The sequence below is a fragment of the Nonomuraea sp. GTA35 genome (assembly GCF_041950525.1).
Taxonomy (GTDB): Bacteria; Actinomycetota; Actinomycetes; order Streptosporangiales; family Streptosporangiaceae; genus Nonomuraea.
Map to the genome: position 1 here is coordinate 169,021 of NZ_JBGNUV010000015.1, position 178,247 is coordinate 347,267.

Below are 178,247 nucleotides of genomic sequence, written 5' to 3' on the forward strand. Positions count from 1 at the left end.
ACGACGGCGCGGTCGACATCAAGCGCGGCTCCGACTACGTGACCGTCTCCTGGAACAGGTTCCACGACCACGACAAGACCCTGCTCCTGGGCCACGACGACGACAACGGCGCCCAGGACATCGGCCGCCTGCGCGTGACCTACCACCACAACTACTTCGACGCCTCCGACCAGCGCCACCCCCGCGTGCGCTTCTCGGAGCTGACCCACGTCTACAACAACTACTACCGGGACAACAGCTACGGCGTCGCCTCCACCAACGACGCCAAGATCCTGATGGAGGGCAACTACTTCTTCAGCGTCAACAACCCCGGACGGGTGGAGTTCAGCGGGGACCTGGGCCGCATCGTCCAGCGCGACAACATCCTCGTCGACTGCAACCACGAGATCGAGACCCGCGGCTCCGTCCCCGAGCCCCGCACCCTCTACCCGTACACCGCCGACCCGGCCTCCAGCGTCCCGACCGTCGTACCGGCGGGCGCGGGCGTCGGCAAGATCTGAGGAGCCCCGCCATGTCCGCCCCCGCCCGCTCCTCCTTACGGAGCGCGACCATCACAGCGGCCCTGCTCATCGCCGCCCTGACCCCCCTCCACGCCACCACCACCGCCTCAGCCGCCCACACGTCCACAGCGGCTGGTGCCAGAGCCGCCGCCGCAGAGACGACGCCCATCGGCTTCGCCTCGGTCAACGCGCTCGGCCAGAACGGCACAACCGGCGGTGCAGGCGGCACCGAGGTCACCATCACCACCGGAGCCCAACTGGAGGACTACGCCGGTCGAGCCGGCGCCTTCATCCTGCGCATCTCGGGCCGCATCCAGATCAGCGACATGATCACCGTCGTCGCCAACAAGACCATCATCGGCATCGGCAGCACCGCCGAGATCACCGGCGGCGGCCTCCAGCTAGGCTCCACCACCCGCCCCGGCAACAACGTGATCATCCGCAACATCAAGTTCACCGACGCCGATGACGACTCCATCAGCGTCACCAACAAGGCCCACCACGTCTGGATCGACCACAACGACCTGTCGAACGGCTACGACGGCCTCCTGGACATCAAACGCGAGTCCAACTACGTCACCGTCTCCTGGAACAAATTCCACAACCACAGCAAGACCACCCTGGTGGGCCACTCCGACACCTACACCGCCGACATCGGCAAACTGAAGGTCACCTACCACCACAACTTCTTCGACGGCACCGACCAGCGCCACCCCCGCGCCCGCTTCGGCGACCCCGTCCACGTCTTCAACAACTACTACCGTAACAACTCGATGTACGGCATCGCCTCCACCCAGAACGCCGGCGTCCTCGTGGAGGGCAACTACTTCGAGAACGTCGCCCACCCCACCCACGTCGGCTACGCCGAAAGCGACCCGGGCCGCCTCGTAGAACGCCACAACCTCTACATCAACTCCGGCGCCCCGGAATCATCCGGCACCGTCCCGGAACCCTCCACCTACTACCCGTACACCCTCGACGACCCCTCCAGCGTCCCCGCCAAAGTCCAGGCCGGAGCCGGCGTCGGCAAACTCTGAAACCTCGGGCTGACGCCTGGGGACTCCAGGCATAAAAGCTCGGGCCTACGCCACGGGAGGCGCTTCGCGCTTTCGGCTCCGGGCTGCGCCCTGTGGGGGAGCCCAGCTCCCCCACACCCCCTTGCCGGGGGCCTCCCGGCCCCCGGACCCCCGGCCTGGGCCGAGTTCCGCCCTTTCGCTACATGGGGCCGGAGGCGGCCCGATCGTCGGTAGCGCCTGCGAGTATCGCGCGACGATCACACCCTTCGACAAGAACCACGCCGAGCTGGCCGAGATGGGCAGCTGCATCACCTACGTCCGTGGCCTGACGTCGTAGCGATCCGCCACGGCGGTCGTCACGAGGACTCCACGCCGATGACTTCAACGAGCTGTGCAGCCCCGCCCGCGTGCCAGTTGGTCTGGGGGGCGCGCCTCGCCATCACGGTCATCGGTAGCTGGGTGATGATCGCCGAGATGGCAGCAGGTCGATGCGGTCAGCGAGAGGCGGCCGAACATGCATCGCTCGTGGATCAGTGCGACTTGCCATGGAGGTGTTGCGCGAGGAAGGCTGGGTGGTCACGATCCAGGGGCATGGGACGTTTGTGGCGCCCAAAGACGCCTGGCCGACGAGGGAATGACGGCACCAGGTTGGTAGCAACGTCATGGGCGAAGTTCTGGGACTCAGCAGCGACCGGGCCGTGCATCTCTCCGTCTGTGCGCGGCTCACAGCACGCACACGTGTGAGCGGGTCGGCCGGGGGATACGCGTCCCATCAGCATGACCTTCAGCGGTGGCTGCCGAACAAGATCAGAGAAAATTTTACCTTGGACGCGGTGTCGGGTGCTCACTTCTGGTTGCGAAATTGTGTGCCGATCGCGCTACTCTCGATCGCATGTTCGGCATCAGGCAGCACAGCCGCAACCACCGTCGCTACGGCCGTGGTCAGGGCTTCATGCTCCCAAAGCCGGATCACCTGCCAGCCAGCCGCCTCAAGCGCGCGGTTGACCCGCTGATCGCGTTCCATGTTCCGGCGGAGCTTGGGTGTCCAGTACCACTCGTTCGTGGTGGGCTGGCGGCCATGATCCGGACAGACATGCCAGAAGCAGCCGTCCACGAAAACCGCAACTTTCTTGGCTGTGAAGACGATGTCCGGGCGCACCTTGACCTCGCCCAGGTCCAAGCGGAGGTCCTTCCTGTAGCGGAACCCCATGCGGTGCAGCGCACTACGCAGGGCAACCTCAGGTTTGGTATCGGAACGCCGGTTGGCCTGCATGTTGCGCGAGCGGCCCTCGTTGAGCGGCGCTGGATAGGTTCCCCGCTCATGAGCCTGCTCCCGGGCTTGAGCCCTCTTGCTCTCTCCCACACTCGTCCCAACGGGCGTACGGCTGAACGTATTCTCCGCGAAGATACAGCTGACCGCTTGTCCATTGCCTCCTCCGGGCTACGAAAGGGGTCCTTGTGACCGAAAAGCAGCCTCAAGTCGCCGAGAACCTCCCGGGACGTGGCGAGCCGCTCTTCGAACTGGAAGAAGTCAGCTCAGAGCACGAGCCGGTTACTGAGGCTGCCACTTCGAGCGCGTCGGGGACTACGGCTGATGATGTGTTCGAGGTTGTCGAGATCTGTGCCGGCGCTGGAGGGCAGTCGCTGGGGCTGGAACGGGCGGGATTCCGGCATGCGCTTGCCGTCGAACTCGACAAGCAAGCCGCCGAGACGCTGCGTCACAACCTCGTCAAGGTCCTCGGATACGACGAGATAGAGGCTGCCCAGACCGTCAGAGTCGGTGATGTTGCTGACCCCGAGGTCTGGAAGCCAGAAGAGCACGTAGGCGTAGACCTGCTTGCTGGAGGTGTTCCGTGCCCTCCCTTCAGTATCGCCGGCAAGCAGTTGGGCGCCACCGATGAGCGAGACTTGTTCGCATGGGCAGTGGAGCTGTGCGGCCGCATCAGGCCGAAGGCCCTGTTGCTCGAGAACGTCAAGGGCCTGGCTGGGAGCCGATTCACGGCCTATCGGCAACGAGTGCTGGACCGGCTGAGCGAGTACGGCTACGTGGCTGAGTGGAAGTTGCTGCAAGCGGAGGACTTTGGAGTTTCGCAGCTTCGCCCCCGGTTCGTGCTGGTCGCGCTTCAACACGAGTACGCAGAATACTTTGAGTGGCCGAAAGAGCACTCAAAGAAGCCGCCCTCGGTCGGAGAGCTACTTAGAGATTTGATGGCCCTTGGAGATTGGTCCGAAGACAGGCTCGATGAGTGGGTTCGCGGGGCGAGCAAGATAGCCCCGACCATTGTAGGAGGCTCGAAGAAGCACGGTGGCGCTGACCTTGGGCCTACCCGGGCTAAGGCTGCGTGGGAAGCAATGGGGGTTGACGCCAAGGGCGTGGCGGATGGCCCGCCTGGGCCCAACAATCCGCGGGTGGCGGGCGTCAAGCATCCGATGCTGACCGTCGAAATGGTTGCCCGCATCCAAGGCTGGTACGGCGCAGAGTTCGCGGAGTGGGAGTTCCTTGGTGGCAAGACCTCGAGGTACCGGCAAATCGGCAATGCGTTTCCTCCGCCGGTCGCCATGGAACTCGGCCTGGCGATCAGGAAGGCCCTGCGTAAAGAAGGCACCCGTCGGGTTTTGGTGGAGAATACCGACGCGGTGCACGACCCCGTCTACAGGCTCCTGCTCGCTAGTAACCGACCGCTGACGGTCGAGCAGTTGGTCGAGAAACTAGCTGACACGAAGGAGCCGATGGAGCAGCCGGAGGTCGAACGGCATCTGAATCACCTTAGCCATGACTTCGAGCTTCGAGAGGTGCCGAGATCCAACGGTGATGTCGCCTACAAGCTCGGTGAGTTCAAGGCATTTATTGGGCAGGCGGATCACCAGCGGCACGATCTGTTCAGTAAGCATAGATCGAAAATCAGTTGATCCAGTAGTTCGACGTTTCGAATCGTCTCATGCCATCGCGGTGCCCCGTGTATTAAATTATGATCTGAGTAGGACTGGCTGCGGCGTGGGCGGTACCAATCTGGCGACGCGTGTACCGTCTTTGCTTTTTTGTCACGGCCGCAGCCGAGCTCTCATGTCATGTTGCCTACAGGTGATGATGCCGATTAGCCCCTTAGGGCTAAGGTGCGCGGCAGGATGTCCGACCGTTTGGCACACGAAATGAGTTTTATGACTTGCCGAGCGGGCCGATATCTGGAAGTGGTGGAGCCATCTCTGGCGGATCGTCGGGTAGAGCTGCTACCCACTGCTCGCCATCCAGCGTGATCGACGGCAATCCAGCATGATGCGGGCGCTTTCGGGCCAACCGTATGCTCATTGAATCGCCGGGGCCATGGGGAGGATATCCGAGAGCTTCGGCGGCTTCAACATGGTTCCGGTATTGGCCAAAAATGACGATTCCCTCGGGTCGTAGTGCCGTACGGGCTCCACCATTGCCGCGGATGCGTTTCATATAGTCTTCCTGCATGGCCACGGTTGCTACTACGGTGCGGCTAATAGGTTGTCCCTGGACGCGCCGGAACAGTTCGTTGATTCTCTTCTGACCGCTTGTGGATCGGAAGATGGCATCTGTGTCATCGTCAGGAAGGCTGAGGAGGATGTTCTCCTTGAGGGGTTCGTCCTTGAACAGCCATCGGATAGCCGCGCGTCCAGTGCGATTGAGGGTTCGTTTGACATCCCTATTTCTTCCCGGGTTCAGATGTTCCTCGCGTGCTCGTACTAGTCCGGCGCTCCAGTGCCCCTTCTTGTCGCTTGCCCACAGCCCTAGGATAAGGCGGCTGACCGCCTCTGGAGGGATCATCCAGTCTGTGAGCTTTTGAGAATACTTGCAATCGACCTCGTGACCCGCGATAGAGTAGTCAAGAACGTCTCCGTCCGCGAAACCGAACTCGCGCTGCAGATTGATTTCGATCAGCGTTCCGCAGTGTGTCTTCTCAGTCTTGTGAAGTTGCTCCCAGCGATACCGTCCTGTGTGCTGACCGTCGAGCAACATGTCGAACGTGCGACGGACCGCCTTGCCTATCCGTGGCCCCAGCGCATCCAGCTTCATCAAGTGTGAGAAGACCGCGTCGAGGGCAGAGTCATGTTCGGTCAACTGTCGTTCCCTTTCTGCACTTACCAGCGGGCGAGCCTTATGGCCGTCATCCAGCTCCGTAGCTTCAGCTTGTCATTCTCGGCAACTGTACGATTCGATCATGGACCCGTTCAGGAGAAAGCGGGACTCCACGCAGGTGCTGCGCCGTCTCGTTGCATTGTGCGCACTTGGTGAGCAAATGGCCGTGTTCCGTCGTCGTAGAGCGTCCTATCCTAGGTGGCGCAGAAGTTCGCGGATGTCCGCCAGGTCCAAGCCGTAGCTGCCGACGGGCTCTTCGGCGGGGTCTGCCAGTTGGCGCACCTCTGGGTCGTCCAGAATGCTGCCCATGAACTCCAGCTTTGCCTGGAGACGCAATTGGACCACTTCGTCGATGGTGCCTTCCGCGATGAGAATGGTGACCCGGGTCTCCACGCCGGGGGGCAAGCCCAGGCGGTGGATGCGGTCAAGGCTCTGCAGGAACCGGCCAGCCATGAAGTCGCGATCGACGTAGATGGCATCGTGGCAGACCTGGTGCAGGCTAATGCCCTCGCCGAGGGTGGCTGGATTGGAGATCAGCACCATGCATTCGGGATCTTCGCGAAACCGCCGGATCTCCTCGTCGCGGTCTGCCGTGCCGCCGTGGACGACAGCCGGACAGTGAGGGGAGAGGAGTTCGGACAGGGTAGTGATGTTGCGCACGAATGTCGTCCACACGATCGTCTTGCGGCCGGCTGCTGCGTTGGCAGCGACAATTTGGACGGCCTCCTGGTACTTGGGAGAGAGTTCGTAGCTGGGTAGGTTGCGCAGAAGCGCATAGAGGGAATCTCCGGGAGCAGCCTCCATAGGCGATGGCCCATAGGCGAGTGGCTCGTACGGACTGCTGCCCTCGATTAGCAGCGCCGGGCTAGTTGCGGCCATGATCAGGCGCATCGATGCCCGGCCGAGGGCTTCGATGTCGTCGCGGCAGGCCTCCGCCCGCACAGAGTAATTGCCTTTTAGCGCCTCGTACACCTCTCGATGGATTGGCGGCAGACTGACATACCGGACTCTCGGCTCGAATGGTGGCAGGCCCAGTTCTCGCTTGGTGGTGCGGGTGAATAGCGGACGGAGCACGGTGCTGGCGTAAGCGAGGTCGCCGCCACGTACGGCGTCAGAGACGACGCGCTTGCCGCGGCCGGGCCAGACGAACGACAGTAGGTTCTCAAGGTCTCGAGCCCCGTTTGGAGCCGGAGTGCCGGTGAGGATGAGCCGCCGGGTGGCCGTGGGCCCGAGTGCGAGGCAGGCTGCGCCATAGGTTCCGCTGGCGCCGAGTTTCATGCGGTGGGCTTCGTCGAGCACCAGCATTGACGGCGCCGCGCCCAGCCAGGAAACGAGACTGGGCACAGCGCGGGACAGGCGCTCATAGTTGACCAGCAACACCTCGGCGCCATAGTCGGGCGTACGGCTCATGACCGCGGTGCGCGGCGGTGTGCGGAAACAGAGCTGACTTTCTGTCAACCAGGCCTCGTAGGCAGATTTGGGCCCGACGACGAGGAGGCGCTTGGCCAGGCCCTGTTCGCGCATCGCCGCATAGACGGCTAGTGTGACGCGGGTCTTGCCAGCGCCGGGGACGCTGAAATTGGCACCGTGACCGAGCGAGAGCAACTGTGCGGCGTCACGGAGCTGGAATGGGGTGAGGTCTCCGATCCAGTCTTCGCCGAGCAGCCCCAGCACGTCGTCTGGCGCTGTCGCGCATTGGCTGGCATCGCCGCCGCTCAGGAGAGATTGCTCGGCCCGTTCGGCATCGTCGAGGACACCATTGACGAGCTGAAGAAGCGCTTCCTCCCACTGGACGCCGTCGTGGCGCCAGGAACCGAGTTCGATGAGGCGGTCGAGGAAGTCATCAAGGTCGAACTCCCCCACCAGCGGTCCGCGTTGGCCGCCCGGGGCGATGCGTGCGGCGAGATCCGCGAAATCCTGCTCGTGCCCGGGCACAGTACGCAGGACCACGCGGGTTCGTGAGACGTCGAACGCGATCCGCAGCGAGGGCTCCGCCTGTGTCATCGTCACTGTTGCCTTCCCACAGCGCCGTTGAGCCACGTCAGGCCCTCGCCTGGCAGCGGCACGCTTTTGCCGGCCTCGATGGCAACGCGCTCCATGATGGTCCGCAGCTGCAGCAGGGCGTCGTCGAACGCGCCTTCGTCCAGGCTCCCGTTGCCGCGGGCGAGGACTAGGTCTGTAACACACTGCTCCAGGTCTTTGCATGCGTCGGCGATTCGATCGGGGGCTGCGAGGCGCTTCTTGCGGAGCCGGAAGTCCTTGCCGGCGAACTCCAGTGCCTCGTTGAAGACCTCGCGCGTGCGGTCGAAAACCTCGGCTGCTGTCCTCTGCTCCTCAGCGGTCGCGGCGGAGCCTGGTGCCCTCACAGCCTTGGCTCGCAGGAGGGAGTCGGTGAACGCCTTGGCTGCGGTAACCCTCGCGCCAGCAGCTTGGACAGTACGGCCGAGGCCAGGAATGGCTACAGTTGTGGTCTCCTGCGCGGGTACGGGCCTGAGCTCTGCGGGCAGCCGCTGATCGAGGAAACGCTCGTGAAAGTCAGGCTGGATGAACCGGACGTCAGTCTTGGCGAACTCCAGCACGATAGCCGCGAGCCGACCCTCCTTCATCAAGTCGGCACGCTCTCGATTACGTGCGGATTCGGTGTTGTAAGCACGATAGAGCTCAGCGAACCTCTCCTTCGCGTTCTCAAAATCCATAAGCCGCAGCGAGGCAGTGCCTGTATCACTACGGCTGAGGAGATCTCGCAACTGGGCCAGGATCCACAGGTCGCGATCACAGGCCGGCGTTGTGGTGTGGAAGTTCCGTGCGATCTCCGGCAGAGGCTTGCCGAGCGCCACCTGCTCCTCCAGGGCAAGCAGGTGGTTGATGTAGGAGTAGTCCCTTCGGGTGTCCGGACGTAGCTGGAGGGAGAGCTCAACGGCGTGGATGTCGCTCCATGTGCAGCTCTCAGGCAGGACGCCAACCCGCATGCTGGGCCGCCCGAGTTCCTTGAGGGCGGCGCGGCGGGTGTTGCCGTTTACGAGGATGCCGTCGCGGGTGATCAGCCCCGGTTCGTTTTGCTGGTACTCGCGCAGGCTCTCCATCAGGTCATCGAAGGCCTTGTCGGTCACGGAGGGGTCGGCCGGCAGTGCCTTCAACAGGGAGTGGAGGTAGTCCTGGCTTTCCGGGCTCCAGGGATCCTCGTCCAATGCTCGATCGCGGGCCGGGTCGTAGGCTCGCTGGGCGCGAATGCGGTGCGTCCCTGGGTTGTAGCGCAGAACCTCCACCGGCATGTCGATGACTTCAACATGGGTGGGCTTACCCCGCCATTCGACTGTCAGCGTCTCCGGTACCCCGCTCCCGGTGCGCAGCTCCTTCAGCCGCTGGGCCACGAGCTCGCGGTTGCCGGCAGCCTCGCGAGGCTGGCCGAAGTCGATCGACACGTGAGTGCTCCTTCAAATTGGTGAAAGCGATCAGAAAGCTGCCAGACGTGGCACCGACACACTGGTCCTGGAGAACGGGCTACAGGAGCATGTTGCGGACCTCTGCGCGCGCCGACGCCGGCAGAGTGCGGTAGACGCCCCAGAGCTTCTCGACCTCGTTGAAACCGCGGGCGTCCTGCTCCATCCAGGCGGACAGCATCTTGCGTTCGTACGCCGACAACTGGGCCAGCGCCGTCGCGAAGGCGCCTAGATCGCACCCGGTGTCCCGCCCGCCGACGCGGCACCGGTTGCACTCGGTGACCAGCTGAACTTTGGTGTCACCGCCGGGCATCGTGACTTGGCGCCGCGCGATGTCCAACTGCGAGGTGGCTCCGTAGCCGTCGGCGTACGCTTCACCGTTACCGATGCCGCAGGTCCGGCACAGATAGTTGTCCTCCATCAGCACGGCACGGCGCTGTACGGCTGGCACAGACTCCGTCGCTCTGCGGCTCGCCACACCGGGCTCCCACACCGGTAGACCCTGCCGCACGAACCGGTGTTCTCTGGGGTCGAGAGCTGGATCCTCCCGGTTGGTGTCGATCCGCCACCCGTTGTCTCGCAACTCCCTCATTCGGCGGTCGACCTGACTGACCCCGTCGAACGCGGTCCGAAGCTGCTCCTTTGTAAACACACTCCCGACTCCGACCTCCTGCACCAGCCACAGCGCCACGCGCTTCATGGTGCCGAGTCCCTCGTCCGTCCAGGACGGCATTGCCACCATGTTTCTCGGTTCCTCTCGTCTACGAGGCGACGGCTCCGCGGCCCTCGGCGGGGCCGGTTCGCCAGTTCCTCCAGCGAAGCGCATGCATCTGCGTCACGGGAAGCTTTTTCTGTCTCTGCTATGTCCCGCTTCGCCGCTATGTCTCGCAGTGTCTCTCTGGCGCGACAAAACCTCTCATTTGTCACAGGCGTCCGCCAAGATGGAGCTCTTATCCCAGAGGGACTCCAATCCAAGGAGTTGTCTGTGCCACCACGCGCGCGAAGGAATCCCCTTCCAGCATCCCTTCCACTGGCCCGGCGCGAACTCGCCCAGGCGGTGCGCACCCTATTGGACGACACGGGGCTGTCCTTGCGCAGCATCGAGCGTCAGATTCACCGCTCCCGCTCTGCCCTCGAACGGCTTGCGTCGGGCAAGGTACAGAATCCCGACCCGCAAACTATCCACGACCTCCGCCAACTCGCAGAGCGCAAGAAACTTGCCGGGACCGTGCCTAAGGAGGAGCTGCAACGCCTCCTGCAGCGAGTCTCGGACGAAGACCAGCGCCCCGCCACAGGGCCGGCCGCAGATACCGTTGCACACGTGAACGGCGGGACACCGGCGGCTCCGGTGGCCGGGACCGGCGCTCCGTCCGTTGCGCCGGTCCCGGCGGCAAGGGGGGACCGGCGCAACGGCTCGGCGGCGAACGTACTTTGGCCAGTCGACGAGCTGAAGCTGCATCTGGACAGCGGCCGTTACGAGCACGCCGTCGGAATGCTGGACTATGCCGGCGGCAAGGCGCCTGCGGTAGAGTCCGCCGCCGCGATCCAAGCATGCCGCGGCCAGGGCCTTACAGAGGCTACGAATACCCTCCTCCGGGCGGTTGGGAGTAGGCCCGAGAAGTTCGTCTTCGCAGTAGTCGGCCACCTGATTGACGTGGGCAATGTCACGGACGCCCGGGCATTGGCACAAATCCGCGGCGGCTTTCAGGACCCATGAGGATCCCAGTTCGGCGGGTCTTCACGGTGGAGCAGAATTGTCTTCTTGCTTGACCGGAAAGGTGATCTTCCTTGGGGTGGTTTCGTGGTGGACGTCGGGCGATGAGAGTCACCTTCTGGCACTAGTCAGCGCGCGGCCCGGCACCGCCACGTGGCCGACAGCTCCTGCGGAGTCGGCATCCGCCTGGTGTGCAAGGCAGCCTGCCCACCAGTGCGCCCGTCCGCACAGGTGGCTACGGCGCTGGCGAGTGGATCGACGGCCTGGCCGAGCGCACTTGGCCCCTGGGCGCTCGCGACCGCCGTGTGCAGGCCGTGCTCAGTCCGAGCGCACCGCCAGGGTCAAAGCCCGATGGCAGCCTTGGGCCCATGTGAGAACCGGCCTAGGGAAAGTCGGCCGGGGCCAGCCGGGTGAAGCGCTCAGAAAAGCTCAACGTCGACAGGTCGGCGAGCTTGACGAATTCGACGCCGCGGATCAGACGGGTGCCGGCGCATCTGCGGCGATATCCTCGACGACCTCGCCGACGCGGTCACCTCGAAGGCCAGGTGGACGACGTTCACGGGCAGGTGATCACAGAGGCACAGCACGCGGCTCACCCGAACCTGCAGCCTGGTCTCCCTCACATCTCACGGACCAGCGCGTTCCCGAGCGCCTCGCCCTCTTCGGCCTTGCCGTCGGACACCGACCACGACTCCCACTGTTGGTGTCCTGGTAGAGCAGCAGCATGTGGGCGTCTTCGACGAGAACGCCGGTCACCCGTACGACCCTCAAGCGCGCCACCTACCCTCAGCACCCACCCGATCGGGCGCGTAACCGGACGGCTCGTGTTGCAGGATGGGCAGGGTGGCGGTCATCCCTCCCGGCCGTCCCCCGAGGCCGCCCGCGCCGCCATTGTGTGGAAGACCTATCTGACGGGTGCCGCAGTGGCTCTCGTCCTGGCGATCTGCGCGGCGCTCGTGGCCGAACCCCGGGTCATGACCGCCATGGCCACGGTCTCCGCTGGATTCGCTGTCGCCTTCGTCCGGACTTACATCCGTGGGAGGCTCTGAGCCCGAGAGCGAGCCGCACGCCGCCGGCATCCTGTACGAGCCGATCGGGCCAGCCAGGCCCATGTCGGCTTTCCTCGAACGGCCCGGGGATTCACACTCCGGGTATGGACACGCGGCGCATCGGTACGATCCTCGCGATTCTGCTGACGATCGTCTACCTCGCCTACATCGTGAGCATCCCCCTCGGCCTCGTAACCCATCGCCTCGAGGTGCACGAGGTGGCCCTGGCGGCGGCCTTGCTGGTCGGGGTGTGGTTCGCGGCCTCGCCGTACTCCATCACCGACTTCTCGATCGGCGCCGACGGGGTGAGCGCGCGGCTGGACAGGACCGAGGCCAAGCAGCGGGCGCTGGAGTCGGAGTTGCGGGCGCTGCAGGTGGCGCTGAGCGGGCTGGTGACCAAGTACGAGTGGGACCATCTGCGGAGGCTCGCCGGTGAGGGGTCTGTGCCCGCGCGCTTCCGGCAGGACGGGAAGCTGCAACTTGAGCTGGAGCGGCTGGACGCCATGGGCTTCGTGGAGCCGGTTGACTCGAAGCGGGGGCTCAACGCGATGCGCGAAGATCATGGGCATGCCTACGAGGAGTTCGACCTCACGCGTTATGTGAGGATCACGCAGGCGGGGCGCGAGTATCTGCGGTTGCGCGAGAAGTTGTGAGCTCTCCGCTCGTGTGCGTGGGCGCATGACGTCTTCACGCCCCAGGTCCTTCCGCCCGCGTGCGGAGGGACCTGCCCCATCAACAGCGCGTGCACGGTCTCTCGCGGGCGCGCGCTACTTCGCCAGCGACTCGGCGACGAGCCGCCAGATCTCCGCGGCCAGGTCCATGTTGCCGCTCTGCTGGGCCTGCTCGGCGAGCTTGCGCAGCCCGTCGAGCGCAGTGGCCTGCTCGCCCTCCAGGAGCAGCACGCGGTTGCGCAGCACGTCGAGCCTGATCCGCTCCTGGTACGGCAGCAGGTCGTCGAAGCCCACCAGCTGGTCCAGCACCGCGCGCGCCTCGTCGAGGCGGCCGGTGGTGACGGCGATGCGGGCACGCACCGCCAGTAGTTGCTGCTCGACGGTCGGCGTGCCCGCGAACGGCATGGCCCCTTGCACCTCTTCGACGCGCCGCTGGGCACTCTCCGTTTTCGGGGGGTCGGTCCTGAGGTCGAGCCGGGCCGCGCTGATGCGCAGGCGCATCCACATGGTCAGGTCGTCCCGGCCGTCGAAGCCGGACAGAGCCTGATCCATCAGCTCCGCGGCGGCATCGAGATCGCCCTGACGGACCCGGATGCTGGCCACGGTCCACAGGGCCTGCGCCCACTGCGGTCCCGAGCCCTTGTCCGTCACGGTGAGCAGCTCGTCGGTGTGACGCGCGGCGTCGGGGAGCCGCCCGGCCTCGGTCAGCGCCGACACCAGGGCGAGCAGCGTCGCCGTCTGTACGCGGGCGGGCAGCGCCTCGCTCTTCGCCAGCTCGTAGGCGTGCGTCGCGGCGTCGACGGCCCCGGCGATCTCGCCGGTGTTGCGCATGCAGCGGGACAGCTCGGCCAGCACCCTGGCCCGCAGCTCGGGCAGCCCGATCTGCGTGCTGAGCTCGGTCAGCTCGTCGAGGCACGCCCGCTGTTCGGGGTACTCCTGCCGCTGCCGGCGCCACTCGGCGACCTGCCAGAGCGCCTGCCAGCGCAGCAGCGGATCCTCGCCTTCCGAAGCTTTCAGGGCCTCGCTGAGCGTCTGGCCGGCTTCGTCCTGGTCCAGGCCCGTGGCCAGCGTCAGGCTCTGCGCGAGGGACGCCGCCGTGGACTGCGTGAGCTCGGCCGGGCTGATGCCCAGCTGCGTTGCCAGGTGCGCGACGGCCCGCTCGGTGGGCTGGCGCGCGCCCGACTCCAGGCGGGACAGGTATCCCGTGGACATGCCCTCGCCGGCGAGTGCGGCGAGGGTCAGCCCGCGCTCGGTCCTCAATTGCCTGAGCCGGCGGCCGAAGACTGGTTGTTCCAGCATGTCCGAACTCCCGGGTAGCGGTGACGTCATCCGACGTCGGAGGGGTACGTCAGGCCCGAGCTTAACTCACTTGCCTACCTCTGGACAACTTATTGCCATAGCAGACGAGAGGCCTCGAATGGCTGTGGCAACTTTCCTTGGCAACGACTTGCCAAATCTGTGGCAACAGCCGTAACGTTGCTGTCGTTCGCCGGACGAACCCGTCCCGGACAGGACAGAAACCCCGAGCACCCCAATGGAGCGCACAGCCATGTCTTTCAACCTCACCGACCAGGACCAGCTCACCCTCCGCATCGCCGCCTGGGACGCGGTCTCGCTGATGTCGGCCGCCGGTGCCGCCGGCTCGGCCCACAAGGTCGCCACCGAGGGCTCCATCGCCCTGACCTCCGCGACCGGCCTGGTCGGGCACATTCTTGCCAAGGCGCCCAAGGGTGTGAGGTACGGCAGGACCGTGGCCGAGCTCGCCGACCAGGTGCTCCCGGCCCTGACGGCGTCCATGAGCCTGCTCCGGCAGCAGGCTCCGGAAGAGGCCGGCAACTTCCGGCGCACCGTCCTCGTCGCCGTCGACGCCGCCACCCGCACCCACCAGGGCCAGTCCAGCCCGATCCTGGCCGAGATGGCCCGCAAGATCACCGAAGCTCTCGACGCCGCTCCGGACGCGTCCGGGCAGGATCGCCCGGAGCTGCAGCGGATTCTTCAGGAAATGATCGACTCCGGTTTCGTCGGCGTGACCCTGCGCGTCAACGACGAACACGGCGAATGGACCGCCACCGCCGGAACGGCCGAGCTCGGCGGCACCGAAGCGGTGCCGATCGACGGGCACGTGCGGATCGGCAGCAACACCAAGACCTTCACCGCCACCGCGGTGCTGCAACTGGTGGCCGAGGGCAGGATCGCCCTGGACACGCCGGTGGCCGACTACCTGCCGGAGTTCGGGCTGGACCCGCGGATCACGGTGCGGATGCTGCTGCAGCACACCAGCGGCCTGTTCAACTTCACCGGCGAGTACTACGAGGACGGCACCTTCGCACCCGGCATCCCGGCCACCACGGCGGGCCGGGAATGGGTGGACCACCGCCTCCACACCTACCGGCCCGAAGACCTGGTGCGGCTGGCGCTGTCGAAGCCGGCGCGGTTCGAGCCCGGCACCGACTGGAGCTACGCCAACACCAACTACGTGCTGGCCCGGCTGCTCATCGAGCGCGTCACCGGCCGCCCGGTCGCCGAGGAGATGCAGCGACTCATCATCGGCCCGCTCGGCCTGACCGGCACCCTCCAGCCCACCACCGAGACCGACATCCCCGCCCCGCACCCGCACGCCTACTACCGCTACGAGACCGACGGCCAAGAGATCGTCCTGGACGTCACCGAGCACAACCCGTCCTGGATCTCCAGCGGCGGCGACATGATCTCCACCAGCCGCGACCTGCACACCTTCATCACCGCCCTGCTGGCCGGCAAGCTGCTGCCCGCCGACCTGCTGGCCGAGATGTGCACCCCCGAAGCCAAGGCCGGCTACGGGCTGGGCGTGTTCATCCAGCCCGCCCCCGGCGGCGGCACCCTGATCACCCACAACGGCGGCATGGCCGGCCACGCCGCCCTCATGTACGCCACCCCCGACGGCAGCACGACCCTGACCGCCACACTCAACTACATCGACGACGCCACCCTGTCCATGGGCGCCGCCTTCCAGCAGGCCAACCAGCAGCTCATCCAGGCAGTGTTCGGCCACGGCCAGGCCGAGTAGGCAGAGCCAAGAAAGTGCAGGCTCGCCCCGCCGGCGCGGACGAGCACCTCCACACCACACCGACCGCATGCCGCGGCGTGTCAGCGACCGCGTCAGAGCCGCGACAGGCCGGTATCAGAGCGGTCGGCGATCGTGAACGTCATCAACGGCCCGGCGAACCGGGCCACCCGATCTCCCCGGCCCTCGTGCGCCGCTCATGAAAGCCCATGAGCGACGCACAAGGGCCGGGAACCAAGACCCAGCATTCATAAGGAGATTCATGATGAGTAACGATGGTTTCACCACGTCGGGTCTGCGCAGGCTGCGTGAGGTGCTGGCGCGGCATGTCGATTCCGGCAGGATCCCGGGGCTGGTGGCGCTGGTCAGCCGTGGTGGTCAGACGCATGTCGAGGCGCTGGGCACGATGCGGCACGACGGCGGCGCGCCGATGCGGCGGGACACGATCTTCCGGATGGCCTCCACCTCCAAGCCGGTCTCGATCGCGGCGGCGATGGTGCTGCTGGATGAGTGCCGGTTGCGGCTGGACGACGTGGTCGATCCGTGGCTGCCCGAGCTGGCCGGCCGGCAGGTGCTCAGGCGCATCGACGGCGAGCTGGACGACACCGTGCCGGCCCGCCGCCCGATCACCGTCCGCGACGTGCTGACCTCCACCTTCGGCCTCGGCATGGACATGACGGCGCTGGGCACCCCGATCCTGAACGCCGTCTTCGAGCGGGGACTGACGCCGAACCTGCCGACCGAGGTGCCCGAGCAGGACGAGTGGATGCGCCGCCTGGGCGAGCTGCCGCTGATGCACCAGCCCGGCGAGCAGTGGCAGTACCAGATCAGCAGCGACCTGGTCGGCGTCCTGGTCTCCCGGGTCAGCGGCCAGAGCTTCGAGGAGTTCCTGCGCGAGCGTATCTTCGAGCCCCTCGGCATGGCCGACACCGGCTTCCACGTGCCCGCCGGCCAGCTCGACCGGCTGCCCACCCTGTACGCCCCCGACCCGGCCACGGGCGAGTTCCAGGCGTGGGACGAGCCCGAGGGCGGCCGGTGGAGCAAGCCACCGGCGTTCCAGGGCGGCGGGGGCGGTCTGGTCTCCACCGCCGATGACTACCACGCCTACTTCCGGATGCTGCTCAACGGCGGCATCCACAACGGCCGGCGGATCCTGTCCCGGCCGGCGGTGGAGCTGATGACCACCAACCGGCTCACCCCCGAGCAGAACGCCGCCCGCACCGCCCTGGCCCGTAACGCCGTGCACATCTCCTTCGGCCAGGGCCAGCAGGGCGGCTGGGGCATCGGCATGGCGGTACGCACCTACCGCGGCGACTACGCCCCGATCGGCCAGTTCGGCTGGGACGGCGGCAGCGGCACCTCCGCCTACGCCGACCCGGCCACCCAGGTCACCGGCATCCTGCTCACCCAGGTCGGCTACACCGTCCCCAGCCCCGCCCACCTGATGAACGACTTCTGGACCACCGTCTACCAGGCCATCGAGGACTGATACCGGGCCCCGCCCGAGGGTGAGATCCCCTCGGGCGGCCCTCGCCTCGGACCGTGCCCAGCGGCGCCGGATCCACCCACCACCCGACCACTCTCCGCACCTGAACGGAAGCAAAGACATGCAACCGCATCCTCGCCGCTGGCTGATCCTCATCGCGCTCTGCCTGAGCACGCTGGTGCTGGTCATCGACAACATGGCACTCACCGTCGCCGTCCCGGCGTTGTCCGCCGACCTGGGCGCGACCGCGCAGGACATCCAGTGGATCCTGGAGTCCTACATGCTGGTCTTCGCCGGCCTGCTGCTCACCGCCGGATCCCTGTCCGACCGGTACGGCAGGCGAAAGGTCATGGTCATCGGCCTGACGCTGTTCGGCGCCTCCTCCCTGGTGGCCACGTTCGCCACCACCCCCGGCGAGCTGATCGCCGCCCGCGTGGCGATGGGCGTCGGCGGGTCGCTGATCATGCCCGCCAACCTGTCCATCATGATCAACGTGTTCACCGACGAGGCCGAGCGGCGCAAGGCCATGGCCGCCGGGGCCGCCTTCGGCGTGCTCGGCCTGGTCGGCGGCCCCGTCCTCGGGGGAGCCCTGGTCGCGTCCCTCGGCTGGGAGGCGGTCTTCTGGATCAACGTCCCGGTCGCCGCCCTGGCCGTCACGGCCGCCGTGACCCTCATGCCCGAGTCCAGGGGCCCCGTGACCAGGCCGGACCCGCTCGGCGCCGTCCTGTCCGTGGTGGGGATGTCCGCGCTGGTGTGGACGATCAACGAGCTGGCGCACGGCATCGCCTGGATCCCGCTGGTGATCGCCGTCGTCGCCCTCGGCTCCTTCGTCCTCTGGGAGCTGCGCACCGAGCACCCGATGGTGCCGCTCAGGCTGTTCGGCGATCGTGACTTCGCGGGCGGCAGCCTGTCGCTCACGCTGGTCCAGGTCGGCAACGGCGGCCTGCTGCTGGTGCTGACCCAGTACATGCAGTTCGTCCTCGGCTACACCTCCACCCAGGCCGGTCTGGCGTTCATCCCGATGTTCGCCGCCTCCATGGTCTTCAACGGCGTCGGCGCCGCGCTGGGCACCCGGCTGGGCAACCGCACCACCGCGGTGCTCGGCATGGTCGTGATGGCGGGCGGGTTCGGGCTGCTCGGCCTCCCGTCCGCCGACAGCTTCGCGGTCCTGGCCGTCGCGCAGGCCGTGCTGGGCGCGGGCAGCGGCCTGGCGATGCCGTCGGCGGTCATCGCCCTGATGGGCGCCATCCCCGCCGAGCGGGCCGGGGCCGGTTCGGCGCTCAACAACACCATCCAGCAGGCCGGTGCCGCGCTCGGCGTGGCCATCCTGGGCAGCCTGGCCACCAGCAGTTACGCCTCCGCCATGCCGGCCGGCGCGCCCGAGGAGGCCCGCCGCTCGGTGGCCGCCGCCGTGGCCGACCCGTCCCTGTCCGCGGTGGCTCGCGAGGCCTACGGCGCGGCCATGTCGTCCGCCTTCCTGGCCGCCGCCGCCGGGGTGCTCGCGGCCGCCGTACTGGCCCTGCTCCTGCTGCGCGGACGCCGCGGCACGGCAGGCACGCCCGCCACCAGCGAGTCCAAGACCCTCGTCGCCGCGTAGAGGCCGTGTCAGCGGCCGCGTCAGAACGGCGACGGCCCGGTATCAGACCGGTCGGCGATCGTGGATGTCACGCAGCGAACGAGCACCTCACAGACAGAACGGAGCACCCCCACCATGTCCCTCACCCTCACCGCCCAGGACAAGATCACGATGCGCACCGCAGCCTGGGGCTCGGTCTCGCTGATGGCCGCCGCCGACGCCGCCGGCAAGCCGCACCGGGCAGCCACCCACGGCTCCATCGCCCTGGCCTCCGCGACCGGCCTGACCGGTCACGTGCTCGCCGAATGGCCCAAGGGCGTGAACCTGCGCGGCAAGTCCGTGGCCGAACTCGCCGACGTCGTGCTGCCGGCCCTGACCGCGGCCATGAGCCTGCTCAACAAGCAGGACCCCGCGGAGGCCGTCAACTTCCGCCGCACCGTCGTCGTCGCCGTCGAAGCGGCCGCCCGGACCCACCAGGGCGAGCCCCGCCCTCCCGTGGCCGAGATGCTCCGCAAGATCACCGCAGCCCTCGACGCCGCTTGACGGCCTGCTCACCGGTATGGCCGCATGTCGGCATGACGCAGACGTGACCGCTTCCGGTGACGGCCGGGTCATGAGCCGCTCGCTGGACCACCTCCCCGATGGCCGAGATCCGCTCGGCCCGCTCCATCGGGGACGATTCGTGACAGCCACCAAGGGGAACAGGAGTTCCGGTCGCTTTCCGGTGGTGTGCGCTGTTAGCGTGCGGCGGTGGATCTCTTCTCACGGTCTTGGGCGGCGTTGCGCACGGCGGTCGCCGAGCTTCCCGACGAGGACTTCGAGCGGCCGTCCGGCTGTGCCGGCTGGCTCGTACGGGACCTCGCATGCCACCTGGTCATCGACGCGCAGGACGTTCTGATCACCCTCGCCACTCCCGAGGACAGGGAGCCGACCAGGAACGCGGTGACGTACTGGGACCTCGTCGAGCCTCCGACCGGCGACGACCCGCTCGACGCGCTGACCGTCCGCCTCGCCGCGGCCTACCAGGAGCCGAGGCTGCTCAAGTTCCACCTCGACGACGTGGGCTCGGCGGCCGGGCGCGCCGCCGTGCTCGCCGATCCGGCCGCTCGGGTCGGGACCAAGGACCAGGTCCTCACGGCGGGCGACTACCTGTCCGCGTACGTCATGGAGTGGACGCTGCACCACCTCGACCTGATCGCCCACCTGCCGCATGTCGCCGGGCCGCCCGCCGAGGGGCTGGCTCGTTCCCGCGCGATGCTGGAGGAGCTCGCCGGGGCCGCGTTCCCGGCGTCGTTCTCCGACGCGGACGCGCTGCTGGTCGGCACGGGACGGCGGGCGGCGACCGCCGCGGAGCGGGCGGAGCTCGGCGAGCCGGCCGGGAGGCTGCCCCTCGTCCTGGGCTGATCCCTCTTCAGCGGCTCTCCGGCCCGGGTCAGGGAGAGCAGGCCCGTGACGATGACGAGCGGCGTCCAGTCGATGGCGCTGACCAGCGGCCGGATCAGGAGGCCGGCCACGCGCCACCTGGCGATGCCCGGCCCGGCGGCGGGCGTCGTAACTCTGCCCGAACGCGGACGGGCCGCGCCGGTCCGGGACGACAGATCAGCCGCGTACGGTCTTGTAGACCCCGTACAGGGATTCCAGAGCGCCCACCACGATCAGGACCACCCCGAGCTTGGACGGCGTGAGGATGAGGACCGTCTCGTCCGAGCCGACCAGCCACAGCGCCAGCCCGATCACGAGGGTGATCAGACCGGTGAGAAGCGTCTTGAGGGCAGAGGACATGGACGATCCTTCTGATCGGGACGGGCACACTGACTCTTCGGAAGACCGTAGTCAGGGCCGGCCCGCGGGACCTCCTGCCGGCTGAGGAAACCGCACTACATCCTTCGGCTGATCCACATCAGGAGCGTCAGCCCGCGACGGCGCGCTGGGCGATCACCTTGTCGATGCGCAGCCGGACCAGGCACTCGCCCGGGACGGCGTTGCGGGTGCCGAACTCCTGGGCGCGCCCGTCGCCCATGTAGCGCCGGCCGATCTCGACCGCCCACACCAGCATCTCCTCCAGGTCGAGCGAGATGGTGGCGCGGCCCTTGATCAGCACGTACGAGTAGGGCGGCGCCTGGTCGTCCACGCACAGGACGGCCCTGGGGTCGCGGCGCAGCGCCCTGGCCTTGAGGCCGGTCTCGGAGGTGTTGAACACCACCTCGTCGTCGTCCAGCAGAAACCAGATCGGCGTGATGTGCGGCGCGCCGTCGGACAGCGTCACCCCGAGCTTGCCCGTGCGGGTGCCCGCCGAGGCGAACGCCCGCCACTCGTCGTCACTCATGCGTTCCATGAGGCTACGCTACGCCACCGCGTAAAAGGGTTCGAGAACTGTCGGTGCCCGGTGATACAAAGCAGGTCCACCTAGCCGAGGGGCCTGAGCATGTCGATCACCAGTGGCTCGGAGTTCTCCGTCGCCGGGCCGCGCCACAACCGCGCCGGCCCGGTGCGCTGGCTCTGGTCACACCTGCGCCGCCATCCGCTGCAGCTGCTCGGCTTCCTCGGCGGGTCGCTGGCCATGGTGGTGCTCAACGCCATGGTGCCGCAGCTCACCGGCGACGCGTTCGACGCCGTGCTCGGCGTGCGGGGCGAGCCGATGGACGCGCTCGGGCTGATCGCGTGGGCGCTGCTGGCGATCGTGGTGGCGCGCGGGCTGTTCGACCTGTGGGCGCGGCTGTCGAGCGAGGTGCTGGCCAAGCGGCTGGAGCGCGACGCGCGCGACGAGCTGTACGTGAGCCTGCTCGGCAAGAGCCAGACCTTCCACAACCGGCAGCGGGTCGGCGACCTGATGGCCCGGGCGGCCAACGACATCCGGCAGCTCTCGATCATGATCACGCCGGGGGCCGACCTCATCGTGGACTCGGGGCTGACCGGGCTGGTGCCGCTGTTCTTCATCGCCGCCATCGATCCGCGGCTGCTGCTGGCGCCGGGCGTGTTCGCGGTGGTGTTCGTGGTGGCGCTGTGGCACTACATGCGGCAGCTCAACCCGGTCGCGACCCGCATGCGGGAGGAGTTCGGCGAGCTCAACGCGGGGCTCAACCAGGCCGTGCGGGGCATCGAGGTGATCAAGGTGACCGCGCAGGAGGCGCAGGAGCGGTTGCGGTTCCGGGCCAACGCGCGGCGGTATCGCGACTCCTTCGTACGCAACGGGCTCGTCCAGGCGCGCTACCTGCCGACGCTGCTGTTCGCCTTCGCCATGGCGGCTGCGTTGTGGCACGGCATCTACCTGCAGGGCATCGGGGCGATCACGATCGGCGAGCTGGTCGCGTTCATGGGGCTCATGGGCATGCTCGGGTTCCCGACGCAGATGTCGATCTTCACGTTCTCGCTGATCCAGATCGGCATCGTCTCCTCGCGCCGGATCCTGGGTCTCATCACCTCCGACAGCGAGATCGAGCAGCGGGCCGACGGGCATGCCGCGCCGATCACCGGGGAGATCGTCTTCGAGGACGTCACGTTCGGCTACGAGGCCGACGGCGAGCCGGCGCTGCGCGGGGTGACGTTCACGGTGAAGCCCGGCGAGACCGTGGCCGTCGTCGGCGAGACCGGGTCGGGCAAGAGCACGCTGACCAAGCTGGTGCCGCGCATCTACGACGTCACCTCCGGGCGCATCCTCGTCGACGGCGTGGACGTGCGCGAGTGGGACCTCGACTCGCTGCGCTCGCAGATCTCCACGATCGAGCAGGACATCGTGCTCTTCTCCCGCTCGGTGGCCGAGAACATCGCCTTCAGCAAGGGGCAGCGGGCCGACCGCGAGGCGATCGTCGAGGCGGCGCGCGACGCGCAGGCCGCGGAGTTCATCGACGAGCTGGACGACGGCTACGACACGGTGATCGGCGAGCGGGGCGTCACGCTGTCCGGCGGGCAGCGGCAGCGGCTGGCCATCGCGCGGGCGCTGCTGACCGACCCGGCGATCCTGGTGCTGGACGACTCCACCAGCGCCATCGACTCCGCGACCGAGGACAAGATCCAGCAGGCCATCGGGCGCATCCTCGACGGGCGCACCACGCTGCTGATCACCCACCGGCTCTCGCAGATCCGCTGGGCGGACAAGGTGCTGCTGCTGCGGCGCGGCCAGGTGGTCGACTTCGGCACCCACGACGAGCTGATCGGGCGCAGCCGCCTCTACCGGCGGGTCTTCGCCCACTACGACGAGGCCGACCTCCGCGACGAGGGGCCGGTCCTGGCCGGCGACCAGGGAGGGGTGCGCTGATGGGCTTCCTCATGGACGGCCTCGAGGCCGAGGACTACGACCGCACCTACAACGACCGCGACCTGCTGCGCCGGATCATGTCGTACTTCCGGCCCAAGCTGGGCGCCATGGCCCTCGTGGCCTCCATGATCGTGCTGGGGTCCGCGAGCCAGGCGGCCATCCCCACGCTGGGCAGCCTGGCCGTCGACGCCATCGCCGACGGCACGATCGGCCAGGTGGGCTGGCTGCTGGCCGCGGGCATCCTGGCCACCGGCGTGGTGTCGTGGGGCTTCAACTTCGTCCGGCAGAAGAACAGCGCGAAGGTCACCGGTGACGTGGTGCTGCGCCTGCGCGAGGACGCGTTCGACGCGGTGCTCAAGCGTGACCTGTCCTTCTACGACGAGACGCCGTCCGGCAAGATCGTCAGCCGGGTGACGTCCGACACCGACGACTTCGCCACCGTCTCCACGCTCACGATGGACCTGATCAGCCAGGTGCTGATGGTGGGCTTCGTCACGGTGCTGCTGTTCGTGCGCAGCGTGGAGCTCGCCCTGCTGACGCTGCTGGTGGTGCCGGTCGTGGTGGGGCTGGCGCTGCTGTTCCGGCGGCTGGCCAGGGTCAGCACGCGGCGCGCGCAGCGGTCGTTGAGCCGGGTGAACGCCAACCTGCAGGAGACCATGGGCGGCATCGCCGTGGCCAAGAACTTCCGGCAGGAGCAGCAGGTCTACGACGAGTTCCGGCCCATCAACCGGCAGAGTTACCAGGTGACGCTGCGGCAGGGGTTCGTCTTCTCCGCCATCTTCCCGGTGCTCTTCCTCGTGGCCGGGCTCGCCACGGTGGCGCTCGTCCGGCTCGGCGGCGCGTCGGTCGTCGGGGGCGGGCTGTCCGCCGGCGACTGGTACCTGTTCCTGCAGGGGGTGTCGCTCTTCTGGTTCCCGCTGACGTCCATCGCCGCGTTCTGGTCGCAGTTCCAGCAGGGGCTGTCGGCGTCCGAGCGGGTCTTCGCGCTGATCGACGCGCCGCCCCGGGTGGTGCAGACGGACTCGCAGCCCGCCGGGCGGCTGGCGGGGCGCATCGAGTTCGAGGGCGTGACGTTCGGCTACGACCCGGCGCATCCCGTGCTGCGCGACTTCGACCTGACCATCGAGGCGGGGGAGACCGTGGCGCTGGTGGGTCACACCGGCGCGGGCAAGTCCACATTGAGCAAGCTGATCACCCGCTTCTACGAGTTCCAGGACGGCCGCCTGCTGATCGACGGCCGCGACATCCGCACCCTGGAGCTGGGCAGCTACCGCAGGCAGATCGGGGCGGTGCCGCAGGCGCCGTTCCTGTTCAGCGGCACGGTCGCGGAGAACATCCGCTACCCGCGGCCCGAGGCGACCGACGAGGAGGTGCTGGCAGCGGCGTCGGCGGTGGGCGGCGGCGACTGGATCGAGGCGCTGCCGAACGGGCTGGAGACGGATGTCGGCGAGCACGGGCGGGCGCTGTCGATGGGGCAGCGGCAGCTCGTCGCGCTGGCCCGGCTGCTCGTCCAGGACCCGGCGATCGTGGTGCTCGACGAGGCCACGGCCAGCGTCGATCCGCTGACCGAGGCGCAGATCCAGGAGGGGCTGGACGTGGTGCTGGCCGGGCGGACGTCGATCGTCATCGCGCACCGGCTGTCCACGATCGAGCACGTCGATCGCATCATCGTGCTCGATCACGGGCGGATCGTGGAGGAGGGCGACCACGCCACGCTGCTGGCCAGGGGCGGGCGCTACTGCCAGGTCTACAACACCTACTTCCGGCACCAGTCGCCCAACTACCGGGCGGGTTCCGGCTTCGTGCCGGTCAGCTCCGCCTGAGCGGGCGGGCCGGCCTCTCCGCCGAGCGGGTACGCAGCGACGGGATGAGCGCGGCGATGGCGTCGAGGACGCGGTCGAGCCCGTGCCGGAAGCGTTCCTCGGGGGTGAGGTGGGCGGTGCGGGAGTCGAGCACCGACCGGTTGAACAGCGGGAATTCGCCGGATTCGACGACCCGGCGCACGTACGGGCCCATGTAGTCGCGTTTCCAGCGCTCGGGGTCCAGCCCCGTGCGGCGGGCCTCCTCCAGCCAGCCGAGCTCGCGGCGGATCGCGCCGTGCGTGTAGTCGTCGAGCATGCCGACCAGGCCGGTGCTGTCGTCGATGCCGAGCCCGGTCCCGTCGAGAGCGCCGAGCGCGAACTCGTGCACGCGCAGCAGTTGCGGGCCGAGCGTGGGCCGGCTGGTCAGCAGCGTGATCAGCCAGGGATGGCGCAGGCCGGCGGCGCGGGTCTGCCGGGCCAGCAGCGCCAGGTCGGCGCGCCAGTCACCGGAGGGGGTGTCGGGGAGTTCGACGTCGCTCATCGCCAGGTCGATCATGAGGTCGAGCAGGTCGTCGCGCCGCGGTACGTAGCGGTAGAGCGACATGGCGCCGGTGCCCAGCTCGCCGGCGATCCGCCGCATGGTCGCGGCCTCCACCCCCTCGGCGTCGGCGATCAGGACGGCCGCCCGGGTGATCTGCTCGCGGCTGTAGCCGGGGCGCCGTCCCGGTCCTGAGCGCTCCTGCCGCTCCGGCAGCATCCAGATGCTGGTCGGTTCCTCGTCGGCCATGCGCATCCCTCCCATGCATTTGCGTACATCGTACCTGAATGGCTATGGTCCTATTCACGTACGCGGTACGCGAATAGGAGATGATCAAGATGCGATTGACCGGGAAGACGGCGCTGGTGACCGGCGCGAGCAGGGGTATCGGCCGTGCGATCGCCACCCGGCTGGCGCGCGAGGGCGCCCGCGTCGCCGTGCACTACGGCGGCAACCACGCGGCCGCCAAGGAGGTCGTGGCCACCATCGAGGCCGCCGGCGGGCAGGCCTTCGCCGTCCAGGCCGAGCTGGGCACGCCGGGTGACGCCGAAGCCCTGTGGTCGGGCTTCGACGCGCACGCCGACGGATTGCACGTCCTGGTCAACAACGCGGGCATCCTCGGCGGTCAGAGCGAGATCGGCGGCGTCACCCGGGAGGGCCTCGAGCGCCTGTTCGCGGTCAACACCACCGCCCCGTTCTTCATCACCCAGCAAGCCCTGCCACGGCTGCGCGACGGCGGGCGGATCATCACCGTGGGCACCATGCTGACCAGAGGAGCCGCCATGCCCAGGGCGATCGACTACGCCATGTCCAAGGCGGCGCTCGACGTCCTCACCGTCGCGCTGGCCAAGCAGCTCGGGCCGCGTGGCATCACGGTCAACCTCGTGGCCCCCGGTGTCATCGACACCGACATGCACGAGGGGCGCCTGGTCGGTGACGCCCTGGCCTGGCTGTCGTCGCAGACACCCCTCGGCCGGCTCGGCACGCCGCAGGACGTGGCCGACACCGTCGCCTTCCTGGCCTCCGACGACAGCCGCTACATCACCGGGCACCGGCTCGACGTCTCGGGCGGGACGACCATGTGAGTCAGTTGACCGTCACCGAGCACGCCGTGGTGTCCAGGCGTCCCGCGAGACGGTGCAGCCGCCGGTCGAGCCCGCCCAGCCGCACTGCGTGCCGGTGCAGCCCGGCCCCCGAAATGTCGGTGATCATCCCTACGCTCGGTGCTCATGAGCGAATCGACCGGCTTACCGGACACCGTGCAGGTCACGAACTTCGACCTCCACGTCAGCTACGGGCAGGCGTACCTGATCGACTGCACCGACGACGCCGAGGGTCCCGGGGACCTTCTCGACGACCACCCGACCCACCCGGTCGGCATCATCCGGGTCGAGGGCGGGGACGCGTTCCTCATCACGGGCCTGCACACCGGGACGGTCGACTTCACCGTCGCGGTGGCCGGCCACGATCCCGGGGCGGACGTCGAAGGCTTCGAGGACGTCGTGGAGATCAGCATCGAGTCCGAGTCCGGCGAGTTCGAGCTGCACGAGTGGGGTGGCGGGTGCCACGAGCTGCCCGCTTGTCGGCGATCACGTTATTGAGCTGGAAGAGCATGATCGACTTCACTGATTTGAGCCGGGCAGGGGAGCCTCGATCGCGTAATTGAGCCAGGTCAGGACGTGTGCGTGTCGTCTGGACTTGGTCAGTCCCGTCCATGATCCTTTTGGTAGTCCATCAAGGGCTCGCCGAAGGGAGGGCGATCATGGCGCGGAAGGCGTTCCACGTGGTCGACATCGCAGAGATCCTGATGCACTGGCATGCTGGCCGTTCCGTCAGAGAGATCGCCAACAGCCTGGGCGTGTCACGTAACACCGTGGCCAGGTACTTGGCTCCGGCGATCGCCGAGGGCATCACGCCAAGCGACGAACCCCTTACCGCGGCGGAATGGGCCGAGTGGATCCACCTGTGGTTTCCCGCCCTGCGTGACACCAAGCTGCGCCGGACGACCTGGCCACTGATCGAACAACACCGCGACTACATCACCGAGCAGATCGAACGCGGCGTCACGATCACCACCATCCACCAGCGGCTGCGCGACGAACGCGGCCTGACCTGCTCGATCTCCGCGATGCGACGGTGGGTTCACGCCAACGTGCCGGAAGAGGTCTCCCGCTCGCGGGTGGTGGTGCTGCGGCTGGAACCGGCCCGGCCGGGCCAGGAAGCCCAGGTGAATTACGGGCGGCTGGGGGCGTGGGTCGATCCGGCCACCGGCCGCAAACACCAGGTGTGGGCGTTCGCCCTGGTGCTGTGTGCCAGCCGTCACCTGTTCGTCAAGCCGGTCATCACGATGGACCAGCACGCATGGTGCCAAGCTCACGTGGAAGCGTTCGAATTCTTCAAGGGTGTGCCCGCGCGGATCGTCCCGGACAACTTGAAGACCGGGGTCGATCGCCCCGACCTCTACGACCCGAAGATCAACAAATCGTACGGCGAACTCGGTGCGCACTACCAGCTCCTCATCGACCCGGCCCGCAGCGGCAAACCCCGCGACAAGGCGCGGATCGAACGGCCCATTCCCTACATCCGCGACAGCTTCTGGCGCGGACGAGAAGACAGCTTTGCCTCGGTGGCCGACATGGAGGCCGCGGCGCTGCACTGGTGCGAACAAGTCGCCGGGCAGCGCCAGTGCCGGCCGTTGGAGGGCGCCGCCCCGCTGACCGTCTTTCACACGGTCGAACAGCCCGCCCTGCGACCCCTGCCCCGCCATCCCTTCGAACTGTGTCGATGGTTTCGGGCGAAAGTCGGTCCCGACATCCACTGCAGCGTGGACAAGGTGCTGTATTCGGTGCCGTGGAAGTACGTCGGCAAGCACCTGTCGGTGCGGATGACGGTGAACCTGGTGCAGTTCTTCTATGACGGTGACCTGGTCAAGACCCATGTGCGCAAGCCCCGCGGCAAGCAGACCGATCTGGCCGACTACCCGCCGGAGAAGATCGCCTTCCACATGCGCACCCCCGACTGGTGTCGCAAGCAGGCCGAGCAGATCGGCCCGGCCTGCCTGGCGGTGATCGACGAACTCCTGGCCGACAACACGCTCTACCACCTGCGCTCAGCCCAAGGGGTGCTGGCGATGGCCGACAAGCACAACCCCGAACGGCTGGAAGCCGCCTGCGCCAAGGCGCTGGCCGTGGGCGACCCCTCCCACCGCACCATCAAGGGAATCCTGGCCGCTGAAACCGATCAGGGCGACCAGGCCGCCCGCCATGCCGGTGACGGCGGCGCGGGCGCGTTCCTGCGCGGCCCGCAAGAGCTGTTCCACCACGACGCGGTCGCCCTGGACGCCTTCGACATCCCGGTCTCCTGACCCGCGACGAGCGGACACGGCGCCCTCGAATCCAGCCTGACCTTCATCGCGGCGGACTCAAGGGCGCCGAAAAACACCATCGAAAGGATACGGATCATGGCCACCCACATCGAGCTTGGCGCGCTGGACAAGGCTCTTCGCACGCTGCGACTCGGCGGCATGCTCGACACCCTCGACACCCGGCTCAGCCAGGCCCGCGCCGGCGACCTAGGACACATCGAATTCCTGCAGGTGTTGTGTGAGGACGAGATCTCCCGCCGGGAATCGGCCGCGATGGAGCGTCGCGAGCGTCGCGCCCGCTTCGACGAGCCGGTCACCATGGAAGGCTTCGACTTCGCCGCCTCACCCAAGTTGCCCGCCGCTCAGCTACGCGATCTGGGGGCGCTGCGCTGGTTGCACGCCGGAGAGTCCGTGATCTTGTATGGCCCGGTCGGGGTCGGAAAGTCCCACATCGCCCAGTCTCTGGGCCGACTCGTCATCCGCCAGGGCATGGACGTGCGCTTCATCAAGACCTCCCGCGCGCTGGCTCACCTGGCAGGCGGGCACGCCGACCAGAGCTGGCGCAAACGCCTGTCCGAACTGACCAAACCCGCCCTGCTCATCCTGGATGACTGGGGCATGCGAGAACTCACCGCCGCCCAAGCCGACGACCTCTATGAACTGGTCTCCGAACGCTCCGGCAAGTCGATGATCCTCACCTCCAACCGGGCCCCGGAGGAGTGGTACAAGCTGTTTCCCAACCCGGTGGTCGGCGAGTCCCTCCTGGACCGGCTGATCAACACCAGCTACCGGATCTTCATGGACGGCCCGAGCTACCGCCCCAACAAACGCCCTGGCCAGAAACCCGCGGCGAACCGGGCCAAGAGCCGTTCCTGAGGCGCTCGCCAGCGCTTCCCAGAAGGACGGTCCCCCCGCCCTCTACGGGCATGCTGGCCGAGCAGGTACGTACTGGAAGGCCGACGGTCCGGTGTTGAGCTGGCTGTCAGGCGTCGCGGAGATCGCCCGTTCCATCCTGTTCCGTCAGGAAATAGATGGTATGGGCGATAGCCTGCCGCGGAGGCTTCGGTACGTCGTCTGGCGCGTAGTAGTCGTTCACCTGGCGGTACAATTCTTCTTCGGTGGAGGCCACACCGATGATCGTTTCGTCATCGACCACCACCTCCCACACCATCATTTTTTGCAAGCCAGGGCCGTTGAGTTCGTCTGAGATGGCCTGGTAGAAGACATTCATCAGCCTCGACTCGTGTTCGCGGCGACAGTCACGCGGCAGCAGCCAGCGCTGCCACCAGGTCCGAAGGTGATCGGCCGCGGAATCCGCGAAATCTTCAGCCGCCTCGTCGGCTGTCTGATCGTAATTCGGATAGCTTGGCCGGTTCACGCGGACGAGCAAGTCGTGTTGACACTCCTCGCGGAATGCGTACCGATACAAACGGAACTGTGTCACCTGGAAGCCCATCAACCCGACCTTACCGGCAGTAGGTGATGTATTCGTGGGGGAACTGCCGGGATGGCGGGCGCAGGCCCGCCCGGACGTGCCGTCAGGCCCTCTCATCGACGCCGCACGACCTCCTTCGTCGGCCGCACGGCAACGGTTTACCTTCTCATCCCTCCTGGCCAAGCCGAGGCAACCGAAGCCCCAAGCACAGCGCCGAACCATGAGAAATGCCCTCACAGCGGCAGATATTCGGCATCGACTCCAAACGGGCCGGTGACTACAGGTGGCTCAATTCCCTGATCATCGCCCGGCTCAATTAGACGATCGCTGACACGCCCTGCCGGCCGGGCCCGGGTGGTACCGGCTGCGGTACCACGCGCGGGGCATGGACGAGGCCGTGGACGGCGTGGACCTGTCGAACGGGCCCGTCGATCACTACCTGCTGCAGATCTGGCCGGCGCAGTGGTCGCTGCCGCAGGTGGTCAAGCACGGCAGCGCGTGCGCGGCATACTGGCGGCGGCCTTCCTGAGGCGCGTCGGTGATCCGGGGTGTCGCGACGTCAGCGGTCGTCGCGGAGGGTGCGCAGGGTTTCGGCCTGTTCGGCGGTGACGCCCTTGGCGCGCTGGGCGGCGGCCTCCTCCGGGGTCAGGCCGGCGCCCGCCCAGGACGCCGTCTCCTCGAACGGGATGCCGGCCTGCCACCACGCCCGGGCGACCGCCATCGGGGTGAGGCCGCGCTGGATGTAGCGGGCGGCCTCGGCGGGTCTGAGGCCGAGTTCCTGCCACATGCGGGCCGTGGGGGCGGGCACGTTGTGCCGGGCCCAGGCGGCGGCCTCGTCGTCCACCCAGTCCTCGGCGCAGTAGCTGTAGATGACGAGGGCGTCGGTGTTGCCGAGCCGGGCGATGAACCGCTGGGCGCGGTCACGCGGATCGCCGCCGCCCGCGAAGGCCATGAGGCTGGTGAACGCGTCCCCGGGGGCCGTGGGGTCGTGCGGGCTGCGGGGCTTGCGGCCTCGCTTGAGGTCGTAGGCCTGCTCCGGGGCGTGGCCCTGGTGCTTGAGGGTGATGGCGTCGTCGAGGTCGAACTCGTACTCGTGCCAGAGGAGTGCCTCGGTGGCGGTGAGGCCCGCGGCGCGGCAGGCCGCGACCGTGTCCGGGGTGACGCGGGCGGTGGTCCACTGGATGGCCTGCGCGGGGTCGGTGACTCCGGCCCGCCGCCAGGCGGTGGCCTGCGTGGCGGTCAGCCGCCAGGTCCACCAGCGGTGTCCCTCGGCGGGCGGGATGCCGGCGGCCGCGTACGGGGCGGGGTCGAACTCCGGCGTGCTGGACGTCATGATGCTCCTTCCACGTGTACGGTCTGCGCCCACTCGGGTGCCTGGCCGGCCGGGTCGAGCAGGGCGACGATGACCCGGGTTCTGGGCGGGCGGTGCGGCCACGGGGTGCGGCCGTCGGTGATCGCGATGATCAGGTCCGGGGGCGGGCGGGTGGACAGGGCGGCGGCGAAGCCGGCGCGCAGGTCGGTGCCTCCGCCGCCGTCCAGGCGCAGGTCCGAGATCCGGGTGAGGGTCTGCGGGCGGTACGCGCGGGCGTCGCAGGTGATCACCGTGAGCAGGCGGCGGGCGATGCCCATGGCCCTCAGGACCCCGGTGACCTCGGCCAGGGCCTGGGCCAGCATGGTCTCGGTGATCGAGCCCGAGGTGTCGATCAGCACGGTCACCGAGGGCAGGGGGCGGTGCAGGCTCGGCAGGACGACGCCGGGCAGCGCGGCGGCCCTGCGCGACGGCCTGCGGTAGGTGTAGTCGGCGCGGCCCGCCGCCTGGGCGAGGCCGTGGCGCACCCTGGCGGACAGGTGGCGGCGCCAGCTCACGGTCGGTTCGAGCACCTGGCCGGCCCAGCGGCGCCAGCCGGCCGGGACGTCGTCCTGGGCGTTCAGGCGTTCGCGGATCCTGCGGGCGGTGTCCAGCGCGGTCAGGCGGGCGGCGGTGGGGGAGAGGGCGGGTGGCAGGTCGTCGCGGTTCCAGGCACGAGGCAGGCCGTCGCACCCGCTGCCGCAGTCTCCTGGGGCGGTCGGTGGGTGGGGCGGGTGGTCGTGCTCCGGCTGCTCGTGCCGGTGGGCCGCTTCGCGGAGGGCCTGCCAGTACTGTTCGGCGGTCCAGCCGTCCGGGAGGCCGAGCAGGGCTGGGGTGGTCACGTCCGGTGGGAGGTCATGGCGTGCGGGTGTGGTCGTGTCCGGTGGGAGGCCGGGGCGGGTAGGGGCGGCCGTCTCCGGTGGGATGTCAGAGGTGAGGTCAGAGATGTCCGCGGTGAGGTCGTCGTTGATCTCGGCGTCGGTGGCCAGGTTCCAGGCCTGCTGCTCCTCGGGCAGCAGCTCCACCACGCCGCCCGGGTAGCGGCGGGCGTGTTCCCGCAGGAGGTGGGTCACCTGGTGGACGAGCCAGAACGCCACCTCCCGCACGCTCTGCCGCGCCAGCTCCTCGACCTCGACGTACACGCGCCAGCCCGTGTCCGCGGGGAAGCGCCGCAGCTCGCCGCGGGTGCCGGTGACCATGACGGGGTGGAGGGAGAGCAGGGCGGCTGCGAGGTACGGGGCCTGGTGGGCGGCGCGGACGCGGGCCGCCGACCACTTCTGCCACAGGTCGGGGTCAGTCACCGAGCAGCCCCGCCGAGCGCAGGATCGGGGTCAGCTCCAGCAACGCGGCCGGGATCCTGGCGCCCGGCGGGCGGCGGCCGGCCAGGGTGCGGGCCGCGAGGGTGGCCACGTCCGGTGCGGTACGGGCGGCCTTGGCGATCACCCTCCAGGCGGCGTCCCAGCGTTCCACGTCGCCGGCGGCCACCGCGACGGCCACCACCGAGGTGAGCACGGCGAAGGCCCGATCGCCGCGCCGGGGCAGCTCGAACGCGTCCGGGTCCGCCAGCACCGCCATCGGGTCCGGCAGGTCCAGGTGCTCCAGCCAGGACAGGAACTCCAGGGCCGCCCCCTCCCCGACGGCCCCCGCCACGAGCACGTCCAGCACCTCGGCCGCGGCCCCGGCGGCCCTGCACGCGGCCATCAGCTTGGCCGCCGCCTCCCACGACCGGGGGCTGGGCCACCCCTGACCACCGCCCGGCCTGGACGCGCCACCGCCCCAGGTGCCGCCGCCGCTGCCCGGCATGGCGGACGTACCGCTGCCCGCCAGGTTGCCGCCCGAGGGGACCTGCAGCGCCAGCGCGGGCCTGACCTCCAGGAACGCCGCCACGGTCGCGCGGGCCTCCATCACCTGCTGGGGAGAGGGTGGCTGCGCGAACCCGGTCAGCGACGGTGCCGGAAAGCCCATGGCCAGGCCCCGGGCGATCTGCCTGCCGTCCACCGGCCAGTCGAGGTGCACGAGCCGGTTGGCCAGCGGCGGCGCCAGGTCCCAGCCGTCGGCGGCCTCCTCGGGCGGGTTGGCGGCGGCGACCACCTGCACCTTGTCCGGCAGCCGTACGTCGCCGACCACCCGCTCCAGCACCACCCGCAACATCGCGGCCTGCACCGCAGGGGGAGCCGTGGTCAGCTCGTCGAGGAAGAGCAGCCCGTGCCCGGCGGTGGCCAGCCGGTGGGCCCAGGCCGGCGGGGTCAGCCGCACCGCGCCGTCGGAGATCACCGGCAGGCCCGCGAAGTCGCTCGGCTCCCTGATCGAGCCGATGACCACCTCGACGGGCCAGTTCAGGGACTCGGCGAGGGCCACGACGGCCGAGGTCTTGCCGGTGCCGGGGCTGCCCCACAACAGTGTCGGCACGCCCGCCGACACCGCGATCGACAGGGCCTCCAGCACGGTACGGCTGTCGTCCACGCTCACTTCTCCACCGCCGGCGAGCTCTCCACCGCCGGCGAGCCCTCCACCGCCGGCGAACTCTCCACCCCCGGCGAGCTCTCCGGCCGCGTGACCAGGCCGGGCACCCCGAGCTGCCGCGCCAGCAGCGCCAGCTCGTGCCCCGGCAGCTCCCGCCGTACGGTCGCGGCGTTGTCCGCCAGCGGCGTCGCCGTCAGCCGTACCTGCCCCACGCCCTGCCGGAACGCCTCCGGATCCCAGGGCAGCGACACCACGGCCTCCTCGGCGATCCGCGCGACGTCCTCGGCGGAGGGTTGCGACGCGATGCCGAGCCGGGTGGTGAGCCGGTCGCCGACCAGCAGCCCCGCCAGGAAGCTCCGCCCGGCCGCGAGGCTGCGCCGGGGGCGGGGGTCGGCGCCGTGCACCCAGGCGGTGACGAGCTCGGCGACCAGCCGGGCGGCCGCGTGGCCGGGCCGGTCGGAGAGGCCGAAGTCGCCCAGGTCGAACTGGTTGGCGGAGATCACCAGCGCCACCCGGTCCTCGGTCCAGCCGCGGGTGAAGTGCGTCCAGCCCCAGGGGTACTCGCCGCCGTGCCCGATGTACGGGTGCTCGCCGCCGAAGACGTTGAACACCAGCCCGACGGACAGACCGGGCTGCGGCCCCATGAGGGTGCCCCCGGACGCCTGAGCCGTGACCATCTGCGCCGCCAGCTCCGGGGAGAGAACCGGAGGCCCGCCGTTGAGTATCGCCAGCACGAACCGGGCGTGGTCGGACGGCGTGCTCAGCGCCGAGCCCGCCGGATAGTCCCCCGGGTACAGCGGGGGCAGCGGCAGCCGCACCCCGGGCAGCGTCGCGTACCCGGTGGAGCGGCGGGCCAGCAGCCCAGCCGGCACGAAGTCGGGGTGCTGCGCCCGCGGGAACACGGTCGAGCCCATCCCCAGCGGCGCGAACACGTGCCGCGCCACCCACTCGGAGAACGTCACCCCGTCGGGGTTGAGCAGCTCGACGAGGTGCCCGACGACGGCGATCCCCACGTTGCTGTACTGGTACCGCGTCCCCACGGGCCCGGCCCAGAACGGGACCATCGTGCCCCCGTACGCGTCGGACCGCCCCGCCTCCAGCACCCGCCGCAGGTGCTCCCCCAGCGGCGGGGGCGGCACCCGGTCGAAGTTGCCCATGCCGATGCCGAGCCCGCTGCGGTGGGTGAGCAGGTCCCGCAGCGTGATCGGCCGCTGCCCGTGCGGGTTGACGACGCGTACGTACGGCTCGATCGGCTCGTCCAGCCCGATCACGCCGCGCTCCACGAGCTGCAGGGCGGCGACCCCGGTGTACGGCTTGCAGTCCGATCCCGTGGGCCCGACCGTGTCCACCGTCATCGGCCGGCCGGTGGCCAGGTCCGCGACCCCGTACGCCCGCGCCAGCGCCACCTCCGTGCCGGCCCCCACCGCGATCGACAACCCCGGTGTCCCGCAGTGCTCCATGATCTCCGGCACGAACGTGTCGAGCGCTTCTCCCAGCGTGCTGATGTCCATGTGTCAACGGTCGCATTGACATCCATGAAGTGTCAAGGCGAGTGTTGACAGTCATAATGGTACGGTGCCACAGCTACCCGATCTCGCCGAGCTGCTGTCGATCGTCGAAGAACGCAGCGCGGACGACACCGACGCCCTGACCCGCCTGACCGTGGCCGAAGGCGTGCTGTCCGACCTGGAGAAGGTCGGCGACCGCCTGCTCGGCTACCTGGTCGAGCTGGCGCGGGCGGAGGGCTGCTCGTGGGCGGACATCGGCGACCACCTCGGCATCAGCCGCCAGGCCGCCCAGCAGCGTTACGGCCGGCGCTGGTCCAGCCTCACCATCGCCGACCTGGCCAGGTCGGGAGCGTTCGAGCGGTACACGGGCCGGGCCAAGGAGACCCTCGAACGGGCCGAGGAGCACGCCCGCCGCCTCGGCCGCCCCTCCATCGAGGCCGGCCACGTGCTGCTCGGCATCCTCGACGACCCCAACACGCTGGCCGTCCGCGCCGTCGCCGCCCAGGACGCGGACCCGGCCGCCCTGCGCGAGGCCCTGGAGCGGCGGCTGCCCACCGGCACCGGCTCCCCGGCGGCGCTCTCGGTCGGTGCCGACGCCCGCCGGGCCCTCACGGCCGCGCTGACCGAGACGGCGGAGCTGCGGCACAACTACATCGGCACCGAGCACATGCTCCTCGGCCTCCTGCACGACAAGTCGGGCACGGCAGGGAAGCTCCTGTGGGAGCACGGGATCGCCCTGGAGCCGACGCGGGCCGCCGTCCGGGCCGCACTGGAGGCGTTCCTGCGTTCCAGGGAGGCCTGATCAGGCGCCGATGCCGGTCAGCCCGACGAGCAGCGGCAGGAGCACGATGATCAGAAGGGCGCCGAGCACGTCGAAGCTCACCCCCGACCGGATCATGGTCGTGATCGGCACGACCCCCGACCCGTACGCGATCGCGTTCTGCGGCGTGGAGACCGGCAGCATGAACCCGAACGACGCCGCGAACGTCGCCGCCAGGGCGGGCACGAACGGGTTCACTCCGGCCGCCACCGCGATCGGGATGACGATCGGCACCACCACGGCCGCCGACGCCGTGTTGCTGGTGGTCTCCGAGACCAGCACGGCCAGCACCACGGCGAACGCGGTGATGGCGAACACGCTGCCCAGCCCCAGCGCCGAGCCCGCCGACGAGCCGATGGTCCTGGCCAGCCCCGTGCCCTCCAGCAGGGAGCCGAAGATGATGCCGGTGCCGAACAGCACGATCGTGCCCCAGTCGATCTTGGCGGCGTCGCTCCAGCTCAGCGTGAACTCGCGCCTGCCCCAGTCGGTCGGCAGCAGGAACAGCAGCGCCGCCCCGAGCACGGCCACGACGCCCTCGTTGAGCCTGCCGCTGATCGTGGTGTAGAGGGCGGAGTCGGTCCCGGTGAACACGGCGACCAGGCCGGGGAAGATCCACAGGAACACGGTGACGCCGAAGGCGACGAGCGTGTTCTTCTCCGCGCGCGACAGCGGGCCGAGGGTGGCGCGCTCGCGGTGCACGTACTCCTCGACGCCCTCGATCCTGCGGATCTCCGGCCGGTTGAGCAGGAGCAGCACGGCCGCGAGCGCGGCGAACATGAGCGCGCAGATCGGCAGCGCCGTGAGCATCCACTCGGTGAACGAGATGCGCCTGCCGGTGGCCTCCTCGATGAGGCCGCGGCCGATCAGGTTCGGCGGGCTGCCGACAGGGGTGATCAGGCCGCCGACGCTGGCCCCGTACGCGAGCATCAGGACCAGCGCGGCGCCGACGCGCAGCCGCAGCGGGTTGAAGTCGGGCGCGACCAGCCCGCGGTCCTGCAGCAGCTTGGCGATGACGGCGAGCATGCCGAGCGCGGTGGGCAGCAGCATGGCCACGGTGGCGGTGTTCGAGACGAACGCCGACAGCAGGCCGGTGATCAGGCCGAACGCCACGACCAGCCGGAACGTCGAGCGGCCCACGCCGGGCAGCGACAACATGCGGAAGGCGAAGCGGCGCGCCACGCCGTGCTTGAGCATCGCCTGCGCCAGGATGAACGCGCCGATGAAGGTGAACAGCGTGGGGGAGCCGAGCGGGGCGAGCGCGTCGGCGGCGGAGGCCACGCCGAGCAGCACGATCACGCCGACGCCGATGAGCCCGCCGACGGGGATGGGCACCGGCTCGGTCACCCACAACACGATGACCCCGAGCAGCACGCCCGCCAGCGTGTGCTGCTCGGCGTCCATCCGCAGCGGCAGCAGCAGGAAAACCACCGTGACGAGCGGCGCGAGCCACAGGCCGGTGGTGCGTCTGGCCTTCTCGAAACGTTCCTCGGCCGGCGTCAGCCGCTGCTCGCCGAGGCTGCGGTAGGTGGCGTGGCCCAGCAGGGCCTGGTCGACGTCGGTTCTCGGGAGGCCGGAGTTCATCGTCTGCTCCTCACGTTGCCGCCGTCTTGGACCTTTCCGCGCAGCGCCGGTTGAATCGCCGGCATGGCGACGCCTGGCCAAGGGCACGTGCGCACGCCGGGCCCATGACCCTTCGTAGTTTGACCGCATGACCGCAACGAGCCTCCGCCGATGGACCGGCTCTCAGCGCTGAGGCGCCCGGTGCACCACGCGGCCGTCGCCGCGTCCCGGCCAGGCCATGACGAGCAGCCGCTGCCCCACCTTCCTGTCCCAGTCGGGCGGGTCGTGGTGGACGCGGATGCGGTAGTGCCCCTTCCTGCCGCGCAGGGCGAGGTCCGGCAGCGTGACGCCGGCGAGGTTGTCGGCGAGCACGATGCTGCCCGTCGGGCTCTCGTACCCGACCTCGACGACGTGCTGCCAGCCCCTGGTCTCGACCGGGGGACGGCGGTCGTAGGTCTCGGTGGTGACGCAGACGCGGTAGGTGGTGTCGACCTCGATGAGCAGGTGACCGGGCGCGGTGGCCACCAGGTCGACGTCCTGCCCGTACAGGTCGGACTCCGGCACGTCCGCGTCCTCGTACGCCTCCAGCCCGACCTCAGGCCAGTCCGGCTCCTTCTCCCTGGTGGCCCGCACCGGCTCGATCAGCGGCCGGTGGCGCGGCGCGCGGTCGCACATGGCCTGCTGCTCGGCCTCCCACGCCAGCATCTCGGCCTCCTCCTCGGCCGCCGCCTGCTCCACGTCCGCTTCGGCCTTCGGGCAGATGCTCGCCAGGAGCCCGGCGTGTTCGAGCGGGTCGATCCCGTACGCCTGCCGGAACCGGGTCCTGTCCCGGGTGTCGCCGCGCGTGTAGACGCCGCACATGCGGTGCCCGTACGCGATCACCCGCCGGTCCGGCATGTCCTCGCCGAACAGCGGGGCGGTGCTGTACCGCACCCCGCACACGAACTCGCGCTCGCCGGTCATCGCGATGGAGGACCGCCGGCTCAGCTCGGCCTCGCACTCGCCGTAGGTGCTGGTCCGGTCCGGCTCCTGGTCCGACGCGGGCACCAGGGCGAGCAGCGCGCCGGTGGCCAGGCTCGCCGCGACCACCCGGTACGGGCTGCGCCTGGCCGGCGGGGTGGCGTACGCGAGCGTGAGGAGCAGGGCGGAGAGCGTGAAGGCGGCGCTGTACCAGAGCGGGGAGACGCCGGGCAGGCTCGCCGGCAACTCGTCGAAGAGCGCGGCCTCGAAGGCCTGGACCGCCCGCGTTCCCTCGTCCGACGTCGTCAGCCCGCTCACCACGCCCGCCACCGCCGCCAGCAGCAGCGTCGCGATCGTGCCGAGCACGAGCCGCCGCGTCCGCAGCAGCACGGCCGCCAGCACCAGCCCCGACGCGCCGCCGATGCCGATGAGGAGGTCGAGCGGGAGCCAGAGCTGCCGCAGGAACCACCCGTTCCCGGAGAACCAGGACGAGATCGCCCCGCGCTGCCCGATCCAGGCGAAAACCCCGTTCACGCAGTTGACCACGGCCGGCACCAGCGGCACCACCACCGCCGCCCCTTGCGCCGGCCACCACCGCAGCGCACACCTGGGCGTGCTGCCGGACAGGGCCTTGGGCTCGTTGGCGGCCTCGCGCGCGGACCGGCCGAGCCACACCACCGTGATCACGTCGAGGACCAGCCCGATGCCCTCGAACCACACGTAGGACCGGCTGAAGGGGAAGAAGAACTGGGGTTCGAGCACCGGTCCCGCCGCGACCACCGCTCCCGCCCACAACGTGCCCCGCCGCCAGCGGCCGTCCTTCGCCTGCGCCACCAGAGTCAGCACCAGCCACACCACCCACGGCACCCCGCTCGCGGGCAGGACGTCGTAGAGAGCCTGGCCGTCGGCCCCGGCCGTCCCGAGCGCCACGACGGCGAGCCTGCGCACCGGCATGAGCAGCCCTGCGACGAGCGCCACCAGCCGCAACGCCAGGGGCACCGTGCGCATCACCCGGAAGAACAGCACCGTCGCGGCGACCTGCGCGAGGTCCTCGGGCAGGTCGGACCCGAGGGGCAGGCGGTCGACGAGCTCGCACACCAGCCACACGTACAGCGCGATCCGCAGCAGCCGCTCCTCCCGGGTCGCCCGCCGCCCGCCGTCGCGCCGCTTCGGCAGGATCTGCCACAACCCCCAGACGCGTACCAGCCCGACCAGGACCAGCATCACGAGGAGGTCCGCGTCCACCTCGTCCGGCTGCCCGGGGAACCAGGCGTAGACGAGCAGTATGGAGAGCCGGGCATCGCCGGTCGTCAGGGCGACGACGCCGGACGCGGCGACCAGGATCGCCAGGACGGCGACGACGAGCAGGCCGGGACGGTGGCGGAGCACGGGCGGTTCCTCGGGCGGTTCGTCGGGGGTGAGGGAACGAAGCGCCCAACCCTAACGGTGCGGCCGCCCGGAAGTCGATCAGGTCACGGCACCCGCTGCGGCGTCAGGGCGACCCGGCCGGTCAGCCAGTCGGCGAGGCGGTCGCGCTCGACGAGCAGGAGGGGCCGGCGGGCGTTGAGGGCCTCCTCGCGGGCCTGGCGGGTGAGGCGGCCGGAGGTGATGAGGACGCCGGTGTAGCCGTCGAAGGTGTTGGCCAGCGCCCCCAGGAAGTTGCGGACCTCCGGGGCGCCGACGGTGCGGCTGTAACGCTTGCACTGCACCGCGTACGGGCCGCCGCCGGGCGCGACGGCGGTGATGTCGACGCCGCCGTCACCGCTGCCGCCCCGCTCGCGCACGCGGCGGAACCCCTCGGCGATCATGCGTTCGGCGACGAGATGCTCGAATTGGGGCCCGGACATGAGATCGACCTTCGCCAATTCCGTGTTGGCGGCGAGGAATTGCCGTCGGTTGGCCTGGATGACCCGATATCGCAGGAAAAGAGCGCCGCCGAAGGCCGCGATCAGAAGCGCGAGGACGCTCATGGCAATCCCCGGATTCTCCACGGCGAATCTGGCCGCGAGGGTGGCTGCGATGATGGCGCCCACCAGGCAGATCAGCAACAACTGCGCCTTGCCGCTCGACTTGGATCGTTTCCTGCGGCGCCCGGATCGCCTCGCCATCATTTCCTCCTTCAGGTGGTGCTGATGGCGAGTATGAACGGCGGCACCGACAGAATTCGGGTGCCAGGGGATTGCGGCGACCAGACTCGTTCACCCGGCTCTGCGGATATCGCTGGGACAGGAGATCGAGGTGGGTCCCCGCGGGCCGGATCCGGCCGGCCGAACTTTCGGCGACCTCCGGATGGCCATGCGGCAAACCCTCTTCTTCGCCGGAAAACCGGGCTGTTAGCGTCCGGGCATGTCAGCACCGGATCTCACCGCCGCACTGGAGCGCATCCCCGGCTGGTTCTGGCCGGCCGACCAACGCCTGTTCGAGTGGTTCCTGTCGAACGAGGACGCCTCCGGCGACGTCCTCGAAATGGGGACGTACCTGGGTAAGAGCGCCGTCCTGATCGGCGGCCACGTACGCCGGGGGGAGACGTTCACCGTCTGCGACCTCTTCGAGGCGGACGCCCCCGACGCCGACAACGACGCCGAGACCACCCGGTCGTACTCCGCCCTCACCCGCCACCGGTTCGAGCAGAACTACCTGAGCGTCCACGACACGCTGCCCGAGATCGTGCACGGGCCGACCTCGAGCATCCTCGACCATGTGCGGGCCGGCACCTGCCGGTTCGTCCACGTGGACGCCTCGCACCTGTACACGCACGTCAAGGGTGACGTCCTGGCGGCACGGACCGCGCTCGGCCAGGGCGGGGTCGTCGCCTTCGACGACTACCGCAGCGAACACACGCCGGGCGTCGCGCTGGCCGTCTGGGAAGCGGTCGCCGGTCTCGGACTGGAGCCGATCTGCGTCAGCAGCCAGAAGCTGTACGGGATGTGGGGCGACCCGGCGCCCGTGCAGGAGCGGCTGCTCGAATGGCTCGCCACCCGCCCCGACCTGTGGCACACGACGGACGTGCTGGGCGAGCGGAACCTCGTCCGCGTCAACCAGCGCAAGAAGCCGAAGCCCGCGCAGCCCCGGAGCGAGCTGGACCGGCTCGCCACGGAGCTGCGGCGCACGACGGCCGAGCTGAAGAAGGTCACGGCGGAGTCGCAGCACGCCGTCCAGGCGCTGAAGAAGGCCACCAAGGAGGTCAGCGTGCTGGGCCCCGTGGCGCATCGCGCCGCCGGCTGGCTCCGCCGCCGCGCCACCCCCACGCGCTAACAGGCTCAGATGAACGCGCTCACCTGATCGGCGAACTCCTCCGGGCTCACGATCCGAACCCCCAGCGTCTCGGCCTTGGCCCGCTTCGAGCCCGCCTTCTCGCCGGCCACCAGCATCGACGTCTTGGCGGAGACGCTGGAGGAGGACTTGCCGCCGGCCCGTTCGATCAGCTCGTTCATCTCGTTGCGCGACAGCGTCGCCAGCGGGCCCGTCATCGTGCCGGTCACGACCACCGACATCGAGGCGAGGGGCAGCTCCACAGCCGCGGCCTTCGGCTCGTCGCTCGGCGGGGTGGCGCCGGGCTCCGTCATGTTCACCCCGGCGCGTACCAGCTTGTCGATCAGCGGGGCGAGCTCGGCCAGCTCGACCACCACGACCGGCGCCTTCTCCGGCCCGATGCCCTCCACCTGCTGGATCGCCTCGGCGTCGGCCGCGCGGATGTTGTCCATCGTGGCGAAGTGGCGGGCGATGCGGCGGCTCATCGAGCGGCCGGTGCCGCGCACGCCGAGCGCCGCGAACACCCTGCTGAGCGGGCGCGTCTTGGCCTGCTCGATGGCGGCGAGGAGGTTGTCGGTGCTGGTCTCGCCCATCCGCTCCAGGCCCAGCAGTTGCTCGCGGGTCAGGAAGAACAGGTCGGCGAAGTCGGCGATGAGGCCGGTGTCGAGGAACTGCTTGATGCGGTTCTCCGCCAGGCCCTCGATGTCGAGGGTGTCACGGCCGACCGCGTAGGTGATGGAGGCGATCGCCCGGCAGCTCCGGCCGCGTACGCACCGCCACCGTTCCTGGGAGCTGTCGATCGCGTCGCCGCACGACGGGCAGACCTCGGGGATGGGGATGGGCCGCTCCTCGCCGGTGCGCAGGTGCACCACGGGCGCCTCGACCCGGGGGATCACGTCGCCCGCCTTGTAGACGGTCACGCTGTCGCCCAGCATCAGGCCGCGCCTGGCGATGTCGGCGACGTTGTGCAGGGTGGCGTAGGTGACGATGCTGCCGTCGAGCTCGACCGGCTCCAGCACGGCGCGGGGCGCGATGACGCCGGTGCGGCCGGTGTTCCACTCCACGCCCAGCAGCTTGGTGATCTTCTCCGTGGCGGGCAGCTTGTACGCCACCGCCCAGCGCGGCGCCCGCGAGCTGAACCCGGCTTCGGCCTGGTCGGCCGCCAGATCGCACTTGATCACGATGCCGTCGATGCCGAACGGCAGCTCGGCCCGCGCCGCCGCGATCTCCCCGACCCTGGCCTGCACCTGATCGAGCTTCTCGGCCACGACCCCGGCCACCGGCGTGGCGGCCGTGGTCTGCACGCCCTGCGCGGCCACCCACTCCATGATCTGGCTGTGCGGCCACTCGCGCAGGCCCGCGGCCAGGTCGGACTCGTCGCCGGGCGCCGGGAGGGCGCCGTAGCCGAAGAACGTCAGCTCGCACACGTACGGCCGGTCCTGGGCGCGCAGCGTGCCCGCGGCGGCGCTGCGCGGGTTGGCGAACGTGGTGCCGTCGTGCGCCTTGCGCTTGGCGCACGCCTCCTCGAACTGGGAGGCCGTCATCATGACCTCGCCGCGCAGCTCCACCGTCACGGCGTCGGCGAGCCGGTCGGGCAGGCCGACGACGGTGCCGATGGCGTGCGAGACGTCCTCGCCCGCGCTGCCGTCGCCCCGGGTGACGAGCTGGGCCAGGCGGCCGTGCCGGTAGCGGGCCGAGATCGCCAGCCCGTCGAGCTTGGGCTCCACGCTCCACGCCGTGACCGGCCGCCCGAGCCTGCGCTCCAGCCCCGCCGCCCAGTCGGCGAGCTGCTCGGCGCCGAACACGTTGTCCAGGCTCAGCATGGGCACCGTGTGCGGCACGTCGCCCACCACCGCCCCACCGGCCACCTTCCCGGTCGGCGACGACGGCAGCACCGACTCGGGATGCTCCTCCTCGTACGCCTGGATGCCGCGGACCAGCCGGTCGTAGGCGTCGTCGTCGAGCGTCGAGGTGCCGTCGGCGTAGTAGGCCGCGGCGGAGTCGACGGCGAGCTGCACGGCCTCGGCGTAGGCCGTGTCGTCGGGCAGCGCGGTGAAGGGGGGCGTCTCGGTCATGGACCCATCATGGCCAGCCGCACCGACAATTCCAGCACCCTCACCCGCCGGGATCAGGCCGCGCCGCCGCTGCTCGGGAGCGCGACGCCGAAGGGGTTGTCGATCGTGTACCGCCAGTGGCCGTCCGCGCCGCGCCGGGCGACGTCGGTGGCCGTGCCCTCGATGCGCACCCGCTCGCCCGCGCGGCTCGTGCCCTCGATCGTCCAGTCCACGATCAGGAGCGCGAGGTCGCCGGTCGCGTAGACGTGCCGGGGCCGTACGGCGATCGGGACCCCGAGCGCCATGAACGCGGCGTTGGCGCTGTGCGCCTCGGCACCGGTCAGCGGGACGCCCGGCTCGGGCACGAACACCGCCCCGCCCTCGTACACCTCGGCCACCGCCGCGGGATCACCGCTGTTGAAGCGCTCGGCGAACACCGCGGGCACGTCCTCGGGCCGCCTGGCAAGTTCACGCATCATCCACCACTCCCCGGTAGAACGGATCCAGGATTCGAGACGCGGCAACGCTAGGAGACTGCTCAGTGACTCACCAAACGGTTGGTGACGTGATCCGGCGGCCGGGGCTGCCGGACGACCCCCGGGCGGCCGTCGCCGAGCCCACGCCGTCCTGCCCGGTGGAGATCGCCCTCGCCGCGCTGCGCGGCCGGTGGACGACGCTGGTGGTACGCGAGCTGCTGCTGGGCGAGCGCACGTTCACCGAGCTCGCCCAGGCGCTGCCCGCGTTGTCGGACAAGGTGCTGTCGGACCGGCTGGCGCAGCTCGCGCGGAGCGGCGTGCTCGTCCGCGACCGCCGGCCCGGCTGGCCGCCCCGCACCTCCTACCGGCTGACCCCGCAGGGCCATCGCCTCGGGCCCGTGCTCCAGGCGCTGTGGGACTGGGGCGCCGAAGGGATGGCAGCGCCCATCAGCGACTGACGGCGACCGGCAGCGCCCGGCGGCGGCTGGCGGCGGCTGGCGGCGATCGACGATGGCTGCCAGCGCCCGGCAGCGGCTGACAGCGATCCGGCAGAGCCGCCTGGCACGGTCAGGCCATGAACAACACGGACGTGCTCATCGCGGGCGCCGGCCCGACCGGCCTCACCCTCGCCGTGGACCTGGCCAGGCGCGGCGTCGCCTGCCGCATCGTCGACCAGGCGCCCGAGCCCGCCGGGGGCTCCAAGGGCAAGGGCCTCCAGCCCCGCACGCAGGAGGTCTTCGACGATCTCGGCGTGGTCGCGCCGATCCTGGCCGCGTCCGCGCCGTACCCGCCGCTGCGGGTCAGGATCGGCAAGGTGCCCGTCTGGCAGGCACGCATGCACGAGCGCGCCGCCCCCACGGACGCGGTGCCGTACCCGACGGTGGTCATGCACCCGCAGTGGCGCACCGAGGCGGTGCTGCGGGGGCGGCTGGCGGAGCTGGGCGGGGAGGTGGAGCAGGGCGTCGCGCTGGCCGGGTTCGAGCAGGACGCGCGGGGGGTGACCGCCAGGCTGGGCTCCGGGGAGCGCGTTCGGGCGCGCTACCTGGTGGCCGCGGACGGCGGCAGGAGCACCGTACGCAAGGCGCTCGGCATCGGCTTCACCGGCGAGACCCGCGAGGAGCAGCGCAGCGCGCTGGCCGACGTGCGGGCCGAGGGGCTCGGCAGGGAGCACATCCACGTCTGGGTACGTCCGGGCAGGGGCATGGTGGCGCTGTACCCGATGGCCGGCACCGACACCTTCCAACTGCTCGCCTCGCTGCGGCCGGGCGTCGAGCCCGAGCGGACGCTGGCCTGGTACCAGCGGACGTTCGCGGAGCGGTCGATGCTGCGCGGCGTGCGGCTGACCGAGCTGCTGTGGTCCTCCCTCTACCGGGTCAACATCCGGCTCGCCGACCGCTACCGCTCCGGCCGCGTCCTCCTGGCGGGCGACGCCGCGCACGTGCACCCGCCGACCGGCGGGCGCGCATGTTCGACCTGCTGCGGGGGCCGCACTTCACGCTGCTGTCGCCGGACCCCGCGCCCCGCGTCCCCGGCGGCCCCGAGGTGCGCGCGTACGTCCCGGCGCGGCCGTACGCGGGCGCGCGGCACACGCTGATCAGGCCGGACGGGTACGTCGGGATCGCCACCTCCTCGGCCGAGGAGCTGGCCGCCTACCTGACCATGGTGTGAGCCCGCGTCACCCCCCGGCGGCCAGGCGCGCGGGGAAGCCGCCCGTCGCGATGGGGCCCCAGCGGTCGATGTGGATGCGGATCAGCGACTTGTCCTGGCGCCGCATGGCCTCGCGGTACTCGTCCCAGTCGGGGTGCTCGCCCGCGATGCACCGGTAGTACTCGACGAGCGGCTCCAGCGCCTCCGGCATGTCCAGCACCTCACCCCTGCCGTCGACCTGCACGTACGGCCCGTTCCAATCGTCGGACAGCACGCAGATCGACACGCGGTCGTCACGGCGGGCGTTGACCGCCTTGGCCCGGTCGGGATAGGTGGAGACCACGATCCTGCCGCTCTCGTCGACGCCGCAGGAGACGGGCGAGAGCTGGGGACGCCCGTCCGCACGCGTGGTGGACAGCAGGCCGTGGTGCCGGGGGCGCAGGAAGTCGAGCAGTTCGGGCAGGTCGACGCGGCGCGCGGTCGCGATGTTCGGAGCCATTTCGAGATGCCTTTCCCATCAGCCGTGCACGGTAGGTCGTGCAAGGTCGTACTCGAATCCGATCCTTCCAGACCGGCGGCGCCGCGTGACGGAGCCCTGATCACAGGGCGGTCAGCCCGAGCCCGACCAGGACGAGGCTCGCCGCGCACGCCACCGTGCGCAGCGTGTTGAAGGCGGTCCACCGGGGCGAGTAGGCCTTGAACGACATGGTCCCGGCGTCCAGCGCGTTGTTCATCGGCACGTTGATCGCCACGGTGACCAGGAACGAGCCGGCGAAGTTGACCCCCGCGGCGGCGAAGAACCACGTGGCGGCCATGCCGTCCGCGAGGAACCCGGCCACCAGGGCGGCCGGCGGCGAGCCGATGAAGGCGATGAAGAGCCAGCCGTTCAGGATCTTCCGGTTGATGCTCCGCATCGCCGCCTCCGCCTGGGCGGGGTCGATGGCGTTCAGCCCCGGCATGACGGACATGGAGAAGGAGTAGAACAGGCCGGTGAGGGCGCCGTGCAGCACGAGGGTGATCAGAGCCAGTACAAGCATGGTCATATGGTGACGCTGGACCGGTGAGACGGTCCATGGTGGACGATCTCACCTCCATACGCGAGCGTCTACGGCGAGGAGCGCTGCCGCCAGGCGACCTGGGCGGCGTCGTTCTCGAACGTCCGGGGCACGCCCACCAGCAGCCTGCGTCCCGCTGAGGAACAGCAGCACGGCCACCAGCGTCAGGCCTGATCCCGCCATGCGGTGATCTTGGCAGAACAGCCGGGAGGCTTGCCAAGCGAACGCGATCGGGAGACCGTGGCGGCGTGCGCGATATCCCCGGACCTCCCGCCCAGTCAGACAGCGGGCTGGGCGCCATCACGGCCGCGGGCGGCCTGCACGCCTACCAGCTCGACCTGCACGACCGGTACGGCCCGCTGGTGCGTTTTCAGCTCCCCGGCGCCCCGTCGGCCGTCTCGGTGGCCGACCCCGTGCTCCTGGAGGCCACGGCCACGGTCAACGCCCGCCCGGACAAGCTCTTCGAGTTCCTGGCCCCGCTGTGCGAGGCGGGCAACCTCCAGACCCTCCCCGCCGGCGAACACGCCCCGTTCCGCCGCGCCCTGCTGTCGGTCCTGGCCGGCCGCCGCTCCCACGAGGCTCACTTCCCCGCCTTCACCGCCCTGGCCACCGAGCTAGCCGACCGCTGGGCGGGCCTGGGCGAGGTGGCGTTGCAGCAGGACCTGAGCGCGCTGTCCCTGCGCATGATCTGCCAGTACGCCCTCGGCGGCGACATCGACGACCCCGCCCGCGTGGTGAGCGCGTTCGAGACCGTGCTGACCGTCTACCTGGGCCGCCTCCACGAGAGCGACGACGACCTGCCGCGGGCCGAGCAGGCGCTGGCGTACCTGCGCGGGGTCGTGGACGGCGTGCTGGCCGCCGGTGGCAGCGACCTGGTGGCCGCCCTGGTCAAGGCCGGCATGACGCCGGCCCGCATCCGCGACACCGTCCTCATGATCATGCTGGCCGCCCACCACACCACCGGCGTGGCCGTCTCCTGGACCCTCCACCTCCTGGCCCGCCACCCGGAGGCCGCGGCGCGGGTGGCCGCGGAGCTGGACGACGTCCTGGGCGAGCGGCCCGCCCCGTCCTACGCCGACCTCAAGCGCCTGCCGTACCTGGAGATGGCGCTCAAGGAGTCGATGCGCCTCTACCCGCCGGGCCCGTACGGCGCCCGCGAGACCACCGAGGACCTCACCCTCGGCGGCCACCGCATCCCGGCGGGCACCGCGATCTTCTACCCCTTCTGGGCCGTCCACCTGAACCCCGACCACTGGCCTGACCCGCACGCGTTCGTCCCGGACCGGTTCACCCCCGAGGCGTCGGCGCGCCGTCACCGGTACGCCTACATCCCCTTCGGGCTGGGGCCGCGCAGTTGCGAGGGCGCGAGCCTGGCCATGGTGGAGGCGGAGCTGGTGCTGGCGGTGCTGCTCAGGAGGCTCCGCTTCGAACCGGTCGAGGATCATCCCGTGGCGCCGGTGGAACGCTTCGTGCTGTGGGCCGAGGACGACATCAGGATGCGCGTACGCGTGAGGCGGCCTTCCGGATGACGTGAACCGGTGTGGTGCTGATCACGGCTGGTGTGTGGATTCCTCCACAGATGATCCCTTGGGGTCTCCGTAGTGTTCCTGCTGTCGGGACGAGCCCGGCAGCACCGAACACTCCAGAAAGAGGACCCCGATCATGCGTAAGACCCTCACGATCGCCGCCCTGGCCGGTTCGATGGCCGTCACCGGCCTGGCCCTGAGCCCCGCCGCCGCGCAGGCGGCCACGCAGAGCGCCACCACCGCTTCCGCGAGCACCGTCACCCTCGTCAAGTGGGGCAAGTTCTTCTCCAGCGACGGCAAGGCCTACACCTTCGGCAAGACGTGGAAGTCGGGCGGCAAGGTGTTCACGAAGTGGTACGGCGTGGACAGGGCCGGCGGCAAGAAGGCCTGGGTGTGGTTCGAGTACTACCAGAACGGCTCCTGGCACAAGTTCAACAAGGCCTGGGACGGCAAGGTCGTCGGAACCTGGGGCGGCAAGGGGATCAAGAAGGTCTACACGTTCACCTGCTGGGCCGGCAAGTTCGACAACTGCGGCAAGAAGTACCGCATCTACTAAATCTTGAACCGGCACTGCCCATCATCCCGCCCGGACGCCGGGGCGGTCAGGCGAAGCTACCCATGACAGCTTCCTGGCACGACGGAGCAGGCTCTCATGGTTGGATCATCGCTCGCCGCCCTCGCCCTGATCGCCGCGTTCCCGGCCCCGACCGTGACGCTGCAGCAGAAACTCACCGCACTCTCGGCGCTCACCCAGCCCACCGCCCGCAGCGCCGCCGCCTGGCGCGACGCCTGGCAGGACCGGTCCTCCTGGGCCCCCTACGCCTTCGACTGGTCCACCGACCTGTGCTCCGGCAGCCCCGACAAGCCGCTCGGCTTCGACTTCAGCCTGCCCTGCATGCGGCACGACTTCGGCTACCGCAACTACAAGGCGATGAGCCTCTTCCCGGCCCACCGGGATCGCGTCGACCAGGCCTTCCTGTTCGACATGGGCAGGGTGTGCGCCACGTACGCCGAGATCCGCAGGACCGCCTGTGACCGGCTCGCCCGCTCGTACTATCAGGCGGTACGGCGGCTGGGAGCGATCTACTAGGAGGCCACGGTGGCACACCGGGTCAAGGTCGAGGGCGACAGGTACCACGGGCACGTGCCCGAGGGGGCGACGTACGTGGGCAGGGCGGCGCCCGGGCTGAAGGCGAGCCCGTACAACAGCCCGCACAGCGTCGGCGGGAAGGGCTGCCGGACGTGCGGCGGGCGGGTCCACGAGCGGGCCGAGGTGATCGAGCTGTACCGCGTGCACCTGCGCGAACATCCGGAGCTCGTCGAACGGGCCCGCGAGGAGCTGGCGGGCCGGGACCTCGCCTGCTGGTGCAGGCCCGACCAGGACTGCCACGCCGACGTGCTGCTGGCCGTCGTGGCCGGGCAGGAGCCGTAGGTCCCGCAGCCCCGGGCACCGCCGAGGTTGACGCCTCCCGCTGTCAGGCAATCAACTTGAAAGTGGAAGAAGCCGTCCGGCAAGCCGGCTGAAATCGGCCGGGCGCACAGTGTGGCCATCCCACCTGAGAAGGACGGTCACTCATGGCGATCACCCGTACCCTTGCCGGCCTGACCCTGGCGGCCACCGCCACCCTCGCCCTCACCGCCCCCGCTCATGCCACGGCGAGCGCGCCGTGGGGTCCCCACTACGCTCCCGGACAGGCGGCCAAGGCCGCGGGAACCCTGACGGCCACCGGCGAGGACCACGCCGACCTCCCGACCGCCGACACCGTGCGCGTCTCGGGCAAGGTGCAGGACAACACCCGCGGCGCGACGTGCGGCTGGGCCGTCTTCCGCATCACGTACCGGTCCGGGAACGACCTGCCGAACCGTAGCCACTGGGCCCGCGACTGCTCCTACAGGACCCCGAAGCAGTTCTCCTTCACCTACCGGGACGTCTACCAGGTCGAGCTCAAGGTGTGCGCCGAGCGCAAGGCCGCCAAGCCGTCGCTCAACTGCCTGTACGCGGGCACGTGGAAGACTCTCTACCTGTCGAAGTAGGGCCACACCGGCGAAGATCATGTACGGTGAGCCCCAGCGTATCCTCCACCGGCCTGGAGCCCGCCGTGCCGCACATGTCCCGCCGCCAGGTTCTCTCCCTGTTCCCCGCCGCCGGCCTGCTCGCCGTCGGCGCCTCCCCGTCGCACGCCGCGGCGGTCGACCACGCGAGGCTGCTCGCCAACACCCTCGCCATCTTCGCCGGCACGCCGGACGTCAACGCCCGCCCCGAGGTGGCCGGCAAGCTCGCCGCCATCCTCGCCACCGCCAGGCAGCGGCTGGCGGCCATGGACCGGGCGGGCGAGGGCGAGCTGTTCGCCGGCCTCGCGCTCGGCACCGACGACGTCAACCTCCGGCTGGCCTACCAGTACCTGTACGAGATCGCGCTCGCCACCCGCGCGCCCGGCAGCGCGCTCGCCGGCGACGCCGCCGCGCAGCAGCGCGTCGCGGGCGGCCTGCGCCGGCTGCACGAGCGCTACTTCGGCGACCAGCAGGCCGGTTACTACGGCAACTGGCACAACTGGGAGATCGCCATCCCCGCCCACGTGAGCAGGACGCTGCTCCTGCTCCCGGAGGCCTTACGCGGCGACCTGACGGCGACCTACCTCCCCTCCATGGACGCCTACCTCCGCAACGGCAAGGACGGCGACGTCGACCTCGACTCCCGCTTCCACACCGGGGCGAACCTGGCCGACATCACCGCCAACCGCATCCTCCAGGGCGCGCTCACCGCCGACGACGCCCGCGTCACCAAGGCCATCGCCGACCAGGCCACGGTCTTCGCCACGATCGACCCGTACCGGCTCCAGCACGGCGTCACCGACGGCTACTACCGCGACGGCTCCTTCATCCAGCACCATTCGGTCGCCTACACCGGCTCGTACGGCCGCGGCCTGCTGACCCGCGTCGTGCAGACGCTCAAGATGCTCGAAGGCGTGACGAGCGGGCCGCAGGACCTGCCGGGCGTCGTGTACCGGTGGATCACCGACGGTTTCGCCCCGCTGATCTTCGAGGGCTGGATGATGGAGATCGTCAAGGGGCGGGCGGTCTCGCGCACCAGCACCGGCTACACCGACATCGGCGTGGTCGTGGAGGCCATCGCCGACCTGGCCGACCACGTCGAGGACGCCCTGCCGCTGAAGCGGTACCTCAGGTTCCTGCCGGCCGCGGACACGACCGCGTTCGTCTCCCCGGTGAGCATCGCCCGGTACGCCGCCATCCGCGCCGACTCCACCGTCCCGGCCGCCGACCTGAACCCGGCCGAGCGCAGCGTCGCGTTCAACGCCATGGACCGCACCGTGCACCGCCGCCCCGGGTACGCCTTCGCGCTGTCGCGCAACTCGGAGCGGATCAGCAAGTACGAGTACATGAACGGCGAGAACCTCATGCCCTGGTTCCAGGGCGACGGGGCGTACTACCTGTACCTGGCGGGCGAGGACCAGCGCGAGGTGTACGGCGTCGACTACTACACGGCCGTCTCGCCGTACCGGCTGGCCGGGGTGACCGCGCCGGTGGAGGAGCGGCGGACGGTGCCCGAGCTGTACGGCCGCTTCTGGTACGACAACCCGGGCCATCCGCTCAACTTCACCTCCTCCTCGGAGTCCCAGAACGCCTACGTGTACTTCCCCCGGGGGGAGAACGCGTTCTCCGGCGGCGCGACCCTCGGCGCGTACGGGGTCGCCGGCATGGTCCAGTCCGACGACGCCGCCTACACCGCGAAGCAGGCGGGCATCCTGCCCGACGACTTCGTCGCGTACCGGAACGCGCGCGCCACCAAGTCGTGGTTCATGTTCGACGACGAGATCGTGGTGCTGGCCGCCGGCGTCTCCGGCCAGGGCGGCCGGGACGTGGTGACCACCGTGGACAGCCGCATCGCCGCCCCGGGCGACGCGGTCGCGCTCACGGGCGAGCACTGGGACGGGCGGCCCTGGCAGCCGGGCGGCCCGATCGCGCCGCCGCGCTGGCTGCGCTACGCCAACGGCACCCGCCGCACCGCCGTCGGCTACGCCTTCCTCACCAGGCAACCCGTGACGGCGGGGCTGGAGACGGTCACCCGCAGCCGGCGGGTCGTGCGCGCCGCCAACCCCGACACCAGCATCACCAAGAACGTGTTCACCGCCACGATCGCCGGCGACCACCCCGCCTTCGCCTACGCCCTGGTCCCGAACGCCACCGAGCCCGCCCTGCGCGCCTACGCGGACGGCCCGCTGGCCGTCCTGGCCAACAACCGCCACGTCCAGGCCGTGCGGCACAAGACGCTGGGCATCGTGGCCTGCAACGTGTTCAGCCAGGGCCCGCGCCCGGCCGGGAGCCTGCTCGTCGACGGCCCCGCCTCGGTCATGGTGCGCTCGTCCGGCGGCCGGACGGTGGTCGCGCTGTCCGACCCCACGATGGGACGCGACCGCGTCTCGGTCGTCGTGCACGGCGCCCGCCTCAGGCTCGACACGGCGGACGAGGGGGTGACGGTACGCCGCGTCCCGGGCGGAACCCTGATCCAGGCCACGACCCACCACGCCTACGGCCGCACCTTCACCGCCACCCTCCGCTGAGCGCGTGGAGAGAGCCCGCCAGCTGGTAGGTGAGATGCTCATCTACTGCTTCTTGATCGTCCTGGTCACCGGCGCCTTCCTGGCCTGCTTCTCGCCGCGCTGGCCCTGATCGTCACGCTGGTCGTCTCCTCGCGCAGGGAGGCCGCCACCCGGCCCAGGACGCCGGGTTTCGTGGCCCTGGCCGTCGCCCTCACCGCCCTGGTGTTCCTCTGGCCCTGACCGGGAATCTGTCCCCTCGGGGTCAGGAGGTCGCACATGCCCGTCATCGTGGGCGCCATAGCCGCCCTGCTCACGTTCATCGTGGTCGGCAGCCTGCTGGCCCCGCTGGGCGCCATGGGCGTGGTCGAGATCGCGGTCATCGCGTTCGTGGCGCTGGTCGCGGGGGTCGCGGCGGGCGTCTGGGAAGCCCGCCGCCGCAGAAGCTGAACTGCTCAGGAAAAGTGCTCATTCGGTGAGCACTTTCAGGGGTGATGATGGTGGCACAACCCCGCGAAAAGGAGCCGGAAAATGCTTCGAGGACTCACCACCACCGCCTTCTACTCGCCCGACTTCGAGGCGACCAAGCGCTGGTACACCGAGCTGTTCGGCATCCCGCCGTACATGGACACCCCGGCGTACATGGAGTGGCGCATCGGCGACTACCAGCACGAGTTCGGCGTCATCCACAGCAAGTACGCCGGCAGCCCGCTGGCCATGACCCCCGACCCCGCCACGATCGGCAGGCCCGCGGGCGCCATCGTCTACTGGCACGTGGACGACGTCCCCGCGGCCCAGGCCCGGCTCGTGGACATGGGCGCGACGGCGCACGACGCCCCCCACGACCGCGGCACCGGCTTCATCACCGCCTCGGTGATCGACCCCTGGGGCAACGTCCTGGGCCTGATGTACAACCCGCACTACCTGGAGATCCTCGCCTCCATGAAGGGCACGTCATGACGGTCTTCCCCGACGCCGCCGCGTGGCGGAGCTGGCTGTCCGAGCACCACGGCACGGCGACCGAGGCGTGGGTGGTGCTGGCCAAGAAGGGCACGACGCAGCCGACGAGCCTGACGTACGAGCAGGCCCTGGAGGAGGCGCTGTGCTACGGCTGGATCGACGGCCTGACCCGCAGCCGCGACGCCACCACCTACCTCCAGCGCTACACCCCGCGCCGGCCCCGCAGCCGCTGGTCCGAGCGGAACATCGCCCGGGTGGCGCGCCTGCGGGAGCAGGGCCGCATGCAACCGGCGGGCCTCGCCGCCGCCGAGCGCCACGCCTAGCCGCCGGAGACGATCGGACCGGATCCCCAGGATTTCGGACAGTTCGATCCGCGGGCCGGGACGCCAGGCGGGGCGGCCCGCGAGAGTCGGGGCATGGCAGACGTTCCCTCCTCATCAGCCGCCCCGAGCCCCGGCCGTGCGCTGGCCTTCCTCGCCCACCGCTGGCCCACCCTGGCCGGCCTGGCGGCGGCGGCGTTCTCCGTCATGGACGAGCAGGACGGCCGCGGCCAGGCCCTCGTCGTCTTCCTGGCCGCCCTCATCTACCTCGGCACGGCGGTGGTCGACCGGCCCGGAGTGGTGTGGATCCTGTTCGGCGCCGCCGTGGCGGGGGTCACGGTGGTGCGGGTGGTCGGGGCCGAGCTGTGGACGGTGCTGGTCGCCGGGGCGGTCGCCGTCACCGTGCTCAGCCTGGTGAGCGACCTGCCGCGCCGGCACCGGCTGGCCGCCGTGCAGATCCCGCTGATGGTGGTCTTCGGGGCCGCCGCGCTCGTCGGGCTGGCCCTGGATCCGGTCCTCGGGGCGTGGCTGGTGGCGGTCGCGCTCATCGGCCACGCCGTCCAGGACGTGATCGTCTGGCGGGCGAACAAGGTCGTGGCGCGGTCGCTGGCGGAGTTCTGCGCCGTGCTCGACTTCACCCTCGGCATCGCGATCATCGTCCTGCAGTTCACGTGACGCGGTGACCACGAGCCGGCCGCCGCGAACACTACGATGAGGCCGTGGCACCGACCTCACGCGAGTCGTGACGCTGATGGCCGTGAGCATGCACGACGTGGCCCGCGCGGCCGGTGTGTCGCAGCGGACGGTTTCCAACGTGGTCAACGGCCACGCCTACGTCCGCCCGGAAACCCGCCGGCGCGTGCTCGACGCCATGGCGGAGCTCGGATACGTGCCGAACGCCGCCGCCAGGAGCCTGCGCTCCGGGCGTACGGGGCTGATCGCGCTCGTCGTCCCCGACTTCAGGGCGCGCATCTTCGCCGACCTGGCGGGGCAGGTCGTGCGGGAGGCCGAGGCACTCGGGTACACGGTGCTGATCGAGCTGACGGAGCGGGAGCGGGAGCGGGAGCTCAAGGTCCTGACGGGCAGCAGGAACCAGCTCACCGACGGCGCGATCATGATGGCCCTGTCGCTGCGGCCGGAGGACGGGCGGCAGCGCCGCCCCGGCTATCCGGTCGTGCTGGTCGGTGACGAGGCGCTGGAGGGGGGCGTGCCGCACATCGGCATCCCGAACCGGGAGGCGTCGAGAGCGGTGGTGCGCCACCTGGCGGCCCTGGGCCGGCGGCGGCTGATGTTGCTCGGCCATCTCCCCGCGGAGCATCAGACGGGGCGGATGCGGCTGCGCGGGTTCCTCGAGGGGCTGGCGGAGGCCGGGCTGATGGCGCACGAGGAGCTGCTGGTCGAGGCCGGGTGGACCCGAGCGGAGGGGCAGCGGGCGATCGAGGAGCACCTGGACGCCGGGCGGCCGATGCCCGACGCGATCTTCGCGATGAACGACTCCCTCGCCTTCGGCGCGCTGCGGGCGTTGCAGGAACGCGGGGTCCGGGTGCCGGAGGAGGTGGCCCTGGCCGGGTTCGACGACGTCGAGGAGGCCAGGTACTCGACGCCGTCGCTGACCTCCGTCTCACCGGATGTGGAGGCGCTGGCCAGGAACGCCGTCGCGATGCTGCACGAGCAGATCAGCGGCAGGCCCAGCGGGCGCGAGTCGCGCATCGTCGTGGACTTCCGGCTGAAGGTGCGCGAGTCCAGTCAGTGAGGCGGGAGGCACGGTCGAAGGGTGTATGGCACACTTTGCTACGTAGCAATGGGGATTGAGCACGTTCCAGGCGAAGGGTGTCAGATGCCGAGTTCCGCTGCCCACGACATCCCGCGACCGGAACATCCCCGCCCGCAACTGGTCCGCGCGGACTGGCTGAACCTCAACGGGCAGTGGCAGTTCGAGATCGACGCCGCCGACTCCGGGCTGGAGCGCGGCCTGCGCGAACGCGAGCTCGCCGCGACGATCACCGTGCCCTTCGCGCCGGAGTCCGAGCTGTCGGGCCTCGGGCACACCGACTTCATGGAGGCGGTCTGGTACCGCCGTACGGTGACGATCCCGCCCGCCTGGGCGGGCCGCCGTACGCTGCTGCACTTCGGGGCCGTCGACCACGACGCCACGGTGTGGGTGAACGGCGTGGAGGTGGCCCGCCACCGCGGGGGCTTCTCGCCGTTCACGGCGGACCTGTCGGACGTGGCCCGTCCCGGCGAGGACGCCACCATCGTCGTACGCGCCCGCGACCCCCGCCACGGACCCCAGGCCAGGGGCAAGCAGTCCACCCGGTACGGCAACTACGAGTGCCTCTACACCCGCACGACCGGGATCTGGCAGACGGTGTGGCTGGAGCCCGTCCCCGACGTACACCTGCGCCGCCCGCGCATCACCCCGGAGGTCGCGGCCTCCGCCTTCACCGTCGTCACCCCGCTGTCCGCCAATCGCCCCGGCACCTCGGTCCGCGTGACGGTCTCCGACGGGAACGGCCCCGTCGCCACCGCGACCGCCCGCGCCGACGTGGACCTCACCCCCTCCCTGCGCCTGCAGCTCCCCGAGGACCGGGTACGCCTGTGGGAGCCGGGCGAGGGCTTCCTCTACGACGTCAGGATCGAGCTGCTCGACGCCGGCGGCGCCGTCACGGACGCCGTGGACAGCTACGCCGGGCTGCGCTCCATCGCCATCGACGGCAAGCGCGTGCTCATCAACGGCCGCCCCGTCTTCCAGCGGCTCGTGCTCGACCAGGGCTACTACCCGGACGGCCTCATGACCGCCCCCACCGACGCCGCCCTGCTGCGCGACATCGAGCTCGCGATGGCCGCGGGCTTCAACGGCGCGCGCCTGCACCAGAAGGTGTTCGAGGAACGCTTCCTCCACCACGCCGACCGGCTGGGCTACCTGGTGTGGGGCGAGTTCGGCGACTGGGGCGCCTTCGACGGCCGCGAGCAGCAGCCCACGGCGTCCTTCGTCACGCAGTGGCTGGAGGTCCTGGAGCGCGACCACTCGCACCCGTCGATCATCGGCTGGTGCCCGCTCAACGAGACGTCCCAGGTGATCGGCGACCAGGTCACCCAGCTCGACGACGTCACCCGCGGCATGTTCCTGGCCACGAAGCTCGCCGACCCCACCCGCCCGGTCATCGACGCCTCCGGCTACAGCCACCGCGTGCCGGAGACCGACATCTACGACTCCCACAACTACGAGCAGGAACCCGCGGCGTTCGCCGGCCAGGTGCGCGGCCTGGACAGGGACCGGCCCTACGTCAACACCGCAGGTGACCGGCCCGTACCGCGGCCAGCCGTACTTCGTCAGCGAGTACGGCGGCATCTGGTGGAACCCCGAGCTGGCCGGCACCGACCAGGACGCGGCCCGCGTCGGCTCCTGGGGTTACGGTCAGCGCGTGCGCGACGAGGAGGAGTTCCACGCCCGCTTCGCCGGGCTGACCGATGCGCTGCTGGACGACCCGGACATGTTCGGCTACTGCTACACGCAGCTCACCGACGTCTTCCAGGAGGAGAACGGCATCTACCGCTTCGACCGCACGGCCAAGCTCGACGTCGAGCGCGTCCGCGCGGTCCAGTCGCGGCAGGCCGCCGGCGAACGCTGACGCGGCGGAGGAGACGCCGGCTCGTGCCCATGGTCGCGGTCCAGCGGCGGCGCGGTCATCGCGGCGCGCTCGCCGAGCCCTTCCTGAGCGTGCTGAGCGACCACCATGCCGAGCCGCTCACCTGGTGACGCGGACGTCGTCGAAGTCGACCGCCGCCCTGCCCGTGACGAGCTGGACGGAGCCGGGACCGCGCTCGTCCGACCCGACACACGCGTCGTCGACGACCCGGATGTCGTAGGCCAGCGTGCCCGTGGCCTTGAGGTCGAGCACCTGGAGAGCGCGCCTGCCGCCCGCGACCGGGAACGACGACGGCCACAGGACCGCCGACCCGGCGCCGGACCAGCGGATCTCCACGCTGCGGCCGTCGCGGCTGACCACCACACCCGAGACGTCCCGGGCCTCGGCGCGGGATCCCACCGCGACGGGCCCGCCCCCGATCCACCGGAGCGTGTCACCCTTCTCCAGCACGAGCGGGATGCGCTCGAAGAACGGCGTGGAGCCGGCCTCGACCCGCACCCGCAGCCGGTCGCCCAGCGTCACCGACTTGGTGCCGCCCGCCGCCGCGTACCGGATCTCCAGGTCGTCGAGGTCGCCCGCCGCCGCCGGGTCCACGGGGGCGCCGTCGCGGAAGAACGCGGGCACGGGCTGGTCGTAGGAGTCGAAGTGCACGCCGTCCGCCGCCGTCCACCCGGTGCCCCACGACAGCTCCGCGTCCACCGGCCGGGTACGCGGCGCGCCGATCTGGGGCGCGTTCTGCCCCTGGACGACGACGCCGAGCTTCGGGTCGTACAGGTGGCCGAGCCCGAACCGCTGGTTGTCCCAGAAGCCGTACTGGGTGTTGACGTGCTTGCCGAAGCCCAGGCCGACGACGTACGAGGGCCGCTTGGCGAAGATGAACTGCTGCCCGGTGACCGCGTCCGCGCGGTGCTCGGTGTACGGGGCCCCGGCGTAGGGGCGCAGCGTGCTGATGGCGGCCCGGCGCTCGGCCCCGGTCGGGTAGTACTCCTCGCCCAGCGCCACGTCACGGACGACCGCGGGATCGAGGTAGGCCCAGGTCGGGGCGATGAGCGGCGCGACCGAGGTCTGCCAGCCCGCCCGCGCGAAGGCGGCGCGGCGCTCCTCGATCTCCTCCCGGGTGGGCGAGTAGGCGCGGGCCTGCGGGATGACCGAGCCCCAGAGGTTGTTGGAGCCGATCGGCAGCTCGTCGGCGTAGTTCCAGCCGCGGTGCCGCGAGTCGGCGGCCGTGTTGATGAAGTAGCCGTCGAGCCCCTGGTCGTAGAGCAGGTTGTACTGGGCCCAGTCCAGGTAGCGCGCCTGCATCCGGTCGATCACGGGGCGGGTGGCGGGGTCGGCCCAGCCGGCGAGGTCCTCGGACTCGACCTCGATGCTGTAGCGGTGGGCGACCGTGCCGTCGCGGAAGAACCCGGCCTCGCCCTGCGAGACCTTCTCGTGCTCGGCCAGCCGCTGCTCGAAGCGGGCGCGTAAGTCCGCGTCGCCGAAGCGGCCGAGCAGGCGGGAGATGCCGACCAGCCCGCCGGCGACCTGGTTGGCGAACTGGGCGCCGCGCGGCCCCCACACCTCCTCGTCCTCCAGGAACCACGTGCCGGCCGCCTTCATGGCCGCGGTCAGCTTCGCGACCAGGGCGGGATCGAGGGTGCCGTCGGCGTCGAGGAGCTCCAGCATGATCGCGTACAGTTCGAGCGCGAACCCCGTCGCGGCCCGCGAGTGCAGGTCGCCGGAGCCCTGCGGGAACGAGCCGTCGGCGTTCTGGGTGCCGAGCATGAACCGCAGCGCCGCTTCCAGCCGGCCGCGCAGGGCCGCGTCCCGGTGGTACGGGTTCCACGGGCGGTCGGCGGTGTAGAAGTAGGCGAGCGTGAGGACGTTCTCCATGACCCGGGCGTCGTTCGGCCCCTGCCCGGCGCGCCAGCAGTTGCAGGTGATGAACCCGTGGTCCGTGGCGCTGTCGTCGTTGACGCTGTTGGCCAGGCGCGCCAGGTTGCCCAGGTAGGGCGCGATCTGCTGCTCCAGGCCGGTGAAGTCGGCGAGGTCGATCGTGGCGGGGTCGAGCGCGGCGACCTCGGGCAGCGGGGCCGGCTGCGGGGAGGCCGTCGCGGGGGCGGCGGGTGTCAGCGCGAGCGCCGCGGTGACGGCCACCGTGGCGATGCGTTTCGAGCTCATGATGGTGCCTTCCGAGGGGTGCCGGCGTGGAAGAGGGCTGACCTGCACTGATACGGCGACCATGATCGTGAATCGATTCACGACGATGCGGTACGGCGGAGCCTACGAGCGGCGTCGCGGATGTGTCAACAGCCCGTCATCGGGCGGTGTGATCGGCTCCGGTGCCGTCATTCACCGGGGTGGTCGCCCTCACCGGCCGGGAGCGAGGTCTCGCGGACCACGAGCTCGGGCTCGAACCGCCCCAGCGTGTCGCGCTCGGACTCGATGCCCAGCAGGATGCGGACGGCACTGGCGCCGAGGGCCGCCGACGGATGCCGGATGGTCGTCAGCGGCACGATGGCGAAGTCGGCGAACTCTATGTCGTCGTACCCGACCAGCGACAGATCCTCCGGCACCCGGACCCCACCCATGATCAACCCGTGCAGCAGGCCCAGCGCGAGCAGGTCGTTGCCCGCCACGATGCCGTCGGGGAAGCCGGTGGCCGGGCGGCGCAGCAGTGTCCGCGTGACCGCCTCGCCGACCTTCGCGGTCTGCACCTGGACCCGGATGATCTCCAGTGAGGCGGGCTCGGGGAACTCGTCGACCGCCCGCTTGGCCCCCGCCAGCCGCAGGTCGACGTGGGGGTGCGGGCCGCCGATGAAGATCAGCCGCCGCCGCCCCTGGGCGAGCAGGTGCGAGGCCGCCAGGTGGCCGCCGCGCTCGTTGTCGCCGGAGATCGCCGGATAGCTGTGCGGCCCCGTGGCCGTGCCGACCAGGACGAACGGCGTGCCCCTGCGGCCGAGCCCGAGCAACTCCTCGGGCACGTCGCCGACCGGGGCCGCGAGGATGCCGCTGACCTGCTGGGACTCGAAGAAGCCGAGGTAGGCCCGCTCGCGCTCCGGGCTCTCGTCGCTGTTGGCCACGAGGATGAAGCGGCCGTGCGCGGCGGCCTCCGCCTCGGCGCCCGCCGCGAGCTCGGCGTAGACGGGGTTGCCGATGTTGGAGACCAGCAGCCCCAGCGCCAGGCTGTGCCCCACGCGGAGCCGGCGCGCCGCCTCGTTGCCGACGTAGCCGAGCTCGTCGGCGGCCTCGATGACGCGGCGCCGCAGGTCGGGCGAGACGCGGCCCGGCTGGGTGAAGGTGTAGGAGACCGTCGCCCGCGAGACCCCGGCGCGGGCCGCCACGTCGGCGACCGTGGGGGCGGAGACCTCGGCCTTCGACTGCTTCGGCGCCGATCCAGAGACCATCGGGCTCCTCACTGACATGTCTTCGAGGCCGGGTGTCGGCCCTCAGCCTAGCGGATTGGTGAATGGATTCACGAAAGTGGCCCCGAACCCGGTGACGTCATTGACACCGCCGAGATCGTGCCCGTAATCTGCCCGAAACGTCGTGAATCGATTCACGACGAGTGGGCTCGCTCCCCGACGAGGACGCGATCACCAACCCCGCGATCAACCCGCCTCCGTCCAGCAGACCACGCGCATCCATGGTCACCCCGCGAGAGGAGTCACCCGTGGCTGCCACTCAAGCGACGACGACACCGCCCGGCGTACGCGAAACCGCCGCGCAGCCCCCTGCCAAGCGCCGCCGGGTCGGGGTCCGCGCGCCCTGGTGGTTCGTCGTGCCCGCGATCTCGATCTACCTCTTCATCGTCGTCGTCCCCAGCGCCAACGGCGCGCTGTTCTCCTTCACCGACTGGAACGGCCTGCGCCCCGACTGGTCCTTCGTCGGCCTGGACAACTTCACCTCCGTCTTCTCCGACCGCACGGCGCTCGACGCCCTGGTCAACACCCTCATCCTGGCGGCGGCCGCCACGGTCGTGCAGAACATCGCCGGCCTGCTCCTCGCGCTCGGCGTGAACAGCATGGTCAAGAGCCGCTACGTGCTGCGGGTGATCTTCTTCGCGCCCGTGGTCCTCACCCCGCTGGTCGCCGGGTACGTGTGGAGCTTCCTGCTGTCGCCCAACGGCGCCGTGAACGACGCCCTGCGCGCCGTCGGCCTGGGCGCGCTGGCCCACGACTGGCTCGGCGACCCCGACACGGCCCTGTACGCCATCGTCCTGGAGATCGTCTGGCAGTTCTCCGGCTACTCCATGGTGATCTACCTGGCAGGGCTGCAGGCGATCCCGGCCGAGGTGCTGGAGGCGGCCACCATCGACGGGGCGGGGGCGTGGAGCAAGTTCCGCCGCGTCGTGCTGCCGCTGCTCAACGGCGCGGTCGTGATCAACGTGATGCTCTGCCTCATCGGCGGGCTCAAGCAGTTCGACCAGGTCATGGCCATGACCGGCGGCGGCCCCGGCACGGCGACGGAGACGATCTCGACGGCCATCTACAAGAGCGCGTTCTCGCTCGGCGACTTCCCGTTCTCGATCGCGCTGGCCGTCGTCATGACCGTGGTCATCGCGGTCCTGGCGGGAGTCCAGTTCCGCCTGACGCAGAGGAAGAGCATCTGATGCACTCGCGATACACCTGGCGCACGCTGGCGCGCGAGCTGAGCCTGATCCTGCTCGCGCTGGCCTTCCTCGTGCCGCTGGTCGGCCTGCTCAACGTCTCGCTCAAGCCGCAGGACAGCCAGAGCGGGGCGCTGGCCTTCGCGTTCCCGCCCACGCTGGACAACTACGCCCAGGCCTGGAACCAGGCCAGCCTCGGCGCGGCGCTGGCCAACAGCTTCCTCATCACGGCCGTCAGCGTCGTGCTGATCATCGGCTTCGCGTCGATGGCGGCCTACCCGCTGGCCCGCGTCACCAGGGGCTGGTCGCGGTACACGTTCTACTTCGTCATCGGCGGCCTGCTCGTGCCCGGCCAGCTCGCCCTGCTCCCGCTCTACGCCACCATGCGCGACCTCGGCCTGCTCGGGTCGCTCTGGTCGGTCATCCTGATCAACGTCGGGCAGCAGATCCCGTTCTCGGTCTTCCTCTACACGATGTTCCTGCGCGAGCTGCCGCTCGACTACGAGGAGGCCGCGCTGCTCGACGGCTGCGGGCCGGTGCGCTCGTTCGTCTCCGTGGTCTTCCCGCTGCTGCGCCCGGTCACCGGCACGGTCGTGATCCTCAACGCGGTCGGCATCTGGAACGAGTTCTTCACCCCGCTGCTGTATCTCGGCGGCAGCGACAACACCACGGCACCGGTGGCGATCTACGGGTTCGTCAGCCAGTACGTCTCGCAGTGGCCCCTCATCTTCGCCGGCCTCGTGATCAGCGTGATCCCCATCCTCGTCGTCTACTTCGCGCTGCAGAAACACATCATCAAGGGCTTCGCCGGCGGCCTCAAAGGCTGATCCCCACCCCCCATTGGAGTTCGTCATGAAGAAGATCGTCACAACGCTCGCCTCCGCCTGCTGCCTCGCGGTCGCGGCGGGCGCCTGCTCGACCTCGAGCGGCCAGACCACCGCCACCTCCGGCGAGCAGGTCCTCACCCTCGCCGCCGCCGGACAGGGCCCGGCCCAGGCCGCCGTCGAGGCGTTCGAGAAGGCCAACCCGGGCGTCACCGTCAAGACCACGTTCACCGAGGACGACGCCTCCTACCAGCAGCAGCTGCGCACCCAGCTCTCCTCGGGCACGGCCCCCGACGTGTTCCGCATGTGGCCGGGCGGCGGCAACACCATGGCCGTCCGCGACCTCGGCGCCGACGGCATGCTGATGGACCTGTCGGGCGAGGGCTGGGCGAGCGGCCTGAGCGCCGACCTCAAGGCCGTCACCAGCGACCCGGCGGGCAAGGTGGTGGCCGTCCCGGTGACGATCGGCGCCATCGGAGCCGTGTGGAACGACCAGGCGCTGGCCAGGACCGGCCTGAGCAAGCCCACGACCTGGCCGGAGGTGCTCGCGTTCTGCAAGGACGCCAAGGCCAAGGGGGCCGTGGCGTTCGCGCTCGGCCTCAAGTCGGCGTGGGTCACCCAGCTCGTCCCGTACGCGCTGACCGCCTCCCTCGTCTACGGCCCGAACCCGCAGTTCACCCAGCAGCAGAAGGACGGCCAGGCGAGCTTCGCCCGGTCGGAGTGGAAGCAGGCGATGGAGAAGTACCTGCAACTGCGCGAGTCCGGCTGCTTCAACGACAGCCCCAACGGCGTCGGCTACGACGAGCAGATGCAGCTCCTCGGCCAGGGCAAGGCGCTGGGCGCCGTGCACGTGCTGTCCGCCGTGCAGTCGGCGCTCAACTCCGCGCCGCAGGGCACCACGTTCTCGATGACGCCGTTCCCCGCCACCGACAGCGCCGAGGAGACCTACCTGCCGGTGTCGGTCGGCATCGTGTACGGCGTCAACGCCAAGGCCAAGAACCCGGCCCTGGCCAAGAAGTTCATGCAGTTCCTCGCCTCCCCGGAAGGCCAGGCGCTGTACGCCACGGAGTCGGGCAGCAGCCCGGCGCTGTCGAGCCCGTCCTTCCAGCCCGACGCGCTCCAGCAGCCGGTGCTCGAAGCCGTCAAGAACGGCAAGTCCACCCTCTACCCGGACCAGGGCTGGCCCGGCCCGAAGGTGCAGCAGGAGCACCTGACCTCCGTCCAGGAGCTGTTCAACGGGACGATCGACGTGCCGACCCTGCTCGGCCGCATGGACAAGGCGTTCGGAGAGGCCAAGTGAACCTGGAAGCCTGCCTCTGGATCACCCCCAAGATCTTCGACGATCTGGACGATCCGGGCCCGGGGGTGGCGGCCTTCTTCGACCACCACGCCGACTGGCTGGCCGACCGGCCCGTCACGATCGTGTTCTGCGCCGGCAACGGCGACCACGTGCTGAACTACGCCGGCCGCGACGCCTGGGACCACCGCTTCGACTGGGCCCGCTACAACTGCTTCGCGCTGGCGCCCGGCGGGCCCGCCGCCGCCACGAGGGCGCACAACCGCGACTGGCTGGCCCGGGTGCGCGACGGGGGCGAGCGCTCGTTCAACCCGTACTCGGCCGGGCCCATGTTCGTGCTGTCCGAGCAGCCGATGGACTACCGGACGCTGGCCGGCGTCTACGCGGCCGTGCGCGCCGAGGCCGAGCGGCGCGGCCTGCGGGTGAGCCTGCTGGAGTACCTGGAGCCGGGGCCGGAGTTCTGCCGCAGCGAGTGGAAGACGGAGCGGCACCCGGAGGCGGCGACCGGCACCGCCGACGCCGGCGGGCACATCGTGCCGGGCGTCATCGACGTGACCGCGCCGCTCGCGGCCGACCCCCGCCCGTACGCCGCCTTCCCCGGCGGCATCGAGGCCGGGCTGGCGGCCGGGGAGTTCGTGGCCGCGCAGACGGCGGCGTTCACGGCCGACTTCGGGCTGGACGGCGTCATGCTCGGCAACCAGTTCGGCCTGGTCGGGTTCTGGCACCCGGACAACGCGCCGCCGCTCACGCCGGAGCGTTCGGCCGGGATCGAGCGGTTCTTCCTGCGGCTGCGGGAGGCCATGGGGGACCGGCTCGTCTACTGGATGGACACCTACTGGCGGGCCGAGGTGGAGCGGGCGGCCTGGGGCATGACCGACGCCGCCTACCGCTCGCTCGACGCGATCCTGGTCAGCACGTTCGCCGTGCTCGTCGAGCGCACCGAGATCGTGCCGAACCTGCTGAGCAAGGCCGCGCTCGGCGGGCCGCGGCCGCTGCTCGGGCTCGACTTCGTGGATCCCTGGTACTGGTACCGGACCTATCTGGACGACCGGCGTACCTACCTCTACCAGCGGGAGGTGCTGGCGGCGCACGCCGGCTCCGTGGCCGGGGTGTCCTTCTTCGCGAACGACACCTTCGGCCATTTCGTGCCGGAGGCCGAGCTGGCGGCCACCCTGGAAGCGGTCAGGAAGGCGGACGTTCAGGAGGGACGGCCGTCCCGCGGGGGCGAGAACTGGCCGTAGCGGACGTCGCGCGTCCGGTCGCCGAGGTACGGCTGCCCCGCCTGCCCGTGCTGAGGCGCGGGCTGCGGGCCGTGACCGTAGTTCGAGCCGTTGTATCCGTACGGGCCCGGGGTCGGGGCCGGCGGGACCGGGGGCGACACCTGGGCGTGACCTGCCGGAAGCTGGTGCTGCTGCCACGGCGGTGACGGCACCGCGCCGTACGGGGCGTGCGCCGCGGCGGCGCGGCGGCGGCGCCGGCCGAGCACCTTCACCAGCACCACGGCGAGCACGATCACGAGCAGCGCGCCGGCCGCGATCAGCACCCACATGAGGACCGGCCGGGGCGACTCGTCCTTGCCCGCCGAGATCGCCGCCTGCGTGTCGCTGATGTACTTGGCCACGTACGGGTGGTTCGGGAAGAGCGCCTGCACCTCGCGGAACTTGGGCAGCGCGTCCTCGAAGTAGTTGCGGAAGTAGTCGTTGAGCGCCTCGTTGTACCGGGTGGTGGTCACGCCCTGGGCGGGCTTGACGTTCTTCTCGCCGAGCTTCTCCTTGATGATGCTCACCGGCAGCACGAAGCTCTCGCTCTCCGAGGCCTCGCCGCCCTCGCTCACCGTGCCGGCGATCAGCATGCCGATGACCTTGCCGTCCTTGCTGAACACCGGGCCGCCGGAGTTGCCCTGGTAGGACGGCGCCTGGGTCTGGATGTACGGCACCCCGGTCTGGGTGGTGCGCTTGGCGTTGTACGGCCCCTCGGTCAGCGCCGGCTCCAGCCTCGACTCCAGGCTGAAGAACGGCGTGTTCGTCACCAGGCCGGGGAAGCCGCTGATGTACAGCGTGTCGCCGGTGCGCACGTCGGCGTCCTCGCCGAGCGGGACGGTCGGCAGGTTCTGCTGGCCGTTGACCTTGAGCAGCGCGAAGTCCTTGCCGGGGTAGCTCTCGCCCACCGAGACCAGCTCCGCCGGGGTCGCCTTGGCGGTCTTGTCCACGCCGCCGCCCGGCAGGCTCTGCAGCACCGACAGGCTCTGCTGCAGGTTGCGGATCTTCATGTGGCCGGTGTTGAACGTGACGTAGATCTGCTGCGCGAGCTTGAGGATCTCCTCGTCGGCCTCGATGCCCTGCAGCCCGGCGACGATCTCCTTGGCGTCCTGCTCGTTGAACTTGGCCAGCGCCTGCTGCGCGAAGAGCCGGCTGAGCTCGGTCTCGCCGACCTGGACGCAGTGGGCCCCGGTCACCATGTACCCGTCGGGCGTCACCCACCAGCCGGTGCACAGGCCGCCGACCTCGGCCTCGACCGTACGCTCCGGGGTGGTCTCGGTGAGGTAGGTGTCCACGTCGGCGGCGATCCGCTGGAAGAGCCACTTGGCGATGCTGCGCTCGTCCGAGGAGATCTTGCCGGCCTGCACGGCCTCGACGGCCTGCTGCGTCAGCCCGTTGAACGCGGTCTCGTTGATCGTGCTGGTCGGGACGGCGACCGTGCCGGTGTAGGTGAAGCTCGTCAGCTGGACCGCGGGCTGCGTACGCGCCGCCAGCCAGGTGCCGACGGACACGTCCGGCCGCTCGTCGGGCGCGTCGTCGGCCGCCGCGGGGGCGGCGGGCAGCGCCACCGCCACGACGGCCGCCGCGACCGCGGCGATCTTCGTCAACCTTTTCCTGAAATATCCGCTCACGTAGGGAGATGGTGAGGGTGCGCTCTTGTCCATGGCTTGGAGCCGACTGGGAACGCGGCCGCGCAGCCCGAGCGGATCCGTGAAGTTTTGGTGCTCCAGTTGGCCCCCACTGGAGCGCCCTCAGGCTAGCGGCGGCTTGTCCGCTTTGTCTAGCTTTATGGCGCGATGGCGGTTTTGATCCCTTGGGCGGGACGGCGAGCGCGTGGCGCTGATCGGAGTTTCATGCAAGACCTTGATCTGATCAGGGTTCGGGATCCAGGCCGAGCTGCCTCAGGAACGTGATCACCGCGGCCCGCATGTCCACCTGGCCGGGACGAGCGGCCACAGACGTGGCCTTGATGGGGGCCAGGCCGCCAGGCACGATGCCCTCATGACGGGGGAACCGCTCGGCGGGGGGAACGACGTCGGCGCCGTCCGCGTGGGCGCCACCGTCCGGCGGCCGGTCCGGGAGTGGACGGCCTCGGTCCACGAGCTGCTGCGCCACCTGGAGCGCAAGGGCTTCGAGGGAGCTCCCCGCGTGCTGGGCATCGACCAGGGCGGGTACGAGGTGCTCACGTACCTGGAGGGCGACACCATGGGGGACGCGGCGGTGTGGCCGTCGTGGACCCGTACCGAGGACACGCTCGTGCAGGTGGCGCGGTGGCTGCGGGCCTACCACGAGGTCGTGGCCGACTTCGTGCCGCCCGAGAGCGCCCGCTGGCGCTCGGGAGGGCGCTGGTCGCCCGGCCTGATCATCGGGCACAACGACGCGGGCCCGGCCAACGCCGCCTACCGGGCCGGGCGGCTGACCGGGTTCTTCGACTGGGACTTCGCCGGACCGACCACGGTGGACGCCGAGGTGGCGCTGGTGGCGCACTGCTGGGTGCCGCTGCACGCCCGGCACGTGGACGCCTCGACGGGATTCACCGCGTTCGAGGCCCGACCCGCCAGGCTGCGCCGGTTCCTGGACGCCTACGGGTGGGCGGGCCGGCCGGAGGCGCTGGTCAGGAACGTGCAGGCGCAGATGGCCGAGCGGGCCGCGCTGATCCGACGGCTGGGCCACGCGGGCGAGGGGCTCTACGCCCGGCTGCTGCGGCGCGGGGTGGCCGACGAGCTCGATCAGGCCGTGCGCGAACTCGACGAGTTTTCTTGGTGAACAATACTCAGTAAGTCTCTTTGTCAGGCAACCTCGAACTCGGCATGATATGCGCGGGAGAATATCAGAGGAGAAAGGGTAGCGATGGAACGACGCCCGGTGATGGTGAAGGTGGAAGAAGTCCCGTTGCGCGTCGGGGCGGTGACCGCGTCGAACTCCCACGGAAACTGAAACGTCGGCTCGGGTAGCGTCCTGTGGGTGAAGCATTCCCGGCTTCACCCACACCTTCGTAGGAGGCACGTCCGTGGCCGACACCGCACCGCGCCCACGCCTGCGTGACAGCGTCATCGTGCAGGCCGACGGCGGCACGCTGCTGTTCCTGTGCCTGGCCGACCGGACCGTGAAGCGATTCGCCTGCGACGAATTCGTGAAAGACGTGGTGGTGCTTCTCGACGGCACCCGCACCATCTCGGAGATCGGCGCTCTCGCCTGTGGCGGCCATCCCGACGCCCGGGAGCGGGTGGCGGAAGTCGTGCAAATCCTGGAGCGCGAAGGGCTGTTGAGCCGGGTCGCCGACCCCGAGCGGGAATTTCGCCTTTTAGGCACCGCGCGCGCCGAATTCTACGACCGGCAACTACGGCTGTTCCAGGACTTCTGCGACCAGGGCTGGTCGCCGGAGACGAGCGGGGCCGCACTCCAGCGGCGCCTCGGCGACGCGACCGCCGTCGTCTGCGGGGTCGGCGGGCTGGGCGGATGGGTGGCGCTCGCGCTGGCCGGCGCGGGCGTCGGCCGCATCCGCGTCTGCGACTTCGACCGGGTCGAGGTCTCGAACCTCACCCGGCAGGTGCTGTTCGGGATGGCCGACCTGGGCGTGCCCAAGGCGGACGCGGCGGCCGCCCGGCTGCGCGAGGTCAACCCGTTCATCGAGGTCGAGGCCGTGGCGCGGCGCATCGGCGGCGCCGGCGACCTCGCCGACGTCGTCAAGGGCGCGGACATCGTCATCAACGCGGCCGACCTGCCCACCCCCAACGACGTGGCCGGCTGGGTGAGCGAGGCCTGCTGGCCGGACATCCCGCACATCATGGGGACGGGTTACGCCTACCACATCGGCGTCCTCGGCACCTCGATCGTCCCCGGCCGGACCGCCTGCTGGTCCTGCGTACGCGCGGAGACGTTCGCCGATCACGGGCGGGACGGCATGGAGACCGTCGTGGGGAAGCGGGACAAGGCGGGCGCGATGGGGGCGCTGTCCGGCCTCGTCGGCAACATCCTGGCCTGGGAGGCGATCCGCATCCTGGCGGGGCTGCCGCCCGCGCTCGGCGACCGGTGGAGCGAGGTGGACTTCTGGCCGCTGGAGATCCGCTCCCGAGCCGTCCGGCAGCGGCCCGACTGCCCGACGTGCGGTGTCCCGCCGAACCGGAGAGGCCATTCCGGCATCCCATAGAGCATGAAATTACTGGCGGCCCTCCTCCTGGCCTCTGTGACCTCCACGACCTCGGTGGCGCTGACCGCACCACCGGCGCAGGCGACCGCGGCGGACCTGATCGCCTACGCGCAGTACCGCACCGAGACCTGGGAGCTCGTGCTCGCCGGCGGAGAGGTGGTGCAGGTGCCGGAGGCGCTCGCCAAGGCCCCCGCCGACGCCGTCAACCCCGGCGCCAGGGCGGCGTTCCTGATCAGCGGGGACGGGCGGCATTTCTTCTACTTCCGGAAACGGGATGGGCTGTTCGTCGAGCGGACCGTGCACGGCAGGGAACGGGTGGTGGCCAAGGGGATCAAGGCGTACGCGATCTACGAGGAGTGGCCGCAGGTGTCGGACGACGGCAGGCTCGTGATCATGGAGACCTCGGGGCCGGGGATCGGCGTGATCGCGGACGTGCGGACCGGCAGGACGCTGCCCGGCCCGCAGTCGCCGGACGTGTGGGGCTTCCACGGCTTCAGCCCTGACAGCAAGCGGATGCTGATGGGCGGTGAACGGCTGGTGGTCTTCGACCAGAGGATGCGTGCCCGTACGCGGCTGAAGTCGAAGCAGGCGCCGGCGGCGCTGGCGAACGACTACGTGACGGCGGCGGTGCCCGTCGGCGACCGCAAGCTCCGCCTGCTCGACGTGCGCACCGGCAAGCTCGGCCGCACGGTGACGGCGCGCCTGCCGCGCGGCGGGCGCATCCACGACCTCGACTTCGACCGGTCGGGGCAGGTCGTCGTGCGCTCGAAGACCAAGGCGGGAGTGGCGGTCTACCGCCTCTCTCCCAAGACCGGCAAGGCGACCCTGCTGCGCGCGATCGATCGCCCCGCCGGCGCGAAGATCTGGGTGCTGCCGGGGGACGGCATGTACGAGCGGTGGACGGAGAGGTAGAACCCGGCCTCGCCCGGCGGCGCGGATCACCGCGCCGCCGGGGAACCCCGGCAGCTCAGCCGCGCAGCAGCAGGTTGCCCCTCCGGAACCGCTCCTCCGCCTCGGGCTCCCGCAACATCCGCCCGACCTCCACGAACCCGGCCTCCGCCGCCAGCTTCGCCAGGTCGTCGACCGGCCACCGGTAAGCGGTCGTCACCTTGTGGTCGAACGCCGTCACCGGCCCGCCCTCGGCCTCGAAGAACCCGAGCAGCAGGTGCCCTCCAGGAGCGAGCACCCGCCGGAACTCGGCGAAGTACGGCCGCAACTCCTCCGGCGGCGTGTGGATGATCGAGTACCACGACAGGATGCCGCTGAGCTCGCCGTCGGCGAGGTCCAGTGCCGTCATCGAACCGACCTCGAAGCGCAGGTCGGGATAGGCCTGCCGGGCGAGGTCGATCATCACCGGCGACAGGTCGATCCCGAAGGCGGGCAACCCCAGATCCCGCAGATGCGCCGTCATCTGCCCTGGCCCGCACCCCAGCTCCGCCACGGTCCCGCCGCCCGCGTCCCGTACGGAGTCGGCGAACGCGGCCAGCATCGCACGGTCCAGCGGCAACTTCGGCTCGCCCTGGGCGAAGTCGGCGTAGACGACGGCGATGGCGTCGTAGGCCTGAGCGGTGGCAGTCAGATAGGAGGAAGAGTCGGTCATGGCGGACGATGCTAGCCCGGTTCACGCATGCCCGGTCGCCGAACCGGCCGCCGAGTTCACGTACTCCCAGGACCTGCCGGCCGAGATCCAGGCCGGCTGACGCGGGACCGGTTCTCATGGAGTTCTCAGGTGAAGTTTGTGGCACTTTGAGCTGACTTTTATGACGATGGAGCGATGGAGCACGTGCCGCAGGCGGCTGGTGCGGCCGAGGCTCGCAAGGCCGTGGCCGGGAGGGCGCGGCGGTCGGTGGCCGGGGCCGGTGCGCTCGTCGTCGTCGCGGCGCTGGCGTACTGGCTGGGCAGCGCAGGCGGGAGCGGCCAGGAGGCCGCGCCCAGGCCGAGCCCCACGCCGACGCGCAGTGCGACGCTCACGGTGCCCGACGTCTACAAGAGGGTCGGGCCGTCGGTGGTGGTCATCCAGGCCGGGAAGTCGCTCGGCACCGGGGTGATCGCGGCCGACGACGGCACGATCCTGACCGCCCACCACGTCGTCAAGGGCGCGAAGGACGTCAACCTGACGTTCGCCGACGGCACGAAGGCGAAGGCCGTGGTCGCGTCGTCGAACCCCAAGCGGGACGTCGCGACGCTCACGCCCGCGAAGCTGCCGGAGATCGTCGTCCCGGCGACGCTCGGCGGCGGCGTGGCCGTGGGCGCGCCCGTCGTGGCGATCGGCAACCCGCTGGGACTGACGTACAGCGTCTCCACCGGCGTGGTGTCGGGGCTGGACCGGTCCGCGGAGCAGGGCGACCTGAGCGGGCTCATCCAGTTCGACGCCTCCGTGAACCCGGGCAGCTCCGGCGGCCCCCTCCTGGACGCCCGCGGCCTGGTCGTCGGGATCGTCGTCTCGATCGCCGACCCGGGCGGCGACGAGGCGTTCGCCGGCATCGCGTTCGCGGTGCCGATCGGCGCGGCCCTGGGCGGGGACGAAGGCGACGGCCCCGACGGGCCCCGGATATGACCGAAGGGATCGCATGACCTCGACAGAATCTCATCCGCTCGAACAGGTGCTGTTCGAGGTCAAGCGCACGATCGTCGGCCAGGACGTGCTGCTGGAACGCATGGCGGTCGCGCTGGTCGCCGACGGGCACCTGCTCGTCGAGGGCGTGCCGGGCCTGGCCAAGACGCTCGCGGTGCGGTCGCTGGCCGCCGCGATCGCCGGGAGCTTCCAGCGCGTCCAGTTCACGCCCGACCTGGTGCCCGCCGACCTCGTCGGCACGCGGGTCTACCACCAGCACTCCGGGGAGTTCAGGACCGAGCTCGGCCCGGTGTTCGCGAACCTGCTGCTGGCCGACGAGATCAACCGCGCCCCCGCCAAGGTGCAGAGCGCCCTGCTGGAGGTGATGCAGGAGCACCAGGTGACGATCGGGCGCGAGACGTTCCGGGTGCCCGAGCCGTTCCTGGTCATGGCGACGGAGAACCCGATCGAGTCGGAGGGCACCTATCCGCTGCCCGAGGCGCAGGTCGACCGTTTCATGATGAAGGTGGTCGTCGACTACCCGACACAGGCCGAGGAGCAGGCGATCGTCGACCGGGCGCTGCGCCCGCCGGAGCAGCCGCAGCCGATGCTGACGGCCGAGGAGCTGATGGCGATGCGGGTGCGGGCGCGGGAGGTGTACGTCGATCCGGCGATCGTGGACTACGCGGTGCGGCTGGTCTCCGCGACGCGCTCCCCGGCGACGGCCGGGCTCGGCGAGCTGGAGCGGTACGTCACGTACGGGGCCAGCCCGCGGGCCTCCATCGCGCTCGTCACGGGCGCCAGGGCGCTGGCGTTCCTGCGCGGACGCGACTACGTCCTGCCGCACGACCTGTCCGAGCTCGCGCTCGACGTGCTGCGCCACCGCCTCGTGCTGTCGTACGAGGCCCTCGCGGACGACGTCGACGCCGACACCGTCATCACCAGGGTGCTCGGGGCCGTCAGGGCGCCCAACGTCGTCCTGCAGAACCGCTGAGCCGTCATGGCCACCGCTCCCGAGAAACTCCTGCTCCGCCTGGAGTGGAAGGTCGTGCGCAGGCTCGACGGCCGGCTCCAGGGCGGCCACCGCACCACCCACCGCGGCGCCGGGATCGACTTCACCGGATTGCGCGCCTACAGCGAGGGCGACGACGCGCGGCACATCGACTGGAACGTCACCGCCCGGCTGGACGAGCCGCACCTGCGGGTGTTCACCGAGGACCGCGAGCTGACGGTGTGGCTCGTGCTCGACCGGTCGGCGTCCATGACGGCCGGGCGACCGGGGCGCGGCAAGCACGACGTGCTCGCCGAGCTCGCCCTCGTCCTGGCCCGGCTGTTCGGGCGGGGCGGGAACCGCGTCGGCGCGCTGCTGTTCGACACCGGGATGGTGCGCGTCGTGCCGCCCGGCACCACCCGGCGGCACACGCTGCGGATCGGCGCCGAGCTGGAACGCACCGCCGAGTCGCACGGCGGCGCCACCACCGACCTGGCGGAGATGCTCGACGCGGCCGGACGGCTGGCCCGCCGCCGCGCGCTCATCGTCGTGCTGTCGGACTTCATCGGCGACGGCGACTGGGAACGCTCGCTCCAGCGCCTGGCCAGGCGGCACGAGGTGGTCGCCCTGCGGATCGTGGACACCGCCGACGACGTCCTGCCGGAGGCGGGGCTGATCGTGGTGGAGGACGCCGAGACCGGCGAGCAGCTCGTCGTCGACTCCGCCGACCCGCTGCTCCGGGTGCGCTTCCGCGAGGCCGTGGACGCCCGCGACGCCCGGCTCGCGGCGGGCATGCGCCGCGCCGGGGTGCCCGTCCACCGCGTCGGCACCGACCGCGACCTGGCCGAGGCGCTCGTCGAGGTCGTCGCCAGGACCCGGGACCGGTCGCCGTGACCGGGAGGGAGCACGGGCCCGGCGGGGCAGACTCCCCGACCGGGAGGGAGCACGGGCCCGGCGGGGCAGACTCCCCGACCGGGAGCGCGGGCTCGGCGGGGGAGGCCCCATGACCCTGTCCTCCCCGCTGCTGCTGGCCGTCGGGCTGCTCGTCACGGCGGCGCTCGCCTGGGCGGCCGTCGTCTCGGCCCGCCGCCGCGCGGCGGCGCTCGCCGCGGCCGGTGTCGCCGTGCCGGGCGGCCGGCGGACCTACCTCGGCGCCGGCCTGACGATCGCCGGCGTCGGGGTGCTCGCGATCGCCACCTCGGGGCCGACGGCGATGCTGCCGGTCCCGCGGGCGGCGGGCACCGTCATCCTGGCCGTCGACGTCTCCAACAGCATGGGCGCCGACGACATCGCGCCCAACCGGCTGGCGGCGGCGCAGCGGGCGGCCCGCGCGTTCGTGGCGGCCCAGCCCGCCAGCGTCGACATCGGGGTGGTGGCGTTCGAACAGGGCGCGCTCACCACCGCACGGCCGGACGCCGACCACTCCATCGCGCTCAAGGCCATCGAACGGCTGAAGCTCACCGGAGGCACCTCGCTGGGCACGGCCATCCTGGGCTCCCTGTCGGCTATCACCGGCAAGCAGGTGGCCATCGGCCGTGACGGCAACGCGCCCGACATCGGCTACTGGCCGTCGGCGACGATCGTGATGTTCTCCGACGGCCAGAACCGGGACCCGAGCCAGGACACGGACGTCGAACGGGCGGCCGAAGTGGCCCAGAAGGCAGGCGTGCACATCCACACCGTGGGGGTGGGCACGACGGCCGGGGCGACGGTGCAGGTCGACGGGTACCACCTGCAGACCTCGCTGGAGGAGGACGCCCTCACCATGATCGCCGAGACCACCGGCGGCGGCTACCATCCCGCCTCCGACGCCGCGCGGCTCGACGGGATCGCCGACACGATCGATCTGCGGCTCACCGTCTCCGACGAGCCGCTGCCCCTCGCCGGCGGGCTGATCGGGCTCGCCCTGGCGCTGCTCACCGCGGGAGCGGCGCTCACCGTGCTGCGATCGGGACGGGTGATCTGAATGACGTTCTCATGGCCGTGGGCGCTGCTGTCCGTCCTGCTCATCCCGCTGATCTTCGCCATCCGCTGGTGGGCGCGGCGCCGCCGCCGGCGGGCCGCCGTCCGGGTCACCTCGATCGCGCTCGTGCGCGCCGCCCTGCCCGGCCGGACCCGCTGGATCCGCGTGATCCCCCCGGCCCTGTTCGTGGCCGGGCTCGCGCTGCTCGCGGTCGGGGCCGCGCGGCCGCAGGCGTCGGTGCCGGTGCCGCAGACGTCGGCGACGATCCTGCTCGCGCTCGACACCTCAGGCTCCATGTGCTCCACGGACGTCGACCCCAACCGCCTCACCGCCGCCAAGAAGGCCGCCGCGGAGTTCATCGAGTCGCAGCGGGGCGGGCCGCGCATCGGCCTGGTCACCTTCGCGGGCACCGCAGGCCTGCTCGTCCCGCCCACCGACGACACCGACGCGCTGATCAAGGCGCTCGACAACCTCACCACCTACCGCGGCACCGCGATCGGGCAGGCCATGCTCACCTCGATCGACGCGATCTCGGACGTCGACCCGTCGATTCCGCCCACCGGGGCGACCCCCACCGGCGAGGCCGGCGAAGGCTACGCCGGCGCGGCCATCGTCGTGCTCACCGACGGCGCCAACACCCAGGGCGTGGACCCGCAGACCGCCGCCCAGGAGGCGGCCGTGCGCCGCCTGCGCGTCTTCACCATCGGCTTCGGCACCACGAACCCGGCCCCGATGGTCTGCGACAACTCCCAGTTCGACGGCGGCTGGGGCGGCTGGGGCGGCGGGCGCGGCGGATTCGACAGGGGCGGCCGCAACGTCCGCCTGATCGACGAGCCCGCGCTCAAGCGGATCGCCCAGACCACCGGCGGTTCCTACCACCGCGCCGAGAACGCCGACCAGCTCCAGAGCGCGCTCGACTCCCTGCCCGGCAGCTTCACCGTCATCCGCCGGCAGGTCGACATCGCCGCCGCCTTCGCCGCCGGCGGCGCGGTCCTCATCACCGCGGCCCTGTCGCTCTCCCTCTGGTGGAACCGTCCCCGGACCCCGGCCCGCTGACCCCTTGCTAGGATCCACGACGTGGGTATCGCTGTCACCGAGTAGTTCCAGGTGTGCCGTTTCACGGCGTAGCCGCACCGGCCGGGGCCGCTGCGGCCGTCCCGCCGTACCGGCACGGAAGCGTCCTTGCGACCCAGCGGTCGCGAAGTCCCGCTACCTGGAGAACCCACGTCGTGAACACCCCTTCCGAGGCACGCGCCGGCGTGCCCGCCGGCCGCCGGATGGCGGCCCTCGCCCTCCTCTCGCTCCTGCAGTTCCCCATCGCCATCGACGTCACCGTCGTCAACGTGGCGCTGCCGTCCATCGGCGCGCAGTTCGCCGCCCCGGCCGCCTCCCTGACCTGGGTCGTCACCGGGTACACCCTGGTCGGCGGCGGGCTGCTGCTGCTCGGCGGCAGGATCACCGACCTGCTCGGCCGGCGCAGGATGTTCCTGCTCGGCGCCGGCCTGTTCGGGCTGGCCTCGCTGGCCGCCGGGCTGGCGCCCGGCCTGCCGGCGCTGATCGCCGCCCGCTTCGCCCAGGGCGCCGGTGAGGCGCTGGCCTCGCCCGCGGCGATGTCACTCATCGCGCTGCTCTTCCCCGGGCCCGCTGAACGGGCCAGGGCGCTCGGGATCTGGGGCGCCATCTCCTCCGGGGGGCTCGTGGCCGGCGTGCTGCTGTCAGGAGTCATCACCGAGCTGCTGCACTGGCGCTGGATCTTCGGCATCAACGTGCCGCTCGCCGCCGCGGTGCTGCTGAGCACCCCGAAGCTGGTGCCGGCCGACCGGCCGGGCGCCCGTGCAGGGCGGCTGGACCTGCCGGGCGCCGCGCTGCTGACGGCAGGCCCGCTCAGCCTCGTGTACGGCGTGCTGGAGGCGGCGCCGGCGGCCGTGGTGGCGGGCGTGCTGCTGCTGGCCGCCTTCGTGGCCGTCGAGGCGCGGGCGGGGAACCCGCTCGTCCCGCTGTCCTTCTTCCGCCACCGCATCCGGGCCGTGGCCAACGCCGTGACCGTGCTGCTGAGCGCGGCGCTGTCCACCGCGTTCTTCCTGCTCACGCTCTACCTGCAGGACGTGATCGGGTTCGGCCCGATGCAGGCCGGGCTGGCCTTCCTGCCGTTCTGCGCGGCGCTGCTCCTGGCCGTCTCCCAGGTGTCCCGGCTCATCGGCGCCCTCGGCGTGAAGCGCACCGCGCTGGTGGGGCTGGCGTGCACGGCGGCGGGTCTCGGCTGGCTGGCGCGCCTGCCCGACCAGGGCACGTACGCCGTGGACGTGCTGCCGGGCATGGCCGGCGTCGCGGCCGGGATGGGCCTCGGCCTGATCGCCCTGCAGAACGCCGCGCTGCACGGCGTCACCGACGGCGACGCCGGAGCCGCGGCGGGCGTGCAGCGCTCGGTGGATCAGCTCGGTGGCGCGCTCGGGCTCGCGGTCCTGGTGGGAGTGGCCGCCGGCACCGCGGGCGTCGGCGGCTTCCGCACGGCCTTCCTCTACGCGCTGATCGGGGTGGTCGTGGCGGCCGCCGGGCTGCTGCTCGCGGCGCCTGACGAAGCGCCCTGACGGCGCACTCCGAAGGGGCGTCCTGACGGAACGCGCCGAACGGGCGCCCTGTCGGAACGCCCTGACGGAACGCCCTGACGGAGCGTCCTGGCGGAGGGGCCGCACCGCCCGGCCACGGCGGTGCGGCCCCTCATCGCGGCAGGCTCCGCGTCACCGGCGTCCGGTGATCGCCGGCTCCCGGGGCTCCAGCCGCTCGTGGAAGCCGCCGTCCGCCGACCGCGTGATGATCCCCGTCTCCACGCCGTGCTCGGCCACGTGGCGGTCCGCCTGCTGGAGCCCGAGGCAGATCCACCGGGTGACGGCGAAGGCGATGACGGGGCCGATGACCACGGCGTACCTGAAGAAGATCGTCACCGTGTTGACGTTGAGGTCGAACTGGTGGGCGAGCTGGTCGTTGGCCGCCGCCGCCCACAGCAGGCCGTAGAACGCGACCCCGGCGGCCGCGATGGCCGTCTTCACCGGAGTGTCGCGGGGCCGGTCGAGCACGTCACGGGCGGCCGTCTCGCGGGCCACGCGCCTGGCGGTCTTGGGCCGGCCCAGCGCGTCACGGCGGTCGCGCCACGCCAGGACCAGCCGCTCGGCCGTCGGGTAGGCGGCCAGGGCGGTGAAGAAGAGCCCGGGGATCACCAGGGTGGGGACGAGGACCGCGAGGCTGAGCGTGTAGTCGCCGAGCGTGAGCTCCCACCCCGGCATGATCCGGAGCGCGCCGTCGAGGAAGCCCATGTACCAGTCGGGAACCGAGCCCGCCGAGACCTGCGTCGGCATGGCGGGCCCGTACAGCCAGATCGGGGCGATCTGGAACCCGAACCCGAGGATGATCAGCATGCCGACCGTCGCGGTCGCCATCATCGGGCGGGCGCTGCGCCGGCCCGGCAGCGTGGCGACGAACCGGGAGTGGCCGTGCCGCCGCACCAGCAGCTCACGGGCGATCAGCAGCGCGCCCATGACGGCCGGGATGATCAGGTGCCCCGCGTACAGGACGGGGATGACCTGGTCACCGGGGAATTGCGGGCCGAACAGCAGCGACGTCGCCCAGGCGCCCACCACCGGGATGGACTGCGCCACCGACACCATCAGCCACAGGCTGCCGCCCGACAGCATGTCGTCGGGCAGGGCGTTGCCGGTCTCGCCGGCGGCCATGCCGAGCGCGAGCAGCGTCACCCAGATCAGCCACTGCCCGGTGCGCGGGCGGCGGAACGCGCCGGTGAGGAACATGCGCAGCAGCTGCAGCACGACGGCCGCCACGAAGACGAGCGCCGCCCAGTGGTGCATCTGCCGGATGAGCAGGCCGCCGCGCACCTCCAGGCTGAGCCGCATGGTCGAGTCGTAGGCCTCGCTGACGAGGAGCCCGCGCAGCGGGCCGTACGAGCCGTCGTAGGTCACCTGCGACATGCTCGGGTCGTAGACCAGCATCAGCAGCGCGCCGGTCACCAGCAGGACGACGAACGACCAGACGGCGATCTCGGCGAACATGAACGACCAGTGGGAGAACTGGAAAGAACGGCGCTTGGCCGACAACGAACGCATCCTGGGCCCCCTAACCTTGCCTACACACAAGACGCGCCCGGGGGCCGAAGTGTGACGTCGATGAGGCGCCGGCGACGGTGAAACACGTCACTCCCGTGGGCCCGCGCCACCGCGCCCGCCCCCTGGATCAGTACCGGCCAAAGCCGCGCGCGGCGGGCCCGGATCACTCGGGGCGTGCCCGGCCCTCCGCGGCCGAGCGGCCGAACAGCCTGTCGAGGCTGCGGCGCTCGCGCTTGGTGGGCCGGCCCGCGCCGCGAGCGCGGACGGCGACCTGCACCGTCTCCTCGCGCGGCGGAGGCGGCGGGCTCTTGTCGACGTAGCACTCGGCGGCCACGGCGGCGCCGACGCGCTTGGTGATGATCCGGGAGACGACCACGATGCGCTCGCGGCCCTCGTGCCGGAGCCTGACCTCGTCACCGACCCGCAGGGCGTGGGCGGGCTTGACCCGCACCCCGTTGACCCGGACGTGCCCGCCCCGGCAGGCGTCGGACGCGATCGAGCGGGTCCTGGTGAGCCGCACCGACCAGATCCAGCTGTCCACCCGCGCACTCACCTGCTCACCTGCCATTCCGCCACTGTACTGAAACGCGGGCGTACCACGTGATCGCGTTTCGCTGCGATCACGGGCCTGTCGATCGTTAGGCTTTCGTCCCCGACTGGACCGCATGGAGGCCCGATGGCAGCCGACGAGTTGATCACCGCAGTGATCGTCGACGATCACGCGGCCATCGCCGCGGGAGTCGGCGCCTGGTGCGCCGGCGCCGTGCCGCCCATCGAGCTCATCGACGCCGGGGACCGGCTCGCCGACGTCTGGACCGGGCCGGGCGCCGCCGCCGATGTGGTGATCTTCGATCTGGAGCTGGTGCCCGGCCTGCCGAACTTCGGGGAGCTGCGCAGGCTGGTCGACAGCGGCCGGCGCGTGATCGTGTACTCGCAGCACACGGACGACGCCGTCGCCATCAAGTGCGTCGACCTCGGCGCGCTCGCCTACCTGACCAAGAGGGAGGGGCCCGACCACCTGGTCCCGGCCATCAGGGCGGCCGCCCAGGACCAGCCGTACACGTCGCCGTCGCTGTCCGGGGCGTTCATCGCCGACACCGCGGCCGACCGGCCGCGGCTGTCGCAGCGGGAGACCGAGGTGCTGCGGGCGTGGTTCGTCTCCTCCTCGAAGGAGCTGGTCGCGGCCAAGCTGAACATCGGGGTCAAGACCGTCGACACCTACATCACCCGCGTCCGGGTCAAGTACGCCGACGTGGGCCGGCCCGCCCGTACCAAGAGCGAGCTCGTCAGCCGCGCCCTCGACGACGGGCTCATCACGCTCGCCGAGCTCAACCGGAACGAGACCTCGTTGTAGGGCGTTCGCCGGACAACGTGACGCGCGGCGCGTCCCTAGTCTGATGGTCAGCCGCGGATACCCGCTGTATGGGGGAGCGGGTATCCCCATTCATCCAGGGACGAACGGGACAGGGTCACCACGGCGCACCATCGAGATCGCCGACCCGTTCCCGCACCCTCCCGCTCCCGGCGCAGAGATCCGCGTCCGCCACCGCATGGACAGGGGGAGCTCTGATGGGACTGGAGATCAAGCTGCTGGGGCCGTGGGAGGTCACGGCGGATGGCGAGCCGGCCGTGCTGGCCGGTGAGCGGCGGGTCGGGGTGCTGACCAGGCTGGCGTTGAGCGCCGGGCAGCCGGTGCCCGCGGAGCAGTTGCTCGCGCAGGTCTGGGGGGAGAGCGCGGCGACGACCGCGGGCAAGCAGCTGCACATCGTGGTGTCGAAGCTGCGCGGCCTGCTCTCGCCGTACCAGGGTGACGACATCATCACCACCGTCCCCGGCGGCTACCAGCTCAACCTCGCCCGCGAGCGCGTCGACGCCCACCTGTTCTCGCTCCTGGCCCGCCGGGCCCGCGCCGCGAAGGCGCAGGGGGACCTGGTCACGGCGGACGAGCTGTTCCGACGGGCGCTGGCCCTGTGGCGGGGGGACGCGCTGGCCGGTGTCGGGGCCCTGTGGGCCCAGACGGAGTCCGCCCGCCTGGAGGAGGAGCGCCTGTCCACCCTGGAGGACCACGTCGACCTGCGCCTGGAGGCCGGTGATCATCTCGCGGTGGTGCCGGTGCTCACCGCCCACGTCGAGGCCCACCCGCTGCGGGAACGCCCGCGCGCCCAGCTCATGCTGGCGCTGTACCGGGCCTCGCGCCCCTCGGAGGCGCTCGAGGTGTACCGGGAGACGCGCCGCGTCGTGGCCGAGGAGCTGGGCATCGAGCCGGGAGAGACGCTGCGCCGGTTGCAGCGGGCGGTGCTGCACAGGGATCCCGCGCTCGACCTGTCAGTCCCGGTCCAGCTCGCCAGGCCCGTCGTTCCCGCCGAGCTGCCCGCCGGCGTCCGGGCGTTCACCGCGCGTGCCAGGGAGGTCGCCTGGCTGCGCGGGACGCTCACCGACACCCGGCCCGGGCTGCCCGCCGTCGCCGCGGTGCACGGCCCCGGCGGGGTGGGCAAGTCCGCGCTGGCCGTCCACGTCGCGCACGCCGTCGCCGATCGTTTCGCCGACGGGGTCCTCCACGTCGACCTGCGCGCCGCCACGGCGGGGCTGGAGCCGCTGCCGCCGTACGAGGCGCTCGGCCGGCTGCTGCGCTCGCTCGGGCTCGACGGCGCGGCCATCCCGCCCACGCTGGACGAGGCCGCCGCCCGCTACCGGTCGCTGACCTCGACGCGCAACCTGCTGGTCGTCCTCGACAACGCGCTCGACGCCGCCCAGGTACGGCCGCTCATCCCGGCGGGGCCCGCGTGCGCGGTCGTCGTCACCAGCCGCCAGATCATGGCCTCGCTCGACAGCACGAGCCATCTGCGGCTGGCCCGGCTCGACCACGCCGACGCCACCGCGCTGTTCGGGCGCGTCGTGGATCCCCGCCGGCTCCGTGACGAGCCGGAGGCGGCGCGGCGGATCGTCCAGCAGTGCGGCGGGCTCCCGCTCGCGCTGCGCATCTCGGCGGCCCGCCTGGCCGCCCGGCCCGACCGCCCGCTCGCGCGCCTGGCCGGCGAGCTGGCCGACCCCGCTCGCCGCCTCGACGCCCTCCAACACGCCGATCTGGCCGTCCGCGACAGCATCGCGGTCAGCCTCCGGCACCTGCTGCGAGAGCCCGCGGGCCATGACGCCTCCCACGTGTTCCTCGTGCTCGGGCTGCTGGAGACCGCCGTCCACACGGCCGCGGGCACGTCCGCTCTCACGGGCTGGCCGGAAGGCAGGGCGGAGGCCGCGCTCCACCTCCTCCTGGACACCGGTCTCCTCGAGCCCGCCGGGCCGGGCCGGTACCGGATGCCGGACCTGGTCCGCCTGCACGCCCGCGAGCAGGCCGCCTGCCACCTGCCGAGCGGTACGGCACATCAGCGCCGTACCGCCGTTCCCCAGCCTGCAGCTCCGGCTGGACACCGTACTTCTGACAGGGCATGAGAAAACCCCCGAACCCAGGCGCATGGGCTCGGGGGGTCTCGTGGCTCAGAACGAGGACTTCCACCCGGTGCCGACGGCGGTGGCCGGGCCGAAGGCGTTGCCGCCCTTGCCGTTCCAGACGTAGAGGGTTCCGGTTCCGGAGTGTACGGCGGCGATGTCGCTGTTGCCGTCCCCGTTGACGTCCCCCGGCGACATCAGCGAGCCCGCGTACGGCTCCCAGCCGGGCCCGCGCTCGATCGCGTCGGTGAAGTTGTTCGCCCCCCTGCCGTTCCAGACATACAACGTCTTGGTGTCCTTCTTGACCGCCAGCAGGTCACCGATGCCGTCGCGGTTGAAGTCACCGGCGACCGGCCGGGAGAAGGGCAGCCAGCCGCCGCCGATCGGGTCGGCCGGGCCGAAGGCGTTGCCGCCCTTGCCGTTCCAGACGGTGAGGACGCCGGTCTCGGCGTGCACGGCGCCGAGGTCGGTACGGCCGTCCTCGTTGACGTCCCCCAGTGACACCAGCGAGTCGGCGTAGGGCTCCCAGCCGGCGCCGAGCTCGATGGGCGGCCCGAACGTGTTGCCGCCCTGGCCGTTCCAGACGTGCAGCCTGTTGCTGTCCTTCTTGACCGCCAGCAGGTCGCTGAGGCCGTCACCGTTGAAGTCACCGGCGACGGGCCGGGAGAAGCCGCTCCACTCGCCGCCGGCCGAGGCGGGCGGGCCGAACGTGTTGTCGCCCTGGCCGTTCCAGACGGTCAGCGTGCCGGTGGAAGTGGAGAAGAGGTCGCCCACGCCGTCGGCGTCGAAGTCGGGCGTGGCCGACATGCCCATCCCGGCGCGGTGCGGGTTCTGCGCGTGGGTGAGGGTCTCCCAGCCCAGGAAGTGCGACACCCCGGTGGGGCGCTTCTGCTCCACCCACTGCGTGGCGGACGGGATGTCGTCGTACCCGAGACGGTGGTGCAGCGCGTTGTAGCCGACCTCGAAGTGGTCGCCGAGGCCGAGCTCGACCTTCCCGCCGCACAGCCAGGACGGCACCGTCCCGCCCAGTTGCAGGCGGGCGTGGAGGTCCATCGCGAACCGCAGCCGGTGCTTGGCCGTGGAGTACAGGTCCACGCCCTGGTGGCCGGCCGTCTCCGCGACGTGGGCGATGGCCGCCAGGCCCCAGCCGGTGTGCCAGAAGTCGCGGCAGGTCTCCTGGGTCAGCCCGTCCACGAACGTGGTCTGGCCGTGCCAGTAGTCGATGATCTCGGCCTTGGTGTCGTACTTGCTTCTCGGCGCAGCCTTGGGCACCGAGCCGTCCGTCTTCAGGTAGACGTAGGCGGGCAGCCTGCCGCGCCAGGTCGAGACCGCCCGGTCGAACGAGGCCCGGTCGTCCAGGTGCACGGCGATGCCGATGGCGGCGTCCGTCATGATCAGTTCCCAGTTGCCGTTGTTGTTCGGCGCGCCGGCGATCACGGTCGGCAGGTACACGGTGCGCAGCTTGCCGGCGAAGCGGCCGGCCTGGGACCAGCCGGAGTAGGTGTGCTTGATGAGCTCGGCGGCGCGGGAGAAGTTCGCGCCGGCCCAGCCGGTCTGCAGCGGTGCGTTGCTCCCGGTGTGTTTGGTGATCACGGCTGACCAGGCGTCCATGATCTGGATCGCCTTCTTCGCGTAGCGGGCGTCCTTGGTCAGGTACCACTGCAGGGCATGCGTGTAGGCCGCCATGGCGTCCTCGCGCTCGTCGGAGCAGCCGTTGTCGGGATTCGACACCGGGCCGCAATCCACGACGGCGCGGGGCGTGGCCGTGTAGGACAGCGAGGCGAAGGAGTGGCGTTGCAGCTTCCGCCAGGCGGCTCGCCACGGCTCCTTGTCCAGGTTGGCTCGGACGAAGTCGAGCTGGGCACGGCTGACCAGCACGCCGGGGTGCTTGAACACGGCCGCCTGCGCGGGCTGCGGGACGGATAAGAAAGCGGCCGCGAGCATGACGACGGCCGCTGAACGGGCTGGACGCACGGTTTCCTCCAGAGACAGGACGCCTATTCCGCCAGCCACCGGATGGGCTGTCAACAGAACCCGGCCATGGAAGCCGCCCGATATACCCGCCGCATACCGAGCGGAGAACATACCGCCGATATACCGCCCCTTCGTAGGCTTTTCTCCCTGATGACAGTGGAAATCGGGTTCCTCGGGCCTTGGCAGATCAAGATCGACGGGCAGCCGGTACGGCTGGCGGGCCGCCGCCGCGTCGCCGTGCTGACGCGCCTGGCGCTGGACGCCGGCTGCCCCGTCGGCACGCGCCAGCTCGTCGCCGACGTCTGGGGGCAGACCTCGACGGCCACGGCCGGCAAGCAGCTGCACATCGTCGTGTCGAAGCTGCGTGACACGCTCCCTCCCGGGCTCATCGCCACCGTGCCCGGCGGCTACCTGCTGGACCTGCCCCGCGACCAGGTGGACGCGCACCGCTTCACGCTGCTGGCCGGCCAGGCCCGGATGGCGCGCGAACGGCGTGAGACGGGCACGGCCGACGAGCTGTTCCGGCGGGCGCTGGCCCTGTGGCGGGGGCGGGCCCTGGCCGAGCTGACCGACCCGTGGGCGCAGATCGAGTCCAGGCGCCTGGAGGAGGAACGCCTGGCCGTCTTCGAGGATCACATCGAGCTGCGCCTGGCGGCGGGGGACCACCACGCGGTGGTGACCGACCTCGCGCCGCACGTCCAGGCCCATCCCCTGCGGGAGGGGCCGCGCGCCCAGCTCATGCTGGCGCTCTACCGGACGGCCCGGCCGTCCGAGGCGCTCGCGGTCTACCAGGAGGGGCGCGCCGCCATGGTGGAGGAGCTCGGCCTCGAGCCGGGCGCGCGGCTGCGCCGGCTGCAGCACGCCATCCTCACCAGGGACTCCTCGCTGGAGCTGGTCACCCCGGTGCAGGCCGGCCCGATCGTGCCCGCCGAGCTGCCCCCCGGCACCCGGTCGTTCACCGCCCGGCACGAGGAGGTGGACTGGCTGCGGGAGGCGTTGCGGCACGAGGGCGTGGCCGTGGTCGACGGGTCCGGCGGCGTGGGCAAGTCGGCGCTCGCCGTGCACGTCGCGCACGCCATGGCCGGCCAGTTCCGCGACGGCGTCATCTACGTCAACCTGAACGGCGCCACCCCCGGGCTGCAACCCCTGCCCGTGGCCGACGCCCTGGGGCACCTGCTGCGGTCGCTGGGGCTGGACGGCTCCGCCGTACCGGCCGGCCTGGAGGAGGCGATCGCGCGCTACCGGTCGCTCACCACGGCCGGCGACCTGCTCGTCATCCTCGACAACGCGCTCGACGCCGACCAGGTGCGCCCGCTCATCCCCGCGGGGGCGGGCTGCCGGACCGTCGTCACCAGCCGCTACGCGCTGACCACCCTCGACCAAGCCCGCCACCTGCACCTGGCCGGGCTCGGCGACCGCGACGCCGTCACGCTGCTCGCCAGGATCGCCGGCCCCGACCGCGTCCAGCGCGAGCCCGAGGCCGCCGCGAAGATCGCCGCGCTGTGCGACGGCTTCCCGCTGGCCATCCGGGTCGCCGGCGCCCGGCTGCGGGCCCGGCCCGACTGGAGCCTGTCCGACCTCGCCGACCGCCTGGCCGACGCCACCCGGCGCCTGGACACCCTGCAGTACGACGACCTGGCCGTACGGGCCAGCATCGCGGTCAGCCACCGGCACCTGCGCGAGGAGCCGAGCGGCCACGACGCCGCGCACACCCTTCCGCTCCTCGGCCTGCTCGACACGCCCACCCACACCCCGGCCGCCACCGCCGCCCTGGCCGGCTGGCCCGAGTCCCGGGCGGAGGCGGCGCTCGAACGGCTGCGCGTCGCCCGGCTCCTGGAGTCCGTGGGGCGCGGCCGGTACCGCTTCCACGACCTCATCCGCCTGTACGCCAGGGAGCAGGCCGCCCGCGAGCTGTCGCAGGAGGAACGCGCCGGCGCCCTGCGCCGCGGGCTCCACCACTACCTGGCCACGGCCAACACCGCCACGCAGCTCGTGCACCCGCAGGTCCAGGAGCCGTACTACGGCGCGGACCAGCCCGGCGTCGCGCTCGCCGGCGCGCGCGAGGCCAGGGAGTGGACCGGGGCGGAGCGCGACAACCTGCTGGCCGTGACCCACCAGGCCGCCGGGTCCGCCGACCCGGACACCGCCATCGGGCTGGCGCTGGGCCTGCACATGCCGTTCAACTACCGCGGCTGGGTCACGCACCTGGCCGACGTGCACCTGAAGGCGATCGAGCTGGCCGCGCGGCACGGCGACTGGGCGGGCCAGGCGCAGGCGGAGAGCTACCTGGGCTGGGTCTACCGCGACCAGGGGCGTCACGAGCAGGCGATCGACCACCTGGAACGAGCGGTGGCGTGCTGGGACAAGGCCGGCCTGCCGCACCGCACGATGGGATCCTTCAACAACCTCGGCATCATCTACACCATGCTGGGGCGGCTCGACCTCGCCCACGCCAACCTGTCACGGGCGCTGGACCTCGCCGAGGAGGTCAACGAGCCCTACGCGGTGGGCGCCGTGCTCAACAACCGCGCGCACCTGCTCTACCGGCAGGGCCGGTTCGAGGAGGCCATCGCGCAGGCGAGGGTGGCGGTCGCCAGGTGGAGCGGCACCCTGTACGGCGAGGGGTCCTCCCGCGCGACCCTGGCCCGCGCCTACATGCACGCCGGACGGCTCGCCGAGGCGGCCGACACCTACCAGGTGGCGCTGACGCTCCTGCGCGAAGCCGGATACCGCATCGGCTACGCCGTGACCGCCTGGTGGTCCGGCCAGACCATGCACGCCCTGGGGCGGCACGCCGAGGCGCGCAGGGACTGGCACGACTGCTTCACGACCCTGCTGGAGACGCGCCTGCTGACCCGCGCGGAGGTGGACGAGCTGCGCCGGCAGGCCGTCCCCGAGATGCCTGGACCGATCAGGAACATGCTGTAGGGCCTCGCTCGCGGTGCGGGCGCCGCTCGCCGGCGCGACGGCCGGCCACACGTCCGGCGACGGCGAGCCGCACGCGTCCGGCGGGGGCGCGGCGGTCACCCGGCCTGACCGGACCGGAGCCTCCAGCGCCCGCTGGTACTGGGAGGCCACCTGGAGCAGCCGGACCTGCTGGTCTCCGAGCTCAGGGCCGCGTTCCGTCACGAACGGCGCTGAGCCGCCACGCGCCGGCTTCGACCGTCCACGTACGCCCGGTCACGGGGCCGGTGAGCTCGCCGTCGGCGTTCACGGGCACCGGCGGGCCGGAGATCCCGATCCGCGCACCGCGCACGGTGACCACGTCCTGCCTGCTCGTGTGCCGTCCGAGCCGCAGCAGCACCCCGTAGAGCAACCGCCGCAGCGGGCTGGTCGCGAACGAGACGACCACGTCGGCGAGCCCGTCGGACGGCCGGGCGTCGGGCGCGATGGGGGTGCCGCCGCCGATGGACCTGCCGTTGCCGATCCCGACCATCAGCACCCTGCGCCGCCCGTCGGCGACGACCCGGCCGTCCACCTCCACCCTGAGCGGCAGCCCTGCCATCCGCGCTCCCGCGATCACGCTCCCCACCGCGTACGCGAACCGGCGCAGCACCGGCTTGAGCGGCTGGGCCGCCCGCGCCGCCTCGACCCCGACCCCCAGGTGCACGGCGTTGACCACGACGCCGCCGTCCTCGTCCCGCAGCAGGTCCAGCGCGCGGGGCTCGCCCAGGGCCGCGACCCGGGCCGCCTCGACCGGGTCCATCGGCACGCCCAAGGTGCGCGCCAGGTCGTTGCCGGTGCCCAGCGGGACCAGCCCGACGGTACGCCGCCCCAGCTCGCCCCGCTCGGCCAGGGCCGCGACGAGGCAGTGCAGCGTTCCGTCGCCGCCCAGGACGACGGGGTCCCGCTGGGGGTGTTCGGCCAGCGCCCCGGGCAGCTCGGCCGGATCGCCGATGCGGGCCGCCACCGTGTCGGCGTGCTCGCCCAGCTCCGCCAGGACCCGGGACACGACCTCGTCGCCGGCGCTTCCCGCCGACGAGTTGACGATCGCGAGCAACCGGCGCATCCCGCCCTCCCTGTGTCTTCCTGGTGCACGCGTCTACCCGCGAACGCGTTCAGATCACCGGACGGCGCCGTCCCACTGCCAGCGGTCCCTGCGGCCCAGACCGGGCAGCTCGGCGCGGCCGGTGCACCACAGCAGGGTCTCGGTCGCGTCCTCGCCGTCCGGAGCCCCGGGGAAGAGGCGACGCACGGCGGGGGCGCACAGGTGCTCCGGCGGGCGCCAGTCGAGCCCGAGACCGCGGCCGATGTCCATGCCGTGCACCAGCAGCTCGACGACCCCCATGGCGGCGAAGCCGGGGCCGTCGGAGTGGCCCCACGGGTGCCAGGCGCGCGCGTCGCCGCCGGCCTCGCGTACGGCGGAGGCCAGCAGCCGGGCCGCGATCCCGATCCCCTCCAGGCAGTGGCCGATGGGGGCCCGAGGGTCGAGCGAGGCGAAGAGCGTGATGTACCGGCCGGCCGGCCGGGCGATGAGCAGCCCGGCGTAGCCGACGACGCCCAGCGCGACGTGGTCGAGCGTGGCCCGGCAGGTCCACTCCAGCCCCGCCGCGCGGCGCGTCCAGTCCCGGTCGGCGACCTTCTCCAGAGCCGCGATCGTCTCGTCCGCCGCCTCCACGACGAGGTCGGCGTTCATGCCCGGAAGTGGTCGATGACGCGGGCGTAGCTGTCGAGCGCGTGACCGCGGCCGATCGCCTCGGTGAGGAGGGCTTCGGTGTACTCGGCCATGGTCGCGTCGATGCCCCGGATCCGGCTCTCGTGGATGAGGTGCCGCACGGGCGGCACCTGGGTCTCCAGCGTGGCGTCCTCGGCGGCGAAGGAGCCGTCGTCGATCTGCTGCGCGTACGCCGTCAGGAACGTCGCCACCCCCTGGAGCCAGCCGGTGGCCATCGGCAGGAAGTCCGTGGCCGGGATCTTCTCCGTGCCCAGCAGCGACGCGGCGTGCATGAACCCGTTGAACGTGGACCACATGATCCCCAGCAGCGCGACGTCGTACAGCGCAGGCAGGCCGACGTCGGAGCTGATGAGGGTGGTGCCGCCGCCCAGTACGGAGAGGGTCTGCTCGTGCGTCTCGTACAGCGACGGCGACCCGCCGTACAGGATGACCGTCTCGGGCGCGCCGATGCCCGGAGGCGTCATCATGATCGCCCCGTCCAGGTATTCGGCCCCGTGCTCCACCGCCCACTCCGCCATCGCCCGGGCCTCGTCGGACGCGCCCGACGTGAGGTTGACCAGGACGCGGCCCGCCAGCGCCGGCTCCGCCGGGGCCAGCAGGCCGCGCACGGCGTCGTAGTCGCGCACGCAGACGATCACGAGCGGGGCGGCGGCGACGGCGGCCTCGACCGTCGGGGCCTCGCTCGCCCCGGCTTCGACCAGGGCCTGCGCCTTGCCCGGGGTGCGGTTCCAGATGGTCGTGGGGTGGCCGGCGTTCATGAAGGCGGCGGCCAGCGCCCGGCCCATCAACCCCATGCCGATGACCGTGACCGGTGTTCCTGCCATGTCTGTCGCTTTCTGTCCGTTTCGGTGGTGACGGTTCACCACGATGGCAGCGCGCGTGGCCGGCCGACACTGGCAGGAGTGCCGACATTCACCAAATTACTGCCATAGGGTGGGCTGCATGACTGCCGGATCCGTGGCGCTGGTCGTGATCGACGACGCCATCTCCATGTGGGACATGTACGAGCTGGGCATCGCCACGGCGGTCTTCGGCGTGGCCCACACCGATCTCGCCGACCCGTGGTACGAGCTGCGGCTCGTCGGGCCACGGCCCGGGGCGTCCGCGCCGGTGCCGGGGTTCACGCTGAACGCGCCGTACGGGCTGGAGGAGCTGGACAAGGTCGACACGGTGATCGTCCCGGTCGTGCCGGAGTCGTACACGAACGGCGGCCGCGAGCTGCCCGCGGAGCTGCTCGACGCACTCCGCCGGGCCGCCGGCCGCGGGGCGCGGATGGTCTCGCTGTGCAACGGCGTGTTCGCGCTCGCCGCCGCCGGCCTGCTCGACGGCCGGCCCGCCACCGCCCACTGGGAGCACACCCGCGAGCTGGCCGAGCTCTACCCGCAGGTCCAGGTGGACGAGTCGGTCCTGTACGTGGACGACGGCGACGTGCTCACCAGCGCCGGGCTCAGCGGCGGGCTCGACCTGTGCCTGCACATCGTCCGCCGCGACCTCGGCGCCCGGGTGGCCAACCAGCTCGCCCGCCGCCTCGTCGTGCCCGCCCACCGGCCGGGCGGCCAGGCCCAGTACGTGGAACGCGCCGTCGCCGTGACCGACGACGGCATCGCCCCCGTCCTGCACTGGGCCCTGGAGCATCTCGACCAGCCGCTCACCGTCGAGGACCTGGCCGCCCGCGCCGGGATGAGCGTGCGCAGCTTCCACCGCAACCTGCGGGCGGCGACCGGCACGAGCCCGATGAAGTGGCTGCTCCACCAGCGCCTGGCCCGCGCGCAACAACTCCTGGAGACCACCGACCTGCCCGTCGACCAGATCAGCGAGCGCAGCGGGCTCGGCAGCGCGAACAACCTCCGCCACCACTTCGCCGCCCACCTCGGCGTGGCCCCCACCGAATACCGTCGCGCCTTCCCCTGCTCAGGGCCCGTCCCCGCGCTCCAGCGGTGACCCGTCCGGCCAGGTTCCGGCCGAGTCGTTCAGTGGGTGGGGCTCATTCGTGATGTTTCATCCCGATAATGATTCCGCTCATCAGACATCTCCCGGGGAGGACGCCGGTGGAGCCCAAGGGGCGCACGGCCGAGATCATGATCGCGGAGGCCCGCAAGGCGTTCTGGGTGATGGTCGGCTTTGTGGCGATCATCTGGATTCTGCAGGTGTTCAACTGGATATCGGGCTATGCGCTCAGCCGTGAGTACGGCGTGCAAGCCTGGAACCCCGAAACCTTGCCGGGCATCGTGTCGTCGCCGTTCCTGCACTGGAGCTGGGATCACATCGAGGCCAACTCCGGGCCGGTGTTCGTCTTCGGCTTCCTGTCGGCCTACCGAGGTGTCGCCAGGTTCCTGAGCGTGACGGCGCTCATCGTCGTGGTGAGCGGGCTCGGCGCCTGGTTCACCGCCGACCCGTACGGCATCGGCGTGGGCGCGAGCGGCGTCCTCTTCGGCTACTTCGGGTACGTGCTGGTGCGCGGGCTGTTCGACCGGCATCTGATCGACATCGTGATCGGCGTGGTCATGGCGCTGTGCTTCGCCTACCAGTTCAGCGGGTTGCTGCCGCAGGAGGGGATCGGGTGGCAGGCCCACGCGTTCGGCTTCGCGGCCGGGGTGCTGGGCGGGTGGTTGTTCCGCGACCGCAAGCAGCCACGCCCCGCCGCCGCCACGGCCGGCCCGCAGGACGCCTCCCGTGCCCAGCTCCACAAGGAACTGGACGACCTCGGCCTCTGAACCCGCCGCGCGGCAAGCTCAGTCCTGGCCGTGACGTTCGGCCCTGGCCGTGAACCCTGCGGGAAACTCCTCCAGGCCGAGCACCCGCAGCAGGTCCAGCCGCTCGCGGGTCTCGTCGTCCGCCGGCGTGAACACCAGCAGTTGCTGCCCCTGGTCGGGCGTGATCAGCGTCTCGCAGTCCATCACCAGGCGGCCCACCCGCGGGCTCAGCAGCGTCTTGCGGCTGACCCGCCGGACCGCCACCTCGTGCTCCGCCCAGAGCCGGCGGAAGTCGGCGCTCTCGGCCCGCAACCGGTCGATGAGCCCGGCGACCGTCGGGTCACCGGCCCGGCGCCCGGCGACCGCGCGCAGGTCGGCCACGATCTGCCGGTCCTGGTGATCCTGCTCCTCGGGCGGGTGGGCGGCGCGGGCGGCGGGGTCGGTGAACCAGCGGTACACGATGTAGCGCCGGTCGCCGGAGAAGTGGGTGAGGTCGCCCATCAGCAGCAGGGCCGGCCGGTTCTGGGCCAGGACCTCGCCCAGGTCGGACATCACCACGGCCGGCGTGTCGCCGAGCAGGTCGAGCATCCGCATCAGGCCGGCGCGGGCCAGGCGAGCCATCCCGTCGGCGGGCGGGGGCTGGTGACCGGCCAGGTGGAACAGATGGCCACGCTCGTCGTCGGACAGGCGCAACGCCCGTGCCAGCGCGCCGAGCAGCTGCGTGGACGGCTGGCTGCTGCGCCCCTGCTCGAGACGTACGACGTAGTCCACCGACATGCCGGCGAGCATCGCCACCTCCTCCCGGCGCAGGCCGCTGGTGCGGCGGCGAGGGCTGTCGGCCAGGCCCACCTCGGCCGGCCGGATCGCTTCGCGGCGGCGGCGCAGGAAGTCGGCGAGCTGCTCACGTTCCATGGCTCCATCCTGCCGCGCGGCCGGCGAGCCGAGCCAGGGAGCGGCTCTCCCATGATGAACGCTCCGCTTCCGCCCGCCTCGGCGCGCGGCCCAGAGTGAGGGGCGACATAGGCGACGACATCGAGGGAGAACGCCATGCAGACACGAACCCTGGGCCGCACCGGACCGGCCGTCTCCGCGCTGGGCCTGGGCGCGATGGGCATGTCGGGTGCGTACGGCGCGACCGACCGCGCCGAGAGCATCGCCACCGTGCACGCCGCGCTGGAGGCCGGCGTCACGCTGATCGACACCGGCGACTTCTACGCCATGGGCCACAACGAGCTGCTGCTCGCCGAGGCGCTGCGCGGCCGGGACCGGGACAGTTACCAGCTGAGCGTCAAGTTCGGCCAGCTACGGGGGCCGGGCTTCGAGTCCGGCGGGCAGGACGGCCGGCCCGAGGCGGTGAAGAACTTCCTGGCCTACTCGCTGACCCGGCTGGGCACCGACCACCTCGACATCTACCGTCCCGCCCGCCTGGACCGGGCGGTCCCGATCGAGGAGACGGTGGGCGCGATCAAGGAGATGGTCGACGCCGGATACGTGCGGCACATCGGGCTCTCCGAGGTCGATGCGGCGACGATCCGCCGGGCGCACGCCGTGCACCCGATCGCCGACCTGCAGATCGAGTACTCGCTGCTCTCCCGGGCGGTGGAGGCGGACATCCTGCCCACGCTGCGGGAGCTCGGCATCGGCCTGACCGCTTACGGCGTCCTCGGCCGCGGCCTCATCTCCGGCCACTGGACCGCCGGCCACACCGCGGGCCCCGGCGACCTGCGCGGCCTCAGCCCGCGGTTCTCGGGCGGGAACGTGGAACACAACCTCGCCCTCGTGGACGCGCTGCGCCGGGTCGCCGAGGCGAAGGGCTGCACCGTCGCCCAGCTCGCCATCGCCTGGGTGGCCGCGCAGGGCGAGGACATCGTGCCGCTGGCCGGTGCCCGCACCCGCGAGCGGCTGGCCGAGGCGCTGCCCGCGATGGACCTGAACCTCACCGCGGACGACCTGGCCGAGATCGAGAAGGCCGTGCCGGCGGGCGCGGCCCGCGGGGACCGGTACCCGTCCGCGTTCATGTCCGACCTCGGCGTGGGCAACTGAGCACCTTGGCCATGGTCTACTGAGCCTGGCCGAACACTGCCTGGATGAGCTGCTGGTTGGCCTGCTGGAAGGCGGCGCCCATGGACAGGGTGGCGTCGTCGATGTAGTTGAGTGTGGCGGTCAGGGTCGTGCTGCCGTCGGGGGTGGCGTACATGAGGGCGGCGTGGCCGGCCATGCCGCCGTTGTGGGTGATCAGGGTGCCGCCGCCGGGGGCGGGCTGGATGAACACGCCCAGCCCGTAGCCGGCCTTGGCTTCGGGGGTGCACATCTCGGCCAGCAGGTCGGCGGGCAGCAGCTTGCCGGCCAGCAGGGCGGTGATGAAGGTGTGCAGGTCGCGGCTGGTGGAGATCATGTCGCCGCCGCTGGAGATCCAGGACGGGTTGTGCTCGGTGACGTCCAGGACGATCTCTTGGCCGTCGGTCTCGTAGCGGTAGTAGGCGTGCGGGTGCGGGGCGGGGATGCCGGTCTCGGTGGTGGGCTGGAGGGTGCCGGTCAGGCCGAGCGGGTCGATGATGAGTCGCTGCATCTCCTCGGCGACCGGGCGGCCGGTGACGCGCTCGATGAGCAGCCGGGCCAGCACGTAGTTGGTGTTGGCGTAGCTCCAGTCGGTGCCGGGCTCGAACCGCGCCGGCTTCGACAGTGCCAGCCGCACCAGGTCTTCGGGCTGGTAGGTGTGGAGGCGGTGGTCCACCCATTCCCGGCCCGCCGTGGTGGCCGGGATGCCGGGTGCGAAGGTGCCGTCCTCGTAGTACTCGCCGGTGTGGTTGAACAGGCCGCTGGTGTGCTGCAGCAGCATCCGCACCGTGATCCGCGGGTCCAGCCCGAACTCCGGCAGGTAGTCGGCCACCGGCGCGTCCAGGGCGATCCTGCCCTCGGCCACCAGTTGCAGCACCGCGGTGGCGGTGAAGGTCTTGGTGTTGCTGCCGATCCGCACGTGCCCGTCGATCGGCGGCGGCTGGGTGCCGCCGAGCTCGGCCGTTCCGGCGGTGGCGGTCCATTCGCCGTGTTCGTCGTTGACGCGCAGGGTCACGCCGACGAAACCGGAGTCGATCATTTCCTGGAGGATCCGCTGCAGCTCGGAGCGGTCGTGGGTGGTGGACATGTGAGGGGCTCCCTTGCGAGGTGTCACGGGGTCTGGAGGAGGAGGTGGTCAGGCGGCGTCGAGGGCTTCGGTGATCTTGCGGGCCATGTCCGTCATGGTCGGGCTGGGCTCGCCGGCCTGGGACTGGACGGCGGCGTCGATGGCGACGGTGACGGTGCGGCGGAAGTTGTCGGCCTCGTCGGGGGCGTGCTGCTTGAGCAGGGTGATGGAGGCGGTCAGGGCGGGCAGCACCTGGTCGGCGAGCTCGGCCACGGTCTTGCCGTACTTCACGCCCTTGGGGGCCTTGGCCAGGATGTGGCCGACCAGGCCGGTGGCCGAGGTCAGGGCGATGGAGCCGTTGGTGGCGGCCTTGTGGGCCGAGCCGGCGGCGCCGGCGGCCGACATCAGCGAGACCGCGCCCCAGGCGGCGATGCGGAGGGTGAGCTGGTCCTGGTCGGAGAGGGTGATCGACATGACGGGTGTGCTCCTTGGAGAGTTTCCGGTTGAACGGGCAGGCGCTGCGTCGTTCATGTCGTCTACGATCACCGACCCCGCTGACACCGGACCGTCACCGTCCTGACGCGGCCGCTGACGCGCCACCGCACGCGTCAGCACGGGAGCCGGCCCGGTCGCGGCCTCTCCCGCTCGGGTGAGCCACCCCGCGCCGCAGCCGGGCGTCACACCGTCGCGCAGGCCCGGCGGTAGAAGCCGATCTGGTCGGCGACCACGCGTTCCCGGAGCGCGGGGTCGGTGTAGAAGGTGAAGTGGGTTCCGGGGTAGGCGCGCAGTTCGCCGCGTGGCGCGCGGTCGGCCAGCACGCGGGTGGTCTCCAGCGGCGTCTCCCGGCCGCCCCACCATGGGGATGTAGTACGGGCTCAGGCCCAGCCTGCCCCGCAGCGCGTCCCGGACGATCGCGCCCAGCAGCCGCAGCGTCTCACCGGTCGCCCGTCCCTCGGCCTTCTTCGGGAACCCGTTGAACGGGATCTGCGCCACCACGGCGGCGATGCGGGGATCAGCGGCGGCCACGGTGATGGCGTGCGCGCCGCCCAGCGAGTTGCCCCACAGCAGCACCCTGCCGGGTTCGACCCGCTCGTGCCCGCGCGCGAAAACCACGGCGGCGCGGATGTTCGCGAGCTGGCCGTCGATGTCGGGAAGCCGGCGCGGCTCGCCGGCGCTCTCGCCGAAGCCGCGGTAGTCGAAGACCAGGGCCGCGAAGCCTTCGGCGGCGAAGTGCTCGGCGTGGTCGAAGAGCCGGTCCATGGCCCCGCTGAAGCCGTGGCCGAGCACCACGCACGGCACCGTGCCAGAACCGGCCGGCAGGTAGAGGTAGCCCGCGCACCGGACGCCGCCAGCGGTGAAGGACACCGTGGTTCGCACACAGTCCATCCCCGTGTGGCAATAGACTGACCAGCGGTAAGCACTCTGGCGAAGAAGCCGACCGTGGGTAAGTGAGGTCCATGACATCCGAGCGGATCCTGGAGGCGGCGCGCGCCCTGTTCGCCGCCCGCGGCTACCGCGCCACCTCGATGCAGGCGATCGCCGACGAGGTCGGCATCACCAAGGCCGCCCTCTACTACCACTTCGACTCCAAGGAGGAGATCCTCCACCAGCTCACGTTCCCGCTCCTGGACGAGCTGGAGTCGGTGCTGGCCCAGGCCGAGTCCTGCGGCGGCGCGCAGGAGGTGCGGTGGCGGGCGATCGAGGGGTACGTGGACGTGCACCTGCGGCACCGGCACACGCTCACCATGCTGGTCAAGGACATGACGCTGCTGGTACAGGCCCCCGTCGCCGACCGCTTCCGTGCCGCGATCGCGCTGGCCAACGACCTGGTCGCAGGTCCTGGGGGCGGGCTGGCGCAGCGGGTGCGGGCCTCGCAGGTGGTGGCCGGGCTGGCCGATCCGGTGGTGCTGTTCCGCGACGAGCCGGCCGACCGGCTGCGCGACCTGATCCTGGACGGCGCCAGGGCCCTGCTGGGCGAACCGGCCGCACCCCGGGCCCGCGGGCGAGCCCGGGGACGCAACGGCGGACGGCGCGCCGCCCTCACCGGGGAGCAGATCGCGCAGGCCCGCTCCCTGCACGCGGAAGGCCACGGCGCGGAGGAGATAGCCGCCCGTTTCGATGTCTCCCGGGCGACCATCTATCGCTATCTCAGAAACTAAAGATGGCGAGATTAGATTTCGAGACGGAGTGGTCTCAGCGGCTGTTCGTGCGCCGGAGGAGGCGCAGGGTCGCCGCGCCGGCGAGATAGGCGATCAGTGCCGGCGTCGGCCAGCCGAACAGGGTCGGGCTCGTACTGGGCAGCACGCTGTTGCCGAGCAGCCCCGCGACGACGGCGACGCACCCCGCCACGCCCGGCAGCAGCCCCGTCGCCGGGCGCGTGACCCGGTCGGGGCTGCGGATCTCGATCGGTCCCACGATCGCGACCAGCGACAGCAGAACGAGGCTGAGCATGATCAGCAGCGGGAGCCGCCAGGCGAACCAGGCCGCCGAGCCGACGCCGGGAGTGGGCAGCACGCCCGCGACATGCATCGCGGCCGTGAGCAGGATCGCGGCACTGATGTGCCAGAGGAAGATCGTCAGGATCACCGAGTTGACGGCGACCACCGCGAGCCACGCGCGCGAGCTCCGCAACCATCGCTCGCCCCGGTCACGCAGCAGCAGCGCTACCCCGACCTGGGCGGCGGCCACCCCCAGCAGGGCCAGGCTCGGCGGCGACATGTTGTGCAGCCGCTCCCCGGGCACGTTGATCATGCTGACCGGGTAGGGCCCGGCGAGGGTGAGCACCAGCACGGCGCCGGCCCCGCCGCACAGCAGCGGCAGCACGACGCGGGCCCGGGCCGGCAGCAGGCCGTCCCGCCAGGCGAACCCCATCTGATGGACGGCCAGCCAGCCGAACAGGTAGTTGCCGTAGCCCCAGAGCGGCTCGCCCAGCAGGCGGGCCACGTCCCCCGCGGCGACGAGGCAGACCAGCACCACCGGCACCGCCGGGCCGTAGCGGCGGTGCAGGGCGTACATCACCGGGGTCAGCACGACCACGGCCAGGTACGCGACGAGGAACCACAGCGGGATCGAGGCGAACCAGGCCACCAGGCGAACCCGCGCGGGATCGGCGCCGAACACCACCCGGGCGACCAGCGCGCCACCGGCCGTGGTCAGCACCAGGGCGGTGGTCGGGCGCAGCAACCGGCCGCTCCGGTTGAGCAGCCACCCGGTCGCGTTCCCGCCGCGGCGGCGTTCGGCGGCCAGGGACGCCGCGTTGGCGTACCCGCCGACGAGGAAGAACACCGGCATCACCTGCACCAGCCAGGTGAGGGGATGCGCCCAGGGCAGCTCCGGCAGCGCCGACCGGCCGTCCAGCTCGCCGTCCTGGTCGTAGCCGACCGTCGCCACCAGCCAGTGCCCGAGGACCACGGCGACGATGGAGATCGCCCGGAGCAGGTCGATGAACCGCTCCCGCGACGGCGGCGTCTGCTCGGCGCGCCGGCGGATACCTCGCAAGACGGCGTTCATACCGGACAGGCCCTCGTGATGGTACGTACGCCGGCTCTCTACCCGCCCGCGTCCCTGGTCAGAGGCGGTGGATGCAGCCTTGGAAAGCTCTTTGCCGAGGCCGCGCGCCGCCTGCACGCCCGTCGAGAACGTCTTGCCGACTGCAGCGGCTCTTCGATGTGCTGGTAGCTTCGCGGAGCTGGCCTACCGAACCCTTAAGGCCTTCCTTCCGCCGCCGGAACCGCTGTCCGGAGCTGGCGGGTGATGGAGGGATCGGTGATGGCGGTGTCGTTCGCCAGCAGGAACGCCTTGCTGAGAATGAGCGCCAACCGGCCGTCCTCCTCGAAGGGCAGGAACAGCCCGGGGTGCGGGCCGGGTGCTGACACGATGCACAGGTAGGCGTCGTTGGGCTCCATCAGGATGTTCGCCGACCCCAGGTGGATCTTGTAGGTGCGCAGGTCGCCCCGTACCACCAGGTAACGGTCGGTGAGGGTGCAACGGCCGGCGATGGACGTGCGGCCGATCAGCCGGGACAGCGCGTCGCGGCGCACCTCGGCGGACGGCGGCAGCGCCGCGAACGAGCCGGTCCGCCAGTAGTCCCGCAGCCGGTCAGGCCCCTGGCCGGTCCACTGGGGATCGATCGTGATCGAGGCGACGGCCACGAACAGGTCGATGTCGCGCATGGCCTCGCTGAACACCAGCGCCGGCACCTCCGCCAGCGGCGCGTCACGCCAGCCGTCGTCGCTCATCCGCTGGAAGCAGGCCCGGCCGATCTCGGCGTGGTGCTCGTCGCACAGGTGGTGCTCCAGCGTCGCTCGCCATCGTCCGCCCGCCATGACCCGGTGCGCGTTGCTGTCCTCCTCCCAGTGTCCCTGGAACCGGGACTGCCAGCCGCGGTCCTTGAACAGCGCGCGAAGCCGGCGATAGTGCACCACGTGCCCCTCGAACCGGCTGGACCAGTACCCGGCCGCCTCCTCGGCGGGGGTGAGCAGGTAGATCTCGCGGAAGGCCTGCTTGAACGGCTGGCGCAGCTCCTTGTCCTGCACCACCTCCCGCCAGCCGCGTACTTCCTCCACCGGCGCGCGGGCCGGATGCCACAGCCGCACCGGCAAGTCCGGCACGTTCAGCCCCAGCTCGGCGCGCCACACGCCGGGGGAGACCTCGAACTCCCAGATCAGCCGCTCCGTGACCGGATGGCCCTCCAGCTGCCGGTACGGCGCGGCCGTCTCGGCGGTGTACCCGGCCTCCAGCGCCCTGCCGAGGGTCGCTTGCTGCTGCTGGGTCAGCTTGGCCAGCTCGCGCAGCCGCTTGACCTCGTCGGGGTGCTCTCGCCTGACCGCCGCCGGGACCGACTTCAGCTTCTTGTCCCCGTGCCACCACGAGAGCTCGACCCCGCCGTCGGTCGAGATCACCGCCGTGTGCTCGCCGACCGCCTGCCGTACCCGCCCGTCGGGGATCCTGAACGCCACCTCCAGCCGCTCGGCCAGGGCCGGCTCCATGCGCTTGAACTTGCGGTCGAGCTGCATGGGCACCCCGCCGTGCCGGGTGATGCGGCGGGCGGTGCGCAGCGCGGAGATCGCCTCGGGCGTCGGACACTCCTCCGCCGCGCGGGCGATCTCGAACAGCAGTGCCTGCGAGGGCAGCGTCTTGGCCTGGGTGGGGGCGACCGCGATGCCGCGTACCAGCTCGTCGAGCAGTTCGGGCAGCCAGGGCTCGTCGCGGTGGAGCGCCAGCCGCACGGCCCGGCCGAGTGCGCGCTTCTCGCCGTCGTCGAACGCCTTCTCCGCCTTGTACGGGATCTCGCCCGCGTGGATCGCCGCGACGCGGGCCCGCGCCGCCTCCAGAGCCGTACGGGCGAAGTCCGGATAACCGGGCAGCCCGCCGAGCCATTCGGGCAGGCTGGACACCAGTTCGGGGAAACGTTCCGCCTCATGGAACAGCGCCCGGAGCTCCACGTCCCAGCTGAGCAGCACGTCCATCTCGGAGACCGCGATCGGGCCGCAGCCCTCGGCGAGCGCGGCGCGCACGTCGGCGTCCATGCCCGCCAGCCCCGCCGCCACCAGCACGGGGAGGCGGCGGTACGCGTGCCTTCTGCTCTCCTCCAGCAGGAATGCGACCAGCTCACGGGCCGGCTCGACCAACCGCCGCCTGGCGTGCTCGTCGATCGCGTACCGGGCTCCGACCGTGGCGATGGGCGCTCCGAAGCCCACGCCCACGAGGCCGACGCTCAGACGGGAGGCTGCGGGCCAGTGGGTGGGATCGTTCGTGGTGCCGGTGATCAGGTGGAGCAGGCGTTGCGCGAGAGGGGACAGGACGCCGTCAAGAACGCTCACGTCAGCCTCCGACCAGCGGGACGAGCTTGACGAACGAGACGACGGGGTCGGCGGCCAGGTCGATCTGAACGTCGAGGTCCTCGATCTGCCGGTCGCCGACCAGCAGCAGGAAGCCGTTGCGGGCGAACGCGGCCTCGGCGGCGTCGGCCTGCTTCTCCCAGTCCAGCCTGCGTGCGGTGCGTAGGCGGTAGCCGTTCAGCTCGGCCTCGGAGTCGGTGGGCTTGACGAGACCGCGGAAGTGGTGGCCGGGGGAGGCGTTGTGCCGGGCCACCTCCTCGCGTACGCGCAGCCGTACCAGCTCCCGGGCCGAGATCCGCTGGGGGAGGCCGGGCAGGGAGAACTCCGCCAGCGCCCGGCCGGTCGCGCTCTCGTCGCGAAACGTCACTGATGCCATCGAACATCCTGCTTCCGTGAAGATCAGATGATGGCGTCATCTATAGCAACAGCGAACGACAGAACGCCTGCGTCCCCTTCTCGACGCCGCGGTCAGACGGCCGCGCCCGGCCCTTCCAGCGCGTCGATGTCGCCGGCGTGCATCGGCTCGCCGCAGTGGGCGCAGCGCAGGTCGACCTGGCTGACCTCGCCGCACGCGTGATGGCGGTAGAGCACCGGCGGCCCGGCCTCGCCCGCGAGCCATCTGTCTCCCCAGCCGGCCATGACCATGAGCAGGTCGACGAGCTCGGTGCCCTTGGCCGTCAGGTGGTACTCGTAGCGGGGCCGGTTGTCGTAGGGGCGGCGCTCGAGCACGCCATGGTCGACGAGGTGGTTGAGGCGCTCGGTCAGCACCTTGCGGGAGATCCCGAGATCGGCCTGGAGCTGGTCGAAGCGGCTCATGCCGACCCACACGTCACGCAGGATCAGGGGCGACCAGGGCTCACCGATCACGTCGAGGGTGCGCGCGATGGAGCAGGCCATCTCCCCGAAGTTCGTGCGTTGCATGCGAGCAGTCTAGCAATTGGGGTTCCCTGAGGGAACTCCAGATGTTACGGTCATGGAGTCTCCTCGGGGAACTCCGAAAGGCCCTCTCCACTACGAGGTCCAGCGCTGATCCCCCGCAACCCCCCCACCCACCCAGGAGAAGAAGATGAAGCTCGACCCCGACGTACGCCGCGCCCTCGACAGCACCTCGCTGGCCCACCTCGCCACCGTCCTGCCGGACGGCTCGCCGCACTCCGTCCCCCTCTGGATCGCCACCCGCGGCGACCACATCGTCTTCCTCACCGGCCCGCACTCGCGCAAGGCCCGCAACCTCCGGCGGGATCCGCGGGTGGCGCTCTCCTTGACGGCCGTCGACAACCCGTTCCAGCCCGTCATCGTCCGCGGGCGCGTCGTCGAATGGCTCGAAGGCGACGCCGCCTGGGAAGTCGTCGACCGGATCTCGACGAAGTACATCGGCGAGCCGTACCCCCGGGAAGAGGAGCGCGTCGTCGCCGTCATCGAGCCCGAGCGGCAGACCGTCGGCCTCACCTGAGCGCCGCAGTGGGCGCGGCGCGGGCCGGCCTGTCCCGCCGGCGACGCGGATGGCTGGACCTTCTGTCCCGAACCGCTTGCGGAAGCCGTCCGAAACAGCTAAATCTTAGGAAAGTTTACTTTTTAATTCTGCCCTGGCCCGTACGAACTCCTCTCACCCCCAGGAGTGCGAGATGCGCAAGAGCACGATCGCCGCCACGATGGCGGCCTCCGGACTGCTGGCCCTGCTGCCCGCGTCCGCGGCCCACGCCCACGGCACCATGTCCAACCCGCCCAGCCGGGTCTACGTCTGCAAGAACGAGGGCCCCGAGGCGCCGAAGTCCGCCGCCTGCAAGGCCGCCGTCGCAGCCGGCGGCACGCAGGCCTACTACGACTGGAACGAGGTCTCCCTCCTGGAGGCGGGCGGACGGCACCGCGAGCTCATCCCCGACGGCAAGCTCTGCAGTGCCGGGCGGGAGAAGTACCGCGGGCTCGACCTGCAGCGCGCCGACTGGCCCGCGACCAAGGTGAGCCCCGGCAGCTTCACGCTCACCTACCACGCGACCGCCCCGCACGCCAACAGCAACTTCGAGTTCTACATCACGCGCGAGGGCTGGAACCCGACCATGCCCCTCAAGTGGTCCGACCTGGTCCACATCAAGACGTTCAACGGCCAGAACCCGACGACGTTCACCAACTGGACCATCAACCTCCCGCAGCGCTCCGGCCGCCACATCCTCTACTCGATCTGGCAGCGCGTGGTCGGCAGCAACGAGGCGTTCTACACCTGCTCCGACGTGGACTTCGGCGGCGGCAACCCGACAACCCCGACCCCCACCCCCACTCCGACCGCCACGCCGACCCCCACCCCGACGCCGACCGTCACCCAGCCCGGTGGCACCTGGCGTGCGGGCACGGCCTACCGCGTGGGAGACAGGGTGACGTACAACGGGCTGACCTACGAATGCACGCAGGCGCACACGGCGCTCACCGGTTGGGAGCCCCCGAACGTGGCCGCCCTGTGGAGGCGCGTCTGACGCGGTGGCACGTCTCGGCGGCGCCCTGCCGGTAGGAGCGGATGGACGCTCACGGCTGCCCCCGCTTGCGGCGGCGACGAGGCGAGGCCCCCAGATCGGGCGTCTTGTAGGTGACCAGCGGGATCGTGGTCGCCACGGGCGTGGCCAGGCCATGGTCGACGAGGTCGGCGATCACCTGCTCGATGCGCTTGTACGCCGTCGGCGCCTCCTCGAAGAGCAGCTGCCGGTCGCCGCACACCACCAGCGACCCCACCGGGGTGCGGCGCAGCTCCTCGACCGTGTGCTTGGCCCGCCCCCGGCGCAGCGCGTCCGCACGCGACATCTTGCGTCCCGCGCCGTGCGCCACCGAATGGCCGGCCTCCGGCCCCGCGTGGCCTGCCACCAGGTAGGACGGGGTGCCACGCGTACCGGCGATGAGCACGTCGCGGCCGTCACCCGGCGCCGCGCCCTTGCGGTGCAGGTAGACCCCGTCGCGGAGCTCCACGGAGTTGTGGCACTCGTCCACGATGGGCTCGGCGGGCTCGAACCCCAGGGCGTGGGCGACCCGGGCGGCCAGCAGCCGCCGGTTGAGCGACCCCCAGCGGACGGCGTCGTCGTGCATCGCCAGGTAGGCATCGGGATCGGGGGCGGGGCCCGCGCCGTGGACCTCGGTGTGCGCCCGCAGGATCCGCTCGCCCAGCCCCCGGGAGCCGCTGTGGACGATGAGCACCAGGTCGCCGGTGTCGAGCCCGAGCCGGCTCGCGTGGCCCGGCTCGAAGACGGTCCCGATCCGGGCCAGCTCGACGAAGTGGTTGCCCCGGCCGACTGTCCCGAGGCCTTCGACGTGACCTGCGGGAATCTCGTCCTTCAGCACGGCCCAGGCGGGATCGTCGGCATCCTGCTCGGGGTCCAGCGCCCGGTCGAGGTCGGGGAACCGGGCGGCGAGCTTCTCCGGCACGGCGCGCCTGAGCCTCACGGGGAACACGGCGATGCCGCAACCGATGTCGGAGCCCACCAGGAACGGGTACAGGACGCTCGACGCCATGGCGGCGCCGATGGGGGCGCCCTTGCCGGGGTGCAGGTCAGGCATGGCGGCGACGTGCATCATGCCGTCGAGGGCGGCCACCTGGTGGCACTGCGCGACGGCATCGGACTCGATCCAGCTCGTGGGGGAGGCGAACACGGTGACCTTGGACGGCCGGGAGGGTTGCTGAGACAAGGACGCTCTCTTCGCTGAAACAGGATCATGGGCGTGCGGCATCACGGCTCGAGCACAGGCGCCGAGGCAGCTCGAAACAGAGGGTGCAGTCCGTCACAGCATCATGAACACCACGTTCCCCGAGCTCACCACCACGAGGCAAGTGGTTTTCCCCCGTCCCGGGCCAGGCCGCCGGCCGAACTCGGCGGCGACCGGCCGCCCCGGCGTGCGAGGGGCCTGTGCCTCGTTGTCAAACGGGACGTTCCGTCTGGATATGGTGATGTCATGAACGCCCGCCGCCGCTCCGACGACCGGACCGAAACGATCATGCAGGTCGCGCTCGACCTGGCGCTGGAGACCGGGTACGCCAAGCTCACCATCGAGGCGGTCGCCGCCCGGGCCGGCGTCGGCAAGGACACCATCTACCGCCGATGGCCCTCCAAGGGCCTGTTGTTCCTCGACGCGGTGCTCGGCTCGCGCACCCAAGCCCTGGAGCATCCCGACACCGGCGACGTCGTGGCTGACCTGCGCCAGGTGATGAGGCGGGCCTGCGACCTGCTGAGCCGGCCGCCATGGGGGCCGCTGTACCCGGACCTGATCGGCGAGGCGCAGCACGATCCCGAGGTCGCCGCCGCACTCAACGAACGCTTCATCCGTCCGCAGGCGGCCGACACCCTGGCCCGTCTCAAGGCCGCCGAGGAGCAGGGGCGGCTCGCCCCCGATGTCGACCTGGACCTGGCCTTCGAGATCCTGTCAGGACCGCTGTACTACAGGCTGCTGATCACCCATGAGCCGCTGACGCACGCCTACATCGACCGGGTGCTCCAGGCGGTCCTCGCCGGCATCGGACCCCTCAGGCAGTGAAACAGCGCACCGCACCTCGTCACCGACCTTCAGCTCGCCGAGGTTCTCGGGAACCAGGCGGATGCCGAACCAGGACGCTCCGTTCCATCGGCGGTGTTTGGCCAGGGTTCTCAGGGGCTCCTTGCCGCGGTCCTGGGTGGCCGGGTCCCAGGTGGTGGTGGCGCAGCGGTCGCACAACTCCGAGACGCGGAAGTCGATCTCGCCGATGCGGACCGACGTCCAGGTGTCCTCCGCGAAGGGTTCCTCGCCGTCGATGATGAAGTTGGGCCGGAAGCGGGCGATGTCGAGGGGCTGCGGGGGGAGTTCCTGGCGTTCCATGGCGCCTTCGGCGATCCAGTCGTCGAGGCGTCTCAGCGAGCTCCGGGAGACCAGGTGGAGTGCGGCGTCCCAGGCGAAGGTGGCGACCTCGCCGGGGAGGCCGCCGGTCTCCTCGGTGACGGTGCGGCGTCGCGGGTCGTCCTGCCAGACGAGGCGGGCCGGCTTGCCGAGCAGGCGGGTGAACCATTCATGGGCGTCGGCGTGGGCGAGGACGGCTCGGCCGAAGTTGGAGAAACCCACGGGGATCGTGTCGCCGGTGGCCGGGGGGACCCTGAGCTCGCCCATGCCCCTCGCTGACAGGAGGAGGTCGCCTTCGGGGGTTTCGGCGGCCGAGACCGAGAGGAGCCGGGGGTGTTCGCCCACCCAGATCAGCTCTCCCAGCGGGTCCACCACGGCCCAGCGGCGGTCGCCTTCCAGACCCCAGGGGAGGATCCGGGCGGAGGAGCGGGAGATGCCTTTGACTGACTTGATGGGATAGGTGCGGATCTCCGCTAGTTCCATTGTGCAAGGATAAGAGAAAGCGCTCTCCGGGGGTATGGGAGCGCAGGTCGCAGCCTCGTTCACAGCGAGCTCCAAGTACCGCCTCCCACGCTCGCGCCCATGCGAAAGGTGAGCGTGGCGCTGACGTGCTGAGCGGCACCGGTCCGGGCCTCGCCCCACGGTGAGGCTGGTCGCAGGATCCCGACATCAGCGGGCGAAGGCGAGGTCGGCGTCGGGGCGTATCTCGGGCAGGCGGGCGTTCGTCACGACCGCCAGCTCGGCCGGATGCCTCCCGCCCGGCCGCCACTGCCCGCCCACCAGGGGGATCAGGGCCACGTTTGGGGTCGGCCCGCTGGTCCAGTCCAAGGGACCCGTTCGCAGGTGTCGGCGACCGCGGGCAGCACCTGGGTGCCGCCCAGGGTGAGCACGATCTGCGCCCGCTCGTGCTCGACGAGCTCGTGCACCGCCCGGCGGGCCACGGCCGGGTCGGAGCGGCTGTCCCGGCCGGCCAGGCGGAGGTCGTGTCGCCGGCCGTCGTTGACGACGTGGGTCACGGCCGGTGCCAGGAGATCCAGGACGAAGGACAGGGGATCACCCAGCCGGGACAACCTGCCGGTGCGGGGGATGACAGCGCCGATGCACAGCTCTCCGATGCTCATCGCCGGGCTTCCTCGCTCGTCGTACCGTGATTGTCCTGTCGCTCCAGGTAATCATCGGGTCGCTGTCGAACGGATCCTGACGCGCCGTCGCCTCGTCCACTTGTCGCAGCCGCTGACACCTCCTGGCCCGGGCGACCTGGATCAATGACGCTCAGCTTCGCAGCCCTGGCGCGGTGAAGCGGCGGCCCGCCGAATCACCTGCGGGCCTCAGGGGCCGCTGTCGCTGGTGACCTTGACGTCGGCGCCGAGGCCGGGTGCCGCCGCCTTGGCCAGCTCGTGGGCGCGGGCCTGTTCGGCGTCCTTCGCGACCACGATGCTCGCACGATCGGGTGTCAGGAAGGCTCGGACGACGGTGTACCGGGCGGCCACCGCCTCGTATGCGGCGATCGCCTCGCTGGGGAGGGTGCCGTTGAAGTCGGTCTCGACGGCGACCCCGGGTCGTGCGCCGAGGCCCGCGCGGATCCTCAGGGACATCACGTCCGACAGGGGCCGGTGCTGCTCGCCGTCGGCGACCACGTCCTTGAACAGCGCCAACGCGTCGGCGGCCGCGGTGAGCTCGATCCGCCAGCGGGTGGCCTCCTTCGTGGACGCGTCGCTGATGTCGCCGGTCAGCATCCGGTCGTCAGCCGTGAGCGACCGCCAGAGTGCCAGGACCTCGTCGGCGCGTTCCTGGTCCGCGACGACGGTGAAGGTGAGGGAGCCCGCCGTGATCCGGCCGGTGGTGGTGCGGTGCTCGGCGACGTACCGCCTGAGATCGTTCGCCAGCCCGGTGACGCGGTCGGCAGGCGTGCCGTCCTTGAGGACGAGAGTGCCGGTCGCCATGCCGGCGAAGGGGAGCGTGTTGTTCTCGGTCGTGTGGATCTTCGTCACGTCCGGCGTTCCGGCCCAGGCTTCGTTGAAGTCCGCGGCGAGGGCGGTGCCCTTGTCGATGGCGCAGCCGCACAACAGGAGCAGGCTCAGCACTGATGCGATGATCAGTTCCGGCCGCGGGAGTCCGTCTCGTCGCAGAATCTCTCCTCGGGAGGGGTGAGCCGGCCGGACCCGTGGTGCCGGCGGCCGACCTTGCGGCGGTGCTCGCTGAGGAGCACCGTAGCAGGAGGCGTCGAGCCGCAGACTCAAGGCCCGGTACGCCGTGCTGATCATGCCCGGCGCGGTTACGCTTCCGGCTTCTTCATCGACTCCACCAGAATCGAGAAGCTGTCCGCGGCGTGGCCGGCGTCCATGCCGCGCCGGAAGAGCTCGACGACCGCGGCCGGAAGCGTGGTGTCGACCCCCGCGTCGGCGTTGGTGTGCAGGACGTGCTCGACGCTGGCCATCCCCATGGCGAGGCGGTCCACGTCGCCGATGTGCCGGCCTGCGTCGATGCGCTCGGCGTAGAAGGAGAAGAATCCCGGCAGCGAGTTCGCGGTCTCCACGGCGTGCGGCAGGATGTCCGCCGCCGTCAGGCCGTTGGCGTCGGCGAGGGTGATGGCCTGCCAGTAGCTCAGCATGGACGTCCAGAACATGACCATGCCGATCTGGTACATGAGCGCGGCGAGCCCGGGGTCTTCTCCTCGGTGGTCGGTCCGCCCCGTGATGACTTCGAGCGCGGGCCGGTGCTGGTCGAAGACCTGACGCGGGCCGCTGTAGAAGGTCGACGATTCGGCCTGGCCGATCCCGGAGGGGGGCACGGTGACGCCGCCGGTCAGCTGGACGGCGCCCCGCTCGGCTACCCAGCGGGCCGCGGCCCGGGCCTTGTCGGGCGTGTCCGAACTGAGGTTCACCAGGATCCGGCCGGCCAGCGCGGCCGCGGCGGGTTCGAGCGTGGCGTACATGGCGTCGTAGTCAGTCAGGCTGAGGATCACCAGCTCATTGGCGGCAAGGGCCTCCTCCACGTTCGGTGCGAGCACCGCCCCGCGCGCGACCAGGGCGTCCGCGCGCGACGGGGTGCGGTTCCAGACGGTGACGTCGTAGCCGCGGTCGAGGAAGGCGCCGACCATGGCCTGTCCCATGGGGCCGAGGCCGATGACGGTGACCGACTGCTTGGTGCCGCTCATGATGCGATCTCCATCCTCACTAAAACGAGCGCTCTATTTAGAGCGTGGTGAGAACGTACCACAGCTCTAGAACGAACGCTCTACTCAATGGCTGGATGTGGTGGCTGCATGCGGAGCGGGGGATCTCAGGACGCCCGCGTGAGCGACTGCGCCGGCGTCAACGTGCGAACTTCTCGATGGCCGCCGGCGTGACGGGGGTGAAGAAGTTGACGAGGTTGCCGTCGGGGTCGCGGAACAGCAGCGACCGGTTGCCCCAGGGCATCGTGGTGGGCTCGTTGACGAAGTCGGTGACGAAACCGGTCAGGTTCCGGTGAACGCGGTCCACGTCGTCGACGAGGAACTCGATGATCACGCTGTGGTTGTCCGCCGGGCGCGCGGAGCCCGGGGCGAACAGCGGGACGGTGCGGGTGCCGGCGATCGCGAGGGTTGCGCCCGCGGTCCTGAGCTCGGCGAAGTCCTCGGTGGCCCACACCGCCCGCACCCCTGTGGCTCGCTCGTAGAACTCGACGAGGCGCGCTACGTCGCCGGCAATGATGCGGATCGAGACGAAGTCCATGGGATCTCCTTGGCTGTGCGGAAGGCGTGCACTCCGCAGGCTAGGAGAAATAGTGGACAGAATCGGTCCTGTATCCGCCTTAGGCTGTGGACATGTCCCGACCCACCGGCCGCGTGCTGACACTCCTGGAGTTGCTGCAGTCGGGCGGCACCCGGACGGTGGCCGAACTCGCCGACCGGCTCGGCGTGGAGGGGCGCACCGTGCGGCGGTACGTGGACCAGCTGATCGACCTTGACGTGCCCGTGGAATCGGTGCGCGGCCGCTACGGCGGGTACCGGCTCGCCCCCGGCTACCGCCTGCCTCCGCTCATGCTCAGCGACGACGAGGCGCTGGCCGTGCTGCTCGGCCTGGTCGCCGGCCGCCGAGCAGGGTTGATGACGGCGGGTCATGCGGCGAGCGAGACGGCATCGGCCAAGATCCGGCGGGTGCTGCCCAAGCACGTCGCCCGCCGGCTCGACACACTCCTGGAATCTCTCGCCTTCACGGATCAGCCCGGTGAGTTCGACACCCCGGACGCCGGGGTCCTGCTCACCATCGCCGACGCGGTACGCCACCGCCGACCGGTCTCGATCAGATACACCGGCCGCGACGGCCGACGCAGCGAACGCACGCTGCACGCGTACGGGATCGTCGCCCACGCGGGCCGGTGGTACGTCACGGGCACGGACCCTGGGATCGGCGAGGCCCGCACCTTCCGGCTCGATCGCATCGCAGACGCGAGGACCCTGCCCGGCTCGTTCGAGGCGCCCGTGGGGCCCGATCCGGCACAGCGCGTGTTGTCAGGTTTTGCCACGGCTGAGTACCGGCACGAGGTGACCTTGCGGATCTACGGGACCGTTGAGCAGATCCGCGCTCACCTTCCCGCCAGTGTCGCGAGCCTGGAGGAGCAGGCGCCCACGGCGGACGAGGGCCGGGCGGCCGAGCGCTGGCTGCGCGTCGAACTACGGGTGGAGCGGCTCGACTGGTTGCCTCCGGCACTCGCCTCACTCGACCGGCCGTTCGTCATCGAGCGCCCCGATGAGCTGCGCGACCTCGTCATCGCGCTCGCCGAACGCCTCGCGTCCCACGCCCGCCAAGCCTGACAGCGAGGAACCGACGTCATGAGCTGGCACATCTAGGAGGCCTTGGCGGGCCGGTAGATGAGGTACAGCACGCCCGTCGAGAACGTCTCGGACTTGATCAGCTCCAGGGGGACGGTGGTGTCCCCCTCGTCGAACAGGCGCTCGCCCTTGCGCACGGCGATGGGGTGCACCAGCAGGTGCAGTTCGTCCAGCAGTCCGGCCTGCAGCAGCTGGCGGACGATCGAGACGGAGCCGCTGATGGCGATCCGGCCGCCTGGCTCGTTCTTCAGCGCGGTCACGGCCTCGACGAGGTCGTCCTGCAGCAGCTCGGAGTTGCGCCAGGTGAACTCCAGGGGTTGACGCGAGACGACGATCTTGCGCGCGTCGCCCAGGGTCTTGGCGTAGCCGGCGTCCTCGCCGCCTTCGGCCTCGATGGCGGGCCAGGCTCCGGCGAAGCTGTCGTAGGTCTTGCGGCCCAGGAGCAGGGTGTCGGCCATCTGGCTGCTCACGGCCGCGCCCATCTCGTCGTTGAAGTAGGGGAAGTGCCACTCCCCGGGCTCGTCGACGACGCCGTCGAGGGAGATGAACAGGCTTGCGGCGATGGTCCTCATGGTGGTGTTCCTTCTGGTCGGGGGCTGTCCGGCCCGGCGGTTCCTCGATGTGCTTGTAGCTTCGCGGAGCCGGCTTACCGAACTCTTAAGGTCTTCCTCCGGCCGCCCTGACGGGTGAAGTGAAGCAACAATGCCTGGGCCTCTGAGGACTTCTGTCTGACAGGCGAGACGGTGACCCCGTAGGGATGGGAGGCTTGAACGGTGCGTACCTGGTTCGAGCCCGAAGAGGCCGAGGAGTTCGAGGCCGCCAAGGACCTGCTGATCCGGCGGTGTGTCACCTGGGCGGAGGAGCGCGGGCATCCGGTCGATGACCTGCTGCTCTCCGCCGCCGTCGATGCGCGGCACGAGAGCCGTGACGGCCGGCTGGCGTACTGGGACGAGGCGGGGATCAGGTTCTTCCTGCTGCGGTACGTGCCGTACAAGGTGACGGCACCCCGGGAGGAGCTCGACCTGGCCCCGGAGGTGCTGCGCACGTACCTGCGCTATCTCGACGTCACGGGCCTCCGAGACCCGCGCGGCGCCACGCTCGCGGAGGCGGAGGAGATCATCGCCGGGGCGCGGGCGGAGTACGCGGCCGCGCTCGACGATCCCACGCTGCGGGGGCTGGCGACGTTCTGGGCGCACACGGCTCTCGACCAGGGCGTCGATCTCACCGTCCCGGGGGCGTTCGAGCGGTTCAAGCGTGATCTCGACGCCGGACGCGTTCCGTACGACGAGCAGGTGCTCGACAAGATCATGCAGAACCGCTTCGTGAACGGCGGCATCGAGGAGGAACGCGCCTTCCCGCAGCCGCCTGTCTCCCTGCCTCCCGCGTCCGAGCTGACGGAGGCCGCCGCGCGCAGCCGGACCGTCCAGCGTCTGATCACCCTGGCCGATTGGGTGGGCAAGGACGGCCGCGCCCTCACCGACGCGGGCAACCTCCGCGTCGCCGACGCCCTGGAGGTGTCGGCCCTGCTGGGCACCGGCGAGGACCGGTTGCGCGTGCGCAGCGCCACCGAACTACCGCAGCTCAACCTGCTGCTCGCCTGGGCCAGGAAGCTGCGCCTGACCCGCACCAGCAAGGGCCGGCTCTTGCGGGTGGCCAAGGCCGCGCCCCTGCTGCGCGACCCGGAGGCGTTGTGGCGGCGCGCGTTCGAGGTGCTGCCGGAGCTGGGCCGGGTGGTCATCGTGCCCGTCGAGACATGGCGGCCCGAGCCCATCATGGCCGAGATCTTCGGCGAGATCCTGCCGGACGTGCTCAACTCCATGTACGGGCTGGACGAGATGCCGGTGGTCCGGCTCGAAGAGACGGTGTGGCTGGCCTGCCAGGAGTACTTCGTTCTCGACCATGAGGAAGAGCGCCTGCTCGATCTCTGGCGCCGCGAGGCCGCCCAGGACCTGGGGCGCATGTTCGAGGTCCTGTCCGACCTCGGGGCCGTGGAGCTCACCCGCGGCCCCGCCGACCCCCTCTACGCCAGCGACCTCGACCACGACGACCAGCCCTTGCCGCCGGACGCGGTCGAACGCCTGCGTACCGCCCTGGCCGAGCCCGACCTCCCGCTGGTCCGCCTCACCCCGCTCGGCGTGCGCGGAGTCCGCGACCGCCTTCTCGCCGAGGGCCGCGACGCTCCGCTCGTCGGCGAGCTGGCCACCGCCCCGCCGGCCGAGCTGCTCGGGGTGCTCGCCCAGCACTATCCGCCGCAGGACGCCGCCGCGGAGCTCCAGGGGTGGCTGGCCCGGCCGGGGCAGGACGTCGAGATGTTGCTGCAGGCCGTGCGGGACTGCCCGTTCCGTACGCGGGTGGCGGCGCTGCTGCGCGTTCTGGCCGACGCCCTTCCCGGGGGGCGGCTGCTGCACGACCTCTGTCACGATCCGGTCCTCGGGCCCGCCGTGTGGACACAGCTCATCGATGCGGGGGAGATGGGGCCCGGGTCGTTGAGCGAGCGGGAGAACCTGCTGATGGGGGCGGAGAACTTCCTGTCGGTGCTGGAGCTCGCGGGGCCTGAGGGGCTTGTCGAGCAGCTCAGGGCGATGGGGGGCGGGAACGCGTACGAGTTCGTGGAGGCGATCCTGGCCTCGGGGCACCCCGATGTCGTGGGGTTGCGGGAGCTGCGCGAGCAGGTGGCCGAGCCGCTCCGCAAGACGGCCCGCCATCCCCTCCGTCTCGTCCCCACCCGGCCGCCGGGAGCCCGAGGCCGCCGGAAGAAGCGCAAACGCTGATCCTGATCCTTGGCCCATGGGTACGGCCGGCCGGTTCGGCCCACTCCGGGTCCGGCTCGAACGTCACCCGCATGGCGCTCCTTCCCCGGCAGGTCCGCCGACCGCCCGCACCGCCGCGATGATCCGCGCCCGATCGTCGTCGCTCAGCGCCCGCGCGTTCTCGCCCAGGGCGGCCCGTCCGCTGCGGGTCAGGCGAACGAGCCGGCCATGCCGGCCATGACGTACGAGTGGAACCGGTCGAGAGTCTGGATCATCACCAACATCGTTGACCTAATCAATGGATACGTTGACTCAGTCAAGTGATACCGGATGGCCCGGTGCCCGTCCAGACCCCTCGGCGGACCGGAGCTGCGCGGCCACCGAGCGCAGCTGCTCGATCATCGCGGTGGCCGCGGGCAGCCGAGGTGCTTGTGCCGGCGTGGCGGTCATCACGGTCCTGGTCAGCGACGGCTCGCTCAGCGGGCGTACGACGAGGTCGGGGGCGGTCGCGGGGAGGGTGAGGAAGGGGGCGAGCGCCACCCCCAGCCCCGCGGCGACCAGCCCTCTGACCGTCATCTGGTCGTCGGTCCTGAAGGCGATGACCGGCTCGAACCCCGCCTGCCGGCATGCCTGGGGCAGGACGTCGACGGTGGATCCCCGGTGCACCCCCTGGATCCACCGCTCGCCGGCCAGATCGGCGAGCCGGACGCGGGCGCGCCCGGCCAGGCGGTGGCCCGGCGGTAGCGCGATGTGCAGCGGGTCGACGAGCAGCGGGCGCACCTCGACGTTCGAAGGAAGCACCAGGGGCACGGCGGGGAACTCGTACACGAGCGCGAGATCCAGTTCGTGCGCGGCGACGGCGGCCACGGCCTCATCGCGGTCGGCCTCGATCAACTCCACCGAGACCCCGGGCCGCTCGCGCAGGAAGGCGCGTACGGCCATGGGCATGAGCGTGGCGTTGGCCGTCGTGAACGACCCGAACCGCAGCCTCCCGCCCTCCCCGGCACAGATCGCGGCCAGCGTGCTCTCGGCGGCACGCAGCTCCGCCATGATCCGCTCGGTGTGGTCCAGGAGCGCTCGGCCGGCCTCGGTCAGCCGCACGCCCCGGGCGTGCCGTTCGAGCAGCCGGGCCCCGGCCTCCCTTTCGAGCACGGAGATCTGCTGCGACAGCGCCGAGGTGGTGTACGACAGCGCGGCGGCGGCACGGGTGAGCGACCCATGGCGGGCCACCTCCCGCAGGACGCGGAGCCTGGCCAGGTCGAGCATGCGGAAACGCTAAACCCTTCGTTAAGAAGCTGTCGATTGTGCTTAACGGACGAACCCTCCCATTCTGGCGGCATGCGATTCGGAACCCCTTACGACGAGGTCTACGCCGAAAGCGCGTTCGTGCCGGAGAAGGAGTCCAGGCTCAGCGTCCTGGCGAACGCGGTCTCGTACGGCACGGGCACCTTCGAAGGCATCAGGGCCTGCTGGAACCCGGATCACCAGGAGCTCTATCTGCTGGAGGCGCGGGCCCACTACGAGCGGATGGCGCGCTCGGCCCGCATACTCGGGCTGGAGCTGCCGTACGGTCCGGATCATCTGGCCCGCCTCACCGCCGAGCTGCTGCGCCGCAACGGCGTGCGCGCCGACGCCTACGTACGTCCCCTTTTGCTGCAGGCGGGCGAGCAGCTGGCCGTCCGGATGCACGACTGCGGCACGCGCCTGTACCTGGCCGCGACGCCCATGCCGGACGACTACATCGACCGGCGCGGCGTGCGCTGCATGGTGAGCGCCTGGCGCAGGACCGGCGACGCCGCGGTGCCCAACCGGGCCAAGGTGATCGGCAGTTACGTCGGGCCCGCGCTGGCCAAGACCGAGGCGGTACGCAACGGCTTCGACGAGGCGATCATGCTGACCGGCGACGGCCACGTGGCCGAGGCCACCACCTCGAACGTGCTGATCAGGACCGGCGAGCGCTGGGCCACCCCGGCCGCCACGGACGACATCCTCGCCGGCATCACGCGCGGGCAGGTCATGCGCCTCCTGCGCGAGCTCACCGGTGCCGTCGTCGAGGAACGGCGCGTGCACCGCTCGGAGCTCTACTCCTGTGACGAGGCCCTGCTGTGCGGGACGGCCGTGCTCGTCGCCCCGGTGATCGAGGTGGACGGCCGGCCCGTCGGCGACGGGCACCAGGGCGAGACGACGCTCGCCGTACAGCGCCTGCTGCAAGCGATCAGCCGCCGTGAGGGTGCTGATCATCCCGAATGGACCACACCCGTGTACGGAGCCGCCTGATGCTGACCACCCTGAACGCCATCCCGCCCACCCTCGTCTGGAAGGACGTCCTGGCCCGCGTGGTCCAGGGTGAGCAGCTCACCCTGGCCGTCGTCGAGCTGCCTCCGGGCGGCCTGGTCCCCGAACACCGCCACGTCAACGAGCAGATCGGCCTGTGCCTGCAGGGCACGCTCACCTTCCGCGTGGGCGAGGAGACCCGCGACCTCGGGCCCGGTGGCTCCTGGCGCATCCTCGCGAACGTTCCCCATGAGGTCCAGGCAGGGCCGGAGGGGGCGGTCGTGGTGGAGGCGTTCGCCCCGGTACGGGATGACTGGGCCGGGCTCGAGCAGGCGGCCCCGGTCACGCCGCGCTGGCCCTCTCCGTCCTGAAGCCAGACGATGTGGCTGCTTCAGGATCCACAGATCGGTGGGCTGGACGCCGACGTCCAGCCCACCGGATCGCGCATGTCAGCCGATGGCGTTGATCGTCCAGTTGATCCCGATCCGGGAGCGGGTGCCGAAGCGACCGTTGCCAGTGCCGGGATAGACCCACAGATTGCCGCTGCCGTCGTGGGCGACCAGGTCCGTCTTGCCGTCACCGCTCAGATCCATGGCCGCGACCTTGTACGCGCTCCAGCCGGTGCCGGATGGGGTACGGCCGGCGAGAGTGACACCGTTCTGGCTCGTGTTGGCGTAGAACCAGAGCTCGCCCGAGGTGTCGATCGCCATGACATCGGCGCGGTTGTCGCCGCTGAAATCGGCGGGGAAGATGCGGAAGCCGGTCCAGCCGCTGTTGCCGATCGCCGTCTTGCCGCCCCCGTCGGGGTAGTAGTACAGCGCGCCGTTGCCGTTGTTGATGCCGAACAGATCGGCGTGCGGCGTGTCGTTGGCGTTGCCCGCGGCGTGGACGTAGTCGGCCCAGCCGGTGCCGATCTGCTTCCTGGCGCCGGAGACCAGTTGTCCGCTCCGGTTGGGATACATCCACAGGATGCCGTCGGAGCCCTTCATGACGACGTCGGCCAGGCCGTCGGCGTCCCAGTCGGTGACGATCCATTTCAGGGAGCCCCACCCGCTGCCGATCTTGACCCGGTTGGCGCCGTTGACGGTGGTCAGTCCAGAGCCGCCCTGGTTCGGATACATCCACAGGTCACCGGCTCCGTCGGTGATGACGACGTCGTTGCGGCCGTCCCCGTCGAAGTCGTGATTGTTCGGCGTGGGCGTGAGCGAGAGCCGGTTCCAGGTCTGGAGAGTGGACAGGACGCCCTTGAAGTGGCCGCCGAGGCTCGCGGCGCCGGTCTTGTGCGCGCCTGCGCGCAGCGCGCCGGCGGCTTTCCACTTCGCCGTGTGCCTGACGCTGGCGACGTTCCGTCCGTTGACCCAGAGGATCACGACGCCGGTGGCGGCCTTGTAGGTCACGGCGACCTGTGACCAGACACCTGCCGGAGCGCTGCCCGCGGGGGCGGTGGCGGTGTCCCAGACGGGGCTGGCCACGTCGGACCGGCTCATGGCGAAGCGCCAGGATCCGTTCTCGGCCCAGAGTTTGAAGCCGGCGGTGTTGACGCCGTCCTGGGACAGAACGGTGCCGCCGGCGGAGGCGGGCCCGTCCCAGGTGCCCAGGGTGGGTTTGGCCCAGGCGCTGAGGCTGAAGTCGGCGTCGGTGACGACGGCGGGGCCGCCGGCCGAAAGGGTCCCGGTGGTGCCGTCGAGTTCGACGGCCGGGCTGAAGGTGTCGCCGGTCTTCCAGGTCGCGCCGGCGGTGGCGGTCAGGGGGAGGCCGGTTCCGGTGAAGGCGCTGTCGGCGCCGGCGCTGACGGCGGTGCCAGGGGCGGCTGCGGGGGGCAGGTCGGCCAGGGACCAGGTGTGGTCGGCCGTGCTGGCGGTGATGGCGTTGACCCAGGTCGCGAGATCGTCAGCGCGGGCGGCGGTGAGGGCGCTGCCGTTCCCGGCGGTGTCGGGGCATCCGGCCTGACCTGCCTGACTGAGCACGGCGGCGAGCTTGCCGCCGTTGAGCACGGGCGCCCCGGCCATCCCGCTGCACACGAGCGGGCCGGTCGCGGCGGTCAGCGTCGTGGGGGTGGCGGCGGTGAAGGTGATCTGCGCGCTCTGCTGCCGGTCGGTGGTCCAGTCGGCGGCCGTCATGGCGGCGCGGCTGTGGCCGACGGCGGACAGCTCGACACCGGTGGGAGCGGCGGCGGCCAGCGGGATCGGGGTGATCCCTTCGATCGGGGCGGCCAGCCGGGCGAGGACCACGTCGCGGCCCTGACGCGGGCTCAGCCAGTCGACCCTGGTGGCGGCCTTTCCGGGGAGCGCGACATGGGTCGCGCCGGCTGGCGGGCCCTCGGCCAGCTGGGGCTGGTTCGGATCGGTGGCCAGGCAGCTCGCGGCGCCGAGCACCCAGCGGGGCGCGACCAGCGTCGCGGTGCACTCGCGGCCGGCGGTGGCGAGCTTGCCGACCGCCGCGTGCTCGCCGGTGCCCGGTGCGGGGCCGGTGCCGGCACGCAGTTGCAGCAGCATGGTCGGCGACGCCTCCGGGTCCGCGCCCAGGCCCACTTGAGTGCTGCCGTCCGGATCCACGTCGACGGTGAGCTGCTCGCCGTCGTCGCTGCGCAGCTGCGCGGTCACCTGGTGACCGGTGCCTTCGCGCTGGCCGTCGCCGCGGATCTCGAACACGCCAGGAACTTCGAGGTTCAGCACGCCGGCAGATGCGGTGACCTTGAAGCAGACCCGGCCGATCCCGTCAGAGCCGATGGCCTCGTCGGTGGTCCAGATCTTCAGCAGGCCGATGTCACCCTGCGCCGGCGTGGCGCAGTCGGCCAGCAGGATGTGGCCGTCGCCGGAGATCAGCCTGACGTTCTGAGCCGCCAGGATCTCCGCCGCGCCGGGGTAGGGGTGGACGCCGTTGTCCACCAGCGACGGAGGCGAGATCGCGGATGCGCCGGCCGGCGCCGGCCCGACAGCTACGGATAAGGACGCTGCCATCGCTGCGACGACACCCAGCGTCGCCCAGCGTGGTGGAGAATTCATGATCACAAACCTCCGGTGACTCCCCCGACCCGGCCAATCCGCGGGTACGAGACGAGGCTAGAGACGCCCGGTATGTAGGCGGTATATCCGCTCATCTCCGGGATTGCCGGGCATTCGAGCGTCGTGTGACACTCCGCAGTGCTGAATGGACGGTGATCGGTTGCGCCTCTTCAGCGCTCCCATGTGTGCGAAGGCTCGAGCGGTGACGGAGGCTGAACGTGCGTGCGTGGATACCGGTCATGAAGGGACGAACGCGCCCTGGTGCGGTGCGCCGGCAGGCGACGATCGCGATACTCGTGGCCCTGACCCTGCTGGCCAACCTGCTCCGGGTGACGCCGGCACATGCCGAGCAGCCGGTCGCCGTTGATCGCTCCCACGTGGTGGCGGCCTGGCAGGGGGGCGGCCCGCAGGTCCGATCAGCGGCTGAGACGGCGCTGCTGGGTACGGACGAGCAGGTCCGCGCGTTCCTGGCCGAAGGATGGCGCCAGGCCCAGCGCCTCGACGAGCGGGACAATCTCGTGAGCGTCATCAGCAACGGCGGTCCCGCGCTACGCGCGAAGGCTCAGGCCGCCCTGGACGCCGACGCGGCAGGTGACCAGAACGCGATCACCACGTTCCTGGAGAGCGGATGGCAGGGCCCGTCGGACATCGACGCGCGGGTGTCGGTGAACCAGCTGATGAGCGCCGGCGGCGAACAGGTCAAGCAGGCGGCGCAGGCCGTACTGGACTCCGGAGACACTCAGGCGCTGCGGAAGTTCCTGGAGTCCGGCTGGCAGACGCAGTGGAACACCGACCAGCGGCTGCGGATCAACCAGGCCATCGCCACCGGTGGCCCGAACGTCCGCGCCGCGGGCCAGAAGGCGCTGGACGCGGGTACGCCGGAAGCGCTGGAGGCGTTCCTCACCTATGGCTGGGCGGTGGCGTCGGCGCGGGACGACGAGACCGCGACGCTGGAGGATCTGCTCGGCCAGGCGGAGGCGGCCGGTGCGCTGGCGGCGCAGGAGACCGCCAACGCCACCGGCGAGGCCGACCGCGCCGAGGACGCCGCGGCCGCGGCGCGCCGGTCCGCGGCGGAGGCCGCCGAGGCGACCGAGGCCGCGCGCGACAACATGGCCGAAGCGAAGGCGCAGGCCCAGCGGGCGGCCAGGGCGGCGCAGAAGGCGGCCGAGGCGGCGCAGGTGGCCGTCGAGGCGGCAGCGGCGGCGAACCGGGCGGCTCGTGCCGCCGCCACCGCGGCGGCACGAGCGGCGCAGCTGGCGTCGAAGGCCAATCAGAAGGCCGCCGTGGCTTATCGGGCGGCAGCCGAGGCGTCCGTGGATGCCAACAGGGCGGATGTCGCACGACAGGCGGCGCAGGAAGCCAACGCGATCGCCCAGCAGACGCGGGAGTTCGCCACCCAGGCGGAAGCGGCGGGCAGGGCGCTGGCCAACGGCCAGAAGGCGATCGAATCGGCCACGTCCGCGGCCGAGCACGCTCTGGCGGCAGCGGCCGCCAACGACGCGGCGGTCCGGTACGCCAACGCGGCCGGCGCGGAGGCCCATGAAGCGGTCGCCGCGGCGGCGAGGGCGCGGGCCAACGCCGAGCGGGCCGTCCGGGCGGCACGGGCGGCCGAGGACTATCTCGAGGTAGCCATCGACGCCGCGGACAAGGCGGCAAAGGCCGCCAACCGGGCAGCAGCCAACGCCGAGGCCGCGGCAATCGCAGCCCTTGACGCCGCGGAGCACGCCGGCGAGGCCGCAGAGGCGGCGGAACGGGCCACCGGCCACGCCAACGCCGCCGTCGCGGCCGCGGAGGAGGCACTGAACACCGCAACCCAGGCAGCCGCGGTGTACGAGGCGGCGCGCACCGCCGACGCCGAGCGCCTGGCGGTGGCCCGGGACGAGGGGCTGGAGATCGCCCGGGCCGCCAACGCCGAGTACGAGGCGCAGCAACGCGTCGCCGACTGGGACCTCGACCAAGCCGCCAAACGCGACGCGGAAACCAACAGGCTCATCGCCGTGGCGCTGGACCCGGCCACCGAGCGTGCCGCCGCGGTGACGGCGGCCCGCAAGGCCGCGCTCAACCTGGCCGACGGCCAGGGTGCCTGGACCAAACAGGCGGCGCTGGCCGCGCTGGGCGGCGCCGACGATCTGGTGCTGGAGTTCGTCCGCACCGGCGTCCCCAGCGCCGTCGCACAGGACAACCGCCTCGCGGTGATGAACCTGGCGGTGACCGAGAACGCCGCCCTGGCCACAGCGGCCAAGAACGCGCTGGCCGGCAGTGACCAGACGGTCGCCACCTTCTTGCGTACGCAGAACTATTCCGGCCGTTACGCCGCAGATCGGCTGAAGGTCAACCAGATCCTGACCGCAGCCAAGGCGGCCGGCGACGTCGTGCTGGCGCAGCGGGCCCAGCAGGCCCTCGACACCGACACGCTGCAGGCGCTGCGGGACTTCCTGGACACCGGCCAGTACACCGCGGCGGTCATCGGCGAGCGGGTGCTGGTCAACCAGATCCTGGCCAGCCCGGACAGCGGGCCGGAGGTGAAGGCGGCCGCGCAGATCGCCTTGGACGGACCCGCTCCAGGACTGCGGCAGTTCCTCAGCACCGGCCGGTTCACCGCGGCCGAGCGGGATCACGAAAGCGCGATCCACCTCGCTACGGTCGCCGGTCTGCTCAAGAAGATCAGCCAGGCCGCCGAGACGGCCATGCAGAACGCGCTGGAAGCGCAGAGCGTGGCCGCCCGCGCCCGCGACAAGGCCGCGGAGGCCGCATTCTACGCCCAGCAGGCGATCGACTCGGCGAAACGGGCCGCCGACCATGCCCAGCAGGCCAGCGCCTACGCCGAACAAGCCGCCGGATCGGTGAGCAAGGCCGCGGCCGCGGTCAAGACCGCCCGTGAGGCGGCCACCAAGGCCAACACCTCGGCTCGCAGCGCCATCCGGTCGGCCACCTGGGCGATCGCCTCCTACGAGATCGCCGTCGACGCCGCCAACAGGGCCACCGCAGCGGCCCGCAGCGCCTACAGGTCAGCCAATGAGGCCGGCGCCGACGCCGAGGCGGCTGTCGCAGCGGCCAATGAGGCCTACGAGGCTTACGAATCTGCCGTCGGCGCGGAAATCGCCAAATGCGGTCACGAGTACACCAGGGACGATTACGCCAAGCTGGAGGATCTGTACGGGTTAGAAGAGGGCGGATTCTACGACAACTGCATCGAGAACGTCATCGGAAACCCGGAGGACCTCGCCACACGGGCCTACACCAACTCCGCCTTCTGCAACATATATCCGCAAGACAGCCAGTCTTATCAGAACTGCGTCAACTCCGTCTTGGACCCCGCGTTCGAGGGAATGCAGCGATACGTTCTCACGTTCCAGGCGCTCAAGTACGGCTACACCATGTTCGCTACGGGGTGGGCTCCTGCCACTGTCGGCTGTAGTTTCACCCGGGTCTGCGGAGCGGTGCTCACCGTTGTCGAGGTCGGCCTTGAGTTCTACCGCCTCCTCAATGGTGACCAATCGCTCGGCAAGACGCTGCTCAACATTGGCACGATAGTTCTCGAAGAGCTGGTCGCCGCCGGGATCGGCAAGCTGGTCAGCGCCGGCTTCCGGGCTCTCAAGAACGCCTACACGGCTGCCAGAACGGGCTCGGAAGCTCTCTCCGAGATCCGGATAGGCCTGCTCAGGAGCAAGGAACAACTGGTCCTCTCGCACGTCCGGGCGATGGAGGCCAGCCTGCATTGGGCCGGCAACTACACCACTCCCAGCGGCACCGCCTTCTTCTGGTCCGGCCGCACCGAGACGAGAGCAGATGTATACGTGTACGCCGGACCTGACGAAGCCGCCAGAATCGCGAGGGAGAGGAACGGCACCACGCTCGAGATCCTCATGGACGGTCGCGGAATTCCCCAGGCGACCTGGGGTAGCAAAGATATGGACTGGGACCCCGCGGAGGTGCCGTGGGACGCCATCAAGGACCAGGTGGACGCCGTGTGGAAGCGGGTGTCGCGCGCCTATGCCCGGAATTCCTCCGGCGAGGTCCGAGTGGTTCTCGGAGAAAGCGTGCTCCCGGGGAGCGTCTGGAAGACCGTGGAATGTTTCGAGCTGCTGCTCAACCCCAGAGTCACCAAGATCGTCGTCATCGACCCGGTCACCAAGAAGGACCAGCGGGTCATCTCGGACCGCTCCCAGTGCTAGCCGGACAAGCGTCGTTCACGTGCCATCCGCCGAATACCGGCCGCGGGTGACTGTTGACGCCTCCCACGACAGCGCGCGGCCTGCGGCCGGCCGGTGGCAAGCCCGTCGAGGTGCCGGCCGACACGGGACTATGGGTGCGGCTCACATTGACCGGCGCCTCCGGATCGGGCGAACTTGGCTCATCTCAGCTTCGTGGGAGGTCTGATGGGACGACGTTCGTGGACGCGAATGGCCGCCGCCCTCGCGTTGGCAGTCGGTGCGCTGCTCACCACACCCGCGGCGGCGACCGCGACGGCGTCGGTGACGCTGGAGGCCGCCTACACCTCGGGCCTGGAGAACGGCTGGGCGCTCGTCGAGCGCTACAAGGACAACTCCACCGGGTTCCAGGCCGAGACCTACCCGCCCGACGGGCGGGGCGATCAGAAGGGACAGACCAGGCGCCTGTTCGGTGACGTCGCCCGCCCGCACTCCTCGCGGTTCCTGCTGTACCACGCGCCGGGCTGGCAGACGGGCGCCAAGGCCACCCCCGTGCTGCTGGTGCACGGCGCCAACCAGACCGCCGACCTGGCCTGGGCCAACCCCAACGCCGCCGGCTCGTACGGCTGCGGCCAGGCCGGTTGCCCCGCCACCGGGCTCATGCAGCACCTCAGCGGCCAGGGCTACAAGGTCTTCGCGATCGGCTTCCCGCATGTCACAGGGGACGGCCACTACTGGGCCGAGCAGATCCACGACGCCGTCGCCAGGATCCGGGCGAAGACCGGTGCCGCGCAGGTCGACGTGATCGGCTGGTCGAAGGGTGCGTTCAACGCCCGCATGTACGTCTCGTCGCTGCGCAAGTCCTGGGGCACGGCCTACGCGGGCGACGTCAGGAAGCTGATCCTCGTCGGCGGGCCGAACAAGGGATTCGACTGGGGCTACCGGCACGGCTGGACCCACGATTTCGCGATATTTCCGGAATGCGGTGGCTCGTTGAACGCGCCCGCGCCCCACACCCAGATGGTCTGTTACGGACTGTGGCGCAACCACCCCGAGCTGAGCTACGAGGGCGCCGCCTACCCGGGCTCCGACGACATGCTCTACCGCTGGGACGACGTCTACCCGCTGCCCGCCGCCGAGCAGGACTGGTACACCACCTACTACGGCGGCACCGGCTTCTACACCGCCGGCCGGGGGATCCAGTGGGCCATCGACAGAGGCTCGCTCGTGCAGTCCCTCATCGACGCGGGGACTCCTTCGAGCGTGCCGGTCTACCAGCTGTGCGGCAACATGCCGGACATGGCCCTGCTGCACAACGAGCACACAGGGCCGTCCGACGGCGCCGTCTTCGTGGCGAGTTGCACCGCGCCCGACGGCCTCGCGAACCGGGCTGCCACGGTGACGCTCCCGCTCAACCACCTCAAGCTCGGCTGGTCCGCGACCGCCATGTCCCAGATCACGGCCTGGCTCGGCTGAGCGTTCCGCACGTCCCCCTTGCCGGGCGGCCCCAGGCCGCGCTGTTCCTGTGCGGCACCCTGGGGGTCTCGGCGAGTTCAGGTTCACGGGCCCGCTCCGGTGGCTAGAACAGGTTGTGGGCGGGCCAGGTGGAGACGGACCGGTAGACGTCCCACATCATCGTGTCCAGGTCGACGTTGTTGCCGTTGGACGCGGCCGCCCAGCAGAACTCGTTCCCGGTGCGCACGAGGATGGCCTCGGTGCCCGGGATGTAGCGGCCGGTGTGCCACCAGTTGCCGAGGTTGTTGACGTTCCAGCCGAGCGCGTAACCCGGGCTGGCCGCCGACGGTGTGGTCATGGTGGTGATCGTGTCGCGGCGCAGCAGGTCGGGGACGGTGGGGAAGCCGTCGGCGCGTACCGCGAACCGTACGACGTCCACCGGCGAGCCCAGCCAGCCGCCGTGCGAGTCCGTGCGCCGCACCGGGATGGCGTAGGGGTTGCCGGAGCCGTAGTAGATGACCTCGTCGGGCCGCCGCGCGGCGAGCGTGTCGCCGGCGAGGTGCATGTTGCCGATCCCGCTGGGCACGAACACGTTCTGCCGGACGTGGTCGGCATAGGCCTGCCCGGTCACCTGCTCGATGATCCGTCCGAGCAGGCAGTAGGTGAAGTTGGAGTACATGTGCCTGGTGCCGGGCGCGAACTGCAGCGGCCGGTTGTCCAGCACCCACGTGATCAGTTGCGCGTGGTTCATGGTGGGGTTGGTGAACATCGGGTCGGTGGTGTCGTTGGGCCAGCCTCCGGCGGTGTGCTCCAGCAGGTGCCTGAGCGTGATCGACTGCAGCGCCGCGGTGTACGGCTTGGTGCCGTAACGCGTCCCCAGGAGGGCGCCGGTCCCGAAGACGCGCTGGCCGAGCGCCAGGCGGCCGGCCTCGACGAGACGCATGACCGCGACCGCCGTGATCGGCTTGGAGACGCTGGCCACCCGCATGATGTGCCGTTCGGTGAGCCGTTCGCCGGTGTCCCGCCTGGCCAGGCCGTACCCCTTGGCGAGGACCAGCGCGCCGCGGCGCGCGATCGCCAGCGAGATGCCGGCGACACCCGCGGCGGACAGGTGCCGGTTGACGGTGGCGTCGACGCGGGAGAAGTCGTTGGCGGTCTGGCTCACCCAGATCGCGGCGAAGCGCGGCAGGCCGTACCCGCTCACCTTGACCGGCCGGTAGCCGCGGCGCAGATGATCGTCGAAGGCGGTCTGGTAGGCGGCGGAGTCGAGGCCGTGCCTGGCCGACCAGACGGGACCGTCACCGTGCGCGAAGATCGCCGCGAACAGCTCGGTGCCGCCCACCATGTAGCCGCTGACGTGGACCGGGCGGTAGCCCTGGTTCGTGAGGCTGGTGAACTCGGCCTGGTACTGGGCGGCGGTGAGGTTGTGGCGTCCCACCCAGGCGGGCCCCGCGGTCTGCTCCCAGATCGCGGCGAACCGCGCCTGCCCGCCGGCCTGGTACCCGTCCACGAGCACGAGCCGGTAGCCGAGGCCGAGCAGGCGGTCGAACTCGGCCTGGTACTGGGCCGAGGTGAGATCGTGGCGGGCCACCCAGGGCGGGCCGCCGGTCTGCTCCCAGATGGCCGCGAAGTGCGCTTGCCCGCCGATCTCGTAGCCGCTCACCACGACCGGGCGATACCCCAGGCCGGTGACGCGGGTGAACTCCGCCTGGTACTGCGCCGAGGTGAGCCCGTGCTTGGCGATCAGCGGCGGGCCGGGCGCCTGCTCCCAGATCCCCGCGTATCGGACCTGGCCGCCGACGGTGTACCCGTCGACGTGCGTGGGGCGGTAGCCCAGCCCCGCCAGTCTGTCCCATTCCGCCTGGAACTGTTCGGCGGTCAGGTCGTGGCGCGCGACCCACGCGAACGGCCCCGCCATCGCGGTCCGCGCGTCGTGGCCCAGCCCCGCCGCCGTGGCCGGCCCGTTCTGGCCGAGCCCTGCCAGGTCGAGGCCGAGGAGCGCGCCGAGCCCGGCCGCCGCGTGCAGGACATCGCGCCGGCTGTAGGGCACGAACGGAGACGTCATGGTCAACCCCCCAAAGCTGTTGGACGATCCAACGATGGGGTCGGCGGCCGGGGAAGGGCATGAGTAGCCCCCTACTCAGCCGGACGGGTCGCCCCGCAGCCCCTGGAACACGGGGTGTCGCCCTCGCGACGACGTGTCGTCCGCATCCATGTCCGCTGGTTCCGGTCCGTTGCGGAACCGGTAACCGGTCGACCGGAGGTGCCGGAACTCGAATATGGCCAGCACCAGCGCCGTGGCGGCGCCGCAGAGGTTCAGCGTGAGCCACAGCCAGTCGGGTACGCCGTTGGTGTCGTGCGCGATGATCTCCTGGCCGCTGACCAGCAGCATGAGACCCGTTGTGCCGATCGGTGCGAGCAGCGGATGGACATCGGCCATCCAGAATCCGGTGCGCGCCGCCCAGTAGATCGTGCAGTACCAGAAGCACAGGAACCAGGGAATGAGGGCGATCACCAGCGCCACCGCGGCGAGCAGCCAGAGTGCTTCTGCCCCCGAGGCGTTGATGTCGACGTCATGCTGAAATTGCGCCTCACCGTTGGCAAGGGAGTCGAAGCTGAGCTCGCCGGCCGCGGCGAACATCAACACGATCGGCAGGTAGAAGAAGGCCAGGGCGAGCACCGCGCGTCCTACCAGAAGCAGCACACCGGGCAGGAGTTGCTTGCGGTGGCCGGAGCGGGTCACGAAGAAGATCACGAGGAGCGGTAGCGGCAGCAGGACCAGAGCGAGCCGCCCGGTTTCCATCGCCTTTCGGATGATGTTGGCCCAGACGTCCTGGTAGCGGGAGGTCACTATCAGGATCACGCCGAGGCCGACCACCGATCGCCAGAACGCCAGCCGGTCCAGCGTCCGGTCCTTGGGCGATGGGCCGACCCGGGGTTTGAACAGGAACTTGGCGGTCATCCACGGAAAGAGCACGGTGGCGATGACACGCCTGGTCGCGTTGCCCTCATCGGGATCGAGCCCGCGGCCGTGGTTCGGTTGTACTGCGGACATCTGGCTCCTTTGCGATATCGACCCGGTACCGCGGACGCTCTGGTGGTTCTGGGCGGGGAAACCCGAGCTCGCAGGAGTTCGGAGCGCGGCCCCATCGGCGTCAGATGATGTCGAGAGTGATGAGCAGGCTGAGGGTCACGAAGAGAAGGCCGGCGCCCGTCAGGATCCACCCCAAGGTGGAACCGCGCTGACCGCCGGTGTCGATGCGGGCATGTCGCAGCTTTTGAGGGTCGTAGAGGATGGTGACGCGATCTCCTGGTCGAGGAGGGTCGGCCTCACCGAACTTCGAGGTGGCCTCGACCTCGTGGCCTTCGAGGGTCGTGAAACGGAAGATCGGCCTGGACGTAGGGCTGTCAGGATCACGGCTCCGCACCAGACCGGTGATGACACCGGGTACCCGTACCCCGCGGGCTCGGAGCCGTCGTGTACTGATCAGCAGCCAGATACCCCACGCCAGGTAGGCCAATCCGAAGAAACAGAGCAGCTCGGGTGCGGATGTCGATTCCAATAAGGCTCCTACAGCGGCTTCTCGTGTTCAGATATGGAATAACTCCTTTAGTGGATTGACTGAATGACCGGCGGGTTGGTTCATGCGGATGATCGGAGTGTGAGCGGGATCACAATGACATTTTCCGGGTCGATCAATTCGGACAATATGGCATTGTCGATGGCAGAAGATCAGTTCTGGGAGGTGCTGTCCGCGCCGCCGAGGTGGCCCGGCACGGCGGGGGCCGGCGGCCCGACCGGGAGCGCTCACACGAAAGCCCAGGCCGGTCGGCCTGGGCTTTCGGTCGAGGGTGTTGTTTACGGAATGGCGAGGGCGTACATCTTCACGCCGCCGACCTTGACCGTGGTGCAGTAGTACTCGGGGCCCCCGGTGTTGGCGGCGCTGTTGCATGCCTTCGCGCCGGCGGTGGTGTACGGGTACCACCTGAGGATCGTCTCCGCGGAGGCGGGCGTCGGCGCGAGGGTGACGGCGATGGCGGCGGCGGCGATGGCGGTCGACATTCCGAGGGAGAAACGCCTGACAGCGGTCTTCATACGCCAATCCTTTCCAGGTATGGAGTCTCGGCCGCAGGGAATGCCGCGTTCATTCGGGCCCTCCGTCTGCGGAATTACGGTCTGACCTTATGGATCCGGCGCCCGATTTCCGCCTGTTTTCCGCACTGCCCCCCTGATCAGCGGTGATGGCCCGGGAACCGAGCCCTGATGATCGTCCGCCAGTACACTCGTCCGCAGTCAGAAGCGGAAGGGGTGGGGAACCGCTGATGGAGGGTGGCGACGGCACCGCGTCGGCGGTCTTGTTCCGCCTCCTCGGACCTGTTCAGCTGCAGGTGGGAGCCGAGCGGATCACCTTCTCGGGGAACCAGGGCGCCGTTCTCGCGGCGTTGCTTCTCCACGCCGATCGAGTGGTCTCGACTCAGCGGCTGGCGGAGGCGGTCTGGGATCGGCCATGGCACAGCGGCTCGGCCTCCAGGGTCAGAATGCTGATCTCCGAGGTACGCCGGGCCTGCGCCGCTCTGGGCGCCGACGTCATCGGCACTCAGCGGCCGGGCTACGTCCTGAAGCCGGCCGCCGCCAGGATCGACCTCTCCTGCTTCAACTCCCAGGTGGCGCTGGCCCGTGCGGCCATGACCGCGGGCCGGTACGAAGAGGCGCTGGGCCACTACGACGAGGCGCTGAGCTGGTGGCAGGGCGCCCCGCTCGCCGGGACCCGCAGCTCGTTCGCCCAGGCGCAGGCCGACTGGCTGGAAGGGCTGAGACTCGACGCGCTGGAGGAGCGGCTGTCCGTGCTGCTGGCGACAGGCAGAAACACCGACGTCGTCACGGAGGCGCGCGTCCTGGCCGGCGAGGCCCCGCTCAGGGAACGCCTTCACGGGCACCTCATGGAGGCGCTGCACGAGAGCGGCCGGCGCAGCGAGGCCCTGGAGGTGTACCGGCAGTTCAGGAACCGGATGGTCGAGGAGCTGGGGCTGGAGCCCACGAGCGAGATCCGGCAGGTGCAGCAGCGGATCCTCCGGTCCGACACGGCCCCGCGACAGCGGCGGGAGGCGCGCCGGACGTCCCTGCCCGTGCCCGTTCAGCTTCCCGCCCCGCCCGCATCGTTCACAGGCAGGGAGCGCGAGCTGCGGGAGCTCGACCGGCGGATGGCCTCCGGGGCGGACAACGTCGGCGTCGCCGTGATCAGCGGGCCCGGCGGCATCGGCAAGACCTGGCTGGCGCTCCACTGGGCGCACCGGCACCGCGACCGCTACCCGGACGGACAGCTGTACGCGAACCTCCGCGGTTTCGACGACGTCCAGGAGCCGGTGCCGCCGGGCACCGTACTGCGTCACTTCCTGGGAGCGCTGGGTGTGCCTCCCGAGGCCATCCCGGCGGACCAGGAGGCGCAGGCCGCGTTGTACCGGTCCGTCCTGGCGGAGCGCCGGCTGCTCATCGTCCTGGACAACGCCAGGGACAGCGCCCAGGTGACCCCGCTCATCCCCGGAAGGCCGGGCTGCGCCGTGCTGGTGACCAGCCGGAACCGGCTCGTGAGCCTGTACGCCACCCACTCCGCCGGATTGCTGGAGGTCGCCGCCTTCTCCGACGGGGAGGCCCGCCGGCTGCTCTCCCGCCACTTCGGCCCGCAGACCATGGCCGCGGACCCCGCCTCCGTCGCCGTGCTGCTGGAGCACAGCGGCGGCCTGCCTCTGGCCCTCGGGGTGCTGGCCGCGCGCGCCATCGCGCAGCCCGGCTTTCCGCTGGCCGTCCTCGCGCAAGAGCTGCTCGATCCCGCGACCAGGCTGGACGCCCTGCAGACCTGCGATCCCGGCGCCGGCCTGCGTGCCGTGTTCGCCTCCTCGTACGCGGCGTTGGATCCGCCGGCCGCCCGCCTCTTCCTCCTGCTGGGAACGGCTCCCGGCCCCGAGACCGGCCTGCCTGCCGCGTCCGCCCTCGCGGGAGTCCCGACCGCCGAGACCCGCACCCACATCTCCACGCTCGAGACCGCCAACCTCCTCCGGCAACTCTCGCCCGGCCGCTACCGGATGCATGACCTCGTCCGGCTGTACGCCGTCGAACGGGCCGAGGCCGACCTGCCCGCGGACGTGCGGGAACAGGCCCTGGTACGTCTGGTCGAGGCGTACACGGCCATGGCCTTCGCCGCGGACCGGGTGCTCTTCCCGCACCGCCCGGCCATCACGCTCGCCCGCTGGGAGGGGGACCTGCCGGAACTCCCGGACGCGACCACCGCGATGGCCTGGTTCGAGACCGAACTGCCGTGCCTGCTGGCCGCACAACTCCTGGCCCCCGAGCTGGGCCTGGACAAGGAGGCCTGGCAGCTCTCGTGGGGCATGAACTCCTTCCTGCTACGCCGCTCCTACAACCGGGAGCGGCTCGACAGCTGGAAGATCGCGCTGGCAGCCGCGCAGCGGCTCGACGACCCGCGCACGTCCGCCGTGGTCCTCTGGCACACGGGGTACGCCCACGCGGCCGCCGGCGACCGCGAGGTGGCGATCCACCACCTCGATCAGGCCTTGGCGCTGTTCGAGAGACTGCGGGACCGCTCCCGGCTGGCCCAGGTACACCACACGCTCGGATGGGTGTGGAGCAGATACGGAGAGCTGCGGCGCGGGCTCGGCCACGCGCAGGCGGCGCTGCTGCTCCAGCGAGAGGCGGGCGACCCCATCTGGGAGGCCAACGCCCTCAGCGCCCTGGGCTGGATCCACCTGCAGCTCGGCGATCACGAGGCGGCGAGCTCCGCGTGCGAGCAGGCCCTCGCGCTCTTCCGCCGCCACCAGGACCGCGGCGGCGAGGCGGCGACGTTGGACAGCCTCGGCATGCTCGCCCTGCGTGAGGGCGAGCACGAGCGTGCACTGGAGTACTACGGGCAGTCCGCTTGCCTTCGCAAGGGCACCGGCAACGCCTTCCAGGGCGCCGACACGCTGGTGGGGCTGGGGGACGCGTACCACGCCCTGGGGAACGGCTCGGAGGCGAGAGCGGCCTGGCTGGAGGCACTGGATCTGTACGGTTCCCAGCATCGCCTGGGCGAGGTGGAGCGGGTGAAGGAGAGGCTGAGCGGCATCTCATGGAGGTGATCCGGTCCTACCTGGAGGGCGACGACAGGGAGCTCCGCTCCTGCCGGTGACGTGAGCGGTGGTGCCTGCAGCCCCATGTTCGGCAGGGGCGACGACGCGGGCATTCCGGCCGACAACCACGTCCCGACCAACGCCCTGCACGCAGCTGCGGCGAAAGCGCGGAGTGTCCCGATTCGTGCTCATCAGCGCCGCTGGCATGTCCATCGGCACCCAACGCGCCGCCGTGGTCGACGAGAACACCGACAACGGCACCCCCCGTCATCAAGCTGGCCACCGGGAACGCGTTGCGCGCTGCCACGTCGCCAGGGATGACTCTGATGATTCTGCGGCCGCCGTCCATCTGGGGGCCGGGGATGACCATGCTTGCCGAGGCGGTCGACGCCGTCGGCAGGGGGCGGTGGCTGTGGATCGACGGCCGCCGCCGCATCATGGACCTCGTCCACATCGGCAACCTCGCTGACGCCGTCGTACTGACCCTCACCCGCGGTCGCCACGGCGCGCCCTACTACGTCACAGACGGCGCCGCCATGCCGATCCGCGACTTCTTCACCGCCCTGCCGGCAACCCAGGATGCTGACGTCACCGCCGGCCGGAGCATCCCGCGAGCCGTCGCCGCACCGATCGCAGCCCTGGTGGACGGCAGCGCACGCCTGCTCCGCAGACGCACCCCGCCCCCCGTCACCGACTGGCTGGTCGCCGACATGGGCCGCGACCGCTCCTACGACATCAGCGTCGCCCGCACCGGCCTCGGCTGCCGGCCACGGATCAGCGTCGACGCCGGCCTGCGGGAATGGCACCCCAGAAACCGGTGCCGCCAGAGCCTCGCCCCGAGCTGTCCACGCTCACCTGAGCGAGGCACGGCGCGCCGGTCGGCATCACGACTGCGCGTGGCTCCGGATGCGGCGCGACTTGGGCAGCTCGCGCGCCATCGCTTCCATTACCTCGCCCCTCGATCAAGGGGCGTTGTGGTGGTCCAGGACCCGGTGTATCTGGCTGGGCGTGCGGATTTCGACAGCGTGAGGAGGGATCTTGATCTCCTTGAAGGTGGGCGCCGTCGAGGCCCAGTTGCGGTGACGGCCGCGGCGGTGCGTCTCGGCGCTGTTCATGTGCCACACGCTCGCTCGCAGGGAGAGCGAGTCCACCAGCCACAGTTGGTAGTCGTCACGGTGTTCGGCCAGGTGGGTGAGGTAGCGGAGGAGTACGGTCCGGGCGACCGTCTCGGCCGTATCGGCCAGGGTGATGCCATCGGAGTGCTCGCTGGGAGCCGGGTGCCAGCCCTTGGTGTGCTGGTCGGTGTATTCGATGAGGTAGGCGTATTGCTCAGTGGTCTCGTGCGCGTCCGATGCGCCAGGTTGTGCGGCTGCCTGCGCCGAAAGCTGGGCCCAGTTGGCGATTCGGGTGTATAGCGCCACTTGCTGTTGGGCTCGCGGAGCGTCGTCGTCGTCGGCTGCGGTCTCGTCGAGGTGCGGCATGTTGAGCAGAGCCGCCACCTGATGAAGCCGCCCGGGAGGAATCAGGCGGTTCCTGACGTTGGTGAGATCGTCGATCACGGTGCTCAGTGTGGAGGGTCGCCAAACGATCGGTCAGGAGAAGGCAAAAAGATCTTCCAAGCCCTGCGCGATGATCTCGGTGACGCGTCAGCGCCATCTGGATCGAGGGCGCGGACTTCGACGCCCACGCCGTTCTACCGACCGGACCTCACCACACGCACCCTGAGCTTCCCCCCGTAGCACGGACACCTGAGGTGAGGTCACTCAGTGGTGTCTGACGGCCTGTAGAGGGCCTCGAACGTGACGGGGCTGTGCATTCCGATGCTGGAATGTCGTCGGTATGGATTGTACCAGCATTCGATCCATTCAAAGATGGCGTTGGCTAGTTCTTCTCGTGTTTCCCAGCTTTGGCATCGAGAAGTTCGAGCTGCATCGCAATCGCCTACCGTTCCCATAGATCCGAGCAAGCCTGCATCTCGCAGCCGCTTGCCAAAAGCCCAGATGTATATTGCGTGCCGTGATCGGAATGCAGAATGGTCGAGCGGGTTCCCGGCCTCCGCCGGGCCACCGCCATCGTTAATGCATTCACCACGAGGTCCGTATCCTGTCGTGCGTCGATGGACCAGCCGATGACGCGTCGTGAGTAGGCGTCCATGACGGCGGCGCAATATAGCTTTCCCTCGCCGGTGGGATGTTCGGTGATGGCGGTCAGCCAGAGTCGATCGGGCGCCTCGACGTCGAAGCGGCGCTGCACCAGGTCCTCCTCGGTGGCCTGGTTGACCAGGTTGCGGCGGCCTTTGCGCCGGTAGACGCCCTGCAAACCGGCCGCGCGCATGAGCCGCTCGACGCGCTTGCGGTTGACCTGCTCACCCAGGCCGAGCGTGAGTTCGGCGTGCACCCGCGGCGAGCCGTAACTGCCGCGCGAGTCGGCGTGGATCTGCCGGATCATTTTGGTGAGTTCCTTATTGCGGAGTTCACGCGGCGGCTCGGGCCGGCCGAGCCCCGTCATAATATCCTGAGGTTGACACCTGAAGTACTCGGCAGGCCACCGCGACCGGGGTACGGTTCCCGGCGAGTTCGCGGACCAGCGAGTAGGTTACTTTGGGAGGACGTTCTCCCGGGCAAAGTACGCCGCCGCCCGCTTGAGGATGTCGTTCTCCGTCTCCAGCTGTTTATTGCGGCGGCGCAGCTCGGCGAGTTCCTTCTTCTCTGTGCTGGTCAATCGGTCACCGGTGCCGGCGTTGTCATCGGCGTCGGCTTGTCGCAGCCAGTTCTGCAGGCATGAGCGGCTGACACCCAGGTCCTTGGCGAGCTGGAGGAGTGGTTTGTCACCTTGGCGGGCGAGCTCGACCGCGCGACGCCGGAACTCGGCGGGGTGTGGCGAGGGCATGGAGGACATCCTTCCTGATGATCAGGGGTGACCTCAGGTCAAGTGTCCGGAGAACGGGGGGAAGCTCAGGCGACGTAGTTCAGCGTTGCACGCGACAAATCGATGGCGGCGCGATAGAAAAGCAGCCGAGGCTCCTGGTTGTGACGGATCTGGTTGTGGTGATCAATCCATCTACCAGGGGCTTCTTACGTCGTCAGGCGAACACCACAGTCGCGATCATGCTGTGACCAGCACCCCGCAGCCAGGGGATGCAAAAGCCTCATTGTGTCGGTGGGTGCTGCGAGCATGACGACATGATCGCTACTCCTGACGACAACACCCGGTTCTCCGATGTGAGCTCTGCCATGGGGGACGGCTACTGCTTCACCTATGTCCACGGCTTGGCGCCTGAGGAAGTAGCGACCCGGCTCGGTGGCCGGTTAGAGGAGTTCACACCCATGACGCTCGAGGAACTGGCCGGGGTCGCCTACTCCCGTCACGACGGGAAGAACATGTTCTTCGGTGCCGTCGCCATCGAAGACTGGGTACTCCTCGTCGAGCCCCTCGGCTCGCTCGGCGTCACCGAAGAGATCATCATGCCGCTGTCGGCGAGCACCCGCCTCGTCTCCCAGTACTACCTCGACCTCAAGTGCATGGACTACTTCTACTGGATCGAAGACGGAAAGATCCGGTTCGAGTACATGAACCAGGACGGCTACTCCCACTGGATTAGAGACGGAAAGATCCAGCTTGAGTTCCCATACCCGGAACGCTACTCAGAGGAGATGCCGGCCGAACTCGCAGAGACCATGCAGCGGATCGACTCCCTCTACCCACCACACACCTACCCCCACCAAGGGCCAGCGTTCCTCCTGGCCGAGCGTCTCACCGGGATCACAATGACGCCGCAGCTGCTGGAGGAGTCCACCTACCTGTGCGGAGGCATTCCCAACCCGAGGTGAGCGGAACCCGACGTCCGCACCGTCTTCGGGTTGGCCGCGGCCGGTGGGATCACTCCGCTGCAAGCTTCTGCGGGCTTCACGGGGGCACCATTCTCTGCGGGCCTGCAGCACCAGGCCATCAGGATGAAAAAGCCTCACTGTGGCAGGGCAGGCCGGGGTACGCACCAGCCCGTTCCTGGTGGAGCTCGACTCCGCCGACCTGACCATGATCGCGGGCCTGATCGACTCCGGCAAGGTGCGGATCGAGGTGGAGGGAGGCCGTCGAGGTCCACCGACTGGGCCCATCACCGTCTGACTTACGGTCCTTCAGCGGTGGATCCGGGCGGCCATGCCGATCACCTGGGTGGGGGCTTGTAAAGGGAGGACGGTGTCACTCACCATGGATGAGCAGGTGATCGAAGTGCTCACAGGCTGTTGAGGAAAGCGGGAGTGAGGCAAGGATCGTGCCTCAGGATGAGCTCATTGAGTTGGTGTAAATCGGGAGCGGGCAGAGCGCCCAATTCAGCAAGTTTATCGCACAGATAGGAGAAAGCGGCGAGTGCCTCGCCACTACGGCCGGCGAGATGAAGGGCGAACATCAGCTTGCCGACCAGACGCTCGTGATAGGGGTGCCCGGCGAGGAATCGACGGAGCTCGATGATGGCGTCGAAGTGTTGCCCCATACTTATCTCCGCATCGCAGAAGATCTCGACCGCGGATGCGTGCCTCTCCTGGAGTTCCAGCGCGGCCAGCTGGAAGTCGTGCCCTTCCATTCCGTCCAATATCGGCCCTCTGACCAGCCCTAAGGCCTTCTTCGTCAAAGCCACGGACTTGTCGGCTGGTCCTTGCCTGGCGAGTTCGACGAGAGACGTGAATTCCTGGCTGTCGAGCGTCTGCCGGCTGGTGGGCACACGATAGCTGCCGTCTCTGTACTCCACCCCAGCGCCCAGCGCGCGCAATTCCATGACGGCCTTGTGCACCTGGGTCCGGGCGCTCCTCGCCGGCGTACGATCATGGTAGACGGTGTCGATGAGAGTCTCCATGCGCACCCATTGCCCGTCCCCCAGCAGTAGTCGGGCGAGGACGGCCCGGCTTCGTTGCTTGGCGGGATGGACTTCGCAGTTGTCGCGCCAGAGAGTCACAGGGCCCAAAATGCCATAGCGGACAGTAGTCACGCTCCCACCTCTCTCTTTCTGACCAAGCATGATCATTATCGCTCAACGCTGGTCATCCGGAGCCCTTGGCATGGGGCCATGTAGCTCGCCCTGGGCATCCGGGCCTGGATGGTGGTGTGAGAGGTCCCGGAGACGGGCCGCCGGCGGCCTGTTCATCAGAGTGCCAGCGGCGCCGCAGGTTCGCGGATTCGAGCCCATCTCCATCGTCCCAGGCTGAAGGCGGCCTCGCCTGTTTCGCCGTTCTTTCGTTAAATGCCATGGCGGCTGAGGAAGGGGCGAGGAAGCGTTGGGGAAGCGGTTTCCGTAGTATTCAAATGCACCGGTCGAGAGGGGCGCCTGGAGGACACGTGGATCGGCGATACGAGCTCTACTGCAGGATTGACCAGCACTTCTATGATCGGGTCGAAAATGTGAGCTCCGACATGTTTCCCGTGCTCCGTGAGGACTCCACGCCGCCGGGCTGGCGTCGTGGCATGACGCCTGGCTGGATTCACTACCACCCGCCCGGGGCGCATCTGCCCAGGCAGGGCTGGAAGATACACGTATCGGCGACGAGACAAAACGCCGAGCGCGTTCTCGATCAGGTGTCGCACTACTGCTTCGGTCGGGGAACCGCTTTCAAAGCGGTCCCCGGTCCCGGAGAATGGCGCAATCGAAACGACAAGTACGCGGATCGATCCAGCAGCGGGAAGCTCGTCACCATCTATCCGTCCGACGAGGAACGACTCGCCACCATCCTCGAAGAGCTTGGATCATTGCTGACCGGTGAGGAGGGGCCGTACATCTTGAGCGATGTGCGTTGGGGAGACGGCCCACTGTACGTTCGCTATGGAGCCTTCCAGGATCGCCGCACCCATGATGGAACCCCGGCCATCGAGGACCCGTCGGGTAACCTTGTCCCCGACCCGCGCGGTCCTGTCTTCGCTCCACCCGCGTGGGCTCCCGTCCCGGCCATCATCAAACCGGCGATCCAACTGCGCGAGCGCACACGGCTCGACGATTTCCCCTACGAGATCGAGCATGCGCTGCACTTCTCGAACGGCGGGGGCGTTTACTACGCCCGTACCGGTGGCACGGGGCGCGAGGTCGTGGTCAAGGAGGGGCGCCGCCATGCCGGCGTCGACAAGGCGGGACGCGACGCGGTGGATCGCCTGCGCCGAGAAAGGGACATCCTGCAGCGTCTGAGCGGCCTTCCTGCCGTCCCCGAGCTGATCGATTACGTCGCTGTGGACCCTCACGAATTCCTGGTCGAGGAGTTCATCGCCGGTGAGACCCTGTGGGCGGCCTGTAACCGGCGCAATCCGCTGATCCGGGCCGGTGAGCCTGAGCCACACCAACTCGCCGAATACGGACGGTGGGCGAAGGACGTCTGGCATCGTGTCGCGGACGCTGTCCACGCCATGCACGAGCGGGGTGTGGTCTTCGGCGACCTCCACCTCTTCAACGTGTTCGTTCACGATGACGAGATCCGCCTCATCGACTTCGAAGGAGGATGGTTCATCGAGGAGGGCGGCAGACAGGTGATCGCAAATCCCGGATTCGCCGCTCCCGCCGGTTCCGCCGGTTCCGCCGTGGACGAGCACGCGCTCGCCAGCCTGAAAGTCGCTCTCTTCGCTCCGCTGACCTCGCTGGCGCTGGTCGACGAAGACAAACCAGAGCAACTCGTCGCCATCATCGCGCCCACGTTCGGCGTCGAGCGTTCGTGGTTCTCCCGGCGTGGCGTCACGAGATCGTCACCGGCCGACCCCGTCGCGTCACTCACCCGGGCGATCGTGGCGAGCGCCACCCCTGACAGGGCCGATCGGCTGTTTCCCGGTGACATCAACCAGTTCCTGGCGCCGGGCGGAGGGCTTGGATTCGCGCATGGTGCGGCGGGCGTGCTGTGGGCGATGCGGCAAGCGCGACGCGAGCCGTTCCCCGAGGGGGAGCGCTGGCTCGTGGACCGAGTGCGTGCGGACGGGGCGAGCTTGACCTCGGGTTTCTACGACGGGCGGCACGGCATCGCCTACACGCTGTGGGATCTGGGACACCATGACGAAGCTGTCGGTCTCCTGCGGATGCTGGCCAGGGAGTTCGACGAGAACATGCCCGACCAGAGCCTGCTTACCGGGCTGTCCGGCGTCGGCCTCAACTGGTTGCATCTCGGACAGCAATGCGGGGAGGAGCGCTTCACCGGCTTCGGCATCAGGGCAGCGGAGTCGGTGACCCGGGCGCTGGGCGGGGTGGAGTCGGTACCGGAGCTCAGTGGTGGCGAGCACGGGCAGGCCGGGCTCATGCACGGCTCGTCGGGGAAGGCGCTGCTGCTCACCGCCGCGTACGAGGCCACGGGCGACCTCCGCTTCCTCGATGCCGCTGAAGTAGCCCTTCGCCAGGACCTACGGCGATGTGTCGTGATGGACGACGGTGGATTGCAGGTCAACGAGGGCAGCAGGGGCATGCCCTACCTGGCCGATGGCAGCGCCGGCATTGGGTTCGCGATCCAGCGGTACCTCAGCCATCGCGAGGTCTCCGATCTTCGGGCGCAGCTTGAGCGCATCAGTCGCGCGGCAGGTTCCTCGTTCTATCTCTTCCCTGGCCTCTTTCATGGCATGGCCGGGCAGATCCTCCTCAACGCGCGCTTAGGAGACAAGGCCGCCGTCCACCGGCAGGTACGCGGCCTCGACTGGCACGCGGTGACCTGGAGAAACGAGCTGGCCTTCCCCGGCAGCCAGTTGCTGCGGCTTTCCATGGATCTTGCGACCGGGAACGCAGGCGTGCTCCTCGCCTTCGCAGCGGCCGCGGACGAGCCCGTGGTCGGCCTGCCGTTCCTGTCCCCAGACTTCTCAGGCGTCCTGTCCGAGGAGAAACGAACCGACGATGTGAGAAAGGAGGTGAACGCCGATGTCGCTCTTCGACCTGCAGGGGCTGGCCGGCACCGGTGACGTGGCCTTGCTGCACAGCAACACCAGCGTCTGGTGCTGCAACCCGTCACCGCAGCACAGCAGCAACTCCATCACCTGCTGGGATGACGGCACCTGCTGAGCGCTGACCGAAGATGAGGTGCTTGCCCCGAACCGAGATCGGGGCAAGCACCTTGTATCCCATTATGATCCCGGGAGACGCAAGAACGATGTTGTGGCTGGCGCGGCGAACCCTGCGGTGGCACAAGGGCACGGCGATCGGCAGCATCGCCGCGATCGTGGTGGCCGCGACCTTGTTGAGTGCCTTCATCGTCATGCTCGACTCCGTCGGCCGGCAGTCGCCACCGGTCGAGCGCTATGGGGCGGTCTCACTGGTGGTGCACGGGCGGGATCGGGGAGCGATCGCGCCGGAAACGGCCGAGCGCGTCTCCGCGGTCAAAGGGGTCGCCCGTGCCGTCGAGGAGCTGAGTTTCCCCGTGATCGTCCGAGGCGCCGACGGAGCGCCCGCCGTCCCTCCCGGGGACGAGAAATCCCACGCCTGGGGGCACGGCTGGTCGAGTTCGTCCGTCACTCCCTTCACCGTCCGGGACGGCCGGGCTCCCGCCGCCGCCGGCGAAGTGGCCTTGGACTCCAGGCTCGCCGCCTTCGCGGGGCTGGCGGCCGGTGACTTCGCGCGGATCACCGTGAACAGTGTGGCGCGGGCGTACACGATTGTGGGGGTCGTCCAGGCCGTCAGGCCGGTGCGGCATCAGTCGGCGGTCTTCTGGAGCGACGAGCAGGCCGCGGCGCTGGCCGATCAGGGCGGCAACGTGGACGCGGTGGCGGTGCTGGCCGAGCGGGGCACGGCACCGGACGCGCTCGCCCGCGAGGTGGCGAAGACGGCTCCGGGGCTGCGGGTGTCCACCGGTCCCGCGCTCGCCTTCGCGGACGGCAACCTGTTCGATGACGCGACGGTGACGCAGGCGATGTGGTTCACCGTCGTACTGATCGGGTTGATCGCTGTCGGTGTGGCGGGCGGTGCGATGGGGCTGGCTGTACGTCGCCGGCATCGGGAGATCGCCGTTCTCCGCGCGCTGGGGATGACGCCGCGCGGGGTGCGGGGGATGCTGCTCGCCGAAGGGCTGGTGCTGGCGCTCCTGGCCGCCGTTCCCGGTATCCCGCTCGGTGTGCTGCTCGCGTCGCTGATCAGCGATCGGCTGCACGGTTTCTTCAAGTTCAGCGCCTCCTTCGAGGTCGTCGTCACCCCCTGGGGGGTGGTGTGGGCGCTGGCGGTCCTCGTTCTTACGGCGGAGACGGCGGCGCTGCTCGCCGTGCGAGCGGCCCTGCGGATCCGCGCGGGGGACGCCCTGTCCGAGGCGGTGAACGCCGAGCGCCCGCTCAGCCGGGCGCGCCGGATCACCGGGATCGTGTGCCTGCTCCTGGCGGTGCCGCTCACGGCGGCCTGGGCGGGCGGCCTGCTGCCCGAGAGCGCGAGTCTTCTGGGAACGATGGGTACGCTCGCCCTGCTCGTCGCGGGTGCCGGCGCTCTCGGACCTTCGGCGGTGGTGGCGTTCGCGCGGTGGCCGGGAAGCCTGGTGGGCCGATGGTGGAACGTCGGCGGTTTCCTCGCCAAGGCCAACGTCGCCTTCGGCCATCGCCGGTTCGCCGGCGTGATGGGGCCGCTGGCTCTGGGGATGACTCTCGCCGTCTCCGGCGTCGGGCAGCAGGCCTACTTCAACTGGAAGTCCGCTTCCGACGCGGCGGCGCCCGCCTCGGTGGACCACGTCATCGACCCCGCGTACCAGGGCATGCGGCTCTCCGGCGACCTGCACGTGGAGCTTTCGCGGACCCCCGGGGTCGAGCAGGTCATCGGGCTCCGCGCGATGCCGGATGTCACGGTGAGCAGGTCAGGAGTGAGCAGGACGACGCCTGTCGCCATGGTCACGGGCAACCCGGCGGAGGTCTTCCCGCTCGCTGCGCTGAAGGGAGCCTGGCCGGAGTGGGGCGAGCGCAGCGTCGCGCTGTCCGCGCCGCTGGCCGCGGCGCTGGGCGCCGACGCCGGGGAGAGGGTCGATGTCCGGGTGCCCGGGGCGCGGCAGGAGCCGTACCGTGTGGTGGCCGTCTATGAGGCGTCGCCGGCGGGCGCGCCCGTCTTCGTCGCCACCTCGCCTCGCGCCGCCGATCGCCTCTACCTGCGGACGTCGGCGCGGACCACTACGGCGGCCCTCCTCGCGGCGGCGCACCGGATCTCGGAGGACGGCCTCGCGCTGGAGGTACGCACCCGGCAGGAGTCGGTGGAACACCAGGCGGTCGTGAACGCCGACAGGAACCGCACCATCATCTACGTGATGGGCCTGGTCGCGGTGTTCTGCCTGCTGGCCTCGGTCAACGGCCTGGGCGTGGGCATGCTGGACAGGCGCGCGGAGTTCGACGGCATGCGCATGCTGGGCGTGTCGCGCCGTCAGGTCTACCGGATGATCGGCTGGGAGGTCGCCCTGACCATCGCGCCCATCGTCGTGCTGGCCACCCTGCTCGCCACGTGGGGCGTGGTGCTGTTCGCCGCGCGGACCCCGGACTCTCTGTCACTGCTGTCGAGCTTTGTGCCGTGGGACTGGATCGTCGTCCTGGGCGGTGTCGCCTTCGTGCTGAGTGCCGCGGGAGCGCTGGTGGCGGCGCGTACCGTGCTCAAGGACGCGTGACCGAGATGACGGCGTACGGGAGCTTCGGGCGATTCTTACGGCTGTTCACGGGGCGGATCAGCGTTCTCATACTTCTGATCTGCGGCAACTCCGTCCTCGGACTGCTTCCCATCCTGATCGGCCGCTGGTTCATCGACGATGGGGTGCTGCCGAGGAACGAGGACCGCATCTGGTTGCTCGGCGGCATGCTCGCCCTCTCCGCCCTTGCCCTCGCCATGATCACCCTGCTCCAGAACTGGTACGCCGTCCGTCTGGGCGAGGACATGGTCCTGCGCCTGCGCGAAGACCTCTTCGCCCACCTGCGCGGCCAGGCCATCGGCTTTTTCCAGACTGCCAGGGCCGGCGCGATCGTCTCCCGGCTGCACGGCGACGTGGTGAGCGTCCAGCGGGTCGTTACCTCGACCATCCCGTCCGTGGTGGGAGCGGTCGCCACGATGGTGACCGCGGGCGCGCTGCTGGTCAGCCTCGAATGGCGGCTGGCGCTGGCGACCATGGTGCTCGTACCCCTCATGTACGCCATTACGACGTGGTTCTCGCATGCGCTGAAGGCGGTGAACCGTCGCCAGATGGCGGCGTACGCCACCATGGACGCGCGGGTCGCGGAACGTTTCAGCGCGCCGGGTGCCGAACTGCTGACACTGTACGGCGACGCCCGGCGCGACCTGGAAGCCTTCGGTACCGACGCGGGAGAGGTCCGGGACCATGCGGTCCACCAGGGCATGCTGGCCGGGGCGCTGTCCGGTTTCCTGGCTCTCGCCTTGGGAGTGACCAGCGCCGCTGCCTACATCGCGGCCGGACTGGGAGTGGCTTCCGGCGCCCTGACCCTGGGAGCGATGGTCGCCCTCGTCACCCTGCTGGCCCGGTTGTACGGCCCGATCGTCACGCTGGCCGGCATTCGCGTGGAACTCGTGGCCGGCCTGGTCAGCTTCGACCGGGTGAGGGAAGTGATGGCGTTCCCGCCCGCCGTGACAGACCTCCGCGGCGCCGGGCGGCTCCCGGAGCCGGGAGCGCACGGCATCGTCTTCTCCGAGGTGACCTTCGACTATCCAGCCGGCGGGACCCTGGCCCCGGCGTCCTTGTCGGGAGATCGGCCGGACGGCGAGGTGGCACGCGGACGGGTGCTGGACGGTCTCTCCCTCACCATCGCGCCGGGCGAGACCGTCGGAGTGGTCGGCCTGTCGGGGGCGGGCAAGTCCACGCTGGCCAGGCTTCTGGTCCGCCTCTGGGACGTCACCTCCGGCGAGATCGCGATCAACGGGCAGGACATCAGGAAGATCTCGCTGGAGAGCCTGCGGCGTGAGGTCGGAGTACTCAGCCAGGAGCCGTTCCTGCTCAACGACACCATGCGTGCGAACCTCCTGCTGGCCAGGCCGGAGGCGAGCGAGGACGAGCTGGAAGCGGCCTGCAGGGAAGCCCGCATCTGGGAGACGATCGCGTCCTCACCGGACCGCCTCGACACCATGGTCGGCGACGGCGGGCTGCAGTTGTCCGGGGGCGAACGGCAACGCCTCGCCGTCGCGCGGCTGCTGTTGAAATCGCCGTCCATCGTCGTCCTGGACGAAGCCACCTCGCACCTGGACAGCTCGACCGAGGGTGCGTTGCTGCACACTCTCCGCCCATTTCTGAAGGCCCGGACCTGCCTCATCATCGCGCACCGGCTCGCCGCGGTACGAGAGGCGGACACCATCGTGGTCCTTGACCGCGGCCGGGTCGTCGAGCAGGGCACGCACGACCAGTTGAGCGAAGCCAATGGCCATTACACGCGATTTCTCCGGGAATCCCGAACAATTACGGAGCGGCAGGAATGACTCGGCATGAGCAGGCGGAGGAAGTGCTCCGGCTGGTGGACGTGCGCAAAGTGTACGACTCGGGCCGCACCGAGGTCACCGCGCTGGAGGGGATCTCGATGAGTTTCGCCCGTGGCTCGTTCACGGCGATCATGGGACCTTCCGGATCGGGAAAGTCCACATTGCTTCAGTGCGCGGCGGGATTGACGAAGCCGACCTCCGGCGGAGTATGGCTGGGCGGGCAGCCCATCGACGGGCTGGATGAGAAACGCCTGGCAGAGCTGCGCCGCGATCGCATCGGCTTCGTTTTCCAGTCGTTCAACCTGCTGCCTGCCCTGACCGCGAGGGAGAATGTGACGCTGCCTTTCCGGCTGGGGCGCAGGAAACCTGACGACCAGACCGTGGAGCAGCTGCTGCGCTTCACCGGAATCGCCGGCCACGCCGACCGGCGGCCGAACGAACTGTCCGGCGGCCAGCAGCAGCGCGTGGCCATCTGCCGGGCGCTGGCCCACCGCCCGGAGTGCGTGTTCGCCGACGAGCCCACCGGAAATCTCGACATCACCTCCAGCGGTGAAATTCTTCGCCTGCTGAGAAGCGTGGTCCGGGACCTGGGGCACAGCGTGCTCATGGTTACGCACGATCCGGTGGCCGCGTCGTACGCCGACTCGGTGGTCTTCCTGGCCGACGGCCGCATCGTGGACGTCACGCACGCACTTTCCGCTGACAAGATCGCCGGACGGCTGGCCCAGCTGAGCCGCCGCTGAGCTGATCGCGCCTGCGGCACAGGTCGCGGTGTATCCGTTCTTGGAGCGGAGCGCTTCCCATATCGAGGACCCGGACATACGCTTCCCAAAACATCTGCCGATGGAGCAGCGCCGCAGCCCCCAGGGGGACATGATGCCACGGCGATCTTGGGTACTGCGCTGGTCAGCGGGCATGGTGGCGGTGGCGCTCGCGGCGTTGGGGCAGCCGGCGCCGGCCGCGGGCGCCGTCGGGGACTTCGTCGTGTACGGGTTCAGCCAGTCGGACGTGCACGAGGAGGACCCGCAGGTCTACGAGCTCGACCCGGACACCACCATCCGCGCGATCGGGAAGTGGTCCACAGCGGGGGACGAGGCGGCCGACTACGACTTCACGCAGATCGATCGCTACCACGCCAAGGGCATCACCTTCATGGGCAGCGGTACGGCGAGCGTGATCTTCCCGAAGGACTTCGCCACTGCCGAGATCTTCGACGACATGTCAACGCGCGACGCGGACGGCAATCCGGTGCCCCATGACGAATTCGGATTTCCTGAGCCGGCGCGGCGGGGCAACATCTTCAATCCCAGATATCGCGAGTACCTCCTGTCCTGGGCGCGCATCCAGGTGGACGGCGGAGTCGACGGGCTCAACTTCGACGAGATCAACGCCGGATTCAGCGGTGGGTCGAAATACGGCTTCAACGGCAACGAGGGCTTCGACGACTACGCGCTCGCCGACTTCAACCGGTACCTCTTGGAGAAGTATCCGGCCTTCACCGCCGCAGACTGGAAGTCGCGCTTCGGCATGACCGACGACAACCTCCTCCGCCGCGACCTGCCGTCCAGCTTCGACTACCGCACTTACCTGCGGGCCGGCGGCTGGAACCGCGACCCCCTGAACGCGGCGAACCCGCTCGCCGCCGAGTGGGGCCGGGTGGTCGCCAACCGCATGTACGCCGAGGACACGTCGTTCACCGCCACGTACCTCCGCCGGTACTGGAAGGAGCTGGTCGACAAGACGCGGGCGTATTCCTGGCGCACCCGGCACCGGGGCATTCTCATCTCCTCGAACGGGCTGTGGCCTTATGTGGACTTCAACAGCGTCGGCATGTACCCGTGGAATCCGGACGAGCAGACACCCGATTTCCGAGGCGCCGACTATGTGCCGGTGGTGGAGGGCCATCTCAACGGCGCCAAGTCGCTCCAGTCGCAGTACCGCTATCTGAAGGAGCAGAGCGCCAGGATCGCGGGCCACGTGCCTGTCGTCGTGTTCATCGACTGGCCGAACGACATGATGACCAGCTACCTCAACCTGCCGCTGCGGGAGAAGAAGGACTACTGGCAGATCTTCGGCGCCGAGGCGTACGCGAACGGCATTTTCCCCGCCTTCCACCTGAAGGACACCGTCGGCAGCCCCACCGCCACGGACCTCGGAATGATGGACTTCTTCAAGACCTACACCCGCTTCTACAAGGACCACCGCGCGATCTTCAGCGACAACGCGATCAGCACCCAGGCGGTACGGGTCAGCGCCGCCCACGTCGCGGCGAGCCTGCTCGTGCAGCGTGGCACCGGAAAACGCTCCCTCCACCTCGTCAACCACAACTACGACCAGGGCATCACACCCCAGTCAGGGTTCACCGTGGAGGCTGACCTCGGCTCCTGCCCGCGTCGCGTCTCGCTGGTCTCGCCGGATTTCCCGCAGTCGAAGTCGCCGGCATTCTCCTGCCGGCACGGCAAGCTGAAACTGACGGTAGACCGCCTCGACCACTACGACATCATCCAGCTGTAGCCGGAGCCAGAGGTCACCGCAGTCGAACATCCCCCGCAATCGGGACGTTCAGGACGCTTCGGCCAGCACGGTACGGGCCAGGTCCGCGGCCTCCTCCGGGGACAGTTCCGTGCCACGCAGGAACGCCTCGGCGTGCGCGGCCTCACCCAGGACGGCCCTCGTCACCGCCATGATGCGATCCACGTCACCACGTTCGGCGGGCGGCAGCGGCGCGCCCACGCTTCGCCGCGCCGCGTCCGCCGCGCCGAGCAGCAGCGTCGCGCTCTCGGCTCGATCCGCGTCCCCGGACAGTGCCGCCGCGCCCGCCAATCCCTCGAAGGACAGGGCCACGGCGCGCGGCTCCCCGATCGAACGGGCGACCTCCAGCCCACGCAGCTGACTGTCCGCGGCTCGCGCCGCGTCCCCGCGCAGCTCGGCGGTGAAACCCAGCTCGACCAGCAGCAGGTGCTCGCCGGCCGCCGAGGACACGAGCTCGTCGCGGAGCCGGGCCAGGTACGTCTCCGCCGCGCCGAGGTCACCGGACCGGCGGGCCCCGAGGGCGAGCCCCATGACCGCGTGTACCTCGCCGTAGACGTACCCCTGGTCCACGGCCCGCCGCAGGGCCTGTTCGTGCAGCTCACGGGCGCGATCCCAGTCATGGGAGAGCAGCGCCAGCCGGCCCAGCCCGGACAGGCGGGCGGCGACCTCCGCCGCCAGCTCCAGCTCCTCGGCGATGCGCAGCCCTTCGCTCTGGCGGCGGGCCGCCTCGGTGTAGTCGCCCTTGATCTCGGCGAGCGTGGACAGCGGTGACACGGTCTGCAACTCGCCCCAGCGGTCCCCGAGCTCGTGGAAGAGCTCGGCGCTGCGCAGGCCGTCGCGGGTGACGATGCCGAGGTCGCCACGAGCCAGTGCGTTCATGGCGCGCAGCCCGAGTACGGCCGCGGTGCCCCAGCCGTCGGAGGCCAGGAGGCCCTGCGCCCGGGCGTTGACCTCCTCGCTCGCGTCGGGGAGTCCGGCGTGAAAGAGGCCGTACGCGTACAACCACAACGCCCGGCCCCGCCGTACCGGATCGGTGATCTCCTCGTGCGGCGGCAGCTCTGGGCGGGAGCGGTCGCCGGTCAGCAGCGTGAACGCGCCTTCCAGTACGCGCAGGCCGGCGGCTTCGGGGGCGAGGGTGAGCACCGCCGACAGGGCGCGGCGGCCCTCGCTCAGCCGGCCACGCAGCAGCCACCACCAGCAGAGAGCGGTGGACAGCCGGACGGCAGCCCCGTCTCCCACGGCAGCCGCGCTTGAAAGGACGGCTGTATCCGGGGAGACGGCCTCCTGGAGCGCCGACCGGACGTTGGCGGCTTCGGCGTCGAGGCGGCCGAGCCACGCCTGCTGCCGCGCGCCGCGGAGCTGGGGCTCGGCCTGTTCGGCGAGGTCCAGGTAGTGGTGCAGATGCCGCTCGCGCACGTCGGCGAGTTCGCCGGCCTCGCGCAGCCGCTCCCTCGCGTACGCGGCCACCGATTCGAGCAGCCGATAGCGCGGCCCCGCAGGGCTGCCGGTCATGACGACCAAGGATCGGTCGACCAGGCGCGTCACCAGGTCGAGCACCTCGTCGCGGGCCACTCCTGCCCCTGCGCACACCGCTTCGGCCGCGTCCAGCGTGCAACCGCCGGCGAACACGGCCAGGCGGCGCAGCACCATCCGCTCCGGCTCGCTGAGCAGCTCCCAGCTCCAGTCGATCACCGCTCGCAGGGTCTGCTGCCGTGCCGGGGCGGTCCGCTGTCCGGTCGTGAGCACCCGGAACCGGTTCTCGAGCCGCGCCGCCAGCTCCCGCACTCCCAGGCCCCGCACCCGGGTCGCCGCCAGTTCGAGCGCGAGCGGGATACCGTCGAGGCGGTGGCAGATCTCGGCCACCGCTTCGCGGTTCTCGCCGTCGGGGACGAAGCCCGGGGCGGACGCGGAGGCCCGCTCGGTGAACAGCCGGATCGCGTCGGCCGGTTGGAGCGGCTCGACCAGGTACACGGTCTCGCCCGCCAGGCCGAGCGGCTCCCGGCTGGTGGCCAGGACCTTCGCTCCCGGCGCCGCGCGCAGCAGCAGGTCCACGAGCTCGGCGGCCGGCTCGACGACCTGTTCGCAGTTGTCGAGCACGAGCAGGATCCGGCGCTCGCGCAGGGCGGAGACCAGCCGATCGGTGGGTGCCCTGGCCGTTCCGGCGCCCGGCGTACCGCCCGGGACGTCGCCGCTCAGGCCGAGCGTGGCCGCGACCGCCTGCGCGAGATCGGCGACGCCCCCGCGCTGGTCGGCGAGCTCGACCAGCCACACCCCATCCGGGAAGCGCGCGGCCCGCGACGAGTCCTCGAGCGCCGCGATCCGTGCCGCCACCTCCACCGCGACCCGCGTCTTGCCCACCCCGCCCAGCCCGATCAACGTGACCAGGCGGGCCCCGCCGAGAAGCCGGTCGACCTCCTCCAGAGCAGGCCCGCGCCCGACCAGAGCGGTGAGCTGGGCGGGAAGATTCGACAGCAGCCGATCGGGAACCCCAGGCGGCGGGCCGAGCGACGCGTCCTGGCGCAGGATCGCCTGGTGGAGCGCGGCCAGCTCCGGGCTGGGGTCGACGCCGAGCTCGTCCGCCAGCCGGTGACGTAACTCCTCGTACGACGCCAGCGCCTCGCCCTGGCGACCGGCCAGGTAGAGGGCCCGGAGCTGAACGGCGCGCAGCCGTTCACGCAGCGGATGGCGGGCCACCAGGGCGGCGAGTTCCCCGGTGAGCAAGAGGTGGTCACCCGCGGCCAGGCGGCTCTCGGCCTGCTCCTCCACGACGGCGAGGCGCTGCTCGGTCAGACGGTGCGCCGCCGCGCGGGCGAACTCCTCGTCGGCGAAGTCGGCGTATGCCGGACCGCGCCACAGTTCGAGCGCCTCGGCGAGCAGCGCGGCCCGCGCCGCAGGGTCGGCGGAGCGGGCCCCGGCCACCAGGGCCAGGAACCGGTCCGCGTCCACCTCGTCGGCCGGGCCGAGGCGCAGCAGATAGCCCGGCGCCTGGTAGGCCACCCGGTCGCGCCCGACGACCCGGCGCAGCTGGGAGACCTTGGCCTGCAGGGCGTTGGCGGGGTTGCCCGGTGGCTGCGCCCCCCACAGGTCGTCGATGAGCCGATCGGCGGTGACCGGCCGCCCCTCGTGTATGAGCAGATCGGCGAGCAGCGCCCTGACCTTGACTTCGAGAACCTTGACCGGCCGGCCCTCGTTGTCCCGCACCGCCAGCGGACCAAGCACTCCGAACCACACAGCGATCACCGTACACAGCGCCGGCCGGCGGACCGTCAGCGGACCATCAGCCGCTCCGAAGCGCTCAGGAGCACAGTCGGACCCATCCCCACCACATCGAGAGATCGGACCAGGACCATGACCGGCTCAGCGTTGACCTCCCGCCTGTACGAACCCGCCAGGCTCGGCTCCCTCCACCTCCCCAACAGGCTGGTGATGGCGCCGCTGACGCGTAACCGCGCGTCGGCCGACGGCGTCCCCACGCCGATCATGGCGACGTACTATGCCCAGCGCGCGTCCGCCGGATTGATCATCGCCGAGGCCACCACACCGAACGCGGTCGGGCAGACTTATCCCGATATTCCTGCCATCTACCACGACGCGCACGTGGCCGGCTGGCGGCGCGTGACCGGGGCGGTGCGCGCCGCGGGCGGCACGATGTTCCTGCAGTTGCAGCACGGCGGCCGGATCGGTCACCCGGACACCAGCGGGCTGACGCCGGTCGCGCCCTCGCCGGTGGCCTTCTCCGACCCGATCCACACGCCCGGCGGATCCAGGCCGGGGGTCGTGCCCCGCGAGATGACCGTCGCGGAGATCCGATCCACCGTGGACGACTTCGCCGCCGCCGCCCGGCGGGCCATCGACGCCGGGTTCGAGGGGGTGGAGGTGCACGGCGGCAACGGGTACCTCATCCACCAGTTCCTCTCGGACGTCACCAACCGGCGCGGCGACGCCTACGGCGGCTCGGTGGCCGGCCGCATCCGCTTCGCGGTCGAGGTGGTCGAGGCCGTCGCCGACGCGATCGGTCCCGGCCGGGTAGGCCTGCGCATCGCACCCGGTGTCACGGCCAACGCCATGCGCGAGCACGACATCGAGCACGTCTACCCCGCGCTCGTCGGCGCGCTGGCGGACAAGGGCCTGGCATACCTGCACGTGGTGTTCGCCGACCCCGCCCAGCCCCTGTTCCACCGCATCCGCGCCGATTGGCCGGCGGCGTTGATCGCCAACCCGTCGCTGCCCTGGCCGGCCCCGTTCCCCGCCGATGGCGGCAGGCACGCGGGGGAGCGGCTGCTCGGGGCGGGCACCGACCTGATCTCGCTCGGCCGCGCCTTCCTGGCCAACCCCGACCTGGTCGAACGGTTCCGCCGCGGCGCACCGCTCAACCCGGTGCGCATGGAGCACTGGTACGGGGGCGGCGAACTCGGCTACACCGACTACCCGGCGCTGTCCGCCGCCCAGCAGCAGCGCGCTCCGGTCGCGGTCTGATCACCTGCCACTCGATACCGGCACACAGACCGGACATTGTGCCGAACGCGTACGACATCGTTGCGATTGACGTGCTATATATTCATTATAAGTAGCGTTAACTCAATAGCAGGGGAGCGCCGGCATGGGGTTCATGGTTCTGTCAGGGCTGGGCGGGATCGGGTTCGTGCTCGTCGGAGTCGCCGTCAACGTCCTCTACCTCCGCTCCGGCCTCCCGCTGCCGACGTCGGGCAAGGGCCTGGAAGCGGCCACCGACTCGTACGAGAAGGTCGCGGACGCGCTGAAGAAGCCGTCGGTGCTCGTACCGGTGACGTGGCTGTGCCTGACGCTCTTCGCGGCCGGGCTGCTGTCGGTGCTGTGGGACGGAAGCGCCGATCAGAGGGCGTGGGCGCTGGTGGGCTTCGCCGGAGTGCTGCTGCAGAACGCGACGTTCACCTGCGTCGAGGCGCTCCGGTTCGGCATGGCCACCGCCGCCCGCCACGGACACGGCTCCATGGCGGGCCTGTGGGGCATGAGCAACGTGCTGTTCGGGTTCAACCAGGCATTCCTGGCCATGGCGCTGCTCGGCTTCACCGCCGCCGGCGTCGGTGGCGGTCTCGTTCCCCTCTGGCAGGCATGCCTCGGATACCTCAGCGCCGCGCTGCTTCTCGTCGCCTCGCTCGCCGCCCCGTACAACGTCGAGGGCGGCAACCGCCTCGGCCCGGCGGGGCTGATCGGGTGGCTGGGCTGGATCACCTGGACAGTGGCGTACAGCCTGTCCCTGCTGCTGCGATAGCCTCCTCTACGCTACCCGTCATGAGCGCAGAGGGGACCCGGCGCCGCTACGACTCGCTCCGCCGCACGGCACAGGCGATGGAGACCCGCGCCGAGATCGCCCAGGCCGCGCGCCGGCTCTTCGTCGCGCGGGGATGGACGGCGACCACCGTACGCGACGTCGCCCGCGAGGCGGGAGTCTCCGTGCCGACGGTCTACTCCGTGTACGGCAACAAAGCCGGCCTGACCAGGGCGCTGGTGGACGCCGCCGGCCTGTCCGCCGACCCCTCCCGGCAACTCGCCGAACTGGAGGCACCGCAGGCCACGCCCGAGCGGCAACTCGCGGTCATGGCGGCCTTCGACCGGCGGCTGTTCGAACACGCCGGAGACGTCATCGTGCCCCTGCGCGAAGCCGCCCGTACGGAGCCGGAACTGGCCGCCCTCTACCGCGAGAGCCGTGCCCGCGCCGACGAGACCCGCGTGGCGGTGTTCTCCTCGTGGCAGACCGGCACCCTCCGCCCGGGCCTGGACGTGCGGACTGCCGCCGACATCTACGCGGGCCTGTGCAGCATTGACGTCTACACCACGCTCACCGCCGAACGCGGCTGGTCCCCGGACCGGGTCGAGCGGTGGTGGGGCGAAGCCCTGGCCCGCGAACTCCTGAACACACCGCCGGACCACAGGGCCTGAGCCTGGGGGAGCGATCGCGCAGCTCAGAAGTACTTCGAGGTCAGGTCGGTGGTGGGCCAGGAGGACACGGTCACCTTGTTCATGTCGTCGTCGATCCCGTCGTAGTCGAGCGACCCGCTCTCCTCGCGCCGGTTGAGCAGCAGGGCGTAACTGAACCCGTTCTGCAGCCGCGCCAGGTACGTGTACGTGCCCGGCATCGAGCCGTTGTGCCAGGTGTTGAGGTGGCCGGTGACCTGGCGGCACCACCAGCCGCCGCCGTACCAGGTGCCGTACTCGTTGGCGCCGATCTCCGGCTTGGCCACCAGCTTGGCGATCGAGGACGAGCTCAGCACGGTGCCCGGCCGGTCGAAGGCGAGGGTCCAGCGGACCAGGTCCACGGCGGAGGCCAGCCAGCCGCCGTAGGGGTACGGGACGACGGTGCCGGAGGTGTCCAGCACGGTTTTGTTCGTGTACTGCGACTCGTAGCGGACCTCGCCGGCCGCGGCCTCGCTCCTGAGGCTCTGGCCGAGCCTCATGCGGGTGATGCCGAGCGGCTGGAGCAGCTTGGTCTTGACGTACGTCTCGTAGGGCTGTCCCCACATAGCTTACGGATTGTCATGGTCTCCGTTGGAGCGGACCGGCAGACGCAGCGAGCGGCCCGCACCACAGCGCTGCGGCCTCTACGGGAGCTCTCGCCCCGGCCCGGGACCGCTCGCCGCCCGGGTCAGCCAGTCGGAGGGCGGCGCAAAGGGCGGCCCTACACACGGGACGTTTGTCCTGACTCGCATTCGCCACCGACCGGCGGTTCCTGCTCCCCCCGAGGTCCCGGCCTGCCCGCCGGAGGTCGGCCCGTCCACAGCCGCCAGACGATCAGCGCCGGCGCCCGCCGCGAGCCCGGTAACGCCTTCTTCGTGACAACCAAGAAAAATAACCCGTAACCCACCTTCGAGGAGTGGGCATCCAGTGGGATGCCCCTCCTGCTCGAGAGGCGGCAATGCAGTCACTGACCTACCTGCACGACCTTCTGGCCTCGACCCTCTTCACGGAAGGGCTCGACGGCGACATGGACCTGTGGGCGCTGGGATTCAGCGCCATCTGGCTCAAGGGCGCTGACCTCGACACGCTCGCTCCGATCTACCAGTTGGACCTCTCCACCCGCACCCCGTGCTACCTGAGTGAGATCCTCGGTCGGAACATCGACGACGAATCCCTCTGGATCGCCGAGGTCGGAGACTGGATCAGCATCGTGCCGGCAACTGCCGACCGTGACCATCTGCTGTCCATCACCACAGGCGGTCGTGAGGCCTTCGGCCTCAGCATGGACATCAGCAATCGGGACTACCTCCATTACGCTCGCGACGGACGCCTGGTGACCTCATTCAGTCCTTCCCAGCCGGAGTTGCGCTTCGGTGACGACCCATACGCGCTCGATCATCTGATGGAGGAGCTGCGCTTCCAGATCAGCGCGGACGACGTCTTCGACGATCGCGTTGACCGGGAGGAGAGCGTCAGCTCCGCCTTGGCCTTGATCGGACGCTTCACAGGAACCGACATCGCCGCCGACTGGTTCGAGGCGCAGTACTCGTGCATCCGGCCCACCTCCTGACGACTCATGCTCAGCCCGTGCGATTTCGTCGCCAGGTAGGCGGCTGACTTGCTGGCCTGACCGCGGTCCTCATAGAGATCCTCTACCTGGGCGCCTGGCCGCGGCTCGGAGGAGTACTTGCAGTGCATGAGCAGGATGTGCAGCTCGCGCTCCGCCTCCCGGACGGCGACGATGTCGGCGATCCCACCAGAGCCGTTGTCATCGAGACCACGTCTCAGGGGCCACGCGATAGGACCACTTGGATCATCCGGGCCTGGGTCGAGTCGGTGTCGCGGGTGCGTCCCTGCGACTCCTTGGTGATGTCGATGCCGGTCCAGTTCGGTACCTGGAGTCGGACGGGATCGAAGGGCGGGATGTCGCGTACGGGGTGCAGGAGACGGGCGGGCGCGCAGACAAGAGTGTCATTCTCGAAGAGGACCTGGAGCACGTTGTCGCGGCGGGCGAAGATCTCGGTGGCGGAGAGGTCACGTCGGGAGGTGGAGATCATCACTTCGCCGGCACCGGCGGCTCTCACCGCATCTGTCCGGCGTCGATGAAGATGGCGTAGGGCACCTGCCAATCAGGTGTGCGGATGACGAAGTGAACGGCTCCGTCCGGGACGTGGGGCGTAACCGGAGCCGCGGTGTTCCGCGTGTGAGCGGGTGTGCTGGCTGTCCGGCGAGGAATTCCATCCGCAGCCGTATGAGCAGCTCGCCGCCTCCTACGTTGCCGATGGCCAGCACGATGAGGCCCGTGCCGTCCTGTACGCGAAGGAACGGCGTCAGCAGCGTGATCGGGCGCTGCTCGGTCGGGTGTGGGGCCTTCTGCAGGACGTCACGGTCGGCTTCGGCTACAAGCCGTGGCGGGCAGCCGCCTGGCTCGTTGTCCTGTTGGCCATCGGCGGTGTCGTCTACTCGGTGTGGCCTCCGCCTCCGCTGAAGCCGAGCGAGTCACCGCACTTCAACGCCGTGATCTATGCCCTTGATCCGAGCGCCTGGATCAGCGCCGCCGGCGCCTGTGCCTGCTTGCCGTCGTTGTCTGCCTGGACACTGTGCAGTGCTCGGAGCTCGGCCGGCACGGCCAGTTGAAATTGACCGTCGACCGGCTCGACCACTACAACGTCATCCAGTTATAGCCGCAGCCCAGGGGGTGTGTCCTGGCCTTCGGGGGGTAATTAGAGGGCGGCTCCGGAGTCGAAGATGCGCCATCTTTCGCCTGGGTTATTCCTGCCCAGCAGATAACCCCAGTCCACATTCCCTTCCGAGTCTCCGGGCAGGCCGCTGTGCTCGCGGGACGAAAGCCGGAACTTCCCCCATACAGCAGCGACCTCGCGAAACTCGCGACGTTCCACGCATCCGGCATCGGCCCGCTGAAGAACCAGTCCCTCGATGCGCTGCCAATTGCAGTACGGCGCCCCGATCACGGATCGTTCGCGTTCGGTGAATGCTGGGGCGGCCAACTCCTGCATCGTGTCGACATCGCGAGCGACCAGCGCCTCCAGGTACGCACGTACGATCGCCTCCGGTGCGGCGCCCGGATCGGGCAAGGCGACCTGCCGGTCCGGCCCGGCGAACAGCCGGCACGCGTACACCTGGTAGGGGGCGCAGACCAAGGTCACGGAGACTCCGAGCGCGGACACCAGCACTACGGCGCCCAGGACGGCACCGATCCTGCGTCGGGTCGGATTTGCGCTCACGGGAGTGTCCTTTCCTCGCAGAAGGGAGGGGTGCGCGAGGGCACAGGCGCCCTCGCGCACCTGCTCACCAGTTGACGCGAATCGCGTAGACCTTCGTCTTGGGGTACTTCTTCTTTCCTGCGGTCATTCCATCAACGAGTGATCGCCACTGGTACGTGGGCTGATGCTGGGCGTAATACACACCCTTCCATGATTTCGATGACTTCTTGCTGACTACGGACACGTGGCCGAAAACGTTGTTACCGTGCCAGTCGATCAGGAGCAGGTCACCGACTCGGACGTTCGCCCACGAGCTGACCCAGCTCGCCCGCCCTCGCGTCTTGACGAAGTGCAGGTAGAAGTTGTGCGCGGCGGACCAGGAGTAGGAACTCAAGTACCGCCGAGGCCACGACTGGTACCACCAGCGGGGATCCTGGCGTTTGGTGAGCGCGCCGAGAGCGCCCGGCGGCACGGCCATCTTCACCCCACCTCCGTGGTAGAGGGCCTTGGAGGCGAAGTTCGCACAGTCGTTGTCGAAGTCGTACGGCTCGCTGTGGGCGTTGTTGACCGCCCAGGTCGCGATGGCCGGACGATTCACCGCCGCCGCGACGGTGTCGCTGTGCCGGGCACCGGCCGTCTCGACCGGATAGCCGTTCTGGTCAACGGGCAAGGGCACCGCGTCGCCGGGCAACGACGGCACCGAGGTGCCCGTGGGCAGGGCGTTCACCTCTCCAGCCCGGCCCTCGGGTCGGTCAGCGCCCGCCGCCTGCGAACGTAGCAGTCCAGTCCTGCCCGTGGCCGCGTCGAACACGAAGGCCCGTGCCAGCACGCTGGAGTCGTCGCTGGTCTCCTCGTTCGCGGTGCCGGCCTCGATGGTGGTGCGGACAGTTTCCTTGACGTTCGCGTGGACGGTGACCTGATTGGTGCCGGCGTTGAAGGAGACGAGCACGTCGTCCTGCGTAAGAGCCACGCTGGTCCGGTTGAATCCCTGCTGGGAGGACTGGGCGGCCAGGTCTATCAGGTCGGCGCCCTCCGCGTGGAGACTCGCGCGGATCAGTGTCGCCCGCGTCTTGCCTGCGAGAGCCTGATCCACCGTCGGGCTGTCGCCTTGCGCCAGTTCGTTCCTGGCCTGCTGGTACTGGCGAACCGCCTCGATGTACTGCTGGCTGCCGCCAGGGACGGAGCTCGGCGTGAAGGTGGCTGACGTCGTCCAGGCACCGGCCGCCGTGCTGTTCACCGCCCGGATCTGGGCCCTCCTCCAGGTGGGCGGAGGCGTCCACCTCCGCGCCGGAGAGGCTGGGCCGGTTGGCGCCCGTGTCCTTGATGACCTGCCGGCCCCGCTCCAGGCGCATCTCGTCGGAACCCTGGTTCACCCAGTAGGGGACGGCGTACGGGGTCCGCTGTCCCACGGGTCCGCCCAGCCCGCTGGTCTCGGTCCCGGTGTCCTCGTCGTCCCCGGCGAAGTACTTGCGGCGGGGGAGCAGGCCGGTCTCCATGACCGACTCGCCGATCGCCGTGTTCGCCGGCGCGACCCCCCGGGCACCGATCGTCCAGTGGTTGGGGTGGAAGAGCGTCTCCAGGTCCACGAGGACCGGATGAGGGCCGGCGGCGATGATGTTCTCGAAGTGCACGTCCACCGCGTGAAGGACATGGAGAAGGCCCAGGAGCACGCCTTGGCGGCGGTAGAAGTCCCGTACTTCGTCCGGGGACTCGCACGGACGACTCTCGACGAACTCCATCCACCCGTGGTCGCCCGCGTCAACCATGCCCAGCGTCCGGAGGTGAGGCGTCCCACCGCGCCGGTTGACCCACTCCAGCAGTTGCTGGAAGTGCACATCCACCGACAGAGACCGGGGTTTGTAGACGATCCGGGAGCCGGAGTCGAAGCTCAGCAGGCTGACGCTGCGCCCGCCTCCGTGCCTGTCACCTACCCTCGGTGTGACCTCGGTCAGGGCAGAGGTGCCTTCCGGCACCGGCACGCGTGCGCGAATCTCGGCCCAGTCCCGGGCAAGATCCGTCAGCAGGGACAGGCAGTGCCGGACCCACTGGTCCACCCGCTCGGTGATGAGGCGCGCGAGTACCGGATACTCGGTCAGCAGGCCGCGCGCGCGTTCGCGGTCCCCGAGCGAGCGGGCGAACTCCTCGAAACGCCCCTGCGCGGTTTCGGCGGTGAGCGTGCCCTCCAGCCGGGCAACGTTCAGCTCGAGTACGACGGTGCGTCCGACGAGCTGGTCCAACTCCCTGTACAGCGGGACCGTCAGGCTCCGCTCGACGGACTCCGTGTCGATCCGGAGGGGAAATCCTTCGGCCAGGTGCGCGATTCCCCGCCGCAGGCGCGCCACGCCCCGCTCGACCAGGGGGCGGGCCAGCGTGAGGAAGCCTTCCGCATGGGGATCCACCGGAACGGCCGGTGCGGGCGCGTCCTCCTCGGGGCGCGGAGCGTACGCCGCGTCCAGCTCCGCCCGCCAGGGCAGTGGCCGCCCGATCCTGGCGGCCACTGCCTGCGGAGCCTCTTCGAGGAGCCGCGGTAGGTCGTCGGTGGCAAGGCCGAGCGTGGCCAGGCGCTCGTCGAGCACCTTCCTGTCCTCGCGGAAGGGAGGCTGGGCGCACCACTTCTTGTACTTGCTCAGGGTGCGTTCGGAGAGATCGTTCGTGTCGAAGGAAGGCGTCGCTGCGGGGGCCGTACGGATCCGGGCCCTTTCTCGCAGAGCCAGGGCGGACCACCAGTCGGCCTTCTTCGGAGAGGGCACGGACGGGGCCGCTGACTCCTGATGGCTCATTCTCGACATGACCTTCCCTCGTCGGACGTCGTCCGGTTCACCGCGGTACGGCGGTCGTGAACACTTGCAGGGACCGTAGGACGGCGCGCTGGAATCTTTGTTATTGCCCCGATGGAATTTCGATGGAATCGGCCGCGAGGTGGCGGCACACGGGGGTTCCGCAGGCAGAAAGGTGGCACGCCAGCAGCAGCTTGGGTATGATGATCTTGTTTGTTATCAATGCTCAATTCAGCATTCCGACTGGAGGTATTGCTGGGTGAATGAACTCCATTTAAAGGCCATAGAAGTGGCGGACCTCGTCTGCCGGTACGGAGATTTCGAAGCAGTTTCTGGACTTTCTTTCGCAGTGGGAGCCGGCGAACTTTTCTCCCTGCTGGGGACCAACGGAGCGGGCAAGACGACCACCATCGAGACCCTCGAAGGGTTCATGCGGCCCAGCGGCGGAACCGTCTCGGTACTCGGTGTCGACCCTTATGGCCGCCCCCCGCGCCTGCGCGCGCAGACCAACGCCGTTCTCCAGCACAGCGGCACCTTCGCGGAACTCAGGGTCGATGAGACCGTGGACCTGGCCCGAGGGCTGTGCGCCCGCCCGCGGGAGCGGGAGGCGGTACTGAAGCAGGTCGGCCTGTCTCATCGTCACGACGTCCGGGTACGGGGCCTGTCCGGCGGTGAGAAACGGCGGCTGGACCTGGCGCTGGCCCTCGTCACCCGGCCCCGGGTGCTGTTCCTTGACGAGCCGACCACGGGCATGGACGCCGAGGGGCGGCAGCACGTGTGGCAGGTGCTCTCCGACGTTCTTCAGGAGGGCACGACCATCCTGCTCACCACCCACTACCTGGAGGAGGCCGAGCGGCTCTCGGACCGCCTCGCGATCATGCACGCCGGTCGGACCCGGGTCGAAGGGACGGTGGAAGAGGTCCTGTCCCAATGGGGGGATCACATTGAGTTCGTGCTGCCCGACGGTCTCGACGCCGGCGGGCTGCCCGACGTGGAGGGCACCTCCCGGGAGGTCGTGGAGTATCGGGGGGACACCAGGGTGGTGTACACGGTCGGCGGCGGGGGGAACGCGGACAAGATCACGGCTCCGCGGCGGGAATGGGCCCACATTGTGTCCAAACGGCTTCTGGACTGGGCGGAGGAGCGGAACACGCGGCTCATGAACCTCCGCGTGCGCAGTGCGTCCCTGGAGGACGTGTTCCTGGAGATCGCGAACGAAAGGGAGACCGGTGGCCGGTGAGCGCGCCTCCGCCAGCGACATTCACGAGCGCGAGCAGAACTGGTGGAAGCAGGTCCTGCACCTGTCCCGGGCCGAGTTCATCCAGCTCAGGCGGGCCCGGATCACCCTGTTCTACCTGGCTGGCCTGCCCGTTCTGCTCGCCGTCATCTCCTTCAGCACCCAGGGCCTGTACACGGATTCGGGGGAGCACGTGGACGGCGGGGCAGCGAGCCTGTTCACCATGATGCCCGTGCTCGCGGCGACCATGGGGCTCATGCACGTCTCCAGCCTGTTCACGGTCCGCAGGGAACAGCACATCCTCAAGCGCCTGCGGGTCGGCGGAGCCGCCGCCAGCGCCATGTTCGCGGCCGTGTGCGTCCCCACGCTGGCCTTCGTCCTCACGGTGACGGCCATTCTCTGCGCCATCGGGATCGCGGCGGCCGGCCAGTTCCCCGCGGCGCCGGAACTGCTCCTCCTCGCGGTCATCCTGTCGTCGGTGACCATGTCCCTGTTCGGGATCTGGATCACGCGCTACGCGCGGACCGCGGAGAGCATGCAGGTGATCAGCCTCATCCCGCTGATCCTCCTGCTCTTCGGGAGCGGAGCCACGCTGCCTCTGGAGTTCATGTCGGACCGGTTCGCGCAAGTGGTCTGGTTCAGCCCTCTCGCGCCCCTCGTGGACCTGTTCCGCTCCGCATACTTCGGAGCCGACTTCTTCGGCGGTCGGATCACGCAGGTGCCGCCGCTGGACCGGGTGGAGCTCTGGACGGGCGCCCTCCCGGCACTGGGCGTCTCGCTGGCCTGGGCGCTCATCGCCTGCTATCTGGTCCGATCCGTACCCTGGACGGCCCGCCGGACGTGAACTCGGTCCCCTCCCCGGGGCGGCCGTCACCGGTGGTTCTCACGTCCTGCCATCGACGCTCCACCTTCTTGCCATCCCCTGCCCATGGCTCCTGCATAAGGTCCGGAGATGTCCCACCGGGCCCCTGATGGAAAGTGGGAGGACATGGCACGACGTACGAGGCCGGCGAGGGTGAGGGCCGTACGGCAGGCAGGCATGGCCGAATGTGGCGCCGCCTGCCTGGCCATGGTGTGCAAGATCGTTATTCTCGAGATGACCGCCCATTGCCAGGTCGTGAGCCGCACGTGGGAACCGAAATTCGACTCAACTGGGGCGCCACTGCTCTTGAACGTCGTGACGTACGACAAGCTGCCTGACAGAGTGGTTCATATTGCTCAACTCGTTCCGCGCCTCCCTCGGCCGAGATGTTGGGCGCCAAAAATGCCCAAGGCGGGTGAGGAGTGGTACCAAAGTATCGGTGGCCGTCCTCAGGAGCCGGAATATTGGCTGAAACAGCTCGCACGCCGCCATTGATCAGCTCATCCGTGCGATCATCGCCCGAACCGGCATACAGATCGAACGCCGCGGCTCGTAGGGGAGAGGCGTTCAGCCGCACCACCGGCGAGCCCGTCTCCTGGGGCCGCACGCACCGGGCGGACATGAGCCGGTACGACTTCGTCTGCAAGTTCGTGGACATGAAGTGGAAGGCAGCCGCGCCGAAGTACCGCCAGGACATCGCCCGCGCGCTCACCGCCGCCACACCGGCCATGTACAGCACGACGCGCGGTAAGCCGGAAGACCGCGCCCTCCGCGCCGCGATGCACCGCTGGGGCTACAACTGCAAGCACCGCGAGGAGGCGCCCGAGGAGGCCGCTGCCGTGCTGCGCTGGCTGGCACACAACACCAAGCCCGTCTCCGCGCTCATCGACGACCCCGGCCTCGTTCGCGACCTGCTGGATGCCGCCACGTCCCTCCTGAACGGCCAACGCGCCGCGCCCAACACGGTGCGTAAACACCGGATGGTGCTGTCCAACGCCCTCGACTACGCCGTGGAACTCAAGCTGCTGCCCGCCAACCCGCTCAAGACGTTGAAGTGGAAGCCGCCCGCCAGCGCCTACGAAGTGGACCGGCGCAGCGTCGTCAACCACACCCAGGCCAGGGCGTTGCTCGCCGCCGTGAAGGCACAGCAACCGAGCGGCGAGCGCCTCGTCGCGTTCTTCGCGCTGATGTACTACGCCGCCCTACGCCCCGAGGAGACCGTCAACCTACGTCGCGACAACATCACCCTTCCACCTCTCGTCAAGAATCCGGAGTCCGGCGAGTTGGAGGAGCCGGCGAACGCCTGGGGAGAACTCCACCTACTCAAGGCCGCGCCCCACCCTGGACGGGAATGGACCGACACCGGCGTCGCCAGGGAGGAACGCGCGCTCAAGCACCGTGCCGAAGGCCACAGCCGTACAGTGCCGATCCCTCCTCCGCTGGTTCCCATCCTTCGGGCGCATCTCGCGGCGTTCGGGAACGGGCCGGACGGACGCGTCTTCTACGGAGTACAGGGCGAGAGCTTCCGTTCATCACCTACCGGCGTGCCTGGCGGGCCGCACGGCAGAACGGGTTGACGGCGAGGAGTTCGCCTCGCCGTTGGCGGCCCGGCCGTATGACCTCCGCCACGCCTGCGTCTCGACGTGGCTCAACGCAGGCGTTCCCGCTCCTCAGGTCGCCGAGTGGGCAGGCCACAGCGTTGACGTGCTCCTGCGCGTCTACGCCAAGTGCATTGTCGGCCAGGACGAAGCTGCCAAGCGCCGGATCTCCGACGCTCTGATGTGACGATCACACAGACGTCGGGAAGGCGCCCTTCGGTCGAAGGGTGCCTTCCGGTGGTGGCCATACTCCACGATCTAGCTAAATGTGGAGTGGTATATCAAATCGGCACAGGTGCCGCTCGTGGCTCGCACGCCTCCTGAGCACCGTACCGCTAAGGAGCCCAGGTAGACGGGCTTGGAGCGATGTCACTGCGTCTTCACTCAGCGGCGTGAATCTGCTATCGGGCATATCGCAGATACATGGATCGATGCGCCATACCGACCGCGGCTCTACGCTCAATATGATGAGTCTGGTCGGGATGAAGCCGGATCAAGCTCGTAACCTGGCGGCGGCTGCCGAGGTTGCGGGTGGATCGCTTGTCGTCCAAGGTGCGCTGATTCGGCGGCTTTTAGAACGCTGGAACGGCGATGCCGGTCGCCTCGCCTCCTTTCCGGCGCGCGCCTCATGGGCACAAGACCAAGCCCAAGATATTCGGCGTCGCGCGGGACTCCTGGAAAAGGATCCGGAAGGTGTCCTGCTGTTCGCCAGCGTGAATGGGTACTCGCCACAGCCCTACGATCTCTGGTCTCCCGCGAGGCTGTAGAGATCCGCAATATTGAGGAGTTGGACGCGGTCCTGCATGGAGCACCAGAGGCCCACGTCGACATGCACATTCCCGCGACCGACCTCCTGCTCATGGAACGCATCACCGCCAGGGGCATGCACCTGTTCACGCAGGCCGGCACGGTGCACGACACTGTGAATCTCGTTCAGCCGCTTGTGGACCCCTTCGGGGTGGCCGATCGAGATGGCGAGAGCACATCCTTGGATCCCTCAGCTCTGGATCGCGAGCATGTGGGCCCGCTCGCAACAGTGATCGACAATGCCCGCATCGTGGGTGAGCTGGTTCTTCTGAGCGATCCACCCGGACCCATGATCACGACGTACGCCACAGACCGGGCGGTCTGGGCGGTGGTCGTGGACAGCCCGCATGCACCGAGCGGCATAACGGCCCGCCCGGTGAGTGCCGAGACCCTGTCACGCCACATCGCTGGGATGTTGTCCGCTGGGGACCCGGAGGTTAGCCATGCCTGACCGATTGAGCGAGTGGCAAGCGGACATGCGCGTCATCGCCCAGGCCGCCGATGACATCGAACGAACCCTGGAAGCAGTGGACGCCACCTGCGACAGGAGTATTTGGGCGGGACCTGCCGGAGATCGCTTCCGCAATGAGTGGGCGATGCACCGCTCGGCCATCCGCGCCGCCCTCGACGACGTCAGAGCTCAGACCCAGACCATTACCGTACGCGTGAAGCGCGAAGAGCGGCCGGGATAGCAGTTCCCCGCATGCCTGCGTCAACGAAGGGGAGCGCTCGGTCAGTGGTGCTTGCCCGGATATGGCAAGCATCTCCGCGAAGCTCAGACCGTCCTGGTCACGGAGTTCGACGATGATCTCGTTCGGCACGCCTTCATTGAGGGTGCCGTCCCGAGGCTAAAGCCGCTTTACGGGATCTTCTTCGCGTCAGGGTGCTAAATATGTTAATACTTCAAATCATCAATCAAGAGATTTTGGTCATCCTTATTGGCCATAGGTCTTTGTCCCAAAGTTGTCGCGGAGTATAGCGCAGAGATTTTTCTCCGCAAATAACAGCGTTTGTCTCTAATTCCTGATGTTTGTGCGCGTCGGTTGCCGGAGTTGCCCTAAGATGCCAATGAAGCCCGAGAGGTACCTGCAAAGCAGGTGATGAATGGGCATCCCAATTCGTCCTGCGCTCCAAAGGAGCACCCTCATGTCTTCACGCAGAGGCGGCAATAAGAACACCTCCAGGAAGCCCCGCAAGGAGACCCGAGCCAAAACCGGCTCCCCCCGCAAGAAATCGGACACCACCGAATCCCGATGGCGACGATGGATCAAACGCCCCGGCTTCTGGGCCGTCAGCTTCGGCATTCCGATCGCGGTCACCGTCGTGACCCTCGTCGTCAACGGCGTGGCCGCCGACATCATCGACCTCCCCGCTTTACGCGACAGCGGTCCTCGCCGCATCCAGGACCCTGACGACATCCGCTGGGACGTCCGCTACGAAGATCCTGGCGCCCAGCTCATCCTGCCCCGCGGCCTGAAGCTGAGCGCCCAGCAGGAAGCATTCCTGAGCAGCTGGAGCCTGGCCGACGTCGGCAGAGGCGGCAAGTACACCATCGAGGATCTCAAGCGCGAGCTGCGCGCCGCCGGAGCGGCCACGCCTGTCAGCGACATGAACCTGATAGTCACCCTCGAAGGCCGCCGCCATCAGGACCTGCACGTCAAGGCTGTCTACCCGGTCGAGATGCGCCGTTCCGCACCCTACGACGGAACCTGGCTGAACATTCCCTCGCAGGACGGCGGCTCCACCTTGCAGATGATGTTCGACTTCGACGAGCACACCCCGAGGGCGCGAACTATCAAAGGCGACGGAGAGAGCGTCCCCCTTCGGTCCGGGGTGCCGTGGTTCTCAACAAAAACCCTGACCATCAAGGATGGCAAACAGGACACCCTTAGCATCAAGACGATGGGGCTCAAGCATGCGGTTACCTTTAAGATCCGCATCGACTACCGCATCGGCGACCAGCACCGCAGCCTGATCGTCCACGACCATGGGCGCCCCTTCGCGGTCTCCCCGGTCAACTGCCTGGATCGCACGCCCGTCGACAAGAAGGGACACATCCTCACCGACAAGAAAGGCAAGTGGACCGATGGGCACGCCTCGTATGAGAGTATCTGGACCCTTGGGACGCCCAACTTGGTTCAGGTGCCCAACCCGCGGCGGTGGAGCGTCGGCGTATGGTGCGTGGACGAGCCGCCGCGCTCGACGGTTCGCCAGGGCGGCAACAGGAAGTAGCCGGACTGATGGCACGCCACACGCGCGTTGCTCCATGCGCGCCATGGCCAAGGAGACGGACGTCAACAAGGATCCTCGTCCTGCTCCTCTATCTCACTATGGCGACCCGCTACAAGATCCCTGTATTCGTTGGAAACCGGCGCGTTTGCCCCAAACTGGACGCCCAGCTCGGCGAACGGCGTGAGTGGATACGTGCGCACGTATTTGGCACGATCACCCGCAGACGATCAGCGACAGCCGGACGGCGCCGGACACATGAAGAAGCTCTTGACTGCCGTTTCTGCTGGTCAAGGGCACTTCACTGCTGGTCGAAGATGGTGCCCCCGGCAGGATTCGAACCTGCGGCACCCGCTTTAGGAGAGTGGTGGCTGTACTGCTGATGTGCGTGCCCTGACCTGCCTAGATGCTTCGCGCCGCTTGCACAATCTGAAAGATCATCCCGCGTATGTCCCTGCACACAACGAGGTCGGTTCTCCATCGCGCCTGGGTGTAGTCGAACCTGCCGATCGTCACGCCGCCCGCCCCCGATGCGCAGACCGAAGATCATGCCTTCCCAGGGTACGCGATTGTTTGGCCCCGCCCCACAGAACGGCTCCAGGCCCGTTGATAATCCGGCCAAGCTACGTCCATCCTGGACATGTAGCGAAATAGAACGAATAAATAAGGTTTGATTGCTATCTGGATCACATTTTCGTCAATCATCTACTCAATGGCTAGCGAACGGGCGGCAGGGCGGATTAGCGTCGGCTCATGGCGATGCCCGACGGACACCCCCTTCCCGTGATTCAGCCAGAATGGCTTCGGCCGTATTTCTCGATCATCGTTCTTCGGAACACGGCTAGAGATAAGCGGCGAGCGATATCGCAGCTATGCGATTTCCTCAAGGCTCCAGTTCAACGTTCAGGGAAGGAGCCGCCTGTCATTGTCGCCGAGGGCATAGCCGCTGCGGACGACGCTATGCCCTGCCGTGTGGACGGCTTCATTTATCGGCAGGATTCCCGGCCGAGTTGGGCGAATGACCGCATCGAATTCGTTGACACCAGGCATTCGCTTGCTCTTGCGCTGACGTACAAGGAATTCGTCGCAGTTTACTGCGATAACCACCTCAAGGGTCGGCTGCAGCGGTGGCTTACCCGCCCGCCGATCCCGCCCTTCGTTCGAGTCCCGCCAGAGGTATTCCAAGGGGCACTGCTCCAGGGAGAGGCGCGAGGGCTGTGGCTGCAAGGGACGCACACTCGGCGGGCCACCCGTCCCGACACCAAGAACCTCAGCGGCCAACGCCTCCAGGATGCCCTCAACCCGTTGGAGGACAGCTCCTTCGCCTTCTCCTCCGCTCGAGCCAGCCTGCCACCCGCTGATTCACGCCAGGCGCTTACTGGCAGCATCGGAACAACGCCGAGTAACGCTCTCATCTGGGGAAGGGGCACTAATGACTTCGATGAGTTCGTTGGGATGGCTCTAGAGGCGCTTCGGCTTCTTGAAGAGACGATCGATGCTGGCGCCGAGATCGTTCGCCCCTTTCCCATCTTGGCCGTTCGGTCCTATGACCTGTCGGGCGTTCACGGCGCGTTTGATCTCGCCACCACACCTCCTGACGAACTGTCATCGGCGCTCGGCTCCTATGACGAGCTGAACGATGCGGCACAGCTGCTGGAGCGAGCGCTCCTGGAGGTGCGCGGGCAGCGCGATTCGGCGGACTTCGTTGTTGACGTGGGCCTTGAAGGCGCCCATTGTGGAACGCTCCAAGGAGTTGTGCGGCTGGAATCCGGCGCTGTTCGAGTGCGGTTTGGCTTTCACGATGAGCCCACGAGTCTGCCTGAGGTCCGGCGAGTCCTGGATGCGTTGCAGTACAGCGACCAACTCATCAAGATCTATTACGAATCCGGCCACATGATCGATGGGAGAAGCATCTTCCAACGGCAAGTGCAACCGCATGCCTTCCATCATTGGCAGTGGGCCGACTTCACTGGCTACGAGATCAATCGTGAGAAGCCGATCGGTTCGTCACCGGCGCAGATCCACAGCAGGGTAGGGCTGGTCGGCGATCTCTCGCTCTTCGGCTGGGTGGTCAAGACCTACTCATCTGGCTTGCTGACCTGTGATGACGGACCCGGCGAGATCGCAGACTTCCTGCACATCGACAGCGAAGGCACCTTGAGCCTGATCCACGTTAAGGCTGCTAAGAGTTGTGCTCCGTCGCGCCGCATTGCAGTGGGGCCATACGAGATCGTGACGAGTCAGGCGGTTAAGAATCTGATCAACCTCGATCCTTCACGACTGCGGGACCGGCTCGAGTCGTCGCCGGCACCACGCCCGGCCACGTGGGTGGAGGGCGTCCGTGTGGATGGCAGAGAGGAGCTGCTCGATGCGCTCAGCCGCCGGAGCCCAAGGGCTGAGGCCCGGGTGGTCATTGTCCAACCTCACCTGAGCAAGATGCTGTACCAGCGAGCCGGAAGTCTGAGCCTGACGGAAGAGAACTTCCGGCTCAGCCTCCTCGAAACCCTCTTGAACGGCGTCCGGGGGTCCGTGACCAGTCAGGGAGCCGAACTCGTCGTCATCGCCAGCGAGCGTTAACTGACCTTGTCCTGGCAGCTTGTACGAACGTGGCTGATTAGGTGCCCTGGAGGAGTCGAGCTTGTGGCGCATGCTGTAGGAGAGTGGTGGCTGATCAGTCAGATCTCCTTCTCCTCGCAGAGGGTTGGAACTCCTTGGCCAGCTCCTCCGGCGTCCGTCCCGCGCGCACCAACTCCACCATCTGCCGGCGAAACTCCGGCGGATGGTTGTTCGGCACAGCAGACTCCTTCTTCCGGGAAACCAGGGTTCCCCAGAGATCAGATGTCCACCAAACTGGGCCAATTCCAGGCAATCTAACCTGTGCGTCACCTTTGTGGCGTAATGCGACCTTTAGTTGATCACGATCTTACTTCGTTTCAATTCTTTCCGTGACTTGATGTGATTCTGCCCTCATCATTGAGATCTGCGTGGCAGTGGTCAGCAAGATGCAAGCGCTGTGCCGCTACTAGTTGCCGTGGGAAGCGACAGGGGAACAACGTGTTTGAGCGAGGTCAGCGAGTGCGGGTACACTTCGCTGACCTGCCCGATCTCGCGACGATCCGGCTTGCGGTGCCAGGTGATAACGAGGGTGACTGGACGCTGATCCTGGTTGACGACCAGGGGGTTCTGCACGATCTCAGCGTGCCCGCTGGTTCCGATATCGTCCGCCTGATCAGCATAGATGGAGGAGCGGACTCCGCTCGCGTCCTCGCCGGCATGTGGACTCGCTGGATGGCGGCCGCCGCGACCAACGCCGAGTCCAGTGCCATCGCCTCGACCCAGCTCAAGCCGTATGCCCACCAGACCACGGCCGTGTATGGCGCGATGCTACCGCAGCCGCTCCTACGGTTTCTGCTCGCGGATGAGCCCGGCACCGGAAAGACGATCATGGCAGGCCTGTATCTACGTGAGATGCAGCGGCTTGGGCTCGTCCGTCGCGCGATCGTCGTCTGCCCTGCCAATCTGGCCACGAAGTGGGTCGCCGACTTCGGACGCTTCCTCGGGGGAGGCCTGCGTCAGCTCACGGCCAATACCGTGCGCGAGGACGCCGTGGGCGGACACGATCTGTGGGTCGTTTCACTCGAGCTCGCTGCAATCAATCCGGCAGTCCAAGACGCCATTCGCCCAGACAGGCTGGTTGGGACCTCGTCGTATTCGACGAGGCGCACAGACTCACCCCAACCGCGGCGAGCTTTCACCAGGTCGGACGGCTGCTCGCCAAGAACACCCCGCGCGCGTTGTTGATGACCGCGACGCCTCACAGGGGAAGGGAGTGGCTTTTTCGGCATCTGCTGCACCTGGTCGATCCTGACATCTATCCCGACCCGGGCTCTGACCCGAACGTCACGCTGCCGCCCTTGCGGCCTGGCCCAATCCACTTCCTGCGTCGTATGAAGGAGGACCTGGTCGACTACGACGGCAAAACTCGACTGTTCAAGGGGCGCACCGCTGCCAATCACCGAGTGCCGCTGTCCACGCTCGAGTTCGGCTATTACCAGGCCGCGCTTGACATGGTCGACCAGTATTTCCCAGCCGTTGCCCGTCCCCTCGCACGCATGGTCTACGGCAAGCGTGCCGCTTCGAGTCTGTGGGCGCTCGTTGAGACGCTCCGCCGCCGACACGACCATATGGGCGAGATGAGCGAAGCCGAGGCCGCACTTGAGGCCGACCGCGAGCACCAAGGGGACGAGAGCGAGACGGACGAGGCCAAGGTCGTCCACGCCGGCTCAACTGCCTCGCGCGCTGAGCGCTCGGCCCTTAAGACACTGATCGACCAGATCGCGACCACCATCACAGATTCCGGCTGGCAACCCACCAAGTGGCGCCGACTCATTGAGGACTGCCTCAACATGCATGGCATCCACCCCGGGAATACCGAGCAGGCTGTCATCTTCACCGAGTACGCCGACTCAGCCGCCTGGATCGCGGAGCGGCTGTGTGATGCCGGCTACACCGCCCGGATGTACTCCGGTCGGCAGAGCAACTCCGAGCGTGACGAGGTCCGCCTCGCCTTCATGCGCGGCGACTTCCAGGTCATCGTCACCACCGATGCCGGAAACGAGGGCATCGACTTGCAGGCCGCCCATGTCCTCGTCAACTACGACATCCCCTGGTCGCTCGTCCGGCTCGAGCAACGCATGGGTCGTATCCATCGGGTCGGTCAGGATCGTGACGTCTTTCTCTACAATCTCGTCGCCACCGACACCCGTGAAGGTGACACGCTTCTGACTCTGCTCGACAACTTTGTCACCGCTGCCAACGAGCTGCGCGGTCAGATGTTCGACAGCCTGTCCGCCGTCGCCGAGATCACCGGTGTTGACTACGAAAAGTGGCTCACCGCCCTCTACGGCAACGACGACCTGAAGAAGCAGGCCGCAATCGATGCCGCCAAAGCCGTGCGGGCCCAGGACCTTACCCGCGTCGCCCGGCAGGTAAAGGATACTGAGCGGCGGCTCGCCAGTCAGGTCGATGCGGTCGCCGCGCTCACTCTGCTCCAGCGAGACCTGTTCGCCCGCATCAACCCGGCCATTGTCGAGGCATACCTCGATCGACTTGCTGCTGCGCGGCTGCTCAGTGCTCAGCCCACCGCCGCAGGTCTTGGCTTCCGTCGGCTCAGGATGACTGCTGGAACGCTCCCGGCCACGCTCGGCGGCGGCGTAGAAGCGCACGTAGCCACCAGCGGTGAGGCGGTACGGGAGGCCACAACAATCGACACGACCGGCTTGGTTACGCTGGGCCCAGGTGAGCCGGGTTTCACCGACCTCATCCGACTCGCCGACCATGCGCTGGCCGAAGACGTCCATCGTTCGGGCGCGGCCGAAGACCCCACCAGCCTCACTCCGTATGACCTGTACGCCTTTGAAGCCACTCTCACCGAGTCCGACGGCAAGCGCGCCAGCGTCTGGGCCACCCTCGTCAAGGTCGACGACTCCGGTAACGCTCGGGCGGTGCGCTGGGAAACCCTCGCCAACCTCGTCCCCACCAAGCACGCCGGGACGGTCCCTCACCCCGCCCGCCAGGCTGCCGCCTCAGCAGCAGCCGCGGCCGTCGCGGGCGACACCGTTGAGGAACACCGCAAAGTCCGCACCGATTGGTTCGCGCAAGCCCGCAAGGACCTCACCAACCTGCCCATCACGCTCACCGACACCATCGTTGATCGCGACGAGCGCATTGGATTGCGTCGTCACCTTCGGGCCCAGACCGCCGAAAGGCTTGACCAACTCGAGAAGCTCGTCCAGGTGCAGCTCACCGAGCCCAAGCTTGTCGGTCGCCTCCGCGTCCTGCCTGCTGCCACTCCTGAGATAGCCGCAGAGGCAGACTCCGAGTGGGTCGCCATGCGCCACGTCCAAAAGCACCTCGAGGATGAGGGCTGGACCGTCGAGGACGTCCATACCGAAGGTCGCGGCTACGACCTCGACGCACGCCGCCACTCCCAAATACGCCACGTCGAGGTCAAGGGCGTCGCCGGAAACGCCGCTAGCGACGGTATCCGGATGACCGGAAACGAGGTCCTCATCGCCACCCAGCACCGCAAGGCGTACTGGCTCTACGTCGTCGATCGATGTACAGACGGCAAAGGTCGACTCTTTGGCGCGTATGAGGACCCGGCCACGCTCTTCTCCACCGATATGACGGGTGGCGCGATCTTTCGCGTTCCCGGTAGCAGCCTAAAGAATGCCCCTGGGAGCAACGCATGACCCGCATGATAGAGCGCTGGTTCCCCTGCGCCGAAGTGAGCGCCAATAGTGACTCCGGATGGGGCTCTGGGAAAACTGAAGCGTCGCTTTTCACTTGGTTCGCCAAACGGCCTACAGCTCAAGCAAAGGCTGCGGTGATTTGCAGTCTCCTTCCATGGCCTGACAACGATGCAGAGCAGAAGCGACTGCAGGATCTAGTTCGTCAGGCTATGACTGGTCGCTATGCGGCTTGGGACGAGCTGCGGCGTGAGATCATCGCGGCTAACGGTTCTGACGTAAGCGTGGCCGACCCCTTCAGCGGCCGTGGAATGATCCCCCTCGAAGCGGCGCGGCTTAACATCAGGGCTTTCGCTGTCGACTACAGCCCAGTAGCTGTGCTCGCCTCAGAAATATTGACGAGTTATCCCTTCTACGCGTGGGACAAAGAGTCGCCGCTCCGCTTCGGGGAGTTGCCCGACGCTCTCTACGAGACACGGCCGCGCCTCGTCCGCGATGTCGAAGCGGTGTTCGCTGAGGTGGGGCGCCGTTTCAAGAGCGCGATGTTGGACTACTACCCGTCGGTCGACAACCGCCAACCGTGGGCGTACCTCTGGGCTATCACGCTGCCTTGTCAGGAGTGCGGTCAGCGGTTCCCCCTCACTGGCAGCTATCGATTGCGTGGTCCAAAGCAGCGCCCTGCTCGAGGCGGTCACGGGGCTTACATGGATCCCGGTCAGTCCTTTTACATCCAGGCGGATCGGTCCACGGGCCTGTGGAAAACTGTTGTACACGAGGGGCCCCCCAAACAGTCGCCGACCTTAGCCAAGTCGCTGGGGCCCGACGGTGAGCCCGTTTCGGGCAAGTCGGCAATATGTCCTTTCTGTACGCATCCGCATCCATTGGCTGTGCATCGACGCTTGGCGAACGAGGGCCACGGTCAGGACTCGCTCCTGGTCGTAGCCGACTTCGGAACGGAGGTTAGCAAGGCTTTTCGGGAACCTACCCCCGAAGAGATTGAGGCCACGAACGCCGCGTCTCTCGCTCTATCTAAGGAACTTCCCCTCCAACCTGGCATGTCTGCAGTGCCGGACGAAGGCATCGGACCTGGTAACAACAACATCATCGGTCCATCGATCTATGGGGCGCGCACCTACGGCGATCTCATGTGTGACAGGCAAACACTTGGGTTCGTTCGGCTGAGCCGCATCATCGGCCAGATCTGCGAGGAAATGCGTGACTTCCACGGGCTCTCGAATGCCTACGTGCGTGCTCTTAGCGGGTACTTGGGAGCCGTTTTTGTGCGACGGCTTCGCCGCTCAACCCGGAGCACGACACTTCAGGTCTACAGCGACGGTCGGCCGCCGGGTGCCACAGACATTTTCTTGAACGAAGGTTCCATCACGTTCTCCTACGACTACTTGGAGACCGGACTGGCTGGAGGATCTGGCACTTGGGAAGAGCTGAGCGAGCGCACCCTGCGTGAACTTAGTGATGTTGTCCCTATCAGGCAGGGATCGGCCGTGAACGTAACCCGGGGCAGTGCTACAGCACTCGCTCTGCGCGCTAGGTCCGTCGCAGCGGTAGTGACTGACCCTCCCTACGACGAGATGATTGCCTACTCGGACTCATCTGACTTGCTCTTCTCATGGCTGAAGCGTGCCCTTTGTCAATCGCATCCAGATCTGTGGATCACGAGCGATCCATTGGGCGTGCAGGAGAAACAAGATGAGATCATTGTTAAGCGATCTCGTGGCCTCGCGAAGGCCGAGACTAAGGACCATCGAACCCGAGCCCATTACGACAACAAGATCGCCCTAGCCTTCAAAGAGATGCGCCGCGTCGTTCGCGATGACGGCGTCGTCACGATTGTCTTCGGTCATGGAGAGCCGGAAGTGTGGCAGCGGCTGCTTGGTTCGATTCAACAGGCTGGACTGGTAATGACCGGATCTTGGCCAGCGAATACGGAAGCTGGTGGGCAGCAGGGCAAGGCCAATATAAAGACGACCCTCACCATGTCATGCCGACCCGTTCCGGCAGGACGGCTCCCGGGTCGCAAAGGTGCAGTGGAGTCCGCGATCAAAGCAGAGATCAAGAGGCGCTACCCGGACTGGGAGCGATGGGGTCTCGCACCGGCCGACATGCTGATGGCTGCGGCCGGTCCCGCCATGGAAGTGGTGGGCCGCTACAGCGAGGTGCTGGACTCTCGTGGTGAGTCGGTCGACATCTATACTTTCCTGCCCCTGGCTCGCGCCGCTGTACAGGAAGCCATGGCGGTCGAGATCGACCATCACCCGCTTGAGACCTTTGACGCCCGCACCCGGTTTGCCCTGTGGTGGGTGCGGCTGTACGGCCGGCAGGTGCAGGCTAAGTCGGAGCTCCGCTGGCAGACGCTTGCGTCCTCCATGGATCTCGCAGAAGTCCGCGATCTGGTCCCCGATGCCGACAAGGGGGTCAGGTTCGCCATGGCGAATCAGTTCAAGGCGCATGTCAGCAGTGAGTCGGCGGTCATCGATGTCGCACTTGCGCTTGCAGCCGCGTCGGAGGAGGGTCTCGCCGCGATGGGAGAAGTGCTCGCGGCCTCGGGGCGCGAAGCCGACGACGCCTACCTTTGGGCGGCGGTGCAGTTTCTCGCGGATCGCTTGCCCGACTCCGACCCTGACGCCATCGCGTTCAGTCGCGTGCGGCGTGCTCGGGACGGCATCGCCAATGCCGCCGAGCTGGTGATCGCTGGGGATGAAGTGCGACAGCAGCGACAGTTGGACGAGGACTCCCAATTGAGACTGCTCTGATGATTGGCGCAACTACAGAAGTCCACGGATCAAAAAGATCAACAGTGCACAGGGGAGGCTGACGTGGCAAGCAGCGTGACGCCGTGGTGGAAGGCGCTGAAGATCCGGCAGGAGATCCTCAGTGCGTCTGGACAGATCGACGATGTACAGATGTCACTGTTCCGGGCTGTCCACGGGCTTGGAGCGGACAAGCCACTGTACGCTGACGCCGCCTACTACGGTGAGATCACCCACCCGACCGAGCGGCTGACTGACCTACTCACCGAGATAGCTGTGCGGATCGGCGGTGGCTCGGACTATCTCAAGGCCCGTTCGGTCACCCGGCTCGACCAAGGCATGGGCGGTGGTAAGTCGCACGCCTGCATCGGCGCCTTTCACCTGGCGGCGCACCCCGAGGCGTTGTTCGGCACTGAACTTGGACAACGCGTCGCGGCACGTGCCAAGGCCAAGGTTGGCCATGACCTGCCGACGGACCTGAACCGGCCGCACGTGGTGGTACTTCCGTGCGATCACATGACGCCGGGCGCGCCGGTACAAGAACTCGACGGTCCGGCGGTCAACCTCTACGAGCGCTTCCTGTGGCGGCTGTTCTCCAAGGACTACTCGCTGTTCGAGCGCTATCAGCCATTCTGGAGCGACAAAGGTAAGATCGCGGAGGCGATCAAGGCTGTCAACCGGCCCGTCCTCATCATCGTCGATGAGGTCCTCGACTACATCGGCAATGGCCTTGACGGTGCGAATAAGCCAGACCTAGTTGCGCAGGACGTCGCATTCCTGCGGGCCCTGCTTGACGTGGTCAACGACGTCCCGCAGGTCGCGATGCTCGTCGTCATGATCGCTTCTGACCAGGACAAGACCGCCTTGTCCGTTGGCGCGCAGGCCCGTAGGGACGATCTGAACAGCCTCCTTGAACGCAATGGTCGGCCCGAGACAGTCACCGAGGTCGGAGACTTCGCCGACATCCTGCGCCGCCGACTGTTCGACGCGGAGCCAGCCGCCGAGGTGCTCTCCGCCACCGCCGCAATGTACCGGCCGCTGCTGGATGACAAATCGTGGACGAAGAACGTATGGGGCGCAGCTAGCTCAGATTGGCGGTCCCGCTGGGACGAAGAGGTTGCCGCCTGCTACCCGTTCCACCCCATGCTCATGGCGATCGCCAAGGAGGAGTGGAGCAAGGTGACCGGATTTCAGCGCGTCCGGTCCACCATCAGGATCTTCGCTGCCACCGTCTATGCACAGCAGCGGCGCGGCAAAGCCGGTGAGTGGGTTCCCACGCTCATCGGCCCTGGCGACCTACCGCTCAGCGACTCCGCCGTCCGTGAGTCACTGCTCGGCTCGGGGCTCGTCGAGGACGATCGCACCATCTCGAACTACCGCAGCCTTGCCGAGATCGAGGTGGTCAACAATGACGGGACCGCTGGCACCGCTCGCCGCCAGGACATCGAGCGGCAGTCGGTTTCGTGGACCGAGGCGAACCCGCGGGCCGCTGAGCGCGCCGCGACTTTCGTGTTCCTCGCCAGCATCGTCGGTACGCTTCGGCCGGGACGCGGCCGCGGTGCAAGCGCTCCGGAGGTCAAGGCTGCAACCAGCGTTCCCGATATCTCATATACGGTCACGGACGCGGACACCGTCGTCGAGGACCTCGTCAACCCCGATCGGGGCATGTCCGCAGTAGAGATCATTCCCGGGCAGGGCAACCACAAGCCCGCCCGCTACTTCTTATCCACTCGGCTCACCCACCGCATGCTTGTTAACAACATCCGGCGTACCATCACCGAGACAGAACGTGATCGAGTAATCGCTGAGTTCACCCAGCGGCTCGCCAGTAGCGGGCCCTTCCGCGACCTGAAGTTCGTCAAGGCGGAGCCCGAGCGTACTGCCGCTGATGTCCTGACCACGGCAGGGCTCGACACCGCTTACACCAGTCGGCTAATCGTCCTGGACCCAGCCCAATACAGCTTGCGCAATGGCATGGAGCAGGCCACCCTTTCAGCAATTACCGTTGCTATGGGCTTGGGCAAGGGGATTCAGCAACTGCCGGTGCAATGGGCCTCCAGCGCCATCTACGCCATCGTCAACACCCAACGCCGGGCACTTGCCCGGGGGGTTGCCGTGGAGTATTTGGCTCGCCAGAAGGCCCTCGCCGCCCCTGAGGTCCAAAACGATGAGGAGCTCAAGACTACCGGTACCAAGGAATTCGCAAGCGCCAAAGAGCAGCTTGAGAAGGCGCTCAAACGTGCTTACCAGCACGTCGTCTACCTTGCTCAGCCTGACCCGGACGGAGAGCGCTACCTCGATCAGCTTTCCTTTGACGATGAGCACAGCAGTGCTTTGGACGGTACCATCGTATGGAAGGCCCTCGCCGAGCGGGACAAGGTCTTCGACGCCGGTCAGTTCGGCCCAAAGGCACTCCTGCACAATCTGCGTGACAGCGATTACGGTAAGACGTTGTCCGACATCCGCGCCGCGTTTTACTCGGCGCCGCGGCTGCCACTGTTGTATGGAGGTGACCGAGACCTACAGCAGGCAATCTACGATTCCGTTGCGGCGGGGCTTGTCGAAGTCGTCGATGGCGCGGGAGGCGTCGTCGCAGTTACTGCGCCGAACCAGGTCAACCTCGCCAGCGCCGGCCTGCGCCTCGCCAAGCCTAAGCCGAAGACCTGTCCTAACTGCAGCCAGCTAGCTCACCAGGGAACCTGCGAGACCGGAGCCGAAAGCGAAATAGGCACTGGCATTGGTCAGACTGGCGCAGGAAATGGATCAGAACCCGTCCGGTCTGTCGTTACCTGTGCCTCCTGCGGCAACCTAGCCCATGAGGGTGCCTGCCAAGTCCCACCGTCCGTCACCGAGCGGCAGATTGCGTTCTCTTTTACTCGCAACCTGCTCGCCAATTCAGACGATGCCGACAAATTCGCTGCCCTGTTCAAGACCTTCTATATGGCCCTCGACGAACGGAAGATCAGCTATTTGCAGGGCACGTTGCAGCTCGTCGTCGATGCGGACACCGCTGACGATCTGCAGCGGCGGCTTGGAGAACTCGGCATCAACGGCGCTGTAAAAGACATCTGAGCTGTACCTGACGGTCACCTCTCATGAAGGCCATTGTCTCGACCATAGGATGATCACGCAGGGCGCGGCCGCACTGCGTCCAAGCGCCGTGTTGTCAGTTCTGGCCGCTTGCGGTGCGGTTCTTGAAGGGACGGTGGCGACGTTGCCATCAGCGCTGCCCCGACAGATCCCTCAGTGTTGGGGGCCGTCGATCGCCCCCAAACATACACCGCGGGGGGTTGAAGTCAGCGATCATATCGGCCGGCGCTGAAAACTTCATTACGAGTGAAGCGGAGGATCGTGGTCCTGGGACGGCGCTGCTGCTCAACGGTGCGACGCCGTACGAGACGATCAGGCTGCGTGAGGCGGCGTTGCTGTACCTCCCTGCTGTACAGCAGACCACAGCAACCCGCATATCCGGTGGCAAGCCGACCCGGAGCGCAGGGCCGTCAGGCCCGAGACATCCGATCGGCGGCGGTGTCAAGCGTGCTCGGTCCGTGGTGGCCGTCGACGCTACGGCGGGCTGTGATCAACGAGATTAGGCGTCGACGGCTG

The 178,247-nt window shown here is 69.5% G+C and carries 152 protein-coding genes and 1 pseudogene (1 of these 153 running past the window's edge); 89 read left to right on the top strand and 64 right to left on the bottom strand.

The features are described from left to right. Together ACBJ32_RS46770 and ACBJ32_RS46775 are read left to right on the top strand one after the other, a co-directional pair. Nucleotides 1–500: the final stretch of a polysaccharide lyase family 1 protein gene (locus tag ACBJ32_RS46770; protein ID WP_375132350.1), read on the top strand. The gene continues 547 nt to the left of window position 1, outside the view; only the last 500 of its 1,047 coding nucleotides appear in the window; the start codon falls outside the window, past its left edge; it ends in the stop codon at nt 498–500. A gap of 11 nt (nt 501–511) precedes the next feature. Then, nucleotides 512–1,537, top strand: a complete 1,026-nt coding sequence (locus ACBJ32_RS46775) for a polysaccharide lyase family 1 protein (RefSeq protein WP_375132351.1) — start codon at nt 512–514, stop codon at nt 1,535–1,537. Nucleotides 1,538–2,360: 823 nt separating this feature from the next. Here ACBJ32_RS46775 and ACBJ32_RS46780 read toward each other — a convergent pair. Then, on the bottom strand, nt 2,361–2,879 hold the full coding sequence (locus ACBJ32_RS46780; protein ID WP_375132352.1) for a very short patch repair endonuclease: 519 nt from the start codon (nt 2,877–2,879) through the stop codon (nt 2,361–2,363). A 95-nt stretch (nt 2,880–2,974) separates the two neighbouring features. On the opposite strand from ACBJ32_RS46780, the gene ACBJ32_RS46785 reads away from it, so the two are divergent. After that, nucleotides 2,975–4,426, top strand: a complete 1,452-nt coding sequence (locus ACBJ32_RS46785) for a DNA cytosine methyltransferase (RefSeq protein WP_375132353.1) — start codon at nt 2,975–2,977, stop codon at nt 4,424–4,426. 247 nt (nt 4,427–4,673) lie between these two features. Here the strand turns inward: ACBJ32_RS46785 and ACBJ32_RS46790 are convergent, their stop codons facing one another. The 4 genes from ACBJ32_RS46790 to ACBJ32_RS46805 form a co-directional block, all read right to left on the bottom strand. Continuing rightward, nucleotides 4,674–5,600 carry a NaeI family type II restriction endonuclease gene (locus tag ACBJ32_RS46790; protein WP_375132354.1) on the bottom strand — a complete coding sequence of 309 codons (927 nt, stop codon included), beginning with the start codon at nt 5,598–5,600 and terminating at the stop codon, nt 4,674–4,676. Between the two features lie 207 nt (nt 5,601–5,807). Then, a complete protein-coding gene (locus ACBJ32_RS46795) occupies nt 5,808–7,622 on the bottom strand; it encodes a DEAD/DEAH box helicase (RefSeq protein ID WP_375132493.1) in 1,815 nt (604 codons plus the stop codon). A gap of 2 nt (nt 7,623–7,624) precedes the next feature. Further along, nucleotides 7,625–9,040, bottom strand: coding sequence for a transcriptional regulator (locus ACBJ32_RS46800; RefSeq protein ID WP_375132355.1), 1,416 nt, complete (start codon nt 9,038–9,040; stop codon nt 7,625–7,627). Between the two features lie 79 nt (nt 9,041–9,119). Next, entirely contained in the window at nt 9,120–9,749 is a 630-nt protein-coding gene (locus tag ACBJ32_RS46805) for a hypothetical protein (RefSeq protein ID WP_375132356.1), read from the bottom strand. A 399-nt stretch (nt 9,750–10,148) separates the two neighbouring features. Here ACBJ32_RS46805 and ACBJ32_RS46810 point away from each other — a divergent pair, with 399 nt between their 5' ends. Together ACBJ32_RS46810 and ACBJ32_RS46815 are read left to right on the top strand one after the other, a co-directional pair. After that, a complete protein-coding gene (locus tag ACBJ32_RS46810; protein ID WP_375132357.1) occupies nt 10,149–10,775 on the top strand; it encodes a hypothetical protein in 627 nt (208 codons plus the stop codon). A 1,150-nt stretch (nt 10,776–11,925) separates the two neighbouring features. Further along, entirely contained in the window at nt 11,926–12,474 is a 549-nt protein-coding gene (locus tag ACBJ32_RS46815) for a hypothetical protein (RefSeq protein ID WP_375132358.1), read from the top strand. Nucleotides 12,475–12,588: 114 nt separating this feature from the next. On the opposite strand, the gene ACBJ32_RS46820 is transcribed toward ACBJ32_RS46815, so the two are convergent. Beyond that, nucleotides 12,589–13,791, bottom strand: a complete 1,203-nt coding sequence (locus tag ACBJ32_RS46820; RefSeq protein ID WP_375132359.1) for a helix-turn-helix domain-containing protein — start codon at nt 13,789–13,791, stop codon at nt 12,589–12,591. A 250-nt stretch (nt 13,792–14,041) separates the two neighbouring features. On the opposite strand from ACBJ32_RS46820, the gene ACBJ32_RS46825 reads away from it, so the two are divergent. From ACBJ32_RS46825 to ACBJ32_RS46845, 5 genes are all read left to right on the top strand, one after another. Further along, nucleotides 14,042–15,538, top strand: a complete 1,497-nt coding sequence (locus ACBJ32_RS46825) for a serine hydrolase domain-containing protein (RefSeq protein WP_375132360.1) — start codon at nt 14,042–14,044, stop codon at nt 15,536–15,538. Between the two features lie 259 nt (nt 15,539–15,797). Continuing rightward, the gene (locus ACBJ32_RS46830) at nt 15,798–17,024 is read left to right on the top strand and encodes a serine hydrolase domain-containing protein (RefSeq protein ID WP_375132361.1); all 1,227 of its coding nucleotides are present in this window, start codon (nt 15,798–15,800) and stop codon (nt 17,022–17,024) included. A 118-nt stretch (nt 17,025–17,142) separates the two neighbouring features. Then, nucleotides 17,143–18,618 (top strand): MFS transporter, encoded by a 1,476-nt coding sequence (locus ACBJ32_RS46835; protein WP_375132362.1) that lies wholly within the window; start codon nt 17,143–17,145, stop codon nt 18,616–18,618. 114 nt (nt 18,619–18,732) lie between these two features. Continuing rightward, entirely contained in the window at nt 18,733–19,140 is a 408-nt protein-coding gene (locus ACBJ32_RS46840) for a hypothetical protein (RefSeq protein ID WP_375132363.1), read from the top strand. Nucleotides 19,141–19,347: 207 nt separating this feature from the next. Beyond that, nucleotides 19,348–20,001 (top strand): maleylpyruvate isomerase N-terminal domain-containing protein, encoded by a 654-nt coding sequence (locus tag ACBJ32_RS46845; protein ID WP_375132364.1) that lies wholly within the window; start codon nt 19,348–19,350, stop codon nt 19,999–20,001. A 195-nt stretch (nt 20,002–20,196) separates the two neighbouring features. On the opposite strand, the gene ACBJ32_RS46850 is transcribed toward ACBJ32_RS46845, so the two are convergent. Both ACBJ32_RS46850 and ACBJ32_RS46855 read right to left on the bottom strand, forming a co-directional pair. Next, the gene (locus tag ACBJ32_RS46850) at nt 20,197–20,379 is read right to left on the bottom strand and encodes a DUF5708 family protein (protein ID WP_375132365.1); all 183 of its coding nucleotides are present in this window, start codon (nt 20,377–20,379) and stop codon (nt 20,197–20,199) included. A 127-nt stretch (nt 20,380–20,506) separates the two neighbouring features. After that, nucleotides 20,507–20,932 (bottom strand): PPOX class F420-dependent oxidoreductase, encoded by a 426-nt coding sequence (locus ACBJ32_RS46855; protein ID WP_357891922.1) that lies wholly within the window; start codon nt 20,930–20,932, stop codon nt 20,507–20,509. Nucleotides 20,933–21,022: 90 nt separating this feature from the next. Here ACBJ32_RS46855 and ACBJ32_RS46860 point away from each other — a divergent pair, with 90 nt between their 5' ends. Continuing rightward, nucleotides 21,023–22,852: an ABC transporter ATP-binding protein gene (locus ACBJ32_RS46860; protein WP_375132366.1), complete on the top strand. Its 1,830-nt coding sequence runs from the start codon at nt 21,023–21,025 to the stop codon at nt 22,850–22,852. After that, nucleotides 22,852–24,675: an ABC transporter ATP-binding protein gene (locus tag ACBJ32_RS46865; RefSeq protein ID WP_375132367.1), complete on the top strand. Its 1,824-nt coding sequence runs from the start codon at nt 22,852–22,854 to the stop codon at nt 24,673–24,675. Before ACBJ32_RS46860 ends, ACBJ32_RS46865 begins: the two co-directional genes overlap by 1 nt. Here ACBJ32_RS46865 and ACBJ32_RS46870 read toward each other — a convergent pair. After that, on the bottom strand, nt 24,662–25,441 hold the full coding sequence (locus ACBJ32_RS46870) for a TetR/AcrR family transcriptional regulator C-terminal domain-containing protein (protein WP_375132368.1): 780 nt from the start codon (nt 25,439–25,441) through the stop codon (nt 24,662–24,664). The genes ACBJ32_RS46865 and ACBJ32_RS46870 overlap by 14 nt on opposite strands. Before the next feature lie 89 nt (nt 25,442–25,530). Between ACBJ32_RS46870 and ACBJ32_RS46875 the strand changes: the two genes are divergently transcribed. Continuing rightward, complete coding sequence (locus tag ACBJ32_RS46875; protein ID WP_375132369.1) at nt 25,531–26,277, top strand: SDR family oxidoreductase; 747 nt, start codon at nt 25,531–25,533, stop codon at nt 26,275–26,277. A 1-nt stretch (nt 26,278) separates the two neighbouring features. On the opposite strand, the gene ACBJ32_RS46880 is transcribed toward ACBJ32_RS46875, so the two are convergent. Further along, entirely contained in the window at nt 26,279–26,404 is a 126-nt protein-coding gene (locus ACBJ32_RS46880) for a hypothetical protein (protein ID WP_375132370.1), read from the bottom strand. A gap of 17 nt (nt 26,405–26,421) precedes the next feature. On the opposite strand from ACBJ32_RS46880, the gene ACBJ32_RS46885 reads away from it, so the two are divergent. The 3 genes from ACBJ32_RS46885 (at nt 26,422) to istB (ending at nt 29,432) form a co-directional block, all read left to right on the top strand. Continuing rightward, on the top strand, nt 26,422–26,793 hold the full coding sequence (locus ACBJ32_RS46885; RefSeq protein WP_375132371.1) for a hypothetical protein: 372 nt from the start codon (nt 26,422–26,424) through the stop codon (nt 26,791–26,793). A 182-nt stretch (nt 26,794–26,975) separates the two neighbouring features. Further along, nucleotides 26,976–28,556, top strand: coding sequence for an IS21 family transposase (gene istA / locus ACBJ32_RS46890; protein WP_375132494.1), 1,581 nt, complete (start codon nt 26,976–26,978; stop codon nt 28,554–28,556). 96 nt (nt 28,557–28,652) lie between these two features. Further along, nucleotides 28,653–29,432 carry an IS21-like element helper ATPase IstB gene (istB, locus tag ACBJ32_RS46895; RefSeq protein ID WP_375132372.1) on the top strand — a complete coding sequence of 260 codons (780 nt, stop codon included), beginning with the start codon at nt 28,653–28,655 and terminating at the stop codon, nt 29,430–29,432. A 106-nt stretch (nt 29,433–29,538) separates the two neighbouring features. Here the strand turns inward: istB and ACBJ32_RS46900 are convergent, their stop codons facing one another. Then, nucleotides 29,539–30,012, bottom strand: coding sequence for a hypothetical protein (locus ACBJ32_RS46900; RefSeq protein WP_375132373.1), 474 nt, complete (start codon nt 30,010–30,012; stop codon nt 29,539–29,541). 364 nt (nt 30,013–30,376) lie between these two features. Between ACBJ32_RS46900 and ACBJ32_RS46905 the strand changes: the two genes are divergently transcribed. After that, nucleotides 30,377–30,520 carry a hypothetical protein gene (locus tag ACBJ32_RS46905; RefSeq protein WP_375132374.1) on the top strand — a complete coding sequence of 48 codons (144 nt, stop codon included), beginning with the start codon at nt 30,377–30,379 and terminating at the stop codon, nt 30,518–30,520. A gap of 30 nt (nt 30,521–30,550) precedes the next feature. Here the strand turns inward: ACBJ32_RS46905 and ACBJ32_RS46910 are convergent, their stop codons facing one another. Genes ACBJ32_RS46910 through ACBJ32_RS46925 form a run of 4 tightly spaced genes read right to left on the bottom strand, consistent with a single transcriptional unit; the run spans nt 30,551 to nt 35,313 of the window. After that, a complete protein-coding gene (locus ACBJ32_RS46910) occupies nt 30,551–31,324 on the bottom strand; it encodes a hypothetical protein (protein ID WP_375132375.1) in 774 nt (257 codons plus the stop codon). Beyond that, nucleotides 31,321–32,640, bottom strand: a complete 1,320-nt coding sequence (locus ACBJ32_RS46915; RefSeq protein WP_375132376.1) for a VWA-like domain-containing protein — start codon at nt 32,638–32,640, stop codon at nt 31,321–31,323. The genes ACBJ32_RS46910 and ACBJ32_RS46915 overlap by 4 nt, the downstream gene beginning before the upstream one ends. Beyond that, nucleotides 32,633–33,802, bottom strand: a complete 1,170-nt coding sequence (locus ACBJ32_RS46920; protein WP_375132377.1) for an AAA family ATPase — start codon at nt 33,800–33,802, stop codon at nt 32,633–32,635. Before ACBJ32_RS46920 ends, ACBJ32_RS46915 begins: the two co-directional genes overlap by 8 nt. Nucleotides 33,803–33,804: 2 nt before the next feature. Further along, nucleotides 33,805–35,313 (bottom strand): serine hydrolase domain-containing protein, encoded by a 1,509-nt coding sequence (locus ACBJ32_RS46925; RefSeq protein WP_375132378.1) that lies wholly within the window; start codon nt 35,311–35,313, stop codon nt 33,805–33,807. 64 nt (nt 35,314–35,377) lie between these two features. On the opposite strand from ACBJ32_RS46925, the gene ACBJ32_RS46930 reads away from it, so the two are divergent. Next, nucleotides 35,378–36,112 carry a Clp protease N-terminal domain-containing protein gene (locus tag ACBJ32_RS46930; RefSeq protein ID WP_375132379.1) on the top strand — a complete coding sequence of 245 codons (735 nt, stop codon included), beginning with the start codon at nt 35,378–35,380 and terminating at the stop codon, nt 36,110–36,112. Here the strand turns inward: ACBJ32_RS46930 and ACBJ32_RS46935 are convergent, their stop codons facing one another. The 3 genes from ACBJ32_RS46935 to ACBJ32_RS46945 all read right to left on the bottom strand — a co-directional run bounded on the left by ACBJ32_RS46935 (nt 36,113) and on the right by ACBJ32_RS46945 (nt 40,698). Then, nucleotides 36,113–37,711 (bottom strand): SLC13 family permease, encoded by a 1,599-nt coding sequence (locus tag ACBJ32_RS46935; RefSeq protein WP_375132380.1) that lies wholly within the window; start codon nt 37,709–37,711, stop codon nt 36,113–36,115. A gap of 162 nt (nt 37,712–37,873) precedes the next feature. Then, complete coding sequence (locus ACBJ32_RS46940; RefSeq protein ID WP_375132381.1) at nt 37,874–40,039, bottom strand: hypothetical protein; 2,166 nt, start codon at nt 40,037–40,039, stop codon at nt 37,874–37,876. An 83-nt stretch (nt 40,040–40,122) separates the two neighbouring features. Then, nucleotides 40,123–40,698, bottom strand: a complete 576-nt coding sequence (locus ACBJ32_RS46945) for a restriction endonuclease (protein ID WP_375132382.1) — start codon at nt 40,696–40,698, stop codon at nt 40,123–40,125. 298 nt (nt 40,699–40,996) lie between these two features. Here ACBJ32_RS46945 and ACBJ32_RS46950 point away from each other — a divergent pair, with 298 nt between their 5' ends. Next, nucleotides 40,997–41,905 carry a class I SAM-dependent methyltransferase gene (locus ACBJ32_RS46950; protein WP_375132383.1) on the top strand — a complete coding sequence of 303 codons (909 nt, stop codon included), beginning with the start codon at nt 40,997–40,999 and terminating at the stop codon, nt 41,903–41,905. 5 nt (nt 41,906–41,910) lie between these two features. On the opposite strand, the gene ligA is transcribed toward ACBJ32_RS46950, so the two are convergent. Together ligA and ACBJ32_RS46960 are read right to left on the bottom strand one after the other, a co-directional pair. Further along, nucleotides 41,911–43,977 carry an NAD-dependent DNA ligase LigA gene (ligA, locus tag ACBJ32_RS46955; RefSeq protein ID WP_375132384.1) on the bottom strand — a complete coding sequence of 689 codons (2,067 nt, stop codon included), beginning with the start codon at nt 43,975–43,977 and terminating at the stop codon, nt 41,911–41,913. 53 nt (nt 43,978–44,030) lie between these two features. Continuing rightward, a complete protein-coding gene (locus ACBJ32_RS46960) occupies nt 44,031–44,435 on the bottom strand; it encodes a YybH family protein (RefSeq protein ID WP_375132385.1) in 405 nt (134 codons plus the stop codon). Nucleotides 44,436–44,497: 62 nt separating this feature from the next. Here ACBJ32_RS46960 and ACBJ32_RS46965 point away from each other — a divergent pair, with 62 nt between their 5' ends. The 3 genes from ACBJ32_RS46965 (at nt 44,498) to ACBJ32_RS46975 (ending at nt 46,100) form a co-directional block, all read left to right on the top strand. Next, nucleotides 44,498–44,890, top strand: coding sequence for a winged helix-turn-helix transcriptional regulator (locus tag ACBJ32_RS46965; protein ID WP_375132386.1), 393 nt, complete (start codon nt 44,498–44,500; stop codon nt 44,888–44,890). A 116-nt stretch (nt 44,891–45,006) separates the two neighbouring features. Further along, nucleotides 45,007–46,026 carry an FAD-dependent monooxygenase gene (locus tag ACBJ32_RS46970; protein WP_375132387.1) on the top strand — a complete coding sequence of 340 codons (1,020 nt, stop codon included), beginning with the start codon at nt 45,007–45,009 and terminating at the stop codon, nt 46,024–46,026. Further along, on the top strand, nt 45,975–46,100 hold the full coding sequence (locus ACBJ32_RS46975; RefSeq protein ID WP_375132388.1) for a hypothetical protein: 126 nt from the start codon (nt 45,975–45,977) through the stop codon (nt 46,098–46,100). Before ACBJ32_RS46970 ends, ACBJ32_RS46975 begins: the two co-directional genes overlap by 52 nt. A 7-nt stretch (nt 46,101–46,107) precedes the next feature. Here ACBJ32_RS46975 and ACBJ32_RS46980 read toward each other — a convergent pair whose 3' ends face one another. Both ACBJ32_RS46980 and ACBJ32_RS46985 read right to left on the bottom strand, forming a co-directional pair. Next, nucleotides 46,108–46,578 (bottom strand): PPOX class F420-dependent oxidoreductase, encoded by a 471-nt coding sequence (locus ACBJ32_RS46980; RefSeq protein ID WP_375132389.1) that lies wholly within the window; start codon nt 46,576–46,578, stop codon nt 46,108–46,110. A gap of 100 nt (nt 46,579–46,678) precedes the next feature. Continuing rightward, on the bottom strand, nt 46,679–47,116 hold the full coding sequence (locus tag ACBJ32_RS46985; RefSeq protein WP_375132390.1) for a DUF1772 domain-containing protein: 438 nt from the start codon (nt 47,114–47,116) through the stop codon (nt 46,679–46,681). A 266-nt stretch (nt 47,117–47,382) separates the two neighbouring features. Between ACBJ32_RS46985 and ACBJ32_RS46990 the strand changes: the two genes are divergently transcribed. From ACBJ32_RS46990 to ACBJ32_RS47045, 12 genes are all read left to right on the top strand, one after another. Then, nucleotides 47,383–48,663 carry a cytochrome P450 gene (locus ACBJ32_RS46990; RefSeq protein ID WP_375132391.1) on the top strand — a complete coding sequence of 427 codons (1,281 nt, stop codon included), beginning with the start codon at nt 47,383–47,385 and terminating at the stop codon, nt 48,661–48,663. A gap of 133 nt (nt 48,664–48,796) precedes the next feature. Continuing rightward, nucleotides 48,797–49,216: a hypothetical protein gene (locus ACBJ32_RS46995; protein ID WP_375132392.1), complete on the top strand. Its 420-nt coding sequence runs from the start codon at nt 48,797–48,799 to the stop codon at nt 49,214–49,216. 96 nt (nt 49,217–49,312) lie between these two features. Continuing rightward, nucleotides 49,313–49,750, top strand: a complete 438-nt coding sequence (locus tag ACBJ32_RS47000) for a phospholipase (protein WP_375132393.1) — start codon at nt 49,313–49,315, stop codon at nt 49,748–49,750. 9 nt (nt 49,751–49,759) lie between these two features. Continuing rightward, a complete protein-coding gene (locus ACBJ32_RS47005; protein WP_375132394.1) occupies nt 49,760–50,092 on the top strand; it encodes a DUF4326 domain-containing protein in 333 nt (110 codons plus the stop codon). 143 nt (nt 50,093–50,235) lie between these two features. Next, the gene (locus ACBJ32_RS47010; protein ID WP_375132395.1) at nt 50,236–50,694 is read left to right on the top strand and encodes a hypothetical protein; all 459 of its coding nucleotides are present in this window, start codon (nt 50,236–50,238) and stop codon (nt 50,692–50,694) included. Nucleotides 50,695–50,720: 26 nt separating this feature from the next. Then, on the top strand, nt 50,721–53,240 hold the full coding sequence (locus ACBJ32_RS47015) for a polysaccharide lyase family 8 super-sandwich domain-containing protein (RefSeq protein WP_375132396.1): 2,520 nt from the start codon (nt 50,721–50,723) through the stop codon (nt 53,238–53,240). A 255-nt stretch (nt 53,241–53,495) separates the two neighbouring features. Continuing rightward, complete coding sequence (locus ACBJ32_RS47020; RefSeq protein WP_375132397.1) at nt 53,496–53,666, top strand: hypothetical protein; 171 nt, start codon at nt 53,496–53,498, stop codon at nt 53,664–53,666. An 81-nt stretch (nt 53,667–53,747) separates the two neighbouring features. Continuing rightward, nucleotides 53,748–54,176, top strand: a complete 429-nt coding sequence (locus ACBJ32_RS47025) for a VOC family protein (RefSeq protein WP_357891828.1) — start codon at nt 53,748–53,750, stop codon at nt 54,174–54,176. Then, complete coding sequence (locus ACBJ32_RS47030) at nt 54,173–54,499, top strand: YdeI family protein (protein WP_375132398.1); 327 nt, start codon at nt 54,173–54,175, stop codon at nt 54,497–54,499. Before ACBJ32_RS47025 ends, ACBJ32_RS47030 begins: the two co-directional genes overlap by 4 nt. 93 nt (nt 54,500–54,592) lie before the next feature. Next, nucleotides 54,593–55,171: a hypothetical protein gene (locus ACBJ32_RS47035; protein ID WP_375132399.1), complete on the top strand. Its 579-nt coding sequence runs from the start codon at nt 54,593–54,595 to the stop codon at nt 55,169–55,171. Between the two features lie 88 nt (nt 55,172–55,259). Next, the gene (locus tag ACBJ32_RS47040; RefSeq protein ID WP_375132495.1) at nt 55,260–56,249 is read left to right on the top strand and encodes a LacI family DNA-binding transcriptional regulator; all 990 of its coding nucleotides are present in this window, start codon (nt 55,260–55,262) and stop codon (nt 56,247–56,249) included. An 84-nt stretch (nt 56,250–56,333) separates the two neighbouring features. Then, complete coding sequence (locus ACBJ32_RS47045; RefSeq protein ID WP_375132400.1) at nt 56,334–58,256, top strand: glycoside hydrolase family 2 protein; 1,923 nt, start codon at nt 56,334–56,336, stop codon at nt 58,254–58,256. Here the strand turns inward: ACBJ32_RS47045 and ACBJ32_RS47050 are convergent. Both ACBJ32_RS47050 and ACBJ32_RS47055 read right to left on the bottom strand, forming a co-directional pair. Next, nucleotides 58,246–60,306: a hypothetical protein gene (locus tag ACBJ32_RS47050; protein WP_375132401.1), complete on the bottom strand. Its 2,061-nt coding sequence runs from the start codon at nt 60,304–60,306 to the stop codon at nt 58,246–58,248. The two genes, ACBJ32_RS47045 and ACBJ32_RS47050, sit on opposite strands and share 11 nt — an antisense overlap. A gap of 167 nt (nt 60,307–60,473) precedes the next feature. Then, the gene (locus tag ACBJ32_RS47055) at nt 60,474–61,532 is read right to left on the bottom strand and encodes a LacI family DNA-binding transcriptional regulator (protein WP_375132402.1); all 1,059 of its coding nucleotides are present in this window, start codon (nt 61,530–61,532) and stop codon (nt 60,474–60,476) included. A 266-nt stretch (nt 61,533–61,798) separates the two neighbouring features. Between ACBJ32_RS47055 and ACBJ32_RS47060 the strand changes: the two genes are divergently transcribed. The 4 genes from ACBJ32_RS47060 to ACBJ32_RS47075 are packed head-to-tail and all read left to right on the top strand — an operon-like array spanning nt 61,799 to nt 66,096. Continuing rightward, on the top strand, nt 61,799–62,737 hold the full coding sequence (locus ACBJ32_RS47060) for a carbohydrate ABC transporter permease (RefSeq protein WP_375132403.1): 939 nt from the start codon (nt 61,799–61,801) through the stop codon (nt 62,735–62,737). Next, the gene (locus ACBJ32_RS47065; RefSeq protein WP_375132404.1) at nt 62,737–63,561 is read left to right on the top strand and encodes a carbohydrate ABC transporter permease; all 825 of its coding nucleotides are present in this window, start codon (nt 62,737–62,739) and stop codon (nt 63,559–63,561) included. Before ACBJ32_RS47060 ends, ACBJ32_RS47065 begins: the two co-directional genes overlap by 1 nt. Nucleotides 63,562–63,586: 25 nt before the next feature. Further along, nucleotides 63,587–64,858, top strand: a complete 1,272-nt coding sequence (locus ACBJ32_RS47070; protein WP_375132405.1) for an extracellular solute-binding protein — start codon at nt 63,587–63,589, stop codon at nt 64,856–64,858. Further along, nucleotides 64,855–66,096: a hypothetical protein gene (locus tag ACBJ32_RS47075; RefSeq protein ID WP_375132406.1), complete on the top strand. Its 1,242-nt coding sequence runs from the start codon at nt 64,855–64,857 to the stop codon at nt 66,094–66,096. Before ACBJ32_RS47070 ends, ACBJ32_RS47075 begins: the two co-directional genes overlap by 4 nt. Here the strand turns inward: ACBJ32_RS47075 and ACBJ32_RS47080 are convergent. After that, entirely contained in the window at nt 66,054–67,721 is a 1,668-nt protein-coding gene (locus ACBJ32_RS47080; RefSeq protein ID WP_375132407.1) for a serine protease, read from the bottom strand. The two genes, ACBJ32_RS47075 and ACBJ32_RS47080, sit on opposite strands and share 43 nt — an antisense overlap. 394 nt (nt 67,722–68,115) lie before the next feature. Between ACBJ32_RS47080 and ACBJ32_RS47085 the strand changes: the two genes are divergently transcribed. The 3 genes from ACBJ32_RS47085 to ACBJ32_RS47095 all read left to right on the top strand — a co-directional run bounded on the left by ACBJ32_RS47085 (nt 68,116) and on the right by ACBJ32_RS47095 (nt 71,176). Then, on the top strand, nt 68,116–68,880 hold the full coding sequence (locus ACBJ32_RS47085) for a hypothetical protein (RefSeq protein WP_375132408.1): 765 nt from the start codon (nt 68,116–68,118) through the stop codon (nt 68,878–68,880). A 244-nt stretch (nt 68,881–69,124) separates the two neighbouring features. Then, nucleotides 69,125–70,264, top strand: a complete 1,140-nt coding sequence (locus ACBJ32_RS47090; protein ID WP_375132409.1) for a ThiF family adenylyltransferase — start codon at nt 69,125–69,127, stop codon at nt 70,262–70,264. Between the two features lie 3 nt (nt 70,265–70,267). Continuing rightward, entirely contained in the window at nt 70,268–71,176 is a 909-nt protein-coding gene (locus ACBJ32_RS47095) for a hypothetical protein (protein ID WP_375132410.1), read from the top strand. A 55-nt stretch (nt 71,177–71,231) separates the two neighbouring features. On the opposite strand, the gene ACBJ32_RS47100 is transcribed toward ACBJ32_RS47095, so the two are convergent. Further along, nucleotides 71,232–71,864: a class I SAM-dependent methyltransferase gene (locus ACBJ32_RS47100; protein ID WP_375132411.1), complete on the bottom strand. Its 633-nt coding sequence runs from the start codon at nt 71,862–71,864 to the stop codon at nt 71,232–71,234. Between the two features lie 174 nt (nt 71,865–72,038). Between ACBJ32_RS47100 and ACBJ32_RS47105 the strand changes: the two genes are divergently transcribed. The 6 genes from ACBJ32_RS47105 to ACBJ32_RS47130 all read left to right on the top strand — a co-directional run bounded on the left by ACBJ32_RS47105 (nt 72,039) and on the right by ACBJ32_RS47130 (nt 78,360). Continuing rightward, the gene (locus ACBJ32_RS47105) at nt 72,039–72,821 is read left to right on the top strand and encodes a S1C family serine protease (RefSeq protein WP_375132412.1); all 783 of its coding nucleotides are present in this window, start codon (nt 72,039–72,041) and stop codon (nt 72,819–72,821) included. A 13-nt stretch (nt 72,822–72,834) separates the two neighbouring features. Then, nucleotides 72,835–73,812: an AAA family ATPase gene (locus ACBJ32_RS47110; RefSeq protein ID WP_375132413.1), complete on the top strand. Its 978-nt coding sequence runs from the start codon at nt 72,835–72,837 to the stop codon at nt 73,810–73,812. 6 nt (nt 73,813–73,818) lie between these two features. Next, entirely contained in the window at nt 73,819–74,703 is an 885-nt protein-coding gene (locus ACBJ32_RS47115; protein WP_357891752.1) for a DUF58 domain-containing protein, read from the top strand. A gap of 109 nt (nt 74,704–74,812) precedes the next feature. After that, nucleotides 74,813–75,775, top strand: coding sequence for a VWA domain-containing protein (locus tag ACBJ32_RS47120; protein ID WP_375132414.1), 963 nt, complete (start codon nt 74,813–74,815; stop codon nt 75,773–75,775). Continuing rightward, nucleotides 75,776–76,828, top strand: coding sequence for a VWA domain-containing protein (locus tag ACBJ32_RS47125; RefSeq protein WP_375132415.1), 1,053 nt, complete (start codon nt 75,776–75,778; stop codon nt 76,826–76,828). A 173-nt stretch (nt 76,829–77,001) separates the two neighbouring features. Next, nucleotides 77,002–78,360 (top strand): MFS transporter, encoded by a 1,359-nt coding sequence (locus ACBJ32_RS47130; RefSeq protein ID WP_375132416.1) that lies wholly within the window; start codon nt 77,002–77,004, stop codon nt 78,358–78,360. Nucleotides 78,361–78,510: 150 nt separating this feature from the next. Here the strand turns inward: ACBJ32_RS47130 and ACBJ32_RS47135 are convergent, their stop codons facing one another. Together ACBJ32_RS47135 and ACBJ32_RS47140 are read right to left on the bottom strand one after the other, a co-directional pair. Then, nucleotides 78,511–79,887: a cytochrome bc complex cytochrome b subunit gene (locus ACBJ32_RS47135; protein WP_375132417.1), complete on the bottom strand. Its 1,377-nt coding sequence runs from the start codon at nt 79,885–79,887 to the stop codon at nt 78,511–78,513. A gap of 163 nt (nt 79,888–80,050) precedes the next feature. Beyond that, on the bottom strand, nt 80,051–80,455 hold the full coding sequence (locus ACBJ32_RS47140; RefSeq protein ID WP_357891737.1) for an RNA-binding S4 domain-containing protein: 405 nt from the start codon (nt 80,453–80,455) through the stop codon (nt 80,051–80,053). Between the two features lie 108 nt (nt 80,456–80,563). On the opposite strand from ACBJ32_RS47140, the gene ACBJ32_RS47145 reads away from it, so the two are divergent. Further along, nucleotides 80,564–81,241, top strand: coding sequence for a response regulator transcription factor (locus ACBJ32_RS47145; protein ID WP_357891734.1), 678 nt, complete (start codon nt 80,564–80,566; stop codon nt 81,239–81,241). A gap of 215 nt (nt 81,242–81,456) precedes the next feature. Next, nucleotides 81,457–83,334 carry a BTAD domain-containing putative transcriptional regulator gene (locus tag ACBJ32_RS47150; RefSeq protein ID WP_375132418.1) on the top strand — a complete coding sequence of 626 codons (1,878 nt, stop codon included), beginning with the start codon at nt 81,457–81,459 and terminating at the stop codon, nt 83,332–83,334. A gap of 45 nt (nt 83,335–83,379) precedes the next feature. Here the strand turns inward: ACBJ32_RS47150 and ACBJ32_RS47155 are convergent, their stop codons facing one another. Further along, nucleotides 83,380–85,305, bottom strand: a complete 1,926-nt coding sequence (locus ACBJ32_RS47155; protein WP_375132419.1) for an FG-GAP-like repeat-containing protein — start codon at nt 85,303–85,305, stop codon at nt 83,380–83,382. Between the two features lie 150 nt (nt 85,306–85,455). On the opposite strand from ACBJ32_RS47155, the gene ACBJ32_RS47160 reads away from it, so the two are divergent. Further along, nucleotides 85,456–88,233, top strand: coding sequence for a BTAD domain-containing putative transcriptional regulator (locus tag ACBJ32_RS47160; protein ID WP_375132420.1), 2,778 nt, complete (start codon nt 85,456–85,458; stop codon nt 88,231–88,233). A gap of 181 nt (nt 88,234–88,414) precedes the next feature. Here the strand turns inward: ACBJ32_RS47160 and ACBJ32_RS47165 are convergent, their stop codons facing one another. Genes ACBJ32_RS47165 through ACBJ32_RS47175 form a run of 3 tightly spaced genes read right to left on the bottom strand, consistent with a single transcriptional unit; the run spans nt 88,415 to nt 90,846 of the window. After that, nucleotides 88,415–89,314, bottom strand: a complete 900-nt coding sequence (locus ACBJ32_RS47165; protein ID WP_357891710.1) for a diacylglycerol kinase family protein — start codon at nt 89,312–89,314, stop codon at nt 88,415–88,417. A 54-nt stretch (nt 89,315–89,368) separates the two neighbouring features. Continuing rightward, entirely contained in the window at nt 89,369–89,941 is a 573-nt protein-coding gene (locus tag ACBJ32_RS47170; RefSeq protein ID WP_375132421.1) for a maleylpyruvate isomerase N-terminal domain-containing protein, read from the bottom strand. Further along, complete coding sequence (locus tag ACBJ32_RS47175) at nt 89,938–90,846, bottom strand: NAD(P)-dependent oxidoreductase (protein WP_375132422.1); 909 nt, start codon at nt 90,844–90,846, stop codon at nt 89,938–89,940. The genes ACBJ32_RS47170 and ACBJ32_RS47175 overlap by 4 nt, the downstream gene beginning before the upstream one ends. A gap of 76 nt (nt 90,847–90,922) precedes the next feature. On the opposite strand from ACBJ32_RS47175, the gene ACBJ32_RS47180 reads away from it, so the two are divergent. Together ACBJ32_RS47180 and ACBJ32_RS47185 are read left to right on the top strand one after the other, a co-directional pair. Then, complete coding sequence (locus ACBJ32_RS47180) at nt 90,923–91,921, top strand: GlxA family transcriptional regulator (protein WP_375132423.1); 999 nt, start codon at nt 90,923–90,925, stop codon at nt 91,919–91,921. Nucleotides 91,922–92,028: 107 nt separating this feature from the next. Next, on the top strand, nt 92,029–92,694 hold the full coding sequence (locus ACBJ32_RS47185) for a rhomboid family intramembrane serine protease (protein ID WP_375132424.1): 666 nt from the start codon (nt 92,029–92,031) through the stop codon (nt 92,692–92,694). Nucleotides 92,695–92,712: 18 nt separating this feature from the next. On the opposite strand, the gene ACBJ32_RS47190 is transcribed toward ACBJ32_RS47185, so the two are convergent. Then, nucleotides 92,713–93,585, bottom strand: a complete 873-nt coding sequence (locus ACBJ32_RS47190) for a helix-turn-helix transcriptional regulator (RefSeq protein WP_375132425.1) — start codon at nt 93,583–93,585, stop codon at nt 92,713–92,715. Between the two features lie 135 nt (nt 93,586–93,720). Between ACBJ32_RS47190 and ACBJ32_RS47195 the strand changes: the two genes are divergently transcribed. Next, on the top strand, nt 93,721–94,716 hold the full coding sequence (locus ACBJ32_RS47195; protein ID WP_375132426.1) for an aldo/keto reductase: 996 nt from the start codon (nt 93,721–93,723) through the stop codon (nt 94,714–94,716). A 16-nt stretch (nt 94,717–94,732) separates the two neighbouring features. Here ACBJ32_RS47195 and ACBJ32_RS47200 read toward each other — a convergent pair whose 3' ends face one another. Next, nucleotides 94,733–95,818, bottom strand: a complete 1,086-nt coding sequence (locus ACBJ32_RS47200) for a serine hydrolase domain-containing protein (RefSeq protein ID WP_375132427.1) — start codon at nt 95,816–95,818, stop codon at nt 94,733–94,735. Nucleotides 95,819–95,866: 48 nt separating this feature from the next. Further along, nucleotides 95,867–97,174, bottom strand: a complete 1,308-nt coding sequence (locus ACBJ32_RS47205) for an alpha/beta hydrolase (RefSeq protein WP_375132428.1) — start codon at nt 97,172–97,174, stop codon at nt 95,867–95,869. Between the two features lie 80 nt (nt 97,175–97,254). Between ACBJ32_RS47205 and ACBJ32_RS47210 the strand changes: the two genes are divergently transcribed. Beyond that, a complete protein-coding gene (locus tag ACBJ32_RS47210) occupies nt 97,255–97,956 on the top strand; it encodes a TetR family transcriptional regulator (protein ID WP_375132429.1) in 702 nt (233 codons plus the stop codon). Nucleotides 97,957–97,990: 34 nt separating this feature from the next. On the opposite strand, the gene ACBJ32_RS47215 is transcribed toward ACBJ32_RS47210, so the two are convergent. The 4 genes from ACBJ32_RS47215 to ACBJ32_RS47230 form a co-directional block, all read right to left on the bottom strand. Next, nucleotides 97,991–99,295: an acyltransferase gene (locus ACBJ32_RS47215; protein WP_375132430.1), complete on the bottom strand. Its 1,305-nt coding sequence runs from the start codon at nt 99,293–99,295 to the stop codon at nt 97,991–97,993. A gap of 206 nt (nt 99,296–99,501) precedes the next feature. Further along, a complete protein-coding gene (locus tag ACBJ32_RS47220; RefSeq protein ID WP_375132431.1) occupies nt 99,502–101,619 on the bottom strand; it encodes a DUF4132 domain-containing protein in 2,118 nt (705 codons plus the stop codon). Nucleotide 101,620: 1 nt separating this feature from the next. Beyond that, nucleotides 101,621–102,013, bottom strand: coding sequence for a hypothetical protein (locus ACBJ32_RS47225; protein WP_375132432.1), 393 nt, complete (start codon nt 102,011–102,013; stop codon nt 101,621–101,623). 92 nt (nt 102,014–102,105) lie between these two features. After that, nucleotides 102,106–102,558: a helix-turn-helix domain-containing protein gene (locus ACBJ32_RS47230; protein ID WP_357886192.1), complete on the bottom strand. Its 453-nt coding sequence runs from the start codon at nt 102,556–102,558 to the stop codon at nt 102,106–102,108. A 145-nt stretch (nt 102,559–102,703) separates the two neighbouring features. Between ACBJ32_RS47230 and ACBJ32_RS47235 the strand changes: the two genes are divergently transcribed. Next, nucleotides 102,704–103,090, top strand: coding sequence for a PPOX class F420-dependent oxidoreductase (locus ACBJ32_RS47235; protein ID WP_375132433.1), 387 nt, complete (start codon nt 102,704–102,706; stop codon nt 103,088–103,090). Nucleotides 103,091–103,262: 172 nt separating this feature from the next. Further along, complete coding sequence (locus ACBJ32_RS47240) at nt 103,263–104,105, top strand: lytic polysaccharide monooxygenase (protein ID WP_375132434.1); 843 nt, start codon at nt 103,263–103,265, stop codon at nt 104,103–104,105. Nucleotides 104,106–104,154: 49 nt separating this feature from the next. Here the strand turns inward: ACBJ32_RS47240 and ACBJ32_RS47245 are convergent, their stop codons facing one another. Beyond that, nucleotides 104,155–105,303, bottom strand: a complete 1,149-nt coding sequence (locus ACBJ32_RS47245; RefSeq protein WP_375132435.1) for an RNA ligase RtcB family protein — start codon at nt 105,301–105,303, stop codon at nt 104,155–104,157. A gap of 264 nt (nt 105,304–105,567) precedes the next feature. On the opposite strand from ACBJ32_RS47245, the gene ACBJ32_RS47250 reads away from it, so the two are divergent. Further along, nucleotides 105,568–106,146 carry a TetR/AcrR family transcriptional regulator gene (locus tag ACBJ32_RS47250; RefSeq protein WP_375132436.1) on the top strand — a complete coding sequence of 193 codons (579 nt, stop codon included), beginning with the start codon at nt 105,568–105,570 and terminating at the stop codon, nt 106,144–106,146. Here ACBJ32_RS47250 and ACBJ32_RS47255 read toward each other — a convergent pair. The 6 genes from ACBJ32_RS47255 to ACBJ32_RS47280 form a co-directional block, all read right to left on the bottom strand. Beyond that, on the bottom strand, nt 106,036–106,965 hold the full coding sequence (locus ACBJ32_RS47255; protein WP_375132437.1) for an MOSC domain-containing protein: 930 nt from the start codon (nt 106,963–106,965) through the stop codon (nt 106,036–106,038). The two genes, ACBJ32_RS47250 and ACBJ32_RS47255, sit on opposite strands and share 111 nt — an antisense overlap. Nucleotides 106,966–107,151: 186 nt before the next feature. Continuing rightward, nucleotides 107,152–107,280 (bottom strand): hypothetical protein, encoded by a 129-nt coding sequence (locus ACBJ32_RS47260; protein ID WP_375132438.1) that lies wholly within the window; start codon nt 107,278–107,280, stop codon nt 107,152–107,154. Next, complete coding sequence (locus tag ACBJ32_RS47265) at nt 107,271–107,603, bottom strand: hypothetical protein (protein WP_375132439.1); 333 nt, start codon at nt 107,601–107,603, stop codon at nt 107,271–107,273. Before ACBJ32_RS47265 ends, ACBJ32_RS47260 begins: the two co-directional genes overlap by 10 nt. A gap of 207 nt (nt 107,604–107,810) precedes the next feature. After that, nucleotides 107,811–108,566 (bottom strand): hypothetical protein, encoded by a 756-nt coding sequence (locus tag ACBJ32_RS47270; RefSeq protein WP_375132440.1) that lies wholly within the window; start codon nt 108,564–108,566, stop codon nt 107,811–107,813. A gap of 191 nt (nt 108,567–108,757) precedes the next feature. Then, nucleotides 108,758–109,639 (bottom strand): NAD(P)-dependent oxidoreductase, encoded by an 882-nt coding sequence (locus tag ACBJ32_RS47275; protein WP_375132441.1) that lies wholly within the window; start codon nt 109,637–109,639, stop codon nt 108,758–108,760. A 157-nt stretch (nt 109,640–109,796) separates the two neighbouring features. Beyond that, nucleotides 109,797–110,195 carry a VOC family protein gene (locus ACBJ32_RS47280; protein ID WP_375132442.1) on the bottom strand — a complete coding sequence of 133 codons (399 nt, stop codon included), beginning with the start codon at nt 110,193–110,195 and terminating at the stop codon, nt 109,797–109,799. A 92-nt stretch (nt 110,196–110,287) separates the two neighbouring features. On the opposite strand from ACBJ32_RS47280, the gene ACBJ32_RS47285 reads away from it, so the two are divergent. Beyond that, on the top strand, nt 110,288–111,277 hold the full coding sequence (locus ACBJ32_RS47285; RefSeq protein WP_375132443.1) for a helix-turn-helix transcriptional regulator: 990 nt from the start codon (nt 110,288–110,290) through the stop codon (nt 111,275–111,277). 32 nt (nt 111,278–111,309) lie between these two features. On the opposite strand, the gene ACBJ32_RS47290 is transcribed toward ACBJ32_RS47285, so the two are convergent. Then, entirely contained in the window at nt 111,310–111,867 is a 558-nt protein-coding gene (locus tag ACBJ32_RS47290; RefSeq protein WP_375132444.1) for a dihydrofolate reductase family protein, read from the bottom strand. 201 nt (nt 111,868–112,068) lie between these two features. Here ACBJ32_RS47290 and ACBJ32_RS47295 point away from each other — a divergent pair, with 201 nt between their 5' ends. After that, on the top strand, nt 112,069–114,066 hold the full coding sequence (locus ACBJ32_RS47295) for a hypothetical protein (RefSeq protein WP_375132445.1): 1,998 nt from the start codon (nt 112,069–112,071) through the stop codon (nt 114,064–114,066). A 291-nt stretch (nt 114,067–114,357) separates the two neighbouring features. Here ACBJ32_RS47295 and ACBJ32_RS47300 read toward each other — a convergent pair whose 3' ends face one another. Next, complete coding sequence (locus ACBJ32_RS47300; RefSeq protein ID WP_375132446.1) at nt 114,358–115,311, bottom strand: LysR family transcriptional regulator; 954 nt, start codon at nt 115,309–115,311, stop codon at nt 114,358–114,360. Between the two features lie 72 nt (nt 115,312–115,383). Between ACBJ32_RS47300 and ACBJ32_RS47305 the strand changes: the two genes are divergently transcribed. Both ACBJ32_RS47305 and ACBJ32_RS47310 read left to right on the top strand, forming a co-directional pair. After that, nucleotides 115,384–116,322 carry an aminotransferase class IV gene (locus ACBJ32_RS47305; protein WP_375132447.1) on the top strand — a complete coding sequence of 313 codons (939 nt, stop codon included), beginning with the start codon at nt 115,384–115,386 and terminating at the stop codon, nt 116,320–116,322. Continuing rightward, nucleotides 116,322–116,690 carry a cupin domain-containing protein gene (locus tag ACBJ32_RS47310; RefSeq protein WP_375132448.1) on the top strand — a complete coding sequence of 123 codons (369 nt, stop codon included), beginning with the start codon at nt 116,322–116,324 and terminating at the stop codon, nt 116,688–116,690. Before ACBJ32_RS47305 ends, ACBJ32_RS47310 begins: the two co-directional genes overlap by 1 nt. Nucleotides 116,691–116,768: 78 nt before the next feature. On the opposite strand, the gene ACBJ32_RS47315 is transcribed toward ACBJ32_RS47310, so the two are convergent. Then, the gene (locus tag ACBJ32_RS47315; protein ID WP_375132449.1) at nt 116,769–119,279 is read right to left on the bottom strand and encodes an FG-GAP-like repeat-containing protein; all 2,511 of its coding nucleotides are present in this window, start codon (nt 119,277–119,279) and stop codon (nt 116,769–116,771) included. A gap of 284 nt (nt 119,280–119,563) precedes the next feature. On the opposite strand from ACBJ32_RS47315, the gene ACBJ32_RS47320 reads away from it, so the two are divergent. Both ACBJ32_RS47320 and ACBJ32_RS47325 read left to right on the top strand, forming a co-directional pair. Continuing rightward, the gene (locus tag ACBJ32_RS47320) at nt 119,564–123,499 is read left to right on the top strand and encodes a hypothetical protein (protein ID WP_375132450.1); all 3,936 of its coding nucleotides are present in this window, start codon (nt 119,564–119,566) and stop codon (nt 123,497–123,499) included. Nucleotides 123,500–123,703: 204 nt separating this feature from the next. Continuing rightward, nucleotides 123,704–124,951 carry an esterase/lipase family protein gene (locus tag ACBJ32_RS47325; protein ID WP_375132451.1) on the top strand — a complete coding sequence of 416 codons (1,248 nt, stop codon included), beginning with the start codon at nt 123,704–123,706 and terminating at the stop codon, nt 124,949–124,951. A gap of 103 nt (nt 124,952–125,054) precedes the next feature. On the opposite strand, the gene ACBJ32_RS47330 is transcribed toward ACBJ32_RS47325, so the two are convergent. The 4 genes from ACBJ32_RS47330 to ACBJ32_RS47345 form a co-directional block, all read right to left on the bottom strand. Further along, nucleotides 125,055–126,995, bottom strand: a complete 1,941-nt coding sequence (locus ACBJ32_RS47330) for a serine hydrolase (protein WP_375132452.1) — start codon at nt 126,993–126,995, stop codon at nt 125,055–125,057. A gap of 75 nt (nt 126,996–127,070) precedes the next feature. Beyond that, nucleotides 127,071–127,985: a hypothetical protein gene (locus tag ACBJ32_RS47335; RefSeq protein WP_375132453.1), complete on the bottom strand. Its 915-nt coding sequence runs from the start codon at nt 127,983–127,985 to the stop codon at nt 127,071–127,073. Nucleotides 127,986–128,085: 100 nt separating this feature from the next. Further along, a complete protein-coding gene (locus ACBJ32_RS47340) occupies nt 128,086–128,493 on the bottom strand; it encodes a DUF3592 domain-containing protein (RefSeq protein ID WP_375132454.1) in 408 nt (135 codons plus the stop codon). A gap of 296 nt (nt 128,494–128,789) precedes the next feature. Continuing rightward, nucleotides 128,790–129,026, bottom strand: coding sequence for a hypothetical protein (locus tag ACBJ32_RS47345; RefSeq protein ID WP_375132455.1), 237 nt, complete (start codon nt 129,024–129,026; stop codon nt 128,790–128,792). A gap of 227 nt (nt 129,027–129,253) precedes the next feature. On the opposite strand from ACBJ32_RS47345, the gene ACBJ32_RS47350 reads away from it, so the two are divergent. After that, nucleotides 129,254–132,061 (top strand): BTAD domain-containing putative transcriptional regulator, encoded by a 2,808-nt coding sequence (locus tag ACBJ32_RS47350; protein WP_375132456.1) that lies wholly within the window; start codon nt 129,254–129,256, stop codon nt 132,059–132,061. A gap of 953 nt (nt 132,062–133,014) precedes the next feature. Here the strand turns inward: ACBJ32_RS47350 and ACBJ32_RS47355 are convergent. The 4 genes from ACBJ32_RS47355 to ACBJ32_RS47370 all read right to left on the bottom strand — a co-directional run bounded on the left by ACBJ32_RS47355 (nt 133,015) and on the right by ACBJ32_RS47370 (nt 134,941). After that, the gene (locus ACBJ32_RS47355) at nt 133,015–133,611 is read right to left on the bottom strand and encodes a hypothetical protein (RefSeq protein WP_375132457.1); all 597 of its coding nucleotides are present in this window, start codon (nt 133,609–133,611) and stop codon (nt 133,015–133,017) included. Nucleotides 133,612–133,811: 200 nt separating this feature from the next. Then, a complete protein-coding gene (locus ACBJ32_RS47360; protein ID WP_375132458.1) occupies nt 133,812–134,006 on the bottom strand; it encodes an IS3 family transposase in 195 nt (64 codons plus the stop codon). Then, the gene (locus ACBJ32_RS47365) at nt 133,994–134,560 is read right to left on the bottom strand and encodes an IS3 family transposase (RefSeq protein WP_375132459.1); all 567 of its coding nucleotides are present in this window, start codon (nt 134,558–134,560) and stop codon (nt 133,994–133,996) included. The genes ACBJ32_RS47360 and ACBJ32_RS47365 overlap by 13 nt, the downstream gene beginning before the upstream one ends. Before the next feature lie 87 nt (nt 134,561–134,647). After that, on the bottom strand, nt 134,648–134,941 hold the full coding sequence (locus ACBJ32_RS47370) for a transposase (protein ID WP_375132460.1): 294 nt from the start codon (nt 134,939–134,941) through the stop codon (nt 134,648–134,650). A gap of 293 nt (nt 134,942–135,234) precedes the next feature. Here ACBJ32_RS47370 and ACBJ32_RS47375 point away from each other — a divergent pair, with 293 nt between their 5' ends. Continuing rightward, nucleotides 135,235–135,882, top strand: coding sequence for a DUF6461 domain-containing protein (locus ACBJ32_RS47375; protein WP_375132461.1), 648 nt, complete (start codon nt 135,235–135,237; stop codon nt 135,880–135,882). 139 nt (nt 135,883–136,021) lie between these two features. Next, the gene (locus tag ACBJ32_RS47380; RefSeq protein WP_375132462.1) at nt 136,022–136,177 is read left to right on the top strand and encodes a hypothetical protein; all 156 of its coding nucleotides are present in this window, start codon (nt 136,022–136,024) and stop codon (nt 136,175–136,177) included. A gap of 109 nt (nt 136,178–136,286) precedes the next feature. Here the strand turns inward: ACBJ32_RS47380 and ACBJ32_RS47385 are convergent, their stop codons facing one another. Continuing rightward, entirely contained in the window at nt 136,287–137,036 is a 750-nt protein-coding gene (locus ACBJ32_RS47385; RefSeq protein ID WP_375132463.1) for a BTAD domain-containing putative transcriptional regulator, read from the bottom strand. A 347-nt stretch (nt 137,037–137,383) separates the two neighbouring features. Between ACBJ32_RS47385 and lanKC the strand changes: the two genes are divergently transcribed. From lanKC to ACBJ32_RS47415, 6 genes are all read left to right on the top strand, one after another. After that, entirely contained in the window at nt 137,384–139,957 is a 2,574-nt protein-coding gene (gene lanKC / locus ACBJ32_RS47390) for a class III lanthionine synthetase LanKC (RefSeq protein WP_375132464.1), read from the top strand. Further along, nucleotides 139,917–140,057 carry a hypothetical protein gene (locus ACBJ32_RS47395; protein ID WP_375132465.1) on the top strand — a complete coding sequence of 47 codons (141 nt, stop codon included), beginning with the start codon at nt 139,917–139,919 and terminating at the stop codon, nt 140,055–140,057. The genes lanKC and ACBJ32_RS47395 overlap by 41 nt, the downstream gene beginning before the upstream one ends. 64 nt (nt 140,058–140,121) lie before the next feature. Further along, nucleotides 140,122–142,614 carry an FtsX-like permease family protein gene (locus tag ACBJ32_RS47400; protein WP_375132466.1) on the top strand — a complete coding sequence of 831 codons (2,493 nt, stop codon included), beginning with the start codon at nt 140,122–140,124 and terminating at the stop codon, nt 142,612–142,614. A 5-nt stretch (nt 142,615–142,619) separates the two neighbouring features. Then, a complete protein-coding gene (locus ACBJ32_RS47405) occupies nt 142,620–144,422 on the top strand; it encodes an ABC transporter ATP-binding protein (RefSeq protein ID WP_375132496.1) in 1,803 nt (600 codons plus the stop codon). Next, the gene (locus ACBJ32_RS47410) at nt 144,419–145,165 is read left to right on the top strand and encodes an ABC transporter ATP-binding protein (RefSeq protein ID WP_375132467.1); all 747 of its coding nucleotides are present in this window, start codon (nt 144,419–144,421) and stop codon (nt 145,163–145,165) included. Before ACBJ32_RS47405 ends, ACBJ32_RS47410 begins: the two co-directional genes overlap by 4 nt. Nucleotides 145,166–145,265: 100 nt before the next feature. Then, entirely contained in the window at nt 145,266–146,936 is a 1,671-nt protein-coding gene (locus ACBJ32_RS47415; RefSeq protein WP_375132468.1) for a hypothetical protein, read from the top strand. 48 nt (nt 146,937–146,984) lie between these two features. Here the strand turns inward: ACBJ32_RS47415 and ACBJ32_RS47420 are convergent, their stop codons facing one another. Then, nucleotides 146,985–150,185 (bottom strand): BTAD domain-containing putative transcriptional regulator, encoded by a 3,201-nt coding sequence (locus tag ACBJ32_RS47420; RefSeq protein WP_375132469.1) that lies wholly within the window; start codon nt 150,183–150,185, stop codon nt 146,985–146,987. 117 nt (nt 150,186–150,302) lie between these two features. Here ACBJ32_RS47420 and ACBJ32_RS47425 point away from each other — a divergent pair, with 117 nt between their 5' ends. The 3 genes from ACBJ32_RS47425 (at nt 150,303) to ACBJ32_RS47435 (ending at nt 152,873) form a co-directional block, all read left to right on the top strand. After that, entirely contained in the window at nt 150,303–151,430 is a 1,128-nt protein-coding gene (locus tag ACBJ32_RS47425; RefSeq protein ID WP_375132470.1) for an alkene reductase, read from the top strand. Nucleotides 151,431–151,554: 124 nt separating this feature from the next. Further along, nucleotides 151,555–152,205 (top strand): hypothetical protein, encoded by a 651-nt coding sequence (locus ACBJ32_RS47430; RefSeq protein ID WP_375132471.1) that lies wholly within the window; start codon nt 151,555–151,557, stop codon nt 152,203–152,205. A 20-nt stretch (nt 152,206–152,225) separates the two neighbouring features. Further along, the gene (locus tag ACBJ32_RS47435) at nt 152,226–152,873 is read left to right on the top strand and encodes a TetR/AcrR family transcriptional regulator (RefSeq protein WP_375132472.1); all 648 of its coding nucleotides are present in this window, start codon (nt 152,226–152,228) and stop codon (nt 152,871–152,873) included. A gap of 23 nt (nt 152,874–152,896) precedes the next feature. On the opposite strand, the gene ACBJ32_RS47440 is transcribed toward ACBJ32_RS47435, so the two are convergent. Beyond that, nucleotides 152,897–153,454, bottom strand: a complete 558-nt coding sequence (locus ACBJ32_RS47440; protein ID WP_375132473.1) for a serine hydrolase — start codon at nt 153,452–153,454, stop codon at nt 152,897–152,899. A gap of 350 nt (nt 153,455–153,804) precedes the next feature. Here ACBJ32_RS47440 and ACBJ32_RS47445 point away from each other — a divergent pair, with 350 nt between their 5' ends. Next, the gene (locus ACBJ32_RS47445) at nt 153,805–154,458 is read left to right on the top strand and encodes a DUF6461 domain-containing protein (protein WP_375132474.1); all 654 of its coding nucleotides are present in this window, start codon (nt 153,805–153,807) and stop codon (nt 154,456–154,458) included. 214 nt (nt 154,459–154,672) lie between these two features. Here the strand turns inward: ACBJ32_RS47445 and ACBJ32_RS47450 are convergent, their stop codons facing one another. After that, the gene (locus ACBJ32_RS47450; RefSeq protein WP_375132475.1) at nt 154,673–154,945 is read right to left on the bottom strand and encodes a hypothetical protein; all 273 of its coding nucleotides are present in this window, start codon (nt 154,943–154,945) and stop codon (nt 154,673–154,675) included. Nucleotides 154,946–155,099: 154 nt separating this feature from the next. On the opposite strand from ACBJ32_RS47450, the gene ACBJ32_RS47455 reads away from it, so the two are divergent. Continuing rightward, nucleotides 155,100–155,525 (top strand): hypothetical protein, encoded by a 426-nt coding sequence (locus tag ACBJ32_RS47455; RefSeq protein WP_375132476.1) that lies wholly within the window; start codon nt 155,100–155,102, stop codon nt 155,523–155,525. 86 nt (nt 155,526–155,611) lie between these two features. Here the strand turns inward: ACBJ32_RS47455 and ACBJ32_RS47460 are convergent, their stop codons facing one another. The 3 genes and pseudogenes from ACBJ32_RS47460 to lanM form a co-directional block, all read right to left on the bottom strand. Continuing rightward, nucleotides 155,612–156,133 (bottom strand): hypothetical protein, encoded by a 522-nt coding sequence (locus ACBJ32_RS47460; RefSeq protein ID WP_375132477.1) that lies wholly within the window; start codon nt 156,131–156,133, stop codon nt 155,612–155,614. A gap of 64 nt (nt 156,134–156,197) precedes the next feature. Beyond that, nucleotides 156,198–157,349, bottom strand: coding sequence for an amidase domain-containing protein (locus tag ACBJ32_RS47465; protein ID WP_375132478.1), 1,152 nt, complete (start codon nt 157,347–157,349; stop codon nt 156,198–156,200). A 76-nt stretch (nt 157,350–157,425) separates the two neighbouring features. Continuing rightward, nucleotides 157,426–158,901: pseudogene (gene lanM, locus ACBJ32_RS47470) on the bottom strand (type 2 lanthipeptide synthetase LanM); the annotation flags it as partial. Nucleotides 158,902–159,178: 277 nt separating this feature from the next. Between lanM and ACBJ32_RS47475 the strand changes: the two are divergent. The 12 genes from ACBJ32_RS47475 (at nt 159,179) to ACBJ32_RS47530 (ending at nt 177,713) form a co-directional block, all read left to right on the top strand. Beyond that, nucleotides 159,179–160,129 carry an ABC transporter ATP-binding protein gene (locus ACBJ32_RS47475; RefSeq protein WP_375132479.1) on the top strand — a complete coding sequence of 317 codons (951 nt, stop codon included), beginning with the start codon at nt 159,179–159,181 and terminating at the stop codon, nt 160,127–160,129. Next, nucleotides 160,119–160,970 (top strand): ABC transporter permease, encoded by an 852-nt coding sequence (locus ACBJ32_RS47480; protein ID WP_375132480.1) that lies wholly within the window; start codon nt 160,119–160,121, stop codon nt 160,968–160,970. Before ACBJ32_RS47475 ends, ACBJ32_RS47480 begins: the two co-directional genes overlap by 11 nt. Nucleotides 160,971–161,608: 638 nt before the next feature. Continuing rightward, the gene (locus ACBJ32_RS47485) at nt 161,609–162,565 is read left to right on the top strand and encodes a hypothetical protein (protein ID WP_375132481.1); all 957 of its coding nucleotides are present in this window, start codon (nt 161,609–161,611) and stop codon (nt 162,563–162,565) included. 413 nt (nt 162,566–162,978) lie between these two features. Next, the gene (locus ACBJ32_RS47490; protein ID WP_375132482.1) at nt 162,979–163,353 is read left to right on the top strand and encodes a hypothetical protein; all 375 of its coding nucleotides are present in this window, start codon (nt 162,979–162,981) and stop codon (nt 163,351–163,353) included. Between the two features lie 20 nt (nt 163,354–163,373). Further along, nucleotides 163,374–163,844 carry a hypothetical protein gene (locus ACBJ32_RS47495; RefSeq protein WP_375132483.1) on the top strand — a complete coding sequence of 157 codons (471 nt, stop codon included), beginning with the start codon at nt 163,374–163,376 and terminating at the stop codon, nt 163,842–163,844. A gap of 25 nt (nt 163,845–163,869) precedes the next feature. Next, a complete protein-coding gene (locus tag ACBJ32_RS47500; protein ID WP_375132484.1) occupies nt 163,870–164,085 on the top strand; it encodes a hypothetical protein in 216 nt (71 codons plus the stop codon). A gap of 454 nt (nt 164,086–164,539) precedes the next feature. Next, complete coding sequence (locus tag ACBJ32_RS47505) at nt 164,540–165,625, top strand: hypothetical protein (protein ID WP_375132485.1); 1,086 nt, start codon at nt 164,540–164,542, stop codon at nt 165,623–165,625. A 750-nt stretch (nt 165,626–166,375) separates the two neighbouring features. Then, on the top strand, nt 166,376–168,199 hold the full coding sequence (locus tag ACBJ32_RS47510) for a hypothetical protein (RefSeq protein WP_375132486.1): 1,824 nt from the start codon (nt 166,376–166,378) through the stop codon (nt 168,197–168,199). A gap of 498 nt (nt 168,200–168,697) precedes the next feature. Beyond that, a complete protein-coding gene (locus ACBJ32_RS47515) occupies nt 168,698–169,423 on the top strand; it encodes an SNF2-related protein (RefSeq protein ID WP_375132487.1) in 726 nt (241 codons plus the stop codon). Beyond that, nucleotides 169,423–171,876: a helicase-related protein gene (locus ACBJ32_RS47520; RefSeq protein WP_375132497.1), complete on the top strand. Its 2,454-nt coding sequence runs from the start codon at nt 169,423–169,425 to the stop codon at nt 171,874–171,876. The genes ACBJ32_RS47515 and ACBJ32_RS47520 overlap by 1 nt, the downstream gene beginning before the upstream one ends. Then, nucleotides 171,873–174,644, top strand: coding sequence for a hypothetical protein (locus tag ACBJ32_RS47525; protein ID WP_375132488.1), 2,772 nt, complete (start codon nt 171,873–171,875; stop codon nt 174,642–174,644). Before ACBJ32_RS47520 ends, ACBJ32_RS47525 begins: the two co-directional genes overlap by 4 nt. A 63-nt stretch (nt 174,645–174,707) precedes the next feature. Beyond that, the gene (locus tag ACBJ32_RS47530; RefSeq protein WP_375132489.1) at nt 174,708–177,713 is read left to right on the top strand and encodes a DUF499 domain-containing protein; all 3,006 of its coding nucleotides are present in this window, start codon (nt 174,708–174,710) and stop codon (nt 177,711–177,713) included. Nucleotides 177,714–178,247 lie beyond the last annotated feature (534 nt).

Coding starts and splice junctions, on each gene's coding strand:
- ACBJ32_RS46775 (WP_375132351.1), top strand. CDS start 512: ATGTCCGCCCCCGCCCGCTCCTCCTTACGGAGCGCGACCATCACAGCG.
- ACBJ32_RS46795 (WP_375132493.1), bottom strand. CDS start 7,622: ATGACACAGGCGGAGCCCTCGCTGCGGATCGCGTTCGACGTCTCACGA.
- ACBJ32_RS46815 (WP_375132358.1), top strand. CDS start 11,926: ATGGACACGCGGCGCATCGGTACGATCCTCGCGATTCTGCTGACGATC.
- ACBJ32_RS46820 (WP_375132359.1), bottom strand. CDS start 13,791: ATGCTGGAACAACCAGTCTTCGGCCGCCGGCTCAGGCAATTGAGGACC.
- ACBJ32_RS46825 (WP_375132360.1), top strand. CDS start 14,042: ATGTCTTTCAACCTCACCGACCAGGACCAGCTCACCCTCCGCATCGCC.
- ACBJ32_RS46830 (WP_375132361.1), top strand. CDS start 15,798: ATGATGAGTAACGATGGTTTCACCACGTCGGGTCTGCGCAGGCTGCGT.
- ACBJ32_RS46835 (WP_375132362.1), top strand. CDS start 17,143: ATGCAACCGCATCCTCGCCGCTGGCTGATCCTCATCGCGCTCTGCCTG.
- ACBJ32_RS46840 (WP_375132363.1), top strand. CDS start 18,733: ATGTCCCTCACCCTCACCGCCCAGGACAAGATCACGATGCGCACCGCA.
- ACBJ32_RS46850 (WP_375132365.1), bottom strand. CDS start 20,379: ATGTCCTCTGCCCTCAAGACGCTTCTCACCGGTCTGATCACCCTCGTG.
- ACBJ32_RS46855 (WP_357891922.1), bottom strand. CDS start 20,932: ATGGAACGCATGAGTGACGACGAGTGGCGGGCGTTCGCCTCGGCGGGC.
- ACBJ32_RS46860 (WP_375132366.1), top strand. CDS start 21,023: ATGTCGATCACCAGTGGCTCGGAGTTCTCCGTCGCCGGGCCGCGCCAC.
- ACBJ32_RS46865 (WP_375132367.1), top strand. CDS start 22,852: ATGGGCTTCCTCATGGACGGCCTCGAGGCCGAGGACTACGACCGCACC.
- ACBJ32_RS46870 (WP_375132368.1), bottom strand. CDS start 25,441: ATGGCCGACGAGGAACCGACCAGCATCTGGATGCTGCCGGAGCGGCAG.
- ACBJ32_RS46875 (WP_375132369.1), top strand. CDS start 25,531: ATGCGATTGACCGGGAAGACGGCGCTGGTGACCGGCGCGAGCAGGGGT.
- ACBJ32_RS46880 (WP_375132370.1), bottom strand. CDS start 26,404: ATGATCACCGACATTTCGGGGGCCGGGCTGCACCGGCACGCAGTGCGG.
- ACBJ32_RS46885 (WP_375132371.1), top strand. CDS start 26,422: ATGAGCGAATCGACCGGCTTACCGGACACCGTGCAGGTCACGAACTTC.
- istB (WP_375132372.1), top strand. CDS start 28,653: ATGGCCACCCACATCGAGCTTGGCGCGCTGGACAAGGCTCTTCGCACG.
- ACBJ32_RS46900 (WP_375132373.1), bottom strand. CDS start 30,012: ATGGGCTTCCAGGTGACACAGTTCCGTTTGTATCGGTACGCATTCCGC.
- ACBJ32_RS46905 (WP_375132374.1), top strand. CDS start 30,377: ATGGACGAGGCCGTGGACGGCGTGGACCTGTCGAACGGGCCCGTCGAT.
- ACBJ32_RS46910 (WP_375132375.1), bottom strand. CDS start 31,324: ATGACGTCCAGCACGCCGGAGTTCGACCCCGCCCCGTACGCGGCCGCC.
- ACBJ32_RS46925 (WP_375132378.1), bottom strand. CDS start 35,313: ATGGACATCAGCACGCTGGGAGAAGCGCTCGACACGTTCGTGCCGGAG.
- ACBJ32_RS46935 (WP_375132380.1), bottom strand. CDS start 37,711: ATGAACTCCGGCCTCCCGAGAACCGACGTCGACCAGGCCCTGCTGGGC.
- ACBJ32_RS46950 (WP_375132383.1), top strand. CDS start 40,997: ATGTCAGCACCGGATCTCACCGCCGCACTGGAGCGCATCCCCGGCTGG.
- ligA (WP_375132384.1), bottom strand. CDS start 43,977: ATGACCGAGACGCCCCCCTTCACCGCGCTGCCCGACGACACGGCCTAC.
- ACBJ32_RS46960 (WP_375132385.1), bottom strand. CDS start 44,435: ATGATGCGTGAACTTGCCAGGCGGCCCGAGGACGTGCCCGCGGTGTTC.
- ACBJ32_RS46970 (WP_375132387.1), top strand. CDS start 45,007: ATGAACAACACGGACGTGCTCATCGCGGGCGCCGGCCCGACCGGCCTC.
- ACBJ32_RS46980 (WP_375132389.1), bottom strand. CDS start 46,578: ATGGCTCCGAACATCGCGACCGCGCGCCGCGTCGACCTGCCCGAACTG.
- ACBJ32_RS46985 (WP_375132390.1), bottom strand. CDS start 47,116: ATGCTTGTACTGGCTCTGATCACCCTCGTGCTGCACGGCGCCCTCACC.
- ACBJ32_RS46995 (WP_375132392.1), top strand. CDS start 48,797: ATGCGTAAGACCCTCACGATCGCCGCCCTGGCCGGTTCGATGGCCGTC.
- ACBJ32_RS47000 (WP_375132393.1), top strand. CDS start 49,313: ATGGTTGGATCATCGCTCGCCGCCCTCGCCCTGATCGCCGCGTTCCCG.
- ACBJ32_RS47010 (WP_375132395.1), top strand. CDS start 50,236: ATGGCGATCACCCGTACCCTTGCCGGCCTGACCCTGGCGGCCACCGCC.
- ACBJ32_RS47020 (WP_375132397.1), top strand. CDS start 53,496: ATGCCCGTCATCGTGGGCGCCATAGCCGCCCTGCTCACGTTCATCGTG.
- ACBJ32_RS47025 (WP_357891828.1), top strand. CDS start 53,748: ATGCTTCGAGGACTCACCACCACCGCCTTCTACTCGCCCGACTTCGAG.
- ACBJ32_RS47030 (WP_375132398.1), top strand. CDS start 54,173: ATGACGGTCTTCCCCGACGCCGCCGCGTGGCGGAGCTGGCTGTCCGAG.
- ACBJ32_RS47035 (WP_375132399.1), top strand. CDS start 54,593: ATGGCAGACGTTCCCTCCTCATCAGCCGCCCCGAGCCCCGGCCGTGCG.
- ACBJ32_RS47040 (WP_375132495.1), top strand. CDS start 55,260: ATGCACGACGTGGCCCGCGCGGCCGGTGTGTCGCAGCGGACGGTTTCC.
- ACBJ32_RS47045 (WP_375132400.1), top strand. CDS start 56,334: ATGCCGAGTTCCGCTGCCCACGACATCCCGCGACCGGAACATCCCCGC.
- ACBJ32_RS47050 (WP_375132401.1), bottom strand. CDS start 60,306: ATGAGCTCGAAACGCATCGCCACGGTGGCCGTCACCGCGGCGCTCGCG.
- ACBJ32_RS47055 (WP_375132402.1), bottom strand. CDS start 61,532: ATGGTCTCTGGATCGGCGCCGAAGCAGTCGAAGGCCGAGGTCTCCGCC.
- ACBJ32_RS47065 (WP_375132404.1), top strand. CDS start 62,737: ATGCACTCGCGATACACCTGGCGCACGCTGGCGCGCGAGCTGAGCCTG.
- ACBJ32_RS47070 (WP_375132405.1), top strand. CDS start 63,587: ATGAAGAAGATCGTCACAACGCTCGCCTCCGCCTGCTGCCTCGCGGTC.
- ACBJ32_RS47085 (WP_375132408.1), top strand. CDS start 68,116: ATGACGGGGGAACCGCTCGGCGGGGGGAACGACGTCGGCGCCGTCCGC.
- ACBJ32_RS47095 (WP_375132410.1), top strand. CDS start 70,268: ATGAAATTACTGGCGGCCCTCCTCCTGGCCTCTGTGACCTCCACGACC.
- ACBJ32_RS47100 (WP_375132411.1), bottom strand. CDS start 71,864: ATGACCGACTCTTCCTCCTATCTGACTGCCACCGCTCAGGCCTACGAC.
- ACBJ32_RS47105 (WP_375132412.1), top strand. CDS start 72,039: ATGGAGCACGTGCCGCAGGCGGCTGGTGCGGCCGAGGCTCGCAAGGCC.
- ACBJ32_RS47110 (WP_375132413.1), top strand. CDS start 72,835: ATGACCTCGACAGAATCTCATCCGCTCGAACAGGTGCTGTTCGAGGTC.
- ACBJ32_RS47115 (WP_357891752.1), top strand. CDS start 73,819: ATGGCCACCGCTCCCGAGAAACTCCTGCTCCGCCTGGAGTGGAAGGTC.
- ACBJ32_RS47120 (WP_375132414.1), top strand. CDS start 74,813: ATGACCCTGTCCTCCCCGCTGCTGCTGGCCGTCGGGCTGCTCGTCACG.
- ACBJ32_RS47125 (WP_375132415.1), top strand. CDS start 75,776: ATGACGTTCTCATGGCCGTGGGCGCTGCTGTCCGTCCTGCTCATCCCG.
- ACBJ32_RS47135 (WP_375132417.1), bottom strand. CDS start 79,887: ATGCGTTCGTTGTCGGCCAAGCGCCGTTCTTTCCAGTTCTCCCACTGG.
- ACBJ32_RS47140 (WP_357891737.1), bottom strand. CDS start 80,455: ATGGCAGGTGAGCAGGTGAGTGCGCGGGTGGACAGCTGGATCTGGTCG.
- ACBJ32_RS47145 (WP_357891734.1), top strand. CDS start 80,564: ATGGCAGCCGACGAGTTGATCACCGCAGTGATCGTCGACGATCACGCG.
- ACBJ32_RS47150 (WP_375132418.1), top strand. CDS start 81,457: ATGGGACTGGAGATCAAGCTGCTGGGGCCGTGGGAGGTCACGGCGGAT.
- ACBJ32_RS47160 (WP_375132420.1), top strand. CDS start 85,456: ATGACAGTGGAAATCGGGTTCCTCGGGCCTTGGCAGATCAAGATCGAC.
- ACBJ32_RS47165 (WP_357891710.1), bottom strand. CDS start 89,314: ATGCGCCGGTTGCTCGCGATCGTCAACTCGTCGGCGGGAAGCGCCGGC.
- ACBJ32_RS47170 (WP_375132421.1), bottom strand. CDS start 89,941: ATGAACGCCGACCTCGTCGTGGAGGCGGCGGACGAGACGATCGCGGCT.
- ACBJ32_RS47180 (WP_375132423.1), top strand. CDS start 90,923: ATGACTGCCGGATCCGTGGCGCTGGTCGTGATCGACGACGCCATCTCC.
- ACBJ32_RS47190 (WP_375132425.1), bottom strand. CDS start 93,585: ATGGAACGTGAGCAGCTCGCCGACTTCCTGCGCCGCCGCCGCGAAGCG.
- ACBJ32_RS47195 (WP_375132426.1), top strand. CDS start 93,721: ATGCAGACACGAACCCTGGGCCGCACCGGACCGGCCGTCTCCGCGCTG.
- ACBJ32_RS47200 (WP_375132427.1), bottom strand. CDS start 95,818: ATGTCCACCACCCACGACCGCTCCGAGCTGCAGCGGATCCTCCAGGAA.
- ACBJ32_RS47210 (WP_375132429.1), top strand. CDS start 97,255: ATGACATCCGAGCGGATCCTGGAGGCGGCGCGCGCCCTGTTCGCCGCC.
- ACBJ32_RS47225 (WP_375132432.1), bottom strand. CDS start 102,013: ATGGCATCAGTGACGTTTCGCGACGAGAGCGCGACCGGCCGGGCGCTG.
- ACBJ32_RS47230 (WP_357886192.1), bottom strand. CDS start 102,558: ATGCAACGCACGAACTTCGGGGAGATGGCCTGCTCCATCGCGCGCACC.
- ACBJ32_RS47235 (WP_375132433.1), top strand. CDS start 102,704: ATGAAGCTCGACCCCGACGTACGCCGCGCCCTCGACAGCACCTCGCTG.
- ACBJ32_RS47240 (WP_375132434.1), top strand. CDS start 103,263: ATGCGCAAGAGCACGATCGCCGCCACGATGGCGGCCTCCGGACTGCTG.
- ACBJ32_RS47250 (WP_375132436.1), top strand. CDS start 105,568: ATGAACGCCCGCCGCCGCTCCGACGACCGGACCGAAACGATCATGCAG.
- ACBJ32_RS47255 (WP_375132437.1), bottom strand. CDS start 106,965: ATGGAACTAGCGGAGATCCGCACCTATCCCATCAAGTCAGTCAAAGGC.
- ACBJ32_RS47265 (WP_375132439.1), bottom strand. CDS start 107,603: ATGAGCATCGGAGAGCTGTGCATCGGCGCTGTCATCCCCCGCACCGGC.
- ACBJ32_RS47275 (WP_375132441.1), bottom strand. CDS start 109,639: ATGAGCGGCACCAAGCAGTCGGTCACCGTCATCGGCCTCGGCCCCATG.
- ACBJ32_RS47280 (WP_375132442.1), bottom strand. CDS start 110,195: ATGGACTTCGTCTCGATCCGCATCATTGCCGGCGACGTAGCGCGCCTC.
- ACBJ32_RS47285 (WP_375132443.1), top strand. CDS start 110,288: ATGTCCCGACCCACCGGCCGCGTGCTGACACTCCTGGAGTTGCTGCAG.
- ACBJ32_RS47290 (WP_375132444.1), bottom strand. CDS start 111,867: ATGAGGACCATCGCCGCAAGCCTGTTCATCTCCCTCGACGGCGTCGTC.
- ACBJ32_RS47300 (WP_375132446.1), bottom strand. CDS start 115,311: ATGCTCGACCTGGCCAGGCTCCGCGTCCTGCGGGAGGTGGCCCGCCAT.
- ACBJ32_RS47305 (WP_375132447.1), top strand. CDS start 115,384: ATGCGATTCGGAACCCCTTACGACGAGGTCTACGCCGAAAGCGCGTTC.
- ACBJ32_RS47310 (WP_375132448.1), top strand. CDS start 116,322: ATGCTGACCACCCTGAACGCCATCCCGCCCACCCTCGTCTGGAAGGAC.
- ACBJ32_RS47315 (WP_375132449.1), bottom strand. CDS start 119,279: ATGGCAGCGTCCTTATCCGTAGCTGTCGGGCCGGCGCCGGCCGGCGCA.
- ACBJ32_RS47320 (WP_375132450.1), top strand. CDS start 119,564: ATGAAGGGACGAACGCGCCCTGGTGCGGTGCGCCGGCAGGCGACGATC.
- ACBJ32_RS47325 (WP_375132451.1), top strand. CDS start 123,704: ATGGGACGACGTTCGTGGACGCGAATGGCCGCCGCCCTCGCGTTGGCA.
- ACBJ32_RS47330 (WP_375132452.1), bottom strand. CDS start 126,995: ATGACGTCTCCGTTCGTGCCCTACAGCCGGCGCGATGTCCTGCACGCG.
- ACBJ32_RS47335 (WP_375132453.1), bottom strand. CDS start 127,985: ATGTCCGCAGTACAACCGAACCACGGCCGCGGGCTCGATCCCGATGAG.
- ACBJ32_RS47345 (WP_375132455.1), bottom strand. CDS start 129,026: ATGAAGACCGCTGTCAGGCGTTTCTCCCTCGGAATGTCGACCGCCATC.
- ACBJ32_RS47350 (WP_375132456.1), top strand. CDS start 129,254: ATGGAGGGTGGCGACGGCACCGCGTCGGCGGTCTTGTTCCGCCTCCTC.
- ACBJ32_RS47360 (WP_375132458.1), bottom strand. CDS start 134,006: ATGGGAACGGTAGGCGATTGCGATGCAGCTCGAACTTCTCGATGCCAA.
- ACBJ32_RS47365 (WP_375132459.1), bottom strand. CDS start 134,560: ATGACGGGGCTCGGCCGGCCCGAGCCGCCGCGTGAACTCCGCAATAAG.
- ACBJ32_RS47370 (WP_375132460.1), bottom strand. CDS start 134,941: ATGCCCTCGCCACACCCCGCCGAGTTCCGGCGTCGCGCGGTCGAGCTC.
- ACBJ32_RS47375 (WP_375132461.1), top strand. CDS start 135,235: ATGATCGCTACTCCTGACGACAACACCCGGTTCTCCGATGTGAGCTCT.
- ACBJ32_RS47395 (WP_375132465.1), top strand. CDS start 139,917: ATGTCGCTCTTCGACCTGCAGGGGCTGGCCGGCACCGGTGACGTGGCC.
- ACBJ32_RS47400 (WP_375132466.1), top strand. CDS start 140,122: ATGATCCCGGGAGACGCAAGAACGATGTTGTGGCTGGCGCGGCGAACC.
- ACBJ32_RS47405 (WP_375132496.1), top strand. CDS start 142,620: ATGACGGCGTACGGGAGCTTCGGGCGATTCTTACGGCTGTTCACGGGG.
- ACBJ32_RS47410 (WP_375132467.1), top strand. CDS start 144,419: ATGACTCGGCATGAGCAGGCGGAGGAAGTGCTCCGGCTGGTGGACGTG.
- ACBJ32_RS47415 (WP_375132468.1), top strand. CDS start 145,266: ATGGAGCAGCGCCGCAGCCCCCAGGGGGACATGATGCCACGGCGATCT.
- ACBJ32_RS47425 (WP_375132470.1), top strand. CDS start 150,303: ATGACCGGCTCAGCGTTGACCTCCCGCCTGTACGAACCCGCCAGGCTC.
- ACBJ32_RS47430 (WP_375132471.1), top strand. CDS start 151,555: ATGGGGTTCATGGTTCTGTCAGGGCTGGGCGGGATCGGGTTCGTGCTC.
- ACBJ32_RS47435 (WP_375132472.1), top strand. CDS start 152,226: ATGAGCGCAGAGGGGACCCGGCGCCGCTACGACTCGCTCCGCCGCACG.
- ACBJ32_RS47440 (WP_375132473.1), bottom strand. CDS start 153,454: ATGTGGGGACAGCCCTACGAGACGTACGTCAAGACCAAGCTGCTCCAG.
- ACBJ32_RS47450 (WP_375132475.1), bottom strand. CDS start 154,945: ATGATCTCCACCTCCCGACGTGACCTCTCCGCCACCGAGATCTTCGCC.
- ACBJ32_RS47485 (WP_375132481.1), top strand. CDS start 161,609: ATGAGCCGGTACGACTTCGTCTGCAAGTTCGTGGACATGAAGTGGAAG.
- ACBJ32_RS47500 (WP_375132484.1), top strand. CDS start 163,870: ATGCGCGTCATCGCCCAGGCCGCCGATGACATCGAACGAACCCTGGAA.
- ACBJ32_RS47505 (WP_375132485.1), top strand. CDS start 164,540: ATGTCTTCACGCAGAGGCGGCAATAAGAACACCTCCAGGAAGCCCCGC.
- ACBJ32_RS47510 (WP_375132486.1), top strand. CDS start 166,376: ATGGCGATGCCCGACGGACACCCCCTTCCCGTGATTCAGCCAGAATGG.
- ACBJ32_RS47520 (WP_375132497.1), top strand. CDS start 169,423: ATGACCGCGACGCCTCACAGGGGAAGGGAGTGGCTTTTTCGGCATCTG.
- ACBJ32_RS47525 (WP_375132488.1), top strand. CDS start 171,873: ATGACCCGCATGATAGAGCGCTGGTTCCCCTGCGCCGAAGTGAGCGCC.